This window comes from Novosphingobium sp. TH158, from assembly GCF_002855555.1.
GTDB lineage: Bacteria > Pseudomonadota > Alphaproteobacteria > Sphingomonadales > Sphingomonadaceae > Novosphingobium.
Genome location: NZ_PKRT01000001.1, coordinates 441092 through 666415 on the forward strand (window position 1 = coordinate 441092; position 225324 = coordinate 666415).

Here is a 225324-nt window from a genome sequence, read left to right on the forward strand (position 1 = left end):
ATGGAACCGCGCCCGGTAAGATAGGCAGAGCGGGCACCGGCCTGGCCAAGGATCAGCGGCGCGGTCGGGAAATCGGGGGCCGGGATGATCTGGAACAGTTCCTCGGTCGTGATCGCCGGGTTTTCCATGTAGGCCAGGCAGCCGTCGATCACTTCGCCCAGGTTGTGCGGCGGGATGTTCGTCGCCATGCCCACGGCGATACCGCCAGCGCCGTTGACGAGCAGGTTGGGGAACCGCGCGGGAAGGACCTGCGGCTCCTGGCGGGAGCCGTCGTAGTTGTCCTGGAAGTTGACCGTGTCCTTGTCGAGATCGTCGAGCAGGGCATTGGCCACCCGGGCAAGGCGCGCTTCGGTATAACGCATCGATGCCGGCGGATCGGGATCCATCGAGCCGAAGTTGCCTTGGCCGTCAATCAGCGACAGTCGCATCGACCAGTCCTGCGTCATGCGCGCCAAAGCGTCATAGATCGCGGCATCGCCGTGCGGGTGATAGTTACCCATCACGTCACCGACGATCTTGGCCGATTTGCGATAGGGCCGGCCAGCAACCATGCCGCCTTCCTGGGCGGCAAAAAGGATGCGGCGGTGGACCGGCTTCAACCCGTCGCGAACATCGGGCAGGGCGCGCGCCACGATCACGCTCATCGCGTAATCGAGGTAGCTGGACTTCATTTCATCGACGATGTCGACTCGCGGAAAGTCACCTGCCGGCTGAAGGGTCTCGGGGGTATCGGTTTCGTCGCTCACAGTCGCCGGATTCTTATGTCTGTTGCTGGTCGAAAGCTCCTAGGCCAAAGCACCGGAAAGGGCCAGCGCGAGAGGGGGTGCAGGGGGCTTGCGGGGCTCTTTTTCCACACTTTGCAGGCCGGACAGCCGTCCGGCCATTCAATTGCCGTTCACGCCGCCAATTCTAGGTGCGCGGCATTGCAAAAGACGGAATTCCCCGCCAATGCGGGGAGGGAAGTCTTGGAGCCTGCCAGCACGGCTGCTGGCCGGCCATTTTGAGGAGTTGATTGCCCATGTTCGCCAAGTTCCGGCACTCCGGCCTGCTCTCGCGCGGCGCCATTGCCCTGGCTCTTGCCGCTGCCACGGCCGGCGCTGCCCTCCCGGCACACGCCGCCAAGAAGGAAAAGGAAGCAGCCGCTCCCGCAGGTCCGAAGCTTTTGATGTCGAAGCCGTACATGGCCAAGGCGCAGGAACTGAACAAGGCGCTTGAAGCCGCACGCACCAAGCCGGAATTCACCGCTGCCCGCCAGAAGCTCGTCGCTGCATTCAACGCCGTCGGTGCCGCGCGCGGTGAAAAGGCGCGCAAGGCTGCCGTTGAGCAGCGTGACGCCGTTGTTACGGAACTGAAGGGTGTGCTCGCCGCAGAGATCGCCCAGTTCGATGCGGTCAGGGCTCTGGAAGCAAGCCCGGACGACAAGTACGTCAGCGGCCAGTTCTACGTCCAGCTGGGCAAGTGGGTCTATGACCTGAACTGGCTCCGAATGGGCTATGAAGCGCAGATCAACAGCGGCAAGGCGCTGGCCGCCGACCTGCCGACCTTCGAATTCGAAGCGGCGAACGCCTGCTATGACATTCCCGACTGGCCCTGCGCGCAAAAGCACTATGCCAACGCCATCGCGCTGGGCAAGCGCGACGGGAACGTCGAGTTGCTGCATGCGGACACCTATTTCCGCCAGAACCAGTTCGCCGAAGGCACGGACATGGTGCTCAAGGCGGTTGCCAGCCGCAAGGCAGCCAACCTGCCGATCGGCCCGGAATGGTACGCCCAGGGCCTCAACCCGGTGTTCCGCGCAAAGATGCTGCCGCAGGCCACCGCGCTGAGCGCCGGCCTTGTCAGCGACTTCCCCAGCGCAACCAACTGGAGCAGCGCCATCCGCGTGCAGCGCTATCTCGGCGGCCTGCAGGGCCAGGACATGATGGACCTGCTGCGCCTGCTCAAGCGCACCGGCGCGTTCGAAGACGGCAACGAATACGTCGAATTCGTCGAACTGGGAGACAAGCTGCGCTATCCGCCGGAAGTGCTCGAGGTGCTCGATCTCGGCTCCAAGGCCGGCAAGCTGAATGTCGAAAGCGACATCTCGCTCAAGGAAATCAAGGCTTCGGCGGTCCTGCACGACAAGGAAGACCGCGCCGGAATTGCGGGCATGGAAACCCGTGCCAAGAGCGCGACTGCCACGCCCGCAGCGGTCAATGCCGCGGCCGACGTCATGCTGACCTACGGGCAGGCAGCAAAGGCGGAAGAGCTGTACAACCTCGCGCTCGCCAAGCCGGGCCTCGACAGGGATCGCATCCTGACCCGGCTTGGCATCGCGCAGATCGATCAGGGCAAGTTCGCCGAGGCGCAGGCGACCTTCGCCAAGGTCGGCGGCGTTCGCACCAACCTTGCCAAGCTGTGGTCGATCTATGCGGCCCAGAAGGCCAAGGGCGGCTAAGGCAGGCCCACAGGAAATCAGGCAAGGGCGGCGGGCAACTGCCGCCCTTTCCTTTTGCGGTCAGTCCACCGGGTGGAAGTGACCGTCCGAATCGTCGAGGACGTGAAGGACGCCGTCCGAGATGGCGAAAAACGCACCGCGAAGCCGAAGTTCGCCGCTTGCCTCCTTGCGGCGGATGCAGGGGAAGGTGCGCAGGTTGTGAAGCGATACCTTCACCCCGGCCTTTTCCATCTCCCGCTCGGCCTCGCGTCCTTGCGTACCGAACTGTGCGGCAACATGTTCGCGCGCATCGTCAAGCAGGGCGATCCAGTCGGCGATGAAGCCACCTTCGCCAGGCTCGGTCCCGTGCAGTTCCTGTGTCAGCGCCGCCTTGCAGCCACCGCACATGCCGTGGCCCATGACCACGATTTCCTTCACTTTCAGCACCTGGACGGCAAATTCCAGCGCGGCGGATACGCCGTGATGGCCGGGTGCCGTCTCGAACGGGGGGACCATCGCGGCGACGTTGCGCACCACGAAGACCTCGCCCGGATCGACGTCGAAGATTTGAGCCGGATCGACGCGGCTGTCAGAGCAGGCGATGACCATGATCTCGGGGCTCTGCCCTTCACGCAGGTCAGCCCAGCGTTCGCGGTTCGGGGTCCAGCCATGTTCGCGGAACCGGCGGTATCCGGCGAGCAGGCGTTCGAGTTGGGGGGAGTGTGCATCGGCCATGCGAACTCCCATGGGCAAGGCGATTGCCTCTGGCAAGGGGGCTGAATGCGGCCTATGGGCGCGTTATGAACGATCTGTCTTCCGCCTCGACCGCCGTTGTTGCCCGGGAAGGCGCTCCCGAGCGTCAGCGCAAGCCCGACTGGATCCGCGTCAAGGCACCGACCAGCCGCGAATATGCCGCCACCCGCGACCTGATGCGCGGGCTGTCGCTGAACACCGTGTGCGAGGAAGCGGCTTGCCCGAACATCGGCGAGTGCTGGAGCAAGAAGCACGCCACCGTCATGATCCTGGGCGATGTTTGCACGCGCGCCTGCGCCTTCTGCAACGTCAAGACTGGCCTGCCGCGCAAGGTCGATCCGCTGGAGCCCGAACACGTGGCCGAAGCGGCGGCCAAGATGGGGCTTGAGCACATCGTCATCACCTCGGTCGACCGCGACGATCTCGCCGATGGCGGGGCCGGGCAGTTCGTCAAGGTGATCGAGGCCCTGCGCCGCACGACTCCGAAGACGACGATCGAAATCCTCACCCCCGATTTCCGCGGCAAGATGCGCGAAGCGGTGGAGGCCATCGTCGCGGCCGGGCCCGACGTGTACAACCACAACCTTGAAACCGTGCCGCGTCTCTATCCCACCATTCGCCCGGGCGCGCGCTATTACGCATCGCTGCGGCTGCTTGAGGAAGTGAAGCGCCACGATCCGATGGTCTTCACCAAGAGCGGCATCATGCTCGGGCTTGGCGAGGAGCGGCTCGAAGTCCACCAGGTGATGGACGACATGCGCAGCGCCGGGATCGATTTCCTGACCATGGGCCAGTACCTGCGTCCGACCCCCAAGCATGCGGAAGTGAAGGAATTCGTCACACCGCAGGCGTTCAATGCCTATGGCGCGATCGCCCGGGCCAAGGGGTTCCTCCAGGTCGCCGCAACGCCGCTGACGCGTTCGTCGTACCACGCCGGCGACGATTTCAAGCAGATGCGCGCCGCGCGTGAGGCGAAGCTGGCGAAGGAAGCGGCGAAGGCCTGATGCCCGGTATTGCGGAAACCCGCCGCCTGCCGTTCTCTGCGGCGCAGATGTTCGACCTGGTGGCCGATGTCGGCCGCTATGGCGAGTTCCTGCCCTGGGTAGTGGCAACGCGCGTACGTTCCGACAGCGAGGACGAGATGATCGCCGACATGCTGGTCGGCTTTTCCGCCATTCGCGAAAAGTTCGCCTCGCGCGTCATCAAGCGGCGGCCGCATTCGATCGAGGTTATCTACCTCGATGGGCCGCTCAAGGACCTCGATAACAAGTGGCAGTTCCGTGACCTGCCGGAAGGCGGGTGCGAGGTGGATTTTTCCGTGCAGTTCAGCTTTCGTAGCGCCCTATTCGAAAAGCTGGCCGGTCAATATTTCGACAAGGCTTTCCGCAAGATGGTAGCCGCTTTTGAGAAGCGAGCTGAGGAACTTTACGGCAGCAGCAGCTCAAGCGCCACCAGCGCTGCCTGAAGCCTGACGTCAGCCCGGGTGCCGGGTTCGAAGTGCTTTTCCTCCGAATCCGAATCCTCCACGCCGCGCAGGGCCTTGGCGAAAACCACCGTGCCCACCGGCTTTTCGCGGCTGCCACCGTCAGGTCCGGCGATGCCGCTGATCGCAACCGCCACGTCGGCACGGCTGTGCTTGAGCGCGCCGTGCGCCATGGCCCAGACACAGGCAATCGAAACGGCCCCGAAGGTGTCGATGATGTCGGGTGAAACGCCCAGAAGTTCCTGCTTGGCCTCGTTCGAATAGGTCACGAACCCGCGGTCCAGAACGGCGGAGGAACCCGCGATCTCGGTCAAGGCTGCCGCGACGAGGCCGCCGGTGCAGCTTTCCGCCACCGCAACCTTGCGGCCGGCAGCGGCGTTTTCCTCAACCACGCGGCGGGCAAGGGTGGTGAGTTCAGGGGGGAGCAGGGATTCGGGCATCTTTGTTCAGGCCTTGCAAATGGCGATCTTGCCGATGCGCGGGTTCTGGCCCTGCGCCATGATGCCCAGCGAAAGGGCAATCAGCTCGGCGGTATTCTCGGGCGGCAGGGGCGAAAGCAGCCACAGCGCGCGATCGATGGGTTTGCAGCGATCGACCGGGATATGTTCCACCATCAGGCTCGTCACTAGCGTATCGACCACCGGTTGCACCGTGGCGTCAGGCAGGTTCTTTACCGCATCGACCATCTGGTTGCCCGCACCGACGCGAAGCAGCGCCGCCTTGGCTTCCGGCCACGCCACGCCTTTGCGTGCTGCATACTTCTCGGCCAGCTTCGTACCTTCGCGCGAAAGGTAGGAATCGCTGCCCAGCGCCTTGCCGCAGCGCTGCGTCGTGCCGGCAATCATGCTCGGCATGGCATAGGTAGCAACAGCCGTCGCCTCGCGCGGTGTCAGGCAGGTCGTATCGGCTGCCAGCGCGACTTGCGACATGGAGAGGGAGCAGAGGGCGGCAATCGAAGCAATGGCGCGCATGGCACTCGCTTTCCGTGTCAGTTGCGGACCAGCAGGGCAACGGCCTGGGCAGCAATGCCTTCGCGCCGGCCGGTGCTGCCGAGTCCTTCCGTGGTCGTCGCCTTGACGCTGACGGTGCCAATGTCAACGCCCATGATCTCTGCCAGCCGCGCGCGCATGGCCTCGCGGTGCGGCCCTATTTTCGGCGCTTCGCAGATTATGGTCAGGTCGACGTTGCCGATGCTCCATCCCGCCTCTGCCGCGCGCTGCACGGCATGGGCGAGGAACCGGTCCGAGCTGGCACCCTTCCACTGCGGATCACTAGGCGGGAAGTGCCTCCCGATATCGCCATCTCCCGCCGCGCCGAGGATCGCATCGACGAGCGCATGGATCGCCACGTCCGCATCGCTATGCCCCGCCAGGCCGTGGCTGTGGTCGATCCGTGCTCCGCACAGCCAAAGGTCTTCGCCCTCGACCAGCCGGTGGACGTCATAGCCCGACCCGACGCGGAAGGCTGTAGGAGCCTGCGCAAAATCGCCGGGCGTGGTCAGCTTCTTCAGCACTTCGTCTCCTTCGACCAGGGCCACGCCTATGCCCGCCGCCTGCGCGACTTGCGCATCGTCGCCGGCCAATGGTTCGCCGCTCCACGCGCGATGGGCGGCCAGGATCTCGGGATACCGGAATGCCTGCGGGGTCTGTACGCGGCGCAGCTCTTCCCGGCGCGCGGGCCTCCCCATCATCGCACCTTCGGTCTGGGTCAGCGAGTCGATCACGGGCAGGACGGGAATCGCCGCATCATGGCGGGCGAGGGCATCGAGCAGCCGTTCGAGCACAGCGACCGGAACGTCGGGCCGGGCAGCGTCATGGATCAGCACCGCACTCGGCGCATCGGCCTCAAGGCTTTCCAGAGCGGCGCGGACCGACGCCTGTCGCGTCGCTCCGCCGGTTACCAGCCGCGCGCCGGGAATGCCTGCCAGCGCAGCCTCTGCAATGGCTTCCGCACCTTCGGGAACGGCAACCACGATCGGGGAAATGCCTTCTGCGGCGAATCGTTCCGCCGCATGGCGGAGAAGGGGCTTGCCGCGCCAGGGGGCAAACTGCTTCGGCACAGGCTGGCCAGCGCGCAGCCCGGCTCCGGCAGCAACGATCACGGCAGCTAGGCCGGGCAGCGATTGGGCAATGCGCTCCATGTTCCTGTCGCGGGTAATACCTTGCGGTTCGCGGGGCAATCCACTAAGCGCTGCCCAAATTTTAGGCACAGATCATGAGCTCCGTTCCCGTCCCTCCCCAGTTGAAGCCGATCGCCGTCGGACCGGTCGCGATCGATTGTCCGGTGATCCTCGCCCCGATGACAGGCGTCAGCGATTTGCCGTTCCGCCGGATGGTGCGCCGTTTCGGGTCCGGGCTGAACGTGACAGAGATGATCGCAAGCCCGGCGGCTATCCGCGAAACGCGCCAGTCGCTGCAAAAGGCGATGTGGGATCCGGCCGAGGACCCGGTTTCCATGCAGCTTGTCGGCTGCGAGCCCGCACAGATGGCCGAGGCGGCGAAGCTGGTGGAGGATCGCGGTGCCGCGATTATCGACATCAACATGGGCTGCCCGGTTCGCAAGGTGGTCAACGGCGACGCGGGATCGGCGCTGATGCGCGACGTGCCATTGGCGACCAGGCTGATCGAGGCCACGGTGAAGGCTGTGAAGGTGCCGGTGACGGTGAAGATGCGGATGGGCTGGTGTCATGACAGCCTCAATGCCCCGGAACTCGCCCGCATTGCCGAAGATCTCGGCGCGAAGATGGTGACGATCCACGGCCGCACGCGAAACCAGATGTACCGGGGTGAGGCGGACTGGGGCTTCGTGCGCAGCGTGAAGGATGCGGTTTCCATCCCCGTCATCGTCAACGGTGATATCTGCACGATTGCCGACGTGGCGCAGGCGCTGGAACAGTCCGGCGCGGACGGAGTGATGGTCGGTCGCGGGGCCTATGGCAAACCGTGGCTGCTGGCGCAGATGATGCACTGGCTGCGCACCGGAAGCGCGATAGCAGAGCCTGATATCGACACCCAGTTCGAGACCATGATCGAGCATTACGAGATGATGCTGGAGCTTTACGGCCGGGACACTGGCGTCAAGATGGCACGCAAGCACCTGGGCTGGTACACGAAAGGCCTGCATGGCTCGGCAGAATTCCGAAATAAGGTCAACTTTGTCGATCAAGCTGATGAAGTTTTGAGGCTACTTCGGGAATTCTATGTGCCGTTCCTGAAGCGGCAAGCGGCCTGAGCAGGCTGGCCGTGCCGGACTTCCCCGATGCCCAGCGGCAGCTCGCCTCGATCGGGCTGGCGGTCGTTCTGCTTGGGCCCGGGCAGAAGGTGGTCCAGGCGAACCCGGCAGCCGAACAGTTCTTCGGGCAGAGTCTGCGGCGCTTGCAGGGGCATGCCTTCACCGAACTCGTCGGTTTCGCCGACCCCCGCATGATCGAACGGCTGGCAGACAGCGATGCACCGATATCAGCCTGTGATATCAGTGCGGATTTGCCCGGCATCGGTCCCAAACGGCTCGACATGACGGTTTCGCCCGTGATCGACGAGCAGGGCTGGCAGATCGTCACCCTGCAGGACGCCAGCGCCGCCGAGGCGCTCGGCGGGGATAGCGGCGCGAACGAGGAATCGGTCCTGCGGGCACCCGAAATCCTGGCGCATGAGATCAAGAACCCGCTTTCCGGCATTCGCGGTGCGGCGCAATTGCTGGCCCGCAAGCTCGATGAAAAAGACCGCGCGCTGACCGGGCTGATCGCGGACGAGGTTGATCGCATCGCGCGGCTGATCGACGAGATGCAGGCGCTTTCCAGCCGCACGGTCGCCCCCGTCGGGCCGTGCAACCTGCACGAAGCCGTCCGCCGGGCCCGCGCCGTGCTTGATGCGGCGGGGAAGGGCAAGGCGATCGAGGAAGAATTCGACCCCTCGCTGCCTCCGGTCCTGGGCAGTCGCGACGGTCTGTTGCAGGTATTGATCAACCTCCTCTCGAACGCGGTGGAAGCCTGTCAGGGCAGCCCCGGTGCGCGGGTCATCGTGCGCACGCGGTTTTCCAGCGGCATCCAGCTTTCGGCGGCCACGCCAGGCGCCAAGCCGGTACGCCTGCCCATCGAATTGCGCGTCAGCGATAACGGGCCGGGCGTCGATCCGGCGATGCGCGACCATATTTTCGAGCCCTTCGTCACCACCAAGAAGACCGGGCAGGGCCTGGGCCTCGCACTCGTGCGCAAACTGGTGCGCGACATGAACGGGCGCATCACTCACGAGCGTGACGAGTCTGGCGGATGGACCCATTTCCGCCTGCACCTGCCGCTGGCAACCGCAGAAGGAAAATCCCCGCGATGAGCGTCCTCCTTGTCGAAGACGACATGTCGATCGCAATCGTCATTACCGCGGCGCTGGAGGCCGAGGGTTTCAGCGTGGTCCATTGCGATTCGATTGCTGAGCGCGACAGACTGCTGGGGCAGGGGCGTTATGCGGTTCTGGTGACCGACGTGATGCTGACCGATGGCGACGGCATGGAAGGCCTGCCGACGATCCGCGAGCATTTTCCCGACATGCCGATAATCGTGCTTTCGGCGCAGAACACGCTCGATACGGCAGTGCGGGCCAGCGATACCGGCGCTTTCGAGTATTTCCCCAAGCCGTTCGACATTGACGAGCTTGCCCGCACTGTCAGGCAGGCCGCCGGTGCCACGGGTGGAGCCGGCCTGGGTGATGACGAGCCCGCGCCGCAGGGCCTGCCGCTGGTCGGGCGTTCCGCGCCGATGCAGGCGGTCTATCGCATGATCACCCGCGTACTGCGCAACGACCTAACGGTGCTGATCCTGGGTGAATCGGGAACCGGCAAGGAGCTTGTGGCCGAGGCGATCCACCAGCTGGGCCACCGCCGGGAAGGCCCGTTCGTGGCAGTCAACACCGCCGCGATCCCGGCCGAACTGATCGAGAGCGAGCTGTTCGGTCACGAAAAGGGAGCATTCACAGGAGCCGTGGCCCGGCACATCGGCAAGTTCGAACAGGCCAACGGCGGCACCCTGTTCCTCGACGAGATCGGCGACATGCCGATGCAGGCCCAGACCCGCCTGTTGCGCGCCCTGCAATCCGGTTCGGTTCGCCGGGTCGGCGGTCGCGACGAGGTGAAGGTCGATGTCCGCATCGTTGCCGCCACGAACAAGGACCTGGAGCCGCTGATTGCTGCCGGGCAGTTCCGCGAGGACCTGTTCTACCGGCTCAACGTTGTGCCGATCCACATGCCGCCGCTGCGCGAGCGCGCCGACGATATCGAGGCTCTTGCCCGCCACTTCCTGGTGCTGGCCGCGGGAGAGGGCTTGCCGAGGCACCAGCTATCCGCCGATGGCGCAGCGTTCCTTGCCCGCCAGCCCTGGCGCGGGAACGTGCGTGAGCTGCGCAATTTCATCTACCGGGCTGCGCTGCTCGCCCGAGAAGACGTGATCGACGAAGCGGCGCTGGCGCCCTTGCTCGCCAGCCAGCCGCGCGAAGGCGCGGACGGGCAGGGGGCGGAGAACCTCGAAGAGGCAGTGGCGCGCTGGCTGGTTCGCAATGCACCCAGGCCCGGACAGGTCTATGACGAGGCCCTTGCCGCTTTCGAACGTCCGCTTTTTGCCGAGGTGCTGCGGGAAACAGGCGGCAACCAGCTGCGCGCGGCGCAGATTTTGGGCATCAATCGCAACACCTTGCGCAAGCGCATAGGCGAGTTGGGGATCGACCCGGACGCTTATGCCCGAAGGAATTGACGCGCTCGAAACAAAGGCCTTGCAATTCTGCAACAGTCACGTTGTAACCCTGCAACGATGAGTGAAATTCAGGCCCGAAAGCGCAGTGCATTGCAGCGTTTTTGGCGGCGTATGCAGGTTTCTGCCCGCCGGGCGAATTTCATTGCGACACTGGCGTTTCTCTCCGGCCTGGCCTTTGTCATCATGTCGGGCATCACCTGGTACACGGTGACCCAGCCGGACGAGAAGGGGAACCTTCTCAGCACCAATGTAACGGCCTCGCTGCTGATCGGCACACTGGTTCCGGCCATGACCCTGCTGGTCCTGCTCGGCCGTCGCCTGGCAAAGCAACGCGCGGCGGAAACGCTGGGCGGCACCGGGCGTTTGCACACGCAGCTTGTGCTGCTGTTCTCGATCATCGCGGCAATTCCGACGCTGCTGGTCGTGATCTTCGCCTCCGTCCTGTTTCAGTCGGGCGTCGAGTTCTGGTTCTCTGACAAGTCGCGCGGGCTGCTGGAGAACGCCAACAAGCTGGCGCGCGGCTATTACGAGCAGAATGTCCGTGACGTGGGCAATGAATCGATCATGATGGCCAGCGACCTGCACCAGTACCTCGGGCAGGTGCCGATCCTCAGCCCCGCCTTCCGCGAAGGCTATTCCTATCAGGTGCTCAACCGGCGGCTGAACGAAAGCGCGATCCTGCAAAAGGGGCCGGACGGCAAGCTGCTGACTGTCGCCATCGTCGATCCCGAAGGCAATGCGACGCGCGAACGGGTAAAGCCCGCCACGCTGGCTCGTCTCGAGAAAGGTGAGCCGCTGGTGGTTGAGGTCAACGCCAACCGCGTCGAGGCGGTCACGGCGATCGACCGGCAGGCTGGCATTTATCTCTATGCCGCTCGCAGCTCGGACCTGCTTGCTTTCAGCCAGGGCCAGCGAGCCGAGAATATCGTGCGCGATTACGAGCTTCTGACCGCGCGTGCCCGGCAATTGCAGCTGCGCTTCAACATCCTGCTGTTCACCTTCTCGCTCGCGATTGTCGGCTTTGCGGTGTGGATCGCCCTGCGCTTTGCGGACCGGCAGGTGAAGCCGCTTTACGATCTGGTTTCCGCTGCGCGGCAGGTTGGTGCCGGTAACTTCTCGATGCGGGTCGAAGGACGCACCGGCGCGGACGAGGTGGGCCTGCTCAACCGCGCCTTCAACCGCATGACCGCGCAGCTGGAACGTCAGACGCAGGCCCTCGTCAGCGCCAACCAGCAGTTGCATGAACGCCGCGCCTTTATCGAGGCGGTTCTGGAATCGGTTTCCGCCGGCGTCATCTCGATTGACGGTGATGGCGAGATCAAGCTGATCAACAGTCCCGCAATGCGCCTGCTGTTCGATCGATCCGAGCAGGAGCCGATTGACACCAGCCTGGCAGAAGCCGCACCGCAGCTGGCCGCGCTTGTCGAGACCGGGCGCGATCAGGCGGTGATCCAGTACGGCAAGGGCAACGAACTGCTGACCCTTGCGGTGAAGATCGCAAAGGACCGCACTGGTCACGTGATATCATTTGAAGATATCACGCGGCAGGTCCTCGACCAGAGGCAGGCGGCGTGGTCGGATGTCGCCCGTCGCATCGCGCACGAGATCAAGAACCCGCTTACCCCGATCCAGCTCGCGACTGAGCGGCTCAACCGCCGGTACAAGAAGCAGATCGAACAGGATCCGGAACTGTTCGAGGAACTGACCAGCACCATCATCCGGCAGGTGGGGGACCTGCGCAAGATGGTCGACGAGTTCTCCTCCTTCGCGCGTCTGCCTAAGCCCGTGTTCCGCAACGAAGATCCGGTCGATCTGGCCCGGCAGGCGCTGTTCCTTCAGGAAGTTGCCCGTCCGGACATCGATTTCTCGTTCAGCGCCGATGCGGCCATGCCAGATCGCGTGATGTGCGATCGCCACCAGTTCGGCCAGGCGATGACCAACGTGCTGAAGAATGCAACCGAAGCGGTGGAAGCGCGGGCGCGCAGCGCCGCGGCGGACTATCGCGGCAAGGTCTCGGTTTCGATGCGCGGGGAAGGGGAGTCCTTCGTCATCGCAATAACTGACAATGGCATCGGCCTGCCACAGGACCGCGAGCGGATCGTCGAGCCCTATGTAACCACGCGCGAGAAGGGCACGGGGCTCGGCCTCGCTATCGTCAAGAAGATCGTCGAGGAACACGGCGGCGAGATGACCTTCGCTTCGGTCGAAAGCGGGGGAACCCAGGTCACAATGCGTTTTGCGCGCGATCCGCTCTCGGGTGAGCGGGCGCCACAGGCAGCGGAATAGGTTGGAGCACAAGGAATGGCACTCGAGATTCTGATCGTCGACGATGAACGCGATATCCGCGATCTTGTCGCCGGCGTGCTCAGCGATGAGGGCTACGAATGCCGCACTGCGGGAGACAGCGCCGCAGCGCTTGCCGCCATCGACGAGCGCCGGCCGAGCCTGGTGCTGCTCGACGTCTGGCTGCACGGCAGCCCGATGGACGGGCTGGAAGTGCTCGATGCGATCAAGGCGCGCGAACCGGAACTGCCGGTGATCATCTTTTCGGGTCACGGCAATATTGATACGGCAGTCTCGGCCATCAGCCGCGGCGCGATGGATTTCATCGAAAAGCCTTTCGAGGCCGAACGACTGCTGCTGCTGGTTGGCCGGGCGACCGAGACGGAGCGGCTGCGGCGCGAAAATGCGCGGCTGCGGCAGAATACGGCGCCGGAGTTCGAATTCACCGGAAATTCCAGTGCGATCAACCAGGTGAGGGCAACTCTTAAACGGGTTGCTAACACTGGGAGCCGCCTGCTCATCACGGGGCCGGCAGGTTCCGGCAAGGAAGTCGCGGCTCGCATCCTCCATTCCTGGAGCCCGCGCGCCGGCAACGCCTTCGTCAGCGTCAATTCCGCTCGCATCACCCCTGAACGCTTCGAGCAGGAGCTTTTCGGCGAAGAGCAGGATGGCAACCTCCTTCGCCCCGGCCTTCTCGAAATGGCAGACGGCGGCACGCTCTATTTCGATGAAGTGGCCGACATGCCGCTCTCGACGCAGGCGCGCATCCTGCGGGTGCTGACCGAACAGGCTTTCGTGCGGGTTGGCGGCAACCGGCAGGTGAGGGTGGATGTGCGCGTCATCTCCTCGACCTCCAAGGATCTTGAAAAGGAGATTGCCGAGCGCCGGTTCCGCGAGGACCTGTTCTATCGGCTCAATGTCGTGCCGGTTGCAGTCCCCGCGCTTTCCGACCGGCGCGATGACATTCCGGTGCTCGTCGATCACTTCTTCGCGCGCTATGCCGCCGATCAGGGCCTTGCGCCGCCGGAAATCGCTCCGGAAGCCATGGCCGCGCTGCAAAGCTACGAGTGGCCCGGCAACGTGCGCCAGTTGCGCAATGTCGTGGAACGCACCGTGATCCTTACGCCGCGCGACAAGCTCGACCGGATCGAATCGGACATGCTGCCGCCCGAAATCCTTTCAGGCCGGATTGCCGGTGACAGCGGCATGTCGTCGCTGATGGGGGTGCCGCTGCGCGAGGCCCGTGAAAACTTCGAGCGGGAGTACCTTCGGGTCCAGATCCGGCGGTTTTCCGGGAACATCTCGAAGACCGCGACGTTCATCGGCATGGAGCGATCGGCACTTCACCGCAAGCTGAAGCTGCTGGGCATGGCAGGCAAGGAAGGCGACGAAGAGGGCGATTCCTGACACGATTTGTGTGATCGTGGATCGATTTCTTGATTTACCTCACTGACACAAGGTTGTAACTTCCTGAGACAAACGGCTGTTTTCATCCGCGCGCAAGCGGGACGGATGGCCAGATCGCGGACCGTATCAGCGGCCGCCAAGATAGAAGGAAAGACCATATGCCAACCTCAGGAAAGACCCTCTCCGCGCGTCCCCGCTCCACGCCGGAACCGAAGGAGGAGGTCGTGCCCGTATCCGGCAAGGGCAGCCCCAATCTCCAGGATCAGTTCCTCAACCTGCTGCGCCGCAACAAGACCCCGGTGACGATGTTCCTCGTCAAGGGCGTGAAGCTGCAGGGTATCGTGACCTGGTTTGACAATTTCTCGATCCTGCTGCGTCGCGACGGTGCATCCCAGCTTGTCTACAAGCACGCGATCAGCACGATCATGCCCAGCCAGCCGGTCGATGCGCGCCAGTTCACCAGCGCGGAAGGCAACAAGAAACAGCGCCTGCTGCAGGACGTGTTCCTGGCCTCGGTTCGCCAGGCAGGCGTGCAGGTCACCATGTTCCTGGTCAATGGCGTGATGCTGCAGGGTCGCGTTGCGGCCTATGACCTGTTTTGCATGCTGCTCGAACGCGAAGGCTACGTGCAGCTTGCCTACAAGCATGCTGTCTCGACCATCCAGCCGGTCACCCCGGTCGACCTGCATGGCGAGGACGACGAGGACGAAGCCTGAACCAGAATGAAGACCTTGCTGGCGAGGTAACCCGCGGTGCCCGGGCCGTGGTCGTGTGCCCGGTGATCCGGGGCAAGGGCCGCGGCGGCGAGGTCGACAGCGACAGCCGGCTCGAAGAGGCCAAGGGGCTGGCACTGGCCATCGGACTGGTCGTTGCCGAACGGCTGATCATCCCCATTCGCGATCCCAAAGCGGGCACGCTGTTCGGGGAAGGGCAGATCCAGAACATTGCCACCGCCTGCACCTTAGGCGAGGCAGAGCTGGTGGTGGTGGACGGCTCGCTCACCGCGATCCAGCAGCGCAACCTTGAGGAAAAGCTGAAGCGCAAGGTTATCGACCGGACCGGGCTGATCCTCGAAATCTTCGGCGAACGTGCCCGGACCGCCGAAGGGCGCCTTCAGGTCGAGCTTGCCCACCTTGATTACCAGGCGGGCCGGCTCGTTCGCAGCTGGACACACCTTGAGCGCCAGCGCGGCGGTTTTGGCTTCCTTGGCGGCCCAGGCGAAACTCAGATCGAGGCGGACCGCCGGATGATCCGCGATCGCATGGCGCGGCTGCGGCGCGAGCTTGAGCAGGTGCGCCGCACGCGGGGCTTGCACCGACAGCGGCGCGGCAAGGCACCTTGGCCCGTGATCGCGCTGGTGGGTTACACCAATGCCGGCAAGAGCACGCTGTTCAACCGTCTCACGGGTGCCGACGTCATGGCGGAAGACCTGCTCTTCGCCACGCTCGATCCGACCATGCGCGCGATCCGGCTGCCCGGGGTCGAAAAGGCCATCCTTTCGGATACCGTGGGCTTCATTTCCGACCTGCCGACCCAGCTTGTCGCGGCCTTCCGCGCGACGCTTGAGGAGGTGACCGCGGCCGATGTCATCGTCCACGTGCGCGATATCGCCAATCCCGACAGCGCGGCGCAAAAGGCGCAGGTTCTCGAAGTGCTCGCCGGGCTCGGGATTGTCGATGGCGAGGAAGACGGCGAAGCGCGGGTTCCTATTGTCGAAGTCTGGAACAAATGGGATCTTCTCGATCCCGCGCAAGTCGAAGATCTGGAGGAAAAGCGGCAGCGGCGCAGGGATGAGAAGATCATTATCCTGTCCGCACTTACCGGTCATAATTGCAGTGTTCTGCTAGAAGAATTGGGCGCCTTGCTGACGGGCGATGCGCGCCTTCACCTGTTCACGATTCCCGCCAGCGACGGCCAGCGGATAGCGTGGCTGCATTCGCATGGCGAAGTGGTGGGCGACGAGGATGGCGGAGAAGGGGAGGAGGGCCCCCTGAGGCGGCTCAGCGTTCGGCTGACGCCGCGTGAACTGGGGCGCTATTCACGCCTCTGAGGCCTTTGCGGCGCTCCACAAGGCTTCCTGAGCCTCGAGGTCTAGTCCAGCAAAATCAGCGCCGCTGGCTCTGGCAATCTCTTCCATCTGGCGAAAGCGGCGTTCGAACTTCGCATTGGCAGCCCGCAGGGCATCTTCGGGCGCTATGCCGAGTTTGCGGACGAGGTTTACCGCTGCGAACAGCATATCGCCGGCTTCTTCGACAATGTGGTCCGGTTCGCAAGCCTCGGCGAGCTCGGCCATTTCCTCGCGCAGCTTGTCTGCCGGTCCTTCGGCATCGGGCCAGTCGAAACCGACACGAGCTGCGCGTTTCTGCAGCTTTTCCGCGCGCATCAGCGCCGGCAGGGCGATGGCAACGCCATCGAGCGCGCTGGTGGCGCCTTTGGCGGCGCGTTCCTCGGCCTTGAGCGCTTCCCAGCGTTGTTCGCGTGACTGGCCCAGATCTGGCGCGTCACCGAACACGTGCGGATGGCGCGCTTCCATTTTCTCGCTGATGGCTGTCGCGACAGCATCGAAATCGAACAGTCCGGCTTCTTCGGCCATGCGGGCGTGGAACACGACCTGAAGCAGCAGGTCTCCAAGTTCATCCTTCAAGGCCGCCATGTCGCGCCTTAGGATCGCATCGGTAACCTCATAGGCTTCCTCGATCGTGTAGGGCGCGATCGTCTCAAATGTTTGCGCGACATCCCATTCGCATCCGGTCTGCGGATCGCGCAGCCGGGCCATGATGGAGAGAAGGCGGTTCAGAGGTTCGGACATATTGGATTGATAATATATATTATGTTAAATAGAGGCGCGGGCACAGGGTAGGTCAGGCCCCTGAACCCAGCCGGGAAACGATAAAAGTCAGGCCCGCGATAATCACCGCCCAGGCTACTGCCATCATCATCGACTTCTCGAACGGAACGCGATGGCTGCGATAAGACCGCCAGGCCAGGAATGCCGCGGCTGTCATCGCCAGCAAGGAAAACACAACCTCCGGACTGATCATGCCACGATCTCCATGCCATCGAAGCCGACCTTCACATGGTCCGGCACTTCGGCGCTCAAAGTGGCATAATCGAGCGACTTGTCGAGATGCGTCAGAACGGTTGTACCAGCACGTGTCGCTTCGGCCAGTTCGAGCGACATTCCCAGATGCGCATGCGTTGGATGCGGCTCACGGCGCAGGCAATCGACGATCAGCAGGTCGCAACCGTAAAACAGGTCGACCATATCCTTCGTAATTGCGCTGAAGTCTGTGGCGTAAACTATAGACTTTCCGTCACAATCGAAGCGGAATCCGGTCGTCTCTCCGGGCCCGTGCGGCATCTGCACCCAGCCGATGCCGATCCCTGCACAGATCCGGACGTGATCCAGCGTATCGAGCGAGATGATCGTTGGATAGCCGTGCTGCCCGGCAAAGGCATAGCCGAAGCGCTGGCGCAGGATGCGCACGTTATCGCCATTGGCATAACCGGGGATCGGTCCGGCTCGCCCGTAGCGCAGGACGCGAAGGTCATCGATGCCGTGGCAATGGTCGGCATGTTCGTGGGTCCAGAACACGCCGTCGATCCGGTCGATATCATTGGCCAGCAACTGCGACCGCAGGTCTGTCGAGGTATCGACGAGCAAGCGGGCTCCATCGTTGCTCTCGATCAGCACGGATGCCCGGCTGCGGCGGTTGCGCGGTTCCGCGGGATCGCATTCGCCCCAGTCGTTGCCGACCCGTGGCACCCCGGTGGAAGTTCCCGATCCAAGGATCAGCGCCTTCATGCGGCTGCCTTGCTGAAAAGCCTGAAGAAATTGCGCGTGGTCGCTTCGCGGAGCTGATCCTCGCTCACCCCGCGCAGCCCCGCCACAAACCACGTGGTATCGGCCACGAACGCCGGTTCGCACGTCTTTCCGCGATGCGGGACCGGCGCAAGGAAGGGCGAGTCCGTCTCGACAAGCAAGCGGTCCTCGGGAACCTCGGCGGCCACTTCCTGAAGCTCCTTCGCGTTCTTGAAAGTGACGATACCAGATAATGATATCATCAGGCCAAGATCGATCATCTGCCGCGCAAAGCCCGCAGATGCGGTGAAGCAATGGATCAGCGCCGGGAAGGCGCCCTTCTCCATTTCCTCTGCGATGATTGCGGCAGTATCCGCTTCGGCATCACGCGTGTGGACAATCAGGGGCAGCGCGGTTTCGCGCGAAACGGCGATATGGGTGCGAAACAGCGCCTGCTGCGTCGCCCGGTCGGAATGGTCGTAATAGTAATCGAGGCCCGTCTCGCCGATGGCGATCACGCGCGGATGGGCGGCAGCCTCGATCAGCGCCCCCTCACCCAGATCGGCATGGGCGTCGGCCTCGTGCGGATGGATGCCGACACTGGCCCAGACATCGTTCTCGCGCTCGGCCAGGCCGATGATATCCGCCCATTCGCGCTGACGGGTCGAGATGTTGAGGAAGCCGGTGACTCCGGCTTCGCGCGCGCGGGCGAGCACTGCCTGCTGGTCTTCGACCAGGCCCTTGTAGTTCAGGTGGCAGTGCGAATCGATCAGCATCAGGCGTCTTCGGCAGGCAGTTCGAGGCGCGGGAACACACCGACCGGCTGCGACAGCGTGAAACCGCTGGAGACGAGGCGGCCGTACCATTCAGCATCGTCATAGGCGGCGTAGTTGCGCTCATCGGCAGGCACGCCCATCTGGTCGAGCAGCCTGTCTGCTGAGGCGGGAACAAGGGCGCGAACGGCAATCGCCAGCTCCCGCACGGCGCGGAACAGTGTCAGCAGGACGACTGCCATCCGGTCCGGGTCGGTTTTCTTGAGGGTCCACGGCGCCTGCTCGTCCACGTACTGGTTGCAGGCAAAAACGGCGCGCATCCAGGCATCGGTGCCTGCGGTGAAGTCCAGCGCATCGAACGCCTGCGGAAGATCCGACTGGCAGGCATTGCGCACCGTCGCCAGCAGGGTGGCATCGGCTTCGGCCGGGGTAAAGTCCGCCAGCTTGCCGTCGAGGTTCTTGAAAATCATCGACAGCACGCGCTGCGCGAGGTTGCCGAACGAATTGGCCAGTTCCGCATTGCAGCGCGTGACGATGGCTTCGGGCGAATAGGAACCGTCCTGCCCGAAGGCGACTTCGCGCATCAGGAAATAGCGCAGGGCATCGACGCCGAAGCGCTCTGCCAGCTCCAGCGGATCGGTGACATTGCCAAGCGACTTCGATTCCTTCTGCCCGCGGTTGAGCAGGAAGCCGTGGCCGAACACCTGTTTGGGCAGCGGAAGGCCGGCGCTCATCAGGAAGGCGGGCCAGTAGATCGTGTGGAAGCGGACGATGTCCTTGCCGATCAGGTGCAGGTCTGCCGGCCACCACTTGGCCATTTCTGGCGTTTCATCGGGAAAGCCGAGGCCGGTGATGTAGTTCGTCAGGGCATCGACCCACACGTACATCACGTGGTTATCGCTGCCCGGCACCTTGACGCCCCAGTCGAAGCTGGTCCGCGACACCGAAAGATCGCGCAGGCCGCCCTCGACGAAACGTGTCACTTCATTGCGGCGGCTGTCGGGCTGGAGGAATTCCGGGTGATCGCGGTACAGCGCCAGTAGCGGTCCGGCATATTTGGAAAGGCGGAAGAACCAGCTTTCCTCAACCGTCCATTCGACCGGCGTGCCCTGCGGCGAGAGCTTCTGGCCCCCTTCCCCTGCGGTCAGTTCGCTTTCATCGTAATAGGCCTCGTCACGGATCGAATACCAGCCCTCGTAGCGATCGAGGTAGAGATCGCCCTTGGCTTCCATTCGCCGCCACAACTCCTGAACCGAGGCGTGATGACGCGGTTCCGTGGTGCGCAGGAAAACATCATACGAGACATTCAGTGCATCGCACATATCGATGAAATACTGCGACATTTCATCAGACAGTTCTTTCGGCGTCTTGCCCAGGTCCCGTGCCTTCTGGGCCATCTTCAGGCCGTGCTCGTCAGTCCCGGTCTGGAAGCGCACGTCCCTGCCCCGCAGCCGCTGGTGGCGGGCGATGACATCGGCGGCGATCGCTTCATAGGCATGGCCGATGTGCGGCTTGCCGTTAGGATAGGAAATCGCGGTGGTAATGTAGAAGGGTTCGGCCATGGCCGGTTGCGCACTTTCTCTGCCTGAAGTCAGGCGGTCTCTCTAGGCATCGCAGCCGAGGCCAGCAACCCGCCAATTTCCATGGCGAGCAGTCCGGGTTCGAAATTGGCCGTGGGCGCTTCTGCCGTCAGCTGCGCCAGCGCGGCGTGAACGTCGACCACACGCGCCTGTTGCGCGGCGCTCATGCCGCGAAGGTTGCCGGCCAGGACGGCACGGGCGAGGTCGAGCGTCGCCTGGATACGCTCGCGGGTCGGCCTCGCGCCGATTTGCGCGGCAAGCTCTCCGCGCAGGGTAAACTGCGCATCGCCTTCCGCGACCAGCTGCTGCATGATCCGGTGCAACGCACCAAGGTCCTGATCGACGAAATCTAGCGCGGCGCCTGGCGATCCCTGGGCGGCGGCAATGGCGGCGGCACGGGTCGCGCTGTCGGCCTGCGGCGTTTCCTGCGCGACGATGCGGTTCATCTCGGCATCGGTGAGAGCCGGGAACCGCAGGATCCGGCAGCGCGACCGGATGGTGGGCAGCAATCGCGCAGGCCGATGCGTCACCAGCAAGAAGAAGGTGCCGACCGGTGGTTCCTCAAGGCTTTTGAGCAGTGCGTTGGAGGCGCTTTTCTCAAGATCGTCAGCCGGGTCGAAGATCACCGCGCGGCGGGGACCGAGCGTCGGGCGGGTGACGAGCCGGTGCTGCAAGGCGCGAACTTCGTCGACGGGGATCGAGCGCTTGCGCTTGTAGGCCTGCCCGTCGTCGCGCTTCTTGGTTTCTTCCTTGTTCTCGGGCGGATGCTCCGGGATCAGGATGTCGGGGTGATGATCGAAAGGCGGTTGGGGAACGCCTGCCTGCGCGACCAGTTCGGCGGCGGCAGCGCGGGCAAACAGCCCTTTTCCTGTGCCTTTCGGTCCGACGAGCATCCAGGCGTGGTGCATCCGTTCGCCAGCCATGGCCGCGCGCCATTCGCGCCAGGCATCGTCATGGCCGATGAGGCTCATTCCCCGATATCCAGTGCGGCCAGAACCAGCGTGTGGGTCTGTTCGGGCGTTCCATCGCCATCGATCCGGGCAAAGCGCGCAGGATCTGCGCTGGCGAAGCGGTCGAAGGCAGCGGCTACGCGGGCGTGGAAATCGGCAGGACGACCGCCGATGCGGTCCGCGCTGTCTCCGTCCCGCGCGGCGAGCCGCCCGGCGGCGACATCGGGGCTGACCTCGATCAGCAAGGTCAGGTCCGGCAGAAGGCCATGGCTGCCGATGCGGTGCAGTTCCATGATCTCGGCATCGGAAAGGCCGCCGCCGCCGCCCTGATAGGCCCTGCTGGAATCAACGAAGCGATCGCAGACGACCCACGCGCCGCGCTCTACCGCAGGCAGGATCAGGCGCTCGACATGGTCAGACCGGGCCGCAGCAAACAGCAGCGCTTCGGCGCGGGCGTTCCAGCCATCGCCATCAAGGCCGAGCAACAGGCCCCGGATGGCTTCCGCGCCGGGCGTGCCTCCCGGCTCACGCGTGACCACGACTTCCACCCCGCGGAGGCGCAGGGCATCGGCCAGCAGGCGGGCCTGGGTGCTCTTGCCAGCCCCTTCCCCGCCTTCCAGCGCGATGAAGCGACCACGGCTCAAAGAAACGGGCTCACGATGCCGTTGCGCAAACGCTCCATCCAGTTCGCAGGCCGCACATCGGCGCCGGCGAACAGCGGAACGCGGTGGGGTTCGCCCTTCCCGGCGCGGATTTCCAGCGATGCCACCCTGCTTCCCTTCGCGATCGGTGCCTCGATCGGTCCGTCATAGACGATGCGCAGCGCGGCGTCGCCCTTTGCGTCGCGGGGCAAGGTGATGCCGAAAGCTGCCGGCGCGACCAGCGGCACATGCAGCGTGTTGCCCCCCTGGACGCGCGCTTCGCCCACCTGCGCGCCGGGTGCGAAGATCGGGCGGTTGGAAAAGGCGGCAAAGCCCCATTCCATCAGCACACGGGCAGCGGCATCACGCTCCTTGGCGCGGTTACCCCCGGCCACGACCATCACCAGCCGCCGGCCATCGCGCTCGGCCGAGCCGAGGTAGCCGAAGCCGGCCTGGTTGGTGAAGCCGGTCTTGATGCCGTCGGCCCCCTTGACCACGCCGATCAGCGGATCGTGGTTTTGCTTGGTCTTGTCGCCCCAGACGAGCGACTTGTGGCCGATATAGCGCTTGTAGCGTTCCGGGTGGCCGGCCACGATCGCCCCGGCCAGCGTTACCAGGTCGCGCGCGGTGACATAGGTTTCGCCTTCGTCCATCCAGCCGTTGGGCGTGCCGAAATGGCTGTTGGTCATGCCGATGCGGCGGGCTTCGGCATTCATCAGCGCCAGCCAGTTCTGCATCGATCCGCCCGCGCCCTCCGCCAGCACGGCCGAGGCGTCGTTGGCGGAAACCGTGGCGATGCCCAGCAGCAGGTCATTCACCGTCGGCTTCTGGGACGGGTCGAGGTACATCGTCGTGCCAACGCGCTGCCACTTGCGGAAAGCCTCAAGGCTCATCGGCATGACCTGTTCGGGCCTGATCCGCCCCTGCCGCATCTGTTCGAAAGCGGTATAGAGCGTCATCACCTTGGTGATCGAAGCCGGTACGAAGCGCCGGTCCGGCTCCTTGGAATAGAGCACTTGCCCCGATCCCATGTCGACGAGGAAAGCGATCGGCACCTTGTCCAGCTCCGCCGGCGGGCGGGCAGGATCGGCCTGGACAATTGCGGGCATGGCCGGCTGCGGCGCATCGATGACCGATGTCACCATGTCGATCGGCGCAGACAGCACAGGCATGGCTGCCAGCGGCAAGGCCAGCAGCGGCAGGAATTTCAGGGCGCTTCTTTTCAATTCGGTTCCCGCGTGCAGGCAGCGCGCGGATCCCGGATTCCCGTCAGTTCGCGCGCTGGATTCGTGCTTCGCTATAGCCAGCCGCCTTGGCCTTCGCCAGCGCGGCTTCGGCTTGTCCACGGGTGGCGAACGGCCCCAGCCGCACGCGGTGCAGGCTGGCTGCGGAAGAAACCCGCGCGCCCAGTGCCTTGGCGATGGTCCCTGCCTTTTCGGCGCTTGAGAAGGCACCGACCTGCACGATCAGGCTGCCTGCGGGAACCGGCTTTTCCGGTGCTTTTGCCACGGGTGCCACGGGTGCCTTTACAACCGGCACCTTGACCACCGCCGGCTTTTCAGCAGCGGGAACCGGGGCCGCGGCGGCAGCAACTGCTTCGTTTGCCTTGGGCATCGGCAGCAGTGCGGGAGCCGAGCCAGGCTCCAGCTTCCGGCGCAGAACCGCAACCAGCGACTTGGGCGTATCGATGCGCAGCGGTGCCGCACGGCCTTCTCGCAGGGCAGCGCGTTCGGGCTCGGGCGGATTGACCCGGCGGATGCGGATCGGCGCGCGCTCTGCGGTCACGCCAAGCTGGTTGGCAGCCCCAGGCGAAAGTTCGACAATCTGCGACCCCGCCATGGGGCCGCGGCGCGTAACCCTAACGAGGATCGTCCGTCCGCTGTCGAGAGAGGTTACCTCGGCATAGCTGGGCAGCGGCAGGGTGCGGTGGGCAATGGTAATCCCTTGGTCTCCGCCCACGTCCACGCCGGCATAGCCGACCTGGTCGAAATTGAGCCTGTCCTGCGGGGTATAGGTGACACCATCGACCACGAAGGGATCACCCAGAACCATTGGATAGTCGGCCGCCGGACCGGTGGTAAGCGCCTGCGAGGCGGAGGCAAGCGTGCCGCTATCGGCGCCATTACCCCCGCACGCGGCGAGCATCGTGGTAAGCATCAGCGCCGCAATGCGGCTAGCGGGAGATCTCATCTGCAAGCAACCCCACGGAAAGAGCGTAGAAGTTCGAGCAGTTATAGTGGAGGATAACCCGATAATTCCCGGTTAACAGGTAAGCGGGAGTGCCCGGCCCGTCGGGTTCGAACAGGCTGGCCATGACGGAATCTTCGATCGGTGCAAGTGGCTGGATGCCCAGCGCCTTCCATTCCGCCACGGTCATCCAGCGCGAATGGCGGGCATGAACGCGCGGACAGGTGGGCGAACGGGACGTGCTGGCAACCGAAGCCCGTCTGAAATCCGCCGGTACGCTTGCGGCAACGCCCCAGGGCTGGCCGGGCCGCCATCCGGCATCGCGGAAATAATTGGCGATGGAAGCCAGCGTATCGGCCTGCGAATGCCAGATATCGCGATCGCCATCGCCGTCGCCATCCACGGCGAGCCGCAGGTAGACGCTGGGCAGGAACTGGGGATTGCCGAAGGCGCCAGCCCAGGATCCCTTCAGGCGCTCACGCGAGATGCCACGATCGGCCATCTTGAGCACGGCAATGAACTCACCGGCGAAGAGTTCCCGGCGACGTCCTTCGTAAGCCAGCGTCGCGAGCGCGCGGGCAAGGTCGAAATCGCCCTTGATCCGGCCGTAATTGCTTTCATGGCCGAAAATTGCCAGCAGCACCGGCGCAGGCACGCCGTATTTCGCCTCGATCCCCGGAACGAAGCTGGCAACCTCCTGGTATGTGCGCCTGCCCCCTGCAATCCGGTTGGCATCGACATGGGTCCGGCGATAGGGCTCGAACCGTGGGATGGCCCCGCTGGTCGTCGTTCCCGGTTGCGAACGGTCAAGCGAGATGACGCGCGGATTGGGCGTCAGCCCTTCGGTATAGGCCCGGATCGTCGCCTCGCTCACCCCTTCGGCACGGGCACGAGCTGCGAGCAACTGGACATAACCGCGAAAGGCGGGATCCGCCTCCGGTGGGGGACTGGCCGGCACCGCCTGCACCACCGGAACCGCGACCATCTGCCCGGTCTGCGCCGCCATGTGCTGCGGCGCGAGGGCCAGTGTAGCGGACGCAGCGGCCAAGAGGCGAAAGGTCTGGAGAATCCCGGGCATTGTCAGAACAATTGCACAGACTGCCCGCAAAGGGAATTGCACTTGTGGCGCTCTGTCGCTAGCCGCAAGCAACTGGACAGGTGGCCGAGTGGTTTAAGGCAGCGGTCTTGAAAACCGCCGTGGGTGCAAGCTCACCGTGGGTTCGAATCCCACCCTGTCCGCCATCGTTTCATTCGCCCCCAAACCCCAGCACCCGACAGTCGCTTGGACTGCCGGGTGAGGACGATGGATCGTCCGGGGGGATCCGTCTTACTTGAGCAGCGAAAGCACGTTCTGCTGGGCCTGGTTGGCCTGCGCGATCATCGCGGTGCTGGCCTGGCTAAGGATCTGCGCCTTGGCGAGCTGGGTCGTTTCCGCGGAATAGTCTGCATCCATGATCCGCGAACGCGCGTCCGACAGGTTCGTGGAATTCGAGGTCAGGTTGTTGATGGCCGACTGAAGCTGGCTTTCCCCGCCGCCAAAGGCCGCGTTGGTGTTCGCCACTTCGCCCAAGGCTGCATCGACATTGGCCATGGTCGTCACCGCCAGCGCGGCGGTCGAAACGTCGAGCGCGGTGGCATCGATATTGGTCCCGTCGATGGCCCGGCTGGTCACGGTGATGACATCGGCGGCATTGGCCCCGGCCTGGATGTCGAAGGTCAGGTCCGTGCCCGCGGCCATGCTGAACAGCGGTACGCCGTTGAATTCGGTGTTGGTCAGCACGGCGTTGACCTGTTCGGTAAGCGAGGTCACTTCCTGCTGCATGTTGGTGCGGTCAGCCGACTGGTAGGTTCCCGAGGCCGACTGGACGGCCAGCTCGCGGACCCGCTGCAGCATGTTCGTTACCTCGTTGAGGGCCCCTTCGGCCGTCTGGGCAAGCGATATGCCGTCGTTGGCGTTGCGGATGCCCTGCTGCATGCCTGTGATCTGCGAAGTCATCGACGTGGAGATGGCAAGGCCCGCGGCATCGTCCTTGGCAGAGTTGATGCGCTTGCCGGTGGACAGGCGCTGCATGGCGGTGCCCTGCATGAGCGCCGCGGAATTCGAAGCATTGGCAGCGCGCATGGCGCTGATGTTGGTATTGATGACCGTCATGGTAAACCCCCCGATAGTGTCACCCTTCACCCTTCCGGACCGTCCGCAAGAGCTGTCGGAGTGCAAGATCGGCAGCGGGGCGCGGAAGTTAAGCGCAAGGGTTAATGGCGCGGCAGGAAAGGCCCTCGGTGCGAGCCTATCTGCCCATAAAACCTTGTTCGCGCAGAACCGGCTGGCATGGTGCGCGGCTGCGGTGGAAATAGGTATTTTGTGCTAAGTCGCGCCATGCACGATTCTCGTGGGAGGCGCGTAAGTGTATGAATTTATGACCAAGTGGTTTGCGATTGCGCTTCTGGCTGTCGCCAGCCCGTTGCCCGCGGTGGCGGCATCAGGTGCCGGGGAAACACTGATTTACACCGTGAAGCGCGGCGACACCCTGTTTGCGCTGTCGCGCGATTACCTGATCGGCAGCGACGCCATGCGGCAGCTGCGCGCGGCCAACAAGGTCCGCATACCGGAACGGATGCCGGTAGGCATGCAGCTTGTCGTGCCGCGCCGCCTGCTGAAGTTCACGCCCGTCACCCTCAAGGTCCAGACCTTCTCCGGCCCGGTCAGCCTTGCCGCGAACGGTCGCACGCTGCCCGTGCAGAAAGGGGCAGACCTTGTCGAAGGTGCACAGCTGATTACCGGGGCCAATGGCTTTGTCGTGCTGGGCGGCAGCGATGGCTCGCGGGTCGCCCTGCCCTCCAACAGCGCGGTACGCGTCGGGCAGGCACGGCGCTACCTGCTGGTCAATGCGACCGATATCGAATTGCAGGTAGACAAGGGCCGGGCCGAGGTTCGCGCGGCGAAGCAGGCGCCGGACAGCCGCTTTCGGGTGAAAACGCCGCTGGCGGTCACGGCCGTGCGCGGCACGATCTTCCGCGCGGGCTATTCGGAAGCTGCCGCCAGTGCGGCCACGGAGACGATCGAGGGCGAAGTGGCGGTTGCCTCGCCCAAGGCTGAACTTGCGGTGCCTGCCGGTTTTGGCGCGGCGGCGACCGCATCGGGCGATCTCGCGAAAGAAACGCTGCTTCCCGCTCCGCAGCTGGCGGACCCTGCCAAGGTGCAGACCGAGGCACTGGTATCGCTCGACTTCAAGCCCGTTGCAGAGGCCCGTGGCTATCGCATCCAGGTTGCGCGCGATGCCGGCTTCCAGGACGTTATCGCCGAGGTTGAGCCTGTCACGCCGCGCGGCGAATTTGCCGATATCCGCAACGGCACCTTCTTCGTGCGCGCTGCTGGCGTTTCGCCGATCGGACTACAGGGCCTTGAAGAGGCATGGTCGTTCCGCCGCCAGCGGGTTGGCCTCGCCGCGGATGCCGGACAATCGGCTCTGCCGGGCGGGTTCCGCTTTGCCTGGCAGGCAGAGGGTGAAGGCAAGTCGCTGTTCCGCTTCCAGCTTTACGGCCCGCAGGCAGCTGACCTGCCGCTGGTCGATGAAGCAGGGCTCGGCAAGCCGGAAATGACGCTCACCGGGCTGAAGCCTGGCGCTTACCGCTGGCGGGTCGGCGTGATCCAGACGACGCCCGAGGGTTCGGCCGAGGTCTGGATGCCCTTGCAGAAGCTGACGGTCGGCGGCTGATCCTTTGCCGAAGACCCGGCTCTTCTTCGAATGGCTGGCTATCCTGCTGCTGACGGTGGCAGTCGCCGCCTGGGCCTTGCTGAGTGGGGCGACTTCGCGCGTGGATGCGGCGCTGCTGGACCGCGCGCTGGTGATCGACGCATCGGCGGCCAGCGACGAGATCCTGCTGGTTACCGTCGACGAAGGCAGTCTTGCGGCAGAGGGGCAATGGCCGTGGGACCGGCGCAAGGTTGCCGCGCTGGTCGACCGCATTCACGCCGCCGGCGCCCGCGCCCAGCTTCTCGACGTGCTCTATACCGAACCTTCGGACGAAGAAGCCGACAGGGCGCTTGCCAACAGCATCCGGCGCTCGGGCAAGGTGGCGCTGCCGCTCGGCATAACTCCGGCTGTGAACCGCACGGAAGGAACGGACGTAGTGCCGCCCATCCCGATTCTTGCCGAGGCGGCGCTGGCAACCGGCCATGTCGGCATTTCGCCGGATGGTGACGGACCGGTGCGACGGGTAGCGCTCGACCTGCCAGGAAGCACTGGCCAGCCTGCCGTGAAGCATCTTGCCCTCGCCTTGCACCAAAAGGTCGAAGGGCCGCTTGCCAGCGTGGCCAGCGGTGGTGCCAACGGGCTGGCAATGCAGCTGCGCCCTGTGGGCAGTTATCGCATGGTCTCCGCCGCTGCCGTTCTCGCGGGCGAGGTGCCGGAAAGCTTCATTACCGGCAAGGTGGTGGTCATGGGCGCGACGGCGCAGGGGCTTGGCGATCTGTTTCCCGTGCCGTCGACCGCGGGCTCGGTGATGAGCGGGGCCGAATTGCTGGCCAACGTCTATCAGAACCTGTCGGACGGTGGCTTTGTCGAAGACCTGCCGCAGTCCGCCTCGCTGCTGCTGACCGTCTTGCTGCTCCTGCCGCTGTTCATCGCCTTCTGGGCCCTGCGCCCGCTTTGGTGCGTGATCATCGCCACTTTGCTGGTGCTCGCCGCGCTGCTGTTCAGCCTTGCGCTGGTGCTGGCAACGCATCGCTGGTTCCCGCCCGCCCCGGCGATCGTCGGCCTGGTGATCGCCTATCCGCTATGGGGCTGGCGCCGGCTCGCCGCGATCAACCAGTACCTGATGAGCAAGGCGGACGTGCTGGCCCGTGTCGATACGGCGATACCGAAGGGGCATGACGAAGGTTTCGACAGCGTGGCCCGGGCGGTGAACCGGCTGGATTTCCTTGTCGACGAGATCAGCCAGCGCCGCGAATTCCTGCTGCGGGTGGTGGAATCGACTCCCGATGCGCTGTGTGTGTTCGATATGGCCGGCAGGCTGATGATCATGAACCAGCGCGCCCGTGCGACCCTGGGGGCAAGAGCGGCGGATTGCGAGGGTCTTACCGCAGCAGAACTCCTCGCCCGCTTCGGTGGCACGCTCAGCGCAGATGGCAGCGAACTGGTGCTCGCCAACGGATCGATATTCGTCATCACCCGCTCGACCGGGCGAGAGCAAGGCCAATGGCCTGCCATCCACCTCGCCATGTTCACCGATGTTACCGCCCAGCGCCGCGCCGAGACCGAGCGGCGGCACGCGCTGGAATTCCTTTCGCACGACATGCGCTCGCCGCAGGTCGCCATCATGGGCTTGACCGCAGACAGGACTCATGAGGAAAGCGAAGAGGCCCGCCTTGCCCGCATCCGCGACCATGCCAGGAGGACGCTCGAACTGGCGGACAACTTCATCGAACTCGCGCGCATGGCAGAGGCGCAGCTCGACATCGAGGAAATCGACCTTGGCACCCTTGCCGAAGAGGCGGCCGACCGCGCCTACCCCTTGGCGCGCGAACGCAATGCACAGGTGGAGGTGATCGCGCCCGAAGACCCTGTCTTCGTCACTGTCGACGGACAATTGCTGTCACGCGTGCTCGACAATCTTATCGGCAATGCCCTGAAATACGGCGCATCGAAGGTCACGATCGGCATCGGCGAACACGATGGCCGGGCAAGGCTTGAGGTTGGCGACAACGGCCCCGGTTTGCCGGAAGAACGGCGCGCCGATCCCTTTGCCCGTTTCGGCTTCCGGTCGACCGGCAGGAAAGGCGGTTCCGGCCTTGGCCTCGCCTTCGTGGCCGGCGCGGTAGAGCGGCATGGCGGCACGATCCTGTGCCAGTCCCAAAGCGGAGCAGGAACGCGCTTTGTGATCGACCTGCCGCGGGTCAGCGCCGGGTAACCGCCTCGGCCAGGGCAATTGCCAGGCGGTTCAACTCGGCCGTGCGATCCTTGCAGGTATCAAGCTCTGCCTCGGCATGGAGCGCGGGCTCGGCGTTCAAGCCTTGCGATCCGATCACGGTGGCCCGCAGGCGCTGCGGCCGGCAACCGTCGAACAGCGATCCCCGGCGGGGGGCTGAGCGCCAGGCAACGGACTTTGCATCGCCCTGCGCATCCTGGGTGAGCCCTGCCGAGGAATCCTGCGCCGACAGGGCCAGCGTCAGCTGGAAGCCCTGCCCCGCCGCCACCCGCGTGCCGCGGCTTTCCAGCTCACGCGAAAAGGCGGTGGCGAAAGCGGACATGGCGGCTGGCGGGTTCTTGCCTGGATCCACCGTAACAACTTGAGGCAGCGATGCAGCAAGCGGCTGCGTCACGCGCACTGGCGTGGATACGGAACAGGCCCCCAGCGCCAGCGGCATGGTTGCGATCAGGATCCCCAAGGGCAGTTTTGTTCGCACTGTCTTTTCCCGCGTTGTTACGCTTGAAGGGTGCTATTCGGCCGAAGCGCCCAGACTGTCCAGCCGATAACCGAAACCGAAGATGGTCTGCAGGGCAAAACCGCGCTCCGGCTTCAGCTTCAGCTTGGCGCGCAGGCGCGAGATGTGAACGTCGAGCGTGCGCGTTTCCACGTCAGGGCTACTTTGCCAGACCTTCTGCAGGATGTAGCTGCGCGAAAGCGGCCGGTTCAGGTTTTCGAACAGCAGCCGGGCGAGCGCGTATTCCTTTTGCCGCAGTTCCACCCCTTCCCCGTCGTAAGTGACGACCCGGGTCAGGCTGTCGAACTCGAAGCCGCCGAAGGTTCCGTCATTTTCCGTCGCATCCTTGCGCCGTTCGCGCAGGGCTGCGCGGATGCGGGCACGGACGATGTCCGGGTCTTCGGGCTTGCGGATATAGTCAGCCGCCCCGGCATCGAGCGCAAAGACGATGTCTTCCTTGCGGTCGCGGTTGGTCAGCATGATCACCGGCGGCGGGGGATTGAGATTCTCGCGTGCCCAGGCCAGCACCTTCATGCCGGACATGCCCATCATGTTCCAATCGAGCAGAAGCGCGTCGAAGGTTTCGCGGCGCAGGGCAGCCAGCAGCTCCTCGCCGCTGGAATAGAGGGTGCACTCGCAACCGGACGCACGGAGGGAATCGGCGATTTCGACGATTTCGTCTGGGTCATCATCTACAAGTGCAATACGCATTCAGAGCGGTCCCCTTGGCTACGGCAAAGACGCAATCGCATCCTGGCCGGCAGCCCCAGACTCCCAAAGGCCGAAAGAAAACGGTTTTGCACGTGCGCCTTCCGGCACCCGTCGCAACTCCCTCCCCTTCGGTGCGACCCTTCCAGGGCTTGTGGTTAGCCATCCCCCTCTGCACCAGCAACGCGAAACGACCAAGTTAACTCATGTAAAATTAACCGGTTTCAGAGTAATACACTGTTTCGCTATTCGCAGTATTCGGTGCGATATGGTGCCTAACCCGATGTTAGGAATTTACAACGGATAATGTCGCCAGAATGGAGGCTCGACGTGACTTACCAGGCCAGCGGCGATGAACGGGCAAATCTGAACGACCGCGCGACCCGCGCAGAGGTTTGCCTTACCTGCGAGGTGCGCCAGGGCACACGCCCCTGGACGAAGGTCAAGCTTCAGGACATTTCCGAAACGGGCTTCCGCATCGAATGGCGGCCCGGCTTCCACGAAAACCAGCAGATGTACATCCGCATTCCGGGCCTCGAACTGCTCGTCGCCAACCTGCGCTGGAAGCGCGAAGGCTGGATCGGATGCGAGTTCAGCAACCGGCTCTACGGGCCGACTTTCGACCACATCGTGCGCCAGTCGCTGCTGGAGCGGTAAGCCCGGATCAGATGTGCAGCGCGCGCCCGTAAGCGGCGAGCGTGCTTTCGTGCATCATCTCGCTCAGCGTCGGGTGCGGGAACACCGTCTGCATCAGCTCCGCTTCGGTGGTTTCCAGCGTCTTGCCCACGACATAACCCTGGATCAGTTCGGTCACTTCCGCACCGATCATGTGGGCGCCCAGCAATTCGCCGGTCTTGGCGTCGAACACGGTCTTGATGAAGCCTTCCGCCTCGCCCAGTGCGATGGCCTTGCCATTACCCATGAAGGGGAATGTCCCGGCCTTGACCTCGTAGCCGGCTTCCTTCGCCTTGGCCTCGGTCAGCCCCACCGAGGCGACCTGCGGGTGGCAATAGGTGCAGCCCGGGATATTGCGCCGGTCAAGCGGGTGCGGATGGACTTGCGTGTTGCCCAGTTCCTGCGCGATGGCCTCTGCGGCGGTAACGCCTTCGTGGCTTGCCTTGTGGGCCAGCCAGGGGCCGTCAGTGCAATCGCCGATCGCCCAGATGCCGGGCACGTTGGTGCGGCCATAGGCATCGGTCTTGATGTGAAAACGCTGGTCAGGCTCGACGTTCACGTCTTCCAGCCCGATGTTCTCGATGTTGGGCAGGATGCCGATTGCGGCGATGACGTGGCTGTAGCTTTCTTCCGAGACGGTGCCGTCCTTGGCCTTGACCTTGACGCTGACCGCATTGTCATCCGCGCTGATGCCTTCCAGCTTGGCGGAGGTGCGGATCTTGATGCCCTGCTTGGTCAGCGCCTTTTCGAGGAAGGCGGAAACATCGGCGTCTTCGACGGGAACGATCCGGTCCATCATCTCGATTACCGAAACCTCGACGCCAAGATCGTTGTAGAAGCTGGCGAATTCGATGCCGATCGCGCCCGAACCGACGACCAGCAGCTTGCTGGGCAGTTCGCTCGGCGTCATGGCGTGGCGATAGGTCCAGATGCGCTTGCCATCGGCCTTGCCGGTCTTGAACGGCAGTTCGCGGGCCCGCGCACCCGTGGCGACGATGATGTGCTTGCCGGCGATCTCGCTGGTGCTGCCACCGGCGTCCGTCACCTGCAGGCGGCCGCTGCCGAGCAGCTTGCCGGTGCCCATGTGCACGGTGATCTTGTTCTTCTTCATCAGGTGCGTGACGCCCTGGTTGAGCTTCGCCGCCACGCCCCGGCTGCGCTTGACGATGGCGTCAAGGTCGGCCGAGATATTCTCTGCCGCCAGGCCATAGTCCTTGGCATGCTTCATCTGGTGATAGACTTCGGCCGAACGGAGCAGCGCCTTGGTGGGGATGCAACCCCAGTTGAGGCAGATGCCGCCCAGGTTCTCGCGCTCGACAATCGCCGTCTTCAGCCCGAGTTGCGCCGCGCGGATCGCCGCGACATAGCCGCCGGGGCCGGAACCGAGAACGATGACGTCATACTGATCAGCCACTGGAACTACTCCTGAGAAACGGCGTCTTGACCAACTGGTCTTGGCCGTCCGTTATCGTCGATTGCAACAAAGGTGAACACGGCCTCTGTCACCTTGCTCTGTTCATCCTCAAAGCGATGGCGGCGCCATGCTTCGGTCGCGACCGTGATCGAGGTGCGGCCCACTCGGGTGATCTCGCAATAGACCGAAACCTCGTCGCCCACTTTCACGGGTTCGTGAAACTGCATGCCGTCCATGGCGACCGTGGCCACCCTGCCGCGCGCCAGCCGCGCCGCGACCAGGCCCGCGCCCATGTCCATCTGGCTCATCAGCCAGCCGCCGAAGATATCGCCGTTGGCATTGGTGTCCGCCGGCATGGCGGTGACGCGGATTGCCGCTTCGGGTTTGCTGCCGGCCATCAGGCGATCACCACGCCGGAATCGATCGGGTGGGGCCGGTCATTGCTGTCCAGCGTAACGAAGGTGAAGGTGCCGTTGGCCACCTCGAACTGGTCGTTTTCAGCCCTGGGACGGCCAAATCCGCGCGTCCGCACGGTGATCGAGGTCCGTCCGGTCCTGACCACTTCGGCATAGACGTTAAGCTCGTCCCCCACCTGCATGGCGCCGGGAAAGGCGAAGTCGCTGGCGCCCACGACCACGGCCTTGAGCCCGGTTCGGCGCGTGACCAGCGAACTGGCACCCAGGGCCAGCTGGCACATCAGCCATCCGCCGAACACGCCCCCATAGGGGTTGAGGTCGGTTGGCATGGCGGTCACCCGGATGACCAGTTCGCCCTCCGGCTCAATCATGTCAGACGACCAGACCCAGCGGGTTCTCCACCAGTTCGCGGAAAGCGGCCATCAGGCGCGCACCGTCTGCCCCATCGACCGCGCGGTGATCGAAGCTGCCGGTAGCCGTCATGGCATTGGCGACGCCCAGCGAGCCGTCGGGCATGACCCAGGGGCGCTTCTCGCCGGCGCCGATGGCAAGGATGGTCGACTGCGGCGGATTGATCACCGCGGTGAAGTGCTTGATGCCCATCATGCCCATGTTGGACAGGCTGGCTGTGCCGCCCTGGTATTCGGTGGGAAGCAGCTTGCCTTCCTTCGCGCGGGCGCCAAGATCCTTCATCGCTTCGGCAATCGAGGCGAGGCTGCGGCCGTTGGCATCCTGGACGATGGGCGTGATCAACCCGCCCGGGATCGAGACCGCCACCGAAACGTCGGCGCGGCTGTACTTGATCATTTCGTTGCCGGCGAAGGTGACGTTGCATTCCGGTACCTGCACCAGCGCCTTGCCGAGCGCCTTGACCAGCATGTCGTTGACCGAAAGCTTCACGCCGTCCTTTTCGAGAACGGCATTGAGCTCCCCGCGCAGGGCCAGCAGCTTGTCGAGCCGGATATCGACCGAAAGGTAGATGTGCGGTGCCTGCTGCATCGACTGGGCAAGGCGGCGCGCAATCGTCTTGCGCATGTTGGAAAGCTTCTGGACCGTGTGCGGCACGCGGTCGTCAAGCAGCGCGCGGGTCTCGTCCGCCATGGCGACGGGGGCTGCTGCAGGTGCGCTGGCCGGTGCCGGTGCGGCGACGGGCGCGGCCGTGGCGGCGGGAGCCGAAGCCGGTGCGGGAGCAGCAGCAGCGGGCTTTGCCGTGCCGGGCGTTGCCGATTCGACGTCAGCCTTGACGATCCGTCCGTTGGGGCCGGAACCTTTGAGCGAGCCGAGATCGACGCCCTTGTCTGCGGCAATGCGCTTGGCGAGCGGGCTGGCTACAACGCGGTCCCCGCCCGCTGCAGGTGCGGCCCTGGGAGCGGGAGCAGGCTCGGGAGCCGCAGCCGGAGCTGCCTTTGCCGGGGCGGCAGGAGCCGGAGCTTCTGCGGCCTTGGCCGGTTCCGCCTTAGCCGCCGGTGCGGGCGAAGTCGCCTCACCTTCGCCGGAAAGCTGGGCGATCACGGTGCCGACCTTCACCCCTTCGGTGCCCTCTGCCACGTCGATGGAAACCACCGTGCCTTCATCGACCGCTTCGAATTCCATCGTGGCCTTGTCGGTCTCGATTTCGGCCATGATGTCACCCGATGAAACCGTGTCTCCAACCTTTACCAGCCACTTGGCAAGCTTGCCTTGCTCCATGGTCGGCGAAAGGGCGGGCATCTTGATGGCGATCGGCATGGGTCTGAAAGGCTCCTTGCGGGGGCTGCTTCTTCAACTGCCTTTGGCCAAAATGCGCCGCTACGGCAAGCCGCCTTGCAGCGAAATCGAATGTAGCTGATAAGAAGTCATGGGCGGAGGAACGCTATGCGCGTCTATCTGGTGATCATGGACGAGACTGACGAGGCCAGCGTGGCCTTGCGATTTGCCTCGCGGCGCGCGGCGCGCACCGATGGGCAGGTGCACTTGCTGGCCATCGTGCCGCAGCAGGAATTCCTGGCTTTCGGCGGCTTGCAGGCGACGATCGAGGAGGAAGCGCGCACCCGTGCCGAGGTGTTGGTTACCAGTGCCGCGGGCAGCCTTGCCTCGGAAAGCGGGGTCATGCCGGTGATCGCGGTCAGGCAGGGCGAGGCGATCCGCGTGGTCACCGATTACCTTGCCGATCACCCGGAAGTATCGGCGCTCGTGCTCGGCTCCGCCGCGAATGGCGCACCCGGGCCGCTGGTTGCCCACTTTTCCAGCGCCGGTGTCGGTGCGCTGCCCTGCCCGCTCTACATTGTGCCGGGCGGACTTTCCGAAGAATCGATCGACCGGCTGAGCTAGCGCCGCCGGCCCTGGTGCCGGATGTTGCCCGGGCGGCCCCGCCGACCGGCCAGATGGTTGCCCTTCTTCTTCAGCGGCAGCGGGCGGCCGCGCTGTTCGATGGGCGCGCTGCCGCCATCGGGCAATTCGAATTTCAGCGCCCCGGTAAGCGGATTGGCCTCGGCAAGCCGCAGATCGAGGATCTGGCCGACGGCATAGCGATCGCCGCTGTCCTCGCCCTCCAGCGCCTGTGCCTTTTCATCAAAGGCAAAGCGCTCCCAGCCCAGTGTCGAGACGGGAACCAGCCCGTCGCCACCCAGGCCGATGATCGTGGCGAAGAAGCCGAACGAGCGGACACCGGTGATGCGCGTGGCGAAGACTTCGCCAACCCGGCTGGCGAGCCAGGCGGCGACATAGCGGTCAATCGTCTCGCGCTCTGCCTCCATGGCCCGGCGCTCGGCCTGGCTGATGGCCTCGGAAACCCGCGTCAGGTCCGCCCGGTCGCGGTCCGACAGGCCCGAGGTGGGGGAAAGCCCGCTCGGTGCGGGCTGCTCCAGCCCATAGGCATCGACCAGCGCGCGGTGGACCAGAAGGTCGGAATACCGGCGGATCGGCGAGGTGAAGTGCGCGTAGGAACCCAGCGCCAAACCGAAGTGACCGGCATTGCGCGGGCCGTAATAGGCCTGGGTCTGGCTGCGCAGTACGGCCTCCATGATCAGGGCCTTCTCCGCCTCGTCCGCCACGTCCTTGAGCATGCGGTTGAACAGGCCCGGTGTGATGACCTGTCCCAGCGCCAGCTTGCGATCGAAGGTGGCGAGATAGTCCTTGAGCGCGACCAGCTTTTCCCGGTTCGGCGGCTCATGGATGCGGTAGACCACCGGCGCGACCTTGGCTTCGAGCGCCTTGGCAGCGGCAACGTTGGCGGCGATCATGAAATCCTCGACCACCCGGTGTGCATCGAGCCGTTCGCGGATGGCGATTTCGGTGATGCGGCCAAGGTCGTCCAGTTTCACGCGCCGTTCGGGCAGGTCCAGTTCCAGCGGATCGCGGGCATGGCGCGCCTTTTCCAGCAGGCGCCAGCAGGCCCAGAGGCTCTGCAGGTGCGGTTCTGCCCGCTCTTCGTCGATGCGGGCCTGCGCCTCTTCATAGGCGATCACTTCGTGGATACGGACCAGCGCCCGGGTGAAGCGCCAGTCCGTCACGCGGCCCTTGGCGTCGATCACGAGATGGCAGGCCATCGCCGCGCGATCCTCGCCCGAACGCAGCGAGCAGACATCGGCAGAAAGCACTTCCGGCAGCATCGGCACGACGCGATCGGGGAAATAGACGGAATTGCCGCGCTTGCGGGCCTCGCGGTCCAGCGGGCCGCCGGGGCGCACGTAAAACGAGACGTCGGCGATGGCGACAAGGGCGCGGAAGCCCCCTTCCCCGTCAGGTTCGGCCCAGATCGCGTCATCATGGTCGCGCGCATCGGCCGGGTCAATGGCGACGATCGGCAAGTGGCGCAGGTCTTCGCGCTTTTCCTCGCTCAACGGCAGCTTCGCGGCACGTTCAGCTTCGGCCACGGCCTCTTCGGGCCAGTGGAACGGGATGCCGTGCTTGTGAATGGCTATCAGGCTGAAAGCACGCGGGGCAAGCGGATCGCCCAGCACGGCCGTTACCTTGACGCCCGATCGCGGTGACTTGCCAGCCGGTTCGGCAAGCACAAGCTGGCCTTCCTCTGCTTCGCCCGCATCGGCGACCGGCAGCGAATTGCGCGCGCGCTTGTCGACCGGCGCCAGCCACGCCTTGCCGGTGCGATCGAACTCGATCACGCCGAGCGTCGATTCGGCTGCGGCAGGCAGGCGCTTCATCGGATGGGCAATCCAGCCGCTGCCCGCTTCCTCGGTGCGCGCCAGCACGCGGTCGCCCACCTTGAGCGCGGCCATTGGCGCCTTCGGGCCCTTCGTTCTGCCCCGCGCCTCGATGATCCGCAGCCGCGGCGGCGGCGTGGCATCGTCGGGCTGCCAGCTGTCGGGAATGGCAAGGATCTCGCCCTCGTCGATCGCCATGACGCGCAGCACGGTCACCTTCGGAACGCCGCCCATGCGGTGGAAGGCGGTGCGGTTGCCGTCGATCAGGCCTTCCTCGGCCATGTCGCGCAGCAACGCCTTGAGCGCGATCTTTTCCTGACCCTTCAGGCCGAATGCCTTGGCGATCTCGCGCTTGCCCGCTGGCGTCGGCGATGACTGGATGAAATCGAGGACCTGCTGCTTGCTCGGCAGGCCCGGCTGCGGTTTGGGAGCGCGCGCCATTACTTCAGCGGCGCAAACTGGCCGCCGGGAACGGCGGAGGAGATCGGGCTCTCGCTGCCCTGAGCCGAAAGCGAAGAGACCCCGAACAGCCAGTCGTCGGCGCGCACGCCGTTCAGCTCGGTCGCAGTGATGCTGCCCCCGCCGGGCGGCGATGGCGAAGCGGTGACGTTGGAGACCAGCGTCCAGTCGCGTTCGTCGGTGCGGCGGCGATAGACGTTGTAGGAGTATGCCCCGTTCACGGATTGCCAGGACAACTTGGTCGAGACGGCGACCGCGCCATCGATCGTCAGCCTGGGCGGCATAGGAGCTTCGGCCAGCCGGGAAAGCGCGGCGATATTGAGCTGCGTCACCTTTGCCAGATAGGGAAAGTCCATGAACTCGATCGTATCGCCATAGACCTTGCCCTTTTCGGTGCGCAGGTCCTGGTGCTGGTGATCGTAGTTCTCCACCCCCACCGAAAAGCGGATGGCCGGAACGCCGGAATCGAGGAAGGGAATATGATCCCCACCGCGGCCCATGCGATCGGTGCGCCAGATTTGCCGCACGGCAAGCTCGGGCTTTGACAGGCCGGCGACGTAGCGCGAAAGGTTGCGGCTCGGGCTGTCGTTCTCTCCGCCGAAGCGGCGCATCGACGCGCGCAGCTTGTCATCCCCATCGGCGCGCGGGCCTTCGGAAAAGACACGCACGGTCTTGTCATCCACCAGCCCGTCCGAACCGCGCGTATTGCCGACGATATCGTTGTTGAGCACGGCCTTCACGGTCCAGCCCTGCTCCCTGGCATAGTCGGCGAGCAACTTGCCGCCGAGCAGCCCCTGCTCCTCCCCGGAAAGCACGGCGTAGACTATTGTGGTGGGAAACTTGCGCTTGCTCAGCACCCGGGCAGCTTCAAGCACCAGCGCCGTGCCGGACCCGTCGTCATTGGCGCCGGGCGCATCGTCGGTGGCGTTCATCACGTCAGTCACGCGGCTGTCGATATGGGCCTGCACGATGACGACCTCGTTCGGCCGCTCGATGCCGCGCTGGATGGCGACGACGTTGACCAGCCGGGTCGGCACCGGCACGCGATCACCGCTGACCATGCGCTCCGGCAAGGCGATTTCCAGGCAGTTGCCGCAGCCCGCGCCTGTCTTGCGGAACTCGGCTTCCGCCCAGCGCCGCGCTGCGCCGATACCGCGCGTCGGGTGATCCTGCACCGACATCGTATGTCGCGTGCCGAAGCCGACCAGCCGTTCGACATCGGCCTTCAGCCGCGCTTGCGAGGCCGTTTCCTGTGCCAGGGCAATCGGCGATACGGCAATCAGGCTTGCCGCCAGCAGGGTCCTAGTAAGCACGCGCGACATAGATCGTCTCCACCGCAGGTTTGCCGGTGAAGATACAATGCCCGCTGGGTGCCGGAAGGTCCATCGGCGTATTGCGGATGGTGAGTTTCAACGCCTTGAGCTTGGTGACGACACCCTCAAGCTCCTCGCCGGTCGGCCGCGACCAGCCGAGTTCGACCCAGCCGGGGTACTTGTTGCCATCGGCAAAGTGCGCGGCAAGGGCTTCGAGGCTGTCCACCCCGCGGACGATGTTGGCATCGCGGCGGGCAGTCGCTTCGGCGTGGAGCGACTCCTGGATCGCTTCAAGCAGCGAGGGCGCCTGCGAGGTGAAGCCTTCGCGGGTGTGCGGTTCGAAATTGACCTTTCCGGCTTCGTTCCACAACCGGTCGCGGCGGATCATCGAAACCATGCCCGAAGCCATGTCGCGCCCGCCGACTTCGAGAATGATCGGTGCGCCCTTCTTCACCCAGGCCCAGCGCTTCTGCGTGGCCTTGCCGGGGCGCTTGTCGAGCAGGACGCGAACGGGTTCGCGGAAGGCGAAGAGGTCTGCCACCTTCTCGCGGATTTCCTCGCAGTATTCGAGCAGGGCCTCATCGCCATCGTCATCGCGCAGCATGGGCAGGATAACGATCTGGTGCGGCGCGATGCGCGGCGGCACGCGCAGGCCATCATCATCGCCGTGGGTCATGATCACGCCGCCTATCAGACGCGTGGAAACGCCCCAGCTGGTCGTGTGGCAGTGGGCCTGCTGGCCTTCCTTGTTCTGGTACTGGATGCCGGCGGCTTCGGCGAAACCGGTGCCGAGATAGTGGCTGGTGCCGGCCTGCAGCGCCTTGCCATCCTGCATCATCGCTTCGATCGACCAGGTGGAAACGGCGCCGGGGAAGCGCTCGTTCTCGGGCTTTTCACCGGCGACAACCGGCATGGCGAGCACGTCTTCGGAGAACGAACGATACATTTCCAGCGCGCGCAGGGTTTCCTTCATCGCATCATCGCGGTCGGCGTGAGCGGTATGGCCTTCCTGCCAGAGGAACTCGCTGGTGCGCAGGAACATGCGGGTGCGCATTTCCCAGCGCACGACATTGGCCCACTGGTTGGTCAGCAGCGGCAGGTCGCGCCACGATTGCACCCACCGCGCCATGGCCGCGCCGATCACCGTCTCCGAAGTCGGACGCACGATCAGCGGCTCTTCCAGCTTTGCCTCGGGATCGGGCACCAGTCCGCCCTTGCCGTCGGCAATCAGCCGGTGGTGCGTGACGACTGCCATTTCCTTGGCAAAGCCATCGACGTGCTCTGCCTCCTTGGCGAAGTAGGACAGCGGAATGAACAGCGGGAAATAGCAGTTCTGCACGCCGGCAGATTTGATCGCGGCATCCATCACCTGCTGGATGCGCTCCCAGATGCCATAGCCCCACGGCTTGATGACCATGCAGCCGCGGACGCCCGATTCCTCGGCCATGTCGGCCTCGGAAATGACCTCCTGGTACCAGGCGGCGAAGTCCTGTTCGCGGGTGACGGTAAGGGCGTGCTTGATGTTCGCTTGAGTCATGGCCGCGCTGTTAGCGGCACTTGGCCAATCGTTCAAACGCCTTGGTCAGTTACCCAGCGAATCGAGCTTTTTCTGCATGGCCGCCATCTGTTCGCGCAGGGCGGAAAGCTCGTCCTCGGCGGAGGCCCTGGGCTTCTCCTCGGCGGTTTCGGATTGCACGGCACCGGGCATGAAGGCGGCGGCAGCGGCCTTGAACATCTCGAGGTTCTGCTGCGCGATCTTGGCCAGCGGGTTGTTGCCGAAGCTTTCCTCGAAGGCGCTGCGCAGCTTCTGCTGGTTTTCGCGGAAGTGATCCATCGATGCTTCGAGGTAATGCGGCAGCAGTCCCTGCATCGAATTGCCGTACATCGAGATGAGCTGGCGCAGGAAGTTCACCGGCAGCATCTGCTCGCCGCTGGCCTCTTCTTCCATGATGATCTGGGTGAGGATCTGGTGCGTGATGTCATCGCCGGACTTGGCATCGACCACTTTGAAATCGACCCCGTCGCGAACCATCTGCGCCAAGTGGTCGAGCGTGATGTAGCTGGAAGACTGGGTGTTGTAGAGACGCCGGTTGGCGTACTTCTTGATAATGACGCTTTCGCCGTCCCTGGACTTCGCCATGGTACCTTTTTCCTGTTACGCAACCCCCAATCGCTTAGCCTTAGCACTTGCAGCTGGTGCGGTGCAACATGACTTATGCTGCGCAGCGAAAACCCAGCTGTCACCGGCAGAAGCGGCGGCCCAGCGATGTCAGCAGCTCGTATTGCGACAGCCCGCAAGCCTGCGCGGCTTCGGGCAGGGCGTAGTCTGCCTCCACCCAATCCCCCGCCCTGATGTGCGGTGCAGCGGAAATGTCGATCAGCGTCATGTCCATGGAGACGCGCCCCACTACCGGCAAGGGCGTGCCGTTGCTGCGCAGCATTCCCTTGCCGGACCAGCAGCGCAGATAGCCATCGGCATAGCCCAGGGCGACCACGCCGATCCGCATGGCGCGGCTTGCGGTAAAGGTGGCGTTATAGCCGATGGTGTCGCCGGCACTGACCTCGCGCGCCTGTATGATCGTGGCTTGCGGATAGGCAACCTGGCGGATCGTGCCGGCAAGTTCCGCCCGGGGAACACCGCCGTAAAGCGAGAGTCCGGGGCGCGTCAGTGTGCCGTGGTATCCTTCGCCCAGGACGATCCCGGCCGAATTGGCAAGGCTGCACCCGCGTGATGGAACCATGGCGCGGGCCTCGATCCAGCGGGCGCGCTGCTGCGCGTTGAGCGGCGAATCCTCGTCCGCCGATGCCAGGTGCGACAGCAGCACTTCAACATCGAGGCGCGCGACCAGATCATCGCCAAGGTCGCTCAGGGCCAGCCCGAGCCGGTTCATGCCGGTATCGACCATGAGGTCGCAGGCCCCGCCGCCTGTATCAAGCCAGCATTGCGCCTGCTCGATCGAGTTGATTGTCGGCCGGATGCCACGAGCCTGCATGAAGCGGGCCTCGTCCGCGGTCAGCGGACCGTGCAGCACGGAGATTTGTGCCGGATCGACAAGCCCGTCGATTTGCGCTGCCTCCCCGGCGTAGGCGACGAAGAAATCCCGGCAGCCGGCCGCAGCCAGTGCCTTGACCACGCGCGGCGCACCAAGGCCATAGGCATCCGCCTTTACCGCCGCCCCCGCCCGCGCCTTGCCCGAAAGGGCATCGAGTGCGCGCCAGTTGTGGACCAGTGCATCGGTATCGAGGTGCAGCCGCAGCGGTGGTTTAGGCGTCATCTTCGAAATCGCGCGGCGGTCCGCCCTTCAGGCCCCAGAGCGCGACGAGGAACGCCACCGCAACGATGATCCAGGTGTACCAGAGCCCCGAGAACGGATTGCCGTTCAGCGCCACGATCATGCTGGCGATCAGCGGCAGGAAGCCGCCGAAATAGCCCGTGCCGATGTGGTAGGGGATCGACATGGAGCTGTAGCGGATCTTCGGCGGGAACATTTCCGATAGCAGCGCGGCAACCGGACCGTAGGTCATGCCCGAAAGGAACATGAGGCCCAGCAGGGTGAAGAAGATGACCGCCAGGCTGGCCGCATCCGGCTTCACCTTCTTGAGGTCATAGCCCGCCTCGCCCAGCCAGCTTTGCAGCTGCTTTCCGCGCGCGGCCTTGTCGGCAAAGGGATACTGGTCGAGCGGAAGCGGCTTGCCGCCTACGGTGAGGATCGGTGTCGGGCTCTCGACCCGTTCATAGGCCACGCCGATAGCGGCGAGATCGGACAGCAGCTTGCCGCAGTCGGTCTTCTGCTCGGCATCGAACAGGTTGTAGGTGCAGTCCGGCCCGCCCACAACGACCGGCGAGGTGCGCGCGGCTTCGGCCAGGCCCGGATTTGCGGCGCTGCCAATCGTCCAGAAGGCCGGGAACAGCAGCAGGAGCGTGAGCAGGTAGCCGACGATGATCGGCTTCTTGCGACCGATCCGGTCGGAAATCTTGCCGAACCAGACGAAGAACACCATGCCGCAGGCCGCCGCCAGGCCGACGATCACTTCGGCCGTGATGTCTTCCATCCGCATCGGCCCCTTGAGGAAGCTCAGCGCCGAAAACATCGCGGTGTACCAGATCACCGTCAGGCCCGCGGCAATGCCGAACAGGGCGATGAAGATCCGCTTCTTGTTACCCGGATAGGTGAAGCTTTCGACGAAAGGATTGCCGGCAATCTCGCCTTCTTCCTGCATGGCGCGGAAGACCGGGCTTTCCGACAGCATCATGCGCATCCACAGCGAGATGCCGAGCAGGATTATCGACAGCAGGAACGGCACGCGCCAGCCCCAGTCATTCCACGTCTCGGGGCTCATGGAGGCCTTGCAAGCCAGCACGACCACGAGGCTGAGCACGAAACCGCCAACCACGCTGGCCTGGATATAGCCAGTGTAATAGCCGCGCTTTTCGGGCGGGGCGTGTTCGGCAACGTAGATTGCCGCGCCGCCGTATTCGCCGCCAAGGGCCAGCCCCTGCAAGACGCGCAGCAGGATGATGATGATCGGCGCGGCAATGCCGATGGATTCGGCGGAGGGGATGAAGCCCACGCCAGCCGTGGCGATGCCCATCAGGGTTACGGTGACGAGGAAGGTGTACTTGCGGCCCAGCTTGTCGCCCAGGAAACCGAACAGGATGGCCCCCAGCGGGCGGAAGCCGAAGCCTACGGCAAACCCGGCCCAGACCAGCAGCGTTTCAAGCGTGGCATTGCCCGAGGGGAAGAAGGTCTTGCCGATGATCGCGGCAAGCGTGCCGTAAATGAAGAAATCGTACCACTCGAACACCGTACCGGCCGAACTGGCCGCGATGACGAGCTTGATTTCCTTGTCGCTAGGATTGACCTCTGGATGCCTTGCCGGTTCGGACATGCTCTTACCCCGCCCTGAGATTTTCCGATCCTCTAGCGGGGACTTCGCGCTTAGGGAAGCGCGTCAAGCGCGGCTTTCCATGGCAAAAGCACGGCGCCGTGCCGCGCCGGATAGGCCGTGGCGGCCGCTATGGCATCAAGGCCGGGCCAGGCAGGCATTTCCCCCTTGCCCGATAGCCAGTCCTCGATCGCCGAGAGACTGCTCGCCAGTTCCTGCCCATTCTTCCCTTCGGCGGCGGCGGCAAAGATCGCTGCCGATGCCTGGCCGATGGCGCAGGCCTGCGCGGCAACACCCAGCCCGGCGATGCGCCCCTGTTCGTCAAGTTCGAGCGACAGGGCGAGCGTCGAGCCACAGCTTTGCGAGCGCGCCCGGCCTTGCAGAGGCATTGCCGGATCGTGCGGCCAGCGGGCAAGGCCGGTGGCCAGCGCAAGGACCTGCGGGGTGTAAAGCTTTGGCGGACTGGCGCTCACTGGCGGTCGAGGCGCTCTTGTTCCGCCTTGGCCGCTTCGCTGCGCCGTTCGGCAATGATCTTGACCAGCGCTTCACTGCCGGCGTTGACGAAGGGATAGGTGCGCGCAAGCGTCATCCACGGCGGCCTGCCGCCAACCCCGCGAAGCGTATCGAAACCAAGAACGATGATGGAGAAGCCCATCACGATGATGAGCAGGCCCTTGATCCCGCCGAAGCCGAAGCCGATCACCCGATCAATCGGGCCGAGCACCGAATCCCGGCTCATCGCGCCCATGCGCCTGGCCAGCATCTTGATGATGAAATAGGGCACCAGCAGCAGCAGGGCGAATGCCAAGACTGCCGCAGACCCGAACTGGTCCCCGGTGAACGGGATCACCTGTTCCGTGAGCGGCGTGTGCAGGTAATGGATCGCCAGCACGGCAACGACCCACGCCGCCAGCGAGAGAATCTCATGCACGAATCCGCGCATGAACCCGCTGGCCGCGGTGACGCCGACCACGATCAATACCCCGATGTCAAACCCTGTCATTAAGGCGAAAGTTACTCTTCGGCCACGACCCGGTCAACGATCTGCCGAAGATTTGTAACCGCGTGCTGACGCATGCCGGGAACGGACTGTCCATTATCTGACGCCATGACGGCAGATGTGAATCCCAGCTTTCCGGCCTCGCGCTGGCGCAAGCTGGAATGAGCCACGGGGCGCACTTCTCCGGCGAGCGAAACCTCGCCGAACCAGACCGAACCGCTGGGCAAGGGCTTGTCCGACAAGGCGGAAACCAGGGCCGCGGCAACAGCAAGGTCTGCCGCAGGATCGGACAGGCGATAGCCACCGGCAACATTGAGGTACACTTCCGCGCTGGAGAAGTTCAGGCCGCAGCGCGCCTCAAGCACGGCCAGCAGCATGGCGAGCCGCCCGCTGTCCCAGCCCACCACGGCTCGGCGCGGCGTGGCACCGCTTTGCAGACGCACGATAAGCGCCTGGATCTCGATCAGCACCGGGCGCGTGCCTTCTACCGCAGGGAAGACCGCGCTGCCGGGCACCGGATCCTCGCGTCCGGAAAGGAACAGCGATGACGGGTTGCCCACTTCCTCAAGCCCCTGCCCCGCCATGGCGAAAACGCCGATTTCGTCCACCGGGCCGAAACGGTTCTTCAGGCTGCGCAGGATGCGATACTGGTGGCTGCGTTCCCCCTCGAAGCTCATGACCACGTCGACCATGTGTTCAAGCACGCGCGGCCCGGCGATAGAGCCATCCTTGGTGACATGCCCGACCAGCACGAGCGCGGATCCGGCTTCCTTGGCAAAGCGGATCAGTTCGAAGGCAGAGGCCCGCACCTGGCTGACCGTGCCGGGGGCACCTTCGATCATGTCCGAATGCATGGTCTGGATCGAATCGATCACCACCAGTGCCGGCGCAGCCATGCCGCCAAGCGTGGTCAGGATATCGCGAACCGACGTGGCCGACGCCAGCAGGACGGGTGCTCCCGCCAGCCCCAACCGCTCCGCTCGCAAGCGCACCTGGCCGGCAGCCTCCTCGCCCGAGATGTAGACGACATTCCCGCCGGACTGGGCAATCTTGGCCGCCGCCTGCAAAAGCAGGGTGGATTTGCCGATCCCCGGATCGCCGCCCATCAGGATCGCCGATCCCGGCACCAGCCCGCCGCCCAGCGCACGGTCGAACTCCGGCAGGCCGGTAGAGCGGCGCTGCGGCATGTCGCCCTTGGCATCCAGCGCCTCGAAATCGAGCGGCCTTCCGCCCGAGGAAAGGTCATGCTTGGCCGAGAACGCTGTCTCCGGTGCTTCTTCGCTCAGCGAATTCCATTCGCCGCAATCGGCGCATTGCCCCTGCCAGCGGTGCGTTACCGACCCGCAGGCGGCGCATACGTAACGGCGTTTCGGTTTGGCCATGCTCGCCGCTTAACAAGAACATAAATGGAACGCAAGGGGCGGCAAATGGCGCTTAATCCGCAATTTACGCCTCGGCCTTAACGAAGGGCAATGGCGGGATCACGGCAAACAGGCAGACTTGCGGAACTCGATGCGCTTCGCGGGATCGCAGCCTTGCTCGTCCTGCTGTTCCATTACACATGGAAAGCCCCGGAAATCTATCCGGCTGCCCATCCGGTCGGCATCGGCCTTTCATGGGGCGGTTTCGGCGTGGAGCTGTTCTTCGCGGCTTCGTGATCTTCATGACCCTTGAGAGGACCGATCGCGGCGCCGATTTCGTCATCTCGCGCTTTGCCCGCCTCTTCCCCGCCTATTGGGCGGGGGTGGCGGCGACATCGCTGCTGGTGCGCGCAATGGGCGCGCCCGAACTGGCCCAGCCGGGGTGGATCGTCGCCGCGAACCTGACGATGTTGCAGGGGTTCCTCTACCTGCCCAGCGTGGACGGCGTCTATTGGTCGCTCACGGTCGAGCTGGCCTTTTACCTGTGCATGTTCGCACTGTGGAAGGTCCGCTGGCTGCACCGGATAGAGGCAGTGCTGATCGGCTGGGTTTCACTGAAGCTGCTGTGGTGGGTTGTGCCTGTGCTGCCTTCGCGGCTCGGTCAGTTGCTGCTGGTGGACTATGTCCCGTGGTTCGCCGTGGGCATCGCTGCATACCGGGTCCGCGCGAGAGAACGGCGCTGGGCGCAGCAGCTGCCGCTGTTCGCCCTGTGCGCCGCGGTGATCGGGCTGGTCGATGGGCTTGTCGGGCTGCTGGTCCTTTGCGCGACGGCCGGCCTCTTCGCGGCTCTCGCAGAAGGCAGGCTGGGCTTGCTCGACAGGCCCGTCCTGCTGTGGCTTGGCGGCCTGTCCTACCCGCTTTACCTGGTGCACCAGCTCGTCGGCTATGCGCTGATTGCCCGGCTGGAGGAAATGGGCGCGAGTCCCCTGCTCGCCCTGGTCCTCACCCTCGCCGCCGCCCTTGCCCTGGCCCAGGTGATCCGCAGCCTGATCGAACAGCCCGCCCTTCGCGCCATCCGCAGCTGGTGGCAGCACCGGTCTCGCAAGGCCGGAGCCCTTGCCGCCAGCTAGCCTCTGGCGCGCGCGGCAAAGCTCTGCCATTCCATAGCCATGCGCCAGAAGGAAATCCGCATTGCGCTCGTCTGCTACGGCGGCGTCAGCCTTACGGTCTATATGCATGGCGTGACCAAGGAGCTGTGGAAGCTTGCGCGGGCGAGCCGGAATTTCCACGGTGACCGGCCCTGCACGCCGGGCAGCCAGGCGATCTATCGCCGGATGCTGGAGCGGGTCGAGAAGGCGCACGGCCTGCGCCTGCGGGTGCTGATCGACATCATCGCCGGGGCCAGTGCCGGGGGAATCAACGGCGTGTTCCTGGCCCAGGCCATCCATTCCGGGCAAAGCCTTGAGCCGCTGACCCAGCTCTGGCTGGAAAAGACCGACAGCGACGAGATGCTCGATCCCGACGCCCGCCTGTGGACGCGTTTCGTCAAGTTCTGGGCCGTGCCGGTGGTCCACTTCCTGCTCACCCGCCCCGGCAACATGGTGACGGTAAGCGTCGCGCGGGAGACGCGCAAGGAAGTGCGGGCCAAGCTTTCCCGGCTGGTGCGTTCGCGCTGGTTCGAGCCGCCCTTCGGGGGGCTGGGCTTTTCGCGGGTGCTGGCGAATGCGTTTGACAGCATGGCCGCCAGCCCGACGAGCGAACCACTGCTGCCGCCGCGCCATCCGCTGGACCTGTTCGTTACCGCCACCGATTTCAAGGGCCATGTCCAGACCCTGCGGATGCATTCGCCGCCGCTGGTGGAGGAAAGCGAGCATCGCGTGTCGATCGGGTTCCGTTCGATGGTCCCTGCGGTGAGCGGCATCGGGCTTGCCGATCCTTGCGAGCTGGTCTTCGCGGCACGTGCCACCGCGAGCTTCCCGGGGGCGTTCCCTCCCCTGCGGGCCGGCGAGATCGACCTGCTCGCCAGCGAACGCGGGGCGGAATGGAGTGGGCGCAACGCTTTCCTCGCCCGCGTCCTGCCCGAGCATCATGCGAAGGGAGAGGTCGAGCACGTTTCGCTGATCGACGGGTCGGTGCTGGTCAATGCTCCCTTTTCCGAGGCGATCGGCGTGCTGCATGACCGGCCTGCCCAGCGCGAGGTGGACCGGCGGTTCGTCTATATCGATCCCAAGCCGGACGAGGTTGGCGGCCTGGGCCACGACGATCCGCGCGCGCCGGGGTTCTTCTCGGTGATTTTCGGCTCGCTCTCGTCGATCCCGCGCGAACAGCCGGTGCGCGACAACCTTGAGGAGCTTGAGCGCCAGAGCCGCGAGATGGAACGGGTGCGCGGCATTGTCATGGCTCTGCGGCCCGAGGTGGAAGAGGCAGTGCAGCAGACCTTCGGGCGCACCCTGTTCCTTGATCGCCCCACGATCAAGCGCTTGGCGGCATGGCGCGAAAAGGCGCAGGAAGCCGCTGTGCGCCGCGCCGACTATGCCTATCACGGCTATGCCCAGGCCAAGTTCGTTTCGATCATCGACGAGCTCTCGCGGATCATCGAGCGCGCCGTCCCCGATCTTTCGGCCGAAATCATCGCCCGCACCCTTACCCGGCACCTGCGCGCGCAGGGGCTGGATCACATGACGGCCATGCGCGGCGGTGCCTCGCCCGAGGCGATCGCCTTTTTCCGCAGCCATGACCTGCAGCACCGCATCCGTCGCCTGCGCCTGCTGGCTCGCCGCCTGACGCAGGACTGGGACGGCGATCCCGGCGTTTCCGCCGATGACCGCGAATTTGCGCGCGATATGGTGTACAAGGCGCTGGCGGTCTATTTCGAGGCAGAAGGCTCGGCCAGGCTCGGACCCGATTTTCCCACGGTTGCGGCAAAGGCGCTGACCGATCCGGGAACGGTCCTGGACCATATCGCCGGCGCCCGCGACCTGCGCGCGGCGGACCAGAGTGCCGACAGCATCCTTGCCGAGGCCATGGCGCTGATGCCGCGCCCGCTGCGCCGCAAGGTGCTGCTGTCCTACCTCGGTTTCCCCTTCTACGATGTCGTTTCATTCCCCTTCCTTCACGGCGAGGGACTGAACGAATTCGATCCGGTTAAGATCGACCGCATTTCGCCCGACGACTGCAATTCCATTCGCGGCGGGGGCGCGGCGGATTGCCTGCGCGGGGTGGAGTTCTTCAATTTCGGCGCCTTCTTCAGCCGCGCCTATCGCGAGAACGACTACCTGTGGGGCCGGCTGCACGGGGCGGAGCGGATGATCGACCTGATCGCCAGCGCCCTGCCCGACGGCCAGATGTTCGATGCGCGGGAACTGGCGCGGCTGAAGCGCGATGCCTTCCTCGCCATACTCGACGAGGAAGAGGCGCGGCTTCTCGCCGATCCGGGGCTGGTCCCCGGAATCAGGGCCGAAGTGCTTTCGCGCATGGCAGATTGATCGCGGTCAATTCCCCGCCATCGCGCATCTGCAAGGGGCACCGGACGGAAGGGGGCTGACCGTAAGGACAAGCCTATGAATGCGTTCCGGTTTCACCACCTGCTCTTCGCGATCGCGGTCACCGTCGCCTGGTCCACTGCCGAGGAACTGGGCCTGGTTCATGCCTGGACGGGCTATCTTGTCGGCGCGCTGATCCTCGGTCGGCTGGTGCTGGGCCTTGCCCGCATGCGCGGGTTCGAATTCCGCCGCCTTGTCCCGCGTTTTCGCCAGCCCCCTGTGGGCCAGACCGGCATCCGGGCACCCTGCGGTAAGCAATTCTCTGACGTTGCTCCTGCTGCTTTCCGTCATCGGCACAGCCGGCACCGGAATTGCCATGGACCAGGGTGGAACGCTGGTCGGCAAGAGCATCCGCGCCGATGATGGAAAGCGCGATCGGCATGGCGAACACGGCGACAAGCGCGGCAATGACCGCGAGGAAGAACACGAAGCGCTCAGCGCCCCTGCCAGCCTGATGGGACTTGCTCCTGCCGCCCGCGCCGATGGCGGCGAAGGCGAAGAGGGCGAGGAAGGCATCCTTGGCGAAGTGCACGAAACGCTTGGCAACCTGCTGTTGCCGCTCGTGCTGCTGCACGTGCTTTGCCTGCTGGTGTTCCGCTTCGACATGGCCTGCTTCATGCTGTTCCTGCCCCGCCGCCGGGGCTGAGGCAGGATCAGTCGGTCAGGTCGTTCCACACTTCCTTGATCCGGTCGAAAAAGCCCTTCGACTGCGGACATTCATCGCCCGTCTCGGTCTCCTGCAATTCACGCAGCAGTTCCTTCTGGCGGGCGGTGAGTTTCGTCGGCGTTTCGACCATGATCTCGATGACAAGGTCGCCCCGGCCGCGTCCCTGCAGCACGGGCATACCCGCGCCGCGCTGGCGCAGCTGCTTGCCCGACTGGATGCCGGCGGGAATGGAGATGGTGTGGCGCGCGCCATCAAGGCCCGGAATTTCGATCTCGCCGCCCAGCGCCGCCTTGGTGAAGGTGATGGGTGCGCGGGTCAGCAGCGTTGTACCGTCGCGCTCGAACACCGGATGGCGGCTGACATGGACGAAGATATAGAGATCGCCCGGAGGCGCGCCGAATGGCCCGGCCTCGCCCTTGCCGGCAAGGCGGATGCGGGTGCCGGAATCGACCCCCGGCGGGATATTGACGTCGAGCGTCTGGCGCTGGTCGACCCGCCCTTCCCCGCCGCAGGACCGGCAGGGGCTTTCGATCACTTCGCCGCGGCCGTGGCAGGTCGGGCAGGTCCGCTCGACCATGAAGAAGCCCTGCTGCGCGCGCACCTTGCCGTGGCCGCCGCACAGGTTGCAGCGCCGCGTGCCGGTGCCGGGCGTCGCGCCCGATCCTTCGCAGGGTTCGCAGGTTGCAGAGATTTCCACCTCGATCTGGGCGGACTTGCCGTGGAAGGCATCGTCCAGCGTGATTTCCAGATCATAGCGCAGGTCGGCGCCGCGGCGGGCCTGCTGGCGTCCGCCGCCGAAACCGCCAAAGATCGATTCGAAGATGTCGCCCAGATCGTTGAACGGATTGCCGCCACCAAATCCGCCGCCGCCCATTCCGCCGTTCTCGAAGGCGGCATGGCCGTACTGGTCATAGGCGGCGCGCTTCTGCGGGTCGGAAAGACAGGCATAGGCGGAACTGATCGCCTTGAACTTTGCCTCGCTCTCGGCGCAGCCGGGGTTCTTGTCCGGGTGGTACTTCATCGCAAGCTTGCGGTACGATGACTTGATCGTCGCATCGTCCGCGCCGCGGGAAACCTCGAGCAGTTCGTAATAGTCGACTTCGGCTGACATTGCCCCGCCCCTAACGTGACCCGCCGCCCACGTGGATACGCGAGCGGCGGATACGGTTCATTGCCAGATCAGTTCTTGTTGTCGTCGACTTCCGAGAATTCGGCATCGACGACATCCTCACCGCCCGCAGGTGCTTCCGCACCCGGAGAGGCGGCTGCTGCCTGTTCCTTCTCGTAGATCGACTGGCCCATCTTCATGGCGGCTTCGGTGAGCGCCTGGGTCTTGGCGGTCATCTCGTCGGCATCGCCGCTTTCGATCGCGGTCTTGGTCGCGGCAATGGCGGCCTCAACCTCGGCCTTGAGCGAGGCGTCGATCTTGTCGCCATGCTCTTCAAGCTGGCGCTCGGTCGCATGGACCAGGCTGTCGGCGTTGTTCTTCGCCTCGGCCTCGGCACGGCGCTTCTTGTCCTCTTCGGCGAACTTCTCGGCATCCTTGACCATCTGGTCGATGTCCGAGTCCGAAAGACCGCCCGAAGCCTGGATCTTGATCTGCTGTTCCTTGCCGGTGCCCTTGTCCTTCGCCGTCACGTGCACGATGCCGTTGGCGTCGATATCGAAAGTCACCTCGATCTGCGGCACGCCGCGCCGCGCCGGCGGGATGCCGACGAGGTCGAACTGGCCAAGCAGCTTGTTGTCCGCCGCCATTTCGCGTTCGCCCTGGAACACTCGGATGGTCACGGCCTGCTGGTTGTCCTCGGCAGTCGAATAGACCTGGCTCTTCTTGGTCGGGATCGTCGTGTTGCGATCGATCATGCGGGTGAACACGCCGCCCAGCGTTTCGATGCCGAGCGAAAGCGGGGTCACGTCGAGCAGGAGCACGTCCTTGACATCGCCCTGCAGGACGCCGGCCTGGATCGCCGCGCCCATGGCGACGACTTCGTCCGGGTTCACACCGGTGTGCGGTTCCTTGCCGAAGAAGTCCTTCACGACTTCGCGGACGCGCGGCATGCGGGTCATGCCGCCGACGAGCACGACATCGTCGATCTGCGCGGCAGTGACGCCGGCATCGGCCAGGGCCTTCTTGCACGGCTCCAGCGTGCGCTGGATCAGGTCGGCAACCAGCTTCTCAAGGTCCGCGCGGGTGATCGTTTCGACCAGGTGCAGCGGCGTGGTGGCGCCGCCTTCCATGCGAGCGGTGATGAACGGCAGGTTGATTTCCGTGGTCTGGGCCGAAGACAGCTCGATCTTGGCCTTTTCCGAAGCTTCCTTCAGGCGCTGCAGGGCCAGCTTGTCGGTCTTCAGGTCCATGCCTTCCTTGGCCTTGAACTTGTCGGCCAGGTATTCGACCAGCTTGGAGTCGAAGTCCTCGCCGCCCAGGAAGGTATCGCCGTTGGTGCTCTTCACTTCGAACACGCCGTCGCCGATCTCGAGGATCGAGATGTCGAAGGTGCCGCCGCCAAGGTCATAGACGGCGATGGTCTTGCCGTCGTTCTTGTCAAGGCCATAGGCGAGCGCGGCCGCGGTCGGCTCGTTGATGATGCGCAGCACTTCAAGACCGGCGATCTGGCCGGCATCCTTGGTTGCCTGGCGCTGCGCGTCGTTGAAGTAGGCGGGCACGGTGATGACGGCCTGCGTCACGGTCTCGCCAAGGTAGGCCTCGGCGGTTTCCTTCATCTTCTGCAGCGTGAAGGCAGAGATCTGACTGGGCGAATAGTCTTCGCCACCGGCCTTAACCCATGCGTCGCCGTTCTTGCCCTTGACGATCGAATAGGGGACGAGCTCCATGTCCTTCTTGGTCATGGGATCGTCGAAGCGGCGGCCGATCAGGCGCTTCACCGCGAAAATCGTGTTGTCCGGATTGGTGACGGCCTGGCGCTTCGCGGGCTGGCCGATCAGGCGTTCACCATCCTTGGTGAAAGCGACAATCGACGGCGTGGTGCGCGCGCCTTCCGAATTTTCGATGACCTTGGGTTTGCCCCCGTCCATGACCGCGACACAGCTGTTGGTGGTGCCGAGGTCGATGCCGATAACCTTTGCCATTATTCCCTATTCCTCACGTCTTGCAGTTGGACACCGCGTGTGGCTTCCTCCCGAAATCGGCAAGGTGGCCGGCGGCTCAGTTCGAGGGCGATATAGGTGCGCTTTCTCTTGGCACAAGGGCAGCGCCACCCTAAGTGGACGCGCGATAAACAACTGTCCTGAAAGGTTGCATCGAATGCGCGTTTCCCTCCTCGCTCCCATGGCTGCCTTCACCCTTGCGCTGGCCGGCTGCTCGGGCGGTGACAATGGTCCGGAAGTGCCGAAAAGCACGGCCAAGGGCGTGACGATCCAGGAAGCGCGGCTTGTCCTGCCGCTGGTCAGCGGCAACCCCGGCGCGGTCTATTTCAACCTCGTGAACGAGGGCGAGGCTCCGCAGAAGTTGATGTCGGTCGACGTGACGGGCGTGGAGATGACGATGGTTCACGAAACGATCGATACCGGCGGCGTAGCCAAGATGCAGACCGCGCAGAACGTCGTAGTCCCGGCGCAGGGTTCGCTGGCATTCGAGCCCGGCGGCAAGCACGTGATGGTCATGGGCCTTTCGCCGGACCTGAAGCCCAACACGCGCACGGTGCTGACGATCAATTTCGACACCGGCGACAAGGCCTCGGTCGAACTGCCGGTGATCTCGCAGGCTGCGGCGGCCGGCAAGTAAGTGGAACAGGCCTGCCCCGCCGGGGGCGAACGATGCCTGACCGCGGGCGAACGCGAACTGGTAGCCGGGGTCTTCGGCACTGCCATAGACCCCGATCCCGTCCGCATCCGGCGGCGCAAGTGGTTTCCCTTCCAGCCCGCCAACATCGTCATGGCGCCGTGCGGGCACATGCATTTCCACCCGCACGGGCCGCATTACCGCGATGATTTCGCGCTCGCCCCGCTGACCTCGCAGGGCTTGTTCATTCATGAGATGGTGCACGTCTGGCAGGCGCAGGCGAAGGGCCGGTTCTGGCTCGTCCTGCATCGCCACCCGTTCTGCCGCTATGACTACGAGCTGGAGCCGGGCAAGCCGCTGGCCGCCTATGGGATAGAGCAGCAGGCAGAAATCGTGCGCCACGCCTTCCTGTTGCGCAGCGGCGCGCCCTTGCCGGGAAAGCCGCCGCGCGCCGCCTATGACGCGATCGTTGCCTTTCCCGGCGCTGGCGCTGGCGCTTAGCTGCGGACGCGACCGCCGGTGAAGCCGGGCTGCGCCGGTTCGCCAAAGGCGCTGTAAAGCGTGTCGATCCGGGCCTTCAGGTTTTCCAGATGATCCGGGTGGGTGACGATGTGGAGGCGGTTTTCCTCTGTTGCGCGCACCACGGCGCGGCCCAGCCAGATGGCGTCCATCATCTTGCCTTCCAGCTCGCACTTGATCTCTTCGGGCAGGCTTTCCCACTGGCCCATCGACATGCGGCTGCGGGTAAGACCGGGGTACAGGATCGAAACGCCGACGCCGAAGGGCTCAAGCTCCTGCCGGATCGCTTCCGAAAGGGCTGCAACGGCAAATTTGCTGGCCGAATAGACCGCGAAGGTGCCGTGCGGCAGCTGGCCGTTGACCGAACTGGTGTTGACGATGTGGCCGCTCTTGCGGGCCTTCATCTCGGGCATGAACAGGTGGCAGCCCAGGAACACCCCGCGCACGTTGATCGCCATGCAGCGGTCGAACTGGTCAAGCGTGATCTCTTCCATCGGCTTGAACGGCAGCGAAATGCCGGCGTTGTTGCACAGCACGTCAACCGGGCCGAGCTGCGCCTCGACGGCTTCCTTCACCCCTGCCCAGCTTTCGGGCGAGGATACGTCATGCGCTAGGGCAATCGTGCCGTGGCCAATGCGCGCGGCCTCTGCCTGCGCCCATTCGCCGTTGATATCGGTAATGGCGATGCGCGCGCCCTTTTCGGCAAAGGCCTCGGCAATGCCCGCGCCGATGCCGCCGCCGCCGCCAGTGACCAGAACAACCTTGCCCGAAACGTCCATAACTCGCTCTCCTGCCGAAAATATCGACAGGACTGTTGCAATTTTTCGGACGCTTGGAAAGGGGGCGGTTTTCGCCCCCCCGATATCAATCCGGCTTCTTTGCCACGGCCACCATAGCCGGACGCAGCAGGCGGTCCTTGATCATGTAGCCGGCCTGCAATTCCTGCAGCACCGTGCCCGGCTCGGCATCGACCGAAGGCACTTCGAGCATGGCCTGGTGCTGGTTGGGATCGAGCGGCAGGCCCATGGCGGCGATGCGGCTGATGCCGTGCAGGCCGAACACCTTGTCCAGCTCGCGCGCGGTCGCCTCGATGCCGGCGACAAGGCTCTTCAGCTTGTCATCCTCGCGCAGTTCGGCAGGGATCGATTCGAGCGCGCGGGCCAGGTTGTCGGACACCGAAAGGATATCCCGGGCAAAGCCGGTTGCGGCATAGGCGCGCGCATCGGCCACGTCCTTTTCCAGACGGCGGCGCACGTTCTGCGTTTCGGCCTTGGCATAGAGAATCTCCTGCCGGGCCGTTTCAAGATCGTTGCGCAGGTGGGTCAGCGCGTCGTCGAGCGAATCGCTCGCCTTGTCGAGGTCGATGAGATCCTCGGGGACGCCCTTCAATTCCGCTTCGACCGCGGGATCGACCTGCGGCTTCTTGTCTTCACTCATGGTCTGCAAAATGCCCTGTCTAACCGATCAGTTTGCCCAGAGACTGGGCGGTGAAATCCACCATGGGGACTAGCCTCGCATAATTCAACCGCGTCGGGCCGATTACACCCACCACGCCGACAACCCGGCCATCGCGGTTGCGATAGGGTGAGGCGATGACCGAGGAGCCCGAAAGCGCGAAAAGCCGGTTCTCCGATCCGATGAAGATGCGGGTGGCATCAGCCTCGCGCGCGGCATCGAGCAGTTCGGCAACCGACTGCTTGTTCTCGAGGTCGTCCAGCAACTGGCGCACGCGTTCAAGATCGGTGATCGCGGCTTCGTCCAGCAGGTTTGCCTGCCCGCGCACGATCAGCACCGGGCGATTGAGCGCATCTTCGCTCCACACTGCAAGGCCGCGCACAACCAGATCGCGACTGGCGGCATCGAGTGCAGACTGACCGGAGGCGATTTCGGCCCGGATCGCGCGCACGGCCTCGCCCAGCGTGCGGCCGACGAGCTGGGCGGAAAGATAGTTCGACGCCATTTCCAGCGCTGAACTCGGCAGGTGCGACGGAACATCGAGCACGCGGTTCTCCACCGCCCCGTCTTCGCCCACCAGCACGGCCAGCGCCTTGCCGGGGGAAAGCGCCACCAGTTGCAGGTGTTGCAGGCGCGGCTCGCGGCGCGGCACCATGACAACGCCGGCGCAGGCGGAAAGGTCGGACAGGACAGAGGTTGCCGCCGCAAGTGCCGCCTCGATCGGGCCGGGCGCGGCAAGCTGGCGCTCGATGGCGGCGCGCTCGGCCTCGCTGGGTTCGGCCACCTGCATCATGCCATCGACGAAGAGCCGCAGGCCCACCTCGGTCGGCATGCGTCCGGCAGAGGTATGCGGCGCGGCCAGCAGGCCCAGCATCTCCAGATCGTGCAACACCGAGCGGATCGACGCGGGCGACAGGTTGAGGCCCGCGCCCGCCAAGGTCTTCGATCCGACCGGCTGGCCGGATGACAGGTAGCCTTCCACCACGAGACGGAAAATCTCGCGCGCACGGGTGGTCAGTTCTGTGATCGGCGGGCCGGACATTCTGCCCCCTATTTAAGCACTGGGCTTGCAGCCTCAAGCCTGTTGCGCCAGAGGCAGCGCGATCAATCGACAAAGGACTATCCATGCGACCTTCCGGCCGCGCGCCAGATGAAATGCGCGCACTTTCGTTCCAGACCAATTTCACCATCCACGCCGAAGGCTCGGTGCTGGTGAGCTTCGGCAACACGAAGGTGCTCTGCACCGCCTCGGTCGAGGAAAAGGTGCCGCCGTTCCTTCGCGGCAAGGGCGAAGGCTGGGTGACAGGCGAATATTCGATGCTCCCCCGCGCCACGCACACGCGCGGCAGCCGCGAGGCGGCAAAGGGCAAGCAGTCTGGCCGCACGCAGGAAATCCAGCGCCTGATCGGCCGGAGCCTGCGCGCCGTTGTGGACCTGAAGAAACTGGGCGAGCGCCAGATCGTGCTCGACTGCGACGTGATCCAGGCTGACGGCGGTACCCGCACGGCCTCGATCTCGGGCGCATGGGTGGCACTGCGCATTGCCATCGACAAGCTGATGGCCGAGGGCCTGGTCAAGGAAGACCCCATGCCGCGCCGGGTTGCGGCGGTATCCTGCGGCATCTTCCAGGGCACGCCCGTGCTCGACCTCGATTATGACGAGGACAGCTCGGCCGATGCCGATGCCAATTTCGTGCTGATTGAAGGTGGCCACATCGCCGAGGTCCAGGCCACGGCCGAAGGCGCGACCTATGACGAGGAAGGCCTGCTGCGCCTGCTGCGCCTCGCCCGCATCGGCTGCGACCGCATCTTCGCGGCCCAGGCAGAAGCGGTAGGCCGCTGATGTCGAAGCTCGGCGGAAAGCTCGTCATCGCCTCGCACAATGCGGGCAAGCTGAAGGAGATTTCCGCCCTGCTTGCGCCCTATGGCGTGGATTGCATTTCGGCCGGCGCGCTCGGCCTGCCGGAACCCGCGGAAACCGGCACGACCTTTGTCGAGAATGCGCTGATTAAGGCGCGCGCATCGGCAGAGGTCAGCGGCATTCCCTCGCTGGCCGACGATTCAGGGCTTTCGGTCACCGCGCTGGGCGGGCGTCCCGGTGTCTACACCGCCGATTGGGCCGAACGGCAGTGGTTCGAGGGGGCGCCCGGCCGCGACTGGTACATGGCCATGGGCAAGGTGGAAGGCATGCTGGCCGAACTTGGCCCGGATGTGGACCGTTCCTGCTGGTTCTCCTGCGTCCTTGCCATCGTCTGGCCCGATGGCGAAACCGCCGTCTATGAAGGCCGCGCCGATGGCACACTGACCTGGCCGCCGCGCGGCACAATGGGCTTCGGCTATGACCCGGTTTTCGTGCCGCTGGGCGATACCCGAACCTTCGCCGAGCATGAGCCGGAAGAGAAGCACGCGATCAGCCACCGCGCCGATGCCTTTGCCAAGCTGGTGAAGGACCAGTTTGGCGGCTAAGCTGCGCCCATGGCCCGCGCGCTCTATATCCATTGGCCGTTCTGCCTGAAGAAGTGCCCTTATTGCGACTTCAACAGCCATGTGCGCGACAGCGTCGACGCGGCGCAATGGCAGGCGGCGCTGGTCGCCGACATGCGGCACGAGGCACAGGTCGCCGGCGGCGAGCCACTGGAGAGCATTTTCTTCGGTGGCGGCACGCCCAGCCTGATGCCGCCGCAGGTTGTCGAAGCGCTGCTGGCGGAGGCGGAGCGGCTGTGGGGCTTTGCCCCTGACATCGAGATCACGCTTGAAGGCAATCCATCCTCGGTCGAGGCGGGCAATTATGCCGCACTGGCATCGGCTGGGGTGAACCGCGTTTCACTGGGCCTGCAATCGCTTGATGATGCAGCGCTGCAATTTCTGGGCCGCCTGCATTCGGCCGCAGAAGGACTGGCCGCGCTGGACGTGGCGCAGCGCAATTTCCGGCGGGTCAGTTTCGACCTGATCTATGCCCTGCCCGGCCAGTCCGCCAAGGCCTGGGAGGCAGAGCTGGCCCGTGCCATCGCGCTCGGCACCGGGCATCTCTCGCTCTACCAGTTGACCATCGAGCCCGGCACGAAGTTTGCCACCATGGTGCGCGAACGCCAGTTCGAGCCGCTGGACGAGAATGCGGCGGCAGACATGTTTGCCATGACGCGCAGCATGACCGCAGCATTCGGCCTGCCCGCCTACGAGGTCAGCAATCACGCAAAGCCGGGCGAACGCAGCCGGCACAACCTTGCCTATTGGCAGTATCGCGACACGCTGGGCATCGGTCCGGGTGCTCATGGCCGCCGGTTGGCAGAAGCAACCGTGCGCCACCGCAAGCCGGAAAACTGGCTCGAAGCCGTCGCCCGCAACGGCCACGGCATCGCCGAATCGCGACGTCTCTGCCGCAACGAGATGGCATCGGAGGCCCTGCTGATGGGCCTGCGCCTGACAGAGGGCGTGGACCTCGCCGATCTGGAAGCGCGCCTCGGCGTGCCGCAGCATGATCTTTGCGATACCGATCGCCTCGCCTTTTACGAGCGGCAGGGACTGGCTTGGCAGCGCGGCAGCCGCATCGGCGTGACGGAACTGGGCGTAACCCTGCTCGATGGCCTGCTGGGCGCACTGGTGCCTGACGCCCTGTTTGACGAGGATGCCCCGGCCTGACCATGCAGCCTTCGGCCATCCTTGAAGCCTGGCGCGAGCACTTGGCGGACAATCGCCGCCGCAGCCCGCATACGGTGCGCGCCTATGTCAGCACCGCCGGCCGCCTGCTGGAGGAGCTGGGAGAGACGGACTGGCATCGGCTGGCAAGGCTTGATGCCGCTGCCCTGCGCAACCAGCTTGCCCGCCGCCGGGCGGATGGCATCGGCAACGTCTCGGCCGCGCGCGAGCTTTCGGCGCTCAAATCGTTCATCCGCTTCGCGCGCGAGCAGGCAGGCCAGCCCGACCCCTCCCCGCCGCGCCTGCGCGGGCCGCGGATCAGGAAGGGCCTGCCCCGCCCCGTCACGCCTGACGACGCGGTGAACCTTGCCGCCATGGTGACCGACAATGCGGGCGAGGAATGGATCGGCGCGCGCGATCGCGCCGTGCTGCTGCTGCTTTACGGTGCGGGAATGCGCATTGCCGAGGCGCTTTCGCTCACCGGTTCGGCCCTCCCGCTTGGGGAAACGCTGACGGTTACCGGCAAGGGCAACAAGCAGCGCGTCGTGCCGCTGCTGCCCATCGTGCGCGATGCCGTGACCGATTACCTGGGCAAGTGCCCCTATCCCGCCGAGCGGGACAAGCCGTTGTTTCGTGGCGCACGCGGCGGTCCGCTGGCACAGGGCATGGTGCAGAAGGCGATGGCCCGGGCACGAATGGCCTTGGGCCTGCCCGCCAGCGCCACGCCGCACGCGCTGCGGCATTCCTTCGCCACGCACCTTCTGGGGGCGGGAGCCGATCTTCGCTCCTTGCAGGAACTGCTTGGCCACGCCAGTCTGGGTTCGACCCAGATCTACACCAAGGTGGACGCGGCCGTGCTGCTCGACGTTTACCGCAACGCCCATCCAAGGGAGCAGACATGAAAGCCCGCATCATCCTTACCGTTCTCGGCAGCGACCGTCCGGGCCTGACGCAGGAACTGGCAGACGCCGTGCTGGCGGCCGGCGGCAACTGGCTTGAGAGCCACCTTGCCCGGCTTGGCGGCAAATATGTCGGCTCTATCCTGGTCGAACTCGATGCCGCCAACCTGCCGCAGTTGTCCGAAGAAGTCCTGGGCGTGGATGCCAGCGGATTGCAGGTGGCAATTGTCCCGGCGGGTGCCGCTCCGGCCGGCGATGCCAAGCCGATCCTGGTCGAGTTGGTCGGGCAGGACCGCCCCGGCATTGTCCGCGAAGTGACGACCGTGCTTTCGGCTATCGGCGCGAATATCGAATCCTTCGCCTCGGAAACGGAACCCAGCGCCCATTCCGGCGAGGAGCTGTTCAAGGCGAAGATCGAGCTGACCCTGCCCTCCGGCTCCTCTCCCACCCAGCTTCAGGATGCGCTGGAGGCGATTTCGGGCGAGATCATGGTGGATTTCAGCTTCGGCTGAACACCCGCCCGGTCATTCCGGGTGCTTCCAGGTGATGACGCGCCACAGGTACCAACCCAGCGCCAGCACAATCCCGGCAAGGGCGATGATGTTGAGAACTTCGCCGGCATTCTCGAGATAGTGGGCCAGCGCGCGGCCGCCCTCGATCAGGGCAAAGTTCCAGATCGCCGTGCCGGCAAAGGTGAACACGAGGAAGCGGGCCCGGCTCATGTGGGCAAGGCCAGCGGGCAGCGAGATCATCGTGCGCATCAGCGGCATGAAGCGCAGCACGAAGATCACCCACTGGCCGTGCTTGCGGAACACGGCGGACACCTTCTCCACCTCGTCCCATTCGACGGCTAGCCAGCGGCCCCAGCGGTCGAAAAAGGGCTTCAGGCGGCGATAGCCGATGCGCGATCCGACCATGAACCAGAAGTAGTTGCCCAGAGTCGAGCCGACCGTGCCGACGATCAACAGCGGCCAGAACTCCATCGTGCCGCGCGCAACGGCAACACCGCCCAGCCCCATGATGACTTCGGAGGGCACGGGCGGCAGGATGTTTTCCAGCACCATCAGGAAGAAGATGCCCCAATAACCCCCGCCCTCGATCAGGCGCATGATCCAGTCGTTCATGGCAGGCGCATCACATCCGGGCGTGGCGGGCTTCGATGGCGTCCCAGATCCTGGCCGCCGTGTCGGTGCCGTTGAAGCGGTCGATCGCGACGATGCCGGTGGGCGAAGTGACGTTGATTTCGGTCAGCCACTTGCCGCCGATCACGTCGATACCGACAAACACCAGCCCGCGCGCCTTAAGTTCCGGGCCGATGGCGGCGCAGATTTCTTCCTCGCGCGCTGTCAGCTCCGTGGCCTCGGCATAGCCGCCCACGGCAAGGTTCGAGCGGAACTCGCCCTCGCCCGGACGCCGGTTGATGGCCCCGGCAAATTCGCCGTCCACCAGCACGATGCGCTTGTCCCCTTCGGAAATGTCGGGAAGGAAGGGCTGGATCATGTGCGGTTCCACCCAGGCCGCGTCGAACAGTTCGGACAGCGCGCCAAGGTTGCTGCCATCGGCCGGAATTCGGACAACCGCCCTGCCGCCGTTGCCGTGAAGCGGCTTCATCACCAGGTCACCGGGATGGCGCGCATGGAAATCGCGGATATCCTCAGCCCGCCGAGCGATCAGCGTTGGCGGCATGAAGCACGCATAGTCGAGCACGAAGACCTTCTCGGGGGCGTTGCGCACGCTTTCGGGATCGTTGACCACCAGCGTCTGGCCCTTCAGCCGCTCAAGCAGGAAGGTGGCGGTGATATAGCCAAGGTGGAATGGCGGGTCCTGCCGCATCAGGATCACATCGACATCCCGGGCCAGGTCGATCTTGCGGTATTCGCCCTTGGTGAAATGATCCCCGGCCACGCGCTGGACCGTGACCGGGCAGGCCCATGCGGTGAGTCGTCCCTCGTCCAGCGCCAGCGTTCCGACGTCATAGTGCCACACGGCATGGCCGCGCGCCTGTGCCGCCAGCATCAGCGCGAAGCTGGAATCGCCGTTGATATTGATCGTTTCGATCGGGTCCATCTGGACGGCGACGCGAAGGCTCATCTGGGTATCCCTGTTACATGGTTGCGTTGGCGATGTGGCGTGGCCAGCGCCCGGGCGCAAGGAGGACAACGTCGATCCGCATGTCATCCCCCGGTTTCATCCAGCGATGGGCCGATGCTTCCACCGCGGCGCGGACCCGGCGCAGGCGCCAGGCATCGATGGCATAGTCGAGATCGGCGGCGTTGCGGCGCCACTTCACCTCGATGAAGGCGACCAGCCGGCCGCGCCGGGCGACAAGGTCTATCTCGCCGCGCGGCGTCTTCACGCGCTGTGCCAGCACCCGCCAGCCTTTGAGCCGCAGGTACCAGGCGGTGAGAGCTTCCCCGCGCCTGCCGCGCTGTTCCGCCTCCTGCCGCTTCACTTCAGCTCCATGGCCCGCGCGTAAAGCATCTTGCGATCAAGCCCGGTGGCCTTGGCCACTTGCGCCGCGGCCTGGCTGGGCTTGGCATCGACCATCGCCTGCCTGAGCAGCGCATCGATATCATGGTCCTCCGGCTCGGGCGGCAGCGGCGGCGCGATGACCAGGACGATCTCGCCCTTCGGCGGATGGGCCCCGTAATGCGCGGCAAGTTCCGCGGCAGAACCGTTGCGACATTCCTCGAACTTCTTGGTCAGCTCGCGCGCCACGGCAACCTCGCGTCCGGGCAGCAGGTCGCCGATCGCATGAAGCGCATCGACCAGCCGGGGGGCGGTTTCGTAAAGCACCAGCGTTGCCGGAATGGCGGCGAGCTCGCGCAAGGCATCGCGCCGCGCCTTGTCCTTGGACGGCAGGAAACCGGCGAACAGGAAACGGTCGCTGGCAATGCCGGAAAGCGTGACGGCCATGATCGCCGCGCTGGCTCCCGGCAGGCTGGTAACGGGAATGCCCCGTTCCCGCGCCAGCCGCACCAGCTTGAAACCGGGGTCCGAGATCAGCGGCGTGCCGGCATCGCTCACCAGCGCCACGGCCTGCTCGCTCGCCAGGCGCAGTAGATGCTCTCGCGTCTCCTCGCTCGCATGATCGTCATAGCGGACAAGCTTCTGTTTTATCCCGAGATGATTGAGCAGCTTGCCCGTAACCCGGGTGTCCTCGCAGGCTATCGCCGATACGCCACGGAACGTCTCTATGGCTCGCAAGGTTATGTCACCAAGATTGCCAATCGGCGTAGCGACAATGTAGAGCCCGGGGGAAAGTGGCGTGTCCATCGGGATTTATTGGACCGCCAAACGGGGAGCGGCAAGCGATGTTCGATTGGAATGTGAACAAGCGGCAGATCATGGCCCTGGGCGCGGTCGCCCTGCTGGCCGGCTGCAAGGTCATTCCCAAGGGCGTGCCGGAAACCGGGCCTGCGCCGACGAGCGAGCCCAACGCCAATATCCTGCCCGCAGACCAGCAGCGCCACCGCGTTGCCCTGCTTGTGCCCACCAGCGGCCCGAATGCCGGCATCGGGCAGGCGCTGGCCAATGCCGCAACCATGGCCCTGCTCGATACCAATGCCACCAACCTGCGCATCACGACCTATGACACGGCTACCGGCCCCTCCTCTGCCGCCACCCGCGCAATCGCCGATGGCAACAAGCTGATCCTGGGCCCGCTGCTGGGCGATGAAGTGGCCGCCGTTGCCCAGGTGGCGCGGCCGGCCAGGGTGCCGATCATCTCGTTCTCGAACGACGGATCGGTGGCCGGGCGCGACGTGTTCATCATGGGCAGCCTGCCCAACCAGTCGATCACCCGCACGGTAAACTGGGCGCGCTCGCAAGGCGCGCGGCGGTTCGGGGCGCTGCTGCCCGATGGCGAATACGGCCTGCGCGCAGCGGCCTCGCTCAACACCGCCGTGGCTGAGGCGGGCGGAACGGTTGTGGCCAGCGAAACCTTCGCCCGATCCAACCCGTCGATCATCAGCGCGGCCAAGCGGTTGAAGGCCAAGGGCCAGTTTGATGCCGTGCTGGTCGCCGATGGCAGCCGCTTTGCCGTGCTTGCCGCGCCGCAGCTGCGGCCCAAGGGCATCGGTCCGCGCCTGCTGGGCACCGAGCTGTGGAGCGGGGATTCCGCCATCGTTTCAAGCGCGGCCCTGCGCGGGGCCTGGTATTCGGCCGTCTCGGACGGACGATTCCGCCAATATGCCGACAGTTACCGCAACCGCTTCGGCAACCAGCCCTATCGCATTTCCACCATGGGTTACGATGCCGTGCTGCTCACCCTGCGCGTGGCCAAGATCTGGAAGCCCGGCACCCTTTTCCCCACCGCCAAGCTCTATGACCGCGAAGGTTTCCTCGGGCTCGACGGGGTTTTCCGCTTCGGCGACAACGGGGTTGTCGAGCGCGCGCTCGAGGTGGTGGAACTGCGGCAGGGCGGCGTCAGCGTGGTCAGCCCCGCCCCGGCACGCTTCGCCCCTTGAGGCACCGGGCCTGACGATAAGTTTCGCTGCCCGCTTGCGCGCGGATTCCTGCCCGTTCTAAGACCTTGGACCTATGTCCGACGACCTTTTTGAAGCCCTGCCCAAGTCCGCCGCCGGCGAAAGCTATGACGGCTCCGCGATCGAGGTGCTCGAAGGGCTTGAGCCTGTGCGCCGCCGCCCCGGCATGTACATCGGCGGAACGGACGAACGCGCGCTGCACCACCTCGCCGCCGAAGTGCTCGACAACGCGATGGACGAGGCGGTGGCGGGCCACGCCAACCGCATCGAAGTGACACTGGAAGAAGGCAACCGGCTGACCATTACCGACAACGGACGCGGCATCCCGGTTGACGAACATCCCAAGTATCCCGGCAAGTCCGCTCTGGAGGTGATCCTCACCACGCTGCATTCGGGCGGAAAGTTCTCGGGCAAGGCCTATGCCACCTCGGGCGGCCTGCACGGCGTCGGCGTCTCGGTGGTCAATGCGCTTTCCACCCTCACCCGGATCGAGGTGGCGCGCAACAAGGAGCTGTTCGCCCAGGAATTCTCGCGCGGGTTGCCGACCGGGCCCCTGCAGCGGCTTGGCGGCACACCCAACCGGCGCGGCACTTCGGTAACCTTCATTCCCGATGGCGAGATCTTCGGCGAGGACGCGAAGTTCAAGCCGGCGCGCCTGTTCAGGCTGGTCCGATCGAAAGCCTACCTGTTCGCCGGCGTCGAAATCCGCTGGAAGTGCGCCGCCAGCCTTGCCTCCGAGGATGTCCCGGCAGAGGCGGTGTTCCAGTTCCCAGGCGGTCTTGCCGATCACCTCAAGGAACAGATCGGCGCGCGCGAATGCGTGACGACGCAGTTCTTTTCCGGCACGCAGGATTTCCCCGGCGAGGAACAGGGCCGCGTCGAATGGGCAGTTGCCTGGCCGCTGTGGTCCGAAGGGTCCTATTCCTATTACTGCAACACCATTCCCACCCCCGATGGCGGCACGCATGAAGCGGGCCTGCGCGCTGCGCTGACCAAGGGCATCCGCGCCTTCGCCGAACTCGTCGGCCAGAAGAAGGCCAAGGACATTGCCCCGGAAGACGTGGTGACCGGCTGCGAGCTGATGCTTTCGGTCTTCATCCGCGATCCCCAGTTCCAGAGCCAGACCAAGGACCGGCTGACCAGTCCCGAGGCGGCGCGCATGGTCGAGAACGCGGTGCGCGATCACTTCGACCATTTCCTTGCCGACAACATGGAGCGCGGAAAGGCGCTGCTCGGCCACGTGCTTGAACGCATGGACGAGCGTCTGCGCCGCAAGGCCGAGCGCGAGGTCAAGCGCAAGACGGCAACCAATGCGCGCAAGTTGCGCCTGCCCGGCAAGCTGACGGATTGCACCGGCGAAGGCGATGCCGAAACCGAACTGTTCATCGTCGAAGGCGATTCGGCTGGCGGCTCTGCCAAGCAGGCGCGCGATCGCAAGACGCAGGCGATCCTGCCGATCCGCGGCAAGATCCTGAACGTTGCCAGCGCGACGGCGGACAAGATCCGGGCAAACAGCGAAATCGGCGATCTCGGCCTCGCCCTGGGCTGCGGCTTCCGCAAGGACTGCAACCCCGATAACCTGCGCTATGACCGGATCGTCATCATGACCGACGCCGATGTTGACGGCGCGCATATCGCCACCCTGCTGATGACCTTCTTCTTCCAGGAAATGCCCGAGGTTGTCCGTCGCGGTCACCTCTACCTCGCGCAGCCGCCGCTCTATCGTCTCACCTGCGGCAAGGAATTCGCCTACGCCCGAGACGAGGCGCACAGGGCCGAACTGGAAGCGGGCCGCTTCAAGGGCAAGAAGGTGGAAGTCGCGCGCTTCAAGGGCCTTGGCGAGATGAACCCGCAGCAATTGCGCGAAACGACGATGGACCCTGCCAAGCGTTCGCTGCTGCGCATTACCCTGCCCCCCGAATACGAGGGCCGGGCTGCGGTGAAGGACCTGGTGGACAAGCTGATGGGCCGCGATCCGGCACAGCGCTTCATGTTCATCCAGAACCGCGCGGGCGAGCTTGATCCCGAACTGATCGACGCCTGACCGGGGCTAGGCTGAAGCAGCCCGCCAGTCTGTACGCATTGCGCCGGGGCTGTCCTACATCCGGCAATTCTGCAAGAACCACGATCGCTCTTTGCAATCGTGGATGGATCGGATGGGCAGAGCGCCTGCCTGCTGCGGAGTTTATTTTTTCCTGCGTGCTTTCGTGAGCGCGAGAAGCGGAAAATGGCGGAATAGTGCGGGCCGGGAAACTGGACGCGAGGTTTACACGGTGTCAACCTTGTCAACCTCAACCCGGGAAGCAGATACCGTCCCGCCGATGGCGCGGGACTCGCCTCGGGCACCCAATTCTGCCAGCATCGCAAGATGTTGCTGACTGCTTCCGCTCTTGGCTTTGCTGCCGCGCTGCTGGTCGCCTGGGGCTTGTTGCGCGCCGGATTCCCGATGCCCGATGGCGGCGGACGGGCGCAGTCGGTTGACGGTCTGCGCGGTTTCCTCGCCTGCGCCGTGGCTATCCATCACCTGATCATCTGGTTCGGGGCGATTTCATTGGGGCGAGGCTGGCAGGCACCCGAAATGCCGCTGTTGAACCAGTTCGGCGCCGGATCGGTGGCGCTGTTCTTCATGATCACTGCCTGGCTGCTCTATCCGAAGATCGAAAAGGGTCTTGGAGCACGGGACTGGGTGCAGCTTTACGTCGGCCGCGCCTTTCGCATCCTGCCGATGGTGGCCCTCGCCATTGCTGTCGTGATCCTGCTGGCCTGGCTTAAGAGCGGCACGGCCTTGACGGCGGAGCAGGTGCCGGGCCTGTTCCTCTGGCTGTTCGGCCTGAAACTGCCGGCTATCGGCGGGGTGAGCGACGCGGCGCGGATCAATGCCTCGGTGTTCTGGTACCTTGGGCAGGAATGGTTCTTCTATGTCGTGATCCTGCCGCTGCTCTACGTCGCGGTGCGGCTGTGGATGCGCCTCGCCCGACCGGGCTGGCTGATCCTGTTGCTGCTGGTCGCCAGCTGGGCAGTCTCGATCATCTGGCCGCTGCGGGGCGAGGACTATTTCGTGGCGCGCAGCCCCTGGGCTTTCCGCCTGTTCCTGCCGGTGCTGCTGGCCGGCATGGCGATCGCCGCGGTGCTGCGTTCTGGGCTGCTGGACAGGCTGATCGCCAGTCCGCTGTTCGCCTGGGCTTCGCTCGCCCTGTTCGCGGCTACGGTGTGGTTCTGCCAGTTCCCCTATGGCTGGTCCCTGCCCGGCTTCCTGCCCTTCATGCTGTGTCTGGCGAGCGGCAGGCATTACGGCGCGCTGCTCTCGGCCCGGCCGGTGCTGCTGCTCGGCAACCTGTCGTTCTCCATCTATGTCATGCACCCCGAACTGCTTTACGCCCTGTTCGGGTTCGATACGGCGCTGCGCTCGGCAATGGGGGGAATGTCGGCGCTGGTCACGGTGCCGGCGGTCATGGTGGCGGTGGTTCTGCTGGCGGCGCTGGTCCACCTGCTGGCAGAGCGCCCGATGATCGCGCTGGGCAACCGGGTGCGCAAGGCGATCCAGCGGGCGTGACTGCCGCGATGTAGACGCGCTTTACCTAAGGATAAGGGATTTGCCTTAGCCTTGGCCCGATGAAGCTGACCTGCCGCACCCTTGCCCTCGCCCTAGCGCTCCCCCTCGCCGCCTGCAGCAGCAGCGGCAGCGATGCCGATCAGGCTGCCTTGGCCGAGGAAGCGGTCGATGGCCTCGCCTCCGGCAAGTGGGACATATCCAGCCGCCTTGCCTCGATGGACCTGTCGCAGGCCGATCCGGACGGGGTCGAACGGGCGCAGGAGATGATGCAGGAAGAGCGCACGAACACCATGTGTCTTGAGCTCTCGCAGCGCACGTCGCCGCCCGCGACCATGTTCTACCCGGGCAACGAGCCATGCAGCTTCAAGAGCTTCACCATGGCCAAGGGCCGCATTACCGGCCGGCTGCAATGCGCCAGCGATACCATCGAGCCGGCGCGCCTGACGGGGCATTACGACCAGAAGGCCTTCTCGGTGACCATCATCAAGACGCTGCCCGGCAACGAAGGCCGGACCACCGAGCGGACCTACTCCACCGGTGGCCGTCACAAGGGCACCTGCTGAGGGCTAGCCCCTTGCGTCGAAGTGCAGGTAGCTGAGGCGCGATTCCCTGATCCGCCACTGGCCATCAGGGCAGCGGACATAGCGTTCGTGATAGTGCCCGTAGCCGGTATGGCCGATATGCCCGGTCGCCGCCTGCCGTTCCGCGCTCATCTCCACCCGGTCCTGCATGGCCCAGATGACGTCTGCGGCGTCCTCGCCATCGAAGGTGATCTCGGGATTGTGGACCTGATGCGATGTCTTCGCATCCTCGATCGAGCCGCGGACCGTCGCGATGGCCTTGTCGCGACCTTCGATGCGGTAGCCGCCCGCGGGGGTGCTATCGAGGACCAGGTCTTCGGTGAACACGTCTGCCCAGGCTTGCCAGTCCTTGGTGTCCATCAGCCGGCAATAGCGCGCCTTGGTCTCGCAGATCGCCTTCCAGTCCTCAAATCCCGGCATCGCCTTGCTCCCTTTCGCTCTTGCAGCCTTGAAAAGCACAACCTAACGCCGCTGGCAAAGCCTCTGAAAGGGACAGATCGCCGATGCGTTTCGAAGGAACCAGCAACTACGTCGCCACCGATGACCTGAAGGTCGCGGTAAACGCCGCCGTCCTCCTGCGCCGCCCGCTCCTGGTGAAGGGTGAGCCCGGTACCGGCAAGACCGTGCTGGCGCACGAAATTGCCAAGGCCATTGATGCGCCGCTGATCGAATGGCACATCAAGTCCACCACCAAGGCGCATCAGGGGCTCTACGAGTACGACGCGGTGGCTCGCCTGCGCGATGGCCAGCTGGGCGATGAACGGGTGCATGACATCCGCAACTACATCAAGAAGGGCAAGCTGTGGGAAGCCTTCACCTCGCCGCAGCTGCCGGTCCTGCTGATCGACGAGATCGACAAGGCAGACATCGAGTTCCCGAACGACCTGCTCCAGGAACTCGATCGCATGAGCTTCGATGTCTACGAAACGGGCGAGCGGATCGCCGCTGTGGATCGCCCGGTCGTGGTGATCACCTCGAACAATGAAAAGGAGCTGCCCGACGCCTTCCTGCGCCGCTGCTTCTTCCACTACATCAAGTTCCCCGACCGCGAGACGATGCAGGCGATCATCGATGTCCACTTCCCCGGCATCCAGAAGACGCTCGTCTCCAAGGCGCTCGAGATCTTCTACGAAGTGCGCGAGGTTCCCGGACTGAAGAAGAAGCCTTCGACCTCCGAATTGCTCGACTGGCTGAAGCTGCTGCTTAACGAGGACATGCCGCTCGACGTGCTGCAGAATCGCGATCCCGCCAAGGCTATCCCGCCGCTGCATGGTGCTCTGCTCAAGAACGAGCAGGATGTGATGCTGTTCGAACGGCTTGCCTTCATGGCCCGGCGGCAGAGCTGATGCCTGCGCCTTATACCGGCAGCTGCCAGTGCGGCGCCGTAAAGGCGATAATCTCGGGCGAGCCCATCGCCGTGCGCCAGTGCTGGTGCCGCCAGTGCCAGAAGCTTACCGGCGGCCCGGCCACGGCCAATGCGATGTTCCTGCTGAAGGACATCGAGATGACCGGCGAACTGGTCGATAGCGGCTATACGGCGGCAAGCGGCAATGCCTATCGCCAGCTGCGCTGCGCCAGCTGCGGCAACCCGGTGATGGGCGACAGCTCGGGGCGTCCGCATGCGCGTATTATCCGGTTGGGCTTTCTGGACGAAGGCCATGGCCTGAAGCCGACTGCCGCGATCTGGCTGTCGGAAGCGCCGGACTGGGCGGAGGTTGCCGAAGGGGTCGAGCGCTTCGAAGGCCAGCCGCCGCCACCGCCCCAAGCCGTCGGCTGACACTTGGCCAACACTGCACATACCCGATTTGGCGCGGTCCGGGCGAGGCTTGAGGCTTTCGAGCCCCGGCCGGGCTGGCGTGCGTGGCTGTTCGAGTTCCTGCTGTTCGGCTTCAAGCAGGCATGGGCTTGCCTGTTCGGGGCCTTGATGCTGGCGCTCCTGCTGGGCACGCACCTGTTCTATCCCGCAGGAGCGTCGCTTGCGCGCTATGACTTCCTCACGATAGCCGCGCTGGCGATCCAGGTGGCCATGCTGGCGCTGCGGCTCGAGACGCTGGACGAGGCGAGGGTCATCCTTGCCTTCCATGTCGTCGGCACAGTCATGGAGCTGTTCAAGACCGCGTTCGGATCGTGGACCTATCCGGAAGCGAGCCTGCTTCGCATCGGGGGCGTGCCACTGTTCTCAGGCTTCATGTATGCCGCGGTTGGCAACTACATCGCCCGGGTCTGGCGCATCTTCGACTTCCGCTACTCGGCCTATCCCGCCGTCTGGGCCACCCAGCTGCTGGGCGTGGCGATCTATGTGAACTTCTTTGCCCATCACTGGCTGCCGGATGTTCGCCTGGTGCTGTTTGCCGCCATCGGCCCGCTGTTCTGGCGCACCCGGATCCACTTCCTCAACTGGCGATCACATCGCTGGATGCCTCTGCTGCTGGGCTGGTTTCTTGTCGCCCTGTTCATCTGGCTGGCGGAGAACATCGCGACATTCTCGAACGCATGGATCTACCCCGATCAGAAGGACGGCTGGCAGATGGTTTCGCCATCCAAGCTTGGGGCCTGGTACCTGCTGATGTATATCTCCTTCGTGCTGGTGGCTTCGGTCCACGGCACCCGCAAACCGGATTGAGCTGATGCTTCTGAACTTCCTCGACGAACTGCGCGCCGCGGGTATTCCCGCCTCGATCAAGGAGCACCTGGTGCTGCTTGAGGCGCTGGACAAGGAGGTGATCGAGGAGACGCCTGAAGCGTTCTACTACCTCGCCCGCAGCACCTTTGTGAAAGACGAAGGCCTGCTCGACCGCTTCGATCAGGTGTTCGCCAAGGTCTTCAAGGGCGTGCTGACCGACTATGGACAGCAGCCGGTCGATATCCCGGAAGACTGGCTGCGTGCCGTGGCCGAACGCTTCTTCTCCGAAGAGGAGATGGAAAAGATCAAGGCGCTCGGCTCGTGGGACGAGATCATGGAGACGCTCAAGAAGCGGCTCGAAGAGCAGAAGGAACGCCACCAGGGTGGCAACAAGTGGATTGGCACCGGGGGCACCTCGCCGTTCGGCCACTCGGGCTATAACCCGGAAGGCGTGCGGATCGGGGGCGAGAGCAAGCACGGTCGCGCGGTGAAGGTTTGGGAGCAGCGCGAGTTCAAGAACCTCGACAACACGCGCGAACTGGGCACCCGCAACATCAAGGTAGCGCTGCGCCGCCTGCGCCGTTTCGCCCGCGAAGGGGCGGCCGAAGAGCTGGACCTTGAAGAAACCATCCGCGGAACCGCCAAGCAGGGCTTCCTCGATATCCATATGCGCGCCGAACGCCGCAATGCGGTGAAGGTGCTGCTGTTCCTTGACGTCGGCGGATCGATGGACCCGCATATCCGGCTGGTCGAGGAGCTGTTCAGCGCGGCGACCACAGAGTTCAAGAACCTGGAATTCTTCTACTTCCACAACTGCCTGTACGAAGGCGTCTGGAAGAACAACGCGCGCCGCCGCACGGAGCGCACGCCCACCTGGGACGTGCTTCACAAGTACGGCCATGACTACAAGGTGATCTTCGTCGGCGATGCGGCGATGAGCCCTTACGAGATTACCCATCAGGGCGGTTCGGTCGAGCATTTCAACCCCGAGGCGGGGGCCGTCTGGATGCAGCGCGTGACCAACACCTATCCGGCGACGGTCTGGCTCAATCCCGTGCCGGAGCGGCAGTGGGACTATTCCGGATCGACGAAGATCATGAAGGAACTGCTCGGCGGCAACATGTTCCCCCTGACGCTCGAAGGGCTGGATGACGCCATGCGCGAGCTGACGCGAAAGAAGCATTGAAGGCGTTGAAAGCAGGCGTTGATTGATTGACGCGGCAGGCTCACCATCTGGGTGCCATGACGCAACGCTTTCCCGCCCTGTTCCTCGGCCATGGGTCGCCGATGATGCTGATCAGCGATACCGCCGAGCGTCGCGCCATGAGCGTACTTGGGCAGCGGCTGCCCCGGCCCCGGGCCGTTCTGGCCATCAGCGCGCATTGGCAGACGCAGGGGCGCACCCATTACACCGCTGCACCTTGGCCGCGCACGATCCACGATTTCGGCGGATTTCCCGATGCGCTCTATCAGGTCCGCTATCCTGCTCCCGGATCGGACTGGCTTCAGGACCGGCTGGCGGACCTGCTGGGCGAACAGGGGCAACCGGATAGGGATTGGGGCTTTGACCACGGGACCTATGGCGTCCTCCTGCCGCTGTTCGGCGAAGACTATGTGCCGACCGTCGCCATGAGCCTTGACCGGAGCCTCGATCCTGCCGGTTTCATTGCCCTGGGGCGGGCTCTCGCACCCCTTCGCGAAGAAGGCGTATTGATCGTCGGCAGCGGCAATGTGGTTCATAACCTTTCGCTTTGGCGCCAGTCGCAGGGCACACAGCCGGATTGGGCGGTGGAGTTCCAGGGGCGGATCAATCACGCGATGGTCTCCGCAGACAGCACCGCGCTCAGCACTTTCCAGGCGGATGACCGCGCGGCGGCCTTGGCGATCAACAGCGGCGAGCATTACTTGCCGCTCCTGCCGAGCCATGGGGCACGGATGCCCGGCGACACAGTCGGTGTGTTCAACGATACCGTCGACGGTGCGCTTTCGATGACGAGTTATCTCATCGGTGATGCAGCGCTTGTCGAAGGGCTTGGTCAGTAAAGCAGGAAAGGCGCAATTCGTTCGCGCCACTTCGCTTCGTCCGCCCCGGCAATGCGTTCGAGGTCGGCGGGGGACGATGCAGGATTGTCCACCCATTCGCGCAGCGCCGGGCCACCGTTGATCACGTCGATCGCCAGCCTCTCGAACTCATACTCGTAGGGGAAGTCGCGCCAGATCGGATAGTCGGGATAGAGCCGCCGGATCGCCTTGAAGGCCAGCGCCTGCAAGCGCCAGGGGCGGAATTCATGGTGCTCGTAGAATGGCCCCTCGGCGTGGATCATCAGGCCCGAGCACAACTTGCCAGCATGCTTGTGAAAGGTCGGTTCGAACCAGCATTCGCGCAGCGCGCATCCCTTCAGCCAGTCCGGTGCAAGCCGGCGCATTTCGGCAAGCACCGCCTTGGCATCGACATCGGGTGCGCCGAACAGGACTTCCAGCGGACGGGTCGTTCCCCTGCCCTCGCTCAGCGTTGCGCCCTCCAGCATTACGGTACCGGCATAGGCGCGGGCCATGTTGATGTTGGCGGCATTGGGGCTCGGGTTGATCCAGACCCGGTCCTGCGGCCAGCCATGGCCTCGACCGGCCGGTTCCCAGCCCTGCATCGCAATGACGCGATAGGCCACATCGAGCCCGAAGTGATCGATGAACCAGTGCCCCATTTCGCCCATGGTAAGGCCGTGGCGCATCGGCATGGGCGCAGCGCCGACGAAGCTTTCCTGTCCCGGAACGAGCAAGGTACCTTCCACCGGGCGCCCTGCGGGGTTCGGGCGGTCGAGCACCCAGACTTCCTTGCCATGCTCGGCAGCGGCCTCGAGCAGGTAGAGCAGCGTTGTAACGAAAGTGTAGATGCGGCAGCCCAGGTCCTGCAGGTCGAACAGGAAGACGTCTGCCGTGCCCATCATCTGGCCAGAGGGGCGGCGCACTTCTCCGTAAAGGCTGAAGACCGGGATGCCGTAGAGCGGATCGGTCTCGTCCGCCGTCTCGACCATATTGTCCTGCTTGTCGCCCTTGAGCCCATGTTGCGGGCCGAATGCCGAGGTAACATTCACGCCCGCCGCAATCAGTGCGTCGAGCGAATGGATCAGGTCTTCGGTCACGCTCGCCGGATGGGCGACGAGCGCGACGCGCTTTTGCGACAGTTCACCCAGAAGCGCCGGATCGCCCAGCAGGCGGTCTATACCGAATTTCACAGTCATGCCGCGCCGGGTGCCGCAAGTGTTGCGACGAAGCAAGCGGCATGGTGAAAGTCCGGCCCGCCGGGTGCGTGGGCCAGGGCCCAGTACGACTTGTGGCCGCCTTCCTCCTCGATAACCGCGGTCAAGTTGAATTCCCACGGCAATTCGGGAAGGCCGGCGAGTGGCACGGCGGCATCAAAGAAGGCCATGGCCCCGCCGCGCCGCAGTGTGCAATCGGCATCGCGAGGCATGGGCCTTTGCGCCATGCCCTCGCGGTATCCGGCGAAGTCATAGGCTGCCCACCGCTCGGAAGGAGAAAGGTTCAGCTCGATATAGGAGCGGCTTCCGGGCTGGCGCAGGAACATCTCGAAGCAGGTGGCCTGCCACAGCCCATCCGCCCTGCCCCGGCCGGCAAAGGCGGGGATGACAAGGCGCTCTGTCCCTTCCAACTTCCAGCGCAGGCGTAGCCAGCCATGCTCGATCCCCAGGACGGCAGCCTCGATACTGCGCAGCGCCAGGGGCGGGGTATCGTCATGCGGTTTCAGCGGCAAAGTTCCCAAACCGATTTCCCCGTGCTAGGCGCGCGCCCGTAACCGGAAGACGCCCATGACATACACTTCATCCCTGCTCCGCCTGCTCGACGAACGTGGCTACATTCACCAGCTCACCGACGCCGAAGGGCTCGACAAGCTTGCTGCATCGCAAGTGGTGCCCGGCTATATCGGCTTCGATGCGACTGCGCCATCGCTCCATGTCGGCAGCCTTGTGCAGATCATGCTGCTCCGCCGGCTGCAGCAGGCCGGCCACAAGCCGGTCGTGCTCATGGGCGGCGGCACCACCCGGATCGGCGATCCCACCGGGCGTGATGAAAGCCGCAAGATGCTCTCGGACGAGACGATCGATGCCAACATCGCCTCGATCCGCACGATCTTCGAACGCTTCCTCAGCTTCGGCGATGGCCCGACCGATGCAATCATGGTCAACAACCACGATTGGCTGGGCAAGCTGGGCTATATCGAGCTGCTTCAGGAAGTGGGCACCCACTTTACCGTGAACCGCATGCTGACCTTCGATTCGGTGCGGCTGCGGCTTGATCGCGAACAGCCGATGACCTTCCTCGAATTCAACTACATGATCCTGCAGGGCTACGATTTCCGGCACCTGGAAAAGTCCATGGGCGTGCGTCTGCAGATGGGCGGCAGCGACCAGTGGGGCAATATCGTCAACGGTATCGAACTTGCGCGGCGCATGGACGGCGTCGAGGTGTTCGGCGTTACGACTCCGCTGCTTACCACCGCCGATGGCGGCAAGATGGGCAAGACCGCGGCCGGTGCGGTGTGGCTGAACGAAGACCAGCTGCCTTCCTACGATTTCTGGCAATACTGGCGCAACGTGGATGACCGCGACGTCGGCAAGTTCCTGCGCCTGTTCACCGACCTGCCGCTTGAGGAAATCGCGCGGCTCGAATCGCTCGGCGGCAGCGAGATCAACGCGGCGAAGGTTGTGCTTGCCAACGAAGTGACGGCCCTGTGCCGCGGTGCCGATGCCGCCAAGGCTGCCGAAGCCACGGCTTCTGCCACATTCGCGGGTGGCGGCGTTGGCCAGGACTTGCCGGTCTTCACCCTGCCCGCAGAGGGAATCGGCATCATCGATGCGCTCGTCGGAATCGGATTCGCGGCCAGCAGGGGTGAAGCCAAGCGCCTTGTCGCCGGCGGCGGCGCCCGCGTCGATGGTGAGCAGGTCACGGATGAAAACCTTGTGATCGCAGGCGGTTCGGAGGTTCGCATCTCGTCCGGCAAGAAGAAGCACGGGGTCCTGCGCCCGGCCTGACCCGGCAAAATGTTTCCGCGTTTTACTCTTTTTTCGCCATTTCCCGGCAAAAGGTTGCCGGACCATGCGAAAGGAGCTGACGCGGACAATGCCGGTTGGAGCACAACTCACTGTCACCGACATGCGCCGCGCCGCGCGCCATCCGGTAGACCACAAGGTCATCGGTGAGCACCGCCGTCTGGGTGATCTGCATCTCCATATCGTCAACATCTCCGCGCATGGGTTCATGGTTGAAGGCGACCTGCCCCTCAGCCGTGGTGAGCGCATTGTCATCCGCCTGCCTCACGTCGGCCGGATCGAGGCGCACCTGATCTGGACAACCGAGGGCCGTGGCGGATTCCAGTTCGAACGCATCATCCGTCCGGATGATTTCTTTGCCCTGATCGATACGCTCCAGCCGAACCCCCGCCTGCGCCGCGCCCGCTGAAGGCGCGCTTTAGGCAACGCAATCAAGGCTTGGATTGGCAAGCGCACGCAGCCCTGCCAATGAAGGCGGGTGATCGAACCGACCTCCCCCACCCAGATCCCGGCGTTTCGCCTGATATGGATCTCACGGCTGTGCGCCGTCGTGGCGACGACCGGGATGGTCGTGATCCTTGGCTACCAGATCTATGACATAGCGCGCAGCGTGCATGGCATGAGCATCGTCGATGCATCGTTCCTGCTCGGACTGCTGGGGCTGGCGCAATTCGTGCCCTATGCCCTGCTAAGCCCCGTTTCCGGCGTCGTTGCCGACCGGTTTGACCGCAGGCGCGTTGCGCTGATGGCGACCATTCTGGACTTCGCGATTGCCCTTGCACTCGCAATTGCGACCTTCAGCGACACCAGTTCCCTGACGCTGCTGTTTGCCCTGGCAGCAGCACATGGCGCAGCCCGCGTGTTCCTCGGCCCCTCGCTGGGCGCTCTTGTGCCGAACCTCGTGCCCGAAAGGCTGCTGCCCCGCGCGGTGGCGCTCAGCTCGACTGCCTGGCAATTCGGCGCGCTCGCCGGGCCGACGGTTGCCGGGCTGCTCTATGGCGGTGCGGACTGGATGCCCTATGCGCTATCGACCAGCCTGCTGGTCGTTTCTTGCACGGCGCTGTTCTCCATCGGGCCGGTGCCGCAGGCACTGAGCGACCGCGAGACCCACCCCATCCGCCAGTTCATCGAAGGGTATCGTTTCCTGCGCGGACACCGCTTCCTGCTTGGCTGCGTGACTTTGGACCTGTTCGCCGTGCTCATGGGCGGCGCTACCGCGCTGTTGCCCGTCTTTGCCCGCGATATCCTGCACGTCGGGCCGGAAGGCCTGGGCCTCATGCGCGCCATGCCGGGAGCCGGCGCGGCGGTCGTTGCCTTCATCCTCTCATGGCGTCCGATCGAGCGCGAGGTTGGCACCAAGATGCTGCTGGGTGTCGCGGCCTATGGCGCGGCGACTGTCGGTTTCGGCCTGTCGACGAATTTCTTTCTTTCGCTCGCCTGCCTTGCTGCGCTGGGGGCGGCGGACATGATTTCCGTGTTCATCCGCTCGGCCTTGCAGCAGCTCAGCACGCCGGACGAAATGCGTGGCCGGGTCGGTGCGATCTCGGGGCTGTTCATCTCGGCATCGAACGAACTGGGCGAAATGCAGTCCGGCGTCGCGGCAGCCCTGCTGCACAGCGCGGTCGCCGCGGTTGTTTTCGGCGGTGCCGGTGCCATAGTAGTTACACTGGTCTGGGCCGTGATCTTTCCGGAGCTGCGAAACGCCCGGACGTTTGCGCCCCAGACCCGCGAAAAGGAGCAAGTAGCATGAAGGTCGAATCGATCCTCGCCACCATCGGCGGAACGCCGCACATCCGCCTTTCGCGGCTGTTCCCGGACCATGAGGTCTGGGTGAAGTGCGAGCGCGCCAACCCTGGCGGTTCGATCAAGGACCGTATCGGCCTTGCCATGATCGAAGCGGCCGAGGCCGATGGCAGCCTGAAGCCGGGCGGCACCATCGTTGAGCCTACTTCGGGCAACACCGGCATCGGCCTTGCCATGGTTGCGGCCGTCAAGGGCTACAAGCTCATCCTCGTCATGCCTGAATCGATGTCGATCGAGCGGCGCCGGCTGATGCTTGCCTATGGGGCGAGCTTCGATCTTACGCCGCGCGAAAAGGGCATGAAGGGAGCAATCGAGCGCGCCAGGGAATTGCTCGCCGAAATTCCGGGCAGCTGGATGCCGCAGCAGTTCGAAAATCCGGCCAACATCGACGTGCACGTTCGCACGACCTCGCAGGAAATCCTCGCCGATTTCGCCGACACGCCGGTTGACGTGCTGATCACCGGCGTGGGCACTGGCGGTCACCTGACCGGCTGCGCCGAGACACTGAAGAAGGCCTGGCCGGGCATGAAGGCCTATGCCGTGGAGCCTACCCTTTCCCCCGTAATCTCCGGCGGCCAGCCGGCTCCTCACCCGATCCAGGGCATTGGCGCCGGCTTCATTCCGGGCAACCTGCATACCCAGTCAATCGACGGGGCCATCCAGGTCGATCCGGCCGACGCCAAGGAATGGGCCCGCCGCTGCGCCACGCAGGAAGGCATGCTGGTGGGCATCAGCTCTGGCGCGACACTGGCCGCAATTGCCCAAAAGCTGCCCGAACTGCCCGCGGGCAGCCGCGTGCTCGGCTTCAACTACGATACGGGCGAGCGTTATCTTTCGGTGCCGGATTTCCTGCCTGAATGAGCGCGCTTGAACGGCTGGATTACCGCGACGGTGAAACGGCGCTGACCGGGTGGCTGGCCCGCCCGGTCGGTCCGCCACGCGGGGCCATCGTTGTTTTCCCGACAATCGCGAATGTCACCCCGGCCATTGAGCGACGCGCCGCCATGCTGGCCGAGGCCGGTTTCCTGGCCCTGATCGCCGACTTCTATGGTGAGCCGGTCGCCAGCCTCGAAGCTTCACGCCCAATGGCGGAAAAGCTGCGCGCCGATGTGGGGCATTACCGCCGCCGGCTTGTCAGCGCCGTCGAAGCCCTGCGTTCATTGCCGGAAGCATCTGGCCTGCGCCTGGGTGCTATCGGCTATTGCATGGGCGGACAGGCCGCACTGGAAGTGGCGCGCGCCGGTGAAGACCTGGCGCTGGTCGCCAGCTTCCACGGCATCCTTTCCACCGACAGGCCCGCAGATCAGCCGATCAGGCCGCGCCTTCTGGTTTGCCATGGTGATGCGGATCCCATGGTTCCGCGCGAACAGGTGCTCGCCTTCTGGCAGGAAATGGACGCGGTGCAGGCCCACTGGCATTTCCACGCCTATTCCGGCGTCCGTCACGGCTTCACCGATCCCGGCAGTGACGCGCGCGGTCTGGCGGCAATCGCATACGACGCCAGCGCCGACCGGCAATCATGGTCGGCGCTGATGGGCCTTTGCGACGAGGTGTTCGCCTAGGCACCCTTTCCCGGCACATCCCAGACGATCGGCAGGTTGCGGATCGAAAGTAGGAAGGGGAAAACGGTCGTGTCCGTGCCTTCCTTCACGCGGAAGGGCGGGATGCGCTTGAACCATTCGTCCAGCAGGATGCGCAGCTCGCGGCGGGCAAGCGGTGCGCCCAGGCACAGGTGAACCCCGCCGACAAAGGTGAAATGCCGGTTGGCCTTGCGCGCGGGATCGAAGGTGCGCGGATCGTCGAACTGCGCCGGGTCGAAATTGCCCGAGGGGTTGAGGCACTGGAAGCTGTCCCCCGCCTTGATCTGCTGACCATGCCAGACGAAGTCGCATTTGGCTGAACGGCCGGAGCTGAGGATCGGCTGCGTGCGCAGGAATTCCTCGACTGCTGTCGGGATCAGTTCGGGATTGGCCCGGATCGCGTCCTGGATCTCCGGCTGGAGCGCCATGCGCCGGAACATCTGGCTGATCGTGGCAGCGACGGTATCGAGCCCGCCGAGCCACAGGAACCAGACCATGCCGATCTTTTCCTCGTCGGTCAGCGGCTTGCCATCGATGGTGCCGTTGACGATGGCGGAAACCAGCCCGTCATCGGGTCGGGCTTCCTTTTCGGCGATGAAGCCGCGCAGGAAATCAAGCACCGAGCGCAGGGCCCAGGCCATCTTTTCGTGGCTGCCGCCGTGCAGGATGTTCCATTCCCATTCGAGGAACTCTTCGAACATCGACATGGGAAAACCCATCAGGCCCATGAAGATCCGCACGGGATAGACCCGTCCGAAATCGTAGGCGATGTCGACCTCGCCCTTGTCCTGGAACTCCTCGATCATCTCGACCACGACGGCGCGGATCTGGTCCTGCATCCGGTTCAGCCGGGCGGGCGAGAAATGCGGCATCAGGAACATCCGGTACTTCGAATGCTCCGGCGGATCTATGGCCAGCGGGATCGAGCGAAAGGTCTCGCCGATCATCCGCTGGAATTCGGCAGTCCCTTTGTTCGAGAAGTGCTGGTTGTCGGTATAGACGCGGTTGATGTCATCGTAATGCGTGACGATCCAGGTGCCGCGCGTGCCGCCGGCGGTTCCGGCTGCGCCCAGTTGCTACCTGCCCGGCACCGGGGGTTGATAAAGCAGCGGGGGGACATCCCCGCCCGAAAGCCAGGCGCAGGGTTCGTAAGGGTCGACAAGATCGTTGGGCACCATGCCCGATGCCCAGGTCAGATCGACCTTCAGCTCTTCCGGCACATGATCGGGCGCGGGCCAATCGACCCGCATTTCCGCAACGGACTTCGGATATTGCACGTTTTCTCTCCCGCTTTCGCAAGAGAGTGCCAGCGCTTTGGCGGGCAGGCAATGCGCCTGCCCGCATATTCGCCCTGCCGATTGCCTCAGGCGGTCGCGAAAGCCTCAAGCGGCAGGGTCATCATCGTGGCGCTGCCGGCCTCCATCTTGCGACGCAGCGCCCCGGCATCGGGGGTGAAGCGCTCGCCATAGTAACGGCCCGTCACGAGCTTGGCCTCGTAGAACGCAGCATCGCCGGAACCTGCTGCCAATGCGGCGACTGCGGCTTGGCCCATGCGGATCCACATCAGGCCAAGGGTAACGATGCCCATGATGTGCATGTAGTGATGGGCGCCTGCCCCGGCGTTGTTCGGGTTGGAAAGCCCGTTCTGCATCAGCCACATGGTTGCGGCCTTCAGTTCGCCGTTCGCCTTTTCCACCCGCCCGGCGAGGTCTGCCAGCCGTTCCACGCCCTTCGCTTCGGCGCATTCCCTGTCGACCATGGCGAAGAAGGCCTGGATCGCCTTGCCTCCGTTCATGCCCAGCTTGCGGCCGACGAGGTCCATGGCCTGAACGCCGTTTGTGCCTTCGTAGATCATGGCGATACGCGCATCGCGGACGAACTGGCTCATGCCGTGTTCCTCGATGTAGCCATGGCCACCGAACACCTGCTGCATGTTGACCGCGGTTTCGAAGCCCTTGTCGGTGCCGTAACCCTTGATCACCGGCGTCAGCAGGTTGATCATGTCGTTCGCGTTTGCCCGCTCTTCCTCGGTCGCGGCCTTGTGGCTCAGGTCGACCAGCAGGCCACCCCACATGGCCAGCGCGCGCATGCCTTCGGTGAAGGCCTTGGCGTCCATCAGCATGCGGCGTACGTCCGGGTGGACAAAGATCGGGTCAGCCTTCTCGCTGGGTTCGGCCGGGCCGGTCAGTGCGCGGCCCTGCCGGCGTTCGGCAGCATAGACAACGGCGTTCTGGTATGCCGCTTCGGCCTGGGCCAGTCCCTGTATGCCCACGCCGATGCGGGCAGCGTTCATCATGATGAACATGGCGGCAAGGCCCTTGTTTTCCTCGCCGACCAGCCAACCCTTCGCACCGTCATAGTTCAGCACGCAGGTGGCGTTGCCGTGAATGCCCATCTTGTGCTCGATCGAACCGCACGAGACAGCGTTGCGCTCTCCAGGGTTTCCATCGGCATCGAGCAGGAACTTGGGCACGATGAACAGCGAAATGCCCTTGGTCGAATCCGGGGCATCGGGCGTCTTGGCCAGAACCAGATGGATGATGTTCTCGGTCAGGTCGTGTTCGCCGGCGGAAATGAAGATCTTCGTTCCGGTGATTGCATAGGTGCCATCGGCCTGCGGCACGGCCCGCGTGCGGATCATGCCAAGGTCGGTGCCGCAATGCGGCTCGGTCAGGTTCATCGTGCCGGACCACTGCCCCGAAATCATCTTGGGCAGGTAAGTCTGCTGCTGTTCGGGCGAGCCCTTGGCCTTGATGGCGGCGACCGCACCGCTGGTCAGCCCGGAATACATAGCGAAGGACTGGTTGGCCGAGCAGAGGTATTCCTCAAGCAGCAGGCCGAGCACGTGCGGCATCCCCTGCCCGCCGAGCTCCTCCGGCTGCGCCAGCGTGCCCCAGCCCGATTCGACGAAAGCGTCATAGGCCTGCTTGAAGCCCTTGGGCGTGGTTACCGAACCATCAGGGTGCCGGGTGCAGCCTTCCTGATCGCCCGAAAGGTTTAGCGGGGCGATCACTTCGCTGACGAACTTGCCGAGTTCCTCAACCACGGTATCGACCACGTCCGTGCCGGAATTCTCGAATCCCGGCAGGTTGCCGTAGCTGTCGATCTTGAGCACCTCGTTCACCACGAAGCGCGAGTCACGGGTCGGAGCCTTGAAGCTGGGCATGGGCGTAGGTCCTTTGCGGGGTCAGGATTTCTTGAGCGGAAGTTCGAGCGCTTCGATCTGCGTCACGAAGGCGGAAAGCTCTGCTATTGCCGCATCCAGATCGGCGCGCTGGCGTTCCATCTGCGAAATGCGGTCGCGGCATTTCTGGGCCGTGACGCGCCGCTGTTCGACGCGGCCGTCACCAAGATCGTAGAGGTCGATCATCTCTCGCACCTCTGAGAGGCTGAAGCCAACGTTCTTGGCGCGCAGGATCCAGGCAAGCCGGGCGCGGTCGCGCTTCGAATAGATGCGCGCAAGTCCCTGCCTGCTGGGCGATATCAGCCCTTCATCTTCATAGAACCGAAGAGCGCGGGCGGTAACGCCGAATTCCGCCGTAAGGTCGGAAATGGTGAACTGTTCGCGCTCAAGCGCGTCCGGCCGCTCCAGGTGAGCGCCGTTGTGCGGAAGGTTTGCGAGACTGGCCATGTCTCGCAAGCTAATTTCCCTTTACGTAAACGTCAAGAGGTTGCGCGGACCAGCTGGCCTCCCTCCAGGCGGCGATAAAAACAGGTCGGTGCAAGCGTATGGCAAGCCGGCCCTGCTGGCTCGCAGCGCAGGACGAGTGCGTCCTGATCGCAGTCGACAAGGATTTCCTGCACCTTCAGGACATGGCCCGAACTCTCCCCCTTCATCCACAACCGTCCGCGTGAGCGCGAATGAAAGTGGGCAAGCCCGGTTTCCTGCGTCTTGTTCAGTGCTTCGGCGTCCATGTGCGCGAGCATCAGAACCGTGCCATCGCGCGCGTCCACGGCGACTGCCGTCAGCAGGCCCGCAGCATCGAATTTCGGCATGAAAGCAGTGCCCTGCTCACGATCGGCGGGATCAACGGACGGCATGTGTAATATCCTTGAAACTGCAATTGCGGGAATGGAAGCTTGTTGCACGATAACCACAGATAATCGGCAAAATCCACCAAACCTGCGGTTGAGACTTTCCTTTCATGACGTTGTCGGGGAAACAGGTCGCGCAGCTGGGAGGCTGCCCCGCCAAGGCTGGCGGCGTCGTGAAGACGCCAAGGTTTCAGGGAAAGGCACTGATCGCCACAAGGCAGGTCGGGCCAAAAGTGAGGGTTCGGGCGAGGCTGGCGTGGGGGCGCCTGCCGATACCGGGAAACCGGCGCTCAAGAGTTTCGTCACGAGGGCGCCCGGAGCTTCGGTTCCGGGCGTTTTCGTTATGCCTTGTCGGCCAGCGGCAAGGCTTCGTCCAGCACCCGCGCAAAGCAGGCAATCCGCACCCGTTCCGCCCCCGCCCGGCGCAGGGCCGAGAGGCAGGCATCGGTGGTGGCGCCGCTCGTCAGCACGTCATCGACCAGCAGAACCTTTGCCCCCTTGATCCGCGCAAGCCGCCCGGGGTTTGCCGCGATGGCACCTGATAGCGCCCTTGCCCGCGCCCGCCGGCCCAGTCCGCCGAGCGTTGGGGTCTGCTTGCGGCGCTGAAGCCCGTCCACCAGAAGCTGAGCGCCCTTGGCCCGGGCGATTTCCCCAGCCAGCAGCGCCGCCTGATTGAAGCCGCGCCGCCAGAGGCGCCAGCGATGCAGGGGCACGGGAACCACGATCCATTCCGGCCCGATGTCAGCCAAGCGCGCCAGCATCAGCCTTGCCAGCATCGGGGCCAGGGCAATCCGGTGGCCATGTTTGAAGGCCAGCACCAGTCGCCGCGAAGCCTCGTTGTAGAGCGTACCTACCGCTATGCCGTCATGCCGTGGCGGCTCAGCCATGCAGGGCGCGCAGATCGCACCTTCGGGCATGCCATCGGGGAACGGCCGCTGGCACAGCTTGCAGCTGGGCTCGCCGGGTATCGCCAGTTCCCCCCAACAGGCAGCGCACAGCCCCTGCTGCTGCGACAGCCCTTCGCCGCAGAGCGGGCACCTCGGCGGGAAGACCAGGTCGACGATCGGGGCGATGGCGGCAGGCACCTGCATGATGGCCGACTATCGCTTGCACTCCGCCCATGCGCAAGGCAGGAGCCTCGCATGGCCACATCACCGCCCGCGATCTTCTCTCCCCGCCGCAGGGAGCTGGCTCTTCTGCGGGCCGAGCGGTTGCAGGCCCATGCCGATGCCGCACGCTTCCTTGCCGACGATGCGGCGGACGACCTGCTGGACCGGCTGGCCTTCCTGCGGCACGAGCCGCAACGCGCGCTGGTGGCGGGCGACCGTTCCGGACTTCTGGCAAGCGCCCTGCCGCACGAGGCGTCGCCGCCCGGCCTGGCGTTCGAGCAGCCCTGGCCGGTCGAGGGGTTTGACCTCATCGCCCTGCCCTTCGTGCTCGATACCGCCAACGACCTGCCCGGTGCCCTGATCCATGCCCGCCGGGCGTTGGCCACGGGCGGACTGGCTTTCATCACCCTGCTGGGCGCCGGCAGCCTGCCAGTGCTGCGCGAAGTGATGCTCGCCGCCGATGGAGAGCGCCCGGCTCCGCGCCTTCACCCCCAGGTCGATGTCCGCGCCGGGGGCCAGCTGCTCCAGCGCGCGGGCTTTGCCGATCCGGTGGTCGACAGCCGCAGCATCAGGGTGCGCTATGGCAGCCTGCGCCGGCTTGTGGCGGACCTGCGCGCCCAAGGCCTTGGCAACCAGTTGGCCGATCCCGGCCCGCCCCTCACCCGGACCGCCTGGGCCCGGGCGGAAGCGGCCTTTGCCGCGCTTGCCGACAGCGAAGGCCGCGTGACCGAGACCTTCGAGGTGCTGACGCTCAGCGGTTGGAAGCGTTGATCGCCGCCTGCGCCGCCGCCAGCCGGGCAATCGGCACGCGATAGGGCGAGGCGCTGACGTAATCGAGGCCCTGGGCTTCGCAGAAGGCGATGCTGGCCGGATCGCCGCCATGCTCTCCGCAGATGCCCAGCTTGATTTCGGGACGGGTTTCCCGGCCGCGCTCTGCTGCGAGCGACACCAGTTGGCCGACCCCTTCGATATCGAGGCTGACAAAGGGATCGCGCGCGAAGATGCCCTGTTCGACATAGGCGGGCAGGAACTTGCCCGCATCGTCGCGGCTGAGGCCCAGTGTCGTCTGCGTGAGGTCGTTGGTGCCGAAGGAGAAGAATTCGCCCACCTTGGCGATCTCGCCGGCCATCAGCGCCGCGCGCGGCAGCTCGATCGTCGTGCCGACATGGTATGAGAGCGTGCGGCCCTTTTCCTCGAACACCTTGGTGGCCGTCCGGTCGACAAGAGCCTTGAGGATCTCCAGTTCCTTCGCCGTGGCGACAAGCGGGATCATCACTTCGGGAACCGGTGCTTCGCCGGCCGCGGCAACCTCGCAAGCGGCCTCGAAGATGGCGCGGACCTGCATCTCGTAGATTTCCGGGAAGGTGATACCCAGCCGGCAGCCGCGATGGCCCAGCATCGGGTTGAATTCGTGGAGCTCCCCCGCCCTGCGCCGCAGCGTGGGGACGCCAATGCCGATCGCCTGCGAAAGCTCTTCGAACTCGGCATCGCCATGCGGCAGGAATTCGTGCAGCGGTGGATCGAGCAGGCGGATCGTCACTGGCAGGCCGGCCATCACCTCGAATATAGCGCGGAAATCGTCGCGCTGTTCAGGCAGCAGGCGGGTAAGCGCGGCGCGGCGGCCAGCCTCGTCCTCGGCCAGGATCATCTGGCGCACGGCAGAGATGCGGGCATCGTCGAAGAACATGTGCTCCGTGCGGCACAGGCCGATGCCTTCCGCGCCGAACGCGCGCGCGGTGCGGCAATCGTCAGGCGTTTCGGCGTTGGTCCGCACCTTCATGCGGCGATGCCGGTCGGCCCATTCCATCAGGGTGCCGAAATGGCCGGAAAGCTCGGGCTCCACGGTCGGAACCTTGCCCGCCATGATCTGACCGGTCGCGCCGTCGAGGGTGATGACATCCCCTTCCTTCAGCTCGCGCCCACCGATCTTAAGGGTGCGCGATGCCATGTCGATAGACACGCAGCTGGCACCGGAAACGCAAGGGCGACCCATGCCGCGCGCCACCACCGCGGCGTGGCTGGTCATGCCGCCGCGCGCGGTCAGGATGCCGCGGGCGGCGTGCATGCCGTGAATGTCTTCGGGGCTGGTTTCGACACGCACCAGGATCACCGCATCGCCGCGTTCGGCGCGCTTCTCGGCCATATCGGCATCAAGCACGATGGCGCCGGAAGCTGCACCCGGGCTGGCCGGCAGGCCCGTTCCCAGCACGTCGCGCGGGGCATCGGGATCAAGCGTGGGGTGCAGCAACTGGTCCAGAGCCATGGGATCGACCCGGCCAATCGCGGTGGCTTCGTCGATCAGGCTTTCCTCGACCATTTCCACCGCCATGCGCAGCGCCGCCTTGGCCGTGCGCTTGCCGCTGCGGGTCTGCAGCATCCACAGCTTGCCGCGTTCGACGGTGAATTCGATGTCCTGCATGTCGCGGTAGTGCTTTTCCAGCAGGTCGAACACGGCGGCGAGTTCGCCGTAGGCCGCGGGCATCGCTTCTTCCATGGAAAGCGGCTTGGCCCCGGCCTTTTCGCGGGCGGAGCGGGTCAGGTACTGCGGCGTGCGGATGCCGGCGACAACATCCTCGCCCTGGGCATTGACCAGCCATTCGCCGTAATAGGCGCGCTCGCCGGTCGCCGGATCGCGGGTGAAGGCTACGCCGGTGGCGCTGGTATCGCCCATGTTGCCGAAGACCATGGCCTGCACGTTCACCGCAGTGCCCCAGTCACCGGGAATGTCGTTCAGGCGGCGATAGACCCTTGCCCGGTCCGAATCCCAGCTGTCGAACACCGCGCGGATCGCGCCCCACAGCTGTTCGTTAACGTCCTGCGGGAAATCGCGGCCAAGCTCGTTGCGGACGATGGCCTTGTATTCGCCCACGATAGCCTGCCAGTTCTCAGCCGCCATCTCCACATCGGCGTAAAAGCCGTTGTCTTCCTTGGCGATTTCGAGTGCATCCTCGAACAGGTGATGGTCAAGGCCAAGCACCACGTCGGAATACATCTGAATGAACCGGCGATAGGAATCCCAGGCAAAGCGCGCATCGCCCGAAGTCGCCGCCAGCCCTTCAACCGTTGCGTCGTTGAGGCCAAGGTTGAGCACCGTATCCATCATGCCCGGCATCGAGACGCGGGCGCCCGAACGAACCGAGACAAGCAGCGGATCGGCAGCATCGCCAAAACGCTTTCCAACAGAAGTTTCGATATGATTCAGAGCTGTTTGGACTTCTTTCGTCAGGCTTTCCGAGAAGTCTGCACCTTCGGCAAGGTAGCGTACGCATTCTTCGGTGGTGATGGTAAAGCCCGGGGGAACCGGCAGGCCGATCCCGGCCATCTCCGCAAGGTTGGCACCCTTTCCGCCGACAATCGTCTTGTCGCGGCTACGGGGATCTTCACTGCGAACCCTGCCACCGAAGGTATAGATCTGCTTGTTCATCCCGATCACCGTTTTCCTGAACCTTGAGGTTGACAAGGTTGACACGGTGTCAACCTCGCCGTCCTGTGGCTCCGTCCCTGATTTCTGCCGTTTACCGGCAATTTCGAGACCGTCTGTTGCCGGGAAAATAAAAAAAGTCCGGCGCCGGGGCGGTGTTTACCCTTCGATACGGCTGAAATCGGCAACACGATGCACCGCGTCGCGGAACTGCGCGAGCAGTCCCAGGCGGGCAGAGCGTTTCGCCGGATCGGCATCGTTCACGGTCACCTCGTCGAAAAAGGCATCGATCGGCGCGCGCAGCGTGGCGAGAGCCGCCATGGCAGAAGCAAAGTCCTCGCCCTCCACGGCCGCGGCGGCACGCGGACCGGCCACCTCAAGCGCGTCGATCAGCGCCTTTTCCGCCTTTTCGGGCGTGTAGGACAGCGCATTCTGCACCTCGATCCGCTCCCGCATGGCGTGGGCCACATCGGGATCGTCGACCATGGCAAAGGGGTCTTCCTCGCCATCGCGCGGGATGCGGGTGGTGGCCTCGAAGCCTTCCTTCTTCAGGATATTGGCGGCGCGCTTGTAACCGGCGAGCAGGTTCTTGCCGTCTTCGGTGCCCACGAAGGCCTGAAGTGCATGAACGCGGGCGAGCAGGCGGACAAGATCATCCTCGCCGCCCAGCGCGAAGACCGCGTCGATCAGGTCATGGCGAACCCCGGCTTCGCGCTGCTGGACCTTGAGGCGGTCGGCGAAGAAGGAAAGAACATCGCCTTCAGCGACGCCGAAGCGAAGGCCGTTGGCCGTGATGATCTGGATTATGCCCAGAGCTGCGCGGCGCAGGGCAAACGGGTCCTTTGACCCGGTGGGCTTCTCATCAATCGCAAAGAAGCTGCGAACCGTATCGAGTTTGTCCGCCAGCGCTACAGCAACGGTGACCGGCGCGGTGGGGACTTCATCGCCCTGCCCGACCGGCTTGTAATGGTCGGCTATGGCATCGGCGACGGCACCGGGCAGGCCTTCGGCGCGGGCGTAATAACCGCCCATAAGGCCCTGAAGTTCAGGGAATTCGCCAACCATTTCAGTGACGAGATCAGCCTTGCACAGCCGCGCAGCAAGTTCGGCATCGTCAGCGCTGGCACCCTTTACGATCTCCTGCTCCACCAGCCAGCGCGCCAGCTTGGCGACGCGCTCGACCTTGTCGGCAACGGTGCCCAGCTTTTCGTGGAAGGTGATGCGCGAAAGCTTCTTCGCCTGTTCGGCGAGCGGCACCTTGCGGTCCTGCTGCCAGAAGAAGCGCGCGTCGGACAGGCGGGCGGCGAGCACCTTGCGGTTGCCGGCGACGATGGCCTCGCCGCCGTCGCTTGCCTCGATATTGGCGGTGCAGACGAAGGCATTGGCCAGCTTGCCGCCGCTTTCGCAGACGAAATACTTCTGGTTGGTGCGCGCGGTGAGCTGGATGACTTCGGGCGGAACCTCAAGAAATGCCTCGTCGAACCGGCCGAGCAACGGCACCGGCCATTCGGTGAGGCCGGCGTTCTCGATGACCAGCCCCTCGTCCTCCACCAGCGTCAGCCCGGCAGCTTCGGCCGCGGCCTTGGCGCGGGTGCGGATCAGGTCCTGTCGCTCGACGTGATCGACGATGACGTGGCAGGCGCGCAGCTTTTCCTGGTAATCGGAAGCGCTGCCGATGGTGATCTCGCCCGGGTGATGGAAACGGTGGCCCTTGGTGGCATAGCCCGAGGTCACGCCGCCAGCCTCGCATTCGACGAGCGTCTCGCCGAAGATGGCGACGATGCCGGAAAGCGGGCGGACCCAGCGGGTGCTTTCGGTGCTGATCGATGCCGCGCCCCAGCGCTGCGACTTCGGCCAGGGGAAGGCGCGGATGATGGCCGGGATGGCCTCTGCCAGCACCTCTGCGGTGTTGCGGCCCGGCTTTTCGCTGATCGCAAAGAGTACGCCATCCCGCTCGACCAGCTGGTCCTCGGTGAGCCCGGTCTTGCGCAGGAAACCCTCGAGCGCTTGCGGCGGGGCGCCGACGCGCGGGCCCTTCACCTCTTCCGAGACAGCCGCAGTGGCATCGGGCAGGCCGCGCGCAATCAGCGCCAGTCGGCGCGGCGTGGACCACACGGTGATCTCGCCCACGGCGACACCGGCAGCGTCCATTTCCTTGCGGAACAGCTTTTCCAGATCGGCGCGCGCGCCGGCCTGCATGCGGGCGGGAATTTCTTCCGAGCGCAGTTCGAGGAGGAAATCGCTCATACCGTCCACCCCGGGAACTTTTCTGACCACTGCGCTTCGTTCTTCCTGATCCATGCCTCGCACGATCCCTTGGCAAGGTCGCGCACGCGGCCGATATAGCTGGCGCGTTCCTGCACGGAGATCACGCCGCGCGCCTGCAACAGGTTGAACAGGTGGCTCGCCTCGATCGCCTGGTCATAGGCGGCCAGCGGCACTTCCGCCTCGATGCAGCGCTTGCACTCGGCCTCGGCATTGCGGAAGCCCTGGAACAGCTGATCGGTATCGGCGATCTCGAAGTTCCACTTGGAGTGCTGGCGCTCGTTCTCGAGGAACACATCGCCATAGGTCACGCCGTGATTGTTGAAGGCGAGGTCATAGACGTTGTCGACGTTCTGGATGTACATCGCCAGGCGTTCCAGCCCGTAAGTCAGCTCGCCGGCAACCGGCTTGCAGTCAAAGCCGCCCATCTGCTGGAAATAGGTGAACTGGGTAACTTCCATGCCGTCACACCAGACCTCCCAGCCCAGCCCCCATGCGCCCAGCGTCGGGCTTTCCCAGTCATCCTCAACAAAACGGATATCGTGGGCCATGGGATCGACGCCGATCACGCCAAGGCTCTGCAGGTAAAGCTCCTGCAGGTTCTCGGGGCTCGGCTTCATGATGACCTGGTACTGGTAATAGTGCTGCAGCCGGTTCGGGTTCTCGCCATAGCGGCCGTCGGTGGGCCGGCGGCTCGGCTGGACATAGGCCGCGTTCCACGGCTCCGGGCCGAGGCTGCGCAGGGTGGTCGCGGGATGGAAAGTCCCCGCGCCCACGCGCATGTCATAGGGCTGAAGGATAAGGCAGCCCTGCGCGCTCCAGAAATCGTGGAGGCGCAGGATCATGTCCTGAAAGCTGAGCGGTGCGTCACTTGCGGCCATGGCCGGCCCTTTGGCGGATCGCGGGGCGCAAATCAACCTGCTGTGCCGCCGGACCGTGCCCGATGTCAGGTTTTGTTGACATGTCAGCGAATCATGACTAGATGTAATGCATACCTGACAAAACGACAGGTCGTTATGACATGAACAACCGACTTAAAGTTCTGCGCGCCGAGCGCAACTGGAGCCAGGCCGAGCTGGCCGATCATCTCGACGTGTCCCGCCAGGCGGTGAACGCGATCGAGACCGGCAAGCACGACCCATCCCTTCCCCTCGCCTTCCGCATTGCGCGGCTGTTCGGGCTTTCGATTGAGGAGATTTTCGATGACGGAGCAAATTGACGTCAAGGGCGCAGAGCCTTCGCCCCTGTTTCGTGCGTTCGCGATCATCTTTGCCGTTCTTATCGGCATATTCACCCTCGGCATGATTGGCGGCTTTGCCTACGCCTCGATCGAGCGCGGTTCGGCAAGCTGGAAAGGCATTGCCATCGTCGTGCCGCTGGCGCTGCTCCTGGGCTATTGTTCCTGGTGGCTGCTGCGCAAGGGCGTTGCCGGAGACTGGCTGCCCCGCTCGCCCCGGCAAAGGGCCAACCGGCTGGTGCTCTACAGCACGATGGCGGTCGGCGTGGTCGCGGGCATCCTGCTGCAGATCGGCGAGCAGGAAATGGGCGGATCGACAAGCTTCCTTGGCTATGACACGCCGCTCGACCCGGCGGTTGCCATCGGCCTGCTGGCCACCCTGCCGGTGATCGCATGGCTCTATTACCGCTGGCACCAGAGCGCCGACGAGCATGACCAGGCCGCCTACAACTTCGGTGGCATGCTGTCGCTCTACACCTACTTCTTCGCCAGCATCGGCTGGTGGATCGCATGGCGCGGCGGACTGGCGGATGAACCCGATGGCTTCGCGATCTTCTGGGCGGTGATCATCGTCTGGTCGCTCGGTTGGGTCTGGAAACGTTTCCGCTGATCTGTCAGATACTTGTCTTCAATGGAGTCCCCCCATGATGTTCCTTCGCAAACTTGCCCTTTCCGTGGCCGCACTGGCCCTGTTCCAGGCCGGCCCTGCCCTTGCAGAACAGCAGAAGCACCCGACGCCGGTTGCCAATGCCAAGGCTGCCGCCCCCGCCGGCATGGCCCGCCCGGCGCTGTGGAAGGTGAGCGATCCGGATACCACGATCTACCTTTTCGGCACGATCCACGCCCTGCCCGGCGGCATCAACTGGTTCGAGGGGCCGGTGGCCAAGGCCTTCAACGCTTCCGAGGCGCTCGTCACCGAAATCCCCGAGGCCGATCCGGCTGCCATGCAGGGCACCGTGATGAAGCTCGCCGCGCTGCCCAGGGGCGAGAGCCTGCGCACCATGCTCTCGGCCAAGGACAATGCCGCGCTCGACAAGGCGCTGAAGGACCTCAGCCTGCCCAAGAGCGCGCTGGACCAGTTCGAGCCGTGGTTCGTTGCCGTGACGCTGGGCACCATGCCGCTGCTGCGCAACGGCTATTCCGCTGAAAACGGCATCGAAATGCAGCTGCAAAACCGCGCCAAGGCGGCAAAGCGCCCGCATCTGGGGCTTGAGACGGTCGAGTTTCAGCTGGGCATCTTCGATTCCCTGCCGCGCAAGAAGCAGGTTACCTACCTGCGCCAGGTCATCAAGGGGCTGCCCAAGTTCAAGCAGCAGCTCGATGGCATGGTGAAGTACTGGAGCACGGGCAACGCCACACGCCTTGGCCAGATGATCAATGCCGACCAGAGCGATCCGGCGCTGATGAAGGCCCTGCTTTCCAACCGTAACCGCAACTGGACGGGCTGGATCAGGAACCGCCTTGACCAGCCGGGCACGGTGTTCGTCGCGGTAGGCGCTGGCCACCTTGCCGGTCGGGACAGCGTCCAGGCCATGTTGAAGAAGCGCGGCATCAAGGTTACCCGCGTCCAGTAATTCGATGCGCCAGCTTCTCGCCGCCCTTGCCCTGCTGCTGCTTGCCGCCTGCGCCCGGCCTGATCCCGCGCGCCCGGCGATGTGGGAAGTGACCGGGCCGGGCGGCGAGCACGGCTGGCTTTTCGGCACGATCCACCTGCTCCCGCGAGAGGCGGACTGGCGATCGCGCGATATCGATCAGGCATTGGCCGGTGCAGACCTGCTGGTGCTGGAAATCGCGCGGATCGAGGACGAGGCGGAGCTTGGCGCCGTGTTCACCGAACTGGGGCGGACACCGGGCCAGCTGCCACTTTCCCAGCGTATCGATCCGGCCCTGCGGCCTTCGCTGGAAAAGCTCTACGCCGAAACGAAGGCGCAGGATTCGACCTTCGCCGAACTGGAAACCTGGGCGGCAGCGCTGACGCTGGCGCAACTGGCCAACAAGCAGGGCAATTCGGACCACGGCATAGACCTGGCAATCGCGCGGGCCGCCTCCCACCTGCCGCGTGCCGAACTGGAAGGCGCGCGCAACCAGCTGTCGATCTTCGATCGCCTGCCGGAAAAGGAACAGCGCGACCTGCTGAACCTGGCGCTGCGCGACGATCGCGGCGCGGCTGACGAAGCGCAGCTTGCCGAAGCCTGGCGCAAGGGCGACATGGCCCTGATCGGGCGCGAAACGCGCACAGGCATCCTTGCCGATCCCGAACTGCGCAAGGCGCTCTATTCCGGTCGCAATGCCGCATGGATCGGCCAGATCGAAGACCTGATGCGCAAGGGCAGACGCCCTTTCGTGGCGGTGGGCGCCGCCCATCTGGCCGGGGACGAGGGCCTGCCCATCCTGCTGGAAAAGCGAGGCTGGAAGGTCGTTCGCGTCCAGTAACCTTGCATTCTGCGCGCAATGCCGCTAACGGCCCGCGCTTCTCGTCATGGTCATCCCTGGAGGCGTGGCGGAGAAGTTGTTTGAATTTACCGTATATCGAAAGGCAAGTCACATGAGCGATACTCTGACCCTGCCGGCCGAGACGCGCGATCGGGCTGGCAAGGGAGCCTCCCGTGCACTGCGTCGTGAAGGCCGCGTCCCCGCCGTTGTCTATGGCAACAATGAAGCCCCTGTTTCGATCCACGTCGAAGAGAAGGAACTGGTCCGCCAGCTCGGCACCGGCCACTTCTTCAACTCGATCGTCGAGATCCAGGTTGGCGGCCAGACCGTGCGGACGCTGCCGAAGGACGTTGCCTTCCACCCCGTCAACGATCGTCCGCTTCACGCTGACTTCCTGCGCATTTCGAAGGACCACAAGGTCCACGTCGAAGTGCCGGTTGTGTTCGAGAACGAAGCCGCCTCGCCGGGCCTCAAGCGCGGTGGCGTGCTGAACATCGTCCGCCACGAGCTGGAACTGGTCTGCGATCCGGAACTGATCCCCGATGCGGTCCACATCGACGTGACCGGCCTCGAAGTCGGCGCCTCGATCCACATCAGCCACGTGAATCTGCCGCAGGGCTCGGCCTCGGCCATCACCGACCGTGACTTCACCATCGCCACCATCGTTGCCCCCTCGGGCCTGCGCAGCGAAGAAGGCGACAACAGCAAGACCGAAGCGGCTTCGTAAGCCTGCTTGGTTGACCGGGGCGGCCCTGCTGCCCCACAGAAGCCGGGCCGCAGCGATGCGGCCCGGTTTTCGTTTGCCGGCAATCTGTTTGGAGAATCAGCGTGCAACTCTGGGTCGGCCTCGGCAATCCCGGTCCGCAATATGCGATGCACCGGCATAACGTCGGCTTCATGGCGATCGACCTGATCGCCGATATGTGGTCGTTCGGCCCGGTCCAGAAGAAGTTCCAGGGCTGGTTTCAGGAAGGGCGCATCGGCAACCAGAAAGTCCTGCTGCTCAAGCCCGCGACCTTCATGAACGAAAGCGGCCGCGCCGTGGGCGAGGCGCTGCGTTTCTACAAGCTGGGCACCGATGCCCTGACCGTATTCCATGACGAGCTCGATCTCGCGCCGTTCAAGGTCAAGGTGAAGCAGGGCGGCGGCACGGCAGGGCATAATGGTCTGCGCTCCATCGATCAGCACCTTGGACCCGATTTCCGGCGCGTGCGCCTTGGCATCGGCCATCCGGGGCACAAGGACCGCGTAACCGGCTACGTGCTGGGCAACTATGCCAAGTCGGAGATGGACGATCTGGCCGGGATGCTGGGTGCCGTTGGCGCAGAGGCCGAATGGCTGGTCAAGGGTGACGATGCCCGCTTCATGAGCGATGTCGCCCTGCGCCAGCAGGACTGAGAGCCCACTCGACAAGCCGCTGCCGCGCGCTAGTCTCCACGCCCGGGAAGGGATCGAAGGAGACTGTCATGCCAAAGGTCAGCCGCCGTACCATGCTTGCCGGAACCGGGGCGCTTGCCGCCGGGGCCGCTGCTGCCCAGGCAACGGCCGCAACCCCTGCCCCGCAAAGCCTCAAGGGCAAGTCGATCCTGATTACCGGCACCTCATCGGGCTTCGGCCGGGCGGGCGCGCTGCTCTATGCCCGGCTTGGCGCAAAGGTCTTTGCCACCATGCGCAACCTGCCCCGGCCCGAAGCGGACGAGTTGCTGAAGCTCGCCCGGGCCGAAAAGCTGGATATCACCGTTCTGCCGCTCGACGTGCGGGACGAAGCGCAGGTCAACCGCACCGTTGCCAAGGCGGAGAAGCTGGCAGGCGGCGCGCTTGACGTTCTGGTGAACAATGCCGGCGTCGTCTTTGGCGGGCCTGTCGAAGTGCACGATATCGAGGCGGCGCAGCTGGCCTTCGATACCAACGTCTATGGCCCGCTGCGCACGATCCGCGCGGCCCTGCCGGCCATGCGCGCGCGCAAGTCCGGGGTTATCGTCAACATGTCCTCGCAGCAGGGGCGCTTCGTCATGGCCGGTGGCGGACTCTACGCCCCCACCAAGTTCGCGCTCGAGGCGATGAGCGAGCAGCTCGCTTATGAAGTCGCCCAGTTCGGCATCGAGGTGCTGGTAATCCAGCCCGGCGGCTATCCCACCAATGTCGGGCCTAACCGCGCGCGCTACCAGGATGCACTGGCCGCGCGGATTCCGCCACGGCACGGCGATGCCTATGGCGACATGGTTGCCCGGCTGAAGGCGCCGCCGCCCGATCCCGCGCGGATGCAGGCTGCCATGGCCGCATCGCCGATGGGCCGCGCCGATCCGGAAGACATTCCCCGCGCCATTGCCGAGGTGCTGGCGATGCCCGCCGGCACCCGACCGCTGCGCCGCGCCGTCCACCCTGTCAGCCGCCCGCAGGAGCCGATCAACGAGGTGTCTCGGCAGGTCCAGCTAAAGCTGGCGGAGAACTCGCCGATGGGTGTCTGGGTGAAGGCCGTTCTGGACTGACCTTCGCGGGGGCTGGCGCAAAGCGCCGCGCAAGGCTAAGCGCGCGCCAGCTTTCACGAAGGATCGAGATAGATGGGTTTCCGCTGCGGTATCGTCGGCCTGCCGAATGTCGGCAAGTCCACCCTGTTCAATGCGCTTACCGAAACGCAGGCGGCGCAAGCGGCGAACTATCCGTTCTGCACGATCGAGCCGAACGTCGGCAATGTCGGCGTGCCCGATCCCCGGCTGGACAAGCTGGCCGCGATCGCCGGCAGCCAGAAGATCATCCCCACCCAGCTCGGCTTTGTCGACATCGCCGGCCTCGTCCGCGGGGCGAGCAAGGGCGAAGGGCTCGGCAACCAGTTCCTTGGCAACATCCGCGAGGTTGATGCCATCGTCCACGTGCTGCGCTGCTTCGAGAACGACGACATCCAGCATGTCGACAACCGGGTTGATCCCGTCTCCGATGCCGAAACCGTCGAAACCGAGCTCATGCTCGCCGACCTCGACAGCCTCGAAAAGCGCGTTCCCGCTGCGCAGAAGAAGGCGACCGGCGGCGACAAGGAGGCCAAGATCATGGCCTCGGTGCTCGGCCAGGCGCTCAACCTGCTGCGCGAAGGCAAGCCCGCCCGTCTCACGGTGCCAAAGGACATCGAGGAAGAGCGCGTCTTCAGGCAGGCCCAGCTGCTCACCGCCAAGCCGGTGCTCTACGTCTGTAACGTTGAGGAAGAAAGCGCAGCCAACGGCAACGCCTTCTCCGCCAAGGTATTCGAAAAGGCCAAGGCCGAAGGGGCGAACGCCGTGATCGTCTCCGCCGCGATCGAGAGCGAACTCGTCGGCATGGACCTGGAGGAACGCCTGGTCTTCCTAGAGGAGATGGGCCTCCACGAAACCGGCCTCGCCCGCGTGATCCGCTCTGGCTATGACCTGCTGCACCTGATCACCTTCTTCACTGTCGGCCCCAAGGAAGCCCGCGCGTGGACCGTGCACAAGGGTGCCAAGGCGCCTGACGCTGCCGGCGAAATCCATTCCGACATGCAGCGCGGCTTCATCCGCGCCGAAACCATCGCCTTCGACGATTACATTGCGCTGGGCGGGGAAACGGCCTGCAAGGATGCCGGCAAGCTGCGGCAGGAAGGCAAGGAATACGTCGTGCAGGATGGTGACGTCATGCACTTCAAGTTCAACGTGTGAGTGCTGCGATGGAATGGTTTGAGGATATGGAAACCGGCACGGTCAAGAGCTTCGGCTCTTATCCGGTCACGCGTGAAGAGGTTCTCGACTTCGCGCGGAAATACGATCCGCAGCCGTTCCACCTTGACGATGAAGCCGCTGCGCAGACCCATTTCAGGCGGCTGGCGGCTAGTGGCTGGCACACCTGCGCCATGACCATGGCGATGATCGTCAGGTATCAGGACGAATGCGGCCATCAGGGCCTCGGCTCCCCGGGTATCGACGAGCTGCGCTTCCTCAAGCCCGTCTACCCCGGCGACACGCTGACCTGCGAACGCGAAGTGCTGGAAAAGCGTGTCAGCGCATCGAAGCCGGGAATGGGCATCTTCCGCACCCGGGTGCGCACGCTGAACCAGCATGGCGAACCGGTGCTGAGCTATGTTGCCAACGCCTTCGTCAGGACGCGGCCGGACTGATCATTTCCGCCCGAACAGCTTTTCCACGTCTTCCAGCGCCAGTTTGACCCAGGTGGGCCGACCGTGATTGCACTGGCCCGATCTTGGCGTGCGCTCCATCTCGCGCAGCAGGGCGTTCATTTCCGCGACTGACAGCGCACGTCCGGCCCGTACCGACCCATGGCAGGCCATGGTTGCCAGCACATGGTCGAGCCGTTCGCCCAGCAGCAGCGCATCGCCGTTGTGGGCAAGGTCATCGGCAATATCGCGCACCAGCGCGTGGACATCGCCTTTCGCCAGCACCGCCGGCACCGTGCGGACAAGCATGGCATCGGGCCCGAACCGCTCGAGCGTGAGGCCGAAACGGGCGAAATCGGCAGTGCGCGCTTCGAGCCGGTCGCAGGCTGGCTCATCCAGCTCCACCACTTCCGGGATCAGCAATGCCTGGGCGGCGGCAACAGCCTCCCCCGCCCCGGCCGCCTTCAACCGTTCCATCACCAGCCGTTCGTGCGCGGCATGCTGATCGACAATGACCAGACCGTCGGCCGCCTCGGCAACGATGTATGTCCCGGCAACCTGCCCGCGCGCCACGCCAAGCGGGTAATCCGCTTCGGCAGGTGCAGGCGCGGCTTCCTCGGCGCGGGCCATCGGCGGGGCCATGACGGGGCTCTCGTAACCGCGCCAGGCCTGCCCGGCATCGCTTACGCGGTTCTGGGGGGCGGAATATTCCCGCGAAAACAGCGAGGAAAGCGCCGGCGCGGCAGACTCGCTGCGCAGCGGCTCCACTTGCCAGTTGCCCATGGCACCCGCAGCCGGAGCCTGCGCGGCGCGGCGGTCACCACTGTCGAGCGCCTGCCGCAATCCGCTGACGATGAAGCCGCGAACGAAGGCGGGATCGCGAAAGCGGACCTCGGTCTTGGCCGGATGGACGTTCACGTCCACCTCTTCCGGCGGCAGGTCGAGGAACAGCGCTAGCACGGCGTGCCGATCGCGCGCCAGCATGTCGGAATAGGCGCCGCGAACTGCGCCAATCAGGAGCCGATCCTTCACCGGGCGGCCATTGACGAACAGGTACTGGTGATCGGCAACGCCGCGATTGAATGTCGGCAGGCCGGCAACGCCGGTGAGGCGCATCGAGCCGCGCTCCAGATCGACGACAACGCCATCGTCAGCCAGTTCGCGCGCAACAAGACGCGCGACGCGCGGGGCCAGTTCCTCGCCGGTCTGCACCGCCAGGGCGCGCCGGCCATCATGTTCCAGCGTGAAGCCGATCTCAGGCCGTGCCATGGCCAGGCGGCGGACGACATCGAGGCAGGCGGCATATTCCGACCGCGGCGAACGCAGGAATTTCCGCCGCGCCGGGATCTGCGCGAATAGGTTTTCAACCCGGATGCGGGTGCCGGGCGGCAAGGCAGCGGGGCCTTCCTCCACCAGCTTGCCGTGATCGACCACGCGCTTCCATCCGCTCGCCTCGCCACGCACCCGGCTTTCCATGCTGAGCCGCGCGACCGAAGCGATGGAAGGCAGCGCCTCACCCCGGAAACCGAGCGTCGAAACCAGCTCGATGGCCTCGTCAGGCAGTTTTGAGGTGGCGTGGCGTTCGAGCGCCAGTTCCATTTCCGCCGGCAGCATCCCGCAGCCGTCATCGGTCACCTCGATGAGGTCCAGCCCACCATTGCCGAGCCGCACGGCGATGCTCGTCGCACCGGCGTCGATCGCGTTCTCGACCAGCTCCTTGAGTGCCGCCGCAGGGCGCTCGACCACCTCGCCCGCGGCGATGCGGTTGACGAGCGTATCGGGCAATCGGCGGATGGTCGGCATGGCTGTTTCCCTGCTAGCGGTGAAGCGAAGTTAATTCGAGCCGGGACGCGCGAGAATCTGTGGCTTGCCGCACAAAATTTTGGCCTTTCCAAATGCCTTGCGCTAATGGACCGCCTTCCCCGTATTCCGGCCGGCAGTTCGCCACCGCAGGAAATGCGGTTAACCGCTTGTTATAAAACGGATTTGTCGATGTCAGGCTTCTTCTCCCGATTCTTCAAACTTGGTTCGCAGAACATGGCCATTGACCTGGGTACGGCAAACACCCTCGTCTATGCGCAGGATCGGGGCATCGTGCTTAACGAACCCTCCGTCGTCGCGATCGAAACGATCAACGGCGTGAAGAAGGTCAAGGCCGTGGGCGACGACGCCAAGATGATGATGGGCAAGACGCCCGATTCGATTGAGGCGATCCGCCCGCTGCGCGATGGCGTGATTGCCGACATCGAAGTGGCTGAAGAAATGATCAAGCACTTCATCCGCAAGGTCCAGGGTGGCCGCGGCACCTTCCGCCGCCAGGAAATCGTGATCTGCGTGCCGTCGGGCTCGACCTCGGTCGAACGCCGCGCCATCCGCGATGCGGCTTCCAACGCCGGCGCCTCGGAAGTGTTCCTCATCCTCGAACCGATGGCAGCTGCTATCGGTGCGGACATGCCGGTAACCGAACCGGTCGGTTCGATGGTCGTCGATATCGGCGGCGGCACGACCGAGGTTGCGGTTCTCTCGCTGCGCGGCCTTGCCTATACCACCTCGGTCCGCGTCGGTGGCGACAAGATGGACGAAGCGATCGTTTCCTACGTCCGCCGCCATCACAACCTGCTGATCGGTGAATCGACCGCCGAACGCATCAAGAAGGATTACGGCGTCGCCACGACCCCGCTCGACGGCGTGGGCGAGACGATCCACATCAAGGGCCGCGACCTCGTCAACGGCGTGCCCAAGGAAATCACCATCACGCAGGCGAACCTTGCCGAAGCGCTCAACGAACCGATCAGCGCCATCGTCGAAGGCGTGCGCATCGCGCTGGAAAACACCGCGCCGGAACTGGCCGCCGATATCGTCGATCAGGGCATCGTGCTCACTGGCGGCGGCGCGCTGATCAAGGGGCTGGACGATTACCTTCGCGAAGAGACCGGCCTTCCGGTTTCGATCGCCGAGGATCCGCTCTCCTGCGTTGCGCTCGGCACCGGGCGCGCGATGGAAGAGCCGATCTATCGCGGCGTCCTGATGACCGCCTGATCGACAAGGGATAATTCGGCGGCCGCGTGCATCTGGAGGGGCTGGAAGCAGGGTCGCCGGGATAGAAGGAGAGGCGCATGGCGCCGCCGAGCATCCGGCGCACCGGCTTTTCCAAACGGGCGCAATACGGAACATTTTTCGGTTACATGGCTGCGGTTGTCGGCGCGCTGATCGGCGTTGCCGCGCTGCTGGTCTCGATCTACGAGCCGAAGGCCTTTTCAGGCCTGCGCGGCGCGGCTTCGGATGCCACAGCCCCGGTCGGGCAGGCAGTGGCCGCAGGTCGCGAAACCGGCAATGGCTTCCTCGACATCATCGGTGGCTATTTCACGCGGGGCAGCCGGGTTGCGCGGCTCGAAAAGGAAGCCGAGCTCAATCGCATCCGGCTCGCAGAAGCCGCCGCGACCGCTGAAGAAAACCGCCGCCTGAAAGCATTGCTGGACTTGCCGAAGGAAACCACCGGCGAGGTTGCCAAGGCGCAGCTTATTGCCTCGACAGGATCGAGCCCCCGCCGCTTTGCCACCATTTCCGCCGGTTCCTCGCGCGGGGTTGCAACCGGAATGCCGGTCCGCTCGCCGCTCGGGCTTGTGGGCCGCGTGCTCGAAGCCTCGCGCAATACGGCGAGGGTCCTGCTGATTACCGACAGCGAAAGTGTCGTCCCTGTGCGCCGTTCGCGCGATGGCATTACGGCCACCGCCCGCGGTGTCGGCGATGGCACGCTGCGCCTTGAACTGGTCAACCTCGGCCTCAATCCGCTCAAGCCTGGTGACGTGTTCGTCACCTCCGGTTCCGGCGGACTCTTCCGCCCCGGGATTGCCGTCGCCGTGGTAAGCAAGCTGACGCACGATGGGGCCATAGCCCAGGTGCTCAGCGATCCCTCGGCGAGCGAATTCGTGGTGGTCGAACCGGCATGGGCGGCGAGCCTTGGCCTTCCCGACGCTGCAGCCACGGCCACCCCGCCTTCGGAACCGGCGAAGCGCTGATGGCCGGTGGCCGCCCTCCCCTCTTTGCGCAACGCCGTTACCGCAAGGAGATCAACCGCACCCATTCGCCGATCCTTGCGGTCCTGGTACCCTGGCTTTCGATCATGCTGGGCTCGCTGGCGACGCAGTGGCTGTCGATCTTTTCCAGCGCGCTTGCCCCGCCCTTCGGCTACCTGCTGCTGGTGAGCTGGCGACAGATCCGGCCCGGCGTTCTGCCGGTCTGGTCCGGTCTGCCCCTGGGCCTGTTTGACGATCTATATTCTGGCCTGCCCTTCGGTTCGGCCATCCTGCTCTGGTCGCTGACCCTGATCGTCATGGAAATGGTCGAGGCGCGTTTTCCCTGGCGCAGCGTGCTGGTGGACTGGCTCGCCGGATCGGTGCTGGTCACGGCTTACATTGTCCTTTGCTTCCTCTTCGGCACTCCGGGTGAGCATGGCGTCTCGCCGCTGGCCCTGCTGATCCAGGTGCCGCTGGCCATCCTGCTGCTGCCGCTTTCGGGCCGCTTCGCCGCATGGTGCGATCGCATGCGTCTTGTCCGCTTCCGGAGCATCGATTGATGCTCAAGTGGATTCGCGAACGCTTTACCCAGACGACCCGCAGGCACGTCACGAGCGGCCAGCTTGCCAATTCGTTTGACCGGCGGGCCATGGTCGTCGGCGCCATGCAGGGCGGGCTTGGCGTGCTGCTTGCCGCGCGCATGACGTGGATTGCGGTTGCCGAGAACGAGCATTTCAAGACCCTGGCCGAGAGCAACCGCGTCAACCTCAGCCTCATTCCGCCCCGCCGCGGGCTGATCCTCGATCGCAACAACCAGCCCCTGGCCGCGAACCAGCAGTACTACCGTGTCGACCTCATCCCCGAGCGTGTCGCGGATATTGACGAGACGCTGGGCAAGCTGGGGCAGATCCTTCGCCTGACGCCTTCGGAAATGCAGGACCTGAAGGACAAGGTCGAACATTCACAAGGCTTCCAGCCGGTCGAGATCTCCGCGCGACTGGACCATGAACAGTACGATGCGATCAGCATCCGCCTTCCCGAAATGCCCGGTGTCCTGCCTCAGCGCGGCTTTGCCCGGCTTTACCCGACCGGCCCATCGGTTGGCCATCTGGTCGGCTATGTCGGCGCGGCTTCTGCCGAAGAATACAAGAAGGACCGGAACCCGCTGCTGATCACGCCCGGCTACAAGCTGGGCAAGGACGGCCTGGAAAAGCGTTTCGAGGAGCTCCTTCGCGGCACCCCGGGTGCACGGCGTACCGAGGTGACGGCCAGCGGCCGCGTGGTGCGTGACCTCGAAATGCGCGAAGACGTGCCGGGCAAGCCGCTGAAGCTGACCATCGACGCTGGCCTGCAGGACTATGCCTCGCGCCGCATCGGTCCGGAATCGGCAGCAGTCGTCGTCATGGACTGCTACACCGGCGACCTCTTGTGCATGGCATCGATGCCCAGCTTCGATCCGAACAGCTTTTCCGACGGCATCGGCCGCATCGAATGGAAGATGCTGTCGGACGACGATCACGTGCCGCTGCGCAACAAGGTGCTGCGCGGGCTTTTCCCGCCGGGATCGACCGTCAAGCCGATGGTGGCCATGGCTTTCCTTGAGGCCGGGCTCGATCCGGCTGCCTCGGTCGGCTGCAGCGGCGGCCTGCGCGTGGGCAACCGCGTGTTCCATTGCTGGAACCGCCGCGGCCACGGTTCGGTGGACATGGCCAAGGGCATCTACCAGAGCTGCGACGTCTATTTCTATCACTTCGCCCAGAAGATCGGGATGGAAAAGATCGCCGCCATGGCCCGGCGACTTGGCCTGGGGCAGAGCTTCGACCTGCCGGTTGTCGGCCAGTCCTATGGCACGGTGCCCGATCCCGCCTGGAAGGAACGCAAGTACAACAAGCCCTGGGCCGTGTTCGATACGGTGAACGCCACCATCGGCCAGGGCTACATGCTGGTCAATCCGCTGCAGCAGGCGGTGATGGCGGCACGCATCGCATCGGGGCTGGAAGTGCAGCCACGCCTGATCCACGATCCCAATCCGCCGCAGTTCAAGTCGCTCGGCTTCTCGCAGGAACACCTCGATTTCGTTCACAAAGCGATGAGCGATGTCGTCAACGGACCCGGCACCGCCGGCAAGGCGCGTCTGCCGGTCGAGAATGTGCTGCTTGCCGGAAAGACGGGCACGGCGCAGGTGGTCGGACTGAACATCTCCAGCGGCAAGGGCGGCCTGTGGAAGCACCGCGACCACGGCCACTTCATCTGTTTCGCCCCGTTCGATAAGCCGCGTTACGCCTGCGCGGTCGTTGTCCAGCACGGGGGCGGTTCGGGGGCGGCCTATCCCATCGCGCGTGACGTGATGACGTACCTGTTCGATCCCGCCAAGGCATGGGAAGTGCTGCACGGCATGGAGGCCGGCTGGGGCGGAACGCCGCAACAGCGCATGGCTGCCCGCTTCCGCGCCTATGAATCGCAGTATGGCACCGGCGCGCCCAAGGTGGGCACGGATGCCGATGTGCAGCAGACCGCAGAACGGGTGGACGCCGCAGGAACGCCCAGCCAGGGCATCGTCAACGATGCAACCGCTCCGCGGCCGGAAGTGGACCTGCCGCAACCGGCGTCCTCCCCCTCCCCGGCATCCAGCCCGGCACCGGGCGGGGGCAATCCGCAATGATGTGGCGCCATATCATTCCCGAACCCATCGCGCGCCAGCCATGGCGGGTGATCCTGCCGCTGATCGCATTGGTACTGTTCGGCGGTTCGGTGCTCTATACGGCCGCCGGCGGCTCGCTTCAGCCCTGGGCGCTAAGCCACGTCGTGCGCTTCGGCGTATTCCTGGTGATGGCGCTGGTGATCTCGCTGTTCCCCAAGGACCTGTTCAAGGTGGGGGCCTATCCCGTCTATGGGCTGGTCGTGATCCTGCTGGTGCTGGTCGACCTGATCGGCGGCATCGGCGGCGGCAGCCAGCGCTGGCTGAACCTTGGCTTCATGATGCTGCAGCCATCGGAACTGATGAAGCCGGTGATCGTCCTCGTCATGGCACGCTTCTATGCCGACCTGCCGCCCACCATGACCACCGAATTCAAGGCGCTGTTTCCCGCACTTGGCCTGCTCGCCGTGCCGGCGCTGCTGGTGATGATCCAGCCCGACCTTGGTACGGGGCTGGCGATCAGCTTCGGCGCGCTGGTGGTGATCTTCCTTGCCGGCCTGCCGCTGCGCTGGTTCATCGCGGGCGGTGCAGTGGCCGTCGCTGCCGCACCGATCGCCTTTTTCACCCTGCTGCACGATTACCAGCAGAAGCGCGTCTTTGTGTTCCTCGACCCCGAAGCGGACCCCAGCGGCACCGGTTACCACATCCTGCAATCGAAGATCGCGATCGGTTCTGGCGGCATGTTCGGCAAGGGGTTCGGCCAGGGATCACAATCCATGCTTGGCTACCTGCCCGAAGCCCACACCGACTTCGTCTTCGCCACGATGGCCGAACAATGGGGCATCCTTGGCGGACTTTTCGTCCTGGCGATCTTCGGCCACATCCTGCGCTGGGGCATGAATGTGGCCCGCAACGCGCCGGACCGGTTCTCTCAACTGCTCGCCGCCGGGATGACCTGCACGGTGTTTTTCTACATTGCGATCAACCTGATGATGGTCATGGGCCTTGCTCCGGTCGTCGGAATTCCGCTGCCTTTCGTCAGCCACGGCGGCTCCTCGATGATGACCAACATGATCTGCATCGGCACTTTGATGGCGGTGGATCGCTGGTCGAAGACGGGGAAACGCTGGGCAGATTGAGAAAGTCAAAAAAAGGCCTTCCATCCCGCGATTCAACCGCTATAGGGGGCGCTCCCGAGATTCGGGACCCCGCGGAACTTACCGCCCGTGTGGACGCATAGCTCAGTTGGTAGAGCAGCTGACTCTTAATCAGCGGGTCCTAGGTTCGAGCCCTAGTGCGTCCACCACCCCCTCTCCTCGCGATCAGTCGCCCAAGCCGCACAGCACGGCTCTGCTGCGCCCTCGCCTGCACTTCTGCATGGACCTTTGCCCGCGTTGCGCCGTTTCTTCGGCGTACCCAAAGGAGAGTAACATGGCAGACTATCCCAACCCTTCCGGCCGCCAGCGTCGTTTCGGCAACCGTGACGATGAACGGGCAGTCGCCATCGACGAGACCGATTCGCTGATCGCGTCGAACAAGGTGGAAGGCACCGCGGTGTACAACCACCAGGGCGAGCGGCTTGGTTCGATCATGAACTTCATGGTCGACAAGCGTTCGGGTGAAGTCGAATATGCGGTGATGAGCTTCGGCGGCTTCCTCGGCATGGGCCAGGAATATTACCCGCTGCCCTGGGATATCCTCGATTACGACACCGAGCAGGGTGGCTACGTGGTGGACCTTGACGAGGCAGACCTCGAACATGCCCCGCGTTACGAGGCCAGCTCGGAGCCGGTTTACGACCAGGCCTACATGACCTCGGTCCAGGGATATTACGGCCTGTAAGCCGAAGGGCTCGATCCGGTCGCTTTGGGATGCCTCTGCCGTGTTGCTTGCCTGACAAGCAAGGAGCCTTCGTGCCTTTTCGAAGCTTGCGACAAGCTCGTCCACCTTGCGGTGATCGGCCGTCAGCACGGCGATGGCATCCTGGCCACCCTGCCCCTTAGACCCGGCCTGCTTGCCTTGTTCGCCGGCCGACTGGGTACCGTTCGCCCCCTTGCCAGTCGCCGAGGTCATGTCTTCATTCTGCGGTTTTTGTGCTTCCGCCATGTCTGATCCCTCGATTGGTGTTGGACTGTCCGGAAACCAACCGGGGACGAGGATTGTTTCGCCAATCCGCCGCTCCATCCCGGTTTGGTGCGGAGGCGCACAGAGGAAAACGAATGAAAACCGTGCCGCCTTTGCTGGCCAACTTGCCGCGCTGCGAGACCGTGTGGCTGGAATCGGTGCTGGTCGGGCAGGCTCTCGCAAAGGGCACTGTGCTTGCAGAGGCGGACCGGGCATCGAGCGGCCTGTGGCTGCTTGGCGATGCGGTGACCTGTCGCCTTGCTCTCGGCCTCCGCGGGGCGAACCAGGAGTTCGGTCTAGACCCTGCCGGCTCCATTGCCTGCGCCTTCGCAATCATCGGCGATGGTCGCATCCCGTGGCGCACGAAGGTTTGTCGAGGCGGATCGGGCTGGATGCTGCCCGCAGCTCTGATACCGGGCTTGCGAGACAGGGCACCCACGCTTGCCGACCGTATCGAGTGCAAGGCGCAGCAGGAAGCAGCGCAGCTTGCCCGGGAATTTGTCCTCGGAGGCCGCAGGAGCGCCACTGCCAGTGTCGCTGCAAGGCTGCTCGATCACTTCCAGACGCTGGGCGACGATATCCTGCGCACGACCCACCGCGAGATCGCAGGCCTTCTGCACTTGCGCCGCGAAACGGTGACGCTCGCCCTGCAGGAACTGGAGGGTGCGCACGCGATCCGCAGCCTGCGCGGCGAGATCCGCCTGGTCGATCGCGCAAGGCTGCTGGCCCTGTCGCTGGCACACTAGCCGCACTCCCGGCGGAACAAATGCGCGGAGCGCGCGGTTTGCCGTGCCCTACCCTTGCATGGAGAACCTGGATGTCCCGAATTCGTATCGCCGCCGTCACGGTGGCCCTGGTCGCAACGAGCGCTTGTAACCGCACCGACCCCGCCGCCGAACGCACGGCGGATGCCCTGGAAAACCAGGCTGATGCCATTCGTGAAAGCGGGGATGCCCGCGCCGACGCCATGGAGGACAAGGCTGACCAGATGGACAATCGCGCCGACGGCATCGATTCCCCCGTCGAGCAGCGCATGGAAAGCCAGGCCGCACGTGTGCGCGACCGGGCGGAAGACAAGGCCGACGCCGTTGAGGACAAGGCCGACCGGGTGCGCGACCGCAATGAGCCTAACAACTAGACGATCATAAAACGACTTGCGCAGAAGGCGGGCCCCGGATCGGGACCCGCCTTCAATTTCATCAGCTTCTCGTCAGCGGCAGGTTACCCGGCCCCGGTCGACCTCGCGGCCCAGCAGAGCGCCGGCCCCGCCACCGATCAGGGTGGCGATTGTCCGCGAGTCACCGCGCCCCAGCCGGTTGCCGATTACGCCGCCGATCACGGCACCGATGACAAGGCCCGTGGTCCCGTCGCTGCGGCGGCAATAGAACCGGCCGTCGCTGCCCCGGTATATCCGGTCCCGGCGTGTCAACCGGTAGGGCCGGTAATAGCGCCCGTCCCGATAGTAATAGTCCGCGTAATATCCCCGGTAATAGGGATCCAACCGCGCCAAGCAGCGAGACCACGAAGGAGCCCAGGTTGAAGGCGCCATCGGTGATCGGACGACCGCCGAAGAACGGCGTGATCAGGAAGCCGGCAAGAATGGCGCCGACTATGCCAACCACAACATTCAGGAACACGCCCTGGCTTGCGTCCGTGCGCATGATCAGGCTGGCCAGCCAGCCGATGATGCCGGCGGCGATGAGGGTGATGATAAGGTTCATGCCTGTCTCCTGTTGTATGACTTGTTATTCAGAGCCGTTGTCCGGTGCCGGTGGGCGCCGGTTCAGATCTCCTTGTCCACCGCATCCGCCGCTGATTCGAGGTCCTGCCCTGCCCCGCGCACCGTGTTGCACGCGCTGACCGTGAGCGCTGCCGAACCTGCTGCAAACAGGATGAAGAGCTTCTTGATCATGATCTTGTCCTTCTTCGCCCGACCGGAACGTGCCCGGCCTGCGAGAAGGAAACTGATCAAACCGCGCCGGGTTCCGGCATGGCTGCCATCAGTCTGTCGGGGGTGATTGCGCCGCTTCAGGAACCGAGGAGGCAAGTTCGCGGTCGATTGCAGCGGCCTCGCTGTTTATGGCCTTCTCGACGGCGGCGTATTGCTCGTCGAAGCTGGGTGCGCGGCGACATCCGGCGATGAGCAGCAGGCAAACAGCAACAGCGACCCGCATCAGTAGTCCTTCCTGATCCGCACGTTGAAGTTGTTTACACCGGCCTGCCCTGCCTGGCTGAGAATCGAGAGCCACCGGGTGATGCTGATTTCCAGCTGCGTGGCGGTGAAGCCCTGGGCATCGGTGATCAGTTCAAGGTAGATGTCGTCGGTGATGTACTTGCCGGCAGCAAACGCGGTCTTGCCGCCCGGGCTCTCCTGCGCGGCAATGATGCGTAGCCGGTCGATCCCTGCCGCTGCGCGCAGCTTGCCCAGCGGGGTTAGCCCGCCGCTGCCGCCGCGCAGTGTGTTGAGCGAGGCGGCCAGCTGCACGGCCTGCAACGATGATACCCCGGCAATGGAGCGGCCGAACAGCACGCGAGAGAGGATTTCGTCCTGTGGCAGGCCCGGAACGCTCGCAAAAGTGATCTGCGGGTTTAGCGCGCGCCCGCTGATGGCGACCGTTACGGTTGCGTCATCGATCGTCTCGACGGCTGAAACCGCGATTGAGGGATTGCCGACGCGGTCCGGGGTAAAGGCGATGCGGCCGGAAGTCAGGTCGAACGAGCGCCCGGCAAAATCCAGCGATCCGCGCACAAGCCGCAATTCGCCATCGAGCAGCGGACTGGCGGTTGTACCACTGACCCGCAGGCTCGAACTCCATTCCGATTGCAGGCCCATGCCTTCGACCTGAAGGCGCTGGGGCGCGAGGAGCTGTAGGTCGAGCCGGACAGGAGGGAACAGCGAGGGTGCCGCCGGCTGGCCGGCCTCTCCTCCGCCGGCTCCGGCCAGACGGGCACCGCGCTGCTTGAAGCGCACGCCGGTCAGCTGCGGCACCTCGGCAGCACCTTGCCGGACAATGCGGTAGCGTGCCTCGGGCAGGACGAGTTCGCCGGAGAGGACGGCTGCGGCAGCGGCAACCTTGGTCAGGCGCACCTTGCCGGTCGCACTGCCGGAAACGGCGTCACTGCGTGCCAGGCGGGCATTGTCGAGCGTGATCGCCAGGTCCATCGGATAGCCAAGTGACTGGGAAAGGCTGACATAGCCGCGCGCCTCGACCGTGCCGTTGCCCGCCTTGGCCGTAAGCGAGGCAAATTCGATCCGGTCGCCGCCGAACCGGCCGTTCACCGCCATGTCGGTCAGGCGGGTTCCGTATTGCGTGTTCTCATAGACGAGGCTGTTTGCGCGAATGATGCCGTTGAGGCAGGGATTTTCCAGCTTGCACGAGAAATCCGCTGCCATGCCGATCGGCCCTGCAAAACTGTGGCCGGCTGGTGCCGCAAACGAAAACAGCGTTTCGGCTGGGCCATTGTAGCGAATGCCGCCGCCCAGCGGAGCCGCCCGCAGCCTCGTCAGCCAGCTGCCTGCATCCGGCCCTAAAGGCCGCAGCGAAGCGGCAAGTCGCCCGATTACCGCACCGCGCTGCCGGATTACCACCTTGGCCTCGCCACCGTCGGGAAGCAGCCGCCCGACCACCTGCAGGTCGACCGGGCGACTGGCCCCGGTGGGTGACAGCCGGGTGAAGCCGGTGATGGACAGGCGGGCATCGGCGCTGGGAAACGCGCTTGCACTGGCCTGCGCGAAATCGAGCACGCCCGTGGCCTTCCCGGTCAGGCCGGAATCCGGATAGAACACGTCGAATATCGCGAGATCGAGCGAATCCAACCGGCTCTCAAGCTTGATCCCGTCGCCAAAACGGCCTGCCAGTCGCATGCTGCCCTTCCCCGCGTTTACCCGCACGGGTTGCAGTTCGTAGCCATCCCTCAGGGGAACAATCCGCGCGGGGCCGACGGTGGCAAAATCGATCCCGCCAACCCTGCCGGTGAGCATCGCGCGCCACAGGCCCGGCTGGAGCTGCGCATTCGCCGCGATCCGGAAGGGTGAAACACTCCGGCCTTCGACCAGTGCGCGAGCCGTGCCCTGCCCCCCGCGATAGTCGACCGCAACCCGCGCAGCATCGATGCGGTATCCCCGGAAGCTCGTGTCGGCGAGCTGGAAGTCCCCCGTCACCTGTGGCTGCTCATAAAGCACGATGCGACCGTCGGCCGTTGCCATGCCGACCGCCAGCTGGGCGGGGCCGGGCAGGACGGTGTCATTGGCGCGCAGGTTGAACTGCACCGCCTGTACCGATCCCTGGGCGGCTAGTACGGCCTTGCCGGTAACCCCGTTGCCCAGCGCGCTGAGCTCGCCCGTGAACGGGCCCTGCCCGCTGCGGACCAGCGATCCGGCAAAGACAATGCCCGAAAGGTCTGCCCGGTCTATCCTGATCCGCGTCGTCTTGCCGCCGAACAGCGTCGCATCGGCGCTGAGCGGGCCATAATCGGTTTCGCCCGTGGCGAGCAGCCGATAGCCGCCCTGCACTCCTGCAATGTCTGCTTTCAGGTTCGCCAGGCCTATACCCAGCCCGGGCCGCTCCGCGCTGACCTGAGCGCGTGGCTGCGTGAAAGTCCCGGAAAGGCGGAAGCCAAGCGCCCCGTAATGGCGAGATCGCGCGGCAGCGTCGAAGTTGATGGCGCCGCCCGGGACAAATCCGCCCCGCACATCGCTGATGCTGAGCAATGGCGCGTTGAGGCGCAGTCCGCTCAGGCGGATGACGCCGTCCGGTCCGTAGCTGATCCTGCTTGCCGCGGTGAAGTTCCCGCCCAGCAGGTCGCGCAGGCTTTCGTTGACCAGTTGCAGCGACCGCGCCCGGATCGTTCCCGACAGCGAGAACCCGCGCGGGTTGCTCTCAAGGTCGAGCGCGGTCGTCAGGTTGAACGTTCCGACGCTCGCGAGGCGATAGTTACCGAGTTGCCCGTTCAAGGCCCCGGCATAGAAGCCCTTTGAAAGATCGGCGAGCAGCACGGCCTTGGCGTCGATGCGCTCCGATTTCAGGCGCATGTTGTCGGAAAGGACGCGGGTGCCGTCCACGGCAAGATCGCCCGCCAGCCGGACATCGCGCAGGGTGCCGCCTGCCACGGCGTCCAGCCCGGTTATGCGGGCAACGCGGGCGGAAACGGGCACCAGGATGCGATCGCTGTTCACCACGGCCGCACCGCTGGCGTGCAACTGCTCAAGCGCCATATCTCCGATGGCCAGCCGGGCCGCGTCGATCGTATAGTCGGCTCGCGGCCGCGCAAACGGCCCGTCCAGAACAGCCCGGCCCAGCACCGGCGATCCCGCAAGGTTCGTGCCGAGAACCGCCGGATCGTCCAGCTGCAGATCGAGGGCCAGCCGGTCGAAAGTATTGTCGGAGAGATCGGCCACGCCTTTCACGGCCAGCTCCACGCCATCGCTGGCGGCGGTTCCGTCCAGCGCCACCCGCCGATCTTGCGGACGGGCAGTAAGGTCGATCCGGACCATCGGCTGCAAGGCCCTGGTCAATTGCCCTGAGACGAGCCGATCCGCACGCGCCGTGCCGGTGAGCGAGAACGTTCCCTCTCGCAGGCCCAGGGCAAGGCGCGCGAGTTCGCTCCCGGCCAGGTCGGCATCCAGCCTGCCGTTCCACTTGCTCCAGCTGCCGCTGCCTCCGATGCGCAGGACCAACGCTTCGCGAATGCCGGCGAGAGTGGCGATCACCCCCTCAGCCGGTGCATCGACAGTGCCGTTGAGGGCAAAACGGTCAGCATCGGGATTGGCATCGAGGGAGAGCCGCATGCGGTCGTGCAACCTGCCATCAGGCGCAGCAAGACTGCCCGACAGATCGACCAGCGCCCGGCCATCGGCGATATGAGCGCGGCCTTCGATGAAGCCGCCGCGCCGCTCGCCGGCAACGGGGGCCTCGGCTATGAACCGGTCGATCCTCAGCTTGCCGATATCGATGTCGATGTCTGGCAGGATCGGGCCTTTGCTGGTGGTCGGATGCAGGGCCGGTCGGCGCTCCAGCACCACCGTCTGCGCAGTCACAGAACGGACATCGATGCGGTTGCGCAGCCAGGCGGTGGGCTTCCAGTCCACCTCGATCCGCGGCGATTGCAGGAACTGACCCTTGCCGTCGCGCACGGACACGGCATGCAGGGTCATCCGGCCATAGATCGAGCCGTCGATGCGCCCGATATGGATGCTCATGCCGTTCTCGAAGGCGATCTGGGCAATCCGCTCCGCCACGAACCTGCGGCCCGGCCCGGTGTCCAACCAGACCAGCGCCAGACCGAGCAAAAGCAGCAGTGCACCGAACACGCCGGCGGACCAGCGGGCTGTGCGGCGCCAGTTGACCCGCCGACGAACCGGCTTGTCGGTCTCAACCGGGGCGATCGGTTCCTCCGCCATCAGAACGCCTGTCCGATGGAGGCATAGACCGTGATCTTGGCCTCGCCCGGTCGCCGGGCAATCGGGGTGGCTATGTCGAGCCGTACGGGGCCGAAATTGGTATAGTAGCGCCCGCCGATGCCCACACCGGCGCGCAGGTCCGAAAAGCGGGGAAGCGAGGAATCCCACGACTGGCCCACATCGACGAAGCCGACCACGCCGAAATCGCCGAACCGCACGCGCGCCTCGATCGCGCCCTCCGCTACGCTTCGCCCGCCGTTCGGCTTGCCATCGGGATCGAGTTGCCCGAGCTCCTGGTAACCGAACCCGCGAACCGATCCGCCCCCGCCGGCATAGAGCCTGCGGCTGGGTGCGATTTCATCCAGTTCCGATCCCAGGATCGTTCCCACGCGCGCGCGCCCGGCGATGACCACCCGCTTCGACACCGGGAAATAGCCCGAGGCATCGAGCCTGGCGCGGACATAGGGACTGAAGCCCCCGGCCAGCGATCCTTCGGGCTGGACAAGTGCGACCAGCCTGAAACCCTTTTGCGGATCGAGCAGGCTGTCAGTGAAATCCAGGCCATATTGCCCGCTCAGCCCGGCGATGAAATAGGTGCGCCTGTCACGCCGGCCGAGATCGAAGTCATAGTCCTCTTCGGCCGTACCAAGCAGTTCCGCGCCAAGTGCCCAGGTATGCTTCTTCTGCCAAAGCGGCGTTGAATCCCGGCTGATCCGCACACCGAGGCGACCGGTATAGGCATCATAGGCCTCGTAATTGCGGTGCGATGCTTCAAGCGCCAGTTCGAAGGTCCGGTCGCGCATTCCAGCGTTGGATCGCCTGAAGGTCACGCCCGCGCCCTGCTCGTCCGTACCGGCAACGCCGTGAACGATCAGCGCGCCTTCGGGAGGGAACAGGTTGCGATGGGTCCAGCTTGCCTCGGCGCGGAAGCCCTCGCCCGCGCCATAGCCAAGTGTCGCGGCGATCGTGCGCGGCGGGCCGGCTTCCTGGCTGACCATCATGGTGACCAGTTCCGTCCCATCAGCGCCCTTCACGCCGCTGCGCTTCGGCTCGACTGCAACCGATGCGAAAAGGCCGGTTGCCACCAATGCCTCGCGCAGGTCGTCCACCTGGCGGCTGTCGTAAAGCTCGCCGGGCTTGAACCGGGCAATTGTGGCGAGGTGCCCGGTGCCGACGGCCAGTTTGCCCTGCGTCGCAAAGTCACCGAAGCGGGAACGCGGCCCGGTCTCGACAGGCAGGGTATAAAGCCCGGCACCGGTCGCCCGGTCGAGCAGGATATCGCGCTCTCGCACCTCGGCGAAGGGATAGCCGTTCTGCGCCAGGGCAACCGCGGCTTCCGCCTCTGCCGCCAGCACCCGCGCCGCGACGATGGGCTCCCCCTTCTCGATGGCGACGCTGTTGCGGATCAGGCCGGGTGGTTCGGTGGGCGCGGCGGCGATGACGATGTCCGAATAGACATAGCGTTTGCCCGGCACCACATCGAGCACGGCGGTGATGCCGGAGGAGCTGTTTTTGTCCTCATCGCGCGGGATATCGATGCGCGATTTCACCTCGGCGTCGTACCAGCCTTCGGAGGAAAGCAACCGCTGGAGCAGATCCCTGTCCTCGCGAAGCCTTGCTGCGACAAGTGCCGTGCTGTTGGCGCGGGCCCCTTCGGATCGGAGTGCGGAAAGGTCGGAAAAACGATCAGCGAGGTTCGTCGCCGTCTGGCTATCGGCACTGTCGAGACCGTTGACCTGGACCTTGTAGGCGAAGGTCTCGGGCGGCTTGCTTGCCGGACTGTCGGGAATCTCGACCGGCTCCACCTGGAACTGCTCGAGCGGGGGCAGCGGGGCGGTGAGTTCCGGATCGGGCACAGGCGGGGTGGCCTGCGGGGCCGCAGGCGTTCCGGCAGGCGGTGGCGCAGCAGTTGCCGCCGCCTCGCTTGCCAGACGACGCTCGAACTCCTCGATGGACTCCAGCGGCGCTTCGAGTTCCGGGTCCTTGTCCGGAAAACGCGGAACGGCCTTGTCGAATTCGGCATCGGGAACGATCGGTTCCGGCGCCGGTGGTTGCGGGGCCGGGAATGGCTGCGCGATTGCCTGGGCAGAGACAAGCAGCAAAAACCCCGTGATCCCGGCAGACCGGAGGAGCCGGCCCGCGCGCGCGCACCTGCCGCCAATTCTGCGCCCTGGCATGTGCAGCGTCTGCATCGGATCAGGCATGGCTCCCCGAGGTGGCCGGCAAACCTGCCGGTCCTCCGTCTCGATAATCTCCGGTAATTGCCAAAGGTTCCGCTGCATGGTCAGAGCACGACATCGCGAACAATCTGCCCCGGCACATCGACCTCGAAGCGGAACAGCGATCCGGCAAGCGGCTGGCGGGATAATTTCGCCTCATCCAGACCTGTCCGGGCAGAAGTGACATAGGCAGTCCTGCGAGCTGGTCCGCCCAGCGCAACCTTGGTCGGGCGCGCGCAAGGCAGCTCTACCGTCCGCAAGTGACGGCCGGCGGGCGAATACAGCCGAACGCACCAGCCATCCCAGAGTGCGACCCAGATATTGCCCTGTTCATCCGCGACCAGCCCGTCCGGGAAGCCATCGTCGATTGCCAGGAAAGGCTGCGGATCAGCCAGGCTCACTCCATCCATGGCGCAGCGATACACGACGCCTTGCTGCGAGTCAGCATAATAGAGGGTGCGACCATCGGGTGAAATTGCCGGGCCGTTGGTGACCACGGCGCTCACGCTGCTGCGGGTCAATTGTCCTCCGGCAAGGCACCAGATCGTACCGGATGGCTGCTCCTCGCCATCATCCATGGTGCCGAACCAGAGCCTGCCCGCGGCGTCGACCGTTGCGTCGTTGGTGCGGTTGCCGGATGGTTGGGGAATATTCGCAAGGGGCTGTACGTACCCTGACGCATCGACCAGCAGGAGTTCGTGCCGGGAGCCGACGATCCTGCCTCCTCCGGCAAAAGGCAGAACAAAGCTGGGTTTGCCGCCAATGCTCGCGGTAGTCAGCTTCCCGGTGGCGGGCTTGAACAGGTGGAGCTGGCCCTTGGCGATATCGACAAAGTGCAGTTCCGCCTCCGTCGCAAACCAGGCCGGCCCTTCGCCGAGTTCGCATCGCATGGAGCAGGCAGCTTCGACCTCAGTCACGGTCGGTTCCGCTCAGTTCCACCAAGGGAGCCAACGCCTTCGCCAGTCACCCCGTTGATGGACGGCGGGACGCCTCCAGCCGGCATGGGGGCGGTGCAGATCATGTTCCGCCTCGTTCCGCTCCACCAGAGCCGCATCGCGTTCGGCGAGCGCCTCTTCCCGATCGGCCCGCGCAGCCTCATAGCCATGCCGTGCCTGAGCAGCGGCGAAGGCACAGAGCAGGCCGCCGATTATCGCCAGGTTCTTGAAGAAATGCGCAGACTGCGCCGGGTCGGTAATGTCGTTGTGGAAGAACAGCGTGGCCAAAGCTGTGAAGACGATCATCACCAAGGGCGCCAGGCGGGCGAACAGTCCGGTGGCGATCAGCAACCCGCCGAGCAGTTCGACGAGCCCGGCGGGCCCGGCAAAGTTGGCGGGCAGGCCTGCGGTGAGCATGAGCGCCTCGGTCGCATCGGTATCGAGAAGCTTGGTACTGCCCGAAACGATGAAGACGAGGCCGAGAAGGACACGGCCGATTGCGGCGATAAGGCTTGCCATTTCGACCGGCTCCGGAAGCTGTGGCGGCCTGGGGCAGTGGGAGGGAAAGGGTGCAGCAGGCCGCCACAGCCATACGGGTAAACCCTTTGCGGGTATCGAGGTTCCGCAGGCTTGAATTTTTTCCGTTTTCAGCCCGGTTGCGACATGTCTGCCCGGCGCGACGCCATGACGGCAAGCTGGCCAAGTGCCGCCGCGACCACCGCCGCACCGCCGACGATCGCCATCGGATGCCGCACGACCAGTTCGCGCGTCCGCTCCACAAGCCTGTGCGCTTCCTGATCGCGAAGCACACCGGCGAACTGTTCGATCTTGCCGGACAGCGGCTCAATGGTGGAGCGAAGGCCCTGCCCCATGTGCTGATCGTCCCTGGTGGTGGCATCCGCGAGCACGGCGGCGAAGCTTTCGAGGTCTTCGGCGATCACGCCAAGCTGGCGGTCAATGAAGCCCTCGACGCGCGAAGAGCCCGTGCGGCGATCGGCAGAACCGCCGCCGCTGGTGCTGCCGGCGCCCGATGCGCTCAGGCCTTCTCCGGCGATCGGCTCCACGGAAAAGTCTGCCGACGGACTGCTCTGGCTTCCCGCCGCATTGCTCGTCTTGCTGGAATTGGAATTCTTCGATGCCATGGCGCTTCTCCGTTTGGACTGCTGTTGCAACTGCCGCGCCGTGCAACTGTTCCCGGGCACCAATGCCGCTCGTCGCGCAAATGTCAGGGTGCAACGACCTGCAACGCTCCAGCCATGCTTTCGAAGCGCAGGGGATAGCGAAGGCGGCGGATTTCGCCGTCCAGCGCGGCCTCGACATGGCTGGCGTGCGAACCGACCGTCAGCTGGCTGCATTCTTCCACCAGCACGAAATCGCGGGCCAGGTCTGCCCGGCCGAACAGGGTGCGCAGGCCGAACCACAGGAGCGCGATGCGGCTGCGGCGGGCCACGGCATATACCGCCAGCTGACCGTCCGACAGGGCGCTGCGCGAACCCAGCGCAGCGCGCTCCAGCGAGTAGCGGTTGTTGCCGACGAACAGCAGCGGGGTCACCACCGGATCGCCTGGCCGTTCGGTGGCGATGCGCAGGCGGTGAAAGCGCAGGCGGGCAAGCACCTGTCCGCTCGCCGGAATGGTCGCCAGCCATTTCGGCAGGCCGGTCCTGTGCTGCCAGGAATCCCGCTGCCGGACCATCAGGGCATAGCTGCCGATCGACACGTTGTTGACGAAGACCGCATCGTTGACACGGCCCAGATCGACAGGCCGGGCCCTGCCCCGAACCGCCAGGCGGATGGCCTCGTCCAGCGATGTCGGCAGGCCGAGATCCCGGGCGAAATGGTTGCGCGTGCCGAGTGGCAGGATCGCCAGTTCGCACTGCCTGCCACCAATTGCCTGCGCTGCCGCCGCAATCGTGCCGTCACCGCCACCGATAACAAGCCGCCGGGTTGTCGTGGCATGGTAGGCCGCGGCCGCGCAGACCTGCCGCCCGTCGAGCAGGTGAATTTCCGCACGACAGCCATTTGCGGCAAAACCATCGACCAGTTGCCGGGTGAACTGCGAGGCGTCGCTCCCGAAGGCTCCGGCCTCGCAATTGAGCAGGACGATGCGGCGTTCCATCACCGGTGGGCACCGGCATTGACGGGACGCGCGTAGGCCGGTCGTCGTTTCGTCGCATCGGTGGAACTACACAGCGCGGGCGCCGTTTGATTGGCATAAGGCAACAGGGATTTGGGGCCATGGCCACTACCGGAACCGCATTCTTCAATTCGAACGGCCAGATTTTCCGCACGGCCGAGGATGCAACGATCAGCGATCTGGCATCTCTGATCGGGCGCGGGGGCTGCGGCGAGAGCCTCGCCCCCGGTCTCGCGCGGCTGATCCTTGAAAAGCGTGCCGATCTTGAACGGATATTCGCCGAGCACGATGCAATCATGCGTGAGCATGGATCGCTGACTGTGGTGCCTTGCCGGGGGCCAAGGATGCGGCAGGGCGCAGCGCTCTGAAGGACGGCCGGCTTTCTGCACCTTCCGTTCAGAGCCGGGTCTCGACGTGGCCCTTGCCCGCCTCATCCCGCATGTCCATGCCCAGCATCAGCTTGACAGCGCCGACCAGCCCCAGCTCGTCAGTCGACCAGATCGACGCCTCTCCCAGCGCCATGCGCAGCATCAGCAGGTCGGGATCCTGCTTGCCGTGTTCGTACCAGGCCTCGACCGTGTTCGACCAATGCTTGTCGATCCGGGCAGGATCGGTTTCCTCGATCAGTTCGCCTTCGAAGCGCGCGAAGACATCGTGATCGCGACTGACAAAGATGGCAGTCGCAGGCCCCGCCTCGGCAAAGCGGCCTGAGCGCGTGGTGAAGAACCAGATATTGTGGTTTCCGTCGCGGTCCAGCTGCGCGGTCATCGGGGCAACGCCCGATGGATCGACCGACAATTGCAGCATGACAAAGGGCGATGCCTCTATCGCGTGCCAGAACTGCCGCCGGATTTCATGGACATCGGGTGCGTTGTTGCGGCCGGTGTATTGGCCGTGGCGGCCCGTGTCCCGCTCGGCCTTGCGCAGCTCTTCGCCTTCCGGGCCATCTAGCGCCTCGGCCGCCTGGCGGGCGGCGCGGTCAACGCGCTCCTCATCGGAAGCAAAAGCCTCCTGCTCGGCATCGAAGCGACGAGCGGCGTCGTAGTTGCCCTCGCCCTGAAGGTCGCGTCCGCTATTGACCGGCCCGGAATTCTCGCCTGGTTGATCGTGCATGGTGCTGCTCCCGTCCAGATTGGTCGGTCACGAAACCACGCGTCGCCCGCGCTTGTTCCGGCGGCTTGGGAACGCCGGCCAACCTGACCGGTTAACCGGCCTTGCGATCAGGAGGAGTTCCCATGTTTCAGCTGCCCGAACTGGAGTACGACGAAGGCGCACTGGAGCCGCACATTTCGCGGCGGACCATGGAATTCCATCACGGCAAGCACCATCGTGCCTATGTCGAGGGGCTCAATGCGGCCATCGCAGGAACGCGTTTCGAAACGATGTCGCTTGAGGCGATCATCATTGCCTGTGCCTCGAGTGACAGCCCTGAAGAGCGAAAGATCTTCAACAACGCCGGCCAGCACTGGAACCACAGCTTCTTCTGGAAATGCATGAGGCCGGGCGCCGGTGGCCAGCCTGTCGGCCCGGTGGCGACCCTGCTGGGCGATGCCTTTGGCGGACTGCCGGAATTCCGTGAGCAGTTCATCCAGCACGGCAAAGCGCATTTCGGTTCTGGCTGGCTCTGGCTCGTCATGGCTGACGATGGCCTTGAAATCTGCACCACGCACGATGCCGACACGCCGTTTGTCGAGGGCAAGCTGCCGCTGCTGGTGTGCGACCTGTGGGAGCACGCCTATTACCTCGATTACCAGAACCAGCGCGCCGAATTCCTCGCCCGCTTCATCGATCAACTGGCCGACTGGCGCTTCGTCGCAGATGCGCTTGAACGGGCGGGCCTGCTTGTCCCCGACGAAGCCGAGGCGGTGGTCATGCCTGCCGATGCTACGGGGAACAACTGATCCGGCCTGCGGTTAGTGCCCTGTAGCCTCCGGGATCCTCCGCGCCACAGGCGATATGCAGCTGTCCCGCAAGGCGGCAAATACGGAGCACGAACCATGAAAAGAACGACATTCGCGTTTTGCGCGGCGACGGCGCTTGCCGGTTGCACCACCGGTTATGGCTATGGCTATGACGATAGCTGGGGCTACTATGATCGCGGCTATTACGATCGCTATGGCTCCTATGACTATAACCGCCCTGACCCGGCCTATGGCGGCTATTACGCCGATTCCTATTACCGCGCAGACCGCCGCTATCGCGAACGCTACCTGTCGAGCGGCGACCGCATCTATCGCGGGCGTGACGGGCGCTATTACTGCCGCCGTTCGGACGGAACGACCGGCCTGATCGTCGGCGGTCTTGCTGGCGGGATACTCGGCAACATTATCGCCCCGGGCGATTCCAAGACGCTGGGAACGGTGCTTGGCGCGCTTGGCGGCGCTGCGGCGGGCGCGGCAATCGACCGGAACCAGCGGGTCCGCTGTCGCTAGACGAGATGCAAGGCGAAGCGCGCGATCGCACTGTCCAGGCTGGGCATGGGCGATCCGCGCTCGCTCAACAGCGTGCAATTGGCAGGGCGCGGGGCTTTCCAGCCCAGTTCTTCGCCGGTCACTGCATGTACCATCGCTTCATCAAACCCGCATTCGCGGGCGATGCGCCGGGCAAAGTCGAACCACGAAATCCCCTCGCCATTGCTCAGGTGCCAGAGGCCCGTCTCCCCATCGATCAGCAGGTCCAGCACGGCATCGCAAAGGTCGGGCACATAGGTGGGTGATACCACGGCATCCCTAGCCGCCTGCACCTCCGTCGCCTCGCGCAGGCTCTCCACGACATGGACCGCGAAGTTGTGCGGATCGAACGGCGAGAAGAACGCCGCCGTCCGGATCACAAGGTGGTCGCCCGAAAGCCGGGCAATGGCCTGCTCCATGCGATGCTTGCTCTTGCCATAGGTGTTGAGCGGGGCAGGCTGGTCGCCCTCGCGCCAGCCCTGCCCCTCGCAGTTGGGAAACACCAGGTCGCTCGAGAAGCTGACGGTCGGAATGCCGCGCGCCGCGCACAGCCGGGCCAATCGCTCTGCTCCCTCCGCGTTGGCGGCATGGCAGGCCGGGCCTTCGGATTCGGCATCGTCCACCCGCACCCAGCCAGCGGCATTCAGCACGGCACAGGGTCGATAGCGGTCAAGTGCCTGCCCGATCATGGCTGCATCGTTAAGGTCCATCACTTCGCGCCCGACGAGGCGATGGGCAAGGTTGCGGTGCCGGCAGGCCGCCGCCAGCGCCTGACCGAGAGTGCCGGTGGCTCCGACGATCAGGAGCTCGCCCGCAGCTTGCAGATCGTTCCCACCCGAGAGCCAGCGATGCAGCGGTGCGGGTCGCATCACCTGCGGGTGGTGAAACCGAATGTCGCGTCGCCACCAGCCGTCGCTTTGAATAGCAGGATGGATAGCGGGGCCATCGTCGATGCGGGCCAGCAATTTGCCAAGCGCAGTCATGCGCGGCGTGTTGCCCCGGGTGTCGAAGGCGCCGGCTTCGTAGTTTCCGTCGGCAGTCAGAAGCTGGTTCCAGTCGCGGCTGCCGAACAGCGCCCATGCCGTCACCGCCCGGATATCCATGCCTTCCTGCCGAAGGCGCCGGGCGCAGGACCACGCCTCCAGCGTCCAGCGCAATTGCTCGTCACGCGTGCAGCCATTGTGCACCTCGGTCACCGCCAGCGGCAGGCCATAGCGCCGCCATGCTTCGCGCAGCGCGCCCTCCAGCCCCGAGGGCGCGGGTGACAGGACACGGATGGCGCAGACGTCGGCATAGTCCTGCCGCCCGTTGCTGCCGCAAAGATGGCCGGGATAGCGTTCCGTGCGGTGATCGAGGAAGCGGTCGCTGGTCAGGTAGTGATTGATGCCAATGATGTCGGGCGCGCACGGGTCACTGGCCAGTTGTTCCAGTTGCGAGCCGAGCCCGAACCCGCACAGATAATCCCACAAGGCATGCCCCGGGAGCACGCGTCCTGCCAACAGGTCAAGGCTCATCCAGCGCCGGGCATTATCGAAGCCGGCCTGGTCGGCAAGCCGGCCGGTGGCATAGGTCCGGCCAAGATCCTCGGTCTGGATCAGTCGCGCATCGGGTATAACCTCACGGATTGCGGCCATGGCCATGCGAACCCCGTCGATCTGGTTAAGCAAGGCCAGCCAGAATTGGGGTTCGTCGCGCAGGTGCGGATACCAGTGGCCATAGAGCGCGGAAAAGCGCGCGGTCGTGAGCGGTTCGTTGACCGGGGTCCAGTCGCGGATACCGGGATAGCGCTCGGCGACTTGTCGGGCATAGCGGGCAAGTCCGCTGGCGAAGGCCGGATCGAGCAGCGATGTATGTTCAGGTCCGCTGCCATGATGGACCAGCCCGACGATCGGCGCGATGCCAAGGTTGGTCAGGGCGTCAATCCGCGCGTCGCTCCAGGTCCAGTCGCAACTTTCGGGACCGTCCGGTGCGACGCGCTCCCAAAGCACCGGCAGGCGGTAGGCAGAGATGCCAAGCTCGCCAAGCAGGGCAAAGTCCTCGGCGCGGTCATGGTGGCCGGTCCGGTGCAACTGATCGCGATATCCCTCGTGGGTGCGGTTGACGGTGCACTCTGCACCGCCCCACAGCTGCAGTCCGTCTCGCACGGCTGGCATGGTTTTCCTTCGTGACAATTGTCGGCCCAGTGGAACATCCCGCGCGTGCCGGGTGTTCCCCAAGACCTTCAACCACAGGGTTCTTCCATGACTGAAACTGCGCGCAACCAGGCGCATGGCCGATCCTGCGAGGACGAAATCGTCGTTTCCCCCGAAGACTGGCCAGCACGGCAAGACCCGTACCACGTGGTTATCGATGGCGCCGGGTTTGCCGGTGCCATTCTCGCCAGCCGTTTCGCGCAGAAGTTCGACCGCCGGGTGCTGGTGGTCGACCCCCGCGGCAACCTGCGCGAGATTGCGGGGACGACAATCGAGCATTACGCACGCCTGCTCGAACATCCGAACATCGACCTGCTACTCGGCGCCCTGCCCGGCGAGGTCCGAAGCGCCTATCCGGGCGCGCGCTTCATCTCGTCGGCATCGCTCGACCGGATCTTCGCCCGTTGCCACGAGTGGCGCGGCAGTCTTGATCAATGCGGCAGTCGCGACTTGCCGGCAAACCCTGCAGCCGAAGAACGTGCCTTCGATCCGGTCGATTGAAACCTTCGCGGTTCCGCCGCGCTGGGTATTCGTCCGCGTTGAAGCCGATGACGGCACCGTCGGCTGGGGGGAAGCCAGCCTCGAAGGGCATGCCGAGGCGGTTATCGGCGCGTTCGAGGCCTTCCGCGATCGCTTCATCGGCCATGATGCGGACCGCATCGAGGACATCTGGCAGACCGGCTTCCGGCTGGGCTTCTATCGCGGCGGACCGGTGCTGATGTCTGCGCTCTCGGGGCTTGACCAGGCCCTGTGGGACTTGCTGGGCAAGCGGCTCGGCCTGCCGGTGTGGCAACTGCTTGGCGGCTGCGTCAGACAGAAAGTTCCCGTCTATGCATGGATCGGCGGCGACAGGCCGCATGACGTCGCAACCGCAGCGCGCCAAAGACAGGATCAGGGGTTCGGGGCGGTCAAGATGAACGCGACGGCGGACATGGGCTGGCTCGATAGCCCGCGCTCGCTTGACGCATCGATCGAACGGCTGGTTGCGGTCCGTGAACTGGGAATGGACGTTGGACTCGATTTTCACGGGCGGGTCCACCGAAGCATGGCCCGGCAACTGATCCGCGCGGTCGAACCCCATCGTCCGCTTTTCGTCGAGGAGCCGGTGCTATCGGAGCATCTTGAAGCACTCGCCGAAGTAACCCGCGGGTCTGCCGTGCCCATTGCCCTTGGCGAGCGCCTGTACAGCCGGTGGGATTTCAAGCCCTTCCTTGCAGGCGGCCTGGTGGACATCATCCAGCCGGACCTCAGCCATGCGGGGGGCATCTCCGAATGCCGACGGATCGCGGCGGCAGCAGAATGCCATGACGTTGCTCTGGCGCCGCATTGCCCGTTGGGGCCGCTTGCCTTCGCCGCCTGCGTCCAGATCGCGGTCACCTCAATCAACTTTGCCATCCAGGAAATGCCGATCGGCATCCATTACAACTTCGCCGAGGCAGACCTGCCAACCTATGTCCGCAATGCCGAGGTGTTCCGGGTGGAACAGGGCATGATCGCGGCGCTGGATGGCCCCGGACTTGGCGTGGAGATCGACGAAGACCGGGTCCGCGAAGCAGCCTCTGCCGGGCAGATGCGCTGGCGCAATCCAGCTTGGCGCGGCCCGGACGGAGCGGTTCGCGAGTGGTAGCTGCCGACCCTTACCGGGCGAAAGGATTGGGTGGCATCTGGCTGCTGCGCTGGGTGTAATAGCGATGGATTGTCTCCCGCCGCCGGCGCGATAGAGGCAGGTTGTATTCGCTGGGCAGTACCACCGGCATCAGCAGGCAGACGCTCTGCGCCGGCAGCAGGTCTCGCCAGCCCGCGATAAGGCGGCGATAGGCGTGGCCCACCGGCCGCATGTTGCGATCCAGGTCGAACAGGCCGACCGGATTGGAAGCCCCGTGGACGAGCGAGCCTTCCCAGCGGCCGGATTCGTTCCACGCCACCTGGTCGATCAACGGATACCAGGTGAAGCCGACAAGCGGGATGCCGCTGTTGCGGACGCGCAGCGCGTTCGCCCATTCCTTCCACAGCCAGAATGTCGGATCCTGGCCATCCACTTCGGGAGCGCTCGTTTCCGTGTGCATGACCGGCAGGCGATAGCGCTGGTAATACTGCCCGGCGATGTCGCCATAGCCCAGCGTTTCGCCCGCTTCCCGGCGGCTGCCATCCTCTGCGACACGACGTTCGTTGGCGGGATAGTAATCGGTGCCCATGACGCAATGGCGGGCAAGGCGTGTTTCCATGAAGAAGGCGTATTCCTCGCGGCTCATGCCATTGTCACGGAGGAACTCGTACATCGCCGAATCGACGCGGAGGCCGAACACGAGATCAAGCGCGACGAATCGCATCGCGTTAAGCGTCTCTGCGAAGGCTATGGCTTCGGGACTGTCCGCGTGAAAATAAGCGGCTCGTTCATTATGGATGAAGATTGCATCCGGTCTAACGTGCAGGATTTCCCGCATCGCCAGCACGCTGGCAGCCGCGAGATGCTTCAATGCCGTAACGAAACTGGTGTCGTCGCTAAGGCCCTCGTTGAACAGGCCGAGCTTCGCCGAGGTCAGTGCAGAGGTGTAGATCGCACTGACCGGCGTATAGAATTGCACCCACGGATAACGCTCCGCAAAGGCCTTGGCATAACGCGCAAACAGGTGTGGCAAGTCCGGGTTCTGGAAGTCACCAATCCAGTCGGGCACGCCGAAACGACACAGGTCGGCAATGGGAATAATGTCCTTCGAACGCAGGGTGTCGAGCACCGCATCCGCATGTTCCCAATCGAAATGATCGGGCCCAAGATAGCTTCGGTGCAGCGCCGGGCCGAAGCGCAAGTAGCGCGTGCCGACCTGCTGCACCCGGTCGATGTCTTCCTGCCAGCGCTGGTAGTGCCCGCACTTCTCCATCTGGTCATGGCGGACGCCGTCGATCATCGGCTCGGATGAATCGATCCCCGTCGCGAACATGAAAAACGGATTGAACGGAATCGCGGGCTGAGCAGTTCCTGCCTGTCCGAACCGGGGTCTGCCGGGATCACCATTGTTCATGAATACGGAAACAATTCAGTCTGCAATTCATCCAAATCAGAATCATCCGAATCGGAACAGGCCGCCACTCTGCTTTGTTCGGCATGCGGTATGGCCGCCGCCGAGGTGGGGAATAGCTCTAGAAACGCCGCCGGGGGTGGGAATGAAAAACTGGTCTAACGAATTCATCGGAGTGGATTGGGGGACAACAAATCTGCGCGCTTACAGGATAGGTTGCGACGGAGGCATCCAGGAGTCTTTCGAGGACGTCTTGGGTGTTTCTGCCGTGTCCGACGGCAATTTCGCAGGCATCGTCCGCGAATTGCGCGAGACCTTGGGAAATCTTCCGATGCTACTTTCGGGCATGATCGGCTCGTCGATCGGCTGGCGGACCACACCCTATGTCGCCGCGCCGGCAAGTCTGGAGGACATCGCCGCGAAGATCACGTGGGTCGAGCCACGCTGGACCGGATTGCTCCCCGGTATCTCTGTTCTCACCAACAGCAGGGCTGACGTGATGCGCGGCGAAGAGGTGCAATTGCTCGGCTACCAGTCCGAACACGGGCTCACGCAATATACCATTTGCCACCCCGGCACCCACACCAAGTGGGCCAAGGTTCGCGGCGGCAAAGTGGAGGATTTCCGGTCGGTCATGACTGGCGAGCAATTTTCGCTCCTGAAAGAGCACAGCCTGCTCAAGGCGATGATGCATGGTCGGGTCGAGCCAGACCGAAGCTTCCTCGAAGCGGTCGAAACCGGCTGGTCGGGCGTGGAGTTGACCGCCGAACTGTTCACGGTCCGCGCCAACGTCCTCCTCTCGCGCCTGCCCGAGTGCCGGGCAGCATCGACGGTCAGCGGCCTGCTGATCGGGATGGACCTGCGCACGGGTCTGCGCCTTGCCGGGCATGACTTGATCGTGGTTCTGGGCGATCCGGCGCTGGTCCGCCTCTACACGGCCGCAATCGAGCACATCGGCAAGGATTGCGAACCGGCAGAAGGCGCAACGGCCTTCGTGGCAGGCATGACCCGGATCAAGGAAATGATCCAGTGACCGCGCTCTCCCGCCTGATGGACAGGCTGGGAGAGTGCCCGATCATCGCCATCCTTCGCGGCTTGACCCCGCAGGAAGCCCTGCCGATCGGCAATGCGCTGGTGGAGACCGGCATCAGGGTCATCGAGGTTCCGCTGAACGCTCCTCGGGCGCTCGACAGTATCGAAATCCTGGCAAAGGAGTTCGGAGCGGCCGCGGTGATCGGCGCAGGGACGGTTCTGGAACCGGCGGATGTCGCGCGCATTGCTGCGGCAGGCGGGGAACTGGTGGTATCGCCCTGCGTCGATGAGCAGGTCATTGCGGCCACCGGCAAGGCCGGGATGGTCTCCTGCCCCGGATATTTCACGCCGACGGAAGGCCTTCGCGCCATTGCCGCCGGCGCGCACCTGCTGAAGCTGTTCCCGGCGCAAGCTGCAGGACCGGCCATGCTGAAGGCGCAACTGGAAATCTTCCCGCCCGGCTTCCCCGTCCTGGCGGTAGGTGGGGTCACGCCTGCTGACATGCCCGCCTATCTTGCTGCGGGCGCACGCGGGTTCGGACTGGGATCGAGCCTGTACCGTCCCGGCGCAACCCCGGCCGAGGTTTCGGCCTCTGCCCGCGCCTTTGTTACGGGCCTGGAAAGGGATCGCTGAAGGTAAGCCCGATCAGAGCCGCGCCATCCTGCCGCCATCGACCACGAGGGCGGCGCCACTGATGAAAGCGGCTTCTTCGGATGCCAGGAAGGCAACCGCCCGGGCAATATCCTGAGGCTGGCCAAGATCGGCCTCCTCAATCACCTCTTCGCCGGAGCGCACATTGGGATTGCTGCGCAACATCGCAGTCTCCACCGCCCCCGGAAGCACCGCATTGGCGCGGATATTGCGTGCTTTTCCCTCGATCGCGCTGCTGCGGGTCAGCGAGAGCAAGGCAGCCTTGGCGGCAGCATAAGGCGCGGCATTCGCGCTTGTGCGAAGGGCATGGACCGAGGCGACGTTGACAATCACCCCGCCCCCTTCCCCCATGTGCCGGAAGGCTTCTCGCGTGAACATCGCGGCACCGATCAGGTCGATGCGCAACAGGTCCAGCCAGTCAGCGGCGCTCCACGCTTCGATTGGCTTGAAGATCATGATCCCGGCATTGTTCACCACCATGTCGATCCGCCCGAAGGCAGATAGCGCAGTTGCAACGCAGCGCTCCACCTCGGCCTCCACCCCGACATCGCAAGAGGTGCCGACAGCACGCGCACCGCCAGAGGCAAGGCGCTGTGCCTGCTGCCCGGCCTCTGCGCCGTCGATATCCGCCAGCAGCACACAGGCTCCCTTCCCAGCCAGTTCCTCGGCAATCGCAAGACCGATCCCGCGCGCCGCGCCGGTCACGATTGCTGCCTTGCCGATGAACCGCTCGTCCATCAGCCGTGCTCGTGCAGGCTGGCGGTCGTCTGGGGCCGATTCAGGAACTCGCGCGCCTCTGCTTCCAGTTCGCGGGCGTGGCGCGTGCCGAATTCCTCGATGGAAAGGACCGGAACCTTCAGGCAGACGCTCTGGGTTGGCAGGACATTGCACCATGCCGCAATCAGGCGCTTGTATTCCTCGCCCACCTTGCGGATCTTGCGATCCAGATCGAACAGCCCCAACGGATTGACCCGGCCGTTGCGTTCGCGAAGCGCCGTATCCCAGTCGACCTGGTCGGTCAGCGAATACCAGGTAAAGCCGACGATCGGCACGCCATCGTTGCGAACCCGCAGCACGTTTGCCCATTGCTTCCACAACCAGTCCGAAGGTTCCGTCCCCAGCGGCCCTTCGTTCAAATTGGTTTCCGTGTGCATCACCGGCAGGCCATAGCGGTGGTAATACTGCCGGGTGATTTCGTCATAGCCGAAGACCTCGCCCGAAGCGCTGGTCGTGCCATCGCCATGGACGCGGTGCTCGTTGGTGCGGTAATAGTCGTTGCCCATGATGCAGTGCTGCTTCAGGCGGTTGTCGATGAAGAAGTGGTATTCCTCGCGGGTCATCCCGTTGTCGAAGAGGTACTCGTACATCTCGGAATCGACGCGCCGGCCATAGTTCAGGTCGAGCGAAAGGAAGCGCTTGGAATTGAGCAGTTCGGCCGTCTTGATCGCCGACGGGTTCTCGGCGTGGAAGTATTCCGATGACTCGCTCTGGATGAAGATCGCATCGGCCCGTCGCATCAGGATCGCACGCATGGCCAGCACGTTGGCCCTGACAATGTGCTTGAGCGCGGTGACGAAGCTGGTGTCGTCGGAAAGCTGTTCGTTCCACCAGCCGTATTGCGCCGAGAACATGGCGCAGATGAACATCTCGTTCACCGGCGTGTAGAGCTGAACCCAGGGAAAGCGGGCGGCAAAGGCCTCGCTATAAACTGCGAAAAGCTCCGGGAAATCGCCGTTCTGGAAATTGCCCAGCCAGTCGGGCAAGCCGAAATGGCAAAGGTCGACAATAGGAATGATGCCAAGACGGCGCAGCTCAGCAAAGGTGATGTCGGCGAATTCCCAGTCGTACTTTCCCGGCCCGAGCCAGGTACGGTGGATCGGCGGGCCATAGCGCAGGAAGCCGATGCCCATTGACTTGGTGAGCTCGAAATCCTCGCGCCACCGCTCGTAATGGCCGCATACTTCCATTTCGTCCACGCGGGTGCGCCCGCCATCGATGGTGGGGACGCTGTTCTCGATCCCGGTGCTGAACATGAAGGCCTGGATCGCGGCTCTCCTTCGCATGTCTGCAGGCGGCGTTGGTGGCGCGGCAAACGGCCACCACCGAAGTGCATCGTCAGCCGACCTTGGACGTGGTCAGCCTGTCTCCCAGTTCCGGCAGAAGGCGGCGGTAGGTGGCAAGTGCCTGCCCCACAACCTGGTCCATGTTGTAGTACCGGTAGGTCGCCAGGCGTCCCACGAAGATCGTGTCGCTGGCCCGGGCCAGCCGGTCGTAGCGCGCGAACAGTTCCTGGTTCTGCGGACGCGGAACGGGGTAGTAGGGCTCCCCTTCGGCGCAGGGATATTCATAGACCACGCTGGTCACCGGGGCCTGTTCGCCGGTGAAGTGCTTGAACTCCGTTATCCGCGTATAGGGCACGCTTTCTGCCGGATAGTTCACCGTCCCCACCGGCTGGAACTGTTCCACCGGCAGCGTCTCGTGCTCAAAGCGCAGCGAACGGTATGGCAGCTTGCCGAAACAGGTGCCGAAATACTCGTCGATGGCGCCTGTCCACACGAGGCGGTCGAACTGCACCAGGCTGCATGCCTCGGCATAGGAAACGCCGGTCAGCACATCGATCAGCGGATGGTCGAGCATCCGTTCGAACATGGCCGTGTACCCGTTGAGCGGCATGGCCTGGTGGCGATCGGTGAAATAGCGGTCGTCGCAATTCGTCCGCACCGGCACGCGCGCCGTCACCGATTTGTCGAGCTCCGACGGGTCCAGTCCCCATTGCTTGCGGGTGTAGCCCCGGAAGAACATCTCGTAGAGCTCGCGCCCGATGGCGGAGACCACGACATCTTCCGACGTCTCGATGGCAGGGCAAGGCTCGCCCCGCTGGGCAAGGAAGGCGCTGGCATCCTCGTCGCAGGTCAGCCCGGCATCGAACAGCAGGTTCAACGTGGTGCGATTGATCGGCATCGGCACCCGGCCCCGCTCGCCAAGGTCCGCCAGCACGCGATGCTCATACGGCCGCCATTCGGTGAAGCGCGAGAGATAGGCGAAGATATCGTCGCTGTTGGTGTGGAACAGGTGCGGGCCATAGCGGTGCACCAGCAGTCCGGCGGCGTTGCGCTCGTCATAGGCATTGCCGGCGATGTGCGGGCGGGTGTCGATCACCATCACCCGCTTGCCGGCATCGGCGGCAAGCCGCTCTGCCATCACGGCCCCGGCGAAACCGGCACCGACGACAAGGAAATCGTATCGCGGCTTCGAGCGCTTGCGCAGCGACGCCATCGATTGCGAGGAAACAAGGCGCGACTGGATATGGCCATGCATCTCGTGGAAGGTGCGGTCCCACGAAATCCTCGCCAGCGCGCGGTCGACCTCACCAATCCATTCTTCCGGCTGCTGTGCCAGGGCAAGGGCATCATCGCAGGCGGCGGCAAAGTTGGCCGCCCCCGACGCGATGATGACGCCCGGCACATTGCCCCAGTGCCGCTCGACATCGCGGATCGGGGTCGAGATCACCGGTTTGCCGCCGGCAAGATATTCCGGCGTCTTGGTCGGGCTGATGAAGCGGGTCGATTCATTGATCGCGAAGGGCATCATCGCCGCGTGCCAGCGCCCAAGGCGTTCGGGCAGGTCCGCATATTCGACGGCAGGCAGCCAGGCGATGTTGCTCCGCTGCGGAAGCCTGGCGGGATCGATCTTGGCAGTCGGCCCGACAACTTCGAAGCGGATGCCGGGCCGCAGGTCGGCAACCTGCGCCAGCAGGTCAGCATCGAAACGCTCGTCGATCACCCCGTAGAAGCCGATGGTCGGCTGCCCGGTGCAATCGACATTCCGCGCCGCGGCGAAGTGCGGAACATCGACGCTGGACGGGAACGGATGGACGTTCGGATGCTGGCGCTGCTTGGCTTCGTAAAGGCTATAGCCGCCGGTGAAGACGATATCGGCCAGCCCCATCAGCTCGCTTTCCAACCGGGGCAGTTCGGGCGGGGCGAAGCGGAAGGCCGAAAGCTCGTCCATGCAGTCATAGACAGTCACTGCCGCATTGAGGTGCTGGGCAATCGGCAGCATCATCGGCGTATAAAACCAGCGCACCATCGGACCGGGCTTGCCGGCAAGCGTGCGGTTGAACAGGGCGCGGATCACTTCCGGCCGCCGGGCCTCGGCGATATGGTCGGGCAGCAGGGGCGTGGCGATGGTGACGCCGCTGGGATCGCTGGTCAGACGGACCGTGGCCTCGTCCTCCTCGACGATCAGCGGCTCCTCCCAGTAGAGCACGTCGACATGCCGCGCGAGGCGGGTCATCAGGTGCTGCGGGCGCTGGAAGACAAAGTTCCAGCGCAGGTGCGAAAGGCATATCAGCAAGGGCTTGGCGGGTGATTCAGTCGCTGCGGAGTTGGCGGCAATCAGCGTCTGCGGAACGTCTCGCAGCATGGGCGTCAGGCTCCTCGAAAGGGTTGAGAAACCGGAGGCCCGGATTGGGCCGCCGATACCCATTCAACCAGCATCGCCGACGAAAAGTTCCGGCGACAACCTGCTGACACCCGCAGAATGCCGCGCTTTGCGGCATCTCACGCGGTTGCGGAAGGCGATGGCTGCCCCTCTGGTGCAAAGGCCGAAACCACCCTATGGCTCTGATGTGCAAGCGACTTCATTCCGTCCTGCCGGCGCGGGGGCCGAACGGCTGCATGGGCTGGATGCCCTGCGCGGAATTGCGGCAATGGCCGTGGTCGTGATGCACGCCAGTGTGCTGTTTCCCGGTTTCCCCGACCTGTTCCCGCGCGGTTACCTGGCGGTCGATTTCTTCTTCATGCTTTCGGGCTATGTCATGGCCCGCACCTATGAGGCACGGCTGGCAAACGGCATGCCGGCGCGGCGGTTCTTCATCGCACGCTACAAGCGCCTGTGGCCGACGATGGCGCTGGGCGGCGTGCTGTTCATCCCTTTCCTTGCCGAAGGTACTCGCGGGGAAGACCTTGTCCTGTGGAAGGTCGCGCTGGTGAACCTGGTGCTGCTGCCGAACCCCTGGGCCGGCAACTATTTCGCGCTGAACGTTCCGGGCTGGTCGATCTTCTTCGAACTGGTCGCCAATGCCGCCCATGCCTTGTTGTGGAAGGCGCGAACATGGCTGCTCGGGCTGCTGGCCGGCGTTTCGATGGTCGGACTGGCAAAGGCTGCCCACGCCTTCGGCCATCTCGATCTCGGTTCGCGCAATGGAGAGCTTTGGGCCGGACTGGCCCGCGTGGCGACCGCCTATACCATGGGCGTACTCACCTGGCGGCTCTGGGGGGAACGCAGGCTGGATCCGCTCACCGCCCTGCCGGCACTGGTCGCGATGCCCCTGTGGTTCGCCGTTGCCGACAAGATCGATGGCACCAACTGGCTGTGGGACATCGCCTTTGTCGCATTCGTTGCCTTGCCGGTCCTTCTGGGAGGCCTGGCCATGACCGGTGCGCAGGCCATCTCGCGATGGGCCGGAGAGCTCTCGTTCCCGATCTACGCCATCCACTACCCGCTGCTTTACTGGTTCCGGGCGGCCGGACTTCCCGCACCTGCGGCAATTGCCGGCTGTGTCGTCGCAGCATGGCTGCTCGTGCTGGTCCAGCAGAACTGGCGAACGGCCCTTGGCCGGCCGGCGAAGGGCGCGACATGACGCACTGTGAGAGCAACGCCGAAGCATGATGCTCAGCGGAACGAGCCTCGGCATAGCCCTTGCCGTCGTCTCGGCCTTCGCGACCGCCTTCTCGCACGCCTATCTCAAGGCCGGGGAGGACAAGCTGGCCGTGCAGGCGTGGATCCGCCTCACCGGCCTTGCCGTGTTTCTGCCGATTGCCCTTGCCTTCGGCTCGCCTCCCGCCGGTCTGATGCCGTGGATCGTAGGGGCAGCGCTGGTCCACGCGCTTTACCAATGGGCGCTGATCCATTCGTACCGGCTGAGCGACTTTTCCATCGCCTATCCCCTGGCGCGCGGGACGGCACCGCTCTTCACCCTGCTGTTCGGCGTGCTGGTGCTGGGCGACCGGCCGGAATGGGAAGTGGCGCTCGGCGTGCTGATCCTTTGCGCCGGTATCCTCACGCTGGTGCGCCATGGTTCGATCAGCCTGAAGGGGGCGCTTGTCGCGGGGGCGACCGGGCTGCTGACCACCGCCTATTCGATCATCGATGCCAAGGGCGTGCGACTGGCCGATACGGCGATGCATTTCATCGCCTGGTTCTATGTCGCGGATGCCTTTGCCATGCCCGCCCTGCTGATGGCGCGCGATGGCGGGAACATGGGCCCTGCCCTGCGCCGCGAAGTGGCGACCGGCCTGAAGGCTGGCCTGCTCGCTCTCGCCGCTTTCGTCCCGGCACTGTTCGCATTCGATCTCGCCCCGGTGGGCGCCGTTGCCGCCCTGCGTGAAACTTCGGTGCTGATCGGGCTTGTGCTTGGCGGCGCGATGCTCAAGGAAGCGCTCGACCTGCGCCGGGGCATCGGCGCGCTTATGATCCTTGCCGGCGGCGTCATGGTGGCGTGGTGGTCGGCAACCTAGGAGTTGATATGGCCAAGTTCCTGATAGTCGAAGCCCGGTTCTACGATCACCTGAACGACATGCTCGTCGCCGGGGCAAGTGCAGCACTGAAGTCTGCCGGCCACAAGGTTGACGTGATCACCGTGCCCGGCGCGCTCGAAGTGCCCGGCGCCATCGCCCTTGCCGACCAGTCCGGCGAATACGACGGTTATGTCGGCATCGGCGTGGTCATCCGGGGCGAGACCTACCACTTCGAGATCGTCGCCGGTGAAAGCGCGCGCGGCATCATGGCCCTGACGATGGACGGCATGGCGATCGGCAACGGCATCCTTACGGTCGAGAACGAAGCCCAGGCGCTTGTCCGTGCCGACCCGGCGCAGAAGGACAAGGGCGGTGAAGCCGCCAAGGCGGCCATGGCGTTGCTTGCCCTGCGCGAGAAATTCGGTGCCTGAAGCGCACCCGGGCCTCGGTGGATTGCCGCTCGTGCTGGGCGGCAATGCCTTTGGCTGGACGATTGATCGCGACGCCAGTTTCGCCGTGCTTGATGCCTTTTACGAAGCAGGCGGACGTTCGATCGACACGGCAGAGGGCTATTCCAACTGGGTGCCCGGCAACAAGGGCGGCGAGAGCGAGGCAATCATTGGCGAGTGGATGGAAAGCCGCGGTGTCCGCCCCGCCATGAAGATCGCGACCAAGACCGGGCAGGCCGGCCCCGCCGGTGCCTATGCCCCGGAAAAGGTGATTGCTGCCTGCAACGGCTCGCTGGAGCGCCTGCGCACGGACTGGATCGACCTCTACTACGTGCACCGCGACGATCTGGTGACGCCGCCTTCTGATGTTGCCGACGGCTTCGGATCGCTCGCCGCTGCGGGCAAGGTGCGCGAACTGGCCACCTCGAACACCACGGCAGAGCGGCTCTGCGCCTTCAATGAAGCGGCACGGGCCAAGGGATACACGCCATTCACCGTGATCCAGCCGGGGTACAACCTCGTCTGGCGCAGCGATTACGAGCCGGAACTGGAAGCCCTGGCGCTGCGCGAAGGCATGGCGGTGCTGCCATACTACGGGCTGGCCGCGGGCTTCCTGACCGGCAAATACACGTCGGAAGCCGATTTCGGACCTGGCTGGCGCCCTCAGAATGCAAGCCAGTTCGCCAGCGATGCCGCCTGGGCAGCGCTCCCGGTGCTCAATGCCGTGGCGGAAGAAGCGGGCGCCACCATGGGCCAGGTTGCCCTTGCATGGCTGGCCTCGCGGCCCGGAGTTTGGGCGCCGATCGCCAGCGCGACGAGTGCGGCGCAGGTGCGCGATCTGTGCGCCTATGCGTCCGTCCAGCTGAGCGACCGGCAATTGGCCCGGCTCAACGCTGTCAGCGTCGACGCCTGATCCCCCGCTACCAGACCTTCACGCGCCGTTCCGGCGGCAGGTAAAGCTTCTCGCCCGGCTGGACGTCGAAAGCGCGGTACCAGGCGTCAAGATTGCGCACGGTCAGCGCACGGTACATTCCGGGTGCATGGCCATCGGTGGCGATGCGGCCACGCAGCGTCTCTTCGCGCATCTTGGTCGCCCACGACTGGGCATAGGCGATGAAGAACCGCTGATCGCCGGTATAGCCTTCGATCACCGGAGCCTGCTTGCCCTTGAGCGATGCGCGATAGGCATCGAATGCCGCTGCCAGCCCGGCAACGTCCGCGATGTTCTCGCCAAGGGTCAGCTTGCCATTGACGCTCAGGTCATCGAACGGCTTGTACTTGTCGTACTGCTCGGCCAGCGCCTTGCCCGCCGCGTCGAAGCGCGACAGATCCTTCGCGGTCCACCAGTTGCGCAGCTTGCCGGTCGAATCGAAGGCCGCGCCGTTGTTGTCGAAGCTGTGGCTGATCTCGTGCCCGATCACCGCACCGATAGCCCCGTAATTGAACGCGGCATCGGCCTTTGGATCGAAGAACGGGCGCTGCAGGATGGCGGCGGGGAAATTCAGCGCATTCTGCACCGGCAGGTTCACGGCGTTGACCAGCTGCGCGTTCATCCACCATTCGCGCCGGTCCATCGGCTTGCCGATCTTGGCGAGCTGCTGCGCCGTGCGGATCTTCTCGCCAGCCACTACATTGGCGTAGGCCGTCGCGGGCTTGAGGTTATAGCCGGTATAGTCCTTCCACGTGGTCGGATAGCCGACCCCCACCTCGATGGTTCGGACCTTTTCGATCGCTTCGGTCTTGGTGGTCGGCGCCATCCAGTCCAGAGCCTCGATCCGGCGCGCGAACGCGCCCTTGATCTCGGTGACCATGCCATCGATTTCCGCCTTGGCCGCTGGCGGGAAATACTTCTCGACATAGAGCTTGCCCAGCGCATCGCCGAGGTAGGCATTGACCACGGAAAGCGCCCGCTTTTCCCGAGCGCGTTGCACTTTCGTGCCTTGCAGGGCCTTGCCGTAGAACTCGAAAGCCCAGCTGTCGAAGCGTTCCGGCAAGACTTCGGCGTGGCTGTTGATCTGGTGGAACACCAGCCAGTCCTTCCAGGACTCGACCGGTTCTTTCGCTACAAGAGCGGAAAGCCGCGTGATCGCCCCAGCATGATAGGCGGCAAAGCGCTTCTGCTGTCCAAGGTTCGCGGCCGCAAGGAAAGCATCCCAATCGATGCCCGGGGCCTTGCGGGCAAAATCCTCGCGCGCCCATTCATCGGCAGAGTTCTGGAAATCCTCGCTCTGTTCCCGCGTGGCGTGGGCCTGGGCAATCTTCGTTTCCAGCGCGATCACCCGCTCTGCCCGAGCTGCCGGATCGGCCATGCCCGCCCGTTCGAATACCCCCGACACATAGGTGCGGTATTTGGCCCGCAGGTCCGCCATCTTGGGCGATGTCGCGAGGTAGTATTCCCGCTCCGGCATACCCAGGCCGCCTTGCAGCAGATAGGGCATCACCTCGCTGCCGCTCAGCGCCTGAGTGACGAACAGGCCGAACAGGTTCTCGGTCTTGAAATTGGTCGCATTCAGCGGATCGACATCGGCGCGAACCTGTTCGCCGAGCACGCGCGACAGGCTCTTCACATCGGTGATCGCATTGAAGCGCTCGAAATCGGGCTTCAGCGGCTCGAGCCCTGCCGTTTCGATGGCCTTGGTATCGAGGTAGGAGGCATAGAGCGCCTTGATCCGCCCGGCGTCGCTGTCGGGAGCCGGATCCCCCTCCAGGATCGTATCGATCAGCTGGGCAAGCTGCTGTTCGGTCTGGTCGCGGGCGATGGTGAAGCCGCCGATGTTGGACTTGTCGTCCGGGATCTGCGTGTTCTTCATCCAGCTGCCGTTGGCATAGAGGTAGAAGTCGTCACCCGGCTTCACCGTCTTGTCCATGGCGGCGGTATCGATGCCGAGCGCAGTGCCGACGGAATGCAGTGCGCTTTCGTCCGCCCCCTTCGTGCAGGCAACCGGTCCAAAAGCGATGGTGGCAACACCCAGCAGCAGGGCAGCGGCAAGACCGTTTCGATTCATCTGTGCAGTCCCGAATGGCCGGCACGCCGGCTCTGTAAGCGATGATCACGCTATATAGGGGTTGCTACCGGAACGCGCCACAACCGTTCGTCGATGGCCGCCGGTTCTTGGGCGAAAGCAGGCCTGAAAACAAATGTTACCGCTACCGGAACAGATTCACTCCATTTCCGTTCAAATCGAGGCAGCCATGATCCGAAACGGGGGATCTAAATATCCGTTTCGGAGCCAGCTGTGGACGAGCGAGAGGGCACGCTCTGGTACGAAACAGTCTCGCGGGTCGATGCTTGGCCGGTGCAGGTGGGATGAAGTTCGGCGGATGAATCGCCCCGTAAACCTTTCCAGACATTCGGGCACGCCGATACCTGCCGCTTTTGCCAAGGATCAGGCATCCCGCTTGGTTGCCATGGCGAATGAACTGCTGTCTCTTGCAGAGGATATCGAACGCGGCGACAAGACGCTGGCGGCTAACGTTTCGGACCAGCCCTCCGCTTCGAATGAGATGCTTGAATCGGTCGCGCGCGCGCAATACCGGGTGCGGCGCCTGCGCGGCCAGTTCTTCGAAGATGATGCTGCCCTGTTCGGCGAGCCCGCATGGGACTTGCTGTTGGACCTGTTCATCGCCGATTGCGAAGGCAAGTCCGTTCCCGTCACCAGCGCCTGCATCGGCGCTTGCGTACCTACCACCACGGCGCTGCGCTGGCTTGCGGTTCTTGAGTCGAAGGGCCTGCTCGAGCGCGAGGCGGACGCGCGCGACGCCCGGCGGGTCTTCGTGAACCTTACCGACTTCGGGCGCACCCGGATGCGCGAATATATCGCGCGCATAGCGCAAGAAGGGCGCGGTGATGATCCGCGCCCCTCCTTCATGCTCGGAAAATAATTCCCCGTTTCCTCAGGCGGAAAGGCGGCCGAAAGCCCCTGCCCCGGCATAGACCGAAGCGTTGCCCAGCTCTTCCTCGATACGGATAAGCTGGTTATACTTCGCCAACCGGTCGGAACGCGCAAGCGAACCGGTCTTGATCTGCCCGCAATTGGTGGCAACCGCGAGATCGGCGATGGTCGCATCCTCGGTCTCACCCGAACGGTGCGACATCACGGCCGTATAGCCGTTGCGCTGCGCGATGGAGACAGCCTCGAGCGTTTCGGTCAGCGAGCCGATCTGGTTCACCTTGACCAGCAGCGAATTGGCCAGGCCCTTGCCGATGCCCATGGTCAGGCGCTTCGGATTGGTCACGAACAGGTCATCGCCGACCAGCTGGACCTTGTTGCCGATCTTGTCGGTCAGCGCCTTCCAGCCTTCGAAATCGTCCTCGCTCATGCCGTCTTCGATCGAGATGATCGGATAGTCATTGCAAAGCGCGGCAAGGTAATCGGCCATTTCGACCGGGCTCAGGCTGAGCCCTTCGCCGGAAATCTCGTACTTGCCGTTCTTGAAGAACTCGGTGGCGGCACAGTCGAGCGCCAGCTTGATGTCGGTGCCGGCCTTGAAACCGGCCTTTTCGATCGAAGCCATCACGAAGTCGAGCGCGTCGCGGGTGCTGGCCAGGTTGGGCGCAAAGCCGCCTTCATCGCCCACGGCCGTGGCGAGACCCTTTTCATGGAGGCCCTTCTTCAGCGTGTGGAACACTTCCGCGCCCCAGCGCACCGCTTCGGCCAGGCTTCCGGCGCCGACCGGCATGATCATGAATTCCTGGAAGTCGATCGGATTGTCGGCATGTTCGCCGCCGTTGATGATGTTCATCATCGGCACCGGCAGGACATGGGCGGAAACGCCGCCGATGTAGGAATAGAGCGGCAAGCCGCGCGCATTGGCGGCAGCCTTGGCTACGGCGAGCGAAGTGCCGAGGATCGCGTTTGCGCCCAGGCGACCCTTGTTCTCGGTGCCGTCGAGTTCGATCATGGCATGGTCGATATCGCGCTGGTCTTCGGCATCGAGGCCCAGCAGGGCTTCGGCGATCTCACCATTGACGGCCTCGACCGCCTGCAACACGCCCTTGCCCAGGTAGCGACCCTTGTCGCCATCGCGCAGTTCGACAGCCTCGTGAGCGCCGGTGGATGCCCCCGAGGGAACGGCGGCGCGGCCGAAGCTGCCATCATCGAGCAGCACATCGACTTCGACGGTGGGGTTGCCACGGCTGTCGAGGATTTCGCGACCGTGGATGTCAATGATGGCGGTCATTGCCTGTAAATCTCCTTGGGCCCAGACGGGCGGTGTACGCAGGTGCCCCTTAGCAGGGGACGCCGGGCAGGCAAGTTGCATTGCAGGCTGTTGGAACAATGCAGCATCTTGTTTGCTTGCGGGACGTAACCATCTACAAAAGCAGCTCCCCAGTTCCGGGGACCAGGGAAACACACTTATGGCCAAGACCCCCTCCACGAGCGCCACGACCAAGGCCGCGCCGAAGAAGCCGGCGGCCAAGAAGCCCGCAGCCACGGCCAAGGCGGCCGCAACCGCTGCCGATCCCAAGGCCAAGTTCACCAAGGCCATCGAGGAAGCCCGGGCCGGTGCCCAGGCGCTTGCAGGCCAGGCGCAGGAAAAGGCAGGCGCCTATCGCGCCAAGGCCGTGACCCAAGGCGAGGCCATTCTGGACGAGGCGAAGGAATACGGCGCCCAGGCCAAGGAAAAGGCCACCGAACTGGCCCGCGAAGGCAAGACCAAGGCCAGCGAGGCGATTTCCGGTCTTGGCAAAATCGTGGCCGATACTGCCCCTGCCATCGATGAAAAGCTGGGCGCCAAGTATGGCGACTATGCCCGCACTGCCGCGCGCACCATGCAGGAAAGCGCCGCAAAGCTGGAAGCCAAGGATCTTGGCGAGCTGGGCAACGACGCCAAGGAATTCGTCAAGAAAAGCCCCGGCCTTGCCGTCGGCATCGCCGCGGTTGCCGGCTTCGTTCTCGCCCGCCTGTTCAAGGGCGGATCGCGCGACGAAAGCTGAGCCGCGAGAGGCCTGAACCTTGGCTGACGCGCCCTCCGATGATCCGCTGCTGATCGACGAGATCAGGCAGCTGGGCGATGATGCGCGCGCCTATGCAACGGCGGAACTCGCCTATCAGAAGGCGCGCGCCGCCGTTGCTGCCAAGGGGGTGCGCGACGTCGCGATATTCGGGCTGGCAGGCTTCGTGATTGCCGTCTTCGGCCTGGGCGCGCTCGTTGTCGGCCTGCTGATCGCCCTCGCCCCCCTTGTCACCGCCTGGGGTGCGACGGCAATCGTTGCCGGCGGCCTTTTTGCGATCGCCTTGGTTTGCGTTGTCATGGCGAAGTCACGCTGGGCGCGGATGAAGGCGCTGGTGGCGGATGCGGAGCCCGTTCCATGAGCGATCCGGAAGACCATCTTGCCGCCGATCGCGCCAACCGAATGGAAGCGCTTGCCCGCGTAACAAACCGGTTCAGCGCCCTGAAAGGGGCCTTCGCCGAAAAGGGCGTCGGCCAGCGCGTTGGCGAACTGGCAACCGGCAAGGCCAAATCAGCGGCTCACGAGGCTGTTGATGTCGCCCGTGATGCAAAGGGCGTGGTGGCCGGCGCCGCAGGGCTTCTCGCCCTGTGGGCATTGCGCAGGCCGATTGCCGGCCAGGTTCGCCGTTGGTGGCCTTTGCTGAAGGCCCGCATGGGCAAGGAGAAAGACCAGTGAGTGCCGACAAGGAAAGCGAAACTGCCCTGACAGAGCCGCACGACGGATCGCTTCCTGCCCTTCCGCTGGCGAAAATTCCCGATGCGGAACCGCCTGAGACCTATAGCGACCTGGCGCGGGACTATCCCGTGGCGCTCGTTGCCGGCGGGCTTGTCGCCGGGCTGCTTGCAGGCGCGCTGATGCCGCGCGGTCTGGGGCGGAAGGTTGGACGCGGGCTGGTATCCGGCGCCGTGCTCGCCGGTGAACTGGGCCTGGCCTATTCGCAGCAGGCCGCCCGCAAGGCTGGCGATGCCGGACGTGATGGGCGAGAGAAGGTAATCGAACTGGGCAGCCAGGCGCGGGCCGCCGGAAGCCGCACGGCGACCTCGTCAAAGGAACTGGGGCTCAAGCTGGCTCGACAGGCAATCAAACTTGCTGCGGGATTGCGCCGCTGACCCTTGGCTTTGTCAACCGAGCGCTGTATGGGCGCGGCGTCTTCTTCCCCGGACCAAGAGTGTGCAGATGCAGAAACTCCATCTCGTGATGGGCGGCCGCGTGGCTGACCCGCAAGGACTTGAATTCACCGATCTTGAAAAGCTCGATCTTGTCGGGGTTTTCGACAGCTATGCCGAGGCTGAGGAAGCCTGGCGCGGGCGCGCGCAGCGCACGGTCGACGATGCGGAAATGAAGTACGTGATCGTCCACCTGCACCGCCTGCTGCAGCCGGAACTGCCCAAGGCTTGATGCAAGGGCCGATTGCCAGGGCGCGGCGTTTGACGCGCGCCCTGGCCAATCCTGTCAGATGAATTCGATTTTCTGGACCAGGTAGGAACGGTCGCCCGCAGGCACCGTAACCTCGATCTCGTCATCGACGCGCCGACCGATCAGCGCACGGCCCAGCGGCGAATTGTAGCTGATGCGGCCCATCTTCGCGTCGGCTTCGTAAGGCCCGACGATCTGGTACTTCACCGGCTTGTCATCGTCATCCAGCAGGGTAACGGTCGCCCCGAAGATGATCTTGTCGCCCGAAAGTGTCGCGGGATCGATGATCTGGGCGCGGCTCACCCGGTCCTCAAGGTCGGCAATGCTTGCCTCGACCTGGCCTTGGCGTTCCTTGGCAGCGTGGTACTCGGCGTTTTCCGACAAGTCACCGTGCGCACGCGCTTCCTCGATCGCATCGACGATCCGGGGGCGCTCTTCGCGCAGCGCCTTCAGCTCGGCGATAAGCTTTTCATAGCCTTCCGCCAGCATCGGCAGCTTTTCGACACTTGCCATTATCCAACTACCTCCTGTTTTCCCCGCCCTTCCCAGAGACTGGAACCCTGCCCCGTTCCGTATGGAACAGGCCGAAAGTTCGCGATGTGGGGAAGGACGCGAGAGATCAGCTATAATAGTCCTGCAACGAACGGACTTCAAGCTGCGCACCGCGCAGGGCCTCGATTGCCTCAACCGTCGCCAGCGAGGCGGCGGCCGTGGTGAAGTAAGGCACCTTGTTCTTCAGCGCGGCCTGGCGGATCGATTGCGAATCCTTGAGGCTCTGCCAGCCTTCGGTGGTGTTAAAGACCAGTGCGACATCGCCGTCGATGATCTTGTCCACGATGTGCGGCCGTCCTTCGGCCACCTTGTTGACCAGTTCCACCGGCAGGCCCGCTTCCGAAAGGTAGCGTTGCGTGCCGCCCGTGGCGATCACCTTGAAGCCCAGGGCAATGATCTTCTGGACGGCAGGCAGGATTACCGGCTTGTCGCTGTCCTTTACGGACACGAACACCACGCCGCTGTCCGGCAGGCGCGTGCCGGCACCGAGCTGGCTCTTGGCAAAGGCCGTGGCAAAATCACGATCGATTCCCATGACTTCACCGGTAGACTTCATCTCGGGTGACAAGACGGGGTCGACACCCGGGAACCGGGCGAAGGGGAACACGGCTTCCTTGACGGCCATGTAGTCCAGCTTGCGCTTGAACGGCGGGAAGCTCGAAAGCTTCTCGCCCGCCATGACGCGGCTGGCGATCTTGGCGACCGGCTGGCCGATGGCCTTGGCGACGAAGGGCACGGTGCGCGATGCGCGCGGGTTGACCTCGATCAGGTAGACCTCGCCATCCTTGACCGCGAACTGGATGTTCATCAGGCCGCGGACATTCAGGCCACGGGCCAGTGCATCGGCCTGTCGTTCCATTTCGGCGACGATTTCAGGGGACAGGCTGTAGGGCGGCAGGGTGCAGGCGGAGTCGCCCGAGTGGATCCCGGCCTCCTCGATGTGCTGCATCACGCCGGCCACAACAACCTGGTCGCCATCGCACAGGGCATCGACATCGCACTCGATGGCATCGCGCAGATACTGGTCGATCAGCACCGGGCTGTCGCCGGAAACCTGGACGGCCGTGGCAATGTAGTCATCGAGCTGGGGAACCGAGTCGACGATCTCCATCGCCCGCCCGCCAAGCACGTAGCTGGGACGGATGAGCACGGGAAAGCCGATGCGCTCAGCCACGGCAACCGCCTCGTCACGGCTGCGCGCGATGCCGTTGGCCGGCTGCTTGAGCTTCAGATCGCTGACCAGCTTGGCAAACCGTTCGCGGTCCTCGGCAAGGTCGATGGCGTCGGGCGACGTGCCAAGGATCGGAATGCCCGCATCCTCCAGCGGCTGCGCCAGCTTGAGCGGGGTCTGCCCGCCGAATTGCACGATCACGCCGGCAAGCGTTCCGTTGCGCTGTTCGACGCGCAGGATTTCCAGCACGTCTTCGGCCGTCAGCGGCTCGAAATAGAGGCGGTCGGACGTATCGTAGTCGGTTGAAACCGTCTCCGGGTTGCAGTTGACCATGATCGTTTCATAGCCGGCTTCGGCCAGCGCGAAGCAGGCGTGAACGCAGCAATAGTCGAACTCGATTCCCTGCCCGATGCGGTTCGGGCCACCACCAAGGATGACGACCTTCTTGCGGTCCGAAGGCGCCGACTCGCACTCGGCCTCGCCAAAGGTCGGGGCTTCGTAGGTCGAGTACATGTAAGGCGTTACCGCCTCGAATTCGGCGGCGCAGGAATCGATGCGCTTGAACACCGGCAGGACGCCAAGCCGTTCGCGCAGCTCGCGCACTTCCTTGGCCGTCGTCGCGCCGGCCATGGCCTTGACCGCATCGTGCAGCAGGCCCTTGCGCGGAGCGACCGTCTCGCCCAGTCCGCCGGCAAGATGCACCGAACGCACCGCCAGCGTCGCCAGCCGGTGGTCGGAAAAGCCCATGGCCTTCAGGCGGCGCAGCCCGGCGGCATCGTTCGGCAGGCCGTTTTCCATGATCTGCGCCTCTTCGGCGATGATTTCATGGATATGGCGCAGGAACCAGGGATCGAAATGGGTGATTGCCTGGACTTCCTCGACCGTGAAGCCTTCACGGAACGCCTGGCCGACAACCAGCAGCCGGTCCGGCGTCTGGCGGGAGAGCGCCGCCGTGATCTCGTCGCGGCCAGCGCCTTCGAGGTGCGGCACACGGTTGAACCCGTCGAGCCCGGTTTCGAGGCCACGCAGGGCCTTCTGCATCGATTCCTTGAAGTTGCGGCCGATTGCCATGACTTCGCCAACCGACTTCATCGCGGTGGTCAGCAGCGGCTCGGAACCCTTGAACTTCTCGAATGCGAAGCGCGGGATCTTGGTGACGACATAGTCGATGGTCGGCTCGAACGAAGCCGGGGTCGCACCGGTGATCTCGTTGGTGATCTCGTCGAGCGTGTACCCCACCGCCAGCTTGGCGGCGACACGGGCGATCGGGAAGCCGGTGGCCTTCGATGCCAGCGCCGAACTGCGCGAAACGCGCGGGTTCATCTCGATGACGATCAGGCGGCCATCCTTCGGATTGACTGCGAACTGTACGTTTGAACCACCTGTTTCAACGCCGATTTCCCTCAGGACCGCGATCGATGCATTGCGCATGATCTGGTATTCCTTGTCGGTCAGCGTCAGCGCCGGGGCGACGGTGATCGAGTCGCCCGTGTGGACGCCCATCGGATCAACGTTCTCGATCGAGCAGATGATGATGCAGTTGTCGTTCCGGTCACGGACGACTTCCATCTCGTACTCTTTCCAGCCGAGCAGCGATTCCTCGATCAGGACCTCGGTCGTGGGGCTGGCATCAAGGCCGGAGCGCACGATCGCCTCGAACTCGGCCTTGTTATAGGCCACGCCGCCACCGGTGCCGCCCAGCGTGAAGCTGGGACGGATGATCGAAGGCAGGCCGGTGCGCTCAAGCACGGCGAAGGCCTCTTCAACCGTGTGGGCGACGCCGGAACGAGCGGATTCCAGCCCGATCTTGTCCATCGCCTCGCGGAAGCGCTGGCGATCCTCGGCCTTGTCGATGGCATCGGCATCGGCGCCGATCATCTTGACGCCGAACTTCTCCAGCGTGCCATCGTTGAACAGCGACAGCGCGGTGTTCAGCGCCGTCTGCCCGCCCATGGTCGGCAGGACCGCGTCGGGGCGCTCCTTCTCGATGATGCGCGCGACGATCTCGGGAGTGATCGGCTCGACATAGGTCGCATCGGCCATGTCCGGATCGGTCATGATCGTGGCGGGGTTGGAGTTGACGAGGACAACCTCGTAGCCCTCCTCCTTCAGCGCCTTGATCGCCTGGGTGCCGGAATAGTCGAACTCGCAGGCCTGGCCGATAACGATCGGGCCGGCGCCGATGACGAGGATCTTCGAGATGTCTGTGCGCTTGGGCATGGGCTTTCCGTCAGCTCGTGAGTTCGGCGAACTTGTTCGCCCAATAGGTTTCGCCGCCAGCCGCAGCCGCCTGGGCGACCGGGTTGGAGGCATTGAATTCGGCCAGGACAGCCGGATAGGCGCCCAGCTGGAACTGGTGCATGGTGCCACCGAAGTCGTTGGTCTGGGTCGACCAGACACCCTTTTCGATCATGGTATCGACGAACTCGGTCGCCGCCGCGCGCGATTCCTTGGCCACCTTGCGACCGAACTTGCGCACGGCCACGGCGATCTTGTCGTCGATGATCATGATAAGCTCGGCATGGGGATACCAGCGCTGGGTGATCGAAAGCTCCTTGCCGTGGCCAGTGGTGTAATAGGCCAGGACGTGGGCCTGAAGGTCGGTGAGGCTCATTTCAGCATCTCCACAAAGCGTTCAAACAGGTAGAAACTGTCCATCGGACCGGGCGAGGCTTCCGGGTGATACTGCACGCCGAAGGCCTTCTTGCCCTTCACCGCGATGCCGCAGTTCGATCCATCGAACAGCGATACGTGGGTTTCCTCGACCGTATCCGGCAGCGCATTGTTATCGACCGCGAAACCGTGGTTCATCGAGGTGATTTCCACCACGCCGTCTTCCAGGCGCTTGACCGGGTGGTTGGCGCCGCGATGGCCCTGGTTCATCTTCGTGGTCTTGGCGCCGGCCGCGATGGCGAGCATCTGGTGGCCAAGGCAAATGCCGAAGATCGGCAGGTCGCGATCGAGCAGGCCCTTGATCACCGGCACGACATATTCGCCGGTGGCTGCCGGATCGCCCGGCCCGTTGGAGAGGAACACACCATCGGGGTTCTGGGCGAGGATCGCCTCTAGCGAGGTATTGGCAGGGACAACCGAAACGCGCGCGCCAGCGTGCACAAGGTTGCGGAAGATGTTGTCCTTGGCACCGAAGTCCATCGCGACGACATGCGGACGGGCATCGCGCGGGCTGCGGGCATAGCCCTTGCCCAGCGACCAGGTGCCGCCTTCCCACTCCTCGCCGCTGCTGCGGCTGACCAGCTTGGCCAGGTCCATACCTTCAAGGCCCGGCCAGTCGCGCGCACGCTTGACCAGTGCGGGTATGTCGAAGCGGCCTTCGGGATCGTGGGCGATCACCGCATTGGGCGCGCCCGAAAGCCGGATGCGGCGGGTGAGCGCGCGGGTATCGATCCCGGAAAGGCCGATCTTGCCCTTGCTTGCCAGCCAATCGCCGAAGGTGCCGCGCGAACGGAAGTTCGAAGGCGCGGTTACGTCCTCGCGCACGATACAGCCAACCGCACCGTCAGCCCGGCTTTCCAGGTCTTCATCGTTGACGCCGACATTGCCGATGTGCGGAAAAGTGAAGGTGACGATCTGCGCGGCGTAGGAAGGATCGGTCATCACCTCCTGATACCCGGTCATCGCGGTGTTGAAGCAGACTTCGCCAACGGCCTGTCCCGTGGCTCCGAAGCCGTGGCCCCAAAGAACGGTGCCATCGGCGAGCACGAGGACTCCCGTAGCCCCGTCGGGTTTGCGTGCGTGCGAAGAGGCGGCGTCGGCCATGGTTTGGGGCGCTCCGTCAGGGGGTTTCCGGCAATGGGTGCTAAGAGGCGGCGGCTAGACCTCATGTTGCGGTGCGTCAACCTATGAATGGAGGAATTTTCCGGTTAGAGGCCCCCTATCCCCAGAGCGAACTCTGCAATCACAGGAAACATTCGAAAATGCTCCGCGATACGATCAAGGCTGCGCAGGTCTCCGCCATGAAGTCAGGCGACAAGGGCCGCCTCGCCGCCGTGCGACTCATCCTTGCCAAGCTCAAGGACAAGGATATCGAGCTGCGCACTGCCAGCAATGCGCCGGACGACGATTCCATTGTCGTCGACGTGCTGCAGAAGATGGCCAAGCAACGCCGCGAATCGATCACGCTCTACGAACAGGGCGGCCGGACCGAACTGGCCGAGATCGAAAAGGCCGAGCTGGCCGTCATCGAGGAATTCATGCCCCAGCAGATGGGCGAGGACGAGGTGAAGGCCGCGATCGAGGCGATCAAGGCCGAGCTCGGCGCCAGCTCGATGAAGGACATGGGCAAGGTCATCGCCGAACTGAAAACCCGCCATGGCAGCCAGCTCGACATGGGCAAGGCAAGCGGCCTCGTCAAAGCCGCCCTGGCCTGAGCATGAGCCTCAGCCCGCAATGGCTGGACGAGTTGCGCGCCCGCATCACGCTTTCGGCGGTGATCGGGCGCACGACGCGGCTGACCAAGGCGGGACACGAGTTCAAGGCCTGCTGCCCGTTCCATAACGAGAAGAGCCCCAGCTTCACGGTCAACGACCAGAAGGGCTTTTACCACTGTTTCGGCTGCGGCGCGCATGGCGATGCGATCCGCTGGATGACCGACCAGCGCGGGCTTTCCTTCATGGATGCGGTGAAGGAACTGGCCGCGGAGGCCGGGCTTGAAGTCCCCGCACCCGATCCGCGCGCCGCACGCATTGCCGAGAAGCAGAGCGGCCTGCATGACGTCATGCAGGCGGCGCAGGACTGGTACCGGGCACAGCTGGAAACACCGGCGGGCGCAAAGGCGCGCGAATACCTCGCCTCGCGCCGGTTCGACGCACACACCATGGAACGCTTCGGCTTCGGCTATGCGCCAGCCGGGCGGCAGGCGCTCAAGACCGCGCTCGGCAAGTTCGACGAGGCAATGCTGGTCGAGGCCGGCATGCGCATCGCCGTCGATGACAAGGAGCCTTACGACCGTTTCCGCGACCGGCTGACCATGCCGATTCAGGACGCGCGCGGCCGTGTCATCGGATTTGCCGCGCGCATCCTCGATTCCGAGAAAAAAGACGCGCCGAAATACCTGAATTCACCCGATACTCCGCTGTTCGACAAGGGCCGCACGCTGTTCAACCTCCACCGCGCGGGCCCGGCCTCGCGGCAGAGTGGGCGCATCGTGGTGGTCGAAGGGCAGATGGATGTCGTGGCGCTTGCTGCGGCCGGAATTGACGAGGCGGTCGCGCCGATGGGCACGGCGCTTACCGAGCGGCAGCTGGAAATGCTGTGGCGGCTCGTCGAAGCACCAATTCTGTGTTTCGACGGCGATTCGGCCGGCCAGCGGGCGGCGATGCGCGCGATCACCCGCGCCCTGCCCCTGCTGCGCCCTGCCCACACCCTGCGCATCTGCCGCCTGCCCACAGGGCTCGATCCGGACGACCTGATCAAGCAACAAGGCGTTGCGGCGCTGGAGCAGGTGCTTGTCGGGGCCAAGAGCCTTATCGAAACGCTGTGGGAGAACGAGCGCGACGCCCTGCCGCTTGCCACGCCCGAGGACAAGGCGGGCTTGAAAGCGCGCCTGCTGGCCCATGTCGAGACGATAGCAGATCCCGATATCAAGGCGCTCTACCGCCGCGAACTACTCGAACGCTTTTCGGACTTCGCCTTTGCCCGCCGTGAAATGGAACCGCCCCGATCCGGCGGGTTCCGGCGGCAGCCCGGTTTCCAACGGCAGAACACGATCCCAGCGCCCGCACCTGAAACGGCCCGCCGCCTGCAGCACGCCACCGGTGCGGGCCGGCGCGATACCCTCGGCGCGGCTGTGCTCGACGGGCTGATCCTCCACCCCTCCGCCCTGCTGCGCCATCTCGAGGTCCTGTCGCGCGCTCGACTGGGTGATGGCGTGCAGGCCAGGCTGCTCGATGCCTTGCTTGATTTGGCCGATCAGGGTGGACAGCTTGATTCGGCGCGGGTCATCACCACATTGGCGGCTCAAGGCCTCGCACCACTGGGCGATCAGGGATATTCGGGCATCCGTTATCCATTCACCCGGCCGGATGTGCCGCCGGAAATCGCGCTACCCGCCCTCGAATCGGCGATCATCATGCTGGTCGAGGGGCCGGAGCTTGACGCTGCCATCGAAACCGCGACCGAGCGGTTCGATTTCGACGAGCAGAGCCGGTTGCGGAACCGGAAGCGCGAACTTGAGGAGCGCCTGAAGGCGCAACTTCGCAGTTAGCGGGTTATAGCCTGCAAACAGGGCTGGAAATCCTGTTGCGAAAGTGCCAATGGCCCTTTCGCGGTATAATCCGGCCCCAGACGAATTACTTACGGGGCGACTCGCCGGGATTGGCGGTTCCCCCTGAAACATGGCGGGAAAATGGACGAAGATTTCACCGGCGAGAAAGAGGGCGGCGATGCGCCGCTGATCGACCTCAACGATGCCTCGATCAAGAAGCTGATTGCCCGGGCCAAGCGCCGCGGCGTCATCACCATGGACGAGCTGAACGAGGCCCTGCCCCAGGACCAGATGTCTTCCGAGCAGATCGAGGACATCATGGCCGCGATCTCGGAAATGGGCGTCAATATCGTCGAGAGCGACGAAGATGCGGTCGATCCCGATGAAAAGGACGTCGACGAGGTCGATGATTCCGATTCGATGGGTGCGGAACGCCCGGCCGTCGAAAAGAAGAAGGAAACCGTTGACCGGACCGACGATCCGGTCCGCATGTACCTGCGCGAAATGGGCGCGGTCGAGCTGCTCAGCCGCGAAGGCGAAATCGCCATTGCCAAGCGCATCGAGGCCGGTCGTGACACCATGATCCTGGGCCTTTGCGAAAGCCCGATCACTTTCCACGCCATCATCCAGTGGTCCGAAGCGCTCAATAACGAGGAAATGCAGCTGCGCGAGATCCTCGATCTTGACGCCATGCTGTCGAAGGAGCCGGCGCCCGAAAACCTTACCGAAGACGGCGAGGAAGAAGGCGATGGCGAGATCACCGCCGCCACTGCCGGGCCGAGCTTCAAGGACGAAGAAGAGGACGAAGAGCCCGAATCCGCTTCGGACGAGGACGATGACCAGATCGAACGTCGCATGCCCCGGCAGAACGACGACGATGACGAGGACAACACGCTCAGCCTCGCCCAGATGGAAGCAGCGCTGAAGCCCGATGCGCTTGAAAAGTTCGCGGAAATCACGCGCCTGTTCAAGAAGTTCGAGAAGCTTCAGGCGGAACGACTTGAAGTCATGGGCGCAGGCGGCGCACTGACCACGGCCAAGGAAAAGGCTTACCAGCAGCTGCGCGAAGACCTGACCGCGCAGGTCGAATCCGTGCAGTTCCACGCGACGAAGATCGAATACCTCGTCGACAATCTCTATGCCTTCAACCGCCGCCTCACGGCGCTTGGCGGCCAGATGCTGCGCCTTGCCGAACGCCATAAGGTCAACCGCAAGGACTTCCTCGACAGCTATATCGGCCACGAGCTCGATGAAGGCTGGCTGCAGGCGCAGGCCGGCAAGGACAAGAAGTGGGCGGCATTTGCCGAGCAGGAAATCGATGCCGTCGAGCGCATCCGTGCCGAGGTTTCGGACATTGCCTCTGCCACCGGCATGGCGCTCCCCGAATTCCGTCGCATCGTCAACATGGTCCAGAAGGGTGAGCGCGAGGCGCGCATTGCCAAGAAGGAAATGGTCGAGGCGAACCTGCGTCTGGTGATCTCGATCGCCAAGAAGTACACCAACCGCGGCCTGCAGTTCCTTGACCTCATTCAGGAAGGCAACATCGGCCTGATGAAGGCGGTCGACAAGTTCGAGTACCGCCGCGGCTACAAGTTCAGCACTTATGCCACCTGGTGGATCAGGCAGGCGATCACCCGATCGATCGCCGATCAGGCCCGCACCATCCGCATCCCGGTCCACATGATCGAGACGATCAACAAGCTGGTGCGCACCAGCCGCCAGTTCCTGCACGAGCAAGGCCGCGAGCCGACGCCGGAGGAAATGGCCGAGCGCCTCTCCATGCCGCTCGAAAAGGTCCGCAAGGTGATGAAGATCGCCAAGGAACCGATCTCCCTCGAAACGCCGATCGGCGACGAGGAAGATTCGCACCTCGGCGATTTCATCCAGGATCCCAACGCGGTCATTCCGGTCGACGCGGCGATCCAGGCGAACCTCAAGGAAACGGTTACCCGCGTCCTTGCCAGCCTCACCCCGCGCGAGGAACGCGTGCTGCGCATGCGTTTCGGCATCGGCATGAACACCGATCACACGCTGGAAGAAGTCGGCCAGCAGTTCTCGGTCACCCGCGAACGTATCCGCCAGATCGAGGCAAAGGCGCTGCGCAAGCTCAAGCACCCGAGCCGCAGCCGCAAGATGCGCTCGTTCCTCGACCAGTAAAAAAAACGGCGGGCCGGGAACCTTTCCCCGTGCCAGCCGTTATAGTGACATGATCGGCTGTCTCAGGACACCGATCTGAGGAGCCCCGCTACAGAGATGTGGCGGGGCTTACTTTTTCGGCTTGGTGATCGGGATGGCCGGCACGTTTTTGTCCGATGAATAGACCGCCACGGTATCGGCAATCGGATCGAACCGCACCCAGAGCGAAACCAGCAGGCTGAGAGCCAGAGCCGCAAGGGCCCCTCGCCGTGCTGCTCTCGGGGCAAGCCCCGGCCACAGCGCCAGAATCGCCAGTGTCGCCAGGGCGAGAGGCACGGAGACAACGAAGGGCATGGTCGGCCCGACGCCCTGCATGGCGAAATGGCCGAGGTAGATCTCGTACCCCAGCACAAGCGCCGCCCCCAGCCAGCCGATGGCCTTGCCTGGTCCACCGGGCAGGCAAAGCGCCAGCACCGCCAGCAGGACCGGTATGAGCACGACATAGGCCGCCGTTGGGGCAAGCAGCTGGGCAATGGCCCCGAGCACTGCCAGGACAAGGGTGGCACCCACCCTTGCCGCCTTGCCCGCGCCTCTGCCGAACGCCAGCAGGAACATGCCCGCACAGGCCAGCAGGGCCATGATCTCAAGCTTGGGAATGGCAGCCAGCCGGTCATAGTAATTGGCCTGAGAGCCCGCCCCCGAAACCAGGTTGAGGGCATAAAGCGCGACACCGGTGCCCAGCATCATGCCCAGCATCCGGCCGGAGCCGCCAAGCACCGCGTGCAAGCGGCAGTCGCGACGCACCGCGCTCGCCAGCCCCAGACCGATCGCCGCGACCATGATCCAGCCGATCCATGCGGGATAGGTGACAAGGAACAGCCCGAATACGTCGAAGAAGACGACGCTCGGCGATGCCTGCGGCAGGCTTGGTGAGCGCACCAGCCGGTCGGTCAGTGCCAGCACCTGCCCACCCATGTCCTGAAGTGCGCCCTGATCGAGCCGTTCCGGTGTCGCAAGCGGCGAATGGTAAAGTCCGGACCGACCGATGAACGCGAAGTTGTAGCCCGGATAGTCGGCCCGCAGCGAAACCGAGAGGTCGGTATCGTTGGGCAGGACCGAATAGATGAAAGCCGCCAGCGAGGACGCACCCGGACGGCTCACCGCATCGGCATAAAGCGCCACGGCATTGCCGTTGTCGGGCGAGGTTTCAAACAGTGTTGTCCGCCCTCCGCCGCCCCGTGCTTCCATGTTTACGATCATGCCGATCCGCGCGCGTAGCGGATCGCTGGCAAAGAAGGCCTCTGCGCCGGATAGCCCAAGCTCCTCGGCATCGGTGATCACCACGGCCAGGTCGCGCAGCGGCTGTCCCCTCGCCTTGATTGCCCGCACCGCTTCAAGGATAGTCGCAATGCCGGCGGTATCGTCTGCCGCGCCCGGCGAGCCCCAGACCGTATCGTGATGGGCCATGAGCGCCACGGCGGGCAAGGTGCGGTCTTTCCCCGGCAGAACGCCGATCACGTTCACCATGCGCGTCGGGGCATGGGAACCCTTGCTCCAGCCCTGCATCCGTTCGGTGGAAAGCTGCGGCAGCGGCAGGTCTACCTCGCGAACCTCAAGCCCCAGCGATTTCAGGCGATTGACGAGGTAGGCGCGAACCTCGGCATTTTCCGGCGTGCCTGTCGGGTGGGGTTTTTCTGCTATCTGCCGGACGTCGATCATCGCCCGCCCGGCGGAAAAGGCACCGGCACCGGCCGTGTCCGGTACTGGCCCCGGCGGCGTCGTGCCCAGGATCGCCAGCCCGATTGCCGCAACCAGCGCGGCGATAAATCCTGCCCAGCCCTTCATTGCCTTGCCCTCCAATCCCGGTGCGAGTGTTGCGCTGCGGGCCGGACGAGTCAAATCCGGCGCGGCTGTGCACGATGCGCGCTTTGCGGGTGGCATCCTGGGGACCTTGCCCCTATGGGGACACGAACCGAATCCCCTGCCCTTGAACCGAGCCAGCGCCGATGAGAATTGCCATCGCCTCCGACCACGCCGCAGTCGACCTCAAGGCCGAACTGCGCGAATACCTCATCGGGCTGGGCCACGAGGTTGCAGACCTTGGCCCCGAAACTGCCGACCGGGTGGACTATCCCGATTTCGGCTACAAGCTTGCCGCTGTCGTCGCCGATGGCACGGCCCGTTTCGGTGTGGCTCTTTGCGGTTCGGGCATCGGCATTTCGATTGCCGTCAATCGCAACCCGGCCTGCCGCTGCGCTCTCGTCTCGGAACCGCTTTCCGCCGCCCTCGCGCGTGAGCACAACGATGCGAACGTTCTTGCCATGGGCGCCCGGCTGACCGGCGTGGACATGGCCAAGGCCTGCCTCGATGCTTTCCTTTCCACCGAATTCGGCGGAGGCCGCCATGCCGGCCGCGTCGATAAGCTGTCCAACCCCGCTTGCTGAACAGGGACTTCCGATGACCGCCGTGACCCCCAATGGCTTCTTCACCGCCGACCTCGCCCAGACCGACCCCGAAATCTCCGGCTGGATCGGCAAGGAACTTGGCCGCCAGCGCGACAAGATCGAGCTGATCGCCTCGGAGAACATCTGCTCCAAGGCCGTGCTCCAGGCAGCCGGATCGATCCTCACCAACAAGTACGCCGAAGGCTATCCGGGCAAGCGCTATTACGGCGGCTGCGAATATGTCGACGAAATCGAGACGCTGGCGATCGAACGCGCGAAGAAGCTGTTCGGATCGAACTTCGCCAACGTCCAGCCGAATTCGGGCAGCCAGATGAACCAGGCGGTGTTCCTTGCCCTGCTGCAGCCGGGCGACACCTTCATGGGGCTTGACCTCAACGCCGGCGGCCACCTCACGCACGGGTCGCCCGTGAACATGAGCGGCAAGTGGTTCAATCCGGTGCCCTATGGCGTGCGTCCCGACGATCACCGCATCGACATGGACGAGGTTGCCCGCATCGCCCGCAAGAACAAGCCCAAGCTGATCATCTGTGGCGGCACGGCCTATTCGCGCGAGTGGGACTTCGCCCGCTTCCGCGAGATCGCCGACGAAGTGGGTGCCTACCTGCTGGCCGACATGAGCCACTTCTCGGGCCTCGTCGCCGGCGGCGTGCACCCCTCGCCGGTGCCGCATGCCCATGTCACCACCACGACCACGCACAAGTCGCTGCGCGGCCCGCGTTCGGGCATCATCCTGTCCAATGACGAGGACATCGCGAAGAAGATCAACACCGCGATCTTCCCCGGCCTCCAGGGCGGCCCGCTGATGCACATCATCGCGGCCAAGGCAGTTGCCTTCGCCGAGGCCATGACGCCGGAATTCAAGGCCTATGCCGCGGCGGTCAAGGCCAATGCCAAGGCGCTGGCCGCCTCCATCGAAGCGCAGGGCCTGTCGATCGTCTCGGGCGGCACTGACAACCACCTGATGCTTGTCGACCTGACGTCGAAGGACATCACCGGCAAGGCGACCGAAAAGGGGCTCGATCGCGCCGCGATCACCTGCAACAAGAACGGCATCCCCAACGACAAGCGCTCGCCCTTCGTCACTTCGGGCATCCGCCTTGGCACCCCGGCCGGCACCACGCGCGGCTTCGGGGTTGAGGAATTTGCCCAGATCGGCGGCCTGATCGCCGAAGTGGTCGAAGGCCTTGCCCGCAACGGCGACGAAGGCGACGCGCAGGTCGAACAGAGCGTGAAGTCCCGCGTCGAGGAGCTTTGCGCCCGCTTCCCGATCTATCCGGGAATGTAAGCCATGCCGCGCGGCAACGACCTGATCGGCGACCTGAAGGAAGAAGTGGTCGGCATGGCCAAGCAGGGTGCCCGCCACCCTTCGACCAAGCCGGTCCTTACTGCTGCAGCGGTCGGCGCGGTGGCCGGCCTTGTCCTGCCGGTTGTTTCGCTGCCGCTCGGCGCGGTCGTCGGGGCCGGGTTCATGCTGTACAAGCGCGTGAGGCCCTAACCAGCGATGCGCTGCCCTTTCTGCGCCCATGACGACAGCCAGGTGAAGGACAGCCGTCCCACCGAGGACAACACGGCCATCCGCCGCCGCCGCCAGTGCGAAGGCTGCGGCGCGCGCTTTACCACCTTCGAACGGGTTCAGCTGCGCGAAATCACCGTGCTGAAAAGCAACGATGCCCGCCAGCCGTTCGACCGGGCAAAGATCGAGCAATCCGTCACGCTGGCCTGCCGCAAGCGGGGCATCTCGCAGGAGCGGATCGACCAGCTGGTTTCGGGCGTGCAGCGCCAGATCGAAACCATGGGGGAAAGCGAAATCCCCTCACGCGCCATCGGCGAAATGGTGATGGAAGGCCTGCGCCAGCTGGATTCTGTGGCCTATATCCGCTTCGCCTCGGTCTATCGCGATTTCGGCGACGCCAAGGATTTCGAGGATTTTGCCGGGACGGTGCGGGATGTCGGGAAGCACTGATCCCGTCATCGTCCTCGTCCGTCCGCAGCTGGGTGAGAACATCGGCAAGGCGGCACGGGCGATGCTCAACTTCGGGCTCGCCGAAATGCGCCTCGTCTCCCCGCGCGATGGCTGGCCCAACCCCAGCGCCGGCCCCGCCGCAGCCGGTGCGGATATCGTGCTGGAAAAGGCGCAGGTCTTCGAAACGCTGGCAGACGCCGTGGCCGACTGTGCCCATGTCTATGCCACCACGGTGCGCAAGCGCGGCGTAACGAAGCCGGTGATGACGCCGGAACAGGCGGCGAAAACCATCCATGCAGAGCCGGGACGCTCCGCACTTGTCTTCGGACCCGAACGATCGGGGCTGGAAACCGATGACGTAGCCCTTGCCCGGACCATCCTTACCGTACCGATCAACCCGGAATTCGGCTCGCTCAACCTCGCCCAGGCAGTCATCCTGTGCGCCTACGAGTGGTCGAAGCAGGCCTCGCTCGCGCAGCCGACCATCGAGGAACTGCTGCCCCCTGCCCCGCAAGATGAGCTGGAGGGCATGATTGCCCACCTTGAAAGCCTGCTCGAGCCGGCGGGATACTTCTTCCCAGAGAGCCGGGCGGCCGCCACTCGCCGGACGCTGCGCACGATGCTGACCAAGCCGGCATGGAACCACCTTGAGGTGCGCACCATGCGCGGCGTGCTCTCCGCGCTCGAAAAGAAGCCGCGCAAACCTTGACTTTCTGCTGCAGCGCAGTAAAGGCGCGCCTTCGCAATTGATCCCGCACTCCGGTGAAGCGGCGGTCGCGTCAGGGGAATGCCCTGGCGGTGCGGTTCCGGACCAGAAGCGGGGCACTTCGCTCCGCACAGCAAATTGAAGGAAATACGCATGTCGAAGCGCAAGGCTTCCAAGCACAAGATTGACCGCCGCCTTGGCGAAAACATCTGGGGTCGTCCGAAGAGCTCGGTCAACCGCCGCGCCTATGGCCCGGGCCAGCACGGCCAGCGCCGCAAGGGCAAGCTTTCGGACTTCGGCATCCAGCTGCGCGCCAAGCAGAAGCTCAAGGGCTACTACGGCGACGTGACCGAAAAGCAGTTCAAGCGCACCTACCAGGAAGCCGCCAAGATGAAGGGCGACACCGGTCAGAACCTGATCGGCCTGCTGGAACAGCGCCTCGACATGGTCGTGTACCGCGCCAAGTTCGCGCCGACCATCTTCGCTGCCCGCCAGATCGTTTCGCACGGCCACATTCGCGTGAACGGCGTGCGCTGCAACATCGCCAGCCGCCGTGTTCGCCCCGGTGACGTCGTCAGCCTGGGCAACAAGGCCAAGGAAATGGCGCTGATCATCGAAGCGCAGGGCCTCGCCGAGCGTGAAATCCCCGAATACGTCGCGCCCGACGGCAACGACAAGATCACTTTCGTCCGGGTCCCGACGCTGGATGAGGTTCCCTATCCGGTGAAGATGGAACCGAACCTGGTGGTCGAATTCTACTCGCGCTGATCCGACTGGATCTGCAAGACAAGAGGGCGGTCCTGCGGGGCCGCCCTTTCTGTTTGGCGCAAAGCGATTTACGTATTTGGCGAAGTGCGGAATATGTCTTCCGTGAACGATCGAACTTGCCGGAACGGGAACCGCATTGACGCACGAGCAACATGTCGCCGCCTTCGAAGCACTGCTCGATGCTTGGCTCCAGTCCGCCCGCGATAATGATCTGGCAGCAACCGGGCAGCTGCTAGCCGACGATTACCGGATGGAACTGCCGGACGGATCGATCGCGACGTGGCAGGCGGAGCAAGCCTTCAGGCAACAGATGACGGCGCTTGAAGTCTTGCAGCGCGATGCCGTTGTTGCACCCGACGGACGCACGGCACAGGCCTCGCTGCTGATCGAGTTCGCACAGGGACCAGCTTCAAGCGAAGCAAGGGGCCGGTTCAAGCTGGCGGTTTCCGCCCTGAACACGGACGGGGGATGGAAAGTGCAGCACATCCGCTGCGCGATCGACGGACGGGCAGCACCGCCGCCGCCACCTGCGCCGTCCGAACCTTCCCGCCTCGCGCGCCTCAAGCAAAGATTACGCCGTGCTTTCCCGACTGCAGAGCGCGAGGTTGCACAAGGCCACGCCAGCCACCTGCCCTATCGGCCGGGCGAAAGCTTTATCCTGCCCCCTCGCCCCGAGAGGCGGCCGGAGGACGATCTACCGATCCCGCCCGAGCACCTGTGGCTGGGCTACAATTATCCGATGCATGGCAAGCTCCATGTCGGCACCATGCTGGATGCCTTGCGCGAAACGGGCTTTTCCATCGGACAGGGCCATCGCGTGATCGATCTTGGCTGCGGCGCCGGCCGGATGATCCGGCACCTGCTGCCCTATGCCTCGACTGCCGAAATCTGGGGCCTCGACATCAGCGCAGAGCACATCTTCTGGTGCCGCGAGAACCTTTCGCCCCCGTTCCGTTTCGCCACGACCACCAAGGTGCCGACCCTGCCGTTCAAGGACAGCAGCGTTGCCCTCGTCTACTGCGGCTCGTTGTTCACCCATATCGACGATCTGGCCGATGCGTGGCTGTGCGAACTGCGGCGCGTGCTCAAGCCCGATGGCCGGCTGTTCCTGACGATCCATGACCAGCATACCATGAACCTGCTCGGCCAGCCCGAATATGGCTGGACGCCGCTCGCCCGCCTGCTCCGCGAGCACCCGCTCTACGAAGAGGCTCAAGGCGGGTTCGGCATGCTTTCGATCGGCCGGGACGACCTTTCGCAGGTGTTCTATGACCGGTCCTACTTCGAGGCCATGACCGACCAGTCATTCGAAACGCTGTCGGTGATCGAGGAAGCCTACTTCTACCAGACCGCGATGGTGCTGAAGCCGCTCTAGAGCCGATCAGCTGCCGAGGCCGATCATCGCAGTCCCGGCACACCACGGCGAGGTGCACGGTTGTTTTCGGAACGAATGCCTCCGCCAGGTGTTCGGCGGGGCTATGACCCTCTATCGATTTGTCACGCCGCATCGCATCGGCAAGTGGTATCGCGATCTCAGAACTGCCCAGGCCCAGGCCTGCGCAATCGGAGCGGGCTTTCAGGAACGGAAAAGCGGACAGTTCTTCGCCTACCGGGAAACCCGGCTGGAAGTGAGCGATCAGCCCAGGTAATTGCGCCGGAATTCTGCGGCAAAGGCAGCAAAACGCCCCGCGGCGATTGCATCGCGCATGGCCTGCATCAGCGACTGGTAGAACCACAGGTTATGCTCGGTCAGCAGCATGGCACCCAGCATCTCGCCCGACTTGATCAGGTGGTGCAGGTAGGCGCGGCTGTAATCTCTGCAGGCCGGACAGCCGCACCGTTCGTCGATGGGCGACAGGTCTTCGGCATGCTTCGCATTGCGCAGGTTCAACGGGCCGTTCCAGGTGAAGGCCTGTCCATTGCGACCCGACCGGGTGGGCAGGACGCAGTCGAACATGTCCACGCCGCGTTCGACCGCGCCGACAAGGTCATCCGGCTTGCCCACCCCCATCAGGTAGCGGGGCCGATCCTCCGGCAACTGGCCGGGAGCGAAATCGAGCGTGGCGAACATTGCCTCCTGCCCCTCGCCCACCGCAAGGCCGCCAATGGCATAGCCATCAAAGCCGATATCGCGCAGGGCGTCGGCGCTGGCCTTGCGCAGGCTTTCGTCGAGCGCGCCCTGCTGGATGCCGAACAAGGCCGAACGTTCTGCGTGTTCGCCGCCGGCATCGAAGGCATCCCGGCTGCGCTTGGCCCAACGCATCGACATTTCCATGGACCGGGCGATGACATCGCGCGGCTGATCGGCGCGGGGGCACTCATCGAAGCACATGACGATGTCGGACCCCAGCAGGCGCTGGATCTCCATCGACCGTTCCGGGCTGAGCAGGTGGCGCGAGCCGTCGAGGTGGCTGGCAAAGGTCACGCCTTCTTCGGTGATCTTGCGCAGGTCGCTCAGGCTCATCACCTGATAGCCGCCACTGTCGGTCAGGATCGGGCGTGACCAGTTCATGAAGCGGTGCAAGCCGCCAAGGCGCGCCATGCGCTCGGCACCGGGGCGCAGCATCAGGTGATAGGTATTGCCCAGGATTATATCCGCCCCGGCCGCCCGCACGCCTTCGGGTTTCATCCCCTTCACCGTCGCCGCCGTACCGACCGGCATGAACGCCGGCGTCCGGATTTCGCCCCGGTGCATGGCAATCGTGCCCGTACGGGCCTTGCCGTCGGTGGCGTAGATGGTGAAAGCGAAGCGGGAACCGGTCATCGCGCGCGGCTATGGCAGCAGCAGCGAAGAATCTCCATAGGAATAGAACCGGTATTCGCTGGCGATGGCATGGGCATAGGCCGCCTGCATCCGTTCGCGGCCCATCAGCGCACTGACCAGCATGAACAGCGTCGATTTGGGCAAGTGGAAGTTGGTCATCAACCCGTCGATGGCTCGGAAGCGATAGCCGGGGGTGATGAAGATCGCAGTATCGCCCTCGAACGGGCGGATCACGCCATCTTCGCCCGTGGCGCTCTCCAGCAGGCGCAGCGAGGTAGTGCCGACGGCAATCACCCGGTTGCCATTGGCCCGGGCCGCGTTGAGCCGGTCCGCCGTCGCCTGGTCGATGCGGCCCCATTCGGCATGCATCTTGTGATCCTGGGTGTCTTCCGCCTTGACCGGCAGGAAGGTTCCGGCACCGACATGCAGGGTCAGCGTCTCGCGGCGGATGCCTGCGCCATCGAGCGCTTCCAGCAAGCCGGGGGTAAAGTGCAGCGCCGCCGTGGGCGCGGCGACCGCGCCGGGCTCGTCGGCGAAGATGGTCTGGTAGTCTTCCAGGTCCGCCGCATCGGTGGCCCGCTTGCCGGCGATATAGGGCGGCAGAGGCATACGGCCTGCCCGCTCGAGCAGGACTTCGACCGGCTCGTCCCCGGCAAAGGCCAGGGTCCAGCTTCCATCCTCGTGCCGTTCCTCGGCCGTGGCAGCGACACCGGCAGGAAAGGCGATGACATCGCCCTGCCGCAAGCGCTTGGCATTGCGGATGAATGCCTGCCAGCGCCGCAGGTCGATGCGCTTGTGCAGCGTTGCACCGATCCGTGCATCCCCGCGCTGGCCTTCGAGCTGGGCGGGGATGACACGGGTATCGTTGAACACCAGCACGTCACCCGCGCGCAGCATGGCGGGCAGGTCGCGCACCGAACGATCCTCGAAATCGCCCTCCCCGCGCACGACAAGCATGCGCGCCGCATCGCGCGGACGCGCGGGACGCAGAGCTATGCGTTCGGCCGGCAGGTCGAAATCGAAAAGGTCAACGCGCATGGCGCCTTGGGCCGGGTCAGTTCTTCTTCGCTGCGGCCTTCACGGCCGTCTTCGCCGGGGGAACCGCGAGCGCAGCCGGTGCCGGGACCGGCGCTTCAGCAACCGGCGGTGCGGGCGGCGGCGGCATCATCTGCGCCTTGCCCTCGCTGGCGAGGCTGGCCTGGAGGATCCGCGTCGGGTTCTGGGGCGGTTCGCCGCGCTCGATCGTATCGACATATTGCATGCCGGAAATCACGCGGCCGAAATTGGTATAGCGCTTGTCGAGCGCGAAGCGCGGGAAGAACACGATGAAGAACTGGCTGTTCGCGCTATCCGGCTCATTGGTGCGAGCCATCGAAACGCTGCCGCGCATATGCGGCACCATGTTGAATTCGGCCTTGAGGTCCGGCAGGTCGGAGCCGCCCTCGCCAGTGCCCTTGGGATCGCCGGTCTGAGCCATGAAGCCGTCGATCACGCGGTGGAAGACGACGCCGTTATAGAAACCGCGCTGGGTCAGCGTCTTGATCCGCTCGACATGGCCGGGCGCCCACGAGGGCATCAGGCGGATGGCCACGCGGCCACCGTTCGACAGATCGAGCAGCAGGATATTCTCGGGCTCGACCGACATGTCGGTGTTTACAGACGTGCTGAGAGCCACCGGCGCCTTTTCGACGACGATGTCCTTGGCCTTCTTCTTCGCCATGGCAGGCGAAGCCGCCAGCGCACATCCCAGCATCACGGAAACAAGCAGGTTACGGCACTTCATCGCAGGCTTCTCACAACTGGGGGACTTGTCGTGCGCAGGCGATAGCGAGGCACGGCTGACATGGCAATGAACAGGACCTGTTAATCGTCGCCAAGCTGCCCCAGTTCAGCGACGCGGGCAACCACGTCATCGCGCACGCTGGGGCTGACGAAATTGGCGATATCGCCGCCGAACAGGGCGATTTCCTTGACGAGCTTGCTGGCGATCGGCTGCAGCGAAACATCGGCCATCAGGAACACCGTTTCGATCCGGTCATTGAGCTGCTGGTTCATGCCGGCCATCTGGTATTCGTATTCGAAGTCGGCCACGGCGCGCAGGCCGCGCACGATCATGCTGGCGCCCTGCCTTTCGGCGAACTTCATCAGCAGGGAATTGAACCCGACCACTTCGACATTGGCGATACCCATGTCCGCCACTTCGCGCCGCACCATGTCCATCCGCTCATCGGGCGAGAACATCGGGTTCTTCGACATGTTGGTGGTGACACCGATGATCAGCCGATCAACCAGCTTTGCTCCGCGCCGGATGATGTCCCCGTGGCCCAGCGTGATCGGATCGAAGGTTCCGGGATAGACGCCGATGCGTTCCATGGCTCAGTGATCCCTTTCAACAACATAGCGCGCCAGCGCCCGCAGCAGGTCTGCTTCCTGCCCGTGGTGGCCCAGATGTGCAATGGCCTGATCGACCAGCATTCGGGCCTGTTCCCGAGCGCGCTCGGGGCCGAGCAGCGAAACGAAGGTCTGCTTGCCGGCCTCGGCATCCTTGCGCAGAGCCTTTCCGGCTGCCGCCTCGTCTCCCTCGTGGTCGAGCAGGTCGTCGGCGATCTGGAAGGCAAGGCCGATATCGCGGGCATAGCCGCGCAGGTGCGTGCGGCCCTCTGGCGGCAGGCGGCCAAGGATTGCGCCCATGTCCACTGCCGCCGCGAGCAAGGCACCGGTCTTGAGCTGCTGCAGGCGGGTGATGGTCGGCAGGTCGAACGATTGCCCTTCGGCAACAATGTCCATCATCTGACCGCCCGCCATGCCGTTCATGCCCGAAGCATGGCCAAGCGAAAGCACCAGCTCTGCCCGGGTGAAGGGATCGGGAAAGGCCACCGGATCGGCGAGAAGCTCGAACGCGAAATCGTGCAGCGCGTCCCCGGCGAGAACTGCGGTAGCCTCGTCGAATGCCAGGTGCAGCGTCGGCTTGCCGTGGCGGGTATCGTCATTGTCCATGCACGGCAGGTCGTCATGGATCAGCGAATAGACATGGATCGCCTCGATCGACAGGCCGGCGCGCAAGGCGCTGGAGCGGTCGACGCCATACATCTCCGCCGTCGCGGTCAGCAGCAGCGGCCTCAGCCGCTTGCCGCCGCCGATGGCCGCATAGCGCATCGCCTCGACAAGCCGCGCGCGGGCATCGCCGGGCACCGGCAGCAGGAGATCGAACAGGTCATCGACTTCCGCGGCAATGCGCGAAAGAGCCTCGGCAAGGATCGGTTCTGCGGCCACGACGGCTCAGGCGTCAGGCGAATCGAACGGCGCCGTTCCGGCGGCCTGCCCGTCAGCACCCTTGACGATTTTCTCGATCCGGGCCGACGCCGCATCCAGCCGTGACTGGCACAGCTTGCGCAGCCGTTCGCCCTCTTCATACAGCGTGATCGAATCGTCGAGCGGAACCTCGCCGCTTTCCAGCTTGCGGACGACGTCTTCCAGCGCCCTGAGCGCCTGTTCGAAGGTCATTTCGGACATATGGACGACCAATGACCGCGCGAATAGCACGGGTCAAGCTGACATTGGAGAAAAGCCGATGAAATGGACAATTGCCTATATCTCTGCCGCGATCTCGTTCGGGATACTCGATTTCCTGTGGCTCGGCTGGGCCGGAAAGAACTTCTACCGCCCGGCCATCGGTGAACTGCTCGCCCCTTCGTTCCGGGGCGGTCCGGCGCTGGTGTTCTATGCGATCTACATCGCCGGCATGGTCTGGTTCGCCGTTCGTCCCGGCCTGGCCGGCGGGTTGAACGCGGCGCTGCTCAACGGCGTGCTGCTGGGCGGGCTGGCCTATGCCACCTATGACCTCACCAACCAGGCGACGATGAAGGTCTGGCCGGTGCACATCACCATCGTCGACATCATCTGGGGCGCATTCGCCACGGCGGTTGCTTCGGTCGTCGCTACCTGGGTGACAACGCGTTTCACGGCCTAGCCATTCGCGCGCTCCGGGGCTATGGGCGCGCGCATGTCCGAAATCACGCCAGACGTTGTCGCCGCCCACGGGCTGTCCGAGGAAGAGTACGAGCGCGTCCTGCACGCGCTCGGCCGCGAGCCGAACCTTGTCGAGCTCGGCATCTTTTCGGTGATGTGGTCGGAGCACTGTTCCTACAAGTCGAGCCGCTTCCACCTCAAGAAGCTGCCGACCGAGGCACCCTGGGTGATCCAGGGCCCGGGCGAAAACGCCGGCGTGATCGACATCGGCGATGGCCAGGCCGCCATCTTCAAGATGGAGAGCCACAACCACCCCAGCTATATCGAGCCCTATCAGGGCGCGGCGACCGGCGTTGGCGGCATCCTGCGCGACGTGTTCACCATGGGCGCCCGGCCCGTGGCCAACATGAACGCGCTGCGCTTTGGCCGCCCTGACCACCCGAAGATGAAGCACCTCGTCCAGGGCGTGGTTGCGGGCATCGGAGGCTACGGCAACTGCGTGGGCGTGCCAACCGTTGGCGGCGAGACGAACTTCCACAAGGCCTATGACGGCAATATCCTGGTCAACGCGATGACCGTGGGCGTCGCCGAACAGGACAAGATCTTCTACTGCGCGGCGACCGGCCTGGGCAATCCGATCGTCTATGTCGGCTCGAAGACCGGACGCGACGGTATCCACGGCGCCACCATGGCCTCTGCCGATTTCGGCGAGGATATCGAGGAAAAGCGCCCCACCGTTCAGGTTGGCGATCCCTTTGTCGAAAAGCTGCTGATCGAGGCCTGCCTTGAACTGATGTCCACCGACGCCATCGTCGCGATCCAGGACATGGGCGCGGCCGGCCTCACCTCCAGCTCGGTCGAAATGGCCAGCAAGGGCGGCGCGGGCATCCGGCTCGACATGAACAAGGTGCCCTGCCGCGAAGAGGGCATGACGCCTTACGAAATGATGCTTTCGGAAAGCCAGGAGCGCATGCTCATGGTGCTGAAGCCCGGCAAGGAAGCCATGGCCGAGGCGATCTTCCGCAAGTGGGAACTCGACTTCGCGGTGATCGGCGAGGTTACCGACACCGGCCACATGGTGCTGGAATTCGATGGCGAAGTCGTTTGCGACATCCCGCTCGGCCCGCTGGCCGATGACGCGCCCGAATACGAGCGCCCCTACGCCTCGCCCGAGGAATACAAGGCCTGGGCCAAGGTTGCGCCGCTGGGCACCGTGCCGGAAAGCGCAGACCTGGGTGCAGACCTGCTCAAGCTCATGGCCAGCCCGGATCTCGCCTCGCGCAAGTGGATCTGGGAACAGTATGACAGCCAGGTGGGCGCGGACACGCTGCAGAAGAGCGGCGGCGATGCGGCGGTCGTGCGCGTGCACGGTTCACGGAAGGCGCTGGCAATCAGCACCGATTGCACCCCGCGCTATTGCTATGCCGACCCCTACGAAGGCGGGAAGCAGGCCGTGGCCGAAACCTATCGCAACATCAGCGCGGTTGGCGCAACGCCGCTGGCCATCACCAACTGCCTCAACTTCGCCAACCCGCAGCGCCCGGAAATCATGGCCCAGATCGTCGGATGCCTGAACGGCATGGGCGATGCCTGCCGCGCGCTCGACTATCCGATCGTCTCGGGCAACGTCAGCCTCTACAACGAGAGCAAGGCCACCGGCGGCGGCTCGGCAATCCTTCCCACGCCCGCGATCGGCGGCGTTGGCGTGATGGCCGACCATGAAAAGATGGCCCGCATCGCCTTCACCCGCGAAGGCGATGGTATCTGGTTGCTTGGCAGCGCCGGCAGCCACCTTGGCCAGTCGCTCTGGCTGCGTGAAATCCAAGGCCGCGAAGATGGCAATCCGCCGCCGGTCGACCTCGCCAGCGAACGCGCGCGCGGGGAAGCGGTGCGCGGCCTGATCGCCTCCGGCGTGGCTCGCGCAGTGCACGACGTTTCCGACGGCGGCCTGCTGGTTGCCCTCGCCGAAATGGCGCTGGCCGGCAATGTCGGCTGTTCGCTCTCGGTCGATCTCGATACGGCGGCGGCCTTCGGTGAGGACCAGGGCCGCTACATCATCGTCGCGCAGGCGGGGACCACTGTCGACGGCGCAGTGCAGATCGGCACGGTCGGCGGTGACAGCGTGGCAGGCGTTTCGCTCGCCGCCCTGCGCGATGCCAGCGAGAGCTTCTTCCGCGACTGGATGGAGGACTAGGCTGCCTCGGCCACGGGCGCGATGAGCCCGTAAGGGTCAAGGCCCATGCCGCGCCAGACGGTGTGGCACTGGTTGTAATGGCGCGCAGGCGTGATGTTCAGCCGCCGGCGGGCTTCCTCGATCGGCAGTGGCAGCAGGTCCTTGACCGACTGTTCGGCCAGTCGCGGGCAAGCCTTGCCCAGCTTCTGCCCTTCGCGGATCGCCCGGAACACCGGGGCCGCGCTCTTGATGCGGCTGCGGATTTCGAACCCGCCGGCATATCCCATGAACAGGTGCGCCGGTGCCGGCTGCTGGCTGTAGGTAAAGGCCAGGACGCACAGTTCGCCCAGCGCGTCGCGGCCATAGCCGGTCAGCACGTGCAGCAGGTCATGCGTGTCCCGGATCCGCTCGAAGTACCAGGAAAAGCGGTCATCGAACCGCGGCCGTTCGCCCCAGAAATTCTCGAACTCGTCGACCAGTCCCTGCGCGGTCAGTCCTTCGCGCTCCATGAAGTCGCAATAGACCTGCGCGAGCGAACCGGCGGGCATGCGGCGCAGCATGGCGTGATCGTCAAGCAGTTCGGGCAGGAAAGGTTCAGCCATGAACAGGCGCTGCCCGGCATCGCGGGTAAGGAAGCGCGTCGCGGCGCGTTCCATGCCCTTCCACGGCAGGGCTTCGAAAATGTGGAAGACCTGCGTGGTGTCTTCCTTGTTGCGGATAAGCTGGCGGAAGTGGCGCCACGCCTTGCCCCAATCGTAGCGCAGTTGCGGGCGACCGGGGATGAGCACAGGCGTGTCCGCGCGCGAGGCACTGGCGGCTTTAGTGAACTGGTTTTGGCTCGCGGGCATTTCCATGTCCCCCGAGATATATCAACTGACATTAATGTCAATAGTAGCCCACTTGCCCTTGCCGTTCACAAGCGGCAAATATCCGGCACAACACGCAATGTGTTGGATGGAGGGGGAATGCGATGCGGGCGCTGGTTCGGCTGCTAGGCACGTTAATAAGGCTGCTGCCGGGCACGTTCGTCGGAATCGGCGCGATCCTGATGGGGCTGAAGGTGGGCGAGACCCCAACCGAAGGCCTAAGGCTGGCATCGGTCTACACCGCGCGGGCAGCTTTCCCGCTGTTCATTATCGCCTTCACCGCAAGTTCGCTGGCACGCCTGTGGCCTGGACATTTCACCAAGCGGACACTCCAGGTGCGCCGCTGGTGGGGCCTGAACTTTGCCATGTGCCACACGCTGCACCTCGTGGCCTTCGTCGCCTATTTCAGGGCACTTGGCGAACCGGTGCCGCTGCTTGGGGCGCCGATATATGTCCTGATCTACGCCATGGCCCTGACTTCGACCAACCGGGCCCAGAAGGCCTGGGGTCAGAACTGGAAGCGGCTGCACAAGGCCGGTTCCTATGCCATCTGGGCGGCCTTCACCGTGGCCTATGGGAGCAAGGCCATTGCCGGACAAAGCCCGGCCATCTCCATACCCTTTGCGATGATCTGCCTCGCAGCGCTCGGCCTGCGGATCGCAGCGTGGCAGGACAAGGGGGCAAAGGCCGCCTTCGCCCGGGCCTGAAGCTCAGTCCCAGATCCATTCGTCGCGCGGAATGCCCAGCAGTTCGAGAACGCCGGTCAGGTCGCCGCGGTCGACCCAGCCATCTGCCGCCTCGCGCGCTTTGGGCTTGGCGGCATAGGCAATGCCGTAAGTCGCGGCTTCGAGCATGGGAATATCGTTGGCCCCGTCACCCGTGGCGAGCGTGACCACCCCTTCCCCGATCCGCGCCGCTTCATCGAGCAGCACCGCCTTCTTGACGCCGCTGTCGGTAATGCCGCCGACCAGCCCGCCGGTCAGCGCACCGCTGGCAACTTCGAGCCGGTTGGCGACGACCATCTCGAAACCCAGCTGCTCGGCCACGGGATCGGCAAACTGGTGGAAGCCACCGGTAACCAGCACCGTCCTGCAGCCCTTGGACTTCAGCGTTTCAACCAGCACGCGCGCGCCGGGCATGGGGGCGATGCGGGTGGCGAGACATTCGACAATCGCGCCCTCCGACAGGCCGCGCAGCAGGACGACGCGCTCGCGCAGCGCGCTCTCGAAATCGAGCTCGCCCTGCATGGCCCGCTCGGTAATCGCGGCAATCTGCGGCTTCAGCCCGGCAAAGTCCGCCAGCTCGTCGATGCACTCGGCCATGATCATCGTCGAATCCATGTCGCTGACGAACAGGCGCGGCACCTGTGGTTCATGGTCTGCGATCAGCAGGTCGCTGGGGGTGAACTGGGCATCCAGCACCTGGCGAACCACCGCTGGATCGCCATCGGCGAGGCTGAACTGGAGCACCGAACCGCAGAATTCGAGCATCGAGGCAGAAGCGACAGTGCAACCGCGCGCCTTCAGCTCGGCAATGGCCGTGTCGACATGTGCCGACATTTGTTCCGGTTCTGCTATCAGCCGGGCAATGAGCACCGAAGATTCTCCTGAATGGTCCGGCCAGCCGAGTCCGTCCCGGCCACCGCTGGCGCTCATTGCAGGGCCGACCGCCAGCGGCAAGAGCGATCTGGCGGTGCGCCTCGCGCTGGCGCTCGAAAAGCGGGGCCGGCAGGGCGTGGTCATCAACGCCGACAGCGCACAGGTCTATGCCGATCTAACCGTGCTGAGCGCGCGGCCCTCGCCCGACGAGATGGCCGGGATCGACCATCGGCTCTACGGCGCCTGGGACGGGGCCCAAAGCTGCTCGGCCGCAGACTGGGCGCAGGCGGCCAAGGCGGAAATCGCTGCGGTCCATAAGCAAGGCGCGGTGCCGATCCTCGTCGGCGGTACGGGCCTTTATATCCGCACCCTGCTGGATGGCATTGCCCCGGTACCCGAAATCGACCCAGCCATCCGCACCGATGTGCGCGCCCTGCCCGTCGCCATTGCCTACCAACAGCTGCAGGCAGAAGATCCCGAACGCGCGGCGCGGCTTGATGCCGCAGACACCACCCGGATTGCCCGCGCGCTTGAGGTCGTGCGATCAACCGGCAAGCCGCTCGCCTACTGGCAGCAACAGGTCTCGGGCGGGATCGGGGGCTCGGTTTCGCTGCATCCGGCGATCCTGCTGCCTAACCGGCAATGGCTTTACGAGCGCTGCGACACCCGCTTCGCCGCCATGCTGCAGCTCGGCGCAATCGACGAGGTGCGCGCCTTGCTGGCCCGCAACTTGCCGGCGGAAATGCCCGTGATGCGCGCCATCGGCGTGCCCGAAATCGCCGAATTCCTGCGCGGAGAGCTGTCGATCGACGAATGCCAAGCCCGCGGCGCACAGGCCACCCGCAACTACGTCAAGCGCCAGATGACCTGGCTGCGGCATCAACCTCCCGCTGACTGGCCGCGGATCGAGTCAGAAACGTTTAACGAGCAATTGATCTTCGCATCATTATTACGCGATTAGCGCTTGACACGTTATTTAGTGTCGCCTACCGCGCTGCACAACGGCTGCTTCGGCAGTCGCCTAGCGAGCTGGAGAGGTGGCCCGGCGCAGTGGACTGTGCCGGGTCAGTCTTTTATCAGGCTGCCCGATATTTTGAGGAGTGACTGACGTGAGCCAGGAGCGCAGCGGCGCAGACATACTGGTCGAAAGCCTGGTGCGGCAGGGGGTCGAATTCGTGTTCGGCTATCCCGGCGGGGCCGTGCTGCCGATCTATGACGCCCTGTTCAATGACGAACGCATCCGCCACATCCTCGTCCGGCACGAAGCGGGCGCGGCCCACGCGGCGGAAGGCTATGCCCGTTCCACCGGCAAGCCGGGCGTCGTGCTCGTCACCTCGGGCCCGGGCGCAACCAATGCCGTTACCGGCATCGCCGATGCGTTCCTCGATTCCATTCCGCTCGTCGTCATCACCGGACAGGTTCCCACCGGCCTGATCGGCTCCGATGCCTTCCAGGAGGCCGATACCATCGGCATCACCCGGCACTGCACCAAGCACAATTACCTGGTGAAGGACCCGGCCCAGCTGGCTGCCATCGTCGACGAGGCATTCCAGATCGCCACCACCGGCCGTCCCGGCCCCGTCGTGATCGACATTCCCAAGGACGTGCAGATCGCCTCTGCCGCGTTCCATGAAGGCGCGCCCCAGCGCAACAACCGCTATTCCCCGCAGCTTGAGGGTTCCGAAAGGGAAATCGCCCAGGCCATCGAACTGATCGCCAATGCCAAGGCCCCGGTGTTCTACACCGGCGGCGGCGTGATCAATTCCGGCCCCGAAGCGAGCGCCCTGCTGCGCGAATTCCAGCGGCTGACCGGCGCGCCCGTCACCTCCACGCTGATGGGGCTCGGCGCCTTCCCGGCTGGCCATCCCGACTGGCTGGGCATGCTGGGCATGCACGGCACCTATGAAGCGAACTGGGCGATGAACCAGGCAGACCTGATCGTTTGCCTTGGCGCCCGTTTCGATGACCGCGTGACGGGTCGTCTCGATGCCTTTGCGCCCAATTCGACCAAGATCCACATCGATATCGACCGCGCTTCAATCAACAAGACGGTCCATGTCGACCTGCCGATCATCGGCGATTGCGCCCACGTCCTGCAGCAGCTGATCGACGCTTGGGGCACGCGCAAGCCGCGCGACCTCGCGCCGTGGAAGGCCCGCATCGATGGCTGGCGCGAAAGGAAGAGCCTGGCCTATCCGCGCCGCGCCGATTCCATCGTGCCGCAGTATGCGATCGAACGCCTGTTCGAGCTGACGAAGGATCTCGACCCGATCATCTCGACCGAGGTCGGCCAGCACCAGATGTGGGCGGCGCAGTATTTCCACTTCTTCGGTCCGAACAAGTGGCTGACTTCCGGCGGTCTCGGCACCATGGGCTACGGCATGCCGGCGGCCATCGGCGCGCAGCTGGGCAATCCGGGCAAGCTGGTGATCGACATCGCTGGCGATGCCTCGATCCAGATGAACATCCAGGAAATGGGCACGGCCACGCAGTATCGCGCGCCGATCAAGGTCTTCGTGCTCAACAACCAGTGGATGGGCATGGTCCGCCAGTGGCAGGAACTGACCTATGAGAGCCGCTATTCGAACTCCTATTCGGACAGCCTGCCCGATTTCGTGAAGCTTGCCGAAGCTTATGGCTGGAAGGGCATCCGCATCGAGAGCGAGGCGGAACTGGATGCCGGCATCAAGGCGATGATCGAACACGATGGCCCGGTCTTCGTCGATTGCTGCGTGCACAACGAGGCGAACTGCTTCCCGATGATCCCAAGCGGCGCGGCGCATACCGACATGATCCTGTTCGGCGATACCGTCGCCGGGACCATGGACGATGAAGCCAAGGCGCTGGTGTAAGGGGCAGTCACGATGATGAAGATCAAGCACCAGGCAGAGGAACGCCACGTCCTGACCATCATGGTCGATAACGAGGCCGGCATCCTTGCCAAGATCGCCGGGCTGTTCACCGCCCGCGGCTATAACATCGACAGCCTGACCGTGGCCGACATCACCGAGAACCACGCGGTGAGCCGGATCACCATCGTCACGCACGGCCCGCCGGCGGTGATCGACCAGATCCACGCGCAGCTCGAACGCCTCGTGCCGGTGCACAAGGTGGTCGATCTTTCCGAGAACGGCCCCTACGTCGAACGCGAACTGGCGCTGATCAAGGTGGCCGGCACCGGCGAGAAGCGCGTCGAGGCGCTGCGCGTTGCCGACGTCTTCCGCGCCAAGGTGGTCGACACCTCGACCTCCAGCTTCATTTTCGAACTGACCGGCGCGCCGGACAAGATTGACAGCTTCGTCGCCATCATGCGCGAGCTTGGCCTCGTAGAGGTCGGCCGCACCGGCGTCGTGGGCATGACAAGAGGGCCGGAGGGGGCCTGAACCGAACAGCCGCGCGCCTGCGTGGTCCCGCCAGAGAATTTGCATAGGGAAGTGACATGAAGGTTTTTTACGACGCCGATTGCGACATCAACCTGATCACCGGCAAGAAGATCGCCGTGCTGGGCTATGGCTCGCAGGGCCACGCCCACGCGCAGAACCTGCGTGACAGCGGCGTGAAAGAAGTGGCCATCGCCCTGCGCGAAGGTTCGGCAACGGCCAAGAAGGCCGAAGGCGCCGGCTTCAAGGTGCTGTCCAACAAGGACGCCGCCGCATGGGCCGATATCCTCATGATCCTCGCACCTGACGAGCACCAGGCTGCGATCTATGCCGAAGATATCCACGCCAATCTCAAGCCGGGATCGGCCCTCGCCTTCGCCCACGGCCTGAACATCCACTTCGGCCTGATCGAACCGCGCGCCGATATCGACGTGATCATGATCGCGCCCAAGGGCCCCGGCCACACCGTGCGCAGCGAATACCAGCGCGGCGGCGGCGTGCCCTGCCTCGTCGCCGTCCATCAGGACAAGACCGGCAATGCCCACGACGTCGCCCTTGCCTATGCTTCGGGCGTCGGCGGTGGCCGCAGCGGCATCATCGAAACCAACTTCCGCGAGGAATGCGAAACCGACCTGTTCGGTGAGCAGGCCGTGCTCTGCGGCGGCACCACCGCCCTCGTCCAGGCTGGCTTCGAAACGCTGGTCGAAGCCGGTTACGCCCCGGAAATGGCCTATTTCGAGTGCCTCCACGAGCTCAAGCTGATCGTCGACCTGATGTACGAAGGCGGCATCGCCAACATGCGCTACTCGATCTCGAACACCGCCGAATACGGTGACATCAAGACCGGTCCGCGCATCATCACCGAAGAAACCAAGAAGGAAATGAAGCGCGTTCTGGCCGACATCCAGTCGGGCCGCTTCGTGAAGGACTTCGTGCTCGACAACCGCGCCGGACAGCCCGAACTGAAGGCCTCGCGCATCGCCGCGAAGCGCCACCAGATCGAGGAAACCGGTTCGAAGCTGCGCGCCATGATGCCGTGGATCGGTGCCAACGCGCTGGTCGACAAGTCGAAGAACTGATCGACCGCCACCGCGCCTGAATTGGCCCCCGTCACCGCTCAGGTGGCGGGGGCTTTTTCGTATCAGAAGGCGGCTGGCTGCTTGACGATATCGGCAAGCGTGTAGCGTGAAAGGGTATCGCGAAAGGCCCGCATGCCCTGCGCCAGCACTCCGGGCAGGCCGCAGCGCTGCTCAAGCCGGCAATCGCAGCAGTCTACCAGCGCGTTGCCCGGCTCCATCGCCGCGACAACCGCGCCGATATTGATCTGGTCCGGCGATCCGCGCAAAGAAATGCCCCCGCCCCGCCCGCGCACGGCATCGATGAAACCATGATGCGCCAGCTCGTTGGCAACCTTCATCAGGTGGCTTCGCGATATGGCCTGGGCATCGGCAATATCGGCGATGGACACGCGCTTGCCCGGCTCACCGGCGAGCTGGATCAGCAGCCTGAGTGCATAGTCAGTGTGGCGGGTCAGCTGCATATGGCCCCTCGTGAAAGCATCGGCCTCATTTCATCGCAAAGCCGCAGAGGATTTGATTCATATCAAATGCATCTTTTAGCCCTCCTCATAAGCGGAATTGTCAATTCCACTTTTGAACGAGGTCCCCCATGTATTGCGTGCAGTGCGAACAATCGAACAAGGGCGGGTGCGCCGTCAAGGTCGGCTCCTGCGGAAAGACCGCCGTTGTCGCCGACAAGCAGGACGTGCTGCTGCGCCTCATGATGGGCGTCTCGGTCTATGCTGACCGCGCTGCTGCAAAGGGTGCTCGCGATGCGGAGATCGATGCCTTCACGCCCCACGCATGGTTCACCACGCTGACCAACGTCAACTTCGACAGCACCCGCTTCACCGGCCTGATCGCCCGCGCGCTCGACATGCGCGCGAAGGCAAAGGCACTGGCCGAAAGCGCCGGAGCCGACCTCGACAACCTGCCCGAACCGGCCACCTGGACCCCGGGCCTCAGCGACACCGCACTGGCGGAAGCCGCCCCCTTTGCCGCCATCCAGCGCTTCATGGACCGGGACGGCCCGTCGATTGTCGGCCTGCGCAACCTGATCCTCTATGGCCTGAAGGGCACGGCCGCCTACAGCGAACACGCCCGCGTGCTGGGTGAAGAAGAAGCCGCAGTCAGCGCCGAATTCCACCGCATCTCGGCCTTCCTCGCCGCCGATCCGAGCGATGTCGATGCCCTGGTGGCGGAATCGCTGGCCGTGGGCGCGCTCAACTTCAAGGTCATGGCCATGCTCGATGCGGCCAATACCGGCCGTTTCGGTCACCCCGAGGTCACGCAGGTGCGCATGACGCCGCGCAAGGGCAAGGCGATCCTGGTTTCCGGCCATGACCTTGGCGATCTCCTCGCCGTTCTGGAGCAGACCGAGGGCAAGGGCGTCGACGTCTATACCCACGGCGAGATGCTGCCCGCCAACGCCTATCCCGGCCTGAAGAAGTTCGCCCACCTTGCCGGCAACTACGGCGGCGCATGGCAGGACCAGCAGCGCGATTTCGACGCCTTCCCCGGCGCCATCGTGATGACCTCCAACTGCCTGATCAACCCCGAGATCAAGGGCTATGCGGATCGCATCTTCACGGCCGGCCCGGTGGGCTGGAACGGCATTCCGCATATCGAGCACGAGAACTTTGCGCCGGTCATCGACTGCGCCCTTGCCCAGCCCGGCTTCCCGGCTGACGCCGACGAGATGACCATTCCCATCGGCTTTGCCCGCAACACCGTGATGGGCGTGGCCGATACGCTGCTTGGCATGATCGGCAAGGGAGAAGTGAAGAACCTGTTCCTGATCGGCGGCTGCGACGGTGCCCGCCCGGGTCGCAACTATTTCCACGACCTTGCGGTCGCCACGCCGAAGGACAGCCTTGTCCTGACGCTTGGCTGCGGCAAGTTCCGCTTCAACCGCGAGGACATGGGCGACATCAACGGCATCCCCCGCGTTCTCGATATCGGCCAGTGCAACGATGCCTATTCGGCGATCCAGATTGCCGTCGCGGTTGCCGATGCGCTGGGCGTCGGGGTGAACGACCTGCCGCTGCACTATGCCATCAGCTGGTTCGAGCAGAAGGCCACCGCCGTGCTGCTGACCATGCTGCACCTTGGCATCAAGCGCATCCACCTGGGGCCGACGCTGCCGCAGTTCCTTACCCCCGAGGTGCTCGGCGTGCTGGTCGAAAAGTTCGACATCCGTCCGACCGGCGATGCGCAAGAGGATCTCCAGCGGATGCTTGAAGCCGCCTGATCCCCGGCAAAGGCAAGACAATACCCGGCCGCGCCCTGTCTAAGGGGTGCGGCCGGTTTCGTTCCGATCGTCCGGATTTCCCCACAAAGCGTCCAGATTGCGGTTCCTTCGTGCACAGCCGGCGCCGGTTTCGATAATTGCCGCACCGCTCCGACGATGGCGGGGCAAAGTGGCGGGGTGGCGTTTGGCATTTGCCCGATGCGGCGTTAGCCTTCCCCAAAACAAGCCCGTGAGGCGAAGGGGAGAAGGAAACGATGGCCGCAGGAAGCTTCACGGTCGGCTGGCGGCAGGTTGCGGCCAGCGTGATCACCTTGGCGCTGACCGCGCTGATTACCGGATCCTACAGCATCCTGGCCGTGCCGCTGGGTGAGGAATTCCAGCCTTCGCGCATGGTGCTGATGCTGGCGATGACGCTGGTCTCCGCAGTCTCCGCCGTACTTTCGCCGATCATCGGCAAGTGGCTGGACCGGGCGGACCTGCGGATTGCCGCCGGACTGGGCGCTGCGCTTCTTGCCGCCGGCTATGTCGCGATCAGTTTCGCGCCAAGCTTCAATGTCGTCCTTGCCCTTTACGGACTGCTTATCGCTCCGGCGAGCACGCTGCTGGGCCCGCTCGCGGCAACGGTCCTCCTATCGCGCTGGTTCGTGAAGCGGCGCGGGACTGCGCTGGGCATCGCCATTGCGGGCATTGCCGGGGGCAACTTCCTGTTTCCGCCGCTCATCCAGGCCATGCTGGGCGAGCATGAATGGCGAACCGCGCTGCAACTGGTTGCCGTGATGGTGTTGGTCCTTGGCACGACGGCCGCGGCGCTGATCGTCAACCGCCCAGCCGAGCGCGGGCTCTATCCCGATGGCGCCGATGCCGAACCGGACAGTGCCGACGCCAACCCCAATGCCGCCCACATACCCACCCGCACCATCATCGGCGATCCCAGCTTCTGGCTGATCGGCATCGTCGTCGCTACTGTCACCGCGGGGCTCAAGGGCATGGTCACCAACCTCGGCTCGATGGCCAATGACGTGGGGATCGACCGGCAGGCCGGAGCGGCCCTGCTATCCATGTACGCGGTGAGCGGGTTCGTCTCCAAGCTTGCCTTTGCCACCTTCTCCGACCGCATCCGTCCGCACCTGACGATGATCGGCAGCCTGATCGGCTATGGTTGCGGCACCCTGGTCATGGCCTTTGCCGCCGATTCCTATGTCACGCTGGTAACCGGCGTCTGCCTGATGGGCTTTTTCGGCGGCATGATGATGCCGATGGAAAGCTACCTTGTCCCCCGCCTGTTCGGCCGCGAGGTTGCCGGGCGCGTGGGCGGCCTGCTGAACCTGCTGCTGCTCAGCTTCCTGCTCGTCTCGCCGCCGCTGTTCGGCTTCATCTTCGACAGGACCGGCAGCTATGCGGTGATCTTCATGGTGTTCACCGGGCTCGCCGTGGTTTCGATGGCTCTGGTCCGGTTTATCCGCACGGAGCCGCGGCGGCCATCGCTGGATGGTGCGGCGGCCAGCTAGGACCGCGTTTACAGACTTTGCGCTGGATCAAAGCGCCATCCCGCCACCCTCGCATATGACGTGTTTGAGAACGCTGTTCTCAAAGTGGGGAAGCGGCAACCCAAGCCTCCTTCCCCGCCACAGAACGATGCGAAAGGATGCAAGAAATGGAACAAATCCTAGCCCAGTTGCAGGCCGGGTATGAGTGGAAGCTCTCACTCATCACGGCAGTCGCGATTGTCGCCATCACCAAGCTGCTGCGGATCGTCGGCGTCATGCTCGTCCCGGCTTTCCGCGAAAGCGCACGGATCAACAAGGAAACCTTCCTCGAAAAGATGAAGCGTGCCTCCTACGCCGAAAACCAGGCGTGGAACCGCAAGTGGGGCCTGTTCTTCTGGGTCGTGATCTTCGCCGGGATCGTGCCCTTCACCCTGACCAGCGAACCGCACTCAATCCTGCGCATCGTCCGCGACTGCGTGGTGATCCTGCTGGTCTACGATTTCTTCTACTATCTGGTTCACCGCTTCCTGTTCCACGATTCCGGCTACTTCAAGGGACCGCTGATCTGGGTCCATGCCGTCCATCACCGCCAGCACAACCCCTGCCGCGCAGACTCAAGCTTTATCCACCCGCTCGAAGTGGCAGGCGGACTGGGGCTCTATGTCGGCACGATCTTCGGGCTTTCGTTCCTGCTGGGCGACTTTTCGATCCCCACGGTGGTCATCACCTGGATCGCCTTCTCGGAAATCAACCAGCACAACCATGACCTGTGGAAGGCCGACAAGTTCCCGTTCAAGTACCTGAACACCATGTCGGTGATGCACCACAACCACCACGCCCACTTCACCGGCGGCAACTTTGCCACGATCAGCCTGCTCTATGACTGGATGTTCGGCACGCTGGACTACGGCAAGGGCTATGGAAAGGTCGTGCACGGCCAGCGCAAGCAGGCCACTCCGGCTGAATAGGCCATCGCCGAGGGGATCAGCCCGCGCCGGTCAGCATCCGGCGCGGGCAATTCCGTTTGGCGGGCCCGGCACCGCGCCAATCGGCACTTTACAAGCCATGGCGCCTTCCCCATAGGCCATAGGCATGACAAAGCTTCTCGGACTTGACCTGCGACTTATCCGCCCTTGGGCGTGATCCGCCGTGTCGGCTCTCCCGGCGCGGCAAGCGCCCAAGGGATCGATCGCCGAATGCATCGCAACCAGAATTTTCCGAGTACTACCATGACCATGCTGAAAGACCCTTCGGGCAAGTACCGTCCCTTCCCCCAGATCAACCTGCCTGAACGGCAGTGGCCCTCGCGCACGATCACCAAGGCGCCGCGCTGGCTTTCGACCGATCTTCGCGACGGCAACCAGTCGCTGATCGATCCGATGGGCGCGGAAAAGAAGACCCGTTTCTTCGACTTGCTGCTCAAGGTCGGCCTCAAGGAGATCGAGGTCGGCTTTCCCGCCGCCGGTGCGACCGAATACGATTTCATCCGCGGGCTGGTCGATTCCGGGCGCATCCCGCAGGACGTCATGGTCCAGGTGCTCACCCAGTCGCGCGATGACCTGATCAGGACTTCGTTCGAAAGCCTTGCCGGGGTCCATGCGGCAATCGTCCACGTGTACAATGCCGTCTCGCCGCTGTGGCGGCAGGTGGTGTTCGGCATGGAACAGTCGGACATCCGCGCCATTGCGGAAAACGGGGCCAAGCAGCTGCGCGATCAGGCAGCACGCTTCCCGCAGACCGACTGGCACTTCGAATATTCGCCGGAAACCTTCTCCACCGCCGAACTCGATTTCTCGATCGAATGTTGCGAAGCGGTGATGAACATCCTGCAGCCCACGCCGGAAAAGCCCATCATCCTCAACCTGCCGGCGACGGTCGAGGCGGCAACGCCGAACATCTACGCCGACCAGATCGAATATTTCTGCCGCAACCTGCCAAACCGGGAATCGGCCGTCATCTCGCTGCACACTCACAACGATCGCGGCACGGGCGTGGCGGCGGCGGAACTGGGCCTGATGGCGGGCGCGGACCGCGTCGAAGGCTGCCTGTTCGGCAACGGCGAACGCACCGGCAACTGCTGCCTGGTGACGGTGGCGCTCAACATGTACACGCAGGGCGTCGATCCGCGGCTGGACTTCTCGGATATCGACGAGGTCATCCAGACGGTCGAATACTGCAACCAGCTCAAGGTGCCCGAGCGGCACCCCTATGGCGGCGAACTGGTCTTCACCGCGTTTTCGGGCAGCCACCAGGACGCGATCAAGAAGGGCTTTGCCGCGCAGGAAAAGCGCAACGACGCGCTTTGGGCCGTTCCCTACCTGCCGATCGACCCGGCAGACCTTGGCCGCAGCTACGAAGCCGTGATCCGCGTGAACTCGCAGTCCGGCAAGGGCGGCTTTGCCTGGGTGATCGAACAGGACCAGGGCCTGAAGATCCCCAAGCGCATGCAGGCCCATTTCAGCCGCCACGTGCAGGAACTGGCCGACGAACTGGGCCGCGAGCTCTATGCCGAAGATATCTGGCAGGTGTTCCGCAAGGTCTATCGCCTCGACGATCCGCAGCACTTCTCGCTGCTCGATTACGAGGAAACCAAGGCGGCTGATGGCTCGCGCATCTTCGCCGGCAAGATCGGCGTGGACGGGCAGGAACAGTCCGTCTCCGGGCGCGGCAACGGCCTGATCTCGTCAGTCTGCGCGACACTGGCAGACAGCTTTGGCCTGAAGCTGGAAGTCCGCGACTATTCCGAACACGCCATGGGTGCCGGTTCCGATGCGCGCGCGGCGGCCTACGTCGAATGCGCCGGGCCGGACGGTCAGGTGATCTGGGGCGTAGGCATCGATGAAGATATCGCCACGGCCAGCGTTCGTGCCGTTCTCAGCGCGGCAAATGCCCTGAAGTAAAAAGGGAATCCCCTCCCCCGCAAGGGAGGGGATATCCGATCAGGCGGGCTTCTTCGGAAGCCAGATTTCCGCCGTGCCGGTGCACATCTTCACACCGCGCTGGTTTTCCATCAGGTGCTTGACGTGGACCAGGTGGCGGCCTTCCGCATCCACCGACTTTTCGGTGACTTCGGCAGTCTGGATCGTAACGTCGCCCGTCAGCGCCGGGCCGCGATAGTTGGCGATCGAGTGGACGACCATGCCGTGCTCACCTGCCCAGCCGGTCAGGAAGTCGGTAACCCACGAACCCATCGAGGCGCCATAGCCATAGCCACGCGGCATCCCGATGCGGCGGGCGTACTTGGGGAACAGGTGCCCACGCGAAGGGCCGTAATAGGCACCGTCGGTGAGGAACGTGTTGTCGAGCATCATGTCCGGGTCGTTCTCGTACCCGGCCATCTCGCGCGTGAAGCCCAGAGCTTCGAGATCGTTCTTTCGGAAGCCGATCGCGCCCCAGGTGTTCATCAGGTAAGCGCGCCATTCGGTCGTGAAGCTGGCAATCGAGTGCGGGCCGAACACGCGTTCGGGCAGCTGGTCACCCACCTGCACATCGTCCCACCAGCGTTCCTTGTGCCCAAGGTCGCGGAGCATCTTCACCCAGGTATAGCGGCGGGCGTCGAAGGCATCCATTTCCTCGTCGGTCCACTCGGGATCGTCGAAGTCTTCCGGCTTCACGCCTTCGCCGCCAGCCTTGGCGCTGTAGCGGATCGAGGTGGATCGCTGCTTGGCAATCTGCTCGCCGTGCTGGTTGACGTAGTTGTTGTCACCGCGCTGGAAGCAGGTCGGCCCGAAGCCGGTTTCCTTGACGACATAGTCGAAAGGAATGCGCTTGTTCTCGATCATGTCGCCCGGCTGGATGCGCGGGCCGTAGAACCACCACTCGTCGCCGCCGAACAGCAGGTGCGATTCGGGAATCCGGCCGACGCAGGCGGGGCCGGCGCCATGGCCATCGTCGGTGGCAATCGCGAAGCTCTGCGGCGCGACCAGCTTGCCCCAGCGGCTCTCTGCAATGAACTTCGGGTCGAAGTGCAGGAGGTTGGGGTAATGCATCGCATGGACCCAGCGGCGGATATCGTTCCCGGCGATGGGTTCGCGCAGGAAGGACTGGTCCATCGGCTTGCCGAGGTAGTTGTCGATATCCGAGCAGTCAAAAGTGGTCATTTCTTCTTTCCTTGTCAGGCCGGCCGTGCCGGCAGCTCGACTTCGGTCTTGGCAGTGGCCAGGACCGAGCCCACCTGGTTGGCCATGCGGATGTCCATCGCAACCATGTGGCGGCCTTCCTCATCGACGTACTTGTCGGTGATCTTGCCGGTCTGGATGGTGATGTCACCCGTCAGCGCCGGGCTGCGATAGCTGCAGTTGGAATGGCGCACCATGCCCCACTCGCCCGCCCAGCCCGAGGCATAGTCGGTAAGCCAGGCGCCCATCGAAGCACCATAGCCATAACCGCGCGGCATGCCGATGTAACGCGCCCAGCGCGGGAACAGGTGGCCGCGGCTCGGTCCGATATAGGCGCCGTCGGTCTGCTCCGGATTGATCCGCTCAAGCGTCGGATCCTGTTCCTTGCCGGCCATCGGTCCGACGAAGCCGAGCGCTTCGATATCGAGGTCGGTGCGGCGGTGCGTGGTGCCCCAGCCGGTGAACAGGTACGAGCGCCATTCGGTGGTGAAGCTGACGATCGAGTGCGGACCGAACACGCGTTCAGGCAGCTCGTCGCCCACATTGACCGTGTCCCAGTAGCGGGCGCTGTGGCCCAGGTCGTGGAGCATCTTGATCCAGGTGAACTTGCGATCTTCCAGCGCTTCCAGCTCGTCGTCGGTCCACACCGGATCGTCGTGCCCCTCGGTGCTGCCAGACTGGCTCGCCTCGCCAGCCGACTGCAGGTAGCGGATCGAGGTGGAGCGCTGCTTGGCGACGAGATCGCCCTCGCCGTTGTAGTAGAAGTTGTCACCCCGCTGGAAGCAGGTCGGCCCGAAGGACGAGGTATCCTTGACCTTGTAATCGAAGGGGATGCGCTCGTTGAACACGCGATCGCCGCCCTTGAGAACCGGCCCGTAGAACCACCATTCGTCACCACCGAACAGCATGTGCGAATTGGGGATCATGCCGATGCACGAAGGTGCCGAGCCGTGCGCACAGTCCATCACCACCGGGAAGCTCTGCGGCGCAATCAGCTGGCCGTGGCGGCTCTGCGCGGCATACATCTGATCGTAATGCAGAAGGTTGGGATAGTGCATCGCCTGCACCCAGCGCCGGATATCGTTGTTGGCGATGGGTTCAACCATGCGCGCGGGCTGCATCGGCTTGCCGATGTAATTGTCGAGGTCGGAGCAATCGAGGGTGGGCGTGCTCATCTTTGCAGTCTCCCAATAAACTTTCCCCGGTGCCATCGGCCATGGCGCGGGCAAAGGCAACTTTGATCGGGTAACTGACCGGGTGTTCAGCGCAAAAGCGCTGTCGCGATCCACCCCATGGCATCGACATTTCGGGAAAGTTGCGGCAATCGGCATGGCATGACTCTGCCCGCACCGTTCGATCGCCTTCGCCTGCCCGTGATCGGGTCTCCGATGTTCATCGTTTCCGGCCCGGAACTGGTCATCGCACAATGCAAGGCCGGGATCGTCGGCACATTCCCGGCGCTCAATGCCCGCCCGGCAGCGCAGCTTGACGAATGGCTCCACCAGATCACCGAGGAACTGATGGCGCACAATCGCGACAACCCGGATCGCCCCGCAGCGCCCTTCGGCGTCAACCAGATCGTCCATCGCACCAATGACCGCCTGGAGGCTGACATGGCCACCTGCGCCAAGTGGGCCGTGCCGCTGGTGATCACCTCGCTCGGCGCGGTGGAGGACGTCAATCGCGCGGTGCACGGCTGGGGCGGGATCGTGCTGCACGACGTGATCGACGATGCCTTCGCCCGCAAGGCGATCGACAAGGGCGCCGATGGCCTGATCCCGGTCGCCACGGGAGCAGGCGGCCACGCCGGCACGCTTTCGCCATTCGCGCTGATGCAGGAAATCCGCAGCTGGTTCGGCGGGCTGGTTGCCCTGTCAGGCGCGATCGCCTGCGGGCGCTCCATCCTCGCCGCCCAGGCGCTCGGCGCAGACTTTGCCTATATCGGCAGCCCGTGGATCGCCACGAAGGAAGCCAATGCGATTGACGCCTACAAGCAGGCCATCGTCGACGGGCGGGCGTCCGACATCGTCTACACCAACCTGTTCACCGGGGTTCACGGCAATTACCTGAAGCCCTCGATCCTCGCCGCGGGGCTCGATCCCGACAACCTGCCCGAAAGCGATCCCAGCAAGATGAACTTCGGCTCCGGCGGCAATTCCGCGGCCAAGGCGTGGAAGGACATCTGGGGCTGCGGACAGGGCATCGGCGCGGTGCAGGCGGTTGAATCGGTTGCCGAGCGGGTGGAAAGGCTGTCAGCCGAATATGCCGCCGCGCGCTCCGAACTTGCCGAAAGGTCTTCTTCCTTCGCGGCCTGAGGCTGCGAAAGGTCGTTCCACAGCAGGTCTGCCATCGCATCCAGTTCGGCGAAGTCCGGCGTGTGCAGGGCCGGGTCTGCGCGGTTCAGCGTCAAGGGCCGGTTCAAGGGCTGCAACAGGCGCTTGCGGAGCGCGGATTGCAGCAGGCCAAGCCGGAACAGCGCTTCATGCCCGGCGGCATCGGGATCGCGAGCGCGGCACCGCGACCATTTCTCCTCGATCCGGCCAACCCGTTCAAGCACCAGGGCATTGTACTGGCGGTGCGGGCCACGGTGCAGCGGCAGGCCCATCAAAACCGCCGTGCGTTCGATGGCGGGAAGCAGCAGGCCGTTGCGGCGGAAATCGTCGAAGCCGGTGTTCGCCCGGCCGATCTTCTCGAAGAAGCCGGCAAAGCAACGCCTGGCCAGCAGTTCCGATGGCTGCAGGTGGTGACGCTGCAAGCCGGCGTCATAGCCCGGCTTTCCCGGCCGGTTGACCGAACGGAACGGCAGGGGCGGCCGAACGGCGCGACGGCGGTCCGGCAAGCCTGCGATGCCGGCAGGTGATTCGCTCTGGCTGACGCGGCGCGCGGGTATTTCTGCTTTGCTGCCGCCCTGTCTCAGGCTCGCCGCCACAGGCGCAGCAAGCCTTCATCGGCGGATCGATCGACAATCACCGGGCGCCCCATGGCATCGCGCAGATCATCGATGCCCTTCGCGCCATGCAGCACGGCCATGTGCATGGCCCGCGCCGCAAGCTTGGCCACATCCTGCACCGTTTCCCGCGGCAAGGGTTCGACGGCGATTTCGAAGCCGGTGAACAGGGCGAGCCCCTCGCTCTCCAGCCCGCCGCTATCCAGGCGGTTCAGGCCAGTAAGGCCAAGTGCCGGGAAAGCACCGCCCACGAGCCAGCCCCGCACCGCGCTCATGAAATAGGCAGGGGCCATCTGGCTGCGCGCAGGTTCCCAGCCCACGGCCTTCAGCCCCGGCAAGCGCGCCAGTTCGGCCCCCAGCCCAGCCAGCACGCGAAGCACCGGCAGCATGGTCGACGCCCCGGAAAGGTGCGGCCCCGGCGTCAGTCGCAGTGCCTCGGTTCCGCTGGCATCGGCCCGGGCATCGAGGCCGAACAGGTGGTAGGGCTCGGCCACCGAAGCCTGACCAAGCGGCGTCAGGCCGCTGAGATCGAAGGTCAGCCCCATGGCCAGCAGCTCCAGCCAGCCCTCGTCCGGCTCGGGCATGTAGCTTACGGAAAATGCAGTGCTCTCGGCTGGTCTGGCAGCCAGGCGCAGGATGGCATCCACGCCCGGACGCATTCCTGGCGCGAAGTGGAGCGTAAGCGCCGGGGCATGCAAGCTACGTCTGTCCGTCACTGTTGTGGCAAATAAGATTGCCCTCCCTGCCTCGCGAGCGAGAATTGCTGTCTTTTCCAATCGCGTCGAGCCCCCGCAAAGCAGATATGCCCGGAATGGGCACATCTTCAGAAGATGCCGAGCCTGATCCCTTCAGCCATAGCCTTGCCCATGTCCCGGCAGCGTTCAAGCTCCGATGCCGGGACCTTTTTTAGGGCCATTATCGATTCGGGGGTCTGGGCGCCAAGGTTGACGATCAGCGATTCCGAGACCCGACGCAACCGCCAACCCTTTGCAATCGTGTCAATCTGGGCCTCGGCACCCCGCCCGGCCGATCCGGCCGCGATGGCGGTGGCATAGGCACGGCCTTCGATCCTGCCGAGTAAAGGATAGTAACTTCGATCGAACATCTCCTTCATCTCGCCCGACATCGAACCGAGGTTCTCCGGGCAGACGAAAAGGTAACCGCCACTGTCCAGCAGGTCTTGCACACTGGCCTGCGAGGCACGCAGCAGCAGCGCATCCTCGCCCGCGCCCTCATGCGCGGCGCGGGCCATCGCTTCTGCGGCTCCGGTGCGGCTGTGCCAGATGATCGCCAGACGTGACCGCACCGGAATCACACGCCGATCAGCAGCCCGGACGGCCGCCGAGCACGCCGCCCATGATGCCGCCAAGCCCGCCGCGTGGGCGGCATTCCGGCCGCTGCTGCGGCTGGGTCTGGCCGCTGCTCATGTCACCCATCCCGCCGGGCATGCCAGGCATGTCCATCCAGCTGGTGGTGGAGCGGTGGCGGATGCGGGCCGTCCACTGCAGGTTCCATGCCGCCTTGGGATCGGCCGGTCGCGGCGGATAGGAGAAGCTTTCTTCCGGACCATAGCCGGTGAGCGTGCCCATGCGGAACTCGGTTGCATTGCGCACCTCTGCCGGAACAATGCAGCTGGTAGCCGAAGGCGGCAACAGCGTCTTGTTCGCCACAAGCGGGCTTACCTGGGCAGGCGAAAGCCAGTCTTCGAAGCCGCCGCCGAACTGGCGCGTGGCGCTGCTGGACCACATGACCATATCGCCCATTTCGCCGTTCGGGCCGCTCTTGCCGCCAAACAGGTAGGCGTAGAAACCCGTCGCATCGGGCAGCGCGTTCCAGCGCAGCATGGACGCGCCGGAAGGCAGGGTGCTTGTCCGCACGTTCAGCCCAGCCATGAAATCCTTCGTCAGGTTGAACGCCATCTCCGGCGAATAGTTGCCCGCGACCCGGTGTGCACCGATCAGCGAGGCATCGGCCTTGATCGCCTTGTTGCCGCCCATCGCATCGTCATTGGGCCAGCGGCCGAAGGTCTTGCTGTTGGACAGCATCGGGCCCCAATCGCGCACGATCGTGCCTGACCACATGCCGGGCGGAACCTGTCCGGAAGAAATCTTGGCAAGGTCGATGATAACCGGCTGCCCCTTGGGCGCGTGCTCGGCGCAGCCCCAGTAGATCAGGATTCGCCCGCGCGGCTTTTCATTGCCCATCTGCGGCAATTCGTCGCGCGGTTCCTTCTCGCTTTGCGGGGTGAGCAAGGGCACCGATTTGCCCAGCTTGGCCACGGGCGGCATGAAATGGTCCGCCTTGGGACCGCCCTTTGCCGGTGGCTGCGAGGAACCGAGACGCAGGTAAAGCTCATGCTGCGGACCGCCACCGCCTCCACCGCCGAACATCATGCCCATCGCGGAGCCCGCGCCGCGCCCCATGGCGCCCGCGCCGGTAACCGTTCCCGCGCGCATGTCATACCGGGCGACAGGGCCGCTGGCGGGCTTGCTCTGCGCAAGGAGCGGCAGGGCACCGGCAAAGGCGGTACATCCAGCCAGAAGCGTGATCAGGAGGGGCTTTCTCGAAACGAACATTACTGTGTCCTTTCATGCGGCGGGCCCATGGATAGTGAATACCCCCCCGCAAATATTGTCAAATATCGACAGCGCAGGCCGCCCGCCCCTTTCCGCTGCGGGCGCGATTGGCTAGCGAATTGGCCATGGGAATGCGGCCAGTTTCAGTATCGGGAATCGATCGTTCGCTATCGGGCAAGGCCTGGCGCTGGCGGGCGGGCAACATGGACCTGGGCAACGGCGCGCTCGGCGACGATCTCGTCGCGCAATTGCTGCTCGCCCGCGGGGTGGAGCGCGATGACCTTGATCGCCACCGCAACCCCAGCCTGCGTGGTTTCCTGCCCGATCCTTCCATCTTCCGCGACATGGACCAGGCCGCCGCCCGGCTGGCCCGGGCCGTGGTTTCGGGAGAGACGGTCACCATCTACGGGGACTACGATGTGGACGGGGCGACCAGTGCGGCCCTGCTGATCCGCCTGCTGCGCGAACTGGGCGTCGAGGCGCGCTACTACATCCCCGATCGCCTGCTGGAAGGCTATGGCCCCTCGGGCGAGGCGCTGGTGAGGATCGCCGGCGACGGTTCCAGCCTGATCGTCACCGTCGACTGCGGGGCCATGGCTCACGAAGCGCTCGGCATGGCGCGCCAGGCGCAGGTCGACGTCGTGGTGGTCGATCACCACAAGTGTTCGCACGAACTGCCCCCTGCTCTCGCCCTGGTGAACCCGAACCGGCTTGACGAGGCAGACGATGCTGCGGCGCATGGCCACCTTGCCGCAGTCGGCGTGGCCTTCCTTCTGGCCGTCGCCACGGTGCGCGAACTGCGCGGGCACGGCTGGTTCGCCAACCGCAAGGAGCCGGACCTGTTCGCCCTGCTCGATCTCGTGGCGCTGGGCACCGTGGCCGATGTCGCTGCGATCCGGGGGCTGAACCGCGCCTTCGTGGCGCAGGGGCTCAAGGTCATGGCGCGGCGGGAAAACATCGGCATGGCCGCGCTGATCGATGCCAGCCGGCTATCGCGCGCTCCAACCTGCAGCGACCTTGGCTTTGCTCTCGGCCCGCGAGTGAATGCCGGCGGGCGTGTCGGCGAATCGACGCTGGGCGTGCGGCTGCTGACAAGTCAGGATCCGGAAGAGGCGCGCGCCATCGCCGCCCAGCTCTCCGCCCTCAACGAGGAACGCCGCGCGATCGAGGCGGCCGTTCAGGAAGCCGCCGAAGCCCAGCTCGAAAGGCAGCATAACCGGGCAGTGATCGTCCTCGCCGGAGCCGGATGGCACCCCGGCGTGATCGGCATTGTCGCCGGGCGGATCAAGGAGAAGACCGGCAAGCCGACGCTGGTCATCGCCCTCGATGCCGACGAGGCGGGGCATGGCAAGGGCTCGGGCCGTTCCATCGCCGGGGTAGACCTGGGCGCTGCGATCATTGCCGCGCGCGAGGCAGGCCTGCTGGTTGCCGGTGGCGGCCATGCCATGGCGGCCGGGCTGACAGTGCTGCCGGAAAAGCTCTCCGCCCTCGCCGACTGGCTGGACGAGCGACTGGGCAACGATGTCCTCGCCGCCATGGCGAGGCAGAGCCTGCTGCTCGACCTCAGCCTCACCCCGCGCGGGCTGACCCCGCAGCTGGTCACCGAACTGGAAAGCGCAGGGCCGTTCGGCATGGGCTGGCCTGCCCCGCGAATCGCTGTCGGGCCGGTACACCTCATCAAGGCGGACATTGTCGGCACCGATCACGTGCGGATGGTGGCCGGCGGCAACGATGGCGCCAGCTTCAAGGCGATTGCTTTCCGGGCAGCCCAGAGCGAGCTCGGGCAGGCCCTCCTGCACGGCGCGCGGGGCAGAAAACTGTGGCTTGCGGGCCGTACGAAGATCGATGACTGGGCCAGCCGGCCCCAGGCTGAGCTGCATGTAGAGGACGCCGCCTGCGCTGATTAGAAAATTGCCGCAGTCAGGACTTGACCCCCGCCTGCTCTCCCCGTAAGTGCGCGGCCTCGCTTCGGCGCAAGCAGTGTGGCCCCTTCGTCTAGCGGTCAGGACGCGGCCCTTTCACGGCTGAAACACGGGTTCGATTCCCGTAGGGGTCACCAAGCTTGCGCCGAAGCCGGCCTTCTCCGGCCCCTTCGTCTAGCGGTCAGGACGCGGCCCTCTCACGGCTGAAACACGGGTTCGATTCCCGTAGGGGTCACCAGCCGTCTATCGCCGGATATTCCCGTTCACGAAATCCTTCGCCTCGCGGCGGCTCAACTCGTTCGACGAGTGGATGTGCTCGACATCGTCCAGATCGCGCGTGGCGATCAGCACTTCCGGTCCGACCGGATCGAAGAAGCGCACGCCGCAGCAATCGTGATTCGACCAGACGACCATGCCGAAGGCGTCGAAGCGATCCCACTGCACCACCACTTCCTTGCCCGGTTGCGGCGGCGTGCGGCAATCGAGCCGGGCGCCGAAGTAGGAAAGGTCGCGCAATTCCGCACCCAGCGTCTCGCGCGTGGTGATAAGCTTGGCGAGCAGCCGCACACGCAGGCGGCTGGTGCCGCGCTTGCCGAGTTGCTGCATCTTGTGATCAAGCCAAACGTCGCCCATGCGCGCGGCATGCCATCCTGCCTTGCAAGGATCGGTTTTGTCGTGGTTAAGCGATTTTCCGGATAAGGTTCAGGGCGTTCGCGCCGCCGCCTTGCGCTCGCGCAGCCGCTTGCGCGCTTCGGCAGCCGTGCAGCCGAACCAGCGGCGGGTTGCCCGCGAAAGCGCGGATTCGTCGCTGTAGCCCAGCCGTTCGGCAATCTGGGCCAGGTTCAGCTCGCCATTGCCGGCAAGGGCATCGAAGCGCCGCTGCAAGGCCTCGTCGAGCAGGCTGGAAAATCGCACGCCCTCATCCGCCAGCCGTCGCTCAAGCGTGCGGCGTGAAACGCCAAGGCCCGCGGCAATCTCCTCTCCGCCCAGCCGGGCCGCGCTCCAGTCATCCAGCAGGTTGCGCACGCGCGTGGTCCAGCTGGCCGGCTCCACCGCATAGGTGGTCTCCAGCGCGCTCACCAGGGCAGCGAAGGCGCGCGGCTCGGCAAGGACCGATCGCGACCACATGTGTTCGGTAGGAAAGCGGATCGCGTGCCGCTCCGCCTTCCAGGTCACCTTGCCGCCCATTACCCGCTCTGCCGCCGCCGGATCGATCGGTGCCGGCCCTTCGAAGGCATAGGCCAGATCGGCAAGCGCACGCGGATGGGCCACTTCGATGATGGTTCGGATGTTCAGGGCGAAGATCACCCCCATCATCTGCCATTCCGCGCGCGGAACGGCGGTCAGCCGATGGCAGGAGACGACAATCTCGCTGCCCTGCGTGGCGATCTCCCAGCGGGCGATGGGCCAGCGCACCGATCCCACCCGTTCCAGCGTATCGAGCGCCTGCCCAAGCGTGGGCGCCAGCCTCATCGCGCCTTCGAGGTGGCTGTGGACGTCAGGGCTCCAGAGCACCGGGAAATCGAAATACCAGCCCTCGCCCAGTTCCGCCCGGACATTGGCGCTGATCTGCCACAAGAGGTCAGCCCGCAGTTTGAATTCGGCGTCGAACAGTGCTTCCACGGTCATGCCGGTGCCGGAAAGGGCCTTGGCAATAATATCCGGTCGAGCCGCCAGATGCTGCACCATGCGCCGGAAATGCTGCATTGGCATTATCGTCACGCGTACTGCTCCGGAATTTACATTTGTTTGCGCATCTGTCGCAAATTGTCGCCCGGATGGCGGAGTTCGTCCTGTTATTGAACAGGCGGGACTGGCATTCAAGTAGGCGGAAGTCTGGCTTGGCCTACTGCCTCTGGCTGGGACAGGTTTCGGGTCGCAGTGGCGGAGATGGCCGGTTCGCCGGTGCACAAGTGCGTCTTCATGGCGGGCTTGCGTGGGTAGCAGCCATCTTCGCCACCACTCCCTTCAATGGAAATCCCGCGACTTCGGAATAACGCGCACGTCGCGCGGGTGCCTGCCGTGCACCGGCCTGGCAACGTGATCGGCCCGGTCCATCGCCGGGGCCAGCAGATCGTCCGACAGGCCATGCAGCGCAGCGGTCGCGTCGATCAGGCTGGTGACGATGACGTGGATGACGTCATCGTCGGCCTCCACCCTGCCCCGCACCTCCATCAGCCGCGCGCCCATGATGACCTTGCGGTACTTCTCCATCATGTCCGGCCAGATAACGAGGTTGGCGACGCCGCTTTCATCCTCGATGGTGATGAAGCAGACCCCCTTGGCAGAGCCCGGACGCTGGCGGATCAGCACGACCCCGGCCACCTGCACTGCCGAACGGAACTTGCGCCGGGCAAGGTCTGCGGCACGGACGAAGCCCCGCTCGGCCAGGCTGGCGCGCAGGAAGGCCAGCGGATGCGCCTTCAGCGACAGGCGCTGGGTCTGGTAATCGGCCACCACTTCCTCGCATAGCGGCATGGCCGGCAGGCGGGTCGGGCGAAGCTCGGCCCCTTCGTCGCGCGCCTGCATCGCGGCGAACAGCGGCAAGTCGGGCGCGGCGATCAGGCTGCGCGCATCCCACAGCGCCTGACGGCGGCCAAGCGTGAGCGAGGTGAAGCAGTCCGCCGCCGCAAGCCGCTCGATCAGGGCGGGTGAAAGCCCTGCCCGCTCCTGCAGTTCGCGCAGGTCGCGGAAGGGTCCGCCCGCCTCGCGCGCGGCAAGGATCCGCGCCGCTGCGGCTTCGGGGAACCCGTCGACCTGGCGCAGCCCCAGGCGCAGCGCGATTGCCCCGCCTGCTTCCTCCAGCGTGCAGTCCCACCCGCTGGCATTCACGTCCACCGGCAGCACCTGCACCCCGTGTTCGCGCGCATCGCGGACGATCTGGGCCGGGGCATAGAAGCCCATCGGCTGCGAATTGAGCAGGCCGCAGGCAAAGGCCGCCGGATAGTGGCATTTCAGCCAGGCCGAGACATAGACCAGCAGGGCAAAGCTGGCCGCGTGGCTTTCCGGGAAACCGTATTCGCCGAAGCCCTTGATCTGGTTGAAGCAGCGCGCGGCGAATTCGGGATCGTAGCCGCGCGCGATCATGCGGCCGACCATCATTTCCTCAAGCTCCGCCACCATGCCCCGGCTGCGGAAGGTCGCCATCGACTTGCGCAGGCGATTGGCCTCGGCACCGGAAAACTTCGCGGCATCCAGCGCGATCTTCATCGCCTGTTCCTGGAAGATCGGCACGCCCAGCGTGCGGCCGAGGATCGAGGTGAGTTCATCCGGCGGACCGAATGCCGGACCGGGAGCCGGAATTTCCACCTTTTCCGCGCCGCGCCGCCGCTTCAGGTAGGGATGGACCATGTCACCCTGGATCGGCCCGGGGCGGACAATGGCCACCTCGATGACAAGATCGTAGAAGCAGCGCGGGCGCAGACGCGGCAGCATGTTCATCTGCGCGCGGCTCTCCACCTGGAACACGCCGAGCGAATCCCCCCTGCACAGCATGTCGTAAACCGCAGGATCCTCGCGCGGGACCGTGGCCAGCGTCAGGTCCTGCCCGTGATGGCCGCGCAGCAGGTCAAGGCACTTGCGGATGCAGGTGAGCATCCCCAGCGCCAGAACATCGACCTTGAGGATGCCGAGCGCGTCGATATCGTCCTTGTCCCACTCGATGAAGCTGCGCTCGGGCATGGCGCCGTTGCCGATCGGCACGGTTTCGGTCAGCGGGCCCTGCGTCAGGATGAAACCGCCCACATGCTGGGAAAGGTGGCGCGGCATGCCGATCATCTGCTCGGTCAGGGCCAGCACCCGCCGCAGGTGCGGATCGTTGAGGTCCACCCCGGTTTCCGCCGCGACGTGATCCTCGTTCACCCGCCGGCCGTATCCACCCCATACCGTGCGGGCGAGCGCACCGGTAACGTCCTCGCTCAGCCCCATCGCCTTGCCCACTTCGCGGATCGCCATGCGCGGGCGGTAATGGATCACCGTGGCGCACAGGCCGGCGCGGTGGCGGCCATAGCGCTGGTAGATGTACTGGATCACCTCCTCGCGCCGCTCATGCTCGAAATCGACGTCGATGTCGGGCGGCTCGTTGCGATCCTCGGAAATGAAGCGGTCGAACAGCAGGGCATGGCGCGCCGGATCGACCGCGGTGATTTCCAGCACATAGCACACCGCCGAATTGGCCGCCGAGCCGCGCCCCTGGCAAAGGATCGGCGGATCCTGGGCACGCGCGAAATCGACGATGTCCTTGATCGTCAGGAAATAGCGGGCCAGGTCCAGCTTGCCGATCAGTGCCAGTTCGCGCTCCAGCGCGGTGCGCACATCTTCCGGCAGGCCGTGGGGATAGCGGTGCCCCGCGCCTTGCCATGTCAGCCGTTCAAGGTGCTGCTGCGGGGAAAAGCCATCGGGGCAGCTTTCCTCGGGATATTCGTAGCGCAGTTCGTCAAGGCTGAAGCGGCAGGCATCGGCCAGTTCGCGCGCCGCAGCAATGGCATGGGGCCAGCGCGCGAAAAGGCGGCACATCTCCTGCGGCGATTTCAGGTGCCGTTCGCCATTGGCCTCAAGCAGGTAGCCGGCCCGGGCCACGGTGGTCTTGTGGCGGATGGCCGTCATCACATCATGCAGCGGGCGACGATCGGGGGCGTGGTAAAGCACGTCGTTGGTCGCCAGGATCGACAGGCCGTGGGCACCGGCCAGCGCATCGAGCGTGGCGATACGGGCGGCATCGTTGCCGGCGTAAAGATAGCTGGCCGCAATATGGCGCAGGCCCGGCAGGCAGGCGCACAGGTGGGGGAGCAGCGTGGCGATCGGGGCGGTAAGCAGCGCGCCCTCCCGCGGCGAAGATGCCTGTGCAAAGGCGATGACATTGCCCGCCACTTCCACGGTCAGTTCCGTCGAAAGATCGCGCGGCGGCACCAGCACGAGGTGCAGGCCGGCCGAATGACCGGCCAGCATCGCCAGGGTAATCTGGCACACGCCCTTGTCCTGCCATTCGCCATCGGGCGTCGCCATGCGCCCGGCAGAGATCAGGCGGCACAGGCGGCCATAGGCCTTGCGATCCTGCGGATAGGCAAGGAAGACCAGCCCCTCCACCGTCTCGATCCGGCAGCCGATCACCGGGGTCAGGCCCAGCGCCTTTGCCTCGGTATGGATACGCACGACGCCGGCCATCGAATTGACATCGGCGATGCCCAGCGCATCGTAGCCCAGCGTACGGGCCGTGGTGACGAGGTCCACGGCATCGGAGGCTCCGCGCAGGAAGGAAAAGCAGCTCGCCAGCCCCAGCTCGACAAAGGGTGCGCGCGCAGGCGGCGGCAGGCCGGCAGGATCGGCACGGCGGCGTTCAGGCGTGAGCGGCGCTTCGGGCATCAGGCGCAAAGCCCCTGCAGGAACCATTCGGGAGCCCCGCCGCGCCCGTCTCCGGCAATACCGGAGCGATAGATCCAGTAACGGCGGCCCCGGTCGTCCTCGATGCGGTAATAGTCGCGCAGGCGCGCGCTGGAGCGTTCCCGCCACCATTCCGGCGCAATGCGCTCCGGCCCTTCGACACGGGCAATCTCGTGCAGGTTGCCGCGCCAGCGGAAACGGCGGGGCAGGCCATCGGGCGTGGCATAGAGCACGGCAATCGCCTCCGCCCGGTCAAACAGCATCAGCGGGCGGGCATGGAAGGCGAATTCGCCCTGGCTGGCAGGCTGCGGCCCCAGGGGTGCTTCCCAGCGCTGGGCACGCTCGGGGATGTGGCTGGCCTGGCTCACCGGCCGCCGCACCGCCTCTGCGCCAAGCCGCACGACAAGCCGGTCGATACAGGCGGCAAGGCTGGTGCCGTTGTTCTCGCTGGCGGCATCGAAATCGGCCTGCGACAGGGCCAGCGGTTCGCACCATGGCGCGCGCAGGCGGACCATCTCGATCCCGAAACCGGCTTCGACATCGTCAAGCCGCGCCGCGAACAGGCGCAGGATATGGGCCGCATCCCGGCTTGCCGAGGCGAGTTCCAGGCGTCGCACCAGCACTTCCCCATCGACGCGCCACAGCCCCGCCTCAAGCCGCCGCGCGCCCTGCCCGCGCCCTTCGAGCAGGCGGGCCATGTCTGCGGCCAGATCGGCCATCACCCGGTCCAGCAGGTCGCGGTGGCGGATCGGTTCCATCAGGCGGCGCTGGACCAGCGGCACGTCATGGGCGATCACCGGCAGCAGCGGCTCGGGCAGCCTGCCTTGCAACTGGTCCAGCCTGACCAGCGGGTTGGCCGCCGGGGCGTGCCGGTTGCGGAAACGCCGCGCCAGCGCCGCGCGCGCCACGCCGCCCAGCTCGCCCACCCGCTTGAGGCCAAGGCGGCGCAGCAGCAGCAGGACATCCGGATCGAGGCGGAGCGCGGCGACCGGCAGTTCGTCAAGGCTGTCGCCCGGCTGGAGCACTGCCCCGGCAGGCCCGAAATGGGCCATGGCCCAGGCCGCCCCGGCGGTAGGAGCGATCGCCGCGCGCGCAGCCAGCCCCCGGCCGTCGAGCCGCGCAGCAACATCGGCAAGCAAGGCCGCCTCTCCGCCGAACAGGTGCGATACGCCGGTCACGTCCACCACCAGCCCGTCAGGCGGATCGAGCGCGCTCCACGGCCCCCAGCGCTGCGCCCAGAGCGCCAGGCGTTCAAGGAAGGCCAGGTCGCCCGCCGGATCGGCAGGACTGGTCATCAGCGCAGGGCAGATCGCCCGGGCATCGGCCAGCAGGGCTTCGGGCCGCGCGCCGGCCTCCAGCGCCGCCGCGTTCACCGCCGCGATGCGCGGGCCGTGGGCGGTTTCGGCAATCAGGGCATGGGGAAGCGCATCGGGCCCTTCCCCCCGGCGGCAGGCCTCAGCCAGTCGCCAGCGATCGATCGCCAGGCTGGTGCACCAGATCGACAGGATGCGGCGGGCAGGCTTTGAGCGCTCCTCCTTCATGGCGCAGGATCCATTCTCCGGGGGGATGATTGCGCGCGCGGAACAGTTCGGCGTGCCATGCCGGCTCGCCGGGCGCGCGCGGGTTGCGTTGCGGCAGGGACGATCGCGCCGACTTCGCCTGCCAGCGCATCCGGGCCGAGCCAAGATCGCGCCCGGCCTGCGTGCGAATGAGCCACAGGGGAACCCCGTGCCGCTCCACCGCAAGGCTCAGCCGGCGCGAGGCGGTGAAATCGAGCGAGCGGGGATTGCCCGCGATCTCGCCGATGACGAAGGCCAGGTCGCGGCAGCGCAGGCCTTCCTCGATGGCGAAAAGCGCATCCTCGGGACTGGCGGCGCTGACATGGACCAGCCGGTGGCGCAGTTCGCGCGGCAGTCCCGGGCGATAGGGGCGGCCCGAAAGGCGGATCGCCGCCTTGTCCTGAACCCACAGCCAGCTTCGTTCATCGGGCGTGTCTGCTGCCGGATCACGCAGGGCATCGCGCAGGTGGTCCTGTGCGAAGGCCAGCGCCAGCGCCGCCCCCGCGCCATCGCCGGCGGGTGCGAAAACCTCGGCATGCAGGGCCGGCTGGCCAAGCCCGGGGCGCCACTGCGCCGCCTGGGCGGCGGAAAGGGAATGAAGGGCGGTCATGTCGAATCGTTCCTATGTTCTATTTATGTTCTCATCAGGCGCGATTCGCAATTCCTCCTTTCGTCCGCATGAAAAAAGGGCCGCCCCGGCAGGAGCGGCCCCAGTTTCAGGATGACGGTGCCTGTCAATCCACGCCGGGCATCGGCGGAACCGAAGTCGGCGGTGCGTCCGGATCGTCCTCATGCACTTCCACGACACCCCGGCCGACATGGCTGTGGTGGCGGCTGTAAAGGAAGTAGATCGCCAGCCCCAGAACGGCCCAGCCCAGGAACAGGGTCAGGGTGTAATGGTCGAGGCTGAAGAACAGGTAGAGACAGCCCACGATCGCCAACGGAGCCACCAGCATGACCGCCGGCGTGCGGAACGGACGATGCCGCGACGGATCGGTCCGGCGCAGAACGAGCACGGCAATGGCCACCATGGCAAAGGCGAACAGCGTGCCCGAGTTCGAAATGTCCGCCAGCGCGCCCACCGGGAACAGTGCGGCGAACAGGGCGACGAACACGCCGGTGATCATCGTGACCACGTGCGGCGTCTTATACTTCGGATGGATGCGCGAGAGCGCCTCGGGCAGCAGGCCGTCGCGGCTCATGACGAAGAAGATGCGGGTCTGGCCGAACATCATCATCAGCACGACCGAAGGCAGGGCCAGGCCGGCGGCAAGGCCGACAAGGTTGCCGATTTCCTTCCAGCCGATCTCGCGCAGGGTCCAGGCAAGCGCTTCCTTCGAGCAGACCACCGCATCGTTGGCGATGCTGGCGCAGGCCGCGGCCATGGCCGTGGCATCACCCGGGGCAATGCCCTTGCCATTGGCATCGAGCAGCGGCTGCGCGCCCACCGTGCCGATGACGCCAGAGGCGACCAGCAGGTAGAAGATCGTGCAGATGGCAAGGCTGCCGATCAGGCCGATCGGCATGTTGCGCTGCGGGTTCTTGGTCTCTTCCGCCGCGGTCGAAACCGCATCGAAGCCGACATAGGCGAAGAAGATCGACGCCGCCGCCGCCGAAATGCCGCCGAAGCCGAGCGGTGCGAACGGCTCGAAGTTCTCGGCATTCATCACCGGCACGGCCAGCACGACGAAAGCCGTCAGCGCGGTGATCTTCACCACCACCAGCACGGCGTTGACGAAGGCGCTTTCCTTGGTGCCGATGATCAGCAGCCAGGTAACCAGCAGGGCGATGACGAAAGCCGGCAGGTTGATATAGCCGCCCACCTCGATGGCCGAAGCCAGTTCAGGCGAAGGCGCCGCGCCGAAGGCCAGCTTGATGTGCGCGATCAGGGCATTGGCGTTGACCACTTCCTGCGGCAACCCGATCCCCAGGTATTCGCGCAAGAGCCCGACGAAATAGCCGGACCACCCCACCGAAACGGCCCCCGCCGCAACCGCATATTCCAGCACCAGCGCCCAGCCGACCATCCAGGCCAGCAGTTCGCCCATCACGGCATAGCTGTAGGTATAGGCGGAGCCGGAAACCGGCACCATCGAGGCCATTTCGGCATAGCACAGCGCGGCAACGGCACAGACGACGCCGGCAATCACAAAGCTGAGCATCATGCCCGGCCCGGCCTTCTGCGCGGCTTCGGCGGTCAGCACGAAGATACCCGTACCGATGATCGCGCCGACACCGAGCATGGTAAGCTGGAACGCCCCCAGCGAGCGGTGCAGCGATTTCTTTTCTGCCGTCGCCAGAATGGCGTCCAGCGGTTTAACTCGACCGAACATGCGGTTCTCCCCAAAGTCGTTGCCCGCGAAACTAGCGGCGCAGAGCCACTTGGCAAGCAGGAAACACGTGCATTCCCCAGCATGGTTGCCCGCTGGTGCCGGGCACAAGATCCTGTCCTACAGGCGGGAATTGTGGCTATGGTCCCTCATGCCCCCTCGCCCGGCCCGCTTGCCCAGGTTCAAGACCCCCGCAAAACCGGAAGCCTGTGGCCCGATCGGCGGCATTTTTTATTTTCTTCCGCCGGTTTCACCGCCCGATCAGCGCGAAACTCCCGGAATTCCGAGCCTCCTGCAGGTTCACGCGAGGTTTACACCGTGTCAACTGTGTCAACCTCAAGCCCTGATCCGGCCAGCCTCCCGGTGCTGGCGCTCCGCCGCATTCGCGCCTAAAAGGACCGTCATGTCATCGACTTTCCAGCTCGACACCGCGACCAGTCGCGCCAATCCAACCCCCGCGCCGATGAAGCGCCTGACTGTTCCCGCGCTGCGCAAGCGCAAGGTGGACGGGGTCACGGCCGAGCCCATCGTGGTGCTGACCGCCTATACCGCGCGGCAGGCGCAGCTGCTCGATGCCCATTGCGACATGCTGCTGGTTGGCGACAGCCTGGGACAGGTGATCTACGGCCTGCCCTCCAGCGTCCCGGTGACGCTGGACATGATGGCGGCGCACGGCGCGGCAGTGGTGCGCGGATCGTACCATTCGGTGGTTATCGTCGATATGCCCTTCGGCTCCTACGAAGCCTCGCCCCGGCAGGCTTTCGAAAGCGCATCGCGGCTGCTCAAGGAAACGGGCTGCGCGGGCGTGAAGCTGGAAGGCGGAGAGGCGATGGCGCCGACGGTCGAATTCCTGGTCCAGCGCGGCATTCCGGTGGTCGGCCATGTCGGCCTGACACCGCAGGCAGTCAACGTGCTGGGCGGCTACAACGCGCGCGGGCGCAGCGAGGCGGAAGCGAAGAAGATCGTCGCCGATGCCCGGGCCCTCGATCGCGCCGGAGCCTTCGCCGTGGTCGTCGAAGGGGTGGTCGAACCCATCGCCATCGAGGTCACTCGCGCAATCTCCTGCCCCACCATCGGCATCGGCGCATCGGCACAATGCGACGGCCAGGTGCTCGTCACCGATGACATGCTGGGCATGTTCGAAAGGGTCCCGCGCTTCGTGAAGCGCTACGAGGAAATTGCCGGGACCATATCGGCCGCAGCAGAACGTTATGCCGGCGAAGTTCGTGCACGGAACTTTCCGGGGGTTGAGCAAACCTACCAGCCGAAGTAGTCCGCCGCGTCCAACTCCAACACCAGAGGCCCGCCTTGCTCCGTTTCTACAAGGGATCCATCCTTTTCACCCTCGTCTGCCTCGGGCTCGGCGCATGGTATGGCTGGGAACTGCACGGCACGATGAGCGGCATGCTCGGGCTGCTGTGGATCGTCTTCGTCCTGTCGATCCTCGAAATCTCGCTGTCCTTCGACAACGCCGTGGTCAACGCCACCGTGCTGCAAGAGATGGACGAGGTATGGCAGCGCCGCTTCCTCACCTGGGGCATGGTCATCGCCGTGTTCGGCATGCGCATCGTCTTTCCGCTGGCCATCGTGGCGATTGCTGCCGGACTGGGGCCGGTCGATGCGGTGCAGCTCTCGCTCAACGATCCCAAGCGCTATGAGGAAATCGTCTCCAGCGCGCACGTCGGCATCGCCGGATTTGGCGGCGCCTTCCTCGCCATGGTCGGCCTCACCTTCTTCTTCGATTCCGACAAGGAAGTGCACTGGATCCACTGGCTGGAAAGCCGCCTCAGCCGCTTTTCCAGCATCAAGGCGCTGGAAATCGCGCTGCTGCTGATCGTGTTCTACCTGATCTCGCTGCTGCTCGACGATGCCGAGGCGCTGACCTTCATGGTCGCCGGCACGATGGGGCTGGTCAGCTTCATCGCCGTGGAAGCGATCGGCACGATCATGGAAATGCGCGAGGAAGCGCACCGGGCCGCAGGGGCAGTCGTCCGTTCGGGCCTTGGCGGGTTCCTCTATCTCAACGTGCTCGACGCCTCGTTCAGCTTCGACGGCGTGATCGGCGCCTTCGCCCTGTCCAACAACATGATCGTGATCGCGCTGGGCCTCAGCATCGGTGCCATGTTCGTGCGTTCGATGACGATCATGCTTGTCCAGAAGGGCACGCTGGCGGAATACCGCTATCTTGAACACGGTGCCTTCTGGGCCATCATCGCGCTGGGCGGGATCATGCTCGCTTCGGCCCGGTTCCATATTCCCGAAGCCATCACCGGTCTGATCGGTGCCGCGCTGATCGGGCTGTCACTGTGGTGGTCGGTCCGGCACAACCGCAAGGAGCATCAGGCCGCCGCCTGATCAGGGGCGAGCGGCCCGGCGGCTGAGCGCTTCAGCCAGTTCGGGCTCCTGCTTGCGCGCCTTGAGCGCAAGGGCCAGGGCCTGTGACGCGACCGGGCTCGACGGCTGGAGCGAAAGCGCCTCGCGCGCAACCTTCTCTGCCGCCGCGCCATCGCCAAGCCGCAGCAGCGCATAGCTGAGGTCTGCCAGCAGCCGGACATCGCGGGCACCGTTGCCGCTGCGCAGGTTGTCCAGCAGCAGGCGCGCCTTGCCCCAGTCCCCGGTCGACGCCGCGTAGTCGGCCGCGAAGCGGATAGCGGTCGGGCTCTGGGGATGGGTCGAGAGATAGGCTGCAACCATCTGCGCGCCAAGCTCGCGCTGGCCCGCTCGCGTGGCGGAAAGGACCATGCGGATCAGCAGGGGCCCATCGCTGCGCACCCGCGCCGCTTCGGCATAGCGCTCTGCGGCCAAGGGCCAGTTGCCGGCAGCGAAGTAGGCATCGCCGGCCAGCGCATCGGCAGAGGCCATGCCCGGCCAGTCACCGCGCAGGCGTTCGGCCAGGCCAATGCCTTCCGGTGCCGCGCCGCCGTGCAGGGCCATACGGATGCGCGAAGCCGCGATATCGGCGGCACCCCCTTTGGCTGCGCCGATGTCGAACGCCGGCGCCAGGCCGCCATTGCCGACCGCCGCTGCGCGATCGAGCAGCGGAGCTGCCGCGGTCCGATCGCCAAGGTCTTCATAGGCGCGGGCCACCAGGGTCAGCAGATAGGGCGAGGCCGAGGGATGCCCTGCCCGCGCAGCGAACCGCTCGATCACCTGCTTCTGCTGCCCGGCCTCGTAAAGCGACCGCGCCAGCAGCTCCTGCGCCACCTCGTTCTGCGGCTGGATCTCGACAAGCCGCCGGAAGGACTCAATGGCGAGGTTGGCATTGCCGCTCTGAAGATCGATCACGCCCGACAGCAGCAGCGCCGAGGGCATGGCGGCTATCCCCTTGCCCAGCCGGTTCAGCTTGGCCCTGGCCAATGACATGTTGCCAGCCCGCGCGGCGAGCACCGCCTGAAGGTAATGCGCGCGCGGCTCTGCCACGCCAAGGTCCAGCATCTTGCGGGTTACCGCCAGCATCTGGCGATAGCGGCCCAGCTCACCCAGCGTCGCGGCGAAATCGCCCAGGATGACGCCATCGTTGGGGGCCTTGAGCAAGGCGGCCTCGAACCATTGCAGGGCGGGCTCCGGGCCAAACTGCTCGCGGATCGCCAATGCCCGGAAGCCCAGCCCGCGAACGCTGCCGGGATCTGCGGCAAGCGCCCGATCTGCTGCCGCGATGCCGTCAGCCTGGTTGCCCATGCGATAGCGCAGCTGGGCAATGTCGATCCAGACATCGGCATTGCCGCCATCGAGGGTGAGAGCCTTGTCCAGCACGCCTGCCGCATCGGCAAGCTTGCCCTCGGCCATGTCGAGCCGCGCCAGCACGCGCAGGCCCTGCACGGCATCGCCGGCGGCGAACTGTCCCGGGCCAAGCCACTCGCGCGCCTTGTCCCTCCGGCCCTGAAGCAACATGGCCTCACCCATGCCTACGGCCAGCCTTTGCCGGTCCGCACCCTGCGACTGGGCTTCCTTCAACGCGATCTCCGCAGCGATCCCGTCGCCCCGCGCCAGTGCCCCGCGCGCCTTGGCGAGCGCCGCATCGGCGTTCGATCCACCAGCAGCCCCGGGTGCCGCAAGGACGAGCGCCACTGCCGCGGCAATGCCGCCCACCAGCCCCACCCTGCCGCGCTGGCTAGGCCTGCAGGTCATACTGCTTGAGCAGGTCATACAAGGTCGGCCGGCTGATCCCCAGCAGCTTGGCGGTGCTGGAGATGTTGCCCTCGCTTCGGGCAAGGGCATGGCGGATCATCTTGCGGTCGCTGAGCTCGCGCGCGGACTTGAGGTTAAGCGCGCTCACCTCGTCGCCGGAGCCCGGAAGGTCCAGGTCGGCAGCGCCAACCAGCTTGCCATCGGCCATGATCACCGCGCGCTTCACCCGGTTCTCAAGCTCACGGACATTGCCCGGCCAGGCCCAGCTGTCGATCGCCGCCAGCGCATCGGGGGCAAAGCCCTTGACCTGCGGGTTCATCTCGCGGGCGAAGCGCGTCAGGAAGGCCTTGGCCAGCAGGGTCGGATCACCGGGCCGGTCGGCAAGGCTGGGGATCTTCACGACGATCTCGGCCAGGCGGTAGTAGAGGTCCTCGCGGAAGCGCCCATCGGCGATCATCGCCTCGAGGTTCTGGTGCGTGGCACAGACAATGCGCGTGTTGACCGGGATCGAGGTGCGCCCGCCGATCCGTTCGATCACCCGCTCTTGCAGGAAGCGCAGCAGCTTCACCTGCAGGGGCAGCGGAATGTCACCCACCTCGTCAAGGAACAGGGTGCCGCCATCGGCCATCTCGATCTTGCCCTCGGTGGTCTTGACCGCGCCGGTAAACGCGCCCTTCTCATGTCCGAACAGCTCGCTCTCAAGCAGGTTCTCCGGGATCGCGGCGCAGTTGATCGCCACGAATGCGCCCTTCGCGCGGTCGCTTGCCTCGTGCAGGCCTCGGGCGAGCAGCTCCTTGCCTGTTCCGCTTGCCCCCAGCAGCATGACCGAGACATTGGTGTTGGCTACACGCTCTATCGTGCGCGCCACACGGACCATCTCCGGGGCGGCTGTGAGCATCCGGCCAAGCACCTTGTGTTCATCCCCCGCGCTGGCGGCGAGCCTGCGGTTCTCCGCCTCGATCTGGAACAGCTGCCAGGCGCGCCGAACGATCAGACCGATCGAATCGATGTCGAGCGGCTTCTGGTAAAAGTCATAGGCTCCGCGAGCGATCGCCTGCAGCGCCGATTCCCGAGCGCCATGCCCGCTGGCGACGATCACCTTGGTATCGGGCTTGATCGCCATGATCTCGTCCAGCACGGCAAAGCCTTCGCTGGTTCCGTCCGGATCGGGCGGCAACCCCAGGTCAAGCGTCACGACCGGCGGCTCCTCGGCCCGCAAGGCCGCCAGTGCCGAGGCCCGGTCCCCGGCAATGATCACGTCGAAATCGGGATAGGCCCACTTCAGCTGGGCCTGCAGCCCCGCATCATCCTCGACGATCAGCAACTTGGGTTTCTCTTCGGGCATTCAGGCGACTTTCCGGTTGGTCGTTTGCAGGTTGGACAAGTGATCCGCTGTCGTGGCGAGCGGCAGGTGGATGATGAAACGGGTTCCCAGCCCTTCGCGGCTCTCGACATCAAGGCGGCCCTTGGCTGCACGAACAAGGTCGCGCGCTTCGCAGGCGCCGATGCCGAAGCCGTCCGGCTTGGATGAAGCGAACGGCTTGAACAGGCGGCTGCGGACGAATTCGGGGCTCATGCCCACGCCGGAATCGACAATCTCGATCCGCACGCCCAGGCCGTCGCAGGTCTGGTCGATGAATACCGGCGTTCCCTGCTGGCTGGCATCGACCGCATTCTGCACAAGGTGGATCAGCGCCTGCTCCAGCGCCTCGCGACTGGCCGCGATCTCGCCTCCCTGCCGCTGCACAATGGTAACGGGATGGCGGCCATCGAACTGTGCGACCACATGATTGACCAGCTCGGCGACGTTGAACCGGTCAACCCGCTCGGGCGCGCCGGTGCCGTAACGCGAAAGGCGCGCGATCAGACCGGTCAGCTTGTCGGTGGAGCTGCGCAGGGTGACGAGCATGTCCGCCCGGAAATCGGGGTTGTCGGCATGAAGCTCGGCATTGCGGGCCAGCAGTCCGAACTGGCTCGCCAGGTTCTTGATGTCATGCATGACAAAGGCGATGCGCCGGTTGAACTCGTCAAACCGTGCCGCCTCGACCAGCGCGTCCTGGCTGGCATGCTCGGCAAGGGTGGTGGCAAGGTGCTGGCCGACGACGCGCAGCAGGTCGAAGTCTTCCCAGTCGAGCGAACGACGGTGCGGCGGACGGGCGAGGACGACAACGCCGACAAGCCTGCCATAGTGCAGCAATGGCACCAGTGCCCAGGCCTGATCTGCGCTGTGCAGCCAATCGGGGATGGCACCTGCTTCGCCCTGATGGTCGTCTCCCGCGCGGACTGCATCAAGCTCGACGATGAAGCCGGTGCGCTCAAGAAAGTGCGCGCCCTCTGCCGGCATGGCGACGGCGGGAACCTCTATCGCCGGCCACTGCCAGCGGCTGGACAGGACGAGATCGCCCCCTTCGTCCGGCACCAGCAGCAGGCCGGCCTCGCTGTCGGTGATCTGGGAAAGGGCCTGCACGGCGCGCTGTTCGAGCGGCGGCGCATTCTCGCCGCTGCGCCCGATGGTTCCGGCAAATCGTAGCCACTCGGAACGGTAGTCATAGCGGTGGCGGAAGAAATGCTTGGTCAGTGTCACCTTCAGCCAACCGCGCAGGCGCTTGGACGGCACCAGCATGAGCGCCAGCGTTGAGGCGGCGATGAACAGGCCGAACTGCAGAAGGCTGGCATAGGCGGGACCGACGAGGTGGACCAGCTCCGAGCCCACCAGCATCATGCCGAGATAGCCGGCAATCCCGATCAGTGCCGCAGACTGGAAGGCGATCGTGCGCGATGGGCTGAAGTGCAACTCGTCGCGGCGCTTGGCCAATGCCGGCAGCAGCAGCAGGGCTCCCGCCGCCAGCGCCAGCCCGCGCAATGCGCCGAGTGCATGCGGCCAGTCACCGCTGAGCCAGGCGACGGTGTAGAGGTTGAGGTCGTAGATCCACAGGATCGCCAGCCCGGCCGCCGGCCAGCGCAGGGCAAGCCGCGCCTGTTTTGATGCGCCGCTATAGAGGTTGTGGAGCAGCACCAGACCGCCAATGGTGAAGATCAGCCGGAAGCTGACCATGATTTCGAACACCTGCGGCTGAGAAAAAAGCCCGCGCAGGGGCCGATGCAGCGCCACCAGCAGCGCGCCCTCGATCAGCTCCACCGCCGCAAGCACGGCCACCACGGGCCGCACCTGCTTGATCAGCAGGTCGCGACCGTCGACAGCGAACAGCTTCCAGACGACGTAAAGCCAGGCAAGGTTGCGCAGTGTTTCGGCGAAATAGGTGCCCGCGCTTTCCGTCCCGGTCGCCCCTGCCGTAATCGCCCAGGAAACGCTGAGCGCCAGGGCAATCACCGTCGCAAGCCCTGCTGGCCCCAGCTTGTGCCGCCGGGGCATCAGCCAGAACGCCATGCCGGCCGAGGCGCAGGCCCCGGCCAGATGCGTCATCGCCGCAAGGACAGACCAGCCCGCCACCGCGCGCTCAGCGAGCCCCTTCGTGCCACAGCACGACACGCAGGGTCTGCAGCAGGATCAGCAGGTCGAGGAACGGCGTATAGTTCTTGGCGTAATAGAGATCGTATTCGAGCTTGTGCCGCGAATCCTCGAGGTTTGCGCCATAGGGATAATTGATCTGCGCCCAACCGGTGATACCCGGCTTCACCATGTGCCGTTCGGCATAATAGGGCAGCTTTTCCTCAAGGTCGGAGACGAATTCGGGCCGTTCGGGACGCGGACCGACGAAGCTCATCTCGCCCTTCAGCACGCTCCAGGTCTGGGGCAGTTCGTCGATCCGGACCTTGCGGATGAAGCGACCGACGCGGGTGACGCGCGGGTCGTTTTGCTGCGCGAACTGGGCGCCGTTGACCTCGGCATCGGTCCGCATCGAGCGCAGCTTGATGAGATCGAAGTGCTGACCGTACAGCCCCACGCGGGTCTGGCGGAAGAAGGCCGGCCCCTTGCTGTCCAGCTTCACGATGATGGCAAACAACGCAATGATCGGCGCCGTGAGCACCAGCAGCAGGGTGCTGGCAGCGATATCGAACACGCGTTTTGCCGCGCTGGAGACGGCGCGGCCAGAGGAGAACCCGTCCGAAAAGATCAGCCAGCTGGGGTTGACCGTGTCGAGATCGACGCGGCCCGTCTCGCGCTCGATGAAGCTGGAGAAGTCATTGACGTGAACGCCGGCGGTTTTCATCCGCAGCAGGTCTTGTAGCGGCAGCGAATTGCGCCGTTCTTCCAGCGCCAGCACCACCTCGCTGACGCCAAGATTTTCAACAAAGCGCTTGAGGTTGTGGATGGCGCTGCGGTTGATCGCTTCCTCGACCGTGTGCGGGCCGTCGCTCATGCCGATGTAGCCGACAATGACAAAGCCCGATTCCGGCCGTTCCCCCAGCTTGCGCAGCCGGTCTGCCCGGTTGCCGGCCCCCAGCACGAGCACGCGGCGGCGAAAGGCCGATGCGCCAAGGAAACCGCCGATAACCAAGCGGTTCGCGATAAGGAAAACGATCGCCAGCGCCATTGCGTAGGCAAGGACCGAGCGCCAGAAATGCGCGCCGCCGCTTATCCAGTCGACGAACGACAAGGCGATCACGCCGAGCGAGATGGCCACCAGCAGCCGCGCCGTGGCATAGCGCATGGAGCGCAGGCTCTCTGCGCCGAATACGCCGACGGAGATCATCACCGTGATCATCACCCCGGCAAAGGCCGCGAGAAGTCCGGCGCGATCAGCGGTGGAGCCGATGTCGATGCCGATCTGGTCGGCACGCAGCCGCCAGGCGAGTTCTCCCGCCAGCCCCAGCAGGCCAAGGTCGAACAACCCCAGCAACAGCACGGCGTGCGGAATGTAATGCTTGAACAAGCGGATCATTCCACCCGGATAGCGCCAAGGGGTAAAATGTCGGTAAAGCTGACAGTGACCGCGGCCGGGCAAATCGCTGGATTTTCGTCACTTCGCGTGGGGCGCCGGTGAAGATTGTCGGAAGTCCTTACATCGCGGCGAATTGGTGAATCACCACGCTAAACCCTCTCTTAACCATGTTGCGCGGCCAAGGCTTAACCTCGCGCAGCTAATGCGGGGGTCCATGAAGGAGCTGCTCGAATCGATTCCGGTGCCGCCCAAGATGTACCGCCATTTCGCGGTCATCACGGTCGTCATCACCGCCTGCATTGCGGTCTTCGCCGATGGCGAGCGCCGCGAGGCGATTGGTGCGGAATTGAAAGCCGAACAGCAGCAGGCAGCCCTTCGGCAGGCCGAGGCCGATACCCTCGGCCCTCGCAAGATCCATCTCGAACCCAGCCCCAAAGCCAGCACGGGCAGCGGTTTTGGCACTGAGGGGCCAGTGGATCCCGGCGGCGAAAACCTCGGCGCTCCGGAACCGATGCCCACAAGAGGCACGGCGACACGGATCAATCCCTACGCCGCATCCAGTATGCCGCCGGGCTTCGTGCCGGGTGCGCGCAAGCTTCCCGGCCCCAGCGTCGGCCCGGCCTGGAAACGGCCGGTTCAGCAGCCGACTGCGGCAGACCTCGAAAAGATCCGCCGCGCGGGCGAGGAACGCGGCGGAGCGGCAACCCCCGCCAACCAGTAAGCCGGCCAGAAGGTCAAAAGCACTCGCGAGCGAGGTAAGACCGCGCGTCGGCACCGATCAGCGCCGCGTGGCCATAGTTCGGGTGATCGATCACCACCATCGCCTGCCCTTCCCCGCTTTTCCAGGCAGCAATGGCCGACGGCGTGAAATCGAAATGGAGGAAGTGCACTGCACTTGCCTTGCCATCGCTTTCGCGGGTGCGCTCGACATCGCCTTCTGGGCGGGCACGGATCGTCTCGCCGCCTACCTGCAGAGCAATGTGATCTTCGACGCCGCCGATGGTGCGGAGGAAGGCGTCGCGCTTCACCGGGTCTGCGACCTCGAAAAGCAGGGTAGCGGTCAATTCGCTGCCCTTGGGGACCATCGGATCATAAGCGGCGATCTCGTCGGGGACCTGTGCTTCGCCTCCCTTTTCGATGCGCAGCATTTCCTGGATCTGCAGCCACATCGAATCCCAGGTTTCGAACATGATCGTCGCGTTCGGACCCACCGCGAGCCGGGTCAGCTTCTTGCGAAGGATCGCTTCCTGCCGCTTGTCGGCGCGGATCGTTTCGTACTGGTCTAGCGGCATGATGTCTGCCGCGGTGATGGAGCGGTTCTCACGTGACATATGCTTACAATCCATAGGCTTTGGCCATCACCTCGATGGGGTGGCCGATACGGTCGGGGGGAGTCTGGCCGTTTGCTTCGATCACCTGGCGCAGGTGCGGTCCGGCAAGCGGGCATTCGCTGACAATGATGTCCGGATCGCCTTTTACCAGATTGCGGGCGGCGGGCTTGCCCACCTTGACCGCGGTATCGAAGTTCTCGGCGAAAATGCCCCACTTGCCACCATGGCCGGAACAACGCTCGGTCAGGGCCGGCGTGGCTCCGGGGATCAGCTTGAGCATCTCCATCGCCTTCGGCCCCATGTTCTGGGCGCGGGCGTGGCAGGCGAAATGGACGGCGATAGACGCGGGCATTTCCTCGATCGGGGCAAGCCCCGTCTCCTTGGAAAGGGCGACGATATATTCGCTGACGTCGAAGGTGTGACGCGAAAGCGTCTTCACGTTCTCGTTCTCGGGCTCGATCAGCGGCCATTCGAACTTGAGCATCAGGGCGCAGGACGTGGTCAGCGGCACGACGTCCCAGCCATCCTCGACCATCGGGGCAAAGTGCGCCGAGATCCGCTGCGAGGCGTTGGAAACACCCTTCATGTCGCCGTTCTCGAACAGCGGCATGCCACAGCAGTCCGGATGCTCGATCCGCACCTTTACGCCGTTGTGCGCCAGCACCTTGACCAGGGCGAGACCCGGCGTGGCATCGTTGAATTCGTCATGACAGCCAGCATAGATCGCCACCTTCTTGCCGAAAGCGGGACCATCGGGATTGGGCGGCGGAACAACGGCCGGGGCCTGATTGGTCAGGCGGGTGTCGAGGAACGGCGGCACATGGGCGCGGCGGTCTATGCCGACGACGGCCTCCATGACCGGACGGGTCAGCGCATTGCCTTCCTTCGTCGCCCAGTTGGCGGCGCCGGCGACCATGGAGCCAAGCCGACCGTTGCGGCCCATCTTTGCCAGTTCGCGGTCGGCGAAGGAGGTGTTGCCCTTGCGATGCTCAACGGCGCGATGGCGGAGCATCAGGTGCGGGAAATCGAGATCGAAGCTGTGCGGCGGCACATAGGGGCACTTCGTCATGAAGCACATGTCGCACAGGGTGCAGGCATCAACGACCTTGGCGAGCTGTTCCTTCGAAAGGTCTTCGACCTCCTCGTTGGGGCTTTCATCAATGGCGTCGAACAGGATCGGGAAGCTGTCGCACAGATTGAAGCAGCGGCGGCAGCCGTGGCAGATGTCATAGACGCGGCGCAGCTCGGCTTCGAGCGCTTCCTCGTCGTACCAAGCCTCGCCCTGCCACGGAATGATGTGGCGAACGGGCGCTTCAAGACTGCCTTCCATTGAGACCTCCCGTCAGGAATTTGCCTGGTGCAGATAGAGTCCGGCCGGCAACCTTTCGGAAGCCGGCCGGAAACAGGGGATTAGCCGGCCAGTACGGCGTCCAGGGTCTTCTGGAACTTGCCAGCGTGGCTCTTCTCGGCCTTGGCGAGGGTTTCGAACCAATCGGCGATTTCGTCGAAGCCTTCGTCGCGGGCGGTCTTGGCCATGCCGGGGTACATGTCGGTGTATTCGTGCGTTTCGCCGGCGATCGATGCCTTCAGGTTGGCAACGGTGTCACCGATCGGTTCGCCGGTGGCTGGATCGCCGCATTCCTCGAGATATTCGAGGTGGCCGTGCGCGTGGCCGGTTTCGCCTTCCGCAGTCGAGCGGAACACGGCGGCGACGTCGTTGTGACCTTCGATGTCGGCCTTCTGTGCGAAGTACAGGTAACGGCGGTTTGCCTGGCTTTCACCGGCGAAAGCGGCCTTAAGGTTGGCCTCGGTCTGTGATCCCTTCAGTCCCATGTCAAAACTCCTCTCGGGTATTGGGTGAATCGAAATATCGGCACGTGTTTCCTGCTCGCTCGCAGGCAAGAAGGGAAAGCGAATTTTCCAAAAGCAATGATCGACGAAATCGATCAGAATTCTGCGAATAATTCGCAAATACGCTTTATTGCTTCTTGGGCAACAGCCTCATGCTGGCGGCAATCAGGGCCTCGGCTGCGGTGCCGATCACCTTGTCCGCCTCGGGTGCAAAGAACGGGCTGTGCGTTCCGGGCACGTTCGATCCTTCCGAGGCCAGCTTTTCCGCGGGGGTGCCGCCGACCCAGAAAATCATGCTCTTGATCCCGGCTGCATCGGCCCGGCCGAATTCACCGAAATCCTCGCCACCCATCGACGCGGGAACTTCACGCGCACGCGCGGGGCCAAAGCGGGACTGGAAGAACCCCAGCATGTCCTTGCTGAAATCCGGCGTATTGAAGGTGGAGCGAGTATAGGGCTCACGCACTTCGACCGTCGGCTTCAGGTCGGCTGGCAGGCCGGCAACGACCGCCTCACCCTCGGCAACGCGCTTGATGCCCGAAAGCAGGCGCGCGCGAACATCGTCCGCATAGCTGCGAACGGTTAGCTGCAGTTCGGCCTTGTCGGAAATGATGTTGTGCTTGGCGCCGGCATGGAAGCTGCCGACAGTGACCACCGCGGGAACGGACGGATCGTTTTCGCGGCTGACCAGCGTCTGCACCCGCGTGACGAAAGCGGAGGCCAGCACGATCGGGTCCTTGGTCTGGTGCGGGCGCGAACCGTGGCCGCCAATGCCCTTGAAGGTGATGTCCACGCTATCGACATTGGCCAAGGCATAGCCCGGAGTGACCCCGATCACGCCGCTCGGCAATTCATGCGTATCATGGAAAGCCAGCGTATACTGCGGCTTGGGGAAGCGGGTGTAGAGACCGTCTTCAAGCATCGCCCGGGCCCCGAGCCCCAGCTCCTCTGCGGGCTGTCCGACCATGACCAGCGTCCCCGACCAGTCCTTGCGATTGGCCGCCAGATAACGGGCGACGGCAATCCAGGCCGTCATGTGGGTATCGTGTCCGCAGGCGTGCATTACGCCGCTTTCGACACCGGCAGTCGAAACCCCGCGCACTTTCGACGCGTAAGGCAGGCCGGTCTGTTCGATGACCGGCAGGCCGTCCATATCGGCACGGATCAGCACGACCGGGCCGGGACCGTTCTTCATGACCGCGACGACCCCGGTTTTTCCGACGTTCTCGGTCACCTCGAAGCCTGCCTTGCGGGCGGCATCGGCCATGATCTTCGCCGAACGCTTCTCCTCGAAACTCAGTTCGGGATTGGCATGGAGATCGCGATAGATCGCCATCAGGCCGGGCATTTCGGCCTTGATGCTGTCGCTGATGGCGTCAGCCTGGGCGGGGATGGAGGAAAGCGCTGCGGCGCCGGCGAGCAGGGTTGCGATGAGCTTCATGGAAGGCGAGACTAACCGCCTGATCAAGATCATCAAGATGGAAGTGGTGCCCCTGGCCCGACTCGAACGGGCACGTATTGCTACAAACGATTTTGAGTCGTTCGCGTCTACCATTCCGCCACAGGGGCACGGACCTTCGGCGCTCTAGTCCTACTTGAGCGCAGCCGCCAGAATTTTGTGCAGGCGGGAATGCAGCGCATCATTGCCGGCAAGAACCTGGGTATCGCAGATCGGCTGAGAGATGCCGCGGTAATCGGTAACGAAACCGCCAGCCTCGCGCACCAGCAGGCAACCGGCTGCGGTATCCCACGGCTTGAGGCCGCTTTCCCAGAAGCCATCATAACGGCCGGCGGCAACCCACGCGAGATCGAGCGAGGCAGCGCCGAAACGGCGGATCCCGGCAACCTGCGGCGCAAAGGCGCCGTAGATCTTCATCCATTCACCCGGATTGCCGGCACCGGCAAACGGAATGCCGGTGGCGATCAGGCTCTCGTCCAGGTGGCGGCGCGCCGAAACGCGCAGGCGCGCATCGTGCAGCCATGCCCCGCGGGACTTTTCCGCCCAGAAGCTCTGGTCGGTGATCGGCTGGTAGATCAGCGCTGCCGTGACATCGCCCCAACCCCGCCCGTCAAGCCGCGGCTCCTGTACGGCGATCGAGATCGCGAAGTGCGGAATGCCATGAAGGAAGTTGCTGGTGCCATCCAGCGGATCGACGATGAAGCGCGGCTTGTCGGCATCGCCTTCGACCGTTCCAGCTTCTTCGAACTCGAAGCCCCAGCCCGGCCGAGCTGCGCGCAGCTCGTCCCAGATGATGCGTTCGGCAGCCTGATCGGCCTTCGAGACGAAGTCCGCCGGGCCCTTACGGCTCACCTGCAGGTGCTCCACCTCGCCAAAGTCGCGGCGCAGGCGGTTGCCCGCCTTGCGGGCCGCTTTTTCCATTACGCGGATGAGGCCGGGTATTGCCATGACCGGATCAGTTCGCCTTGCCGACGTATTCGCGATCGTAAACGTTCACGACGATGCGCGTACCGCTTTCGATGTGCGGCGGCACCATCACGCGTACGCCGTTGTCGAGGATCGCGGGCTTGTAGCTGGAAGAAGCGGTCTGCCCCTTCACCACGGCGTCAGCCTCGACAATCGTGGCCTCGACCTGTTCGGGCAGCTGCACCGAGATCGGACGCTCGTCGTACATTTCGAGCAGGACGGTCATGCCGTCCTGGAGGAAGGCTGCGGCCTCGCCCAGCAGGTCCGCCGGCAGGTTGATCTGTTCGTAGGTTTCCACGTCCATGAACACCAGGTCATCGCCCTCGGCGTAGAGATACTGGAAGTCCTTGGTATCGAGGCGCACGCGCTCGACCGTGTCGGCGCTGCGGAAGCGGACGTTGGTCTTGCGGCCGTCGATGAGGTTCTTCATCTCGACCTGCATGAAGGCGCCGCCCTTGCCCGGCTGGGTGTGCTGCGTCTTGGCAACCTTCCAGATGCCCTTTTCGTATTCAAGGATGTTGCCGGGACGGATGTCCACGCCGCTGATCTTCGCCATGGGAGATGCCTTCAAGGATGAGAAAGAGCCCGATCTTCGGGCAAGGCCGCGCCCTTAGCCGCTGCGCGGCGAAACGGCAACACTTTCGCGCCGGTTTCGGAAGCTGGCCAACTTGTTCATCGGCTGCTAATCGCGCCGTGAACAAGGAATTACGCATGAAACGCGCGCTGGCAGCTCTTTCAATCGCCTTTGCCGGACCTGCCATGGCCGCCCCGGGCGGGCCCATCGGCATCCTCGTGCCGGGCACCTACGCTTGCGAACTGCCTGGCGATGCGACCGGCCCGGTCGGCATCCGCGCGCCGGAACATGATTTCACGATCACCAATGCATCGAGCTATTCCACGGCAAAGGGTGCGGGCACTTACCTGCTGACGGGCGACAAGGTCCAGATGACGTCGGGTCCGCAAAAGGGACTTTCCTATCGCCGGCAATCGGGCGGGTTCCTGCGCCGCCTGAATGCGGACGGCAGCGATTCGACGCTGCGTTGCATCCTGGGCGTGGCCAACAACCAGCGCTGAAAAGCCCCGCTCAGTCGTTAAGTGCGCGGCGCCTCGTCCGGGCATAAGCGCCGGCAAGCAGGGCCACCACGGCGGCTATCCCAATCCATTCCGCGATTGGCGCAAAACCCTCGCCAACGATGGCCAGCCTGGCCGGATCACCCACCGCGCCGACAGCCCCGGCGAAGGCCAGCCCGAACAGGCTGTCTCCAACGACAAGCCCCGTTGCCAGCAACACGCCGAGCCGCTCGGTGAACTCCGGTCGCGCCGTTCCGGCCGCCATGCGGTTCCAGAAATGGCCGATGACCGTGCCGATCACTGTCGGCAGAACCAGCGTAACCGGCAGGTAGATGCCCATTCCCACCGCCAGAGGCGGCAGCTTGCCCCGCCCGCTCGCGCGCAGAACTTCGTCGACGATCACCACGATCACCCCGATCCCGGCGCCTAGTGCGACAAGGTCCCATCGCAGCGTGCCACCCAGTACGCCCTGCGCGATTGCCGCAAAGAGCGAGGCTTGCGGGGCCGCCAGCGCGTTTGGCCCGGCACCGGGTGCGCCGGCAAAGCCGAAGCTGTTCGCCAGCAGTTGCAGCACCGGCGGCAGGACCAGCGATCCGGCGACCACGCCGATGATCAGTGCCGCCTGCTGTTTCCACGGCGTCGAGCCGACAAGCTGGCCGGTCTTGAGATCCTGCAGGTTGTCATTCGCCACGATGGCGATGCCGAATACGAAGGAGACGAGGAACAGCGCGAAAGCGATCAGCGGTGCCCTGTCACCCTCGACGCTGCCGAACATGGCCGCAATCAGGACCGACACGATCAGGACGGCAAGGATGCCGACACCGGAAACCGGGCTGTTCGACGTGCCGACCAGACCGGCCATGTACCCGGTCACCACTGCCGTAAACACGCCGACAACGATGATGAAGACCAGGGCGAGGAGCAGCACCGGCAGGATCGCATCGGCAAGCGGACCGCCCTGCACGAAGCGCCAGACAAGGTAGAGGATCGGCCCGAACATGGCCGCGCTGATGCCAAGCACCCAGCCACCGGGAAGGTCGCGCTCGGTCAATGCGATCGCCTCGCCTCCACGTCGGGCCCGCGCGGTTGCGGCAATGCCGCCAAGCCCGCGCAGCATCGCGCCCGATATGCGCACAAGCGCCCAGAGCGCCGCAACCGCCATGGCTCCCGCGCCGATCATGCGCACCTGCTCACCCAGCACGGTCGCGGCGACCTCTTCGGCTTCGCCGGGCACGCCCGCGCTCAGCCAGGGCAGCAGGATCAGCTTGCCGGTGACCAGTCCGGTGAGCATGGCAATACCGGTCGCCAGCCCGATCAGGTGGCCGATCGCAACAAGGCCCAGCGAGAGCGAGGCGCCCAGCGTGCCGTATCCTGCGCCCAGCTTGAACACCTTGCTGACCTCCCCCGCCGCAAGGCGCAGGGTGCTCAGCAGCCCGAAGCCGGCACCGGCAAGCGCGCCAAGGACGATCGTGCGCAGTCCCGCCCGGTTCTCGCCCGCACCCGCGGCATCGGCCATGCCGACGCGCAGGATCTCCGCCCCGGCAACCCCTTCCGGATAGGGCAGGTCCGAATCCACCACCAGTGCGCGGCGCATCGGAACTGACAGCATGACACCAAGGATGCCGCCGGTGGCGCAGACCAGCATCGTCTCCCAATAGGGGATCTCGCTCCACCAGCCGACGATGACGAAGCCGGGAAGGACGAAGACCATGGTTGCCACTGCCCCGGCTGCGCTGCCGATGGTCTGGACGATGTTGTTCTCGACAATCGTTGCGCCGCCAAGCGTTCGCAGCAGGGCCATAGAGACGACGGCAGCAGGGATCGCGGTGGAAAAGGTCAGCCCGACACGCAGCCCGAAATAGACGTTCGCAGCAGTGAACACGAAAGTCAGCGCCACGCCGAGCAGGACGCTCCGGACGGTCAGTTCACGCATATCGGCATCCCCTTATCCGCAGGACAGGGTGATGACACCGACCATGCCCGCTTTCAAGCGTCAGGCCACGAAGTCCACCCTTGTCCCCGGCCCAACCATCTGGGCCAGGCGGGCAGCGTCCCAGTTGGTCAGGCGAACGCAGCCGTGGCTCTCGGCCCTGCCAATGCTCCGCGGCTCGGGCGTGCCATGAATGCCGTAATGCGGCTTGGAGAGGTCGATCCAGACGATGCCGACCGGACTGTTCGGCCCCGGCGGCAGCATGGCCTTTTCATCGCCGGGGCTGGCATCCCAGAACAGGTCGGGATTGTAGTGGAACTTGGGGTTTCGGGCGATCCCGTTGACCTTCCACTGGCCCAGCGGCAGCGGATCATGGCGCGATCCGGTGGTCACAGTGAAGGCGGCAACGAGCTGCCCGCCGGCATCGAACGCCTTGAGTGTCCCCTTCGCCTTGCTGACGATCACCCGCTCGACGCGCGGCTGGGTTGAGCCAATGCCAAGCATGACCAGGCTCAGCAGCCAGCCGGCATCATCCACGGATGCCGGATCGACCCTGTCGTTGCCGATGTTCGGCACGCGGATCTGCTGGCCCGCCCTGAAATGCGCCGTGGCTTCTCCACTGGGGCTCTGCGAAGCCGCAGGCGCCGGCTTGGCGGAGGCGATAGCGGCCTCGGCCTCTGGCGACCCGGCCGGAAAGCCGCCCGGATTGAGGGTGACCAGCGTTTCGACCGAGGTGTGAAAGCGCTCGGCCAGCTTCTCGTCGAGCGAGGCATAGCCAAGGGCTGGCATCGCGGCCTGGTCCGCCGGATCGTCCGGCACTTCGGCAAAGGGACCGCGGGCGAAGTCTTCCGGGATGGTGACCACGCGGGTCGCGGGTATCACCTGCCATCGCCCCAGCACCTCCCAGGTCGCGGGATCGAAGGTGCCAGTCACCGGCAGTCCGTTTGCCTCCTGGAATCCGGCGAGGGCATTGCGGGTAGAGAGGCCTTCCTTGCCGTCGATCACGCCCGGAGAAAACCCCAGCCGGTCGAGGACGACCTGCGCCTGCATCAGCGGGCGCGCCTGGCTATCCGGGAAGGCATCCGGCGTGCCGTCCCGCGAGGCGAGCGGATCGACTGTCGGCGAGGCGCTCGCCCCGGTGCTGCTGCGGCTGGCGGGATCGGAATCGGGCTGGTTGCAGGCTGAAAGGAAAAGGACGACCGGCAGGACAAGGCGACGCATGGCAACTCCCACAAGGCGCGAAAGCGCCGCTGCGGAAGCGAGAACCGGCGATGCAGGGAATGGGTCCGCTCAGTTCGCCGCAAAGGCCTGCAAGAAGGCTTGCACCGCCACTGCCTCGTCACCCGACCAGACGGCACCGGAAACGGCGATGAAATCCGCGCCCGCAAACACGATCGGCCGGCAGTTTTCCGGCGTGATCCCGCCAATGGCAACACAAGGCAGTTCGAAAAGCTCCTGCCACCAGGTCAGGGTTTCGAGGTCGGCTCGGTGTTCCACCTGCTTGGTCGTCGTCGGATAGAAGGCGCCGAAGGCCACGTAATCGGCTCCGGCCTCGCCCGCTTCCATGGCCAGGTGGCGGCTGTTGTGGCAGGTAACGCCGATCTGCGCCTCGCGGCCAAGGCGTTCGCGCGCGTCGCGTACGTCCCCGTCGCCCTGCCCGAGATGGACGCCATCGGCCCCGATGCGCTTGGCAAGGCTGATCGAATCATTGACGATGAATGCCACATCGCGGTCCGCGCAGATGCGCTGAAGCGGATCCGCAAGGCGGGCGGCCTCATGCTCGTCAATGCCCTTGACCCGGAACTGGAAGGCAGCGACCGGCCCGGCATCAAGCGCACGGCCAAGGCGATCGGGAAACCCGCCCCCGACATCGAGTGGCGAGATCAGGTAAAGCTGGGTCGGTGCGCGATCGGTCTGGTCAGTCATCCGGGGCTCTATAGCCGTTTGGTCGCGTTCTGGAACAGTTCATCGGCAAGCGAGCACACTGCGGCAATGAAACGGCTGTTCCCCCTCGCCGCGATCAGCCTCGCACTCGCTGCTCCTGCGGCAGCCGGTCAGCGGTCGAGCCTCTACATCGCCATGCACAGGTCTGCGATAGTGGAAGGCCTGCGCATTATGCCGATCAAGGTGACTGCGGACAGCCGGTGCCCCATCAATGCACGTTGCATCTGGGCTGGCGAATTGCGCGCGAAGGTGAAGGTTTCGCAAAAGGGGCACCAGCGCACCCTCGAACTAGTCCAGGGCAAGCCGGCGGACCTTGGCTGGGCGACAGTCGAGCTGGTCGACGCCCTTCCCCAGCCCCGCGCCGGACGCAAGATCGCGCCGCCCTATCGCCTGAAATTCAGGGTAGAACGGCGCGACCGCATGATCCCGCAATCGAGGTGATCAGATCTTCTGGGTCGATCCCTTGTAGATGTCGTCGATTGCCGAGGCCAGGCTGGCATCGAATTCGGCATCGCTCATCTGGTGGCGCAGGTCTTCCAGCAGCGCGCGGCTGAAGCTGGCGATGATGCCGCGGTTCTTCGACAGTTCGACGCAAGCTTCGGGACGGTTGTAACCACCCGAAAGCGCAACGACACGCAGAACCTTGGGATGATCGACAAGCGCGTCGAAAGTGCCCGGGGTGACCGGCAGCGACAGCTTCAGCATGACCTGCTCGTTCATGCCTTCAAGGTTCTTGAGGATCTCCTCGAGCATGATCGCATCGCATTCAGCGCGGGTTTCGCTCTTGATGTTGATCTCGGGCTCCAGCATCGGCATCATTCCGTGGCTGAGAACCTGGCGTCCAACTTCGAACTGCTGGGCAACGATATCGGCAATGCCCGAAGCGTTGGCCGAATTGATCACCGAGCGCTCCTTGGTGCCGTAAACACCCAGGCCCTTCGCCTTGGTCAGCAGGGCATCAAGCTCGGGCATTGCCTTCATCATCTGAACGCCGCGATCCTCGTTCTCGAGGCCCTTGTCGATCTTGATGAAAGGCACCACGCCCTTGGCAATCAGCGCGGCGGGGGTCGGCACGCCATCGACCGAGCCGTCCATGGTGCGCTCGAACAGGATTGCACCGATCACCTTGTCGCCGGTGAAAGCGGCCGAACGGATGATACGGCTGCGCATTTCGTGGATCAGGCCGAACATTTCCTCTTCGGTGTTCCACGCGCCTTCCTCGATGCCATAGCCCTTGAGCGCCTTCGGGGTCGATCCGCCCGACTGGTCCAGCGCGGCAATGAAGCCGTTGCCGGCGGCCATCTTGGCGGTCATATCTGCGGTGTTCATGTTCGCTCCTTGATCGGTTCCATAGCTGCAATAATGAAAAGGCCCGGTAGGCTGTTAGCGCTACCAGGCCTTTGGCTCAGTCCTTGTGGAGTGCTGCCACTCCCGGCAATTCCTTGCCTTCCATCCATTCGAGGAAGGCACCTCCCGCGGTTGATATGTAACTGAAGTCGTCGGCCGCTCCCGCATGGTTGAGCGCGGCAACGGTATCGCCGCCGCCGGCAACGGAAACGAGGCTGCCTTCAGCCGTCAGGGCTGCGGCAACCTTTGCCAGCGACACGGTCGCATGATCGAAAGGCTCGGTCTCGAATGCGCCGAGCGGGCCGTTCCACACCAGCGTGCGGCAGGTCTTCAGCACGTCGGCGAGGGCCTCAACCGCCTGCGGCCCGACGTCGAGGATCATTTCGTCCGCGGCCACTTCATGCACGGCGCAGGTGCGCAGGCTAGCCGGGTTGGCAGCGAATTCCTTGGCTACGACCACGTCATAAGGCAGGTGCACTGTGCAGCCCGACTTGTCGGCCGTTTCGAGAATTTCGACGGCGGTGGGCTTGAGATCGTGCTCGCACAGCGACTTGCCGACATCGACATCGCTGGCCGCCAGGAAGGTATTGGCCATGCCGCCGCCGATGATCAGGTGATCGACCTGCGTGACGAGGTGCTTAAGCACGTCAAGCTTCGAGGAGACCTTGGCTCCCCCGACAACGGCTGCAACCGGGCGCTGCGGATTGCCAAGCGCCTTTTCCAGCGCCTCAAGCTCTGCCTGCATCGAACGGCCGGCATAGGCCGGCAGCACGTGGGCAAGGCCCTCGGTCGTCGCGTGGGCGCGGTGCGCCGCCGAAAAGGCGTCGTTGACGTAGAAGTCGCCATTCTCGGCTATGGCCCTGGCGAGTTCGGGATCGTTCTTTTCCTCGCCCTTCCAGAACCGCGTGTTCTCGAGAATGGCGACATCGCCCGGCCGCAGGATGCCGACGCTCTGCGCGACAACCGGCCCGGCGATCTCCGGAACGAACATCACTTCCTTGCCGATCACAGACTGGACCGCATCGACCACCATGGAGAGCGACTGGGTCGATACCCGCTCACCCTTGGGGCGGCCGAAGTGGGCCAGCAGCAGGACCTTCGCACCCTTGGCACAAAGATCCAGGATCGTCGGGGCCGAAGCCCGCACGCGCGTATCGTCGGTTACCGCCCCGTCCTGCATCGGCAGGTTGAGGTCGACACGAACCAGGGCGACCTTGCCATTGACGTCGCCAAGATCATCGAGCGTGCGGAACTTCGCCATCGTTTGCGTCCTTACAGCAGCTTGCCCATCGCACCGGCCGTATCGACCATGCGGTTCGAGAAGCCCCATTCGTTGTCGTACCACGAAAGGACGCGCACCAGCTTGCCGTCGATCACAGCCGTTTCGAGGCTGTCGATGGTCGAGCTGTTCGGGCAGTGGTTGTAGTCGATCGAAACCAGCGGCTCGTCCGAATAGCCGAGCACGCCCTTGAGCGGACCCTCGGCAGCGGCCTTGAGCAGCGCGTTGACTTCTTCCTTCGTCGTGTCGCGCTTCGGCTGGAAGGTCAGGTCGACGACCGAAACGTTCGGGGTCGGCACGCGGATGGCCGAACCATCCAGCTTGCCCTTCAGTTCGGGCAGCACTTCACCCACGGCGCGGGCGGCGCCGGTGGTGGTCGGGATCATCGACATGGCCGCAGCACGGGCGCGGCGCGGATCTTCGTGGATCTGGTCGAGGATCTTCTGGTCATTGGTATAGGCGTGGACCGTGGTCATCAGGCCGCGCTCGATACCGATCGCGTCGTTCAGCACCTTGGCGAAGGGCGCAAGGCAGTTGGTGGTGCACGAAGCGTTCGACACGATGATGTGGCCGGCTTCCAGCTTGTCATGGTTGACGCCGTAAACGACGGTCAGGTCCACGTTCTTGCCCGGAGCCGAGATCAGCACCTTCTTGGCACCGGCGGCCAGGTGCTTTTCGCACGAAGCGCGATCGGTGAAGAAGCCCGTGCATTCCAGCGCGATGTCAACGCCATTGGCGGCATGCGGCAGGTTGGCGGGGTCACGCTCGGCAGTGACGTGGATGCGCTTGCCGTTGATGATCAGGTCATTGCCATCGACTTCCACCGTACCAGAGAAAGCGCCGTGAACGCTGTCGCGCTGGAACAGCATGGCATTGGCCTGGGCCGAAGCCAGATCGTTGATCGAAACCAGCTCGAGGTCATGGTCATTCCGCTCGAGAATGGCGCGGGCGACATTGCGCCCGATACGTCCGAAACCGTTGATCGCAACCTTGATCGCCATGTGATGAACTCCTGCTTGTGTCAGCCCAGACGGGCCTTGATCTGCGGAACAATGGCCTCTGCCGTGAGGCCGAAATAGGAATAGAGCTGGTCAGCCGGGGCCGAAGCGCCGAACCGGTCGATACCGAAGCGCAGGCCGTCGATGCCGGTGTAGCGCTCCCAACCGGTGGTGACGCCAGCTTCGATGGAAACCTTGAGGACGTCTGCGGGCAGCAGGTCTGCACGATAGCCAAGGTCCTGAGCGTCGAACAGCTCGGTGCACGGCATCGAGACAACGTCCGCGCCAATGCCGGCCGCTTCGAGTTCTGCGGCACAGGCAACGGCGATTTCCACTTCGGAGCCGGTTGCCACCAGCACGACCTTGCGTTCGGCCTGAGCCGCGCGCAGGCGGTATGCACCCTTGGCGCAGCGGTTTGCCGCGCCGGTCCAGCCGGCATCGCCTTCACCGCGCAGCTGCGGCAGGTTCTGGCGCGACAGTGCGAGGACCGAAGGCGTACCTTCCGCTTCAAGCGCCGCGGCCCAGCACTCGGCCGTTTCGATCACGTCTGCCGGACGGAATAGCAGAAGGTTCGGGATCAGGCGCATCGACATGATGTGCTCAACCGGCTGGTGGGTCGGGCCATCTTCGCCAAGGCCGATCGAATCGTGCGTCAGGACATAGACGACCTGCGCCCGCTGGATGGCCGACATGCGGATCGCGTTGCGGCAATAGTCCGAGAAGACAAGGAACGTGCCGCCATAGGGCACCACGCCGCCATGCAGCGCCATGCCGTTCATCGCGGCGGCCATGCCGAATTCGCGGATGCCGTAATGCACGTGGCGGCCGGCATAATCGTCGGCGCTGAAAGTGGTCGTCGCCTTGGTCTTGGTCAGGTTCGAACCGGTAAGGTCGGCCGAACCGCCGATCAGGTGCGGGATCCGCTCGGTCAGCGGGCCAAGCGCCATTTCCGAAGCCTTGCGCGTTGCCACCTTCTGCGGGGCGGCGACGAGGCCGGCGATATAGTCTTCCAGCGCCGGAGCGGCGAGACGGGCCGCGCCGGCAAGGCTGCTTTCGAAATCGGCGCGGGCCGGAGCCTGCGCCAGGCGCGCTTCCCATTCAGCGCGCGCCGCAGCGCCCTTGGCGCCAATCGCGCGCCAGTCAGCCAGGATATCGGCGGGCACTTCGAAGGGAGCAGAGGTCCAGCCCAGGTTTTCGCGGGTCGCGGCGATCTCGTCGGCGCCAAGCGGTGCACCGTGGATCGAATGGCCGCCCTGCTTGTTCGGAGCGCCCTTGCCGATGACCGTCTTGCAGGCGACCAGCGACGGGCGCGGATCGGCCTGCGCTTCGGCCAGCGCACGGGCGATATCGGCAAAGTCATGCCCGTCGCAGCGCGTCACATGCCAGCCGGTCGCTGAATAGCGGGCCAGGATGTCTTCGCTGGTCGAGAGCGAGGTATCACCGTCAATGGTGATGTTGTTATCGTCCCACAGGACATTCAGGTGACCAAGCTTGAGCACACCGGCAAGGCCGATGGCTTCATGATTGACGCCTTCCATCAGGCAGCCGTCACCGGCGATGACCCAGGTCCTGTGATCCACGAGGTCGTTGCCGAAGCGGGCATTCAGGTGGCGTTCGGCCATCGCCATGCCAACCGCCATGGCAAGTCCCTGGCCCAGCGGACCGGTGGTGCATTCGACCCCGGCCAGCTCGAAATTCTCGGGATGTCCGGCGCAGGGGCTGTGAAGCTGGCGGAAATTGCGGATGTCATCCATCGTCGGCGCGGCATAGCCGGACAGGTGGAGCAGCGCGTAGATGAGCATTGAACCATGCCCGGCCGACAGCACGAAGCGATCGCGGTCCGCCCATTCTGGTGCGGAAGGATCGAACTTCAGGAACTGGGAATAGAGCACCGTCGCGACATCGGCCATGCCCATGGGCATGCCGGGATGGCCGCTGTTTGCCGCCTGGACAGCGTCCATCGAGAGGGCACGGATGGCATTGGCCATGGGGCCCAGGCGAGATGGATCAAAAGTCATGTGCAGGCCTCCAGAGCGGATGCAAAGCCAGGGGCGATTCGGGATGCGGCCTCTTTGCTGCAACGCCGCG

Annotated in this window: 216 protein-coding genes, 5 tRNA genes and 2 pseudogenes (1 of these 223 running past the window's edge); 107 read left to right on the forward strand and 116 right to left on the reverse strand. The window is 64.6% G+C overall.

The window, feature by feature from the left end; translation table 11 throughout:
* Positions 1-746: the 5' portion of a DNA gyrase subunit A gene (gene gyrA, locus C0V78_RS02290; RefSeq protein ID WP_101796248.1), read on the reverse strand. 1987 nt of this gene lie to the left of the window's left edge; 746 of the gene's 2733 nt are visible here — the first part of the coding sequence; it begins with the start codon at positions 744-746; the stop codon falls past the left edge of the window.
* A 272-nt stretch (positions 747-1018) separates the two neighbouring features.
* On the opposite strand from gyrA, the gene C0V78_RS02295 reads away from it, so the two are divergent.
* Positions 1019-2437, forward strand: a complete 1419-nt coding sequence (locus C0V78_RS02295; protein ID WP_101796249.1) for a hypothetical protein — start codon at positions 1019-1021, stop codon at positions 2435-2437.
* A gap of 60 nt (positions 2438-2497) precedes the next feature.
* On the opposite strand, the gene C0V78_RS02300 is transcribed toward C0V78_RS02295, so the two are convergent.
* Complete coding sequence (locus C0V78_RS02300; RefSeq protein ID WP_101796250.1) at positions 2498-3151, reverse strand: carbonic anhydrase; 654 nt, start codon at positions 3149-3151, stop codon at positions 2498-2500.
* A gap of 65 nt (positions 3152-3216) precedes the next feature.
* Between C0V78_RS02300 and lipA the strand changes: the two genes are divergently transcribed.
* Positions 3217-4173: a lipoyl synthase gene (lipA, locus tag C0V78_RS02305; RefSeq protein WP_101796251.1), complete on the forward strand. Its 957-nt coding sequence runs from the start codon at positions 3217-3219 to the stop codon at positions 4171-4173.
* Positions 4173-4634 (forward strand): type II toxin-antitoxin system RatA family toxin, encoded by a 462-nt coding sequence (locus C0V78_RS02310; protein ID WP_101796252.1) that lies wholly within the window; start codon positions 4173-4175, stop codon positions 4632-4634. Before lipA ends, C0V78_RS02310 begins: the two co-directional genes overlap by 1 nt.
* On the opposite strand, the gene C0V78_RS02315 is transcribed toward C0V78_RS02310, so the two are convergent.
* From C0V78_RS02315 to C0V78_RS02325, 3 genes are read right to left on the reverse strand one after another with little or no spacing between them, the layout of a single operon-like run.
* On the reverse strand, positions 4595-5092 hold the full coding sequence (locus tag C0V78_RS02315; RefSeq protein WP_101796253.1) for a CinA family protein: 498 nt from the start codon (positions 5090-5092) through the stop codon (positions 4595-4597). The genes C0V78_RS02310 and C0V78_RS02315 overlap by 40 nt on opposite strands.
* 6 nt (positions 5093-5098) lie before the next feature.
* Entirely contained in the window at positions 5099-5623 is a 525-nt protein-coding gene (locus tag C0V78_RS02320; protein ID WP_144039820.1) for a hypothetical protein, read from the reverse strand.
* A gap of 17 nt (positions 5624-5640) precedes the next feature.
* On the reverse strand, positions 5641-6792 hold the full coding sequence (locus C0V78_RS02325) for a bifunctional 2-C-methyl-D-erythritol 4-phosphate cytidylyltransferase/2-C-methyl-D-erythritol 2,4-cyclodiphosphate synthase (protein ID WP_101796255.1): 1152 nt from the start codon (positions 6790-6792) through the stop codon (positions 5641-5643).
* 74 nt (positions 6793-6866) lie between these two features.
* Here C0V78_RS02325 and dusB point away from each other — a divergent pair, with 74 nt between their 5' ends.
* From dusB to hflX, 7 genes are all read left to right on the forward strand, one after another.
* Complete coding sequence (dusB, locus tag C0V78_RS02330) at positions 6867-7883, forward strand: tRNA dihydrouridine synthase DusB (protein WP_101796256.1); 1017 nt, start codon at positions 6867-6869, stop codon at positions 7881-7883.
* Between the two features lie 11 nt (positions 7884-7894).
* The gene (locus C0V78_RS02335) at positions 7895-8980 is read left to right on the forward strand and encodes a nitrogen regulation protein NR(II) (protein ID WP_254049787.1); all 1086 of its coding nucleotides are present in this window, start codon (positions 7895-7897) and stop codon (positions 8978-8980) included.
* On the forward strand, positions 8977-10389 hold the full coding sequence (locus C0V78_RS02340; RefSeq protein WP_101796258.1) for a sigma-54 dependent transcriptional regulator: 1413 nt from the start codon (positions 8977-8979) through the stop codon (positions 10387-10389). The genes C0V78_RS02335 and C0V78_RS02340 overlap by 4 nt, the downstream gene beginning before the upstream one ends.
* A gap of 57 nt (positions 10390-10446) precedes the next feature.
* Positions 10447-12675 carry an ATP-binding protein gene (locus C0V78_RS02345; protein WP_254049788.1) on the forward strand — a complete coding sequence of 743 codons (2229 nt, stop codon included), beginning with the start codon at positions 10447-10449 and terminating at the stop codon, positions 12673-12675.
* A 15-nt stretch (positions 12676-12690) separates the two neighbouring features.
* Positions 12691-14079 (forward strand): sigma-54 dependent transcriptional regulator, encoded by a 1389-nt coding sequence (locus tag C0V78_RS02350; RefSeq protein ID WP_101796260.1) that lies wholly within the window; start codon positions 12691-12693, stop codon positions 14077-14079.
* Positions 14080-14237: 158 nt separating this feature from the next.
* Positions 14238-14795 (forward strand): RNA chaperone Hfq, encoded by a 558-nt coding sequence (hfq, locus tag C0V78_RS02355; protein WP_101796261.1) that lies wholly within the window; start codon positions 14238-14240, stop codon positions 14793-14795.
* A gap of 47 nt (positions 14796-14842) precedes the next feature.
* Complete coding sequence (gene hflX, locus C0V78_RS02360; protein ID WP_254049789.1) at positions 14843-16129, forward strand: GTPase HflX; 1287 nt, start codon at positions 14843-14845, stop codon at positions 16127-16129.
* Here the strand turns inward: hflX and mazG are convergent.
* From mazG to C0V78_RS02410, 10 genes are read right to left on the reverse strand one after another with little or no spacing between them, the layout of a single operon-like run.
* Positions 16118-16888, reverse strand: coding sequence for a nucleoside triphosphate pyrophosphohydrolase (gene mazG / locus C0V78_RS02365; RefSeq protein ID WP_101796262.1), 771 nt, complete (start codon positions 16886-16888; stop codon positions 16118-16120). The two genes, hflX and mazG, sit on opposite strands and share 12 nt — an antisense overlap.
* Before the next feature lie 52 nt (positions 16889-16940).
* Positions 16941-17120, reverse strand: a complete 180-nt coding sequence (locus tag C0V78_RS02370) for a hypothetical protein (RefSeq protein WP_101796263.1) — start codon at positions 17118-17120, stop codon at positions 16941-16943.
* The gene (locus C0V78_RS02375; RefSeq protein WP_101796264.1) at positions 17117-17884 is read right to left on the reverse strand and encodes an MBL fold metallo-hydrolase; all 768 of its coding nucleotides are present in this window, start codon (positions 17882-17884) and stop codon (positions 17117-17119) included. Before C0V78_RS02375 ends, C0V78_RS02370 begins: the two co-directional genes overlap by 4 nt.
* The gene (locus C0V78_RS02380) at positions 17881-18657 is read right to left on the reverse strand and encodes a TatD family hydrolase (RefSeq protein ID WP_101796265.1); all 777 of its coding nucleotides are present in this window, start codon (positions 18655-18657) and stop codon (positions 17881-17883) included. The genes C0V78_RS02375 and C0V78_RS02380 overlap by 4 nt, the downstream gene beginning before the upstream one ends.
* The gene (gene metG, locus C0V78_RS02385; protein ID WP_101796266.1) at positions 18657-20216 is read right to left on the reverse strand and encodes a methionine--tRNA ligase; all 1560 of its coding nucleotides are present in this window, start codon (positions 20214-20216) and stop codon (positions 18657-18659) included. The genes C0V78_RS02380 and metG overlap by 1 nt, the downstream gene beginning before the upstream one ends.
* Before the next feature lie 29 nt (positions 20217-20245).
* Entirely contained in the window at positions 20246-21205 is a 960-nt protein-coding gene (locus tag C0V78_RS02390) for an AAA family ATPase (protein ID WP_101796267.1), read from the reverse strand.
* Positions 21202-21828 (reverse strand): dTMP kinase, encoded by a 627-nt coding sequence (tmk, locus tag C0V78_RS02395; RefSeq protein ID WP_101796268.1) that lies wholly within the window; start codon positions 21826-21828, stop codon positions 21202-21204. The genes C0V78_RS02390 and tmk overlap by 4 nt, the downstream gene beginning before the upstream one ends.
* A complete protein-coding gene (locus C0V78_RS02400) occupies positions 21825-23051 on the reverse strand; it encodes a D-alanyl-D-alanine carboxypeptidase family protein (protein ID WP_254049790.1) in 1227 nt (408 codons plus the stop codon). The genes tmk and C0V78_RS02400 overlap by 4 nt, the downstream gene beginning before the upstream one ends.
* 43 nt (positions 23052-23094) lie before the next feature.
* Positions 23095-24015, reverse strand: coding sequence for an SPOR domain-containing protein (locus C0V78_RS02405; protein WP_254049791.1), 921 nt, complete (start codon positions 24013-24015; stop codon positions 23095-23097).
* Entirely contained in the window at positions 23999-25018 is a 1020-nt protein-coding gene (locus C0V78_RS02410) for a lytic transglycosylase domain-containing protein (protein WP_101796270.1), read from the reverse strand. The genes C0V78_RS02405 and C0V78_RS02410 overlap by 17 nt, the downstream gene beginning before the upstream one ends.
* Before the next feature lie 146 nt (positions 25019-25164).
* On the opposite strand from C0V78_RS02410, the gene C0V78_RS02415 reads away from it, so the two are divergent.
* A tRNA-Ser gene (locus C0V78_RS02415) sits at positions 25165-25254 on the forward strand.
* 85 nt (positions 25255-25339) lie between these two features.
* Here the strand turns inward: C0V78_RS02415 and C0V78_RS02420 are convergent.
* The gene (locus C0V78_RS02420) at positions 25340-26164 is read right to left on the reverse strand and encodes a flagellin (RefSeq protein ID WP_101796271.1); all 825 of its coding nucleotides are present in this window, start codon (positions 26162-26164) and stop codon (positions 25340-25342) included.
* Between the two features lie 265 nt (positions 26165-26429).
* Between C0V78_RS02420 and C0V78_RS02425 the strand changes: the two genes are divergently transcribed.
* Both C0V78_RS02425 and C0V78_RS02430 read left to right on the forward strand, forming a co-directional pair.
* Positions 26430-27728 carry a FecR domain-containing protein gene (locus tag C0V78_RS02425; protein WP_101796272.1) on the forward strand — a complete coding sequence of 433 codons (1299 nt, stop codon included), beginning with the start codon at positions 26430-26432 and terminating at the stop codon, positions 27726-27728.
* A 4-nt stretch (positions 27729-27732) separates the two neighbouring features.
* A complete protein-coding gene (locus C0V78_RS02430) occupies positions 27733-29922 on the forward strand; it encodes a CHASE2 domain-containing protein (RefSeq protein ID WP_101796273.1) in 2190 nt (729 codons plus the stop codon).
* Here C0V78_RS02430 and C0V78_RS02435 read toward each other — a convergent pair.
* Together C0V78_RS02435 and C0V78_RS02440 are read right to left on the reverse strand one after the other, a co-directional pair.
* Positions 29909-30418: a hypothetical protein gene (locus C0V78_RS02435; protein WP_144039821.1), complete on the reverse strand. Its 510-nt coding sequence runs from the start codon at positions 30416-30418 to the stop codon at positions 29909-29911. The genes C0V78_RS02430 and C0V78_RS02435 overlap by 14 nt on opposite strands.
* Before the next feature lie 33 nt (positions 30419-30451).
* Positions 30452-31147 (reverse strand): response regulator transcription factor, encoded by a 696-nt coding sequence (locus tag C0V78_RS02440; protein ID WP_101796275.1) that lies wholly within the window; start codon positions 31145-31147, stop codon positions 30452-30454.
* Positions 31148-31450: 303 nt separating this feature from the next.
* Between C0V78_RS02440 and C0V78_RS02445 the strand changes: the two genes are divergently transcribed.
* Positions 31451-31801, forward strand: coding sequence for a PilZ domain-containing protein (locus tag C0V78_RS02445; protein ID WP_101796276.1), 351 nt, complete (start codon positions 31451-31453; stop codon positions 31799-31801).
* 7 nt (positions 31802-31808) lie between these two features.
* On the opposite strand, the gene lpdA is transcribed toward C0V78_RS02445, so the two are convergent.
* The 4 genes from lpdA to C0V78_RS02465 are packed head-to-tail and all read right to left on the reverse strand — an operon-like array spanning position 31809 to position 35377.
* On the reverse strand, positions 31809-33233 hold the full coding sequence (gene lpdA / locus C0V78_RS02450) for a dihydrolipoyl dehydrogenase (RefSeq protein ID WP_101796277.1): 1425 nt from the start codon (positions 33231-33233) through the stop codon (positions 31809-31811).
* Between the two features lie 5 nt (positions 33234-33238).
* On the reverse strand, positions 33239-33631 hold the full coding sequence (locus tag C0V78_RS02455; RefSeq protein WP_101796278.1) for an acyl-CoA thioesterase: 393 nt from the start codon (positions 33629-33631) through the stop codon (positions 33239-33241).
* Positions 33631-34020: an acyl-CoA thioesterase gene (locus C0V78_RS02460; protein ID WP_101796279.1), complete on the reverse strand. Its 390-nt coding sequence runs from the start codon at positions 34018-34020 to the stop codon at positions 33631-33633. The genes C0V78_RS02455 and C0V78_RS02460 overlap by 1 nt, the downstream gene beginning before the upstream one ends.
* A gap of 1 nt (position 34021) precedes the next feature.
* Positions 34022-35377, reverse strand: coding sequence for a pyruvate dehydrogenase complex dihydrolipoamide acetyltransferase (locus C0V78_RS02465; protein ID WP_101796280.1), 1356 nt, complete (start codon positions 35375-35377; stop codon positions 34022-34024).
* Positions 35378-35503: 126 nt separating this feature from the next.
* On the opposite strand from C0V78_RS02465, the gene C0V78_RS02470 reads away from it, so the two are divergent.
* Entirely contained in the window at positions 35504-35959 is a 456-nt protein-coding gene (locus C0V78_RS02470) for a universal stress protein (protein ID WP_101796281.1), read from the forward strand.
* Here C0V78_RS02470 and C0V78_RS02475 read toward each other — a convergent pair.
* From C0V78_RS02475 to radA, 9 genes are all read right to left on the reverse strand, one after another.
* Positions 35956-38232 carry a ribonuclease R family protein gene (locus C0V78_RS02475; RefSeq protein WP_101796282.1) on the reverse strand — a complete coding sequence of 759 codons (2277 nt, stop codon included), beginning with the start codon at positions 38230-38232 and terminating at the stop codon, positions 35956-35958. The two genes, C0V78_RS02470 and C0V78_RS02475, sit on opposite strands and share 4 nt — an antisense overlap.
* Positions 38232-39572 (reverse strand): M28 family peptidase, encoded by a 1341-nt coding sequence (locus tag C0V78_RS02480; protein ID WP_101796283.1) that lies wholly within the window; start codon positions 39570-39572, stop codon positions 38232-38234. Before C0V78_RS02480 ends, C0V78_RS02475 begins: the two co-directional genes overlap by 1 nt.
* Positions 39553-41100 carry a proline--tRNA ligase gene (proS, locus tag C0V78_RS02485; RefSeq protein ID WP_101796284.1) on the reverse strand — a complete coding sequence of 516 codons (1548 nt, stop codon included), beginning with the start codon at positions 41098-41100 and terminating at the stop codon, positions 39553-39555. Before proS ends, C0V78_RS02480 begins: the two co-directional genes overlap by 20 nt.
* A gap of 45 nt (positions 41101-41145) precedes the next feature.
* Positions 41146-41703, reverse strand: coding sequence for a polyhydroxyalkanoate synthesis repressor PhaR (gene phaR / locus C0V78_RS02490; protein ID WP_101796285.1), 558 nt, complete (start codon positions 41701-41703; stop codon positions 41146-41148).
* A gap of 100 nt (positions 41704-41803) precedes the next feature.
* The gene (alr, locus tag C0V78_RS02495) at positions 41804-42838 is read right to left on the reverse strand and encodes an alanine racemase (protein WP_101796286.1); all 1035 of its coding nucleotides are present in this window, start codon (positions 42836-42838) and stop codon (positions 41804-41806) included.
* Positions 42828-44453 (reverse strand): MFS transporter, encoded by a 1626-nt coding sequence (locus C0V78_RS02500; protein WP_101796287.1) that lies wholly within the window; start codon positions 44451-44453, stop codon positions 42828-42830. The genes alr and C0V78_RS02500 overlap by 11 nt, the downstream gene beginning before the upstream one ends.
* Before the next feature lie 50 nt (positions 44454-44503).
* A complete protein-coding gene (locus tag C0V78_RS02505; protein ID WP_101796288.1) occupies positions 44504-44923 on the reverse strand; it encodes an iron-sulfur cluster assembly scaffold protein in 420 nt (139 codons plus the stop codon).
* Positions 44920-45453, reverse strand: a complete 534-nt coding sequence (locus C0V78_RS02510; RefSeq protein WP_101796289.1) for a CvpA family protein — start codon at positions 45451-45453, stop codon at positions 44920-44922. Before C0V78_RS02510 ends, C0V78_RS02505 begins: the two co-directional genes overlap by 4 nt.
* Before the next feature lie 11 nt (positions 45454-45464).
* A complete protein-coding gene (gene radA / locus C0V78_RS02515; RefSeq protein ID WP_101796290.1) occupies positions 45465-46832 on the reverse strand; it encodes a DNA repair protein RadA in 1368 nt (455 codons plus the stop codon).
* 153 nt (positions 46833-46985) lie between these two features.
* Between radA and C0V78_RS15210 the strand changes: the two genes are divergently transcribed.
* The 3 genes from C0V78_RS15210 to C0V78_RS02525 are packed head-to-tail and all read left to right on the forward strand — an operon-like array spanning position 46986 to position 50296.
* A complete protein-coding gene (locus C0V78_RS15210) occupies positions 46986-47108 on the forward strand; it encodes a hypothetical protein (RefSeq protein ID WP_256385662.1) in 123 nt (40 codons plus the stop codon).
* 5 nt (positions 47109-47113) lie between these two features.
* Positions 47114-47941: an acyltransferase gene (locus C0V78_RS02520; protein WP_158241450.1), complete on the forward strand. Its 828-nt coding sequence runs from the start codon at positions 47114-47116 to the stop codon at positions 47939-47941.
* 39 nt (positions 47942-47980) lie between these two features.
* Positions 47981-50296, forward strand: coding sequence for a patatin-like protein (locus tag C0V78_RS02525; protein WP_101796292.1), 2316 nt, complete (start codon positions 47981-47983; stop codon positions 50294-50296).
* Between the two features lie 6 nt (positions 50297-50302).
* On the opposite strand, the gene C0V78_RS02530 is transcribed toward C0V78_RS02525, so the two are convergent.
* A complete protein-coding gene (locus C0V78_RS02530) occupies positions 50303-50671 on the reverse strand; it encodes a hypothetical protein (RefSeq protein WP_144039823.1) in 369 nt (122 codons plus the stop codon).
* Here C0V78_RS02530 and C0V78_RS02535 point away from each other — a divergent pair.
* Positions 50670-50999, forward strand: coding sequence for a hypothetical protein (locus tag C0V78_RS02535; protein WP_101796294.1), 330 nt, complete (start codon positions 50670-50672; stop codon positions 50997-50999). The two genes, C0V78_RS02530 and C0V78_RS02535, sit on opposite strands and share 2 nt — an antisense overlap.
* A gap of 7 nt (positions 51000-51006) precedes the next feature.
* Here C0V78_RS02535 and dnaJ read toward each other — a convergent pair whose 3' ends face one another.
* Both dnaJ and dnaK read right to left on the reverse strand, forming a co-directional pair.
* Positions 51007-52131 carry a molecular chaperone DnaJ gene (gene dnaJ, locus C0V78_RS02540; RefSeq protein WP_101796295.1) on the reverse strand — a complete coding sequence of 375 codons (1125 nt, stop codon included), beginning with the start codon at positions 52129-52131 and terminating at the stop codon, positions 51007-51009.
* 68 nt (positions 52132-52199) lie between these two features.
* Entirely contained in the window at positions 52200-54110 is a 1911-nt protein-coding gene (dnaK, locus tag C0V78_RS02545) for a molecular chaperone DnaK (RefSeq protein ID WP_101796296.1), read from the reverse strand.
* A 175-nt stretch (positions 54111-54285) separates the two neighbouring features.
* Here dnaK and C0V78_RS02550 point away from each other — a divergent pair, with 175 nt between their 5' ends.
* Positions 54286-54765, forward strand: a complete 480-nt coding sequence (locus C0V78_RS02550) for a copper chaperone PCu(A)C (protein WP_158241451.1) — start codon at positions 54286-54288, stop codon at positions 54763-54765.
* The gene (locus tag C0V78_RS02555) at positions 54766-55263 is read left to right on the forward strand and encodes a vgr related protein (RefSeq protein ID WP_101796297.1); all 498 of its coding nucleotides are present in this window, start codon (positions 54766-54768) and stop codon (positions 55261-55263) included.
* Here C0V78_RS02555 and C0V78_RS02560 read toward each other — a convergent pair.
* The 3 genes from C0V78_RS02560 to hrcA all read right to left on the reverse strand — a co-directional run bounded on the left by C0V78_RS02560 (position 55260) and on the right by hrcA (position 57778).
* The gene (locus tag C0V78_RS02560; protein ID WP_101796298.1) at positions 55260-56060 is read right to left on the reverse strand and encodes an SDR family oxidoreductase; all 801 of its coding nucleotides are present in this window, start codon (positions 56058-56060) and stop codon (positions 55260-55262) included. The genes C0V78_RS02555 and C0V78_RS02560 overlap by 4 nt on opposite strands.
* A gap of 85 nt (positions 56061-56145) precedes the next feature.
* Positions 56146-56718: a nucleotide exchange factor GrpE gene (grpE, locus tag C0V78_RS02565; RefSeq protein ID WP_101796299.1), complete on the reverse strand. Its 573-nt coding sequence runs from the start codon at positions 56716-56718 to the stop codon at positions 56146-56148.
* 19 nt (positions 56719-56737) lie between these two features.
* Entirely contained in the window at positions 56738-57778 is a 1041-nt protein-coding gene (gene hrcA, locus C0V78_RS02570) for a heat-inducible transcriptional repressor HrcA (protein ID WP_101796300.1), read from the reverse strand.
* An 83-nt stretch (positions 57779-57861) separates the two neighbouring features.
* Here hrcA and rph point away from each other — a divergent pair, with 83 nt between their 5' ends.
* The 5 genes from rph to C0V78_RS02595 are packed head-to-tail and all read left to right on the forward strand — an operon-like array spanning position 57862 to position 61782.
* A complete protein-coding gene (gene rph, locus C0V78_RS02575; RefSeq protein ID WP_101796301.1) occupies positions 57862-58578 on the forward strand; it encodes a ribonuclease PH in 717 nt (238 codons plus the stop codon).
* Positions 58578-59201, forward strand: coding sequence for an RdgB/HAM1 family non-canonical purine NTP pyrophosphatase (rdgB, locus tag C0V78_RS02580; protein WP_101796302.1), 624 nt, complete (start codon positions 58578-58580; stop codon positions 59199-59201). Before rph ends, rdgB begins: the two co-directional genes overlap by 1 nt.
* 9 nt (positions 59202-59210) lie before the next feature.
* Positions 59211-60374, forward strand: coding sequence for a radical SAM family heme chaperone HemW (gene hemW / locus C0V78_RS02585; protein ID WP_101796303.1), 1164 nt, complete (start codon positions 59211-59213; stop codon positions 60372-60374).
* A 2-nt stretch (positions 60375-60376) separates the two neighbouring features.
* Positions 60377-61273 (forward strand): tyrosine recombinase XerC, encoded by an 897-nt coding sequence (locus tag C0V78_RS02590; RefSeq protein ID WP_101796304.1) that lies wholly within the window; start codon positions 60377-60379, stop codon positions 61271-61273.
* A complete protein-coding gene (locus C0V78_RS02595) occupies positions 61270-61782 on the forward strand; it encodes a glycine cleavage system protein R (protein ID WP_101796305.1) in 513 nt (170 codons plus the stop codon). The genes C0V78_RS02590 and C0V78_RS02595 overlap by 4 nt, the downstream gene beginning before the upstream one ends.
* A 12-nt stretch (positions 61783-61794) precedes the next feature.
* Here C0V78_RS02595 and C0V78_RS02600 read toward each other — a convergent pair whose 3' ends face one another.
* The 4 genes from C0V78_RS02600 to rsmI are packed head-to-tail and all read right to left on the reverse strand — an operon-like array spanning position 61795 to position 64546.
* Positions 61795-62394, reverse strand: a complete 600-nt coding sequence (locus tag C0V78_RS02600) for a DedA family protein (protein WP_101796306.1) — start codon at positions 62392-62394, stop codon at positions 61795-61797.
* Positions 62395-62404: 10 nt separating this feature from the next.
* A complete protein-coding gene (gene gshB, locus C0V78_RS02605) occupies positions 62405-63361 on the reverse strand; it encodes a glutathione synthase (protein ID WP_101796307.1) in 957 nt (318 codons plus the stop codon).
* Positions 63362-63374: 13 nt separating this feature from the next.
* Entirely contained in the window at positions 63375-63722 is a 348-nt protein-coding gene (locus C0V78_RS02610) for a YraN family protein (protein ID WP_101796308.1), read from the reverse strand.
* Positions 63719-64546 (reverse strand): 16S rRNA (cytidine(1402)-2'-O)-methyltransferase, encoded by an 828-nt coding sequence (gene rsmI, locus C0V78_RS02615; protein ID WP_101796309.1) that lies wholly within the window; start codon positions 64544-64546, stop codon positions 63719-63721. Before rsmI ends, C0V78_RS02610 begins: the two co-directional genes overlap by 4 nt.
* A gap of 38 nt (positions 64547-64584) precedes the next feature.
* Between rsmI and C0V78_RS02620 the strand changes: the two genes are divergently transcribed.
* The 4 genes from C0V78_RS02620 (at position 64585) to C0V78_RS02635 (ending at position 69873) form a co-directional block, all read left to right on the forward strand.
* Positions 64585-65739, forward strand: a complete 1155-nt coding sequence (locus tag C0V78_RS02620; RefSeq protein ID WP_101796310.1) for a penicillin-binding protein activator — start codon at positions 64585-64587, stop codon at positions 65737-65739.
* A gap of 73 nt (positions 65740-65812) precedes the next feature.
* Complete coding sequence (parE, locus tag C0V78_RS02625) at positions 65813-67801, forward strand: DNA topoisomerase IV subunit B (RefSeq protein ID WP_101796311.1); 1989 nt, start codon at positions 65813-65815, stop codon at positions 67799-67801.
* A gap of 324 nt (positions 67802-68125) precedes the next feature.
* A complete protein-coding gene (locus C0V78_RS02630; RefSeq protein ID WP_101796312.1) occupies positions 68126-69310 on the forward strand; it encodes an acyltransferase in 1185 nt (394 codons plus the stop codon).
* Between the two features lie 59 nt (positions 69311-69369).
* Positions 69370-69873, forward strand: coding sequence for a DUF3617 family protein (locus C0V78_RS02635; RefSeq protein WP_101796313.1), 504 nt, complete (start codon positions 69370-69372; stop codon positions 69871-69873).
* Positions 69874-69876: 3 nt separating this feature from the next.
* Here the strand turns inward: C0V78_RS02635 and C0V78_RS02640 are convergent, their stop codons facing one another.
* Positions 69877-70311 carry a nuclear transport factor 2 family protein gene (locus tag C0V78_RS02640; protein WP_101796314.1) on the reverse strand — a complete coding sequence of 145 codons (435 nt, stop codon included), beginning with the start codon at positions 70309-70311 and terminating at the stop codon, positions 69877-69879.
* Between the two features lie 83 nt (positions 70312-70394).
* On the opposite strand from C0V78_RS02640, the gene C0V78_RS02645 reads away from it, so the two are divergent.
* The 5 genes from C0V78_RS02645 to C0V78_RS02665 are packed head-to-tail and all read left to right on the forward strand — an operon-like array spanning position 70395 to position 74557.
* Positions 70395-71237 (forward strand): MoxR family ATPase, encoded by an 843-nt coding sequence (locus C0V78_RS02645; RefSeq protein WP_101796315.1) that lies wholly within the window; start codon positions 70395-70397, stop codon positions 71235-71237.
* Entirely contained in the window at positions 71237-71668 is a 432-nt protein-coding gene (locus C0V78_RS02650; RefSeq protein WP_101796316.1) for a GFA family protein, read from the forward strand. Before C0V78_RS02645 ends, C0V78_RS02650 begins: the two co-directional genes overlap by 1 nt.
* A gap of 3 nt (positions 71669-71671) precedes the next feature.
* Entirely contained in the window at positions 71672-72514 is an 843-nt protein-coding gene (locus C0V78_RS02655; RefSeq protein ID WP_101796317.1) for a DUF817 domain-containing protein, read from the forward strand.
* 4 nt (positions 72515-72518) lie between these two features.
* The gene (locus C0V78_RS02660) at positions 72519-73700 is read left to right on the forward strand and encodes a VWA domain-containing protein (protein WP_101796318.1); all 1182 of its coding nucleotides are present in this window, start codon (positions 72519-72521) and stop codon (positions 73698-73700) included.
* A gap of 56 nt (positions 73701-73756) precedes the next feature.
* Positions 73757-74557 carry a class III extradiol ring-cleavage dioxygenase gene (locus C0V78_RS02665; RefSeq protein WP_101796319.1) on the forward strand — a complete coding sequence of 267 codons (801 nt, stop codon included), beginning with the start codon at positions 73757-73759 and terminating at the stop codon, positions 74555-74557.
* On the opposite strand, the gene C0V78_RS02670 is transcribed toward C0V78_RS02665, so the two are convergent.
* Both C0V78_RS02670 and C0V78_RS02675 read right to left on the reverse strand, forming a co-directional pair.
* Complete coding sequence (locus C0V78_RS02670) at positions 74551-75747, reverse strand: exo-beta-N-acetylmuramidase NamZ domain-containing protein (RefSeq protein WP_101798152.1); 1197 nt, start codon at positions 75745-75747, stop codon at positions 74551-74553. The genes C0V78_RS02665 and C0V78_RS02670 overlap by 7 nt on opposite strands.
* A 2-nt stretch (positions 75748-75749) precedes the next feature.
* The gene (locus C0V78_RS02675) at positions 75750-76292 is read right to left on the reverse strand and encodes a DOMON-like domain-containing protein (RefSeq protein WP_254049792.1); all 543 of its coding nucleotides are present in this window, start codon (positions 76290-76292) and stop codon (positions 75750-75752) included.
* A gap of 46 nt (positions 76293-76338) precedes the next feature.
* On the opposite strand from C0V78_RS02675, the gene tyrS reads away from it, so the two are divergent.
* From tyrS to C0V78_RS02700, 5 genes are all read left to right on the forward strand, one after another.
* Positions 76339-77562 carry a tyrosine--tRNA ligase gene (gene tyrS, locus C0V78_RS02680; protein ID WP_101796320.1) on the forward strand — a complete coding sequence of 408 codons (1224 nt, stop codon included), beginning with the start codon at positions 76339-76341 and terminating at the stop codon, positions 77560-77562.
* 88 nt (positions 77563-77650) lie between these two features.
* Positions 77651-77989, forward strand: a complete 339-nt coding sequence (locus C0V78_RS02685) for a PilZ domain-containing protein (protein WP_101798154.1) — start codon at positions 77651-77653, stop codon at positions 77987-77989.
* Between the two features lie 69 nt (positions 77990-78058).
* Complete coding sequence (locus C0V78_RS02690; protein ID WP_101796321.1) at positions 78059-79330, forward strand: MFS transporter; 1272 nt, start codon at positions 78059-78061, stop codon at positions 79328-79330.
* Positions 79327-80244, forward strand: a complete 918-nt coding sequence (gene cysK / locus C0V78_RS02695) for a cysteine synthase A (protein WP_101796322.1) — start codon at positions 79327-79329, stop codon at positions 80242-80244. Before C0V78_RS02690 ends, cysK begins: the two co-directional genes overlap by 4 nt.
* The gene (locus tag C0V78_RS02700; RefSeq protein ID WP_101796323.1) at positions 80241-80945 is read left to right on the forward strand and encodes a dienelactone hydrolase family protein; all 705 of its coding nucleotides are present in this window, start codon (positions 80241-80243) and stop codon (positions 80943-80945) included. Before cysK ends, C0V78_RS02700 begins: the two co-directional genes overlap by 4 nt.
* Here the strand turns inward: C0V78_RS02700 and C0V78_RS02705 are convergent.
* From C0V78_RS02705 to C0V78_RS02725, 6 genes are all read right to left on the reverse strand, one after another.
* Positions 80942-82036 (reverse strand): cytochrome P450, encoded by a 1095-nt coding sequence (locus C0V78_RS02705; protein WP_256385674.1) that lies wholly within the window; start codon positions 82034-82036, stop codon positions 80942-80944. The genes C0V78_RS02700 and C0V78_RS02705 overlap by 4 nt on opposite strands.
* 3 nt (positions 82037-82039) lie before the next feature.
* Positions 82040-82240, reverse strand: a complete 201-nt coding sequence (locus C0V78_RS15095; protein ID WP_254049793.1) for a hypothetical protein — start codon at positions 82238-82240, stop codon at positions 82040-82042.
* An 86-nt stretch (positions 82241-82326) separates the two neighbouring features.
* The gene (locus C0V78_RS02710) at positions 82327-84129 is read right to left on the reverse strand and encodes an acyl-CoA dehydrogenase C-terminal domain-containing protein (protein ID WP_101796324.1); all 1803 of its coding nucleotides are present in this window, start codon (positions 84127-84129) and stop codon (positions 82327-82329) included.
* Positions 84130-84150: 21 nt separating this feature from the next.
* Positions 84151-84594, reverse strand: a complete 444-nt coding sequence (locus tag C0V78_RS02715) for a MerR family DNA-binding transcriptional regulator (RefSeq protein ID WP_173843320.1) — start codon at positions 84592-84594, stop codon at positions 84151-84153.
* Positions 84595-84626: 32 nt separating this feature from the next.
* A complete protein-coding gene (hisI, locus tag C0V78_RS02720) occupies positions 84627-85004 on the reverse strand; it encodes a phosphoribosyl-AMP cyclohydrolase (protein ID WP_101796325.1) in 378 nt (125 codons plus the stop codon).
* A gap of 335 nt (positions 85005-85339) precedes the next feature.
* Positions 85340-86089, reverse strand: a complete 750-nt coding sequence (locus C0V78_RS02725; RefSeq protein WP_101796326.1) for a ComF family protein — start codon at positions 86087-86089, stop codon at positions 85340-85342.
* 51 nt (positions 86090-86140) lie between these two features.
* Here C0V78_RS02725 and C0V78_RS02730 point away from each other — a divergent pair, with 51 nt between their 5' ends.
* Positions 86141-86878 carry a methyltransferase gene (locus C0V78_RS02730; RefSeq protein WP_101796327.1) on the forward strand — a complete coding sequence of 246 codons (738 nt, stop codon included), beginning with the start codon at positions 86141-86143 and terminating at the stop codon, positions 86876-86878.
* On the opposite strand, the gene ppdK is transcribed toward C0V78_RS02730, so the two are convergent.
* The 3 genes from ppdK to C0V78_RS02745 form a co-directional block, all read right to left on the reverse strand.
* Positions 86859-89531, reverse strand: coding sequence for a pyruvate, phosphate dikinase (gene ppdK / locus C0V78_RS02735; RefSeq protein WP_101796328.1), 2673 nt, complete (start codon positions 89529-89531; stop codon positions 86859-86861). The genes C0V78_RS02730 and ppdK overlap by 20 nt on opposite strands.
* Positions 89532-89687: 156 nt before the next feature.
* Complete coding sequence (gene glyS, locus C0V78_RS02740) at positions 89688-91775, reverse strand: glycine--tRNA ligase subunit beta (RefSeq protein WP_101796329.1); 2088 nt, start codon at positions 91773-91775, stop codon at positions 89688-89690.
* The gene (locus C0V78_RS02745) at positions 91772-92674 is read right to left on the reverse strand and encodes a glycine--tRNA ligase subunit alpha (protein WP_101796330.1); all 903 of its coding nucleotides are present in this window, start codon (positions 92672-92674) and stop codon (positions 91772-91774) included. The genes glyS and C0V78_RS02745 overlap by 4 nt, the downstream gene beginning before the upstream one ends.
* 140 nt (positions 92675-92814) lie before the next feature.
* Between C0V78_RS02745 and C0V78_RS02750 the strand changes: the two genes are divergently transcribed.
* The 9 genes from C0V78_RS02750 (at position 92815) to C0V78_RS02790 (ending at position 99580) form a co-directional block, all read left to right on the forward strand.
* Positions 92815-93012, forward strand: a complete 198-nt coding sequence (locus C0V78_RS02750) for a helix-turn-helix transcriptional regulator (RefSeq protein WP_101796331.1) — start codon at positions 92815-92817, stop codon at positions 93010-93012.
* Entirely contained in the window at positions 92996-93640 is a 645-nt protein-coding gene (locus tag C0V78_RS02755) for a hypothetical protein (RefSeq protein ID WP_101796332.1), read from the forward strand. The genes C0V78_RS02750 and C0V78_RS02755 overlap by 17 nt, the downstream gene beginning before the upstream one ends.
* Before the next feature lie 34 nt (positions 93641-93674).
* Complete coding sequence (locus tag C0V78_RS02760; RefSeq protein ID WP_101796333.1) at positions 93675-94604, forward strand: TraB/GumN family protein; 930 nt, start codon at positions 93675-93677, stop codon at positions 94602-94604.
* A gap of 4 nt (positions 94605-94608) precedes the next feature.
* Positions 94609-95463, forward strand: coding sequence for a TraB/GumN family protein (locus tag C0V78_RS02765; protein WP_101796334.1), 855 nt, complete (start codon positions 94609-94611; stop codon positions 95461-95463).
* A gap of 112 nt (positions 95464-95575) precedes the next feature.
* A complete protein-coding gene (locus tag C0V78_RS02770) occupies positions 95576-96190 on the forward strand; it encodes a 50S ribosomal protein L25/general stress protein Ctc (protein ID WP_101796335.1) in 615 nt (204 codons plus the stop codon).
* 101 nt (positions 96191-96291) lie between these two features.
* Positions 96292-96861, forward strand: a complete 570-nt coding sequence (pth, locus tag C0V78_RS02775) for an aminoacyl-tRNA hydrolase (RefSeq protein WP_173843322.1) — start codon at positions 96292-96294, stop codon at positions 96859-96861.
* Positions 96862-96929: 68 nt separating this feature from the next.
* A complete protein-coding gene (locus C0V78_RS02780) occupies positions 96930-97952 on the forward strand; it encodes an SDR family oxidoreductase (RefSeq protein ID WP_101796337.1) in 1023 nt (340 codons plus the stop codon).
* A 72-nt stretch (positions 97953-98024) separates the two neighbouring features.
* Positions 98025-99125, forward strand: coding sequence for a redox-regulated ATPase YchF (ychF, locus tag C0V78_RS02785; RefSeq protein ID WP_101796338.1), 1101 nt, complete (start codon positions 98025-98027; stop codon positions 99123-99125).
* 8 nt (positions 99126-99133) lie between these two features.
* The gene (locus C0V78_RS02790; protein ID WP_101796339.1) at positions 99134-99580 is read left to right on the forward strand and encodes a MaoC family dehydratase; all 447 of its coding nucleotides are present in this window, start codon (positions 99134-99136) and stop codon (positions 99578-99580) included.
* Here C0V78_RS02790 and mutL read toward each other — a convergent pair whose 3' ends face one another.
* Positions 99581-101380 (reverse strand): DNA mismatch repair endonuclease MutL, encoded by a 1800-nt coding sequence (gene mutL, locus C0V78_RS02795; RefSeq protein ID WP_101796340.1) that lies wholly within the window; start codon positions 101378-101380, stop codon positions 99581-99583.
* 189 nt (positions 101381-101569) lie between these two features.
* Here mutL and C0V78_RS02800 point away from each other — a divergent pair, with 189 nt between their 5' ends.
* From C0V78_RS02800 to C0V78_RS02840, 9 genes are all read left to right on the forward strand, one after another.
* Entirely contained in the window at positions 101570-102616 is a 1047-nt protein-coding gene (locus C0V78_RS02800; protein WP_101796341.1) for a rod shape-determining protein, read from the forward strand.
* Positions 102617-102693: 77 nt separating this feature from the next.
* Positions 102694-103596, forward strand: coding sequence for a rod shape-determining protein MreC (gene mreC / locus C0V78_RS02805; RefSeq protein WP_101796342.1), 903 nt, complete (start codon positions 102694-102696; stop codon positions 103594-103596).
* Positions 103596-104153 carry a rod shape-determining protein MreD gene (gene mreD, locus C0V78_RS02810; RefSeq protein ID WP_101798156.1) on the forward strand — a complete coding sequence of 186 codons (558 nt, stop codon included), beginning with the start codon at positions 103596-103598 and terminating at the stop codon, positions 104151-104153. The genes mreC and mreD overlap by 1 nt, the downstream gene beginning before the upstream one ends.
* The gene (mrdA, locus tag C0V78_RS02815) at positions 104153-106255 is read left to right on the forward strand and encodes a penicillin-binding protein 2 (RefSeq protein ID WP_101796343.1); all 2103 of its coding nucleotides are present in this window, start codon (positions 104153-104155) and stop codon (positions 106253-106255) included. The genes mreD and mrdA overlap by 1 nt, the downstream gene beginning before the upstream one ends.
* Positions 106255-107370 carry a rod shape-determining protein RodA gene (gene rodA / locus C0V78_RS02820; RefSeq protein WP_101798157.1) on the forward strand — a complete coding sequence of 372 codons (1116 nt, stop codon included), beginning with the start codon at positions 106255-106257 and terminating at the stop codon, positions 107368-107370. Before mrdA ends, rodA begins: the two co-directional genes overlap by 1 nt.
* A gap of 91 nt (positions 107371-107461) precedes the next feature.
* Positions 107462-107537, forward strand: a tRNA-Lys gene (locus C0V78_RS02825).
* A gap of 125 nt (positions 107538-107662) precedes the next feature.
* Positions 107663-108073 (forward strand): PRC-barrel domain-containing protein, encoded by a 411-nt coding sequence (locus tag C0V78_RS02830; RefSeq protein WP_158241452.1) that lies wholly within the window; start codon positions 107663-107665, stop codon positions 108071-108073.
* Between the two features lie 377 nt (positions 108074-108450).
* Positions 108451-109101, forward strand: coding sequence for a Crp/Fnr family transcriptional regulator (locus tag C0V78_RS02835; protein WP_101796345.1), 651 nt, complete (start codon positions 108451-108453; stop codon positions 109099-109101).
* A 71-nt stretch (positions 109102-109172) separates the two neighbouring features.
* Positions 109173-109493, forward strand: coding sequence for a hypothetical protein (locus C0V78_RS02840; RefSeq protein WP_101796346.1), 321 nt, complete (start codon positions 109173-109175; stop codon positions 109491-109493).
* Positions 109494-109565: 72 nt separating this feature from the next.
* Here the strand turns inward: C0V78_RS02840 and C0V78_RS02845 are convergent, their stop codons facing one another.
* From C0V78_RS02845 to C0V78_RS02885, 10 genes and pseudogenes are all read right to left on the reverse strand, one after another.
* The gene (locus C0V78_RS02845) at positions 109566-109904 is read right to left on the reverse strand and encodes a glycine zipper 2TM domain-containing protein (protein WP_101796347.1); all 339 of its coding nucleotides are present in this window, start codon (positions 109902-109904) and stop codon (positions 109566-109568) included.
* A pseudogene (locus tag C0V78_RS02850) lies at positions 109855-110076 on the reverse strand (GlsB/YeaQ/YmgE family stress response membrane protein); the annotation flags it as partial. The pseudogene C0V78_RS02850 and the gene C0V78_RS02845, both read right to left, overlap by 50 nt.
* A 62-nt stretch (positions 110077-110138) precedes the next feature.
* Positions 110139-110267, reverse strand: coding sequence for an entericidin A/B family lipoprotein (locus tag C0V78_RS15040; RefSeq protein ID WP_101798158.1), 129 nt, complete (start codon positions 110265-110267; stop codon positions 110139-110141).
* 88 nt (positions 110268-110355) lie between these two features.
* On the reverse strand, positions 110356-110529 hold the full coding sequence (locus tag C0V78_RS14835) for a hypothetical protein (RefSeq protein ID WP_158241453.1): 174 nt from the start codon (positions 110527-110529) through the stop codon (positions 110356-110358).
* Positions 110529-114755 (reverse strand): translocation/assembly module TamB domain-containing protein, encoded by a 4227-nt coding sequence (locus C0V78_RS02860; protein WP_101796348.1) that lies wholly within the window; start codon positions 114753-114755, stop codon positions 110529-110531. The genes C0V78_RS14835 and C0V78_RS02860 overlap by 1 nt, the downstream gene beginning before the upstream one ends.
* Positions 114755-116857: an autotransporter assembly complex family protein gene (locus C0V78_RS02865; protein ID WP_254049794.1), complete on the reverse strand. Its 2103-nt coding sequence runs from the start codon at positions 116855-116857 to the stop codon at positions 114755-114757. Before C0V78_RS02865 ends, C0V78_RS02860 begins: the two co-directional genes overlap by 1 nt.
* A 182-nt stretch (positions 116858-117039) precedes the next feature.
* Positions 117040-117891: an SMP-30/gluconolactonase/LRE family protein gene (locus C0V78_RS02870; protein ID WP_101796349.1), complete on the reverse strand. Its 852-nt coding sequence runs from the start codon at positions 117889-117891 to the stop codon at positions 117040-117042.
* Positions 117892-117903: 12 nt separating this feature from the next.
* On the reverse strand, positions 117904-118428 hold the full coding sequence (locus C0V78_RS02875) for a DoxX family protein (protein ID WP_101796350.1): 525 nt from the start codon (positions 118426-118428) through the stop codon (positions 117904-117906).
* A 128-nt stretch (positions 118429-118556) separates the two neighbouring features.
* Positions 118557-119051, reverse strand: a complete 495-nt coding sequence (locus tag C0V78_RS02880; RefSeq protein WP_101796351.1) for a hypothetical protein — start codon at positions 119049-119051, stop codon at positions 118557-118559.
* 83 nt (positions 119052-119134) lie between these two features.
* Positions 119135-120025 carry a diacylglycerol kinase family protein gene (locus C0V78_RS02885; protein WP_101796352.1) on the reverse strand — a complete coding sequence of 297 codons (891 nt, stop codon included), beginning with the start codon at positions 120023-120025 and terminating at the stop codon, positions 119135-119137.
* 119 nt (positions 120026-120144) lie between these two features.
* Here C0V78_RS02885 and C0V78_RS02890 point away from each other — a divergent pair, with 119 nt between their 5' ends.
* Entirely contained in the window at positions 120145-120411 is a 267-nt protein-coding gene (locus C0V78_RS02890; protein ID WP_101796353.1) for a hypothetical protein, read from the forward strand.
* A gap of 28 nt (positions 120412-120439) precedes the next feature.
* Here the strand turns inward: C0V78_RS02890 and C0V78_RS02895 are convergent, their stop codons facing one another.
* On the reverse strand, positions 120440-121156 hold the full coding sequence (locus C0V78_RS02895) for a pyridoxamine 5'-phosphate oxidase family protein (protein WP_101796354.1): 717 nt from the start codon (positions 121154-121156) through the stop codon (positions 120440-120442).
* A 122-nt stretch (positions 121157-121278) separates the two neighbouring features.
* On the opposite strand from C0V78_RS02895, the gene C0V78_RS02900 reads away from it, so the two are divergent.
* A complete protein-coding gene (locus tag C0V78_RS02900) occupies positions 121279-121944 on the forward strand; it encodes a superoxide dismutase (protein ID WP_101796355.1) in 666 nt (221 codons plus the stop codon).
* Positions 121945-122040: 96 nt separating this feature from the next.
* Positions 122041-122475, forward strand: a complete 435-nt coding sequence (locus C0V78_RS02905) for a membrane lipoprotein lipid attachment site-containing protein (protein WP_101796356.1) — start codon at positions 122041-122043, stop codon at positions 122473-122475.
* On the opposite strand, the gene C0V78_RS02910 is transcribed toward C0V78_RS02905, so the two are convergent.
* Positions 122472-124646 carry a family 1 glycosylhydrolase gene (locus C0V78_RS02910; RefSeq protein WP_101796357.1) on the reverse strand — a complete coding sequence of 725 codons (2175 nt, stop codon included), beginning with the start codon at positions 124644-124646 and terminating at the stop codon, positions 122472-122474. The two genes, C0V78_RS02905 and C0V78_RS02910, sit on opposite strands and share 4 nt — an antisense overlap.
* Before the next feature lie 87 nt (positions 124647-124733).
* Here C0V78_RS02910 and C0V78_RS15100 point away from each other — a divergent pair, with 87 nt between their 5' ends.
* On the forward strand, positions 124734-125186 hold the full coding sequence (locus tag C0V78_RS15100) for a hypothetical protein (RefSeq protein WP_254049795.1): 453 nt from the start codon (positions 124734-124736) through the stop codon (positions 125184-125186).
* On the forward strand, positions 125164-126312 hold the full coding sequence (gene dgoD / locus C0V78_RS02915; protein ID WP_254049796.1) for a galactonate dehydratase: 1149 nt from the start codon (positions 125164-125166) through the stop codon (positions 126310-126312). The genes C0V78_RS15100 and dgoD overlap by 23 nt, the downstream gene beginning before the upstream one ends.
* Positions 126313-126322: 10 nt before the next feature.
* Here dgoD and C0V78_RS02920 read toward each other — a convergent pair whose 3' ends face one another.
* Complete coding sequence (locus C0V78_RS02920; RefSeq protein WP_254049797.1) at positions 126323-127591, reverse strand: family 1 glycosylhydrolase; 1269 nt, start codon at positions 127589-127591, stop codon at positions 126323-126325.
* A 112-nt stretch (positions 127592-127703) separates the two neighbouring features.
* On the opposite strand from C0V78_RS02920, the gene C0V78_RS02925 reads away from it, so the two are divergent.
* Together C0V78_RS02925 and C0V78_RS02930 are read left to right on the forward strand one after the other, a co-directional pair.
* The gene (locus C0V78_RS02925; protein WP_101796359.1) at positions 127704-128735 is read left to right on the forward strand and encodes a 2-dehydro-3-deoxygalactonokinase; all 1032 of its coding nucleotides are present in this window, start codon (positions 127704-127706) and stop codon (positions 128733-128735) included.
* On the forward strand, positions 128732-129367 hold the full coding sequence (locus C0V78_RS02930; protein WP_371514413.1) for a 2-dehydro-3-deoxy-6-phosphogalactonate aldolase: 636 nt from the start codon (positions 128732-128734) through the stop codon (positions 129365-129367). Before C0V78_RS02925 ends, C0V78_RS02930 begins: the two co-directional genes overlap by 4 nt.
* 12 nt (positions 129368-129379) lie before the next feature.
* Here C0V78_RS02930 and C0V78_RS02935 read toward each other — a convergent pair whose 3' ends face one another.
* The 3 genes from C0V78_RS02935 to glf are packed head-to-tail and all read right to left on the reverse strand — an operon-like array spanning position 129380 to position 133810.
* On the reverse strand, positions 129380-130123 hold the full coding sequence (locus C0V78_RS02935; RefSeq protein WP_101796361.1) for an SDR family NAD(P)-dependent oxidoreductase: 744 nt from the start codon (positions 130121-130123) through the stop codon (positions 129380-129382).
* Positions 130123-131448: a family 1 glycosylhydrolase gene (locus C0V78_RS02940; RefSeq protein ID WP_216822153.1), complete on the reverse strand. Its 1326-nt coding sequence runs from the start codon at positions 131446-131448 to the stop codon at positions 130123-130125. Before C0V78_RS02940 ends, C0V78_RS02935 begins: the two co-directional genes overlap by 1 nt.
* Positions 131449-131500: 52 nt before the next feature.
* Positions 131501-133810, reverse strand: coding sequence for a UDP-galactopyranose mutase (gene glf / locus C0V78_RS02945; protein ID WP_254049798.1), 2310 nt, complete (start codon positions 133808-133810; stop codon positions 131501-131503).
* Positions 133811-134015: 205 nt separating this feature from the next.
* On the opposite strand from glf, the gene C0V78_RS02950 reads away from it, so the two are divergent.
* Genes C0V78_RS02950 through C0V78_RS02965 form a run of 4 tightly spaced genes read left to right on the forward strand, consistent with a single transcriptional unit; the run spans position 134016 to position 137268 of the window.
* On the forward strand, positions 134016-135029 hold the full coding sequence (locus C0V78_RS02950) for an acyltransferase (RefSeq protein ID WP_158241454.1): 1014 nt from the start codon (positions 134016-134018) through the stop codon (positions 135027-135029).
* 25 nt (positions 135030-135054) lie between these two features.
* Positions 135055-135906 (forward strand): DMT family transporter, encoded by an 852-nt coding sequence (locus tag C0V78_RS02955; protein ID WP_101796364.1) that lies wholly within the window; start codon positions 135055-135057, stop codon positions 135904-135906.
* An 8-nt stretch (positions 135907-135914) separates the two neighbouring features.
* A complete protein-coding gene (ribH, locus tag C0V78_RS02960; RefSeq protein WP_101796365.1) occupies positions 135915-136337 on the forward strand; it encodes a 6,7-dimethyl-8-ribityllumazine synthase in 423 nt (140 codons plus the stop codon).
* Positions 136330-137268 carry an aldo/keto reductase gene (locus C0V78_RS02965; protein ID WP_101796366.1) on the forward strand — a complete coding sequence of 313 codons (939 nt, stop codon included), beginning with the start codon at positions 136330-136332 and terminating at the stop codon, positions 137266-137268. The genes ribH and C0V78_RS02965 overlap by 8 nt, the downstream gene beginning before the upstream one ends.
* Before the next feature lie 7 nt (positions 137269-137275).
* Here C0V78_RS02965 and C0V78_RS02970 read toward each other — a convergent pair whose 3' ends face one another.
* A complete protein-coding gene (locus C0V78_RS02970; protein ID WP_101796367.1) occupies positions 137276-139360 on the reverse strand; it encodes a M13 family metallopeptidase in 2085 nt (694 codons plus the stop codon).
* Positions 139361-139763: 403 nt separating this feature from the next.
* Between C0V78_RS02970 and C0V78_RS02975 the strand changes: the two genes are divergently transcribed.
* Positions 139764-140237, forward strand: a complete 474-nt coding sequence (locus C0V78_RS02975) for a winged helix DNA-binding protein (RefSeq protein WP_144039825.1) — start codon at positions 139764-139766, stop codon at positions 140235-140237.
* A gap of 12 nt (positions 140238-140249) precedes the next feature.
* Here C0V78_RS02975 and eno read toward each other — a convergent pair whose 3' ends face one another.
* Positions 140250-141536, reverse strand: coding sequence for a phosphopyruvate hydratase (eno, locus tag C0V78_RS02980; RefSeq protein ID WP_101796369.1), 1287 nt, complete (start codon positions 141534-141536; stop codon positions 140250-140252).
* A gap of 178 nt (positions 141537-141714) precedes the next feature.
* On the opposite strand from eno, the gene C0V78_RS02985 reads away from it, so the two are divergent.
* The 5 genes from C0V78_RS02985 to C0V78_RS03005 all read left to right on the forward strand — a co-directional run bounded on the left by C0V78_RS02985 (position 141715) and on the right by C0V78_RS03005 (position 143709).
* Complete coding sequence (locus C0V78_RS02985; protein WP_101796370.1) at positions 141715-142293, forward strand: hypothetical protein; 579 nt, start codon at positions 141715-141717, stop codon at positions 142291-142293.
* Between the two features lie 19 nt (positions 142294-142312).
* A complete protein-coding gene (locus C0V78_RS02990; RefSeq protein ID WP_101796371.1) occupies positions 142313-142672 on the forward strand; it encodes a phage holin family protein in 360 nt (119 codons plus the stop codon).
* Positions 142669-142986, forward strand: coding sequence for a hypothetical protein (locus C0V78_RS02995; RefSeq protein ID WP_101796372.1), 318 nt, complete (start codon positions 142669-142671; stop codon positions 142984-142986). The genes C0V78_RS02990 and C0V78_RS02995 overlap by 4 nt, the downstream gene beginning before the upstream one ends.
* Positions 142983-143420, forward strand: coding sequence for a hypothetical protein (locus C0V78_RS03000; RefSeq protein ID WP_101796373.1), 438 nt, complete (start codon positions 142983-142985; stop codon positions 143418-143420). The genes C0V78_RS02995 and C0V78_RS03000 overlap by 4 nt, the downstream gene beginning before the upstream one ends.
* Positions 143421-143487: 67 nt before the next feature.
* On the forward strand, positions 143488-143709 hold the full coding sequence (locus C0V78_RS03005) for a DUF4170 domain-containing protein (protein ID WP_101796374.1): 222 nt from the start codon (positions 143488-143490) through the stop codon (positions 143707-143709).
* A 54-nt stretch (positions 143710-143763) separates the two neighbouring features.
* On the opposite strand, the gene greA is transcribed toward C0V78_RS03005, so the two are convergent.
* The 4 genes from greA to carA all read right to left on the reverse strand — a co-directional run bounded on the left by greA (position 143764) and on the right by carA (position 149227).
* Complete coding sequence (gene greA, locus C0V78_RS03010) at positions 143764-144240, reverse strand: transcription elongation factor GreA (protein WP_101796375.1); 477 nt, start codon at positions 144238-144240, stop codon at positions 143764-143766.
* Between the two features lie 106 nt (positions 144241-144346).
* Complete coding sequence (gene carB / locus C0V78_RS03015; protein ID WP_101796376.1) at positions 144347-147670, reverse strand: carbamoyl-phosphate synthase large subunit; 3324 nt, start codon at positions 147668-147670, stop codon at positions 144347-144349.
* A gap of 10 nt (positions 147671-147680) precedes the next feature.
* A complete protein-coding gene (locus C0V78_RS03020; RefSeq protein ID WP_101796377.1) occupies positions 147681-148064 on the reverse strand; it encodes a hypothetical protein in 384 nt (127 codons plus the stop codon).
* Positions 148061-149227 carry a glutamine-hydrolyzing carbamoyl-phosphate synthase small subunit gene (gene carA / locus C0V78_RS03025; RefSeq protein ID WP_101796378.1) on the reverse strand — a complete coding sequence of 389 codons (1167 nt, stop codon included), beginning with the start codon at positions 149225-149227 and terminating at the stop codon, positions 148061-148063. Before carA ends, C0V78_RS03020 begins: the two co-directional genes overlap by 4 nt.
* Before the next feature lie 158 nt (positions 149228-149385).
* On the opposite strand from carA, the gene C0V78_RS03030 reads away from it, so the two are divergent.
* The 3 genes from C0V78_RS03030 (at position 149386) to rpoD (ending at position 153830) form a co-directional block, all read left to right on the forward strand.
* Positions 149386-149838, forward strand: a complete 453-nt coding sequence (locus C0V78_RS03030; protein ID WP_101796379.1) for a GatB/YqeY domain-containing protein — start codon at positions 149386-149388, stop codon at positions 149836-149838.
* 2 nt (positions 149839-149840) lie between these two features.
* A complete protein-coding gene (gene dnaG / locus C0V78_RS03035) occupies positions 149841-151673 on the forward strand; it encodes a DNA primase (RefSeq protein ID WP_101796380.1) in 1833 nt (610 codons plus the stop codon).
* A 141-nt stretch (positions 151674-151814) separates the two neighbouring features.
* Positions 151815-153830 carry an RNA polymerase sigma factor RpoD gene (gene rpoD, locus C0V78_RS03040; protein WP_101796381.1) on the forward strand — a complete coding sequence of 672 codons (2016 nt, stop codon included), beginning with the start codon at positions 151815-151817 and terminating at the stop codon, positions 153828-153830.
* Positions 153831-153938: 108 nt separating this feature from the next.
* Here rpoD and C0V78_RS03045 read toward each other — a convergent pair whose 3' ends face one another.
* Complete coding sequence (locus tag C0V78_RS03045) at positions 153939-155654, reverse strand: M20/M25/M40 family metallo-hydrolase (RefSeq protein ID WP_101796382.1); 1716 nt, start codon at positions 155652-155654, stop codon at positions 153939-153941.
* Positions 155655-155815: 161 nt separating this feature from the next.
* On the opposite strand from C0V78_RS03045, the gene rpiB reads away from it, so the two are divergent.
* The 8 genes from rpiB to C0V78_RS15000 all read left to right on the forward strand — a co-directional run bounded on the left by rpiB (position 155816) and on the right by C0V78_RS15000 (position 161360).
* Complete coding sequence (gene rpiB / locus C0V78_RS03050) at positions 155816-156253, forward strand: ribose 5-phosphate isomerase B (RefSeq protein ID WP_101796383.1); 438 nt, start codon at positions 155816-155818, stop codon at positions 156251-156253.
* A 13-nt stretch (positions 156254-156266) separates the two neighbouring features.
* Entirely contained in the window at positions 156267-157559 is a 1293-nt protein-coding gene (gene glyA / locus C0V78_RS03055; protein ID WP_101796384.1) for a serine hydroxymethyltransferase, read from the forward strand.
* Between the two features lie 3 nt (positions 157560-157562).
* Complete coding sequence (locus C0V78_RS03060) at positions 157563-157769, forward strand: hypothetical protein (protein WP_101796385.1); 207 nt, start codon at positions 157563-157565, stop codon at positions 157767-157769.
* A 6-nt stretch (positions 157770-157775) separates the two neighbouring features.
* On the forward strand, positions 157776-158237 hold the full coding sequence (gene nrdR / locus C0V78_RS03065) for a transcriptional regulator NrdR (protein ID WP_101796386.1): 462 nt from the start codon (positions 157776-157778) through the stop codon (positions 158235-158237).
* Positions 158221-158946 (forward strand): RNA methyltransferase, encoded by a 726-nt coding sequence (locus C0V78_RS03070; RefSeq protein WP_101796387.1) that lies wholly within the window; start codon positions 158221-158223, stop codon positions 158944-158946. The genes nrdR and C0V78_RS03070 overlap by 17 nt, the downstream gene beginning before the upstream one ends.
* Before the next feature lie 150 nt (positions 158947-159096).
* A complete protein-coding gene (rpsD, locus tag C0V78_RS03075) occupies positions 159097-159711 on the forward strand; it encodes a 30S ribosomal protein S4 (protein WP_101796388.1) in 615 nt (204 codons plus the stop codon).
* Between the two features lie 136 nt (positions 159712-159847).
* Positions 159848-161086, forward strand: a complete 1239-nt coding sequence (locus C0V78_RS03080; RefSeq protein ID WP_101796389.1) for a methyltransferase domain-containing protein — start codon at positions 159848-159850, stop codon at positions 161084-161086.
* Between the two features lie 103 nt (positions 161087-161189).
* Positions 161190-161360: a hypothetical protein gene (locus C0V78_RS15000; protein ID WP_173843324.1), complete on the forward strand. Its 171-nt coding sequence runs from the start codon at positions 161190-161192 to the stop codon at positions 161358-161360.
* On the opposite strand, the gene tgt is transcribed toward C0V78_RS15000, so the two are convergent.
* The 6 genes from tgt to C0V78_RS03110 all read right to left on the reverse strand — a co-directional run bounded on the left by tgt (position 161348) and on the right by C0V78_RS03110 (position 165988).
* Positions 161348-162475: a tRNA guanosine(34) transglycosylase Tgt gene (tgt, locus tag C0V78_RS03085; RefSeq protein ID WP_101796390.1), complete on the reverse strand. Its 1128-nt coding sequence runs from the start codon at positions 162473-162475 to the stop codon at positions 161348-161350. The two genes, C0V78_RS15000 and tgt, sit on opposite strands and share 13 nt — an antisense overlap.
* 9 nt (positions 162476-162484) lie before the next feature.
* Positions 162485-163513, reverse strand: coding sequence for a tRNA preQ1(34) S-adenosylmethionine ribosyltransferase-isomerase QueA (gene queA / locus C0V78_RS03090; protein ID WP_101796391.1), 1029 nt, complete (start codon positions 163511-163513; stop codon positions 162485-162487).
* Positions 163514-163529: 16 nt separating this feature from the next.
* Complete coding sequence (locus tag C0V78_RS03095) at positions 163530-164258, reverse strand: peptidylprolyl isomerase (protein ID WP_101796392.1); 729 nt, start codon at positions 164256-164258, stop codon at positions 163530-163532.
* Positions 164259-164338: 80 nt separating this feature from the next.
* On the reverse strand, positions 164339-164848 hold the full coding sequence (coaD, locus tag C0V78_RS03100) for a pantetheine-phosphate adenylyltransferase (RefSeq protein ID WP_101796393.1): 510 nt from the start codon (positions 164846-164848) through the stop codon (positions 164339-164341).
* A 3-nt stretch (positions 164849-164851) separates the two neighbouring features.
* Positions 164852-165748: a polyprenyl synthetase family protein gene (locus C0V78_RS03105; RefSeq protein WP_101796394.1), complete on the reverse strand. Its 897-nt coding sequence runs from the start codon at positions 165746-165748 to the stop codon at positions 164852-164854.
* 6 nt (positions 165749-165754) lie between these two features.
* Positions 165755-165988 (reverse strand): exodeoxyribonuclease VII small subunit, encoded by a 234-nt coding sequence (locus tag C0V78_RS03110; protein WP_371514414.1) that lies wholly within the window; start codon positions 165986-165988, stop codon positions 165755-165757.
* 58 nt (positions 165989-166046) lie between these two features.
* Here C0V78_RS03110 and C0V78_RS03115 point away from each other — a divergent pair, with 58 nt between their 5' ends.
* The gene (locus C0V78_RS03115) at positions 166047-166445 is read left to right on the forward strand and encodes a DUF2177 family protein (RefSeq protein ID WP_101796395.1); all 399 of its coding nucleotides are present in this window, start codon (positions 166047-166049) and stop codon (positions 166443-166445) included.
* A 33-nt stretch (positions 166446-166478) separates the two neighbouring features.
* Entirely contained in the window at positions 166479-168638 is a 2160-nt protein-coding gene (purL, locus tag C0V78_RS03120; RefSeq protein WP_101798162.1) for a phosphoribosylformylglycinamidine synthase subunit PurL, read from the forward strand.
* Here purL and C0V78_RS03125 read toward each other — a convergent pair.
* On the reverse strand, positions 168635-169471 hold the full coding sequence (locus C0V78_RS03125) for a Coq4 family protein (RefSeq protein WP_254049799.1): 837 nt from the start codon (positions 169469-169471) through the stop codon (positions 168635-168637). The genes purL and C0V78_RS03125 overlap by 4 nt on opposite strands.
* Before the next feature lie 116 nt (positions 169472-169587).
* Between C0V78_RS03125 and C0V78_RS03130 the strand changes: the two genes are divergently transcribed.
* On the forward strand, positions 169588-170190 hold the full coding sequence (locus tag C0V78_RS03130; protein ID WP_101796396.1) for a hypothetical protein: 603 nt from the start codon (positions 169588-169590) through the stop codon (positions 170188-170190).
* Positions 170191-170193: 3 nt separating this feature from the next.
* Here C0V78_RS03130 and serB read toward each other — a convergent pair whose 3' ends face one another.
* A complete protein-coding gene (gene serB / locus C0V78_RS03135; protein WP_173843326.1) occupies positions 170194-171042 on the reverse strand; it encodes a phosphoserine phosphatase SerB in 849 nt (282 codons plus the stop codon).
* Between the two features lie 28 nt (positions 171043-171070).
* Between serB and miaA the strand changes: the two genes are divergently transcribed.
* The 4 genes from miaA to ilvC all read left to right on the forward strand — a co-directional run bounded on the left by miaA (position 171071) and on the right by ilvC (position 175540).
* Positions 171071-172042 (forward strand): tRNA (adenosine(37)-N6)-dimethylallyltransferase MiaA, encoded by a 972-nt coding sequence (gene miaA, locus C0V78_RS03140; protein ID WP_101798165.1) that lies wholly within the window; start codon positions 171071-171073, stop codon positions 172040-172042.
* 148 nt (positions 172043-172190) lie between these two features.
* Positions 172191-173933: a biosynthetic-type acetolactate synthase large subunit gene (gene ilvB, locus C0V78_RS03145; RefSeq protein ID WP_101796397.1), complete on the forward strand. Its 1743-nt coding sequence runs from the start codon at positions 172191-172193 to the stop codon at positions 173931-173933.
* A 15-nt stretch (positions 173934-173948) separates the two neighbouring features.
* The gene (ilvN, locus tag C0V78_RS03150; protein ID WP_101798166.1) at positions 173949-174464 is read left to right on the forward strand and encodes an acetolactate synthase small subunit; all 516 of its coding nucleotides are present in this window, start codon (positions 173949-173951) and stop codon (positions 174462-174464) included.
* 56 nt (positions 174465-174520) lie between these two features.
* A complete protein-coding gene (ilvC, locus tag C0V78_RS03155; protein ID WP_101796398.1) occupies positions 174521-175540 on the forward strand; it encodes a ketol-acid reductoisomerase in 1020 nt (339 codons plus the stop codon).
* A 62-nt stretch (positions 175541-175602) separates the two neighbouring features.
* On the opposite strand, the gene C0V78_RS03160 is transcribed toward ilvC, so the two are convergent.
* Positions 175603-176001 (reverse strand): Rrf2 family transcriptional regulator, encoded by a 399-nt coding sequence (locus tag C0V78_RS03160; RefSeq protein WP_101796399.1) that lies wholly within the window; start codon positions 175999-176001, stop codon positions 175603-175605.
* A 128-nt stretch (positions 176002-176129) separates the two neighbouring features.
* On the opposite strand from C0V78_RS03160, the gene hcp reads away from it, so the two are divergent.
* The 4 genes from hcp to leuA all read left to right on the forward strand — a co-directional run bounded on the left by hcp (position 176130) and on the right by leuA (position 182157).
* Complete coding sequence (hcp, locus tag C0V78_RS03165; protein ID WP_101796400.1) at positions 176130-177770, forward strand: hydroxylamine reductase; 1641 nt, start codon at positions 176130-176132, stop codon at positions 177768-177770.
* A 254-nt stretch (positions 177771-178024) separates the two neighbouring features.
* Positions 178025-179278: an MFS transporter gene (locus tag C0V78_RS03170; RefSeq protein ID WP_101796401.1), complete on the forward strand. Its 1254-nt coding sequence runs from the start codon at positions 178025-178027 to the stop codon at positions 179276-179278.
* 146 nt (positions 179279-179424) lie between these two features.
* Positions 179425-180225, forward strand: coding sequence for a sterol desaturase family protein (locus C0V78_RS03175; protein ID WP_101796402.1), 801 nt, complete (start codon positions 179425-179427; stop codon positions 180223-180225).
* Between the two features lie 261 nt (positions 180226-180486).
* Positions 180487-182157, forward strand: a complete 1671-nt coding sequence (leuA, locus tag C0V78_RS03180; protein WP_101796403.1) for a 2-isopropylmalate synthase — start codon at positions 180487-180489, stop codon at positions 182155-182157.
* A gap of 39 nt (positions 182158-182196) precedes the next feature.
* Here the strand turns inward: leuA and C0V78_RS03185 are convergent, their stop codons facing one another.
* Together C0V78_RS03185 and C0V78_RS03190 are read right to left on the reverse strand one after the other, a co-directional pair.
* Positions 182197-183357, reverse strand: a complete 1161-nt coding sequence (locus tag C0V78_RS03185; RefSeq protein WP_101796404.1) for a MaoC family dehydratase N-terminal domain-containing protein — start codon at positions 183355-183357, stop codon at positions 182197-182199.
* A 14-nt stretch (positions 183358-183371) separates the two neighbouring features.
* On the reverse strand, positions 183372-184550 hold the full coding sequence (locus C0V78_RS03190) for a MaoC family dehydratase N-terminal domain-containing protein (protein WP_101796405.1): 1179 nt from the start codon (positions 184548-184550) through the stop codon (positions 183372-183374).
* A gap of 159 nt (positions 184551-184709) precedes the next feature.
* Between C0V78_RS03190 and C0V78_RS03195 the strand changes: the two genes are divergently transcribed.
* Positions 184710-185690: a nitronate monooxygenase family protein gene (locus C0V78_RS03195; RefSeq protein WP_101796406.1), complete on the forward strand. Its 981-nt coding sequence runs from the start codon at positions 184710-184712 to the stop codon at positions 185688-185690.
* A 251-nt stretch (positions 185691-185941) separates the two neighbouring features.
* Here the strand turns inward: C0V78_RS03195 and C0V78_RS15105 are convergent.
* The 4 genes and pseudogenes from C0V78_RS15105 to C0V78_RS03215 form a co-directional block, all read right to left on the reverse strand.
* A pseudogene (locus tag C0V78_RS15105) lies at positions 185942-186304 on the reverse strand (AHH domain-containing protein); the annotation flags it as partial.
* Complete coding sequence (locus C0V78_RS03205; RefSeq protein WP_101796407.1) at positions 186289-186981, reverse strand: hypothetical protein; 693 nt, start codon at positions 186979-186981, stop codon at positions 186289-186291. The gene C0V78_RS03205 and the pseudogene C0V78_RS15105, both read right to left, overlap by 16 nt.
* 164 nt (positions 186982-187145) lie before the next feature.
* On the reverse strand, positions 187146-187574 hold the full coding sequence (locus C0V78_RS03210) for a flavodoxin family protein (protein WP_101798167.1): 429 nt from the start codon (positions 187572-187574) through the stop codon (positions 187146-187148).
* A 70-nt stretch (positions 187575-187644) separates the two neighbouring features.
* Positions 187645-188898, reverse strand: coding sequence for a hypothetical protein (locus C0V78_RS03215; RefSeq protein WP_254049800.1), 1254 nt, complete (start codon positions 188896-188898; stop codon positions 187645-187647).
* Between the two features lie 125 nt (positions 188899-189023).
* Here C0V78_RS03215 and recJ point away from each other — a divergent pair, with 125 nt between their 5' ends.
* From recJ to C0V78_RS03230, 3 genes are all read left to right on the forward strand, one after another.
* Positions 189024-190805, forward strand: coding sequence for a single-stranded-DNA-specific exonuclease RecJ (recJ, locus tag C0V78_RS03220; protein ID WP_371514415.1), 1782 nt, complete (start codon positions 189024-189026; stop codon positions 190803-190805).
* Positions 190806-190882: 77 nt separating this feature from the next.
* Positions 190883-190957, forward strand: a tRNA-Glu gene (locus C0V78_RS03225).
* Positions 190958-190983: 26 nt separating this feature from the next.
* A tRNA-Glu gene (locus tag C0V78_RS03230) sits at positions 190984-191058 on the forward strand.
* A gap of 5 nt (positions 191059-191063) precedes the next feature.
* On the opposite strand, the gene C0V78_RS03235 is transcribed toward C0V78_RS03230, so the two are convergent.
* The 6 genes from C0V78_RS03235 to C0V78_RS03260 form a co-directional block, all read right to left on the reverse strand.
* Positions 191064-191453: a PilZ domain-containing protein gene (locus C0V78_RS03235; protein ID WP_101796408.1), complete on the reverse strand. Its 390-nt coding sequence runs from the start codon at positions 191451-191453 to the stop codon at positions 191064-191066.
* Between the two features lie 69 nt (positions 191454-191522).
* The gene (locus C0V78_RS03240; RefSeq protein WP_158241455.1) at positions 191523-192527 is read right to left on the reverse strand and encodes an AraC family transcriptional regulator; all 1005 of its coding nucleotides are present in this window, start codon (positions 192525-192527) and stop codon (positions 191523-191525) included.
* A 261-nt stretch (positions 192528-192788) separates the two neighbouring features.
* The gene (locus tag C0V78_RS03245) at positions 192789-196181 is read right to left on the reverse strand and encodes an error-prone DNA polymerase (protein WP_101796410.1); all 3393 of its coding nucleotides are present in this window, start codon (positions 196179-196181) and stop codon (positions 192789-192791) included.
* On the reverse strand, positions 196181-197740 hold the full coding sequence (locus C0V78_RS03250) for a DUF6504 family protein (RefSeq protein WP_101796411.1): 1560 nt from the start codon (positions 197738-197740) through the stop codon (positions 196181-196183). The genes C0V78_RS03245 and C0V78_RS03250 overlap by 1 nt, the downstream gene beginning before the upstream one ends.
* Positions 197655-198368, reverse strand: coding sequence for a hypothetical protein (locus C0V78_RS03255; RefSeq protein ID WP_216822154.1), 714 nt, complete (start codon positions 198366-198368; stop codon positions 197655-197657). The genes C0V78_RS03250 and C0V78_RS03255 overlap by 86 nt, the downstream gene beginning before the upstream one ends.
* Positions 198369-198492: 124 nt before the next feature.
* Positions 198493-200091 carry an amino acid permease gene (locus C0V78_RS03260; protein WP_101796412.1) on the reverse strand — a complete coding sequence of 533 codons (1599 nt, stop codon included), beginning with the start codon at positions 200089-200091 and terminating at the stop codon, positions 198493-198495.
* Between the two features lie 400 nt (positions 200092-200491).
* On the opposite strand from C0V78_RS03260, the gene panB reads away from it, so the two are divergent.
* Positions 200492-201361 carry a 3-methyl-2-oxobutanoate hydroxymethyltransferase gene (gene panB / locus C0V78_RS03265; protein ID WP_101796413.1) on the forward strand — a complete coding sequence of 290 codons (870 nt, stop codon included), beginning with the start codon at positions 200492-200494 and terminating at the stop codon, positions 201359-201361.
* A 35-nt stretch (positions 201362-201396) separates the two neighbouring features.
* The gene (locus C0V78_RS03270) at positions 201397-202443 is read left to right on the forward strand and encodes a DUF475 domain-containing protein (protein WP_101796414.1); all 1047 of its coding nucleotides are present in this window, start codon (positions 201397-201399) and stop codon (positions 202441-202443) included.
* Here the strand turns inward: C0V78_RS03270 and C0V78_RS03275 are convergent, their stop codons facing one another.
* From C0V78_RS03275 to C0V78_RS03290, 4 genes are read right to left on the reverse strand one after another with little or no spacing between them, the layout of a single operon-like run.
* A complete protein-coding gene (locus C0V78_RS03275; protein WP_158241456.1) occupies positions 202444-204216 on the reverse strand; it encodes a tetratricopeptide repeat protein in 1773 nt (590 codons plus the stop codon).
* Positions 204200-205561, reverse strand: a complete 1362-nt coding sequence (gene prsR, locus C0V78_RS03280) for a PEP-CTERM-box response regulator transcription factor (protein WP_101796416.1) — start codon at positions 205559-205561, stop codon at positions 204200-204202. The genes C0V78_RS03275 and prsR overlap by 17 nt, the downstream gene beginning before the upstream one ends.
* Positions 205562-207667 (reverse strand): XrtA/PEP-CTERM system histidine kinase PrsK, encoded by a 2106-nt coding sequence (prsK, locus tag C0V78_RS03285; protein ID WP_254049801.1) that lies wholly within the window; start codon positions 207665-207667, stop codon positions 205562-205564. It abuts the gene before it with no gap.
* A gap of 7 nt (positions 207668-207674) precedes the next feature.
* The gene (locus C0V78_RS03290; protein WP_101796418.1) at positions 207675-209060 is read right to left on the reverse strand and encodes a TIGR03013 family XrtA/PEP-CTERM system glycosyltransferase; all 1386 of its coding nucleotides are present in this window, start codon (positions 209058-209060) and stop codon (positions 207675-207677) included.
* Between the two features lie 214 nt (positions 209061-209274).
* Here C0V78_RS03290 and C0V78_RS03295 point away from each other — a divergent pair, with 214 nt between their 5' ends.
* The gene (locus tag C0V78_RS03295) at positions 209275-209781 is read left to right on the forward strand and encodes a hypothetical protein (RefSeq protein WP_101796419.1); all 507 of its coding nucleotides are present in this window, start codon (positions 209275-209277) and stop codon (positions 209779-209781) included.
* Positions 209782-209794: 13 nt separating this feature from the next.
* Here C0V78_RS03295 and C0V78_RS03300 read toward each other — a convergent pair whose 3' ends face one another.
* The 7 genes from C0V78_RS03300 to efp all read right to left on the reverse strand — a co-directional run bounded on the left by C0V78_RS03300 (position 209795) and on the right by efp (position 215223).
* A complete protein-coding gene (locus tag C0V78_RS03300) occupies positions 209795-210391 on the reverse strand; it encodes a DUF3501 family protein (RefSeq protein ID WP_158241457.1) in 597 nt (198 codons plus the stop codon).
* 4 nt (positions 210392-210395) lie between these two features.
* Complete coding sequence (locus C0V78_RS03305) at positions 210396-211721, reverse strand: heterodisulfide reductase-related iron-sulfur binding cluster (RefSeq protein ID WP_101796421.1); 1326 nt, start codon at positions 211719-211721, stop codon at positions 210396-210398.
* 80 nt (positions 211722-211801) lie between these two features.
* A complete protein-coding gene (locus C0V78_RS03310; protein WP_101796422.1) occupies positions 211802-212224 on the reverse strand; it encodes a rubrerythrin family protein in 423 nt (140 codons plus the stop codon).
* Positions 212225-212369: 145 nt separating this feature from the next.
* Positions 212370-213683, reverse strand: coding sequence for an amidohydrolase (locus C0V78_RS03315; RefSeq protein ID WP_101796423.1), 1314 nt, complete (start codon positions 213681-213683; stop codon positions 212370-212372).
* A gap of 44 nt (positions 213684-213727) precedes the next feature.
* Positions 213728-213811: transfer RNA gene (locus C0V78_RS03320), tRNA-Leu, on the reverse strand.
* A 22-nt stretch (positions 213812-213833) separates the two neighbouring features.
* Positions 213834-214649: an inositol monophosphatase family protein gene (locus C0V78_RS03325; protein ID WP_101796424.1), complete on the reverse strand. Its 816-nt coding sequence runs from the start codon at positions 214647-214649 to the stop codon at positions 213834-213836.
* A gap of 7 nt (positions 214650-214656) precedes the next feature.
* On the reverse strand, positions 214657-215223 hold the full coding sequence (gene efp / locus C0V78_RS03330) for an elongation factor P (protein WP_101796425.1): 567 nt from the start codon (positions 215221-215223) through the stop codon (positions 214657-214659).
* A 155-nt stretch (positions 215224-215378) separates the two neighbouring features.
* Between efp and C0V78_RS03335 the strand changes: the two genes are divergently transcribed.
* Complete coding sequence (locus C0V78_RS03335) at positions 215379-215741, forward strand: hypothetical protein (RefSeq protein WP_101796426.1); 363 nt, start codon at positions 215379-215381, stop codon at positions 215739-215741.
* A 10-nt stretch (positions 215742-215751) separates the two neighbouring features.
* On the opposite strand, the gene C0V78_RS03340 is transcribed toward C0V78_RS03335, so the two are convergent.
* The 3 genes from C0V78_RS03340 to thiE form a co-directional block, all read right to left on the reverse strand.
* Positions 215752-217671 (reverse strand): OPT family oligopeptide transporter, encoded by a 1920-nt coding sequence (locus C0V78_RS03340; protein WP_101796427.1) that lies wholly within the window; start codon positions 217669-217671, stop codon positions 215752-215754.
* Positions 217672-217731: 60 nt separating this feature from the next.
* Positions 217732-218889 carry a L,D-transpeptidase family protein gene (locus C0V78_RS03345; protein WP_101796428.1) on the reverse strand — a complete coding sequence of 386 codons (1158 nt, stop codon included), beginning with the start codon at positions 218887-218889 and terminating at the stop codon, positions 217732-217734.
* A gap of 69 nt (positions 218890-218958) precedes the next feature.
* Entirely contained in the window at positions 218959-219594 is a 636-nt protein-coding gene (thiE, locus tag C0V78_RS03350; protein WP_101796429.1) for a thiamine phosphate synthase, read from the reverse strand.
* 66 nt (positions 219595-219660) lie between these two features.
* Between thiE and C0V78_RS03355 the strand changes: the two genes are divergently transcribed.
* Complete coding sequence (locus C0V78_RS03355; RefSeq protein WP_144039827.1) at positions 219661-220053, forward strand: hypothetical protein; 393 nt, start codon at positions 219661-219663, stop codon at positions 220051-220053.
* Here C0V78_RS03355 and C0V78_RS03360 read toward each other — a convergent pair whose 3' ends face one another.
* The 4 genes from C0V78_RS03360 to tkt form a co-directional block, all read right to left on the reverse strand.
* On the reverse strand, positions 220054-220941 hold the full coding sequence (locus tag C0V78_RS03360; protein WP_101796431.1) for a fructose bisphosphate aldolase: 888 nt from the start codon (positions 220939-220941) through the stop codon (positions 220054-220056).
* Positions 220942-221017: 76 nt separating this feature from the next.
* Positions 221018-222220: a phosphoglycerate kinase gene (pgk, locus tag C0V78_RS03365; RefSeq protein ID WP_101796432.1), complete on the reverse strand. Its 1203-nt coding sequence runs from the start codon at positions 222218-222220 to the stop codon at positions 221018-221020.
* A gap of 11 nt (positions 222221-222231) precedes the next feature.
* On the reverse strand, positions 222232-223239 hold the full coding sequence (gap, locus tag C0V78_RS03370) for a type I glyceraldehyde-3-phosphate dehydrogenase (RefSeq protein ID WP_101796433.1): 1008 nt from the start codon (positions 223237-223239) through the stop codon (positions 222232-222234).
* A 20-nt stretch (positions 223240-223259) separates the two neighbouring features.
* A complete protein-coding gene (gene tkt / locus C0V78_RS03375) occupies positions 223260-225254 on the reverse strand; it encodes a transketolase (protein ID WP_101796434.1) in 1995 nt (664 codons plus the stop codon).
* Positions 225255-225324 lie beyond the last annotated feature (70 nt).

Bases quoted from the DNA above. Each gene is read 5' to 3' on its own strand.
- dnaG (WP_101796380.1), top strand. From the start codon at position 149,841: ATGAGCCTCAGCCCGCAATGGCTGGACGAGTTGCGCGCCCGCATCACG.
- C0V78_RS02920 (WP_254049797.1), bottom strand. From the start codon at position 127,591: ATGATCGACGGCGTCCGCCATGACCAGATGGAGAAGTGCGGGCACTAC.
- C0V78_RS02465 (WP_101796280.1), bottom strand. From the start codon at position 35,377: ATGCCGATCGCCATCAAGATGCCCGCCCTTTCGCCGACCATGGAGCAA.
- C0V78_RS02295 (WP_101796249.1), top strand. From the start codon at position 1,019: ATGTTCGCCAAGTTCCGGCACTCCGGCCTGCTCTCGCGCGGCGCCATT.
- C0V78_RS03355 (WP_144039827.1), top strand. From the start codon at position 219,661: ATGAAACGGCTGTTCCCCCTCGCCGCGATCAGCCTCGCACTCGCTGCT.
- C0V78_RS03195 (WP_101796406.1), top strand. From the start codon at position 184,710: ATGACTCTGCCCGCACCGTTCGATCGCCTTCGCCTGCCCGTGATCGGG.
- rph (WP_101796301.1), top strand. From the start codon at position 57,862: ATGCGACCTTCCGGCCGCGCGCCAGATGAAATGCGCGCACTTTCGTTC.
- pgk (WP_101796432.1), bottom strand. From the start codon at position 222,220: ATGGCGAAGTTCCGCACGCTCGATGATCTTGGCGACGTCAATGGCAAG.
- C0V78_RS02475 (WP_101796282.1), bottom strand. From the start codon at position 38,232: ATGGCGCGCGCTCCCAAACCGCAGCCGGGCCTGCCGAGCAAGCAGCAG.
- C0V78_RS02470 (WP_101796281.1), top strand. From the start codon at position 35,504: ATGCGCGTCTATCTGGTGATCATGGACGAGACTGACGAGGCCAGCGTG.
- C0V78_RS03115 (WP_101796395.1), top strand. From the start codon at position 166,047: ATGAAATGGACAATTGCCTATATCTCTGCCGCGATCTCGTTCGGGATA.
- radA (WP_101796290.1), bottom strand. From the start codon at position 46,832: ATGGCCAAACCGAAACGCCGTTACGTATGCGCCGCCTGCGGGTCGGTA.
- rsmI (WP_101796309.1), bottom strand. From the start codon at position 64,546: ATGGACACGCCACTTTCCCCCGGGCTCTACATTGTCGCTACGCCGATT.
- metG (WP_101796266.1), bottom strand. From the start codon at position 20,216: ATGGCCGAACCCTTCTACATTACCACCGCGATTTCCTATCCTAACGGC.
- rodA (WP_101798157.1), top strand. From the start codon at position 106,255: ATGTGGCGCCATATCATTCCCGAACCCATCGCGCGCCAGCCATGGCGG.
- C0V78_RS02940 (WP_216822153.1), bottom strand. From the start codon at position 131,448: ATGCGAAGGAGAGCCGCGATCCAGGCCTTCATGTTCAGCACCGGGATC.
- C0V78_RS02620 (WP_101796310.1), top strand. From the start codon at position 64,585: ATGTTCGATTGGAATGTGAACAAGCGGCAGATCATGGCCCTGGGCGCG.
- C0V78_RS02840 (WP_101796346.1), top strand. From the start codon at position 109,173: ATGTCCCGAATTCGTATCGCCGCCGTCACGGTGGCCCTGGTCGCAACG.
- phaR (WP_101796285.1), bottom strand. From the start codon at position 41,703: ATGGCGAAGTCCAGGGACGGCGAAAGCGTCATTATCAAGAAGTACGCC.
- C0V78_RS03325 (WP_101796424.1), bottom strand. From the start codon at position 214,649: ATGGCAATACCCGGCCTCATCCGCGTAATGGAAAAAGCGGCCCGCAAG.
- lipA (WP_101796251.1), top strand. From the start codon at position 3,217: ATGAACGATCTGTCTTCCGCCTCGACCGCCGTTGTTGCCCGGGAAGGC.
- hfq (WP_101796261.1), top strand. From the start codon at position 14,238: ATGCCAACCTCAGGAAAGACCCTCTCCGCGCGTCCCCGCTCCACGCCG.
- tkt (WP_101796434.1), bottom strand. From the start codon at position 225,254: ATGACTTTTGATCCATCTCGCCTGGGCCCCATGGCCAATGCCATCCGT.
- tyrS (WP_101796320.1), top strand. From the start codon at position 76,339: ATGACATACACTTCATCCCTGCTCCGCCTGCTCGACGAACGTGGCTAC.
- grpE (WP_101796299.1), bottom strand. From the start codon at position 56,718: ATGAGTGAAGACAAGAAGCCGCAGGTCGATCCCGCGGTCGAAGCGGAA.
- C0V78_RS02350 (WP_101796260.1), top strand. From the start codon at position 12,691: ATGGCACTCGAGATTCTGATCGTCGACGATGAACGCGATATCCGCGAT.
- C0V78_RS02770 (WP_101796335.1), top strand. From the start codon at position 95,576: ATGAGCGATACTCTGACCCTGCCGGCCGAGACGCGCGATCGGGCTGGC.
- C0V78_RS03245 (WP_101796410.1), bottom strand. From the start codon at position 196,181: ATGCCCGAAGCGCCGCTCACGCCTGAACGCCGCCGTGCCGATCCTGCC.
- recJ (WP_371514415.1), top strand. From the start codon at position 189,024: ATGGGAATGCGGCCAGTTTCAGTATCGGGAATCGATCGTTCGCTATCG.
- C0V78_RS14835 (WP_158241453.1), bottom strand. From the start codon at position 110,529: ATGCGGGTCGCTGTTGCTGTTTGCCTGCTGCTCATCGCCGGATGTCGC.
- thiE (WP_101796429.1), bottom strand. From the start codon at position 219,594: ATGACTGACCAGACCGATCGCGCACCGACCCAGCTTTACCTGATCTCG.
- C0V78_RS02460 (WP_101796279.1), bottom strand. From the start codon at position 34,020: ATGATTGAGCCGGAGGGCGAACTGGTCATCCGGGTGACCGCCATGCCA.
- C0V78_RS02310 (WP_101796252.1), top strand. From the start codon at position 4,173: ATGCCCGGTATTGCGGAAACCCGCCGCCTGCCGTTCTCTGCGGCGCAG.
- C0V78_RS02790 (WP_101796339.1), top strand. From the start codon at position 99,134: ATGGAATGGTTTGAGGATATGGAAACCGGCACGGTCAAGAGCTTCGGC.
- C0V78_RS15040 (WP_101798158.1), bottom strand. From the start codon at position 110,267: ATGATCAAGAAGCTCTTCATCCTGTTTGCAGCAGGTTCGGCAGCGCTC.
- C0V78_RS03005 (WP_101796374.1), top strand. From the start codon at position 143,488: ATGCAGAAACTCCATCTCGTGATGGGCGGCCGCGTGGCTGACCCGCAA.
- C0V78_RS02445 (WP_101796276.1), top strand. From the start codon at position 31,451: ATGTCGCCAGAATGGAGGCTCGACGTGACTTACCAGGCCAGCGGCGAT.
- C0V78_RS15000 (WP_173843324.1), top strand. From the start codon at position 161,190: ATGACCCTCTATCGATTTGTCACGCCGCATCGCATCGGCAAGTGGTAT.
- C0V78_RS02640 (WP_101796314.1), bottom strand. From the start codon at position 70,311: ATGCCGGGATTTGAGGACTGGAAGGCGATCTGCGAGACCAAGGCGCGC.
- C0V78_RS02835 (WP_101796345.1), top strand. From the start codon at position 108,451: ATGAAAACCGTGCCGCCTTTGCTGGCCAACTTGCCGCGCTGCGAGACC.
- C0V78_RS02845 (WP_101796347.1), bottom strand. From the start codon at position 109,904: ATGGCGCCTTCAACCTGGGCTCCTTCGTGGTCTCGCTGCTTGGCGCGG.
- C0V78_RS02325 (WP_101796255.1), bottom strand. From the start codon at position 6,792: ATGGAGCGCATTGCCCAATCGCTGCCCGGCCTAGCTGCCGTGATCGTT.
- mutL (WP_101796340.1), bottom strand. From the start codon at position 101,380: ATGCCGACCATCCGCCGATTGCCCGATACGCTCGTCAACCGCATCGCC.
- C0V78_RS02730 (WP_101796327.1), top strand. From the start codon at position 86,141: ATGGCCACATCACCGCCCGCGATCTTCTCTCCCCGCCGCAGGGAGCTG.
- C0V78_RS02520 (WP_158241450.1), top strand. From the start codon at position 47,114: ATGACCCTTGAGAGGACCGATCGCGGCGCCGATTTCGTCATCTCGCGC.
- C0V78_RS02665 (WP_101796319.1), top strand. From the start codon at position 73,757: ATGACGCAACGCTTTCCCGCCCTGTTCCTCGGCCATGGGTCGCCGATG.
- C0V78_RS03060 (WP_101796385.1), top strand. From the start codon at position 157,563: ATGCCGCGCGGCAACGACCTGATCGGCGACCTGAAGGAAGAAGTGGTC.
- C0V78_RS03210 (WP_101798167.1), bottom strand. From the start codon at position 187,574: ATGGCCCGCGCCGCGCATGAGGGCGCGGGCGAGGATGCGCTGCTGCTG.
- C0V78_RS02725 (WP_101796326.1), bottom strand. From the start codon at position 86,089: ATGCAGGTGCCTGCCGCCATCGCCCCGATCGTCGACCTGGTCTTCCCG.
- coaD (WP_101796393.1), bottom strand. From the start codon at position 164,848: ATGGAACGCATCGGCGTCTATCCCGGAACCTTCGATCCGATCACGCTG.
- cysK (WP_101796322.1), top strand. From the start codon at position 79,327: ATGAAGGTCGAATCGATCCTCGCCACCATCGGCGGAACGCCGCACATC.
- C0V78_RS03305 (WP_101796421.1), bottom strand. From the start codon at position 211,721: ATGGAAGGCAGTCTTGAAGCGCCCGTTCGCCACATCATTCCGTGGCAG.
- C0V78_RS02345 (WP_254049788.1), top strand. From the start codon at position 10,447: ATGAGTGAAATTCAGGCCCGAAAGCGCAGTGCATTGCAGCGTTTTTGG.
- C0V78_RS03170 (WP_101796401.1), top strand. From the start codon at position 178,025: ATGGCCGCAGGAAGCTTCACGGTCGGCTGGCGGCAGGTTGCGGCCAGC.
- C0V78_RS03275 (WP_158241456.1), bottom strand. From the start codon at position 204,216: ATGACCTGCAGGCCTAGCCAGCGCGGCAGGGTGGGGCTGGTGGGCGGC.
- C0V78_RS03095 (WP_101796392.1), bottom strand. From the start codon at position 164,258: ATGAAGTGCCGTAACCTGCTTGTTTCCGTGATGCTGGGATGTGCGCTG.
- hemW (WP_101796303.1), top strand. From the start codon at position 59,211: ATGGCCCGCGCGCTCTATATCCATTGGCCGTTCTGCCTGAAGAAGTGC.
- efp (WP_101796425.1), bottom strand. From the start codon at position 215,223: ATGGCGAAGATCAGCGGCGTGGACATCCGTCCCGGCAACATCCTTGAA.
- C0V78_RS03185 (WP_101796404.1), bottom strand. From the start codon at position 183,357: ATGACCACTTTTGACTGCTCGGATATCGACAACTACCTCGGCAAGCCG.
- C0V78_RS03295 (WP_101796419.1), top strand. From the start codon at position 209,275: ATGAAGGAGCTGCTCGAATCGATTCCGGTGCCGCCCAAGATGTACCGC.
- C0V78_RS02715 (WP_173843320.1), bottom strand. From the start codon at position 84,594: ATGGCCAGTCTCGCAAACCTTCCGCACAACGGCGCTCACCTGGAGCGG.
- mreC (WP_101796342.1), top strand. From the start codon at position 102,694: ATGGCGCCGCCGAGCATCCGGCGCACCGGCTTTTCCAAACGGGCGCAA.
- C0V78_RS02590 (WP_101796304.1), top strand. From the start codon at position 60,377: ATGCAGCCTTCGGCCATCCTTGAAGCCTGGCGCGAGCACTTGGCGGAC.
- C0V78_RS02525 (WP_101796292.1), top strand. From the start codon at position 47,981: ATGCGCCAGAAGGAAATCCGCATTGCGCTCGTCTGCTACGGCGGCGTC.
- C0V78_RS02635 (WP_101796313.1), top strand. From the start codon at position 69,370: ATGAAGCTGACCTGCCGCACCCTTGCCCTCGCCCTAGCGCTCCCCCTC.
- C0V78_RS03160 (WP_101796399.1), bottom strand. From the start codon at position 176,001: ATGCAGCTGACCCGCCACACTGACTATGCACTCAGGCTGCTGATCCAG.
- C0V78_RS15100 (WP_254049795.1), top strand. From the start codon at position 124,734: ATGACTGAAACTGCGCGCAACCAGGCGCATGGCCGATCCTGCGAGGAC.
- ychF (WP_101796338.1), top strand. From the start codon at position 98,025: ATGGGTTTCCGCTGCGGTATCGTCGGCCTGCCGAATGTCGGCAAGTCC.
- C0V78_RS02535 (WP_101796294.1), top strand. From the start codon at position 50,670: ATGGACCAGGGTGGAACGCTGGTCGGCAAGAGCATCCGCGCCGATGAT.
- panB (WP_101796413.1), top strand. From the start codon at position 200,492: ATGTCATCGACTTTCCAGCTCGACACCGCGACCAGTCGCGCCAATCCA.
- C0V78_RS02750 (WP_101796331.1), top strand. From the start codon at position 92,815: ATGAACAACCGACTTAAAGTTCTGCGCGCCGAGCGCAACTGGAGCCAG.
- proS (WP_101796284.1), bottom strand. From the start codon at position 41,100: ATGACTCAAGCGAACATCAAGCACGCCCTTACCGTCACCCGCGAACAG.
- C0V78_RS02880 (WP_101796351.1), bottom strand. From the start codon at position 119,051: ATGGCATCGAAGAATTCCAATTCCAGCAAGACGAGCAATGCGGCGGGA.
- C0V78_RS03020 (WP_101796377.1), bottom strand. From the start codon at position 148,064: ATGAGCCTCACCGACCTTCAGGCCCACGTCCTGGCCTATTACACCACT.
- tgt (WP_101796390.1), bottom strand. From the start codon at position 162,475: ATGACCGGTTCCCGCTTCGCTTTCACCATCTACGCCACCGACGGCAAG.
- C0V78_RS02550 (WP_158241451.1), top strand. From the start codon at position 54,286: ATGCGCGTTTCCCTCCTCGCTCCCATGGCTGCCTTCACCCTTGCGCTG.
- rpoD (WP_101796381.1), top strand. From the start codon at position 151,815: ATGGACGAAGATTTCACCGGCGAGAAAGAGGGCGGCGATGCGCCGCTG.
- C0V78_RS02985 (WP_101796370.1), top strand. From the start codon at position 141,715: ATGGCCAAGACCCCCTCCACGAGCGCCACGACCAAGGCCGCGCCGAAG.
- prsR (WP_101796416.1), bottom strand. From the start codon at position 205,561: ATGCCCGAAGAGAAACCCAAGTTGCTGATCGTCGAGGATGATGCGGGG.
- rpiB (WP_101796383.1), top strand. From the start codon at position 155,816: ATGAGAATTGCCATCGCCTCCGACCACGCCGCAGTCGACCTCAAGGCC.
- C0V78_RS02440 (WP_101796275.1), bottom strand. From the start codon at position 31,147: ATGCGTATTGCACTTGTAGATGATGACCCAGACGAAATCGTCGAAATC.
- rpsD (WP_101796388.1), top strand. From the start codon at position 159,097: ATGTCGAAGCGCAAGGCTTCCAAGCACAAGATTGACCGCCGCCTTGGC.
- C0V78_RS02600 (WP_101796306.1), bottom strand. From the start codon at position 62,394: ATGAACGACTGGATCATGCGCCTGATCGAGGGCGGGGGTTATTGGGGC.
- C0V78_RS02910 (WP_101796357.1), bottom strand. From the start codon at position 124,646: ATGCCAGCCGTGCGAGACGGACTGCAGCTGTGGGGCGGTGCAGAGTGC.
- C0V78_RS02760 (WP_101796333.1), top strand. From the start codon at position 93,675: ATGATGTTCCTTCGCAAACTTGCCCTTTCCGTGGCCGCACTGGCCCTG.
- dnaK (WP_101796296.1), bottom strand. From the start codon at position 54,110: ATGGCAAAGGTTATCGGCATCGACCTCGGCACCACCAACAGCTGTGTC.
- C0V78_RS03360 (WP_101796431.1), bottom strand. From the start codon at position 220,941: ATGAACACCGCAGATATGACCGCCAAGATGGCCGCCGGCAACGGCTTC.
- ilvN (WP_101798166.1), top strand. From the start codon at position 173,949: ATGAAGATCAAGCACCAGGCAGAGGAACGCCACGTCCTGACCATCATG.
- C0V78_RS03235 (WP_101796408.1), bottom strand. From the start codon at position 191,453: ATGGGCGACGTTTGGCTTGATCACAAGATGCAGCAACTCGGCAAGCGC.
- dnaJ (WP_101796295.1), bottom strand. From the start codon at position 52,131: ATGTCAGCCGAAGTCGACTATTACGAACTGCTCGAGGTTTCCCGCGGC.
- C0V78_RS03300 (WP_158241457.1), bottom strand. From the start codon at position 210,391: ATGTCACGTGAGAACCGCTCCATCACCGCGGCAGACATCATGCCGCTA.
- ribH (WP_101796365.1), top strand. From the start codon at position 135,915: ATGGCCAAGTTCCTGATAGTCGAAGCCCGGTTCTACGATCACCTGAAC.
- alr (WP_101796286.1), bottom strand. From the start codon at position 42,838: ATGACGCCTAAACCACCGCTGCGGCTGCACCTCGATACCGATGCACTG.
- C0V78_RS03130 (WP_101796396.1), top strand. From the start codon at position 169,588: ATGCGGGCGCTGGTTCGGCTGCTAGGCACGTTAATAAGGCTGCTGCCG.
- C0V78_RS02755 (WP_101796332.1), top strand. From the start codon at position 92,996: ATGACGGAGCAAATTGACGTCAAGGGCGCAGAGCCTTCGCCCCTGTTT.
- C0V78_RS03110 (WP_371514414.1), bottom strand. From the start codon at position 165,988: ATGTCCGAAATGACCTTCGAACAGGCGCTCAGGGCGCTGGAAGACGTC.
- C0V78_RS03045 (WP_101796382.1), bottom strand. From the start codon at position 155,654: ATGAAGGGCTGGGCAGGATTTATCGCCGCGCTGGTTGCGGCAATCGGG.
- C0V78_RS02320 (WP_144039820.1), bottom strand. From the start codon at position 5,623: ATGCGCGCCATTGCTTCGATTGCCGCCCTCTGCTCCCTCTCCATGTCG.
- C0V78_RS02370 (WP_101796263.1), bottom strand. From the start codon at position 17,120: ATGATCAGTCCGGAGGTTGTGTTTTCCTTGCTGGCGATGACAGCCGCG.
- C0V78_RS02500 (WP_101796287.1), bottom strand. From the start codon at position 44,453: ATGTCCGAACCGGCAAGGCATCCAGAGGTCAATCCTAGCGACAAGGAA.
- C0V78_RS03175 (WP_101796402.1), top strand. From the start codon at position 179,425: ATGGAACAAATCCTAGCCCAGTTGCAGGCCGGGTATGAGTGGAAGCTC.
- C0V78_RS02925 (WP_101796359.1), top strand. From the start codon at position 127,704: ATGAATACGGAAACAATTCAGTCTGCAATTCATCCAAATCAGAATCAT.
- greA (WP_101796375.1), bottom strand. From the start codon at position 144,240: ATGGCAAGTGTCGAAAAGCTGCCGATGCTGGCGGAAGGCTATGAAAAG.
- C0V78_RS02900 (WP_101796355.1), top strand. From the start codon at position 121,279: ATGTTTCAGCTGCCCGAACTGGAGTACGACGAAGGCGCACTGGAGCCG.
- C0V78_RS02455 (WP_101796278.1), bottom strand. From the start codon at position 33,631: ATGGCCGGCAGCAAACCCGAAGCGGCAATCCGCGTCACCGCCATGCCG.
- C0V78_RS03310 (WP_101796422.1), bottom strand. From the start codon at position 212,224: ATGGGACTGAAGGGATCACAGACCGAGGCCAACCTTAAGGCCGCTTTC.
- C0V78_RS02510 (WP_101796289.1), bottom strand. From the start codon at position 45,453: ATGACAGGGTTTGACATCGGGGTATTGATCGTGGTCGGCGTCACCGCG.
- C0V78_RS02560 (WP_101796298.1), bottom strand. From the start codon at position 56,060: ATGGACGTTTCGGGCAAGGTTGTTCTGGTCACTGGCGGCGGCGGCGGC.
- dusB (WP_101796256.1), top strand. From the start codon at position 6,867: ATGAGCTCCGTTCCCGTCCCTCCCCAGTTGAAGCCGATCGCCGTCGGA.
- glyS (WP_101796329.1), bottom strand. From the start codon at position 91,775: ATGAGCGATTTCCTCCTCGAACTGCGCTCGGAAGAAATTCCCGCCCGC.
- C0V78_RS03215 (WP_254049800.1), bottom strand. From the start codon at position 188,898: ATGTTCGTTTCGAGAAAGCCCCTCCTGATCACGCTTCTGGCTGGATGT.
- C0V78_RS02830 (WP_158241452.1), top strand. From the start codon at position 107,663: ATGGCAGACTATCCCAACCCTTCCGGCCGCCAGCGTCGTTTCGGCAAC.
- C0V78_RS02380 (WP_101796265.1), bottom strand. From the start codon at position 18,657: ATGCTGATCGATTCGCACTGCCACCTGAACTACAAGGGCCTGGTCGAA.
- C0V78_RS02630 (WP_101796312.1), top strand. From the start codon at position 68,126: ATGTTGCTGACTGCTTCCGCTCTTGGCTTTGCTGCCGCGCTGCTGGTC.
- C0V78_RS02660 (WP_101796318.1), top strand. From the start codon at position 72,519: ATGCTTCTGAACTTCCTCGACGAACTGCGCGCCGCGGGTATTCCCGCC.
- C0V78_RS02420 (WP_101796271.1), bottom strand. From the start codon at position 26,164: ATGACGGTCATCAATACCAACATCAGCGCCATGCGCGCTGCCAATGCT.
- C0V78_RS02780 (WP_101796337.1), top strand. From the start codon at position 96,930: ATGCCAAAGGTCAGCCGCCGTACCATGCTTGCCGGAACCGGGGCGCTT.
- rdgB (WP_101796302.1), top strand. From the start codon at position 58,578: ATGTCGAAGCTCGGCGGAAAGCTCGTCATCGCCTCGCACAATGCGGGC.
- C0V78_RS02800 (WP_101796341.1), top strand. From the start codon at position 101,570: ATGTCAGGCTTCTTCTCCCGATTCTTCAAACTTGGTTCGCAGAACATG.
- C0V78_RS03190 (WP_101796405.1), bottom strand. From the start codon at position 184,550: ATGAGCACGCCCACCCTCGATTGCTCCGACCTCGACAATTACATCGGC.
- nrdR (WP_101796386.1), top strand. From the start codon at position 157,776: ATGCGCTGCCCTTTCTGCGCCCATGACGACAGCCAGGTGAAGGACAGC.
- hcp (WP_101796400.1), top strand. From the start codon at position 176,130: ATGTATTGCGTGCAGTGCGAACAATCGAACAAGGGCGGGTGCGCCGTC.
- C0V78_RS03240 (WP_158241455.1), bottom strand. From the start codon at position 192,527: ATGCAGCATTTCCGGCGCATGGTGCAGCATCTGGCGGCTCGACCGGAT.
- C0V78_RS03125 (WP_254049799.1), bottom strand. From the start codon at position 169,471: ATGGAAATGCCCGCGAGCCAAAACCAGTTCACTAAAGCCGCCAGTGCC.
- C0V78_RS02885 (WP_101796352.1), bottom strand. From the start codon at position 120,025: ATGGAACGCCGCATCGTCCTGCTCAATTGCGAGGCCGGAGCCTTCGGG.
- C0V78_RS02410 (WP_101796270.1), bottom strand. From the start codon at position 25,018: ATGGCGGCGCAGACCGGGCAGATGGTCGCGGTTCCGGTGGTGCAGGCG.
- C0V78_RS02390 (WP_101796267.1), bottom strand. From the start codon at position 21,205: ATGAGCCTCATCGGCCATGACGATGCCTGGCGCGAATGGCGCGCGGCC.
- C0V78_RS02425 (WP_101796272.1), top strand. From the start codon at position 26,430: ATGACCAAGTGGTTTGCGATTGCGCTTCTGGCTGTCGCCAGCCCGTTG.
- C0V78_RS02595 (WP_101796305.1), top strand. From the start codon at position 61,270: ATGAAAGCCCGCATCATCCTTACCGTTCTCGGCAGCGACCGTCCGGGC.
- carB (WP_101796376.1), bottom strand. From the start codon at position 147,670: ATGCCCAAGCGCACAGACATCTCGAAGATCCTCGTCATCGGCGCCGGC.
- C0V78_RS03335 (WP_101796426.1), top strand. From the start codon at position 215,379: ATGAAACGCGCGCTGGCAGCTCTTTCAATCGCCTTTGCCGGACCTGCC.
- gap (WP_101796433.1), bottom strand. From the start codon at position 223,239: ATGGCGATCAAGGTTGCGATCAACGGTTTCGGACGTATCGGGCGCAAT.
- C0V78_RS02975 (WP_144039825.1), top strand. From the start codon at position 139,764: ATGGCGAATGAACTGCTGTCTCTTGCAGAGGATATCGAACGCGGCGAC.
- C0V78_RS02995 (WP_101796372.1), top strand. From the start codon at position 142,669: ATGAGCGATCCGGAAGACCATCTTGCCGCCGATCGCGCCAACCGAATG.
- gshB (WP_101796307.1), bottom strand. From the start codon at position 63,361: ATGAGCCTTCGCGTCGCCGTCCAGATGGACCCGATCGAAACGATCAAT.
- C0V78_RS03340 (WP_101796427.1), bottom strand. From the start codon at position 217,671: ATGCGTGAACTGACCGTCCGGAGCGTCCTGCTCGGCGTGGCGCTGACT.
- C0V78_RS02905 (WP_101796356.1), top strand. From the start codon at position 122,041: ATGAAAAGAACGACATTCGCGTTTTGCGCGGCGACGGCGCTTGCCGGT.
- C0V78_RS02955 (WP_101796364.1), top strand. From the start codon at position 135,055: ATGATGCTCAGCGGAACGAGCCTCGGCATAGCCCTTGCCGTCGTCTCG.
- mrdA (WP_101796343.1), top strand. From the start codon at position 104,153: ATGCTCAAGTGGATTCGCGAACGCTTTACCCAGACGACCCGCAGGCAC.
- ppdK (WP_101796328.1), bottom strand. From the start codon at position 89,531: ATGAACAAGCAGATCTATACCTTCGGTGGCAGGGTTCGCAGTGAAGAT.
- glf (WP_254049798.1), bottom strand. From the start codon at position 133,810: ATGCTGCGAGACGTTCCGCAGACGCTGATTGCCGCCAACTCCGCAGCG.
- C0V78_RS02405 (WP_254049791.1), bottom strand. From the start codon at position 24,015: ATGAGATCTCCCGCTAGCCGCATTGCGGCGCTGATGCTTACCACGATG.
- C0V78_RS02375 (WP_101796264.1), bottom strand. From the start codon at position 17,884: ATGAAGGCGCTGATCCTTGGATCGGGAACTTCCACCGGGGTGCCACGG.
- parE (WP_101796311.1), top strand. From the start codon at position 65,813: ATGTCCGACGACCTTTTTGAAGCCCTGCCCAAGTCCGCCGCCGGCGAA.
- C0V78_RS02765 (WP_101796334.1), top strand. From the start codon at position 94,609: ATGCGCCAGCTTCTCGCCGCCCTTGCCCTGCTGCTGCTTGCCGCCTGC.
- C0V78_RS03255 (WP_216822154.1), bottom strand. From the start codon at position 198,368: ATGACCGCCCTTCATTCCCTTTCCGCCGCCCAGGCGGCGCAGTGGCGC.
- leuA (WP_101796403.1), top strand. From the start codon at position 180,487: ATGACCATGCTGAAAGACCCTTCGGGCAAGTACCGTCCCTTCCCCCAG.
- C0V78_RS02935 (WP_101796361.1), bottom strand. From the start codon at position 130,123: ATGGACGAGCGGTTCATCGGCAAGGCAGCAATCGTGACCGGCGCGGCG.
- queA (WP_101796391.1), bottom strand. From the start codon at position 163,513: ATGCGCGTTGACCTTTTCGATTTCGACCTGCCGGCCGAACGCATAGCT.
- C0V78_RS02970 (WP_101796367.1), bottom strand. From the start codon at position 139,360: ATGAATCGAAACGGTCTTGCCGCTGCCCTGCTGCTGGGTGTTGCCACC.
- C0V78_RS03205 (WP_101796407.1), bottom strand. From the start codon at position 186,981: ATGCGTCCGGGCGTGGATGCCATCCTGCGCCTGGCTGCCAGACCAGCC.
- C0V78_RS02685 (WP_101798154.1), top strand. From the start codon at position 77,651: ATGCCGGTTGGAGCACAACTCACTGTCACCGACATGCGCCGCGCCGCG.
- C0V78_RS02650 (WP_101796316.1), top strand. From the start codon at position 71,237: ATGCCTGCGCCTTATACCGGCAGCTGCCAGTGCGGCGCCGTAAAGGCG.
- C0V78_RS02340 (WP_101796258.1), top strand. From the start codon at position 8,977: ATGAGCGTCCTCCTTGTCGAAGACGACATGTCGATCGCAATCGTCATT.
- glyA (WP_101796384.1), top strand. From the start codon at position 156,267: ATGACCGCCGTGACCCCCAATGGCTTCTTCACCGCCGACCTCGCCCAG.
- C0V78_RS02710 (WP_101796324.1), bottom strand. From the start codon at position 84,129: ATGCCCAGCTTCAAGGCTCCGACCCGTGACTCGCGCTTCGTGGTGAAC.
- eno (WP_101796369.1), bottom strand. From the start codon at position 141,536: ATGACCGCCATCATTGACATCCACGGTCGCGAAATCCTCGACAGCCGT.
- C0V78_RS02645 (WP_101796315.1), top strand. From the start codon at position 70,395: ATGCGTTTCGAAGGAACCAGCAACTACGTCGCCACCGATGACCTGAAG.
- hrcA (WP_101796300.1), bottom strand. From the start codon at position 57,778: ATGTCCGGCCCGCCGATCACAGAACTGACCACCCGTGCGCGCGAGATT.
- C0V78_RS02700 (WP_101796323.1), top strand. From the start codon at position 80,241: ATGAGCGCGCTTGAACGGCTGGATTACCGCGACGGTGAAACGGCGCTG.
- C0V78_RS02315 (WP_101796253.1), bottom strand. From the start codon at position 5,092: ATGCCCGAATCCCTGCTCCCCCCTGAACTCACCACCCTTGCCCGCCGC.
- C0V78_RS03345 (WP_101796428.1), bottom strand. From the start codon at position 218,889: ATGCGTCGCCTTGTCCTGCCGGTCGTCCTTTTCCTTTCAGCCTGCAAC.
- C0V78_RS03030 (WP_101796379.1), top strand. From the start codon at position 149,386: ATGCTCCGCGATACGATCAAGGCTGCGCAGGTCTCCGCCATGAAGTCA.
- C0V78_RS03290 (WP_101796418.1), bottom strand. From the start codon at position 209,060: ATGATCCGCTTGTTCAAGCATTACATTCCGCACGCCGTGCTGTTGCTG.
- ilvC (WP_101796398.1), top strand. From the start codon at position 174,521: ATGAAGGTTTTTTACGACGCCGATTGCGACATCAACCTGATCACCGGC.
- C0V78_RS03250 (WP_101796411.1), bottom strand. From the start codon at position 197,740: ATGAAGGAGGAGCGCTCAAAGCCTGCCCGCCGCATCCTGTCGATCTGG.
- C0V78_RS02875 (WP_101796350.1), bottom strand. From the start codon at position 118,428: ATGGCAAGCCTTATCGCCGCAATCGGCCGTGTCCTTCTCGGCCTCGTC.
- purL (WP_101798162.1), top strand. From the start codon at position 166,479: ATGTCCGAAATCACGCCAGACGTTGTCGCCGCCCACGGGCTGTCCGAG.
- C0V78_RS03315 (WP_101796423.1), bottom strand. From the start codon at position 213,683: ATGAAGCTCATCGCAACCCTGCTCGCCGGCGCCGCAGCGCTTTCCTCC.
- C0V78_RS02530 (WP_144039823.1), bottom strand. From the start codon at position 50,671: ATGGCAATTCCGGTGCCGGCTGTGCCGATGACGGAAAGCAGCAGGAGC.
- C0V78_RS02860 (WP_101796348.1), bottom strand. From the start codon at position 114,755: ATGGCGGAGGAACCGATCGCCCCGGTTGAGACCGACAAGCCGGTTCGT.
- mreD (WP_101798156.1), top strand. From the start codon at position 103,596: ATGGCCGGTGGCCGCCCTCCCCTCTTTGCGCAACGCCGTTACCGCAAG.
- C0V78_RS03260 (WP_101796412.1), bottom strand. From the start codon at position 200,091: ATGTTCGGTCGAGTTAAACCGCTGGACGCCATTCTGGCGACGGCAGAA.
- C0V78_RS03070 (WP_101796387.1), top strand. From the start codon at position 158,221: ATGTCGGGAAGCACTGATCCCGTCATCGTCCTCGTCCGTCCGCAGCTG.
- hisI (WP_101796325.1), bottom strand. From the start codon at position 85,004: ATGCCGTCCGTTGATCCCGCCGATCGTGAGCAGGGCACTGCTTTCATG.
- miaA (WP_101798165.1), top strand. From the start codon at position 171,071: ATGAGCACCGAAGATTCTCCTGAATGGTCCGGCCAGCCGAGTCCGTCC.
- serB (WP_173843326.1), bottom strand. From the start codon at position 171,042: ATGTCGGCACATGTCGACACGGCCATTGCCGAGCTGAAGGCGCGCGGT.
- carA (WP_101796378.1), bottom strand. From the start codon at position 149,227: ATGGCCGACGCCGCCTCTTCGCACGCACGCAAACCCGACGGGGCTACG.
- C0V78_RS02300 (WP_101796250.1), bottom strand. From the start codon at position 3,151: ATGGCCGATGCACACTCCCCCCAACTCGAACGCCTGCTCGCCGGATAC.
- C0V78_RS02745 (WP_101796330.1), bottom strand. From the start codon at position 92,674: ATGGCCGCAAGTGACGCACCGCTCAGCTTTCAGGACATGATCCTGCGC.
- C0V78_RS02895 (WP_101796354.1), bottom strand. From the start codon at position 121,156: ATGCACGATCAACCAGGCGAGAATTCCGGGCCGGTCAATAGCGGACGC.
- mazG (WP_101796262.1), bottom strand. From the start codon at position 16,888: ATGTCCGAACCTCTGAACCGCCTTCTCTCCATCATGGCCCGGCTGCGC.
- C0V78_RS02480 (WP_101796283.1), bottom strand. From the start codon at position 39,572: ATGTCGCGCGTGCTTACTAGGACCCTGCTGGCGGCAAGCCTGATTGCC.
- C0V78_RS02890 (WP_101796353.1), top strand. From the start codon at position 120,145: ATGGCCACTACCGGAACCGCATTCTTCAATTCGAACGGCCAGATTTTC.